This is a genomic window from Haloterrigena salifodinae, assembly GCF_003977755.1.
Lineage (GTDB): Archaea > Halobacteriota > Halobacteria > Halobacteriales > Natrialbaceae > Haloterrigena > Haloterrigena salifodinae.
On the sequence record NZ_RQWN01000002.1, the window covers coordinates 678,876 to 904,927 of the forward strand.

The 226,052-nt window shown below is 65.1% G+C and carries 215 protein-coding genes, 1 tRNA gene and 3 pseudogenes (2 of these 219 cut by a window edge); 101 read left to right on the plus strand and 118 right to left on the minus strand.

Annotated features, from left to right (window positions below):
* Together EH209_RS12015 and EH209_RS12020 are read left to right on the plus strand one after the other, a co-directional pair.
* Positions 1-829 carry the 3' end of a hypothetical protein gene (locus EH209_RS12015; protein WP_126663117.1) on the plus strand. The gene continues 863 nt to the left of window position 1, outside the view, so the window shows 829 of its 1,692 coding nt (coding positions 864-1,692); the start codon falls outside the window, past its left edge; the stop codon is at positions 827-829.
* 141 nt (positions 830-970) lie between these two features.
* Complete coding sequence (locus tag EH209_RS12020) at positions 971-1,474, plus strand: hypothetical protein (protein WP_126663118.1); 504 nt, start codon at positions 971-973, stop codon at positions 1,472-1,474.
* Positions 1,475-1,521: 47 nt separating this feature from the next.
* Here the strand turns inward: EH209_RS12020 and EH209_RS12025 are convergent, their stop codons facing one another.
* Positions 1,522-2,124, minus strand: coding sequence for a DUF7344 domain-containing protein (locus EH209_RS12025; protein WP_126663119.1), 603 nt, complete (start codon positions 2,122-2,124; stop codon positions 1,522-1,524).
* A 390-nt stretch (positions 2,125-2,514) separates the two neighbouring features.
* On the opposite strand from EH209_RS12025, the gene EH209_RS12030 reads away from it, so the two are divergent.
* Positions 2,515-3,507: a DUF1616 domain-containing protein gene (locus tag EH209_RS12030; RefSeq protein ID WP_126663120.1), complete on the plus strand. Its 993-nt coding sequence runs from the start codon at positions 2,515-2,517 to the stop codon at positions 3,505-3,507.
* Positions 3,508-4,473: 966 nt separating this feature from the next.
* On the opposite strand, the gene EH209_RS12035 is transcribed toward EH209_RS12030, so the two are convergent.
* The 4 genes from EH209_RS12035 to EH209_RS12050 are packed head-to-tail and all read right to left on the minus strand — an operon-like array spanning position 4,474 to position 9,911.
* The gene (locus EH209_RS12035; protein WP_126663121.1) at positions 4,474-6,465 is read right to left on the minus strand and encodes a hypothetical protein; all 1,992 of its coding nucleotides are present in this window, start codon (positions 6,463-6,465) and stop codon (positions 4,474-4,476) included.
* On the minus strand, positions 6,455-7,414 hold the full coding sequence (locus EH209_RS12040; protein WP_126663122.1) for a glycosyltransferase family 4 protein: 960 nt from the start codon (positions 7,412-7,414) through the stop codon (positions 6,455-6,457). Before EH209_RS12040 ends, EH209_RS12035 begins: the two co-directional genes overlap by 11 nt.
* On the minus strand, positions 7,411-8,520 hold the full coding sequence (locus tag EH209_RS12045) for a DUF354 domain-containing protein (protein WP_126663123.1): 1,110 nt from the start codon (positions 8,518-8,520) through the stop codon (positions 7,411-7,413). Before EH209_RS12045 ends, EH209_RS12040 begins: the two co-directional genes overlap by 4 nt.
* Positions 8,517-9,911, minus strand: coding sequence for a nucleotide sugar dehydrogenase (locus EH209_RS12050; protein ID WP_126663124.1), 1,395 nt, complete (start codon positions 9,909-9,911; stop codon positions 8,517-8,519). The genes EH209_RS12045 and EH209_RS12050 overlap by 4 nt, the downstream gene beginning before the upstream one ends.
* A gap of 351 nt (positions 9,912-10,262) precedes the next feature.
* Here EH209_RS12050 and EH209_RS12055 point away from each other — a divergent pair, with 351 nt between their 5' ends.
* The 3 genes from EH209_RS12055 (at position 10,263) to glmS (ending at position 13,317) form a co-directional block, all read left to right on the plus strand.
* Positions 10,263-10,913, plus strand: coding sequence for a helix-turn-helix transcriptional regulator (locus EH209_RS12055; RefSeq protein ID WP_126663125.1), 651 nt, complete (start codon positions 10,263-10,265; stop codon positions 10,911-10,913).
* 452 nt (positions 10,914-11,365) lie between these two features.
* Positions 11,366-11,509: a hypothetical protein gene (locus tag EH209_RS24045; protein WP_164722037.1), complete on the plus strand. Its 144-nt coding sequence runs from the start codon at positions 11,366-11,368 to the stop codon at positions 11,507-11,509.
* The gene (gene glmS / locus EH209_RS12060) at positions 11,509-13,317 is read left to right on the plus strand and encodes a glutamine--fructose-6-phosphate transaminase (isomerizing) (protein WP_126663126.1); all 1,809 of its coding nucleotides are present in this window, start codon (positions 11,509-11,511) and stop codon (positions 13,315-13,317) included. Before EH209_RS24045 ends, glmS begins: the two co-directional genes overlap by 1 nt.
* A gap of 114 nt (positions 13,318-13,431) precedes the next feature.
* Here glmS and EH209_RS12065 read toward each other — a convergent pair whose 3' ends face one another.
* The 6 genes from EH209_RS12065 to EH209_RS12085 all read right to left on the minus strand — a co-directional run bounded on the left by EH209_RS12065 (position 13,432) and on the right by EH209_RS12085 (position 18,701).
* Positions 13,432-14,604: an outer membrane protein assembly factor BamB family protein gene (locus tag EH209_RS12065; RefSeq protein ID WP_126663127.1), complete on the minus strand. Its 1,173-nt coding sequence runs from the start codon at positions 14,602-14,604 to the stop codon at positions 13,432-13,434.
* Positions 14,601-15,302 carry a hypothetical protein gene (locus tag EH209_RS12070; RefSeq protein ID WP_126663128.1) on the minus strand — a complete coding sequence of 234 codons (702 nt, stop codon included), beginning with the start codon at positions 15,300-15,302 and terminating at the stop codon, positions 14,601-14,603. Before EH209_RS12070 ends, EH209_RS12065 begins: the two co-directional genes overlap by 4 nt.
* Positions 15,303-15,324: 22 nt before the next feature.
* On the minus strand, positions 15,325-15,792 hold the full coding sequence (locus EH209_RS12075) for a hypothetical protein (RefSeq protein ID WP_249038792.1): 468 nt from the start codon (positions 15,790-15,792) through the stop codon (positions 15,325-15,327).
* Positions 15,793-16,206: 414 nt separating this feature from the next.
* A complete protein-coding gene (locus EH209_RS12080) occupies positions 16,207-17,235 on the minus strand; it encodes a carboxypeptidase regulatory-like domain-containing protein (protein ID WP_126663129.1) in 1,029 nt (342 codons plus the stop codon).
* Positions 17,236-17,251: 16 nt separating this feature from the next.
* Positions 17,252-17,443 (minus strand): hypothetical protein, encoded by a 192-nt coding sequence (locus EH209_RS24050; RefSeq protein ID WP_164722038.1) that lies wholly within the window; start codon positions 17,441-17,443, stop codon positions 17,252-17,254.
* A 451-nt stretch (positions 17,444-17,894) separates the two neighbouring features.
* Positions 17,895-18,701 (minus strand): RIO1 family regulatory kinase/ATPase domain-containing protein, encoded by an 807-nt coding sequence (locus EH209_RS12085; protein WP_126663130.1) that lies wholly within the window; start codon positions 18,699-18,701, stop codon positions 17,895-17,897.
* Positions 18,702-18,876: 175 nt separating this feature from the next.
* Between EH209_RS12085 and EH209_RS12090 the strand changes: the two genes are divergently transcribed.
* Both EH209_RS12090 and EH209_RS12095 read left to right on the plus strand, forming a co-directional pair.
* On the plus strand, positions 18,877-20,298 hold the full coding sequence (locus tag EH209_RS12090) for a DUF7544 domain-containing protein (RefSeq protein ID WP_126663131.1): 1,422 nt from the start codon (positions 18,877-18,879) through the stop codon (positions 20,296-20,298).
* A gap of 135 nt (positions 20,299-20,433) precedes the next feature.
* Positions 20,434-21,576 (plus strand): acyl-CoA dehydrogenase family protein, encoded by a 1,143-nt coding sequence (locus tag EH209_RS12095; RefSeq protein WP_126663132.1) that lies wholly within the window; start codon positions 20,434-20,436, stop codon positions 21,574-21,576.
* A 54-nt stretch (positions 21,577-21,630) separates the two neighbouring features.
* On the opposite strand, the gene EH209_RS12100 is transcribed toward EH209_RS12095, so the two are convergent.
* From EH209_RS12100 to EH209_RS12115, 4 genes are all read right to left on the minus strand, one after another.
* The gene (locus EH209_RS12100) at positions 21,631-22,422 is read right to left on the minus strand and encodes a DUF6517 family protein (RefSeq protein WP_126663133.1); all 792 of its coding nucleotides are present in this window, start codon (positions 22,420-22,422) and stop codon (positions 21,631-21,633) included.
* 108 nt (positions 22,423-22,530) lie between these two features.
* Positions 22,531-23,028, minus strand: a complete 498-nt coding sequence (locus tag EH209_RS12105; RefSeq protein ID WP_126663134.1) for a DUF2062 domain-containing protein — start codon at positions 23,026-23,028, stop codon at positions 22,531-22,533.
* Between the two features lie 90 nt (positions 23,029-23,118).
* Positions 23,119-24,375 (minus strand): Glu/Leu/Phe/Val family dehydrogenase, encoded by a 1,257-nt coding sequence (locus EH209_RS12110; RefSeq protein ID WP_126663135.1) that lies wholly within the window; start codon positions 24,373-24,375, stop codon positions 23,119-23,121.
* A gap of 108 nt (positions 24,376-24,483) precedes the next feature.
* Positions 24,484-25,350 (minus strand): HpcH/HpaI aldolase/citrate lyase family protein, encoded by an 867-nt coding sequence (locus EH209_RS12115; RefSeq protein ID WP_126663136.1) that lies wholly within the window; start codon positions 25,348-25,350, stop codon positions 24,484-24,486.
* Between the two features lie 978 nt (positions 25,351-26,328).
* Here EH209_RS12115 and EH209_RS12120 point away from each other — a divergent pair.
* A complete protein-coding gene (locus EH209_RS12120; RefSeq protein ID WP_126663137.1) occupies positions 26,329-27,612 on the plus strand; it encodes a Cdc6/Cdc18 family protein in 1,284 nt (427 codons plus the stop codon).
* A gap of 194 nt (positions 27,613-27,806) precedes the next feature.
* Here the strand turns inward: EH209_RS12120 and EH209_RS12125 are convergent, their stop codons facing one another.
* The 3 genes from EH209_RS12125 to gdhB all read right to left on the minus strand — a co-directional run bounded on the left by EH209_RS12125 (position 27,807) and on the right by gdhB (position 30,794).
* The gene (locus EH209_RS12125; RefSeq protein WP_126663138.1) at positions 27,807-28,535 is read right to left on the minus strand and encodes a cytochrome c biogenesis protein CcdA; all 729 of its coding nucleotides are present in this window, start codon (positions 28,533-28,535) and stop codon (positions 27,807-27,809) included.
* A gap of 138 nt (positions 28,536-28,673) precedes the next feature.
* Positions 28,674-29,330: a TlpA family protein disulfide reductase gene (locus tag EH209_RS12130; RefSeq protein ID WP_229380182.1), complete on the minus strand. Its 657-nt coding sequence runs from the start codon at positions 29,328-29,330 to the stop codon at positions 28,674-28,676.
* 189 nt (positions 29,331-29,519) lie between these two features.
* Positions 29,520-30,794, minus strand: coding sequence for a glutamate dehydrogenase GdhB (gene gdhB, locus EH209_RS12135; RefSeq protein WP_126663140.1), 1,275 nt, complete (start codon positions 30,792-30,794; stop codon positions 29,520-29,522).
* A gap of 211 nt (positions 30,795-31,005) precedes the next feature.
* Here gdhB and EH209_RS12140 point away from each other — a divergent pair, with 211 nt between their 5' ends.
* Positions 31,006-32,406 (plus strand): NAD-dependent succinate-semialdehyde dehydrogenase, encoded by a 1,401-nt coding sequence (locus EH209_RS12140; RefSeq protein ID WP_126663141.1) that lies wholly within the window; start codon positions 31,006-31,008, stop codon positions 32,404-32,406.
* A gap of 2 nt (positions 32,407-32,408) precedes the next feature.
* Here EH209_RS12140 and EH209_RS24645 read toward each other — a convergent pair whose 3' ends face one another.
* The 3 genes from EH209_RS24645 to EH209_RS12155 all read right to left on the minus strand — a co-directional run bounded on the left by EH209_RS24645 (position 32,409) and on the right by EH209_RS12155 (position 36,187).
* Positions 32,409-32,606 (minus strand): hypothetical protein, encoded by a 198-nt coding sequence (locus EH209_RS24645; protein WP_229380181.1) that lies wholly within the window; start codon positions 32,604-32,606, stop codon positions 32,409-32,411.
* Between the two features lie 325 nt (positions 32,607-32,931).
* Positions 32,932-35,631: a PAS domain-containing sensor histidine kinase gene (locus EH209_RS12150; protein WP_126663143.1), complete on the minus strand. Its 2,700-nt coding sequence runs from the start codon at positions 35,629-35,631 to the stop codon at positions 32,932-32,934.
* Between the two features lie 205 nt (positions 35,632-35,836).
* Entirely contained in the window at positions 35,837-36,187 is a 351-nt protein-coding gene (locus EH209_RS12155; RefSeq protein ID WP_229380246.1) for a DUF5658 family protein, read from the minus strand.
* A gap of 915 nt (positions 36,188-37,102) precedes the next feature.
* Between EH209_RS12155 and EH209_RS12160 the strand changes: the two genes are divergently transcribed.
* Entirely contained in the window at positions 37,103-38,275 is a 1,173-nt protein-coding gene (locus EH209_RS12160) for a hypothetical protein (RefSeq protein WP_211338352.1), read from the plus strand.
* Between the two features lie 75 nt (positions 38,276-38,350).
* Positions 38,351-38,590, plus strand: a complete 240-nt coding sequence (locus EH209_RS12165; protein WP_126663145.1) for a hypothetical protein — start codon at positions 38,351-38,353, stop codon at positions 38,588-38,590.
* Between the two features lie 29 nt (positions 38,591-38,619).
* Here EH209_RS12165 and EH209_RS12170 read toward each other — a convergent pair whose 3' ends face one another.
* The 4 genes from EH209_RS12170 to EH209_RS12185 form a co-directional block, all read right to left on the minus strand.
* The gene (locus EH209_RS12170; RefSeq protein WP_126663146.1) at positions 38,620-39,489 is read right to left on the minus strand and encodes a class 1 fructose-bisphosphatase; all 870 of its coding nucleotides are present in this window, start codon (positions 39,487-39,489) and stop codon (positions 38,620-38,622) included.
* A 1-nt stretch (position 39,490) separates the two neighbouring features.
* The gene (locus tag EH209_RS12175) at positions 39,491-40,285 is read right to left on the minus strand and encodes a class I fructose-bisphosphate aldolase (protein WP_126663147.1); all 795 of its coding nucleotides are present in this window, start codon (positions 40,283-40,285) and stop codon (positions 39,491-39,493) included.
* A 115-nt stretch (positions 40,286-40,400) separates the two neighbouring features.
* Positions 40,401-41,183 carry a hypothetical protein gene (locus EH209_RS12180; protein WP_126663148.1) on the minus strand — a complete coding sequence of 261 codons (783 nt, stop codon included), beginning with the start codon at positions 41,181-41,183 and terminating at the stop codon, positions 40,401-40,403.
* A gap of 110 nt (positions 41,184-41,293) precedes the next feature.
* A complete protein-coding gene (locus EH209_RS12185) occupies positions 41,294-42,322 on the minus strand; it encodes an SGNH/GDSL hydrolase family protein (RefSeq protein ID WP_126663149.1) in 1,029 nt (342 codons plus the stop codon).
* Between the two features lie 86 nt (positions 42,323-42,408).
* Between EH209_RS12185 and EH209_RS12190 the strand changes: the two genes are divergently transcribed.
* From EH209_RS12190 to EH209_RS12205, 4 genes are all read left to right on the plus strand, one after another.
* Positions 42,409-43,263, plus strand: coding sequence for a 3-hydroxyacyl-CoA dehydrogenase family protein (locus tag EH209_RS12190; RefSeq protein ID WP_126663150.1), 855 nt, complete (start codon positions 42,409-42,411; stop codon positions 43,261-43,263).
* A 125-nt stretch (positions 43,264-43,388) separates the two neighbouring features.
* A complete protein-coding gene (locus tag EH209_RS12195; RefSeq protein WP_126663151.1) occupies positions 43,389-44,627 on the plus strand; it encodes a pyridoxal phosphate-dependent aminotransferase in 1,239 nt (412 codons plus the stop codon).
* Positions 44,628-44,945: 318 nt separating this feature from the next.
* Positions 44,946-46,232 carry a hypothetical protein gene (locus tag EH209_RS12200; protein ID WP_126663152.1) on the plus strand — a complete coding sequence of 429 codons (1,287 nt, stop codon included), beginning with the start codon at positions 44,946-44,948 and terminating at the stop codon, positions 46,230-46,232.
* A 124-nt stretch (positions 46,233-46,356) separates the two neighbouring features.
* Positions 46,357-46,614: a DUF5789 family protein gene (locus EH209_RS12205; RefSeq protein ID WP_126663153.1), complete on the plus strand. Its 258-nt coding sequence runs from the start codon at positions 46,357-46,359 to the stop codon at positions 46,612-46,614.
* Between the two features lie 186 nt (positions 46,615-46,800).
* Here EH209_RS12205 and EH209_RS12210 read toward each other — a convergent pair whose 3' ends face one another.
* The gene (locus EH209_RS12210) at positions 46,801-47,847 is read right to left on the minus strand and encodes a phytoene/squalene synthase family protein (protein ID WP_126663154.1); all 1,047 of its coding nucleotides are present in this window, start codon (positions 47,845-47,847) and stop codon (positions 46,801-46,803) included.
* A gap of 177 nt (positions 47,848-48,024) precedes the next feature.
* Between EH209_RS12210 and EH209_RS12215 the strand changes: the two genes are divergently transcribed.
* Positions 48,025-48,666 (plus strand): SDR family oxidoreductase, encoded by a 642-nt coding sequence (locus EH209_RS12215; RefSeq protein ID WP_126663155.1) that lies wholly within the window; start codon positions 48,025-48,027, stop codon positions 48,664-48,666.
* 57 nt (positions 48,667-48,723) lie between these two features.
* Here EH209_RS12215 and EH209_RS12220 read toward each other — a convergent pair whose 3' ends face one another.
* Positions 48,724-49,374, minus strand: a complete 651-nt coding sequence (locus EH209_RS12220) for a helix-turn-helix domain-containing protein (RefSeq protein ID WP_126663156.1) — start codon at positions 49,372-49,374, stop codon at positions 48,724-48,726.
* Between the two features lie 85 nt (positions 49,375-49,459).
* Between EH209_RS12220 and EH209_RS12225 the strand changes: the two genes are divergently transcribed.
* Together EH209_RS12225 and EH209_RS12230 are read left to right on the plus strand one after the other, a co-directional pair.
* The gene (locus tag EH209_RS12225) at positions 49,460-50,518 is read left to right on the plus strand and encodes a complex I subunit 1/NuoH family protein (protein ID WP_211338353.1); all 1,059 of its coding nucleotides are present in this window, start codon (positions 49,460-49,462) and stop codon (positions 50,516-50,518) included.
* Positions 50,519-50,740: 222 nt separating this feature from the next.
* The gene (locus EH209_RS12230; RefSeq protein ID WP_126663158.1) at positions 50,741-51,886 is read left to right on the plus strand and encodes an acyl-CoA dehydrogenase; all 1,146 of its coding nucleotides are present in this window, start codon (positions 50,741-50,743) and stop codon (positions 51,884-51,886) included.
* 60 nt (positions 51,887-51,946) lie between these two features.
* Here EH209_RS12230 and EH209_RS12235 read toward each other — a convergent pair whose 3' ends face one another.
* From EH209_RS12235 to EH209_RS12245, 3 genes are all read right to left on the minus strand, one after another.
* The gene (locus EH209_RS12235) at positions 51,947-52,591 is read right to left on the minus strand and encodes a DUF7344 domain-containing protein (protein WP_126663159.1); all 645 of its coding nucleotides are present in this window, start codon (positions 52,589-52,591) and stop codon (positions 51,947-51,949) included.
* Between the two features lie 521 nt (positions 52,592-53,112).
* Complete coding sequence (locus EH209_RS12240) at positions 53,113-53,412, minus strand: PadR family transcriptional regulator (protein WP_126663160.1); 300 nt, start codon at positions 53,410-53,412, stop codon at positions 53,113-53,115.
* 52 nt (positions 53,413-53,464) lie between these two features.
* Positions 53,465-54,391 carry a DUF3267 domain-containing protein gene (locus tag EH209_RS12245; RefSeq protein WP_126663161.1) on the minus strand — a complete coding sequence of 309 codons (927 nt, stop codon included), beginning with the start codon at positions 54,389-54,391 and terminating at the stop codon, positions 53,465-53,467.
* 129 nt (positions 54,392-54,520) lie between these two features.
* Here EH209_RS12245 and EH209_RS12250 point away from each other — a divergent pair, with 129 nt between their 5' ends.
* Positions 54,521-54,832, plus strand: a complete 312-nt coding sequence (locus EH209_RS12250) for a DUF7111 family protein (protein ID WP_126663162.1) — start codon at positions 54,521-54,523, stop codon at positions 54,830-54,832.
* Positions 54,833-54,902: 70 nt separating this feature from the next.
* Here EH209_RS12250 and EH209_RS12255 read toward each other — a convergent pair whose 3' ends face one another.
* The gene (locus EH209_RS12255; RefSeq protein WP_211338354.1) at positions 54,903-55,217 is read right to left on the minus strand and encodes a DUF7410 domain-containing protein; all 315 of its coding nucleotides are present in this window, start codon (positions 55,215-55,217) and stop codon (positions 54,903-54,905) included.
* 162 nt (positions 55,218-55,379) lie between these two features.
* Here EH209_RS12255 and EH209_RS12260 point away from each other — a divergent pair, with 162 nt between their 5' ends.
* Positions 55,380-56,828 carry a heme o synthase gene (locus tag EH209_RS12260; protein WP_126663163.1) on the plus strand — a complete coding sequence of 483 codons (1,449 nt, stop codon included), beginning with the start codon at positions 55,380-55,382 and terminating at the stop codon, positions 56,826-56,828.
* A gap of 107 nt (positions 56,829-56,935) precedes the next feature.
* Here EH209_RS12260 and EH209_RS12265 read toward each other — a convergent pair whose 3' ends face one another.
* The 5 genes from EH209_RS12265 to EH209_RS12285 all read right to left on the minus strand — a co-directional run bounded on the left by EH209_RS12265 (position 56,936) and on the right by EH209_RS12285 (position 62,419).
* The gene (locus tag EH209_RS12265; protein WP_126663164.1) at positions 56,936-58,564 is read right to left on the minus strand and encodes a potassium channel family protein; all 1,629 of its coding nucleotides are present in this window, start codon (positions 58,562-58,564) and stop codon (positions 56,936-56,938) included.
* Between the two features lie 103 nt (positions 58,565-58,667).
* Positions 58,668-59,672 (minus strand): aldo/keto reductase, encoded by a 1,005-nt coding sequence (locus EH209_RS12270; protein ID WP_126663165.1) that lies wholly within the window; start codon positions 59,670-59,672, stop codon positions 58,668-58,670.
* A gap of 109 nt (positions 59,673-59,781) precedes the next feature.
* Positions 59,782-60,600 carry a DUF6498-containing protein gene (locus tag EH209_RS12275; RefSeq protein ID WP_126663166.1) on the minus strand — a complete coding sequence of 273 codons (819 nt, stop codon included), beginning with the start codon at positions 60,598-60,600 and terminating at the stop codon, positions 59,782-59,784.
* 66 nt (positions 60,601-60,666) lie between these two features.
* The gene (locus EH209_RS12280; RefSeq protein WP_126663167.1) at positions 60,667-61,656 is read right to left on the minus strand and encodes an aldo/keto reductase; all 990 of its coding nucleotides are present in this window, start codon (positions 61,654-61,656) and stop codon (positions 60,667-60,669) included.
* A gap of 100 nt (positions 61,657-61,756) precedes the next feature.
* On the minus strand, positions 61,757-62,419 hold the full coding sequence (locus EH209_RS12285; protein WP_126663168.1) for a helix-turn-helix domain-containing protein: 663 nt from the start codon (positions 62,417-62,419) through the stop codon (positions 61,757-61,759).
* A 168-nt stretch (positions 62,420-62,587) separates the two neighbouring features.
* Between EH209_RS12285 and EH209_RS12290 the strand changes: the two genes are divergently transcribed.
* Positions 62,588-63,697 carry an NADH dehydrogenase subunit gene (locus EH209_RS12290; RefSeq protein WP_126663169.1) on the plus strand — a complete coding sequence of 370 codons (1,110 nt, stop codon included), beginning with the start codon at positions 62,588-62,590 and terminating at the stop codon, positions 63,695-63,697.
* 29 nt (positions 63,698-63,726) lie between these two features.
* Here the strand turns inward: EH209_RS12290 and EH209_RS12295 are convergent, their stop codons facing one another.
* Entirely contained in the window at positions 63,727-63,921 is a 195-nt protein-coding gene (locus EH209_RS12295) for a hypothetical protein (RefSeq protein ID WP_126663170.1), read from the minus strand.
* A gap of 9 nt (positions 63,922-63,930) precedes the next feature.
* Here EH209_RS12295 and EH209_RS12300 point away from each other — a divergent pair, with 9 nt between their 5' ends.
* Positions 63,931-65,556: a potassium channel family protein gene (locus tag EH209_RS12300; RefSeq protein WP_126663171.1), complete on the plus strand. Its 1,626-nt coding sequence runs from the start codon at positions 63,931-63,933 to the stop codon at positions 65,554-65,556.
* A 42-nt stretch (positions 65,557-65,598) separates the two neighbouring features.
* Here the strand turns inward: EH209_RS12300 and EH209_RS12305 are convergent, their stop codons facing one another.
* Positions 65,599-66,555, minus strand: a complete 957-nt coding sequence (locus EH209_RS12305) for a TIGR03557 family F420-dependent LLM class oxidoreductase (RefSeq protein ID WP_126663172.1) — start codon at positions 66,553-66,555, stop codon at positions 65,599-65,601.
* A 414-nt stretch (positions 66,556-66,969) separates the two neighbouring features.
* Here EH209_RS12305 and EH209_RS12315 point away from each other — a divergent pair, with 414 nt between their 5' ends.
* The 3 genes from EH209_RS12315 to EH209_RS12325 all read left to right on the plus strand — a co-directional run bounded on the left by EH209_RS12315 (position 66,970) and on the right by EH209_RS12325 (position 70,216).
* Positions 66,970-68,376, plus strand: coding sequence for a metallophosphoesterase (locus EH209_RS12315; protein WP_126663174.1), 1,407 nt, complete (start codon positions 66,970-66,972; stop codon positions 68,374-68,376).
* A gap of 68 nt (positions 68,377-68,444) precedes the next feature.
* Positions 68,445-69,446: an ABC transporter ATP-binding protein gene (locus tag EH209_RS12320; RefSeq protein WP_126663175.1), complete on the plus strand. Its 1,002-nt coding sequence runs from the start codon at positions 68,445-68,447 to the stop codon at positions 69,444-69,446.
* Positions 69,443-70,216 (plus strand): ABC transporter permease, encoded by a 774-nt coding sequence (locus EH209_RS12325; RefSeq protein ID WP_126663176.1) that lies wholly within the window; start codon positions 69,443-69,445, stop codon positions 70,214-70,216. Before EH209_RS12320 ends, EH209_RS12325 begins: the two co-directional genes overlap by 4 nt.
* Before the next feature lie 30 nt (positions 70,217-70,246).
* Here EH209_RS12325 and EH209_RS12330 read toward each other — a convergent pair whose 3' ends face one another.
* Positions 70,247-71,545, minus strand: coding sequence for an MFS transporter (locus tag EH209_RS12330; RefSeq protein WP_126663177.1), 1,299 nt, complete (start codon positions 71,543-71,545; stop codon positions 70,247-70,249).
* A gap of 63 nt (positions 71,546-71,608) precedes the next feature.
* Between EH209_RS12330 and EH209_RS12335 the strand changes: the two genes are divergently transcribed.
* Positions 71,609-73,075 (plus strand): short-chain fatty acid transporter, encoded by a 1,467-nt coding sequence (locus EH209_RS12335; protein WP_126663178.1) that lies wholly within the window; start codon positions 71,609-71,611, stop codon positions 73,073-73,075.
* A gap of 23 nt (positions 73,076-73,098) precedes the next feature.
* Here EH209_RS12335 and EH209_RS12340 read toward each other — a convergent pair whose 3' ends face one another.
* The 5 genes from EH209_RS12340 to leuS all read right to left on the minus strand — a co-directional run bounded on the left by EH209_RS12340 (position 73,099) and on the right by leuS (position 78,481).
* The gene (locus tag EH209_RS12340) at positions 73,099-73,614 is read right to left on the minus strand and encodes a pyridoxamine 5'-phosphate oxidase family protein (RefSeq protein WP_126663179.1); all 516 of its coding nucleotides are present in this window, start codon (positions 73,612-73,614) and stop codon (positions 73,099-73,101) included.
* Between the two features lie 62 nt (positions 73,615-73,676).
* Positions 73,677-74,279, minus strand: a complete 603-nt coding sequence (locus EH209_RS12345; protein WP_126663180.1) for a DUF420 domain-containing protein — start codon at positions 74,277-74,279, stop codon at positions 73,677-73,679.
* A gap of 81 nt (positions 74,280-74,360) precedes the next feature.
* A complete protein-coding gene (locus EH209_RS12350; protein WP_126663181.1) occupies positions 74,361-75,110 on the minus strand; it encodes a J domain-containing protein in 750 nt (249 codons plus the stop codon).
* A gap of 88 nt (positions 75,111-75,198) precedes the next feature.
* Positions 75,199-75,495: a HalOD1 output domain-containing protein gene (locus EH209_RS12355; protein WP_126663182.1), complete on the minus strand. Its 297-nt coding sequence runs from the start codon at positions 75,493-75,495 to the stop codon at positions 75,199-75,201.
* 178 nt (positions 75,496-75,673) lie between these two features.
* Positions 75,674-78,481: a leucine--tRNA ligase gene (gene leuS / locus EH209_RS12360; protein ID WP_126663183.1), complete on the minus strand. Its 2,808-nt coding sequence runs from the start codon at positions 78,479-78,481 to the stop codon at positions 75,674-75,676.
* Between the two features lie 176 nt (positions 78,482-78,657).
* Here leuS and EH209_RS12365 point away from each other — a divergent pair, with 176 nt between their 5' ends.
* The 8 genes from EH209_RS12365 (at position 78,658) to EH209_RS12400 (ending at position 86,624) form a co-directional block, all read left to right on the plus strand.
* Positions 78,658-79,248 carry a hypothetical protein gene (locus tag EH209_RS12365; protein WP_126663184.1) on the plus strand — a complete coding sequence of 197 codons (591 nt, stop codon included), beginning with the start codon at positions 78,658-78,660 and terminating at the stop codon, positions 79,246-79,248.
* Positions 79,249-79,380: 132 nt separating this feature from the next.
* Entirely contained in the window at positions 79,381-79,854 is a 474-nt protein-coding gene (locus EH209_RS12370; RefSeq protein WP_126663185.1) for a hypothetical protein, read from the plus strand.
* A gap of 113 nt (positions 79,855-79,967) precedes the next feature.
* Positions 79,968-81,506 (plus strand): aldehyde dehydrogenase family protein, encoded by a 1,539-nt coding sequence (locus EH209_RS12375; protein WP_126663186.1) that lies wholly within the window; start codon positions 79,968-79,970, stop codon positions 81,504-81,506.
* A gap of 380 nt (positions 81,507-81,886) precedes the next feature.
* Positions 81,887-83,068 carry a bifunctional sugar-1-phosphate nucleotidylyltransferase/acetyltransferase gene (gene glmU, locus EH209_RS12380; RefSeq protein ID WP_126663187.1) on the plus strand — a complete coding sequence of 394 codons (1,182 nt, stop codon included), beginning with the start codon at positions 81,887-81,889 and terminating at the stop codon, positions 83,066-83,068.
* Positions 83,069-83,220: 152 nt separating this feature from the next.
* Positions 83,221-83,484: a hypothetical protein gene (locus tag EH209_RS12385; RefSeq protein WP_126663596.1), complete on the plus strand. Its 264-nt coding sequence runs from the start codon at positions 83,221-83,223 to the stop codon at positions 83,482-83,484.
* A gap of 67 nt (positions 83,485-83,551) precedes the next feature.
* Positions 83,552-84,676, plus strand: coding sequence for a DUF4350 domain-containing protein (locus tag EH209_RS12390; protein ID WP_126663188.1), 1,125 nt, complete (start codon positions 83,552-83,554; stop codon positions 84,674-84,676).
* Entirely contained in the window at positions 84,673-85,704 is a 1,032-nt protein-coding gene (locus tag EH209_RS12395; protein WP_126663189.1) for an AAA family ATPase, read from the plus strand. The genes EH209_RS12390 and EH209_RS12395 overlap by 4 nt, the downstream gene beginning before the upstream one ends.
* Positions 85,705-85,934: 230 nt before the next feature.
* Positions 85,935-86,624: a hypothetical protein gene (locus EH209_RS12400; protein ID WP_126663190.1), complete on the plus strand. Its 690-nt coding sequence runs from the start codon at positions 85,935-85,937 to the stop codon at positions 86,622-86,624.
* A 210-nt stretch (positions 86,625-86,834) separates the two neighbouring features.
* Here the strand turns inward: EH209_RS12400 and EH209_RS12405 are convergent, their stop codons facing one another.
* The 3 genes from EH209_RS12405 to EH209_RS12415 are packed head-to-tail and all read right to left on the minus strand — an operon-like array spanning position 86,835 to position 89,825.
* Positions 86,835-87,830, minus strand: a complete 996-nt coding sequence (locus EH209_RS12405) for a hypothetical protein (protein ID WP_126663191.1) — start codon at positions 87,828-87,830, stop codon at positions 86,835-86,837.
* Entirely contained in the window at positions 87,820-88,356 is a 537-nt protein-coding gene (locus tag EH209_RS12410; RefSeq protein WP_126663192.1) for a hypothetical protein, read from the minus strand. Before EH209_RS12410 ends, EH209_RS12405 begins: the two co-directional genes overlap by 11 nt.
* A complete protein-coding gene (locus EH209_RS12415) occupies positions 88,353-89,825 on the minus strand; it encodes a DUF58 domain-containing protein (RefSeq protein WP_126663193.1) in 1,473 nt (490 codons plus the stop codon). Before EH209_RS12415 ends, EH209_RS12410 begins: the two co-directional genes overlap by 4 nt.
* Positions 89,826-89,985: 160 nt before the next feature.
* Here EH209_RS12415 and EH209_RS12420 point away from each other — a divergent pair, with 160 nt between their 5' ends.
* From EH209_RS12420 to EH209_RS12430, 3 genes are all read left to right on the plus strand, one after another.
* Entirely contained in the window at positions 89,986-92,073 is a 2,088-nt protein-coding gene (locus tag EH209_RS12420) for a DUF4129 domain-containing protein (protein ID WP_126663194.1), read from the plus strand.
* Positions 92,074-92,196: 123 nt separating this feature from the next.
* Complete coding sequence (locus tag EH209_RS24055; protein ID WP_211338355.1) at positions 92,197-93,354, plus strand: winged helix-turn-helix domain-containing protein; 1,158 nt, start codon at positions 92,197-92,199, stop codon at positions 93,352-93,354.
* 333 nt (positions 93,355-93,687) lie between these two features.
* A complete protein-coding gene (locus EH209_RS12430; RefSeq protein ID WP_126663195.1) occupies positions 93,688-94,767 on the plus strand; it encodes a DUF1616 domain-containing protein in 1,080 nt (359 codons plus the stop codon).
* Between the two features lie 302 nt (positions 94,768-95,069).
* Here the strand turns inward: EH209_RS12430 and EH209_RS12435 are convergent, their stop codons facing one another.
* From EH209_RS12435 to EH209_RS12450, 4 genes are all read right to left on the minus strand, one after another.
* Positions 95,070-96,305 (minus strand): ABC transporter permease, encoded by a 1,236-nt coding sequence (locus EH209_RS12435; protein ID WP_126663196.1) that lies wholly within the window; start codon positions 96,303-96,305, stop codon positions 95,070-95,072.
* 2 nt (positions 96,306-96,307) lie between these two features.
* On the minus strand, positions 96,308-97,579 hold the full coding sequence (locus tag EH209_RS12440; protein WP_126663197.1) for an ABC transporter permease: 1,272 nt from the start codon (positions 97,577-97,579) through the stop codon (positions 96,308-96,310).
* On the minus strand, positions 97,569-98,318 hold the full coding sequence (locus tag EH209_RS12445; RefSeq protein WP_126663198.1) for an ABC transporter ATP-binding protein: 750 nt from the start codon (positions 98,316-98,318) through the stop codon (positions 97,569-97,571). The genes EH209_RS12440 and EH209_RS12445 overlap by 11 nt, the downstream gene beginning before the upstream one ends.
* Before the next feature lie 697 nt (positions 98,319-99,015).
* A complete protein-coding gene (locus EH209_RS12450; RefSeq protein WP_126663199.1) occupies positions 99,016-99,810 on the minus strand; it encodes a hypothetical protein in 795 nt (264 codons plus the stop codon).
* 468 nt (positions 99,811-100,278) lie between these two features.
* On the opposite strand from EH209_RS12450, the gene EH209_RS12455 reads away from it, so the two are divergent.
* Both EH209_RS12455 and EH209_RS24060 read left to right on the plus strand, forming a co-directional pair.
* The gene (locus EH209_RS12455) at positions 100,279-100,512 is read left to right on the plus strand and encodes a hypothetical protein (protein ID WP_126663200.1); all 234 of its coding nucleotides are present in this window, start codon (positions 100,279-100,281) and stop codon (positions 100,510-100,512) included.
* Between the two features lie 88 nt (positions 100,513-100,600).
* A tRNA-OTHER gene (locus tag EH209_RS24060) sits at positions 100,601-100,748 on the plus strand.
* Positions 100,749-100,794: 46 nt separating this feature from the next.
* Here the strand turns inward: EH209_RS24060 and EH209_RS12460 are convergent.
* The 3 genes from EH209_RS12460 to EH209_RS24065 form a co-directional block, all read right to left on the minus strand.
* The gene (locus tag EH209_RS12460) at positions 100,795-100,980 is read right to left on the minus strand and encodes a hypothetical protein (protein WP_126663201.1); all 186 of its coding nucleotides are present in this window, start codon (positions 100,978-100,980) and stop codon (positions 100,795-100,797) included.
* Between the two features lie 172 nt (positions 100,981-101,152).
* Positions 101,153-102,073 carry an NAD-dependent epimerase/dehydratase family protein gene (locus EH209_RS12465; protein WP_126663202.1) on the minus strand — a complete coding sequence of 307 codons (921 nt, stop codon included), beginning with the start codon at positions 102,071-102,073 and terminating at the stop codon, positions 101,153-101,155.
* Between the two features lie 137 nt (positions 102,074-102,210).
* The gene (locus EH209_RS24065; protein ID WP_164722039.1) at positions 102,211-102,378 is read right to left on the minus strand and encodes an HVO_A0556 family zinc finger protein; all 168 of its coding nucleotides are present in this window, start codon (positions 102,376-102,378) and stop codon (positions 102,211-102,213) included.
* 456 nt (positions 102,379-102,834) lie between these two features.
* Between EH209_RS24065 and EH209_RS12470 the strand changes: the two genes are divergently transcribed.
* Positions 102,835-104,067 (plus strand): glycosyltransferase family 2 protein, encoded by a 1,233-nt coding sequence (locus EH209_RS12470; protein ID WP_126663203.1) that lies wholly within the window; start codon positions 102,835-102,837, stop codon positions 104,065-104,067.
* Between the two features lie 416 nt (positions 104,068-104,483).
* Here the strand turns inward: EH209_RS12470 and EH209_RS12475 are convergent, their stop codons facing one another.
* From EH209_RS12475 to EH209_RS12485, 3 genes are all read right to left on the minus strand, one after another.
* Positions 104,484-105,467 (minus strand): sugar phosphate nucleotidyltransferase, encoded by a 984-nt coding sequence (locus EH209_RS12475; RefSeq protein ID WP_126663204.1) that lies wholly within the window; start codon positions 105,465-105,467, stop codon positions 104,484-104,486.
* Positions 105,468-105,618: 151 nt separating this feature from the next.
* Positions 105,619-107,130 (minus strand): flippase, encoded by a 1,512-nt coding sequence (locus EH209_RS12480; protein ID WP_126663205.1) that lies wholly within the window; start codon positions 107,128-107,130, stop codon positions 105,619-105,621.
* 3 nt (positions 107,131-107,133) lie between these two features.
* The gene (locus tag EH209_RS12485; RefSeq protein WP_126663206.1) at positions 107,134-108,450 is read right to left on the minus strand and encodes a sulfatase-like hydrolase/transferase; all 1,317 of its coding nucleotides are present in this window, start codon (positions 108,448-108,450) and stop codon (positions 107,134-107,136) included.
* Positions 108,451-108,559: 109 nt separating this feature from the next.
* On the opposite strand from EH209_RS12485, the gene EH209_RS12490 reads away from it, so the two are divergent.
* Both EH209_RS12490 and EH209_RS12495 read left to right on the plus strand, forming a co-directional pair.
* A complete protein-coding gene (locus EH209_RS12490) occupies positions 108,560-109,264 on the plus strand; it encodes a glycosyltransferase family 2 protein (RefSeq protein WP_126663207.1) in 705 nt (234 codons plus the stop codon).
* The gene (locus EH209_RS12495) at positions 109,254-110,852 is read left to right on the plus strand and encodes a hypothetical protein (protein WP_211338356.1); all 1,599 of its coding nucleotides are present in this window, start codon (positions 109,254-109,256) and stop codon (positions 110,850-110,852) included. Before EH209_RS12490 ends, EH209_RS12495 begins: the two co-directional genes overlap by 11 nt.
* Before the next feature lie 76 nt (positions 110,853-110,928).
* On the opposite strand, the pseudogene EH209_RS12500 reads toward EH209_RS12495, so the two are convergent.
* Positions 110,929-111,609, minus strand: a pseudogene (locus EH209_RS12500) (IS6 family transposase).
* A gap of 260 nt (positions 111,610-111,869) precedes the next feature.
* On the opposite strand from EH209_RS12500, the gene EH209_RS12505 reads away from it, so the two are divergent.
* On the plus strand, positions 111,870-113,045 hold the full coding sequence (locus tag EH209_RS12505) for a glycosyltransferase family 4 protein (RefSeq protein WP_126663209.1): 1,176 nt from the start codon (positions 111,870-111,872) through the stop codon (positions 113,043-113,045).
* On the opposite strand, the gene EH209_RS12510 is transcribed toward EH209_RS12505, so the two are convergent.
* A complete protein-coding gene (locus tag EH209_RS12510; RefSeq protein ID WP_282957091.1) occupies positions 112,997-114,169 on the minus strand; it encodes a glycosyltransferase family 4 protein in 1,173 nt (390 codons plus the stop codon). The genes EH209_RS12505 and EH209_RS12510 overlap by 49 nt on opposite strands.
* A 100-nt stretch (positions 114,170-114,269) precedes the next feature.
* Here EH209_RS12510 and EH209_RS12515 point away from each other — a divergent pair, with 100 nt between their 5' ends.
* The gene (locus EH209_RS12515) at positions 114,270-115,736 is read left to right on the plus strand and encodes a sulfatase-like hydrolase/transferase (RefSeq protein ID WP_126663211.1); all 1,467 of its coding nucleotides are present in this window, start codon (positions 114,270-114,272) and stop codon (positions 115,734-115,736) included.
* Between the two features lie 789 nt (positions 115,737-116,525).
* Here the strand turns inward: EH209_RS12515 and EH209_RS12530 are convergent.
* Positions 116,526-116,810: a transcriptional regulator gene (locus tag EH209_RS12530; protein WP_394343692.1), complete on the minus strand. Its 285-nt coding sequence runs from the start codon at positions 116,808-116,810 to the stop codon at positions 116,526-116,528.
* 247 nt (positions 116,811-117,057) lie between these two features.
* Here EH209_RS12530 and EH209_RS12535 point away from each other — a divergent pair, with 247 nt between their 5' ends.
* The 3 genes from EH209_RS12535 (at position 117,058) to EH209_RS12545 (ending at position 119,971) form a co-directional block, all read left to right on the plus strand.
* The gene (locus EH209_RS12535) at positions 117,058-117,438 is read left to right on the plus strand and encodes a hypothetical protein (RefSeq protein WP_126663214.1); all 381 of its coding nucleotides are present in this window, start codon (positions 117,058-117,060) and stop codon (positions 117,436-117,438) included.
* Positions 117,431-118,387 carry a hypothetical protein gene (locus EH209_RS12540; protein ID WP_126663215.1) on the plus strand — a complete coding sequence of 319 codons (957 nt, stop codon included), beginning with the start codon at positions 117,431-117,433 and terminating at the stop codon, positions 118,385-118,387. Before EH209_RS12535 ends, EH209_RS12540 begins: the two co-directional genes overlap by 8 nt.
* 1,353 nt (positions 118,388-119,740) lie before the next feature.
* Positions 119,741-119,971, plus strand: a complete 231-nt coding sequence (locus EH209_RS12545; protein WP_126663216.1) for a DUF7331 family protein — start codon at positions 119,741-119,743, stop codon at positions 119,969-119,971.
* 111 nt (positions 119,972-120,082) lie between these two features.
* On the opposite strand, the gene EH209_RS12550 is transcribed toward EH209_RS12545, so the two are convergent.
* The 3 genes from EH209_RS12550 to EH209_RS12560 form a co-directional block, all read right to left on the minus strand.
* A complete protein-coding gene (locus EH209_RS12550; RefSeq protein WP_126663217.1) occupies positions 120,083-120,475 on the minus strand; it encodes a hypothetical protein in 393 nt (130 codons plus the stop codon).
* Between the two features lie 503 nt (positions 120,476-120,978).
* A complete protein-coding gene (locus EH209_RS12555) occupies positions 120,979-121,290 on the minus strand; it encodes an MTH1187 family thiamine-binding protein (protein WP_126663218.1) in 312 nt (103 codons plus the stop codon).
* Positions 121,291-121,882: 592 nt separating this feature from the next.
* Entirely contained in the window at positions 121,883-122,314 is a 432-nt protein-coding gene (locus EH209_RS12560) for a VOC family protein (protein WP_126663219.1), read from the minus strand.
* Positions 122,315-122,691: 377 nt separating this feature from the next.
* Here EH209_RS12560 and EH209_RS12565 point away from each other — a divergent pair, with 377 nt between their 5' ends.
* The 7 genes from EH209_RS12565 to EH209_RS12595 all read left to right on the plus strand — a co-directional run bounded on the left by EH209_RS12565 (position 122,692) and on the right by EH209_RS12595 (position 127,396).
* On the plus strand, positions 122,692-123,357 hold the full coding sequence (locus EH209_RS12565) for a hypothetical protein (RefSeq protein WP_164722040.1): 666 nt from the start codon (positions 122,692-122,694) through the stop codon (positions 123,355-123,357).
* On the plus strand, positions 123,341-123,856 hold the full coding sequence (locus EH209_RS12570) for a metal-dependent hydrolase (RefSeq protein WP_211338357.1): 516 nt from the start codon (positions 123,341-123,343) through the stop codon (positions 123,854-123,856). The genes EH209_RS12565 and EH209_RS12570 overlap by 17 nt, the downstream gene beginning before the upstream one ends.
* A 118-nt stretch (positions 123,857-123,974) precedes the next feature.
* Positions 123,975-124,268 (plus strand): hypothetical protein, encoded by a 294-nt coding sequence (locus EH209_RS12575; RefSeq protein ID WP_126663221.1) that lies wholly within the window; start codon positions 123,975-123,977, stop codon positions 124,266-124,268.
* A 685-nt stretch (positions 124,269-124,953) separates the two neighbouring features.
* The gene (locus EH209_RS12580) at positions 124,954-125,169 is read left to right on the plus strand and encodes a MarR family transcriptional regulator (protein WP_126663222.1); all 216 of its coding nucleotides are present in this window, start codon (positions 124,954-124,956) and stop codon (positions 125,167-125,169) included.
* Positions 125,156-125,722, plus strand: a complete 567-nt coding sequence (locus EH209_RS12585; protein WP_211338358.1) for an HTH domain-containing protein — start codon at positions 125,156-125,158, stop codon at positions 125,720-125,722. Before EH209_RS12580 ends, EH209_RS12585 begins: the two co-directional genes overlap by 14 nt.
* 124 nt (positions 125,723-125,846) lie before the next feature.
* The gene (locus EH209_RS12590) at positions 125,847-127,040 is read left to right on the plus strand and encodes a thiolase family protein (protein WP_126663223.1); all 1,194 of its coding nucleotides are present in this window, start codon (positions 125,847-125,849) and stop codon (positions 127,038-127,040) included.
* Positions 127,037-127,396 carry an OB-fold domain-containing protein gene (locus EH209_RS12595; RefSeq protein WP_126663224.1) on the plus strand — a complete coding sequence of 120 codons (360 nt, stop codon included), beginning with the start codon at positions 127,037-127,039 and terminating at the stop codon, positions 127,394-127,396. Before EH209_RS12590 ends, EH209_RS12595 begins: the two co-directional genes overlap by 4 nt.
* 198 nt (positions 127,397-127,594) lie before the next feature.
* On the opposite strand, the gene EH209_RS12600 is transcribed toward EH209_RS12595, so the two are convergent.
* Together EH209_RS12600 and EH209_RS12605 are read right to left on the minus strand one after the other, a co-directional pair.
* The gene (locus tag EH209_RS12600) at positions 127,595-127,924 is read right to left on the minus strand and encodes a hypothetical protein (RefSeq protein ID WP_126663225.1); all 330 of its coding nucleotides are present in this window, start codon (positions 127,922-127,924) and stop codon (positions 127,595-127,597) included.
* A 523-nt stretch (positions 127,925-128,447) separates the two neighbouring features.
* Entirely contained in the window at positions 128,448-128,657 is a 210-nt protein-coding gene (locus EH209_RS12605) for a hypothetical protein (RefSeq protein WP_126663226.1), read from the minus strand.
* A 191-nt stretch (positions 128,658-128,848) separates the two neighbouring features.
* On the opposite strand from EH209_RS12605, the gene EH209_RS12610 reads away from it, so the two are divergent.
* Positions 128,849-129,406, plus strand: a complete 558-nt coding sequence (locus EH209_RS12610; protein WP_126663227.1) for a metal-dependent hydrolase — start codon at positions 128,849-128,851, stop codon at positions 129,404-129,406.
* Between the two features lie 41 nt (positions 129,407-129,447).
* On the opposite strand, the gene EH209_RS12615 is transcribed toward EH209_RS12610, so the two are convergent.
* Positions 129,448-129,978, minus strand: coding sequence for a metal-dependent hydrolase (locus EH209_RS12615; protein ID WP_229380176.1), 531 nt, complete (start codon positions 129,976-129,978; stop codon positions 129,448-129,450).
* A gap of 5 nt (positions 129,979-129,983) precedes the next feature.
* The gene (locus EH209_RS12620) at positions 129,984-130,493 is read right to left on the minus strand and encodes a hypothetical protein (RefSeq protein WP_126663229.1); all 510 of its coding nucleotides are present in this window, start codon (positions 130,491-130,493) and stop codon (positions 129,984-129,986) included.
* A 269-nt stretch (positions 130,494-130,762) separates the two neighbouring features.
* Between EH209_RS12620 and EH209_RS12625 the strand changes: the two genes are divergently transcribed.
* Positions 130,763-131,230 (plus strand): hypothetical protein, encoded by a 468-nt coding sequence (locus EH209_RS12625; RefSeq protein ID WP_126663230.1) that lies wholly within the window; start codon positions 130,763-130,765, stop codon positions 131,228-131,230.
* A gap of 190 nt (positions 131,231-131,420) precedes the next feature.
* Here the strand turns inward: EH209_RS12625 and EH209_RS24070 are convergent, their stop codons facing one another.
* Complete coding sequence (locus tag EH209_RS24070; protein WP_008896519.1) at positions 131,421-131,591, minus strand: HVO_0758 family zinc finger protein; 171 nt, start codon at positions 131,589-131,591, stop codon at positions 131,421-131,423.
* A 158-nt stretch (positions 131,592-131,749) separates the two neighbouring features.
* Between EH209_RS24070 and EH209_RS12630 the strand changes: the two genes are divergently transcribed.
* The 3 genes from EH209_RS12630 to EH209_RS12640 all read left to right on the plus strand — a co-directional run bounded on the left by EH209_RS12630 (position 131,750) and on the right by EH209_RS12640 (position 134,167).
* Positions 131,750-132,871, plus strand: coding sequence for a glycosyl transferase family 2 (locus EH209_RS12630; RefSeq protein ID WP_126663231.1), 1,122 nt, complete (start codon positions 131,750-131,752; stop codon positions 132,869-132,871).
* Between the two features lie 59 nt (positions 132,872-132,930).
* Positions 132,931-133,410, plus strand: coding sequence for a DUF7109 family protein (locus tag EH209_RS12635; RefSeq protein WP_126663232.1), 480 nt, complete (start codon positions 132,931-132,933; stop codon positions 133,408-133,410).
* A 163-nt stretch (positions 133,411-133,573) separates the two neighbouring features.
* Positions 133,574-134,167, plus strand: coding sequence for an NUDIX hydrolase (locus EH209_RS12640; protein WP_126663233.1), 594 nt, complete (start codon positions 133,574-133,576; stop codon positions 134,165-134,167).
* Positions 134,168-134,176: 9 nt separating this feature from the next.
* Here EH209_RS12640 and EH209_RS12645 read toward each other — a convergent pair whose 3' ends face one another.
* Positions 134,177-134,866 (minus strand): DUF502 domain-containing protein, encoded by a 690-nt coding sequence (locus EH209_RS12645; protein WP_126663234.1) that lies wholly within the window; start codon positions 134,864-134,866, stop codon positions 134,177-134,179.
* 241 nt (positions 134,867-135,107) lie between these two features.
* Between EH209_RS12645 and EH209_RS12650 the strand changes: the two genes are divergently transcribed.
* Both EH209_RS12650 and EH209_RS12655 read left to right on the plus strand, forming a co-directional pair.
* Positions 135,108-135,887, plus strand: coding sequence for a DUF7388 family protein (locus EH209_RS12650; RefSeq protein ID WP_126663235.1), 780 nt, complete (start codon positions 135,108-135,110; stop codon positions 135,885-135,887).
* 128 nt (positions 135,888-136,015) lie between these two features.
* Positions 136,016-137,203, plus strand: a complete 1,188-nt coding sequence (locus EH209_RS12655) for an NAD(P)/FAD-dependent oxidoreductase (protein WP_126663236.1) — start codon at positions 136,016-136,018, stop codon at positions 137,201-137,203.
* A gap of 1 nt (position 137,204) precedes the next feature.
* Here the strand turns inward: EH209_RS12655 and EH209_RS12660 are convergent, their stop codons facing one another.
* From EH209_RS12660 to EH209_RS12670, 4 genes are all read right to left on the minus strand, one after another.
* Positions 137,205-137,639 carry an Hsp20/alpha crystallin family protein gene (locus EH209_RS12660; RefSeq protein WP_126663237.1) on the minus strand — a complete coding sequence of 145 codons (435 nt, stop codon included), beginning with the start codon at positions 137,637-137,639 and terminating at the stop codon, positions 137,205-137,207.
* Positions 137,640-137,805: 166 nt separating this feature from the next.
* Complete coding sequence (locus EH209_RS24075; protein ID WP_164722041.1) at positions 137,806-137,964, minus strand: DUF7559 family protein; 159 nt, start codon at positions 137,962-137,964, stop codon at positions 137,806-137,808.
* A 141-nt stretch (positions 137,965-138,105) separates the two neighbouring features.
* Positions 138,106-138,834: a DICT sensory domain-containing protein gene (locus EH209_RS12665; RefSeq protein WP_126663238.1), complete on the minus strand. Its 729-nt coding sequence runs from the start codon at positions 138,832-138,834 to the stop codon at positions 138,106-138,108.
* A 4-nt stretch (positions 138,835-138,838) separates the two neighbouring features.
* Entirely contained in the window at positions 138,839-139,201 is a 363-nt protein-coding gene (locus EH209_RS12670) for a DUF7344 domain-containing protein (RefSeq protein WP_126663239.1), read from the minus strand.
* A 160-nt stretch (positions 139,202-139,361) separates the two neighbouring features.
* Here EH209_RS12670 and EH209_RS12675 point away from each other — a divergent pair, with 160 nt between their 5' ends.
* Together EH209_RS12675 and EH209_RS12680 are read left to right on the plus strand one after the other, a co-directional pair.
* Positions 139,362-141,089: a radical SAM protein gene (locus EH209_RS12675; protein WP_126663240.1), complete on the plus strand. Its 1,728-nt coding sequence runs from the start codon at positions 139,362-139,364 to the stop codon at positions 141,087-141,089.
* Between the two features lie 163 nt (positions 141,090-141,252).
* Positions 141,253-141,654, plus strand: a complete 402-nt coding sequence (locus tag EH209_RS12680; protein WP_008896531.1) for a TRAM domain-containing protein — start codon at positions 141,253-141,255, stop codon at positions 141,652-141,654.
* 768 nt (positions 141,655-142,422) lie between these two features.
* Here the strand turns inward: EH209_RS12680 and EH209_RS12685 are convergent.
* The 4 genes from EH209_RS12685 to EH209_RS12700 form a co-directional block, all read right to left on the minus strand.
* Positions 142,423-143,187, minus strand: a complete 765-nt coding sequence (locus EH209_RS12685) for a heptaprenylglyceryl phosphate synthase (protein WP_126663241.1) — start codon at positions 143,185-143,187, stop codon at positions 142,423-142,425.
* A gap of 78 nt (positions 143,188-143,265) precedes the next feature.
* Positions 143,266-143,940: a YkgJ family cysteine cluster protein gene (locus EH209_RS12690; protein WP_126663242.1), complete on the minus strand. Its 675-nt coding sequence runs from the start codon at positions 143,938-143,940 to the stop codon at positions 143,266-143,268.
* A gap of 81 nt (positions 143,941-144,021) precedes the next feature.
* Positions 144,022-144,810 carry an MBL fold metallo-hydrolase gene (locus EH209_RS12695; RefSeq protein ID WP_126663243.1) on the minus strand — a complete coding sequence of 263 codons (789 nt, stop codon included), beginning with the start codon at positions 144,808-144,810 and terminating at the stop codon, positions 144,022-144,024.
* A gap of 100 nt (positions 144,811-144,910) precedes the next feature.
* Complete coding sequence (locus EH209_RS12700; RefSeq protein WP_126663244.1) at positions 144,911-145,192, minus strand: MarR family transcriptional regulator; 282 nt, start codon at positions 145,190-145,192, stop codon at positions 144,911-144,913.
* A 210-nt stretch (positions 145,193-145,402) separates the two neighbouring features.
* Between EH209_RS12700 and EH209_RS12705 the strand changes: the two genes are divergently transcribed.
* Positions 145,403-146,110 carry a class I SAM-dependent methyltransferase gene (locus EH209_RS12705; protein WP_126663245.1) on the plus strand — a complete coding sequence of 236 codons (708 nt, stop codon included), beginning with the start codon at positions 145,403-145,405 and terminating at the stop codon, positions 146,108-146,110.
* Positions 146,111-146,191: 81 nt separating this feature from the next.
* The gene (locus EH209_RS12710) at positions 146,192-147,091 is read left to right on the plus strand and encodes a glycosyltransferase family 2 protein (RefSeq protein ID WP_126663246.1); all 900 of its coding nucleotides are present in this window, start codon (positions 146,192-146,194) and stop codon (positions 147,089-147,091) included.
* A gap of 45 nt (positions 147,092-147,136) precedes the next feature.
* On the opposite strand, the pseudogene EH209_RS12715 reads toward EH209_RS12710, so the two are convergent.
* Positions 147,137-147,718 (minus strand): annotated as a pseudogene (locus EH209_RS12715) (enoyl-CoA hydratase/isomerase family protein); the annotation flags it as partial.
* Between the two features lie 118 nt (positions 147,719-147,836).
* On the opposite strand from EH209_RS12715, the gene EH209_RS12720 reads away from it, so the two are divergent.
* Positions 147,837-149,048 carry an RNA-guided endonuclease InsQ/TnpB family protein gene (locus EH209_RS12720; RefSeq protein WP_126663247.1) on the plus strand — a complete coding sequence of 404 codons (1,212 nt, stop codon included), beginning with the start codon at positions 147,837-147,839 and terminating at the stop codon, positions 149,046-149,048.
* 257 nt (positions 149,049-149,305) lie between these two features.
* Here EH209_RS12720 and EH209_RS12730 read toward each other — a convergent pair whose 3' ends face one another.
* Entirely contained in the window at positions 149,306-150,085 is a 780-nt protein-coding gene (locus EH209_RS12730; protein WP_126663248.1) for a DUF7839 domain-containing protein, read from the minus strand.
* 200 nt (positions 150,086-150,285) lie between these two features.
* Here EH209_RS12730 and artA point away from each other — a divergent pair, with 200 nt between their 5' ends.
* Together artA and EH209_RS12740 are read left to right on the plus strand one after the other, a co-directional pair.
* On the plus strand, positions 150,286-151,356 hold the full coding sequence (artA, locus tag EH209_RS12735; RefSeq protein WP_126663598.1) for an archaeosortase A: 1,071 nt from the start codon (positions 150,286-150,288) through the stop codon (positions 151,354-151,356).
* A gap of 8 nt (positions 151,357-151,364) precedes the next feature.
* The gene (locus EH209_RS12740) at positions 151,365-152,072 is read left to right on the plus strand and encodes a metallophosphoesterase (protein ID WP_126663249.1); all 708 of its coding nucleotides are present in this window, start codon (positions 151,365-151,367) and stop codon (positions 152,070-152,072) included.
* Between the two features lie 58 nt (positions 152,073-152,130).
* Here the strand turns inward: EH209_RS12740 and EH209_RS12745 are convergent, their stop codons facing one another.
* On the minus strand, positions 152,131-152,544 hold the full coding sequence (locus tag EH209_RS12745; RefSeq protein WP_126663250.1) for an EamA family transporter: 414 nt from the start codon (positions 152,542-152,544) through the stop codon (positions 152,131-152,133).
* 84 nt (positions 152,545-152,628) lie between these two features.
* A complete protein-coding gene (locus EH209_RS12750; protein ID WP_126663251.1) occupies positions 152,629-153,990 on the minus strand; it encodes an NAD(P)/FAD-dependent oxidoreductase in 1,362 nt (453 codons plus the stop codon).
* A 148-nt stretch (positions 153,991-154,138) separates the two neighbouring features.
* Here EH209_RS12750 and EH209_RS12755 point away from each other — a divergent pair, with 148 nt between their 5' ends.
* Together EH209_RS12755 and EH209_RS12760 are read left to right on the plus strand one after the other, a co-directional pair.
* The gene (locus tag EH209_RS12755; RefSeq protein ID WP_249038793.1) at positions 154,139-155,233 is read left to right on the plus strand and encodes a gluconate 2-dehydrogenase subunit 3 family protein; all 1,095 of its coding nucleotides are present in this window, start codon (positions 154,139-154,141) and stop codon (positions 155,231-155,233) included.
* Complete coding sequence (locus tag EH209_RS12760) at positions 155,233-157,002, plus strand: GMC family oxidoreductase (RefSeq protein WP_126663252.1); 1,770 nt, start codon at positions 155,233-155,235, stop codon at positions 157,000-157,002. The genes EH209_RS12755 and EH209_RS12760 overlap by 1 nt, the downstream gene beginning before the upstream one ends.
* Before the next feature lie 128 nt (positions 157,003-157,130).
* Here the strand turns inward: EH209_RS12760 and EH209_RS12765 are convergent, their stop codons facing one another.
* Positions 157,131-157,265, minus strand: a complete 135-nt coding sequence (locus EH209_RS12765; protein ID WP_008896547.1) for a hypothetical protein — start codon at positions 157,263-157,265, stop codon at positions 157,131-157,133.
* Positions 157,266-157,398: 133 nt separating this feature from the next.
* On the opposite strand from EH209_RS12765, the gene EH209_RS12770 reads away from it, so the two are divergent.
* Complete coding sequence (locus EH209_RS12770; protein ID WP_126663253.1) at positions 157,399-158,190, plus strand: N-acyl homoserine lactonase family protein; 792 nt, start codon at positions 157,399-157,401, stop codon at positions 158,188-158,190.
* Positions 158,191-158,199: 9 nt separating this feature from the next.
* On the opposite strand, the gene EH209_RS12775 is transcribed toward EH209_RS12770, so the two are convergent.
* The 6 genes from EH209_RS12775 to EH209_RS12800 form a co-directional block, all read right to left on the minus strand.
* Entirely contained in the window at positions 158,200-158,919 is a 720-nt protein-coding gene (locus EH209_RS12775; protein WP_126663254.1) for an ABC transporter ATP-binding protein, read from the minus strand.
* The gene (locus tag EH209_RS12780; RefSeq protein WP_126663255.1) at positions 158,919-159,647 is read right to left on the minus strand and encodes an ABC transporter ATP-binding protein; all 729 of its coding nucleotides are present in this window, start codon (positions 159,645-159,647) and stop codon (positions 158,919-158,921) included. The genes EH209_RS12775 and EH209_RS12780 overlap by 1 nt, the downstream gene beginning before the upstream one ends.
* Positions 159,644-160,762: a branched-chain amino acid ABC transporter permease gene (locus EH209_RS12785; RefSeq protein WP_126663256.1), complete on the minus strand. Its 1,119-nt coding sequence runs from the start codon at positions 160,760-160,762 to the stop codon at positions 159,644-159,646. The genes EH209_RS12780 and EH209_RS12785 overlap by 4 nt, the downstream gene beginning before the upstream one ends.
* Positions 160,755-161,636, minus strand: a complete 882-nt coding sequence (locus tag EH209_RS12790) for a branched-chain amino acid ABC transporter permease (protein WP_126663257.1) — start codon at positions 161,634-161,636, stop codon at positions 160,755-160,757. Before EH209_RS12790 ends, EH209_RS12785 begins: the two co-directional genes overlap by 8 nt.
* A 2-nt stretch (positions 161,637-161,638) precedes the next feature.
* On the minus strand, positions 161,639-162,973 hold the full coding sequence (locus EH209_RS12795) for an ABC transporter substrate-binding protein (RefSeq protein WP_126663258.1): 1,335 nt from the start codon (positions 162,971-162,973) through the stop codon (positions 161,639-161,641).
* 157 nt (positions 162,974-163,130) lie between these two features.
* Entirely contained in the window at positions 163,131-164,093 is a 963-nt protein-coding gene (locus EH209_RS12800; RefSeq protein WP_126663259.1) for an MBL fold metallo-hydrolase, read from the minus strand.
* Between the two features lie 186 nt (positions 164,094-164,279).
* Between EH209_RS12800 and EH209_RS12805 the strand changes: the two genes are divergently transcribed.
* On the plus strand, positions 164,280-164,996 hold the full coding sequence (locus EH209_RS12805) for an O-methyltransferase (protein ID WP_126663260.1): 717 nt from the start codon (positions 164,280-164,282) through the stop codon (positions 164,994-164,996).
* Positions 164,997-165,002: 6 nt separating this feature from the next.
* Here the strand turns inward: EH209_RS12805 and gatB are convergent, their stop codons facing one another.
* The 6 genes from gatB to EH209_RS12835 form a co-directional block, all read right to left on the minus strand.
* Positions 165,003-166,496, minus strand: a complete 1,494-nt coding sequence (gene gatB / locus EH209_RS12810; protein WP_126663261.1) for an Asp-tRNA(Asn)/Glu-tRNA(Gln) amidotransferase subunit GatB — start codon at positions 166,494-166,496, stop codon at positions 165,003-165,005.
* Positions 166,497-166,581: 85 nt separating this feature from the next.
* Entirely contained in the window at positions 166,582-166,767 is a 186-nt protein-coding gene (locus tag EH209_RS12815) for a hypothetical protein (protein WP_008896558.1), read from the minus strand.
* A gap of 126 nt (positions 166,768-166,893) precedes the next feature.
* Positions 166,894-167,865: a WD40/YVTN/BNR-like repeat-containing protein gene (locus EH209_RS12820; protein ID WP_126663262.1), complete on the minus strand. Its 972-nt coding sequence runs from the start codon at positions 167,863-167,865 to the stop codon at positions 166,894-166,896.
* On the minus strand, positions 167,862-169,319 hold the full coding sequence (locus tag EH209_RS12825) for a hypothetical protein (RefSeq protein ID WP_126663263.1): 1,458 nt from the start codon (positions 169,317-169,319) through the stop codon (positions 167,862-167,864). Before EH209_RS12825 ends, EH209_RS12820 begins: the two co-directional genes overlap by 4 nt.
* 25 nt (positions 169,320-169,344) lie before the next feature.
* Positions 169,345-170,355 (minus strand): TIGR00341 family protein, encoded by a 1,011-nt coding sequence (locus EH209_RS12830; protein ID WP_126663264.1) that lies wholly within the window; start codon positions 170,353-170,355, stop codon positions 169,345-169,347.
* Between the two features lie 50 nt (positions 170,356-170,405).
* Entirely contained in the window at positions 170,406-170,972 is a 567-nt protein-coding gene (locus tag EH209_RS12835) for a hypothetical protein (RefSeq protein WP_126663265.1), read from the minus strand.
* 204 nt (positions 170,973-171,176) lie between these two features.
* Here EH209_RS12835 and EH209_RS12840 point away from each other — a divergent pair, with 204 nt between their 5' ends.
* The 9 genes from EH209_RS12840 (at position 171,177) to EH209_RS12880 (ending at position 180,984) form a co-directional block, all read left to right on the plus strand.
* Positions 171,177-171,620, plus strand: coding sequence for a hypothetical protein (locus tag EH209_RS12840; protein ID WP_126663266.1), 444 nt, complete (start codon positions 171,177-171,179; stop codon positions 171,618-171,620).
* A gap of 324 nt (positions 171,621-171,944) precedes the next feature.
* Positions 171,945-173,459, plus strand: a complete 1,515-nt coding sequence (locus tag EH209_RS12845; protein WP_126663267.1) for a permease — start codon at positions 171,945-171,947, stop codon at positions 173,457-173,459.
* A 77-nt stretch (positions 173,460-173,536) separates the two neighbouring features.
* Positions 173,537-174,949, plus strand: coding sequence for a transporter (locus EH209_RS12850; protein ID WP_126663268.1), 1,413 nt, complete (start codon positions 173,537-173,539; stop codon positions 174,947-174,949).
* Positions 174,946-176,445, plus strand: a complete 1,500-nt coding sequence (locus EH209_RS12855; RefSeq protein WP_126663269.1) for a cytochrome c oxidase subunit I — start codon at positions 174,946-174,948, stop codon at positions 176,443-176,445. The genes EH209_RS12850 and EH209_RS12855 overlap by 4 nt, the downstream gene beginning before the upstream one ends.
* A gap of 183 nt (positions 176,446-176,628) precedes the next feature.
* Positions 176,629-176,955 carry a hypothetical protein gene (locus EH209_RS12860; protein WP_126663270.1) on the plus strand — a complete coding sequence of 109 codons (327 nt, stop codon included), beginning with the start codon at positions 176,629-176,631 and terminating at the stop codon, positions 176,953-176,955.
* 85 nt (positions 176,956-177,040) lie between these two features.
* Positions 177,041-177,406, plus strand: a complete 366-nt coding sequence (locus tag EH209_RS12865; protein WP_008896568.1) for a helix-turn-helix transcriptional regulator — start codon at positions 177,041-177,043, stop codon at positions 177,404-177,406.
* Between the two features lie 182 nt (positions 177,407-177,588).
* Entirely contained in the window at positions 177,589-178,869 is a 1,281-nt protein-coding gene (locus EH209_RS12870; protein ID WP_126663271.1) for a Glu/Leu/Phe/Val family dehydrogenase, read from the plus strand.
* The gene (locus EH209_RS12875) at positions 178,866-180,113 is read left to right on the plus strand and encodes a hypothetical protein (RefSeq protein ID WP_126663272.1); all 1,248 of its coding nucleotides are present in this window, start codon (positions 178,866-178,868) and stop codon (positions 180,111-180,113) included. The genes EH209_RS12870 and EH209_RS12875 overlap by 4 nt, the downstream gene beginning before the upstream one ends.
* 55 nt (positions 180,114-180,168) lie before the next feature.
* Positions 180,169-180,984 (plus strand): DUF2182 domain-containing protein, encoded by an 816-nt coding sequence (locus EH209_RS12880; protein WP_126663273.1) that lies wholly within the window; start codon positions 180,169-180,171, stop codon positions 180,982-180,984.
* A 63-nt stretch (positions 180,985-181,047) separates the two neighbouring features.
* Here EH209_RS12880 and EH209_RS12885 read toward each other — a convergent pair whose 3' ends face one another.
* Together EH209_RS12885 and EH209_RS12890 are read right to left on the minus strand one after the other, a co-directional pair.
* Positions 181,048-183,123: an AMP-binding protein gene (locus EH209_RS12885; protein ID WP_126663274.1), complete on the minus strand. Its 2,076-nt coding sequence runs from the start codon at positions 183,121-183,123 to the stop codon at positions 181,048-181,050.
* Between the two features lie 2 nt (positions 183,124-183,125).
* Positions 183,126-183,983, minus strand: coding sequence for an SDR family NAD(P)-dependent oxidoreductase (locus EH209_RS12890; protein WP_126663275.1), 858 nt, complete (start codon positions 183,981-183,983; stop codon positions 183,126-183,128).
* Between the two features lie 180 nt (positions 183,984-184,163).
* Between EH209_RS12890 and EH209_RS12895 the strand changes: the two genes are divergently transcribed.
* Positions 184,164-184,886: a helix-turn-helix domain-containing protein gene (locus tag EH209_RS12895; RefSeq protein WP_126663276.1), complete on the plus strand. Its 723-nt coding sequence runs from the start codon at positions 184,164-184,166 to the stop codon at positions 184,884-184,886.
* Between the two features lie 93 nt (positions 184,887-184,979).
* Here the strand turns inward: EH209_RS12895 and EH209_RS12900 are convergent, their stop codons facing one another.
* The 3 genes from EH209_RS12900 to thiC all read right to left on the minus strand — a co-directional run bounded on the left by EH209_RS12900 (position 184,980) and on the right by thiC (position 188,948).
* The gene (locus EH209_RS12900) at positions 184,980-185,879 is read right to left on the minus strand and encodes a PhzF family phenazine biosynthesis protein (protein WP_126663277.1); all 900 of its coding nucleotides are present in this window, start codon (positions 185,877-185,879) and stop codon (positions 184,980-184,982) included.
* Between the two features lie 104 nt (positions 185,880-185,983).
* Entirely contained in the window at positions 185,984-187,411 is a 1,428-nt protein-coding gene (locus tag EH209_RS12905; protein ID WP_126663278.1) for an alpha/beta hydrolase family protein, read from the minus strand.
* Between the two features lie 94 nt (positions 187,412-187,505).
* On the minus strand, positions 187,506-188,948 hold the full coding sequence (gene thiC / locus EH209_RS12910) for a phosphomethylpyrimidine synthase ThiC (protein ID WP_126663279.1): 1,443 nt from the start codon (positions 188,946-188,948) through the stop codon (positions 187,506-187,508).
* Between the two features lie 267 nt (positions 188,949-189,215).
* Between thiC and EH209_RS12915 the strand changes: the two genes are divergently transcribed.
* Both EH209_RS12915 and EH209_RS12920 read left to right on the plus strand, forming a co-directional pair.
* Positions 189,216-189,509, plus strand: a complete 294-nt coding sequence (locus tag EH209_RS12915; RefSeq protein ID WP_126663280.1) for a HalOD1 output domain-containing protein — start codon at positions 189,216-189,218, stop codon at positions 189,507-189,509.
* A 121-nt stretch (positions 189,510-189,630) separates the two neighbouring features.
* Complete coding sequence (locus EH209_RS12920; protein ID WP_126663281.1) at positions 189,631-190,329, plus strand: phosphoribosyltransferase; 699 nt, start codon at positions 189,631-189,633, stop codon at positions 190,327-190,329.
* Between the two features lie 18 nt (positions 190,330-190,347).
* On the opposite strand, the pseudogene EH209_RS12925 reads toward EH209_RS12920, so the two are convergent.
* A pseudogene (locus EH209_RS12925) lies at positions 190,348-190,973 on the minus strand (class I SAM-dependent methyltransferase).
* A 143-nt stretch (positions 190,974-191,116) separates the two neighbouring features.
* Positions 191,117-191,305, minus strand: coding sequence for a hypothetical protein (locus EH209_RS12930; protein ID WP_126663282.1), 189 nt, complete (start codon positions 191,303-191,305; stop codon positions 191,117-191,119).
* Positions 191,306-191,573: 268 nt separating this feature from the next.
* Between EH209_RS12930 and EH209_RS12935 the strand changes: the two genes are divergently transcribed.
* Positions 191,574-192,299, plus strand: a complete 726-nt coding sequence (locus EH209_RS12935) for a sporulation protein (protein WP_126663283.1) — start codon at positions 191,574-191,576, stop codon at positions 192,297-192,299.
* A gap of 35 nt (positions 192,300-192,334) precedes the next feature.
* Here EH209_RS12935 and EH209_RS12940 read toward each other — a convergent pair whose 3' ends face one another.
* The 6 genes from EH209_RS12940 to EH209_RS12965 all read right to left on the minus strand — a co-directional run bounded on the left by EH209_RS12940 (position 192,335) and on the right by EH209_RS12965 (position 200,232).
* The gene (locus EH209_RS12940) at positions 192,335-193,780 is read right to left on the minus strand and encodes an MATE family efflux transporter (protein WP_126663284.1); all 1,446 of its coding nucleotides are present in this window, start codon (positions 193,778-193,780) and stop codon (positions 192,335-192,337) included.
* Between the two features lie 101 nt (positions 193,781-193,881).
* Positions 193,882-194,598 (minus strand): hypothetical protein, encoded by a 717-nt coding sequence (locus EH209_RS12945; RefSeq protein ID WP_211338359.1) that lies wholly within the window; start codon positions 194,596-194,598, stop codon positions 193,882-193,884.
* Between the two features lie 77 nt (positions 194,599-194,675).
* Positions 194,676-195,818, minus strand: coding sequence for a segregation and condensation protein A (locus EH209_RS12950; protein ID WP_126663285.1), 1,143 nt, complete (start codon positions 195,816-195,818; stop codon positions 194,676-194,678).
* The gene (gene smc, locus EH209_RS12955; protein WP_126663286.1) at positions 195,811-199,401 is read right to left on the minus strand and encodes a chromosome segregation protein SMC; all 3,591 of its coding nucleotides are present in this window, start codon (positions 199,399-199,401) and stop codon (positions 195,811-195,813) included. The genes EH209_RS12950 and smc overlap by 8 nt, the downstream gene beginning before the upstream one ends.
* An 83-nt stretch (positions 199,402-199,484) precedes the next feature.
* Positions 199,485-199,796 (minus strand): DUF7518 family protein, encoded by a 312-nt coding sequence (locus EH209_RS12960; protein WP_008896587.1) that lies wholly within the window; start codon positions 199,794-199,796, stop codon positions 199,485-199,487.
* 127 nt (positions 199,797-199,923) lie between these two features.
* Entirely contained in the window at positions 199,924-200,232 is a 309-nt protein-coding gene (locus EH209_RS12965; RefSeq protein ID WP_126663287.1) for a transcription factor S, read from the minus strand.
* Positions 200,233-200,406: 174 nt separating this feature from the next.
* Between EH209_RS12965 and glmM the strand changes: the two genes are divergently transcribed.
* Positions 200,407-201,747, plus strand: a complete 1,341-nt coding sequence (glmM, locus tag EH209_RS12970; protein ID WP_126663288.1) for a phosphoglucosamine mutase — start codon at positions 200,407-200,409, stop codon at positions 201,745-201,747.
* Positions 201,748-201,994: 247 nt separating this feature from the next.
* Here glmM and EH209_RS12975 read toward each other — a convergent pair whose 3' ends face one another.
* The 3 genes from EH209_RS12975 to EH209_RS12985 form a co-directional block, all read right to left on the minus strand.
* Positions 201,995-203,176 carry a DHH family phosphoesterase gene (locus EH209_RS12975; RefSeq protein ID WP_126663289.1) on the minus strand — a complete coding sequence of 394 codons (1,182 nt, stop codon included), beginning with the start codon at positions 203,174-203,176 and terminating at the stop codon, positions 201,995-201,997.
* Positions 203,177-203,362: 186 nt separating this feature from the next.
* Positions 203,363-204,265, minus strand: a complete 903-nt coding sequence (locus tag EH209_RS12980) for an SDR family oxidoreductase (protein ID WP_126663290.1) — start codon at positions 204,263-204,265, stop codon at positions 203,363-203,365.
* A gap of 139 nt (positions 204,266-204,404) precedes the next feature.
* Positions 204,405-204,830 carry a DUF5791 family protein gene (locus tag EH209_RS12985; protein ID WP_126663291.1) on the minus strand — a complete coding sequence of 142 codons (426 nt, stop codon included), beginning with the start codon at positions 204,828-204,830 and terminating at the stop codon, positions 204,405-204,407.
* Between the two features lie 141 nt (positions 204,831-204,971).
* Here EH209_RS12985 and EH209_RS12990 point away from each other — a divergent pair, with 141 nt between their 5' ends.
* The 10 genes from EH209_RS12990 to EH209_RS13035 all read left to right on the plus strand — a co-directional run bounded on the left by EH209_RS12990 (position 204,972) and on the right by EH209_RS13035 (position 215,991).
* Positions 204,972-206,060 carry a tubulin/FtsZ family protein gene (locus EH209_RS12990; RefSeq protein WP_126663292.1) on the plus strand — a complete coding sequence of 363 codons (1,089 nt, stop codon included), beginning with the start codon at positions 204,972-204,974 and terminating at the stop codon, positions 206,058-206,060.
* 455 nt (positions 206,061-206,515) lie between these two features.
* A complete protein-coding gene (locus tag EH209_RS12995; RefSeq protein WP_126663293.1) occupies positions 206,516-207,397 on the plus strand; it encodes a coiled-coil protein in 882 nt (293 codons plus the stop codon).
* Positions 207,398-207,658: 261 nt separating this feature from the next.
* The gene (locus EH209_RS13000; RefSeq protein WP_126663294.1) at positions 207,659-207,958 is read left to right on the plus strand and encodes a hypothetical protein; all 300 of its coding nucleotides are present in this window, start codon (positions 207,659-207,661) and stop codon (positions 207,956-207,958) included.
* 88 nt (positions 207,959-208,046) lie between these two features.
* Positions 208,047-209,369 carry a carboxylate--amine ligase gene (locus EH209_RS13005; RefSeq protein WP_126663295.1) on the plus strand — a complete coding sequence of 441 codons (1,323 nt, stop codon included), beginning with the start codon at positions 208,047-208,049 and terminating at the stop codon, positions 209,367-209,369.
* Positions 209,370-209,479: 110 nt separating this feature from the next.
* Positions 209,480-210,475, plus strand: a complete 996-nt coding sequence (sppA, locus tag EH209_RS13010; RefSeq protein ID WP_126663296.1) for a signal peptide peptidase SppA — start codon at positions 209,480-209,482, stop codon at positions 210,473-210,475.
* Between the two features lie 96 nt (positions 210,476-210,571).
* Positions 210,572-211,909 carry a DUF373 family protein gene (locus EH209_RS13015; protein ID WP_126663297.1) on the plus strand — a complete coding sequence of 446 codons (1,338 nt, stop codon included), beginning with the start codon at positions 210,572-210,574 and terminating at the stop codon, positions 211,907-211,909.
* A 55-nt stretch (positions 211,910-211,964) separates the two neighbouring features.
* Entirely contained in the window at positions 211,965-212,690 is a 726-nt protein-coding gene (locus tag EH209_RS13020; RefSeq protein ID WP_126663298.1) for a diphthine--ammonia ligase, read from the plus strand.
* Positions 212,691-212,781: 91 nt separating this feature from the next.
* Entirely contained in the window at positions 212,782-214,329 is a 1,548-nt protein-coding gene (locus EH209_RS13025; protein ID WP_126663299.1) for an FGGY-family carbohydrate kinase, read from the plus strand.
* A 63-nt stretch (positions 214,330-214,392) separates the two neighbouring features.
* On the plus strand, positions 214,393-214,857 hold the full coding sequence (locus tag EH209_RS13030; protein ID WP_126663300.1) for a YciE/YciF ferroxidase family protein: 465 nt from the start codon (positions 214,393-214,395) through the stop codon (positions 214,855-214,857).
* A 216-nt stretch (positions 214,858-215,073) separates the two neighbouring features.
* Positions 215,074-215,991: a hypothetical protein gene (locus EH209_RS13035; protein WP_249038794.1), complete on the plus strand. Its 918-nt coding sequence runs from the start codon at positions 215,074-215,076 to the stop codon at positions 215,989-215,991.
* Between the two features lie 131 nt (positions 215,992-216,122).
* On the opposite strand, the gene EH209_RS13040 is transcribed toward EH209_RS13035, so the two are convergent.
* Both EH209_RS13040 and EH209_RS13045 read right to left on the minus strand, forming a co-directional pair.
* Entirely contained in the window at positions 216,123-216,848 is a 726-nt protein-coding gene (locus tag EH209_RS13040) for a hypothetical protein (protein ID WP_126663301.1), read from the minus strand.
* A 130-nt stretch (positions 216,849-216,978) separates the two neighbouring features.
* Complete coding sequence (locus tag EH209_RS13045; RefSeq protein WP_126663302.1) at positions 216,979-217,953, minus strand: sugar phosphate nucleotidyltransferase; 975 nt, start codon at positions 217,951-217,953, stop codon at positions 216,979-216,981.
* 142 nt (positions 217,954-218,095) lie between these two features.
* On the opposite strand from EH209_RS13045, the gene EH209_RS13050 reads away from it, so the two are divergent.
* Positions 218,096-218,392: a transcriptional regulator gene (locus tag EH209_RS13050; protein ID WP_126663303.1), complete on the plus strand. Its 297-nt coding sequence runs from the start codon at positions 218,096-218,098 to the stop codon at positions 218,390-218,392.
* Between the two features lie 205 nt (positions 218,393-218,597).
* Positions 218,598-218,960, plus strand: coding sequence for a DUF7344 domain-containing protein (locus tag EH209_RS13055; RefSeq protein WP_008896608.1), 363 nt, complete (start codon positions 218,598-218,600; stop codon positions 218,958-218,960).
* A gap of 42 nt (positions 218,961-219,002) precedes the next feature.
* On the opposite strand, the gene EH209_RS13060 is transcribed toward EH209_RS13055, so the two are convergent.
* Positions 219,003-219,452, minus strand: a complete 450-nt coding sequence (locus EH209_RS13060; protein ID WP_126663304.1) for a Rieske (2Fe-2S) protein — start codon at positions 219,450-219,452, stop codon at positions 219,003-219,005.
* A 91-nt stretch (positions 219,453-219,543) separates the two neighbouring features.
* Between EH209_RS13060 and EH209_RS13065 the strand changes: the two genes are divergently transcribed.
* Positions 219,544-220,674, plus strand: a complete 1,131-nt coding sequence (locus EH209_RS13065; protein ID WP_126663305.1) for a saccharopine dehydrogenase family protein — start codon at positions 219,544-219,546, stop codon at positions 220,672-220,674.
* Positions 220,675-220,701: 27 nt separating this feature from the next.
* On the opposite strand, the gene EH209_RS13070 is transcribed toward EH209_RS13065, so the two are convergent.
* Positions 220,702-222,015, minus strand: a complete 1,314-nt coding sequence (locus tag EH209_RS13070) for an MATE family efflux transporter (RefSeq protein ID WP_394343695.1) — start codon at positions 222,013-222,015, stop codon at positions 220,702-220,704.
* Between the two features lie 208 nt (positions 222,016-222,223).
* Here EH209_RS13070 and EH209_RS13075 point away from each other — a divergent pair, with 208 nt between their 5' ends.
* Complete coding sequence (locus tag EH209_RS13075) at positions 222,224-222,421, plus strand: hypothetical protein (RefSeq protein WP_126663307.1); 198 nt, start codon at positions 222,224-222,226, stop codon at positions 222,419-222,421.
* A gap of 24 nt (positions 222,422-222,445) precedes the next feature.
* On the opposite strand, the gene EH209_RS13080 is transcribed toward EH209_RS13075, so the two are convergent.
* From EH209_RS13080 to EH209_RS13095, 4 genes are all read right to left on the minus strand, one after another.
* Positions 222,446-223,360, minus strand: coding sequence for an aminotransferase class IV (locus tag EH209_RS13080; protein WP_126663308.1), 915 nt, complete (start codon positions 223,358-223,360; stop codon positions 222,446-222,448).
* A complete protein-coding gene (locus EH209_RS13085) occupies positions 223,353-224,060 on the minus strand; it encodes an anthranilate synthase component II (RefSeq protein WP_164722042.1) in 708 nt (235 codons plus the stop codon). The genes EH209_RS13080 and EH209_RS13085 overlap by 8 nt, the downstream gene beginning before the upstream one ends.
* Entirely contained in the window at positions 224,053-225,651 is a 1,599-nt protein-coding gene (gene pabB / locus EH209_RS13090) for an aminodeoxychorismate synthase, component I (protein ID WP_126663309.1), read from the minus strand. The genes EH209_RS13085 and pabB overlap by 8 nt, the downstream gene beginning before the upstream one ends.
* Before the next feature lie 129 nt (positions 225,652-225,780).
* A protein-coding gene (locus EH209_RS13095) for a DUF4332 domain-containing protein (protein WP_126663310.1) crosses the window boundary here: on the minus strand, positions 225,781-226,052 show its final stretch. 541 nt of this gene lie beyond the right edge of the window; 272 of the gene's 813 nt are visible here — the last part of the coding sequence; its start codon lies beyond the right edge, outside the window; the stop codon is at positions 225,781-225,783.

The following is a 226,052-nucleotide window of genomic DNA, read 5'->3' on the forward strand; positions in this document are numbered from 1 at the left end:
CTCGCAGGGAATCAAGGAATCACTGCACATCCACCACGCCGGTTACACCGACGAGATGGCCGTCGACACGATGCATCACGGACTGCTCTGTGATACGTTCCTTCGCGGTCACTTCACCGCCGAGAAGACAGTCGACGTCCTCGACAAGCGCATTCCGACCGGTCGGCTCGAACCCGATCCCGATCCGGTCGAGGAACTACTCGCGACCTTCGGCTACAGCCGAGATGCCAGTCGCGACCTCGCCGAACGAACGTCGTTCGGCGTCGATCCAGAGACGTTCGTTAGGGACGCGGTCGCCGACGAACTCGACGCGCAGGACGCCCGCGCGGACTCCGTCCAGAACGCGCTGACCTGCGTCGGGATTTCGAACCAGCCCTCGATGCCGTTTCATACGCACTTGGCCGACCAGTTCGTGGCGTCGTTTCCCGCCATCGACCGCGAGCTACTCGACTGGCACCTTCGAGCGCCGCCGGAACACCGCACGACGGAGACGTTCCTCGAGGCCTGTACGCGGGTCGACAACGACATCCTGCGACACAGACCGCCGGACCGGCCACACGACGAAACGATTCTCAACGAGGTCGAACGCTTCGTCCGTCGGAAGACGCCGCTTCTCGAGTCGTTCCAGCCGCCGTGGCCCGATCGCCAGACACTGTTCGATCGCTACGAGTTCGACCAGCGGTACCTGAACGACCTCGAGCACGTCCACGACCTGCCGGTCAGACACAAGCTGCGGCTCATCGATCTCCGAACGTGGCTCGAGTGCTGGACCGCGCCGTCCGAGGCGTCGCTTCCGTGGCTCGCCCCGCCGGAATTCGCGACTGTTTGACTGTTGGCACAGATTTCGGCCGCTGGGACCCTCACTTTTAACGACTCGAACAGTCGTTTCCACTCATTTAGGCCTACGACAAATCGTTTGCCCAGCTCAACCGTAACAATACTTATATACCACGCAAGACTACCGCGGAATATGCGTCTGACGCCGTCTTGGTTGTGCGCGACACCGTCGGAGCCGTCCGAAGACGGGCCCGACGACGCCGAAGCCGAGACGGTTTCGGGTGTCACCATCTACCGGGACCCATCGACCAACCTCTCGAACGCCGACTCCGCGACCGAGTTCGTCCCGGACTCCAATACCGAATTGTTGTCCGTTCTGGACGGGATGGAGACGCCCGTCACCGTCGACGAAGTCGCCGACGAACTGATCCACCCGGCTCGGCCCTCAGTGGAAACGTGGGCGGCCGTGCACGAGCAACTCCACCAGTATCGCCTTCCGGAACTCGACGCGACAGGCCACGTCGAATTCGACGCGGAACAGGGGATCGTCGAGCGTCGAACGGTCCGATCGGACGCCGCTAACAGGAACGGCTCGAGCAGGCTGGGACTCCGGAGACTGGTTCGACTCGCGGGACTCACAGCACTGGTTACGTCAGGGCTGGCGGTTGCGCTCCTCGCGGTCGTACTGCTCGTCTGAACCGGCTCGAGAAACACGCCGTATCGCACTAGGGGCGACGTCAGGTATTACTCGAGAAGTCGTTTGATCGTCGATACCGTAAACAGCAGCAGGATACAGGCGCTCAGTGCGATTCCCGAGAGGAACGTCGTGAACGGCAGTTCGAGCACCGCGCCGAGCAGCAGCGCGAAGCCGAGGACTGTCGAGCCGACGTAGTAATCGTCCAGTCCCGCGTTGGACTCGTCCCCGTCGCTCGAGTCCGTCTCGGGGGCGTCCTGCAGGTACTGATCGACCATATCCGCGCGCGGTTGCCGTTCGACGATGCCGCGGTTCTTCTGGTAGTCGATGAGTCCCGCTTCGTCGAGCTTCGAGAGGTGAGACTGGTAGAGCGGAATGTAGACGCGCTGGCGTTGTTTCGACGTGAGTTCCTCGACGGTCGTATCGTGTTCCCACGCCGCGACCTGCTCGGCGATATCCCGCATACGCACGGGCTCGGTAGTGTCGCGAAGGTACCTGAGAACCAGCCGACGGCGTTCGTTTTGCAGGAGGTGGAAGATCTCGTCCTTAGAGAGGTCCTCCTCGTCGGCGGACCGCTCGTCAGCGGACCGCTCGTCCGCGTCGGCCGTCTCCTCCGTAGTATCTCCTTCGGAGCTGATATGTGCTGCGTTCATTGCGCCAATCTCCCCTAATCAGAAGTGTGTAATAAAGGGTGGAAACCGTATCTCTCAACCGAATTCGTTTTAACTATTTTCATATACGGGATCGATCTTTTTACGTTATTTTAAAACAGCAATATCGAGGGATTCAAGTCATAATTCGGGCCATTCACGAACAGACGATTATTTTGTTACTCGTATATAATTCCGTAAATATATCTGGCGGGTTACGATAAATTTCTCACTGTTGTGTCGGTTGGGACGTTCTAGAACCGACGAAAGATACTTATTTCGAATTATTGTCCTACAGCTGGTAGGTCAGGGGGTGGAAACCACCCGATCGACCGGGTCAAAGCGGCTTATCGGGACGATAATAAACCGCACGACGGTCGAATAACGCCGGTAATGAGCGACAGTCAATGGTGGTTCCTCGACCTGGCAGCGGTGATTGCGTTCACCGGCGCCTTCACGTTCGGCATCGTTTCCGGAGTCGACGGCGTGATACGAACTGCGATAGCACTCCCAATGGTTCTCTGTTTTCCCGGGTATGCGTTCGTCTCGATCCTGTTTCCGTCCGAACCGAGCGACGAGTACCAGTCGTTCGATACGCTGAAAAGCGGGCTCGATACGCCGCGTCTGGTAACCGGCGGACTCGAGTCTGTCGAACGGTTCGTCCTGTCGATCGTCTTCAGTATCGCCCTCGTTCCGACGGTCACCCTTTTCGCGTCCGTTACCCCACGGGGTATCACCCCGGAAACGGTGCTCCTCGGGCTTGCGTCGCTGACCGTCGTGCTGTCGCTGCTCGCGGTCGTGTCTCGCTACCGGTGTCCGGCGGAGCGACGGTTCGCGCCGTCGCTCTCGATCGGATCGCTGTTCTTCTCCCGGGAGCGACCGAACGTCTACGAGCGAGTCAATCCGCGGCCGTACAACGTCGCGATCGCCATCGGACTGGTAGTGCTGCTCGCGAGCGCCGGCTTCGCTGCCACCAACCCGCCACAGGGTGACGGCTTCACCGAACTATCGGTCCAAACCGAGAACGTCACGGCCGAGACCAACACGATGTACAAATCGACGTACGCTGCCGGCGAGACCGAGCCGTTGACGCTGTCGATCACGAACCAAGAGAACGCCGAGCGCGACTACACGACGGTCGTCCTGCTCGAGCGAATCGAACAGGGGGACGGCGATGAGGTGAACGTTACGGACCGCGACGAACTCGCTCGAGCATCCGCGACAGTCGCCGACGGCGAGACGCGCGAGCAGTCAATCGAGATTACGCCGACGATGTCCGGCGACGATCTTCGGATCACGGTGTTGCTCTATCAGGGGGAGGTGCCGTCGGAGCCCGCAGCCGAGAACGCCTACCAAACGATGCACCTCCCGGTCGTGGTTGAGTAGGTATAGCCCTGGGATCGCTCACCGTCGCGTACGCGCCATGAACAACGCGTGATCGATCGCCGTCGTCGCCGGACGATCGGTACCGTCGTCGCCGCTCTGCTACCCGTTCTCGTCGACAAACCGCCGTTCCGGACGGCCGGCGTCACAAGGAGACCGCCCACTTACTGTTCGTCGCGCCACTGTGTTAGTTCGTTCTCGCCGCCGTCGCCGACCGTCGTGGCGCTGAGAGCCGCGGCGCACGGGTGCGTTTGCACTCCACACCGTTCACCTGATTACTGGCGTGTACGGTCCGACGCGACCGGAACGGGGTCGTGGTTCGGGTCGTCCTGCTGGCGTTTGCCTCGGCACCACCGGCCAATTACGGCGGCTGTTTCGACCACGTTGTCATCTACCTCTTCGGAAGATCTGCCAGTCTTCACGGGCGGACTGACGTCGCAGCTCTTCCATCAAATCGAGCTCGTGATCGCCTCACTGTGCTGTGGCTGTCCGAAGAGATCTTGGCCATCGCTGAATCTGGCGCTAGCTGCACGGCCATTTCGAGCTGTAACAGGCGCCTCGAACTGACGCCGAAACAGTCGTTCTCCGTCGATCGTCGACGAGCGCTGACCACGCTGCGATCGCCGCGATTGGTTCGATCGGAGGGCTCCGTTTTCGAGAGTCCGCGACTCAGCGTAGTCGATCGCGACTCGAGTTAGACAACGGATCACCGGAACCGTATCTGGTGGCCGCGTCCGGGAGACGCCACTCGCTCTCTCGAACGGATAGGAGCAAAGCGACCGGGGGATGGACGGACTCGAGGTCGCCGCTGGGTGCTCGTTACGATCGAATCCCACCGACACCACGATGAGAGCGTCCGGTGTCGTCCGTCCTCGCTTGCCTCGAGATGCCGACGCTCGCTTCCGTTGCGACGTCGATGTCGGTTCGGTCGAAAAAATGGACGGCGAGAGTCGCGGTAACGTCGGTCGCCTACTCGGTGGCCGGCGAGGGCGTACACATCGTCACGTCGCCGTTCGTGTACACGGTGGCCTGGTCCGGGCGACAGAGGCGGTCCACGGTGGCCTGTTCGATCCGACCCTGCCCGTCGGCGTTATTGAAGTAGACCGCCTCGTTCGCGGCGGTCGTCCGATAGACCACGTAGTTGTGATCGGCGGTCCCGCCCGCTGGGACCGTCGCGATGTCCGTCGACGGATAGGCACCTGTGCGGCTGAACAGCGTCTGATACGGATGGTCAGTGTACAGCCCCTGGTCGCGTCGGAGCTCGTCGCCGTCGGGCGAACCGGTCATCTCGCCGATCGAGCCAACCGCAGCTAGTTCCGACTCCGTGTAGGCGAGTTGTTCTTGGTGGTCCTCGAAGACCGGGTTGTCGATGTTGCTCTCCGTCGCGAAGAGCATCGCGCCCGGATAGACGAGCGTGAACAGCAACAGGACGGCGACGACGAGCGCCGGCGCGAGTCCGCGGTCGAGGGTCCGCAGCCCGATCGCGCCGAGAATCGCCATCGGCGCGTAGAGGAACGCGAACCAGCGGTTCGGGATGAACGAGTGGATCCCGAACATCGGGAAGCCCATGACGAACACGAGCATGAACGCCGTCGCCAGCAGCAGCGTGAACACCGACTGCTCGGCCCGGCGCCGGTGGACGATGTACAGGCAGCCGACGAACGTCGCCCCGAGCAGGATGAGGAAGCCGAACTCATTGACGTAGGGGATGATCTCGTCGAGCAGCGTCGTCGCCGCTTCCGCGGCCCCGGCCGCGTCCCCGCTGGAGCCGCTCGCGATGTTGAGGAAGCCGGCGCTCTCCTTGACCGTTTCACTGAAGTACCTCAGCACGGTCTCGAGGAACGAGTCATCGCGGTACGGCGTCAGCGACCAGACGAAGATAGTCAACCCGACGTTGAAGACGACGAGGCCGAGGAGGTTGACCGGTTTCTTCGTCCGAAACACGCTCGCGTCGAGTCGCGTCAACCCGAGCGGGCCGATCTCGAAGACCAGCTGGGCGACGAACGCCGCGAGCAGCAACACGAGCATGATGAACGTCGATACCTGGTGGGTGAGGATCACTGCGATGCTCGAGAGCAGCAACAGCAAGAAGTCCCTGGTCGTGTACTCGATGCGCATCACCCGAAGTAACGCGTACAGCATCGCGAGGAAGAAGACCAGTCCCATGCTCGTGGGGATGAGGTGCAGCCCCCACATCGAGACGTGGCTGGCGAGGGCGTACAGCGCCGCCGCCAGCGTTGCCCATCGCTGCGAAACGAGCAGGTTCCCCCCAGCGTAGACGAGCAGCACCGAGATCGGCATCACGAGACCCAGCGTGAGGTACAGCGCGCTCCGCAGCGAGACGTCGAACAGCATCGACGAGGCGGTGACCAGCAGGTGGTAGAACGGCGAGGCGTAGTGCTTGTCGTGGGAGATCGCACCGACTCGACCCTCCGAGACGATCTGCTCGGTCAGCCCCATGTGCGTCCAGACGTCGATCCCGATGAACCCCGGCGTCGCGTACAGCGCGGTGCCGCGAACAACCAGCGCGAAGAGGACGATCTGGAACAACAACAGTCGGGCGTTGAAATCCCGGTCGCTCGCGAAGCAGATCTGGCCGACCACGAGGGCCCCGACGACGCTCGCGAGGACGAAAAACGAAATCGTTCGGGCGCCCTGGTGGACCGCCAGAACGACCAGCGCCGCGAGCCCGAGGAAGACGGCCGTCGGGAGCGCCATCGTCACCCGAGACGGGAGCGTCAAGCGGATGTCATCGGTCGCCTGCTGTTGGTAATACAGGCGGACGAGATACAGGATACACGCCGTCCCGAGGACCACCGGAACGGTGTTGAGGTAGACCTGCGACGCGAAAAATCGCAGCGGGAACAACACCAGTGCGATTAGGAGCCCGCCGATCGCCGCGACGGTGTCGAGTCGCAGCGGTCGGAGCTCCGAGAGCCGCCCGACCGGATTACGTCCCATGGCTCACCCCCGTGGGCTGCCCCGAGCGGTCGGGGCGTTCGAGGACGCGCCGGTACACTTCGTGGAGACGGTCTCCCAGCGCCTCGAGGCGCAGTCCATCGATGACGTCGCGACCGTCGGACCGCCCGCGATCGGCGGCGACCCGCTCGAGGCCGGCGATCAGGTCGTCGTCGTCGTCGCTGACGACACAGTTGGCCAGGCCGTCGATCGTCTCGCGGACGAAGCCGACGTCGGTCGAGACGATCGGCAGGTTACACGCGGCGGCCTCTTTGACGACCATCGGTCCGCTCTCGCGTTTCGACGTGACGAGGAGGACGTCGCTGGCGTTCATGTAGTGGGGAATCTCCTCGTAGTCGACGCCGCAGACCGGGCGCAACTCGAGGTCGGCGTCGGCCCGTTCGACGAGTCGACGCGCCCGGGTGAAGTCCTTGACCCCGCGCTCGGTGTCGTACGGGAAGAGCGCGATCGGTCGGTCGGTCTCCCAGCCGATGCGCTCGCGAGCCTCCGCCTGTGGAATCGGTCTGAACTGCTCGGTGTCGACGCCGAAAGGGATCACGTGGTGGTCGGTCTCGAGCGCGTCGGACATGGGTTGACTCGGAACGATCGTAGCGTCCGCGCTGCGGGCCGCGCGTCGACTGAGCCACCGGAGCCACGAGTGGTCGCTCATCAGGTCCGTGCCCCAGAGACTCACCACGACCGGTCGGATCGGCTGGGCGAACGCGAACGGCGTCGTGAGTCCGTAGTTCGCGTGGATCAGATCGTACTCGCCCGATCGGATCTCGGAGAGGATGGCCGGGTAGAACCGGGCGTAGTCCGACGGCGATCGGCCGCCGGCGTCGTCCACTCCGGGGACGGTACAGACCGTGCAGTCGACGCCGCGCGCTTCGAGGACCGATACTTGGTGGTCGAAAAACGGCCGCGGCGAGGTGACCAACTGGAGTACATTCATGATTCGGTCGGATTCGTTGTGGAGGTCGAGCGGCCCGGTTCGGGCGTTTTCGCGTGCGTTTCTAACTGGGCGACGACGAACTCGGTTACGTCGATCCGTTCCGACAACAACTGCTGGTGGCGTTGCGTCCACGTTTCGGACGGCTCCTCGAGGACCGATACGGCCCGCTCGAGCCCGCGGACGTGTCGCCGCTCGCCAGTGTACTCGAACAGGAGACCGTACTCCGACTCGAGTTCCGTCGTGTACCCCAGCGAGAGGGGGTTGACGTAGACCGCCGGCGTGCCGAGGACGGCGGCTTCCGCCGCGGTCGTCGCGCCCTCGCTCAGAACGACGTCGGCGTACGCGAGCAGGTCGTGCAGTCGCTCGGGGGCCGTCTCGAACGCGTAGTTCGCGAGCTCCGCGGGCGGTTCGCCCTCGGCCGAGAGCAGGACCTCGACGCCGGCGTCCTCGAGCCGGTCGATGACCTCGCGAGGATCGTCGAATCCGCCGTGGCCAACGTCGTGGGACGCCTCCCAGCTGCTGAGTCGAACGACGGCGAACCGATCGTCGGGCGACAGTCCGAGCGACTCGAGGACGGTCGGATCCGGCTCGAACCGGTCGGGATGGAGGTAGGCGAGCTCGTGGTAGCCCGGGTAGCGAACCTGTTTCGAGCCGATCTCCCCCCGATAGCACGACGGCGTGCAGATCACGTCCGCGAACGGGTAGGCGAGCTTCGTGACGAGCGTCGCGTGTTCGGTGTCATAGAAGACGACGCTCGTCGTCCGCAACACCGACGCAACGTGGGCGGCAGCGACGCCGCCGATCGCCGTGATGACGTCCGGATCGATCCGACGAGCCCGGGCCAGTAGTTTCGCCTCGTAGGTCGCCTGGACCGCGGCCATCGAGACTAACGAGTCAGACGCGCCGGCGAGCACCTCGTGGTCGATGTCGTAGGCCTCGAGGAGGTCGATCGCCACGTCGCTCTCGCGGGCGAAGACGTGGACCTCGTGGCCGCGGGACCGAAGCTCCGCGATGGGGTGGCGAAAGAAGTGGACGTGACCCGGGTGCTGGATCGTTACGATGATCCGCTTCGTCCCCGTCGAGGTCGGGTGGGAGTGTGCCGTCATAACCGTCGGTAGACGAACCCCGCTTCGCAGGCCGCATCCTCGTCGAACGATCCCGTCACGTCGACCAGCGCTGGATCCTCGGCGAGTTCGGAGGCTACCGCCTCGAGGTCGAGTTCCTCGAACTCTGCGTGCGGCGTCGCGACCACGACGGCGTCGAATCCCTCGAACGAGAGACGCTCCTGGACGTCCAGACCGAACGCGTCGCGGACTGCATCCTCGTCTGCGAACGGATCGAAGCCGGCGATGTCGATATCGTACTCCGCGAGGCGATCGACGACGTCCGCGACCTTCGAGCTTCGGATGTCACCGACGCCCGACTTGTACGACAGCCCCAGGACGAGCACGCGACTGTCCCGAAGCGTCTTGTGGCAGTTGTTCAGCGCCTTGATCGTCAGATCGGCGATATGGTCGGGGACCGACTCGTTGACGGTCCGACTCGTGCGCACGAGTTCGGGTTCGAACCCTTCGCGAGCCGAGCGGTGGGCCAGGAAGTACGGATCGACCGGAATGCAGTGGCCGCCGACCAGTCCCGGCCGGTAGTCGTGGAAGTTCCACTTCGTCCCCGCGGCCTCGAGGACCGCCTGCGTGTCGACGTCCATCCGCTCTAAGGCCATCGAGAGCTCGTTGACGAAGGCGATGTTGAGGTCACGCTGGGTGTTCTCGACGACCTTGCTGGCCTCGGCGACCTCGATCGACGGCGCGCGGTGGACGCCGGCGTCGACGACCGATTCGTAGAGCGCCGCCACGTCCTCGAGGACCTTCTTGTCCTGAGCGCCGACGACCTTAACGACGTCCGCGAGGCCGTGTTCCTCGTCGCCGGGCGTCGCGCGCTCCGGCGAGTAGCCGACGAAGAATCCCTCGCCGGCGGTCAGATCGGAGGCGTCCTCGAGTGCGGGTATGAGAACCTCGCGCGTCGTCCCCGGGTAGACGGTCGACTCGAGGATCACCGTCGTCCCGGGTTTCATCTTCGAGCCGACGGTGGTCGCGGCGCTCTCGACGTAGTTCAGGTCCGGCCGATCGTCCTCGTCGATGGGCGTCGGGACGGCGATGATGACGTAATCCGCATCGCCGATCTGGCCGGCGTCGGTCGTATAGGAGATGTCGTCGTTCTGAACCGCCTCGTCAGAGAGATCACCGGTCGTATCGACGCCGGCCTGTAGCTGCTCGACTGTCGACTCGTCGACGTCGTAGCCGATGACGCGGTAGTCCGACCGCGCGAAACCGACCGCGAGCGGAAGGCCGACGTAGCCGAGGCCGACGACGCAAATCGTCGCCGCTCGACTGGACTGTTCGTCGGCGTGTTCCTCGGTCGCGCCCTCGCTGTCCGAGAACGAGTACTCGCTGCGTGCTTCGTCCGCTCGGTTCGTCGTGTCGCTCAGTGTCGTAGTCATGATTGAGACGGGTTCTGGACCGTTTGCACGACTGCGTGCAACGGTGGCTGTCAGGACCTGTGCAGCTCTTGGTCTTCGAGCGAACCAAGACGGCTGGGGCGGTTTACTATAGCCGAGATAAACGATTGCAACAGCTACATCCGACGAGCGACCCGTTTGCTGGGCCTCTTCCCGCCGACGAACCGCCGCTCACGGAAACTGCGACGACAGCGGCTTAGAAGGGTGTTAAATGGGCTTATACGGATCTATAATGAAGAGGGAAGAGCGCCCACGTACCAATACGGTCGGCGAGATTCCACTGACGTTCCAACGTCGATAGGCCACCGCCGACCGTCACAGAACCGAATACCCATGGTCTCACTGCCCCAGTTCGGAGTTTCCGTCCCGCTCGCGTCGATGCACGCGCCAGTTCGGCTCGGTGCGATCCGCACGCCGGATCACCGACTCGACACGCGTGCAATCGTCTCGGCTCTCGTCGGCGATAACGATGTGCTCTCGTCCGGGACGTCACTCTTGGGGCGGACGTCGACTCTGGAAGTGGCCCTGATCACGGTGCTGTTCTTGCTGGTCAGTAGCCTCGTCGCGATCCGCGTCGCCGAGGGGTTGTCCGACCGAGACATCAATCTGGCCGCGCTTCAGTCGCGATCAGCGATCGCGAACGGGTCGTCAGAACCGGATCAACGGCGAGGAACGGACCGCTCACCCACCGACGATCACCAGTCGTTCGATCGGTATATCGCACCTGACACACCATCAGTACTACTGAGCGACGAGGGGGAGGTCGTTCGCCTGCTCGTCGCAAACGACGGCCGACTCCGTCAGCACCGGATCGCCGACGAAACCGATTGGTCGAAGTCGAAAGTCAGTCGGCTCTGCTCTCAGCTGGACGCCGACGGGATCATCGAGAAAGTGTCGGTCGGCCGGGAGAACGTCATCACCCTGTCCGATCCGTCGACCGACGACTCGACCGAGACGGACGACGTCGAGAACCCCGTCGCATAGTCGTTCCGACGACGCTCGCCGTTCCCGAATCCGTACGGAAACCCGGGTGGACCCGACTGGCCTACTGACTATTGCTCTACGCGTTCTCCGACCTTGAGCGGCTGAGACGGCGATTATCTCCCTGATAAGCGGTCCGACCGCGGTCGAGACGAGGGTCAGTGTTGCTCGCGATATCGGGTTGATCTGTTCGCATTCGTCGGATTGATCGCCTTGATCTGGTCGTAATTTCGAACCTGAACCGGATTTCCGACCCAAAGAATCGAACGAATGCGGGAATTTGGGCGACATTTTAACTCATTTCAGCGACGATTTCAACAGCTGAAACGGATTTCAGCCATATACAACCGATAAGCGGTATCTTATTCGTGGTATAGTAATGGGCCGTACGAACGTTGAAGCAAGTAGTGACCCGGTCCGCCGGCGGTACGGACGGACCTGGGTGTTAGGAAACAATGACACGCACTCCGACCCTCCAGACTGCTGGCTCGAATCGCGTCACGACGACCGCCCGACCGACGGCCCGGTTCGCGCTTCGACGGCTGGCCGGCCGAAGGACGCGTCGTCAGACGCCCGCTCGAGCGGAGGTGAACGGCTGATGTGCGGGATCATCGCCCGCATCGGCCACGGCGACGCGACCGAGACCCTGCTGTCGGGTCTCGAGAACCTCGAGTACCGGGGCTACGACTCGGCGGGGATCGCCGTCCAGAACGGCTCCGGTGTTAAGGTTCGCAAGTGTTCGGGAGAGGTCGACGAACTCAAGTCGTCGCTCGAGCAGAGCCTCCACGGGAACATGGGAATCGGCCACACGCGCTGGAGTACCCACGGCCCGCCGACCGACGAGAACGCCCATCCGCACACGGACACGGCGGGCGACGTCGCCGTCGTCCACAACGGCGTCATCGATAACTACGACGAACTCCGGGCGGAGCTCCAGGCGCGGGGCCACGAGTTCGACAGCGACACCGACACGGAGGTCATCCCCCACCTGATCGACGACTACCGCGAGCAGTTCGGCGACACCGAGCGGGCGGTTCGCGAGGCAGTCGAAACGCTCGAGGGGAGCTACGCGATCGCCGCGATCGTCGACGGCGAGGAGCGCGTCTACGCGGCGCGGGAGGGGTCGCCGCTCGTTCTCGGTCTCGACGACGAGGAGTGGTACCTCGCCAGCGACGTCCCGGCGTTCCTCGAGCACACCGACGAGGTAATCTACCTCGAGGACGGCGACCTGGTCGTCCTCGAACCCGACGACTACCGGATCACCGATGTCGCGGGGTCGCCGATCGAGCGGTCGGTCGACACCGTCGACTGGGACCCGGAGGACGCGGGGAAAGGCGAGTACGATCACTACATGGCCAAAGAGATCGACACGCAGCCGACGGCCCTCTCGAACACGATCGAGGGCCGCGTCGAAGACGGCAACGTCGCGTTCGAGGACCTGCCGGCGGGGACGTTCGCGGACATCGAGACCGTCCAGTTCGTCGCCTGCGGCACCTCCTATCACGCGGCGATGTACGGGAGCCAGCTGCTGCGCTCGGCCGGCGTCCGGGCCGACGTGCTCCGCGCGAGCGAGTACGACCAGACGGCCGGTCCGGTCGACGAGAACACGCTCGTCGTCGCGGTCACCCAGAGCGGCGAGACCGCGGACACGCTCGATGCGGTCCGCAAGGCGACTGACCGTGGCGCTCGTTCGCTGGCCGTCACCAACGTCGTCGGCTCGACGGCCGCCCGCGAGACCGACGACGCGATCTACATCCGGGCCGGGCCGGAGGTCGGCGTCGCCGCGACGAAGACGTTCTCCTCGCAGGCGGTGACGCTCGCGTTGCTCACTCAGCGCATCGCCGCCGACGTGCCGACCGCGACGCCGGTCGAGGACCGCGAGGCGATGCTCGAATCGCTCGCAGATCTCCCCGAACACGTCGAAACCGTCCTCGAGACCACAAACGCCGAGTCCCTCGCCCGAGAGTACTTCGACAGCGACTCGTACTTCTTCATCGGCAACGGCCTGGGTCACTCGGTCGCTCTCGAAGGCGCGCTGAAGTTCAAGGAGATCACCTACGAGCACGCCGAGGGGTTCGCCTCGGGCGAGCTCAAACACGGGCCGCTGGCGCTCGTGACGCCGGAGACGCCCCTGTTCGCGGTCGCGACCGGCGGCGACGACAAGAAGACGAAGACGAACGCGATCGAGGCCCGGACGCGCGGCGCGCCGATCATTGCGGTGGCGCCGGACGACCATCCGCTCGCCGACGCCGCCGACTGGCAGCTGTCGATCCCCGACACCCACCCCGTCTGGGCCGGGCTGCTCGCGAACGTCCAGTTGCAACTGGTCTCCTACCACGCCGCCGCCCTGCTCGAGCGACCGATCGACAAGCCGCGAAACCTTGCGAAGAGCGTGACGGTCGAATGACCCCACCCACCGCCAACTAACGCCTTTTCTCGAGCGACGTCCCAACTGATTACAACGAAAGCCGCCGGCTTCCGCTTCGGTATCGATGTAACGGACGAGGAGACGAACCCGTACTCACCGGACGAGCGCAGTTTCGCCGAGATCGATCCCTCGGAGGACGCGACTACTGGTCAGATACGCGCGGTCGCCGTCGACGGACAGCCGGTCGATCCCGTCATCGTGGGCGGTCGTCGCGGCGCGGAAGCGACCGGCGCCCGGATCGATCGTCGCGAGGTGTCCGGACGAGGTACCGACGAGGATCGATCCGCCGTAGACGGTGAGATCGGTGGTGGCGCGGCCGTACTCCCACCCCTCGAAGTCGAGCGAAGCGATCTTCTCCCACAGGATCTCCCGGTCGTCGAGATCGATTACACCGAACTGCGAGTTCCCGGCGTCCGTTTCGAGACAGTAAACCAGACCGTCGTCGGTCGCGGCCAGCGACCGGAACGTTCCGGGATCCTCGGCGGTCCACTCCAGGCTCCCGGCGTTCGCGTCAACGGCGTAGAGCGTACCACTGTTCGTTCCGAACAGGAGGTCCCGTTGGGAATCGAGGACGAAGTTGAACGACGGCCCGCCGACACGGTCGCCGTTGTCGAACTGCCAGACCGTCGAGCCGTCGCGGATGTCCAGTTTCGCCGTGTTCCGGTGGTCCCCGACGTAGAGGTGTCGGCCGGATCGGAGGGTCCGCGGTGACGTGAATCGATCGGACGACGACCACTGCCGCTCACCGGAGTCGATCTCGTAGGCGGACACGTACTGTCCGGCGACGACCACGGTCTCGTCGTCCACTATCGGGCGCGCCGGCGAGAACGCGTTCGTGTCCTCGAACCAGAGACGGTCGCCACCGTCTCGACCGGCCGCGACCAATCGCCCGTGTCGGCCGACCGCGAAGACGGTCTCGTCGCCCACGGCGACCGGTTCCTCGATCGACTGCTCGGACTCGACGTCCCACTCGACCTCGCCCGACCCGGCGTCGATCCGCTCCACCGTGGTACCGCGCGAGACGTAGAGTTCGTCGCCGGTCGTATCGGTGACGAGTCCGGAGACGCCGCCGAAGACGTCGCCGGTCCACAGGTAGTGTGACGGTTGCTCCGTTTCGGTCGATTCCTCCGACGACGTTGGCGTCGTCGTTTCCGCGGACGCTTCGCGCCTCGAGTCGGGAGCGAGCGGGTTGAGCGGCGTCAGTCCGACGGCGGCGCTCACACCGACGCCGGCGGCCGCCCGCGCGAGGAACGTGCGGCGGTTCATCGGTCCGATCCCTCCGTCGTGGGAGTCGCGACCGCAGACTCATCGGACGAGTACCGGGTGTAGAGTCCGATTCCGGGAAGCGAACAGATCGCGAAGACGACCGCTCGTCCGACGGGGCTCTCGACGACGAACGCGCCGCTGAGGAGCCAGGTCAGCACGAAGGCAGCCGCGAGTCCGCTCGCGATCGGTTTCAGGAACGCCGAAAGATCTCGGCCGCTCGCCGAGCGGGTCGACTCGGCACTCGGTCCCGCTGTCGGTAGGGTCGTCTCGCCGACGGTGTCGACCGAGTCGGTTCGGACCGACGGGTCGGTGTCCGCCGTCCGTTCCGGGTTCGTCTTCGCGTCCAGTTGCTCGCGCAGAGTCATCGCGTCGGTCCTTCGGTCGTCCGTTACGTCGGTGCCCACGTTCGACGATCTCGGCGGCGACGGCTCCGTCGATTGCAGCGAGTTCCCGCTCCGGGCGGCACCGATGCCGTACGTGGTCAGTCCCGAAACCAGGAAGAACGTGCCGCCGCCAAACAGCTGCGACCGCGTTTGATTGGGGCGTTCGTATTCGACCGTCGAGCAGTCCTGTCCGTAGTACGTCGTGTCGACGCACGTCGTGCTCGTTTCCGTAACGGTCGCCGGCTGCGCGAACGCGGCCAGCAGTAACAGGAGTCCCAGTACGATACCGCATCCGCCGATGAACTTGAGTGCCATGGTAGTGGGTTCGGAAGCGCCGTTAGATGGCGACGATTGAGAGAACGAATAGCAGGAAAATCGCCAGCACGACCATCGCGAGAACAGCCGAGCCGTCGCGGTGATCAGTCAGCGACATGACCTCCTTGCTGTGGTCGCTCGTTCGCTTGTCCAACAGAGCGATCACGTCTTCCATCGGATAGTCGACGAGCGTATCGAGCGTGCGAACGAACTCCAGTACGTACTTCTCCGGGTTCGCACCGACGTTGACAGCGACGTTCTTCTCGCCGGTAACGGTGATCTCCGTCACGCTCTCGCGGACAGACCGGAGATCGATCGTGAGCGATTCGCCGTAACTCGAGACGATGAAGCCGAACCGGAACCCGGTCTTTGCAGTGATCACGCCGCGGCCGGTGTCGTAATAGGCTTCGACGTCGTCGACGAGTTCGAGCGCACCCTTGACCAGCATGCGAGCTTCTTCGGGCGGTCGCTCCAGCGTTCGTGTGATCACGATAGGCTGAGAGTCATCCTAAATTACATATAGGTGTCGATGATAGACAGTATCAGGCCTCAAAAGCACAATTATTACACATTTGTCCAGAAATTAATTCGGTGGAACGGCGTTGTCTTTTGGCGATACCGACCGACAGAGAGGGTCTCGGCCCCGCTCGATCCGTTCGAGGCGCCCCTTCGAAACTCGATAGCGCGTCGCCTCGTCGAATCAAGCCGTACGAGCAGCCGAACGATCGTCGATTCGGCCGCAGCGAGAACAGTGATAGAGCGCGCCGGGGCTGCCACGGTCGGCCGTAATTAGTCCGTCGACGGACTGCAGTGAGAGACGCGAGACCCGTGTTCCGTAGCGGATGATCGCCGTTCGAGTCATTTCGGTGACTCTCGGACGACTACTCGAGGCGCGAGGTCGCTGTCAGTCCTCTTCGAGGGTCAGCGTAATCGTTTTGTCGTTGCCGTTGATCGTGACCGGGTCAGTGGCCGGCTCGTAGCCGTTCGCGTTAGCGGTCACCTCGTACTCACCGTCCTCGAGGTCGAACTCGGCCTTACCGGTGGCGTCGACGTCTTGTTCACCCACCGTCTCGCTGGAGAAAAACCCGTCTTCTTCGACGGTGACGGTTGCGTTGTTGACAGCGCCGCCCTCGTCGTCCTGGACGACGACCGTCAAGGTCTGCATGCCGTTGGAATCGCTCGCGTTGCCCCCGTCGCTGTTGTTGTCGTTGTTCTGGCCGCCTCCGTTGCTATCGTTCGAGCCGTCATCCGTCGACTCGAGGGTCAACGTGGTCGTCTTGTCGTTGCCGTCGATCGTGACCGAGTCGGTGGCCGGCTCGTAGCCGTTTGCGTTGGCGGTCACCTCGTACTCGCCGTCCTCGAGGTCGAACTCGGCATCGCCAGTGGCGTCGACGGTTTGCGTTTCGTTCGAACCGCTTTCGGGAGCGACGGTAACGGTCGCGCCGTCGACCGGTGTGCCGTTGGCGTCCACGACGGTCGTCGTCAACGTGTGGGTCTCGTCGCCGCCGCCCGTATCGCTCCCGCTACCGTCATCGTTCGCGTCGGACCCGTCGTCGCTATCGGCCGCTCCGTCGTCGGCGTCGTCAGCGTTGTCGCCGTCGCCGCCGTCGTTCCCGGTGGAGTCACCGCTGTCGGTACCGGTTTCGTCGGAACCGCCGGTTTCATCGGTGCTGTTCGAGTCGCCGGCTTTTGTTTCGTTCCCGCCGGCGGAGGTGTTAGAATCGTCGCTCACAGCGGAACCCGTGTCGTCGGAGCCGCCGGAACCGCCTAACTCGTCGGAGACCGACCCGATCGCGCTGTTGATGGACGTTCCGCTCGCGGCGAGTACCAGCCCGAGGGCCAGTAACACGATACCACAGACGGTGAGCAGGATCTGGACGGTTTTCTGCGTCGTTTGATCCTCCGTTTGCCGATTTGAGGTGTTTCCTCTCATAGTTGACGCGGTGGCGTTAGGCGTTCCTCGTCGTCCCTGTTCCCGACGCCGGCGACGGCGACCGGTCGCTGATCGGCGAACCGAACGGTCGCGTCCGATCGGTCGCCAGCACTGTCTCTGCGGCTCGCTCCGGCGAATACCACTCCGGCGTCTGGTCCGAGTCCGACCGCGGCGGCCGGAGCCCGGTGACGGGACCAGCGGGGTGCATTACGTGCCCGTTTAGGACACCAACGGTTCACTATGGCTCTGTTAAGGACGGCTATCGCTCCGCTAAACTGTTGTGATAGCTATAACTACGGCGATAAATTCACTCCCTCATCCGTATTGGAGCGCGCTCGAGTTCCTCGATAACCGTCCTGTCGCGCTATCGATCTCGGCGAGCGCTGACGAGGACCGCGCGTCGCGACCGAACTGAACGAAACGGACGCGAAATACGATCCGCGTCACCCGGAACCGCGTCCGCGGATCGCCGACTCCGCTCCGGGCGGAGCGTCGCGATCGCGCAGCGTCTCGCGGACCCCTTCGTCATCTCGATCGAAAACAGGCGGTCACGGGGTTTTCCAATACGGCCGATAATCCGTTTTCGCGGCTGAAATCGGCCGTTTCGTCCGTACCAACTGTGGTTACACGTCTCCGGACAGAACGGTCGAGGCGGGCCACTACCGGCGCAGTTCCGCCGCCTGCTCGAGCTCGAGTCGCACGCGGTTGGCGTCGAACTCGTGGTCGGGACGCAGCCGAACGAAATCCAGAAACCGTCGCGCCGCGAGCAACTCCTCGGGCTCGTAGACCGACGCGGCCGCACCGACGGCGTCGGGGGCGCCGATTCGGGGCTCGAGGACCGCCAGCGCGCAGGCCAGATCGTAGGCGGTGGTCTCGGCGACGCGGTCGTCGTGGACGTTGGTGGCGTCGATGAAGTAGAACTCGCCGTCGCACAGCAGGATGTTCTCCGCGCGCAAGTCGCCGTGGGCCATCCCGTGGTCGCGCAGCGTGGCCAGGATCTCGAACAGTTCCGGCGCGCGCTCGGCGACCAGCCAGTCGGGCGCATCGTCGAGCGAGCGAAACTCGGGGAGATACTCGAGGGCGAGCACGCCGAGTCCGTTGACCTCGAAGGCGTCGATCGGCCGGGGCGCGTTGATGCCGATCTCGCGCATGCGCTCGGTCGCCTCGTACTCGTGTTCGACCATCGCGCGGGGCGTATCGAATCGGCCGAAGAAGCCGTCAGTACCCGCCGACACCGCGCCGACGTTGCGCCCGGCCGTCAACAGCGCGTGAACCAGCGCATTCTGCCGGGAGACAATCTTGACGAACCACTCGTCGTCGATGACGCAGGGGGTCGACAGCCAGTTGTCGGCCTCCAGAAACTCCACGCGGACCGCCTCGCGGTCGTAGCGATCCGCCAGCGTCCGGACCACGCGCTCGAGGCGATCCCACTCGACGGTCCCTCGGGCGAGCCGGCGGATGTCCATACCTCGCATGTGGGAGCTTCGAGGTTAAATGCGTCCCGAACTGTTTCCGGAGCGACGTATCGGCGGTGAATGACACCAGAGTCGGCGGCTGGCGGGGCGAACAGTCGCCGATGCGACCCGCTCGGACCGGAGAGCAGTATTGTTATCAACAGCGCAACTGAACGACAGGGTACATATGGACGCGATCGACGACCTCGGCGACGCGATCGAGGCCAGTCGGAACTTCCTGACGCCGATACGCCTGGGTACGTGGGTCAAGCTCGCGTTCGTCGTCGTCTTCGTGAGTTCGCTCGGGTTTGGGCTCAGCACGTCGGTGCCAGGGAGCGACGCATTGTCGGTCTCCGGCGATCCGACGAGCGGAGGGTGGCAGATCGAAAACCTCGACGGCGCGGTGCCGACCGACGAAGTCGCCGCGATCGGGCTCGCCCTCGTCGGACTCGCGCTGTTCGCGTGGCTGTGTTACGCGTTCGTCGCCGCCATCATGGAGTTCGTGTTCCTCGAGTCGTTGCGCTCGAGCGAGGTCCGCGTGCGGCAGTATTTCGCCGCGAACGCCGGGAAGGGGAGCCGCCTGTTCTGCTTTCGTCTCGGACTCTTGCTCGTCGCCAGCGGGCTCGGTGCGGCACCCGCTTACTTCGTTGTCGCCGGCGGCGGCAGCCCCGCCGACCTCTCGCCGGGGCTGTTTGGGCTGTACTCGATCTACGGCTTCACGCTGTACCTCTGCTATTCGGTCGTGCGCCGCTTTACCGACGCGTTTGTCGCGCCGATCATGCTCCTCGAGGATCGGGGCGTCATCGGCGCCTGGAGCCGATTTTGGGCAACGCTAACGACCGACTGGACCGAATACGCGCTCTACCTGGTGTTGTTCTGGTTCCTCTACATCGCGGTCCTGATCAGCGCCTGGATCGTCGTCGGTATCGGTCTCTTCCTGCTCCTGATCCCCATCGTGATCGTGACGTTCGTACTGGTCCTCCTCGGCCCGATCGGGCTGCTGGTGTTCGTCGTCGTCGGTCCGCTCTCGCTCGCGGCTGTCCTGCTGTTTATGGGGTTGATCTGGACGCCGATCGCGACGTTCTTCCGGTACTACGACCTCCTGTTGCTCGGCGATACGGACGACGCCCTCGATCTCGTCCCCGAACAGCGGGCCGCGGTTCGAGGAACTGACACCGCCGCAGTCGGTCGGGACGACCACTGGACCGGAGCCGCCGACGACCCGTCGCGGCGCGCCGATCGGTCCTCGAGCGACGAGCGAGCGATGGATAACGGCGATCCGTGGGCAGAAACGGATCCCTGGACCGACACCGACGGCGCCGACTCGTGGGACGATTCCGACGGTGTTGATTCCGACTCCGGTCCCGATCACGACCCGTGGGGCGAGGCGTCGGACTCCGACCGCGAGAGCGATCCGTGGGACGAGACGGCCGACTCGAGTAGCACCGATCAATGGGACGACGAAGCCGGAACCGATAGTGACGATCCGTGGGATCGTCCAGTCGAGTCCGGCGAGACGACGCCCTGGGACGAGCCGACGGAGTCCGACTCGGAGAACGAGACGAACGGAGCGGACGATACCGGCGACGAGGACGATCGAACCTGGTAGCGCAGCGCTCGAGTCCGCGCGTCGACAGTCGTTCGGTCGTCTCGATTCGCTCGCCCGCCTCGAGTCTACGGGCCGCTCGTCACACTCTCCGTACTCCGGCGGTGCGTTTATTCTTCATCCCGGCAAGTGTTGCGTATGGACACGGAGCTACCCGACGAACACCGGATGGTCCGGGAGACCGTCAGGGACTTCTGCGAGACCGAAATCGAGCCGATCGCCCAGGAGATCGAGGACGAACACCGGTTCCCCGCTGAGATCTTCGACCAGCTCGCGGACCTCGATATGATGGGCGTTCCCGTCGACGAGGAGTACGGCGGCCTCGGCGGCGACACGCTCATGTACGCGCTGGTCGCTGAGGAGCTCGGTCGCGTCTCGGGCTCGATCGGACTCTCCTACGTCGCCCACACGTCGTTGGCCTCGAAGCCCATCGAGCAGTTCGGCACGCGGGCGCAGCAGGAACGCTGGCTGCGGCCCCTAGCGGAGGGCGAGCACCTCGGTGGCTGGGCGCTGACCGAACCCGACAGCGGTTCCGACGCCTCGGACATGGACACGACCGCAGAGCGCGACGGCGACGAGTGGGTCCTGAACGGGACCAAGCAGTTCATCACGAACGCCAGCGAGGCGGGCTCGATTCTCGTCAAGGCCGTCACCGACCCTGACGCCGGCTACGACGGGATTTCGACGTTCATCGTCGACCCCCGCGAGGACGACGGCTTCGAGGTGACGACCATCTGGGAGAAGATGGGACTAAACGCCTCGCCGACCTGCGAAATTCGCCTCGAGAACGTCCGGCTTCCCGAAGATCGACTACTGGGTGAGGTGGGAGAGGGGTGGACCCAGACCAAGAAAACGCTCGACGGCGGCCGCATCTCGATCGCCGCGCTCTCGACGGGACTGGCTCGGGGCGCCTACGAACACGCCAAGGAGTACAGCAAAGAGCGCGAGCAGTTCGGCCAGCCGATCTGCGAGTTCGACGCCGTCCGCGACAAGATCGTCGACATGCACCGCAAGACCGAGCGCGCGCGCCTGCTCACGCACCGCGCGGCCCGCACCTACGACAAGGGCGAACCCGTTACCCGCGAGTCCGCGCTCGCGAAACTCGACGCCAGCGAAGCCGCCCGCGAGGTCGCCGAGGACGCCGTCCAGGTGCTTGGCGGCTACGGCTACACCACCGACTTCGCGCCCCAGCGGTTCTACCGCGACGCGAAACTGATGGAGATCGGCGAAGGCACCAGCGAGATCCAACACCTCGTCATCGGACGCGAACTGGGGCTCTGAACGACCTCGAGCCGGAGTCAGGAACGGTGCGACGGTGTGAGGAACGGAAGCGGGTTACTCGAGGGTCTCGAGCAAATCGTCACCGCTCTCGTTGTTCCCGTTGCCGCCGTCGCTCTCTTCGGATTCGGTGCCACTCCCGTCGTCGGATTCGTTGGCGTCGCCGTTGCCGTCGCTTTCGTTTCCGCCGGCGTTATCCTCCTCTTCCTCGGCGTCCGTGTCAACGGCTTCCATGAGCGAGAACACGTTGTCCATCTCCTGGTCCCGAACGTACTGCGGGTAGACGCCGATGGTCACGAGTAGGTCGTCGTCGGCTTCGACGGCCTCGGTGACGTGGATGTCGACCTCGAGGTCGTGCCCGTTGAACGTCGCGTCGGCGCTGAACCTCGATCGCTTCGTCGTCTCGTCGAGGATCGTGATCTCGCCGTCCTCTTCGTGGGAGATGTCGCCGATATCGTCGTAGTTCTCCGCGATCAGATCGACGAGTTCGTTCGTCGACATGTCCTCGACAGGGTTGAAGTTCCGGCCCGCGATCCCGATCTGGGGGGAGGTGAGCACGGTGAAGACGGCGGCGCGCCGACTCCCGAGCGGCGGGAGTTCCACGGACTTCTCGTGGGAGGTCTTGTAGTTCGTTACGGTGATCGTCTCGGAATAGGCGCTGACCTCGACCTCCTTTTCGACGACGACCTCGTCGATCGCGGTCTGTTCGTAGCCGGTTTCCTCGCGAACGGCCGGATCGACGCCGGCCGGCGACGATTCGTGGCTGTCCATTCCGACCAGTCCCAGACAGCCCGACAGGCTCGCCAGTCCGACGGCACCGAGTCCACCGAGCAGCGCTCTTCGATTCATCTTCGAAGCAATGGGAGTTCCGTTCCTATGAATTTATCGAATTTCTGAAATTCTGTTGAATCGATAAGGTGTTTCGAACTCTCGATTCCGAATCCCAAAACTGCGGTTTCAGCGACGAAGATTGCCGAATATATCCGATTCGGCTAGCTCCTCGAATCGATCCGATCGACGGCGGTGAAGTAGTGTTACATACCGGAGCAGTACGTATCCGACGACGGCCAATCCGACGGCGACCACGACGCTTCCGAGTACGAGTTGACGGATCGCCACCTGCGCCAACTCGCCGGACAGCGCGTCTCGAGAGCCCACCGAGTCCGATCCCAGCAGGACGGCTCCGACCTGAAAACTCGAGAGGTACACCACGGGTTTCACGACCGGGTTGAGAACAGCGACGGAGGCGAAAATCGCGGGTTTGCTGATCCAGGCCTGTAGCGAGACGAGGACGAAAAACAGCCCGACACCCAGCCCGCCGGTCGGAAGCGCCGTCACGAAGATGCCGATCGCGAAGCTCGCGGCGATCTGATGGGGAGTATGCTCCTCGCGGAACGCGGCAACGAGTTTCTGGCGGGCGCGATCACGATACCTGGCGAGCCGTTCCCGAACCATTCGCTCTGTGTGTGGGTTACCAGCGGCGACCAAAAAGATACCGAGAGCGACCGCCTGTTCATCGGCTCGGCTCCGCGGAAAATCGACGGCTTACGGGAACGAGCCGGCTTCCTCGAAGGAATCGGCGACCCGCTGGATCGCGACCACGTACGTCGCGGTGCGGGGGTTGGCGATGTCGTGTTCCTCGATGGTCTCGACCAGCGAGTCGAAGGCGTCGACGATGTGGTCTTCGAGCTCCTCGTTGACGCGCTCCTCGCTCCAGTAGAAGCGCTGTCGGTTCTGGACCCACTCGAAGTACGAGACGGTGACCCCGCCGGCGTTCGCGAGGATGTCCGGGATCACGAACACGTCCTTGTCCTCGAGGACGGCGTCAGCGTCGGGCGTCAACGGCCCGTTGGCGGCCTCGGAGATGACGTCCGCTTGCACGTCCTCCGCGAGGTCGGCGTCGATGGCGTTCTCGAGGGCTGCGGGGATCAGGAGGTCGACATCCATCGTTAAGACGTCCTCGTTGGTGATCTCCTCCTCGCTTTCCTCGTAGCCGACGACGCTGCCGGTCTCGTTCTTGTGATCTTTCGCGGCGACGGGGTCGAAGCCGTCGGGGTTGTAGATGCCGCCCGAAGAGTCGCTGGCGGCGACAACGGTCGCGCCCATCTCGTCGATCAGTTTGGCGGCGATCCAGCCGGCGTTCCCGTAGCCCTGGACGGCGACGGTCGCGCCCTCGAGGTCCTTGTCGAGGTAGTCGAAGGCCTCGCGCGCGGCGATGACGGTCGAGCGACCCGTCGCCTCGACGCGGCCCTCGCTGCCGCCGCTGGCGAGGTTCTTGCCCGTGATCACGCCCGGTTCGGTGGTGTTCTCCAGAGTCTCGTAGGTGTCTTTGATCCAGTTCATCTCCCGCTGGCCCGTGTTGACGTCGGGCGCGGGGACGTCGCGGTCTTCGCCGATCAGCGGACGGAGTTCCTTCGCGAACGCGCGGGTGATCCGCTCGAGTTCGCTCTCGGAGTACTCGGCGGGATCGATGATGATACCGCCCTTCCCGCCGCCCAGCGGGATGTCGACGGTCGCCGTCTTGTAGGTCATCCAGCCCGAGAGGGCCTTGACCTCGTCGCGGGAGACCTGCGGGTGGTAGCGGATGCCGCCCTTGTAGGGGCCGCGATCGCCGTTGAACTGCGAGCGGAAGGCTTTGAACCGCTCGAGGCTCCCGTCGTCCATCTCCACGGTGAGGTTCGTCTCGAGCACGCGTTCGGGGTGTTTGAGCCGCTCGATCACGTCGTCCTCGACGTCGAGGTACGCGGCGGCGTCGTCGATCTGGGACTGCAGACTTTCGAACGGGTTGGTACCCTGGGTCATACCCAGTGATTTTCACGACGGGGGGATAAACGTAGCGAATATCTACCATACCTCATGATCGACTATCCACCAAGGTGATTGGTCTCCCCTTGTATTTTGAACGGTCAGTCAGTTCTCGTCGTCGGCCGCCGCTCGCTCCTGAATTCGTTCAGCCTGGGCGATCAGCGGCGCGTCGATCATTTCGCCGTCGACTTCGAAGACCCCATGGCCTTCGGCGTCGGCCTCGCGTTTGGCCTCGAGGACGCGTTCGGCCCACTCCCGATCAGCTTCGCTGGGAGTGAAAGCCTCGTTGATCGGATCGACCTGAGCCGGATGGATCGCCAGCTTGCCGTCGTAGCCGAGTCGGACGGAACGGTCGGCGTCCTCGCGGAGCCGCCGCTCGTCCTCGAAGTCGGTTACGAGCGTATCGATCGCCGTACAGTCGTGGGCAGCGGCGGCGATCACGACGCGCTCGCGAGCGTAGAGCACTTCCGTCCCCTCGGCGCTGCGGGTCGCGCCGATATCCGCCGAGAGGTCCTCGGCGCCGAAGACGAGCGCGTCGGTCGCCCGCGCGGCGGCGATTTCCGGAGCGGCGAGGACCCCGGCCGCGCTCTCGATCAGCGCGAAGACGGGTAGCGTGAGATCGTACTTCGCGATTTCGTCCGCGAGGTGGCGGACGTCCGCCGCCGAGGCGACTTTCGGGGCCATGACGCTATCGAGTCGACGATCGACGTCCGGTTCCGCCGGATCGAGAACGGTCTGGAGGTCGGCCGCCAGCGCCGAGTCGCCCGCATTGACGCGAACGCAAACCTCACAGTCGGGATCGAACGCGGGATCGGTGAGCACCTCGCGGACCGACTCGCGGGCCTCGTCCTTTCGTTGGGGTGCAACGGCGTCCTCGAGGTCGAACACGATCACGTCCGCTCCGGCGGCGGGAGCCTTGCGAAGCATCTCGGGGCGGTCGCCGGGCGTGAACAGAACGCTTCTGCGGACCATACGCTGTGTCCTCGAGCCACGCCCATAGGAATACGTGTGTCGGTGTCACGCCTCGTGGTGACGGTCGTCGCTGCCGAAACGAGCGCGCTTCGAGATCGCGGGGCAACCGGTCGAATCACCGAATGGGAGTGATGGACACCCCCGGTTCAGAGTGAAAGAAGCAACGGGGCAAGAAACGGGCGGTGGACTGTCCCAGTAACGGACGGACCCGTCGTTCAGAGTGAAACGATCCCGAAAGTGTCGGCCCGTTTCTGACAGGGAGAGATGACTTTCACTCTGAACGAGGGGTGTTCCTCTGGTTCGACTCCGATAGCAGTGGCAGATTCAGGCCTGAGAAGGGTCTTAAAACGGGAAAATCCGGGATAATCTGAGAGATTAGACGTGGAGCCGAGAGACAGTTAGACTGGAGTCGGACTTGAGGGTCCCTCCCCTCGTTCAGAGTGAAACGGTGTTCGAGACCGGGGGACCCTATACTCGACGGTGGGGAGGGAGCGTGCTTGAGGTGTGATGAGGTTTCCTGACACGGAATTCCGATTCAAATATTTCAATATTATCATAGAGGTTCCTACTTCTTCTACCACAAGATATAATACTAATATATCTAGCTCTTTCTAGACTACTAGAAAGAAAGTAGAAAGAAGGTTGGAGAGTACTCGGGGATCAGGACGGACGAAGCCGGTTTGAGGGGATTATCCGTTGCTGGGATCATCTATGAGGTCGCCCAGCAGAATTCAGTGAGCGGGAAGAGTACTGACACGAGGTGACCGACCGGGGTGTCCGCGATGTCCATTTCACTCTGAACGAGGGGTCCGGGTCTCCCAGTCGGAGCCAGTGTCCGTCGACCTTCAGTCTGATTCGGGAACGAGATACACTCGAGCGGTTCCCACCGATACGCTGCCTTTGAGAGCGTCTCGAGTCGGTTTATCAGTCTGAACCACCTTCCACAGATTTATTAGGTCGCTCTTCGAGCACGGAGACATGGCTGATCAGGCAGGGGACCCGCTTTTTCAATCACAGGATCCGATCTTCGATCGGAAAGAACTCCTCCACGTCGGGCACGTCCCCGACGAGGATCGGATCGTCGGGCGGGACGACGAGATCGAATCTGTCGCCGCCGAGATCGGCGCGATCACGCGCGGCGATCCGCCGAACAACGTGATGATTTACGGGAAGACAGGAACCGGCAAGAGCCTCATCTCCCGACACGTCGCGACGCGCGCTCGGAACGCCGCTCAAGGCAACGGTATCGACTGCGGCGTACTCTACGTCGACTGCTCGGAGGCGAACACGGAGACGCGGACGACGCGCCAGTTGGCGCTCAGTCTCAAGGACGGCACCGACTACCGAGAGAACATTCCGGTTCGGGGCGTCGGGACGATGGAGTACTACCAGCACATCTGGGCGATCCTCGAGGACTGCTTCGACGCGGTCGTCGTCATCTTGGACGAGATCGACAAACTGGACAACAGCAACATTCTGATGCAGCTCTCGCGGGCCCGCGAGGCCCGAAAGACCGACGCCTACATCGGCGTCATCGGGATCAGTAACAAGGTCAAGTACCGAGAGACACTCGACGAGCGCATCGACAGCAGCTTCGGTCACCGTGAACTGTTCTTCCATCCCTACGACGCCTCCCAGCTCCGAGAGATCATGCGCAACCGCGAGGACGCCTTCCAGCCCGACGTCCTCGCGGACGGAACGATCGAACTCTGCGCCGCCCTGGCGGCGAAGAAACACGGCGACGCGCGGAAGGCGATCGAGATCCTGAAGGAGGCCGGCGAACTCGCTCGGCGCACCGGGAGCGAGATCGTCTCGGAGGACCACATCAAGCAGGCCCAGGAGGTCGCCGAGATCAACCGGATCGAGGAACTCACCAGCGGGGCGACCGTCCACGCGAAACTCGCTCTCTACGCGCTGGCGAGTCACATCATCACCGGGGAGCGGGAGACATACAAGACCCGCGAGATCTACGAACGGTACGTCGGCATCTGCGATCTCGTCGCGACCGACCCGATCACCGAGAACGGGCTCTACCGCCAACTGAAGGAACAGGCGTTCCTCGGCGTGATCGAGTCCGAGAAGACCGGCGGCGGCCGCTCGCAGGGAAGTTACCTCCTCCACCGGTTGGTCACCGATCCGAAACACATCGTCAAGGCCGTCCGCCGCGACGCCTCGCTCGAGGAGCTCCCGACCTACGACCGACTCGCCGAGACCGGACCAGCGACCGGCGGCCGCGATACCGACCTCTCCTCGTTCGACTGACGGTGGTTGCAACACGGGTCCTTCGTTTTCGATTGGTCATCCCGACAGAGAATGGACAGCACTCGAGCGTGAAACGCAGTCACCCTCATCCAATCTTCACCCCGCCCCCGCTTCGGACGGCTTTCACTCTGAACGAGGGGTGGGGGTCCCACCGCTCGTCGTCTATCGACGGCGAACGATAGCGAACGTTCCGGTCACCCCAGGTAGAGATCGAACGGCGGTTCCAGTCCCGCAGTTCCGGGAATGACGTTGAAGACGAACAGCAGGTAGTACAGCGAGACGACGAGCAACACGGCGCCGACGACCCGATTGATCGGACCGCTGTAGCGGGCCAGCGTCCGCGTGACGCGCCGGCCGAAGGGCTGGGAGACGAGGGCGAACGCCAACAGCGGAGCGCCGATCCCCAGCCCGAACGCGAGGAAGCCGAGCATGACCTCGAGTTGCGAGTCGAACGCGGGGAAGGCGACCGTCGATCGCCCGAAAAACAGCGCGATCAGCCCCGGGTTACAGGGGAGGACGGTCGCCCCGAAGAAGAAGCCGTAGCCGAACGCCGACAGCGTCGGGTACCGCGTGTGCGGCGGTTCGATCGTCGGCAGCCGGGCGAATCCGCTCGGCGAGATGATCAACACCGCGCCAACGACGGCGAGGACGGCGAAGGCGACGGGCGAAACGAAACCGACGGCGTCCGAAACGCCGGCTTCGAAGACGACGGTCCACAGCAGCCCGACGAGCGCCACGAACGCGAGTACGCCCGCGACGACGAGCCCCCCGAGCACCGCGACGGGCGTGTCGCGGCTCCCCTCGCCGGCCGAGGCCAGGTAGGCGATGAAGGCCGGATACAGCGGCACGACGCACGTCGCGGTCAGCGGCGTCGCGAGACCGATCAGGAAGAACTCGAGCAGCGCGGCGGTCGTCGACGTCATCTCGGTCGCGCCCTCGCGGTCGGCTTCGGTGTCGGGAATGAAAGAGCGATTGCCGGGCGTCGCGACTCGCTGCGGGACTCGTTGTGCCGGAGCGACCGATCGAAATCGGCCGCTCGAGTGAGGCGTTTCATCGTGCAATTATGCGCTCGAGTCGTCCGAGTCAGTTGCGTCGCCAGAGTCGTCCGAGTCGCTCGAGTTACCGGCATCGCTCGAGTTGCTGGTATCGCCCGAATCGTCCGAACCGTTCGAGTCGGCCGGTCCGCAGACGTCTGCGAGGATCGACTCGAGATGTTCGGCGTCGACCTTCTTCTCGAGCCTGTATACGCCGTCGCTCGGACAGACGACGATGACCGGCGAGTTCGCGCTGCTGGTCACCTCCCGTCCGAAGTCCGAGATGAGATCGCTCGTGACCTCGTCGGTTGCGGTTCCGAACCGCCACTCGTAGCCCTCTTCGTTCGCGTAGCTCCGGAGCGTCTCCGGGTCATCGTTCGAATAGATCGTGAGGTCGACGATCTCGACGTCAGCGTTCGGATAGAGAGCATCGAATTCGCGGTCTTGAGACCGACAGACGGCACAGCCCGTCGAGAACGTGTGGACGATGACCGGCCGCTCGGCATCCTCGACGCGGAACTCTTCGCCGCTCGTCACGTCGGTCAGCGACGCGGTCCGCCAGGTTGCGTCTTCACTGACGTCGACCGCTTCCGGCTCCGGCGCGGACTCCTCGTTTGATTCGTCGTCGGTCCCCGCACATCCCGCGAGGGCGGCGATCGACCCCGCACCGACTACCCGAAGCATGTTTCGTCGAGGGATCGTATCGCGTCCAATCGTCATTCTACCGTACCCTAGTGCGGCAGACTAACAATAATTCTGGTACGCGCCTCGATACGTACCCGCGCTCGTCGGGCAACGGTTCGTCCGCCGTCGGCACCCGTCGAAAGTCTCGCGTCGCACGGATTGGGCGCGACCGCTCGAGGCAGTACTCGACTACGGCCAGAACCCGCGGGTCTCGTGGGCGCTCGCAATTCGCTCGAGGGCGACGATGTAGGTCGCGTCCCGCCAGGTCACGTCCCGTGCGTCGTACTCCGTCCGGACGTCCTCCCAGGCCGTACACATCTCGCTCTCGAGTTCGTCGTTGACCCGCTCGAGCGACCACGCCCGGCGGTTGATGTCCTGGAGCCACTCGAAGTACGAGACGGTGACGCCGCCGGCGTTGGCGATAATGTCCGGAATCACGGGAATTCCACGTTTCTCGAAGATGCGCTCGGCCGTGGTTGTCGTCGGCCCATTGGCCCCTTCGACGATCATGTCGGCCTCGACGTCGCGGGCGTTCTCGCCGGTCAGGACGTTCCCGATCGCGGCGGGGACGAGCACGTCCACGTCCAACTCGAGCAGTTCCTCGTTCGTGAGCGTCTCGGGCGCGTCGTAGCCCGAAACCATGCCCGGACTCTCGTCGTGGTCCTCGACGTCGGTCGTGTCGAGTCCGTCGGGGTCGTAGATGGCGCCGTCGACGTCCGAGACGGCGACGACGGAGGCGCCGAGCTCGTCGAGATACCGGGCCGCGTTGGCGCCGACGCTACCGAAGCCCTGCACGGCGACGGTCGTCTCCTTGACGTCCCAGTCGTAGTACTTCATGGCCTCGCGCGTGATGATCCCGACGCTGCGGCCCGGCGCCTCCTCGCGGCCGTAGCTGCCCCCGACGATCGGCGGCTTGCCGGTGACGACGCCGGGCGTGGTCTCGCCCTGTTGCATCGAATAGGCGTCCATGAACCAGGCCATCGTCTGCGGATCCGTCCCCATGTCCGGCGCGGGGATGTCCGTCATCGGACCGATCACCGGCCGCAGCTCCTCCGCGAAGCGGCGGGTGAGCCGCTCTTTCTCGTCGCTGCTGAGCTCCTTCGGATTGACGATGATGCCCCCCTTCCCGCCGCCGAAGGGGAGGTCCATCACCGCGCATTTCCAGGTCATCCACATCGAGAGGCCGATGCACTCCTCCTCGGATACCTCCGGATGGTAGCGCAGGCCGCCCTTGTACGGGCCGCGAACGCTGTCGTGGTGAGCCCGATACCCCGTGAACATCTCGCGGGAGCCGTCGTCGCGCTCGAGGGGGACCGTCACCCGGTGGACGCTCGTCGGGTGGCGAAGTCGTTCGACGATTCCCTCGTCGACGTCAAGGTGGGCCGCCGCGCGCTCGAGTTGGTGACGGGCTGTGTCGACGGCGCTCTCCGGCTCGGATTCCGACTGTGGATCTGCGGCTGTCATAGTAGAATCGGGTGGACCGTGATCTGGGTCTTGCTCAACTTCGGCTAAAACCCTTGGGTCTGCACTCGTCGACGGTTGCTTCGGCACCGATCGCCGACTCCCGGCCTCGAGTACGTTCAGCGAGCCATTCCCGGCGGACCGGCGCGGTTGTCGCTCCGTCCCTTCCATCGCCACCCCACGTTTGAAGCGCCTCGTCGTGGTCTGGATCCGCGTGTCCATCGAAAGCACCAATCCGGCGACGGGCGAGGTCGTCGGCACCTTCGACGAGACCTCGAGCGGCGATCGGGAGGCCCACCTCGAGCGCGCGGTCGAGACCTTCGACGAATGGAGCGAGACCTCGATCGAGCACCGCCAGCAACTGCTGTCCGCGGCGGCCGACATCCTCCGCGAGAACAGCGAAGAGTACGCCGAGTTGATGACCGAGGAGATGGGCAAGCCCATCGGGCAGGCCCGCGACGAGGTCGAGAAGTGCGCCTGGGTCTGTGACTACTACGCCGAGCACGCCGCCGAGCACCTCGACGACGAAGTCATCGCGAGCGAGCCCGAGGCCCGGACGCTCCTCTCCTACGAGCCGCTCGGGCCGATCCTGGCGATCATGCCCTGGAACTTCCCGTTCTGGCAGGTGTTTCGCTTCGCCGCGCCCAATCTCGCGGCGGGCAACGTCGGGCTCCTGAAACACGCCTCGAACGTCCCCGGCTGCGCGCGGGCGATCGAAGACGTGTTCCGGGAAGCGGGCTTTCCCGAGGGCGCGTTCACGACGCTGCTGATTAGCTCGAGCGAGATCGACGAGGTGATCGAAGACGACCGGATCGAGGGCGTCACGATCACCGGCAGCGACGGCGCAGGCCGATCGGTCGCCGAAACGGCCGGCAGCCAACTCAAGAAGAATGTCTTAGAGCTCGGGGGGAGCGACCCCTTCGTCGTCCTCGAGGACGCGCCCATGGACAAAACCGTCGAGACGGCGGTGCAGGCCCGCCTCATCAACAACGGCCAGTCTTGCATCGCGGCCAAGCGGTTCGTGGTCGTCGACGAGGTCTACGACGAGTTCCTCGAGCGCTTCGTCGAGGAGATGGACGCCCAGACGGTCGGCGATCCGATGGACGAGGAGACCGATATCGGCCCGCAGGCCCGCGAGGATCTCGCGGAGGAGCTTCACGAACAGGTCGAGGAGACGCTCGACCAGGGCGGCGAGTGTCGGCTCGGTGGCGAGCCGATGGACCGCGACGGCGCGTTCTACCCGCCGACCGTCCTCACTGACGTCCCGGAAAACGCGCCCGCAGACCAGGAGGAACTGTTCGGACCCGTCGCGACGGTGTTTCGCGTCCCCGACGAGGCGGCCGCGATCGAGAAGGCCAACGACACCCGCTTCGGCCTCGGCGCTAGCGTCTGGACCGAGGACTTAGAGCGCGGGGAGCGAGTCGCCCGGCAGTTTGAGTCCGGAATGGCGTTCGTCAACGAACTCGTCAAGTCCGACCCGCGCTTGCCCTTCGGCGGCGTGAAGGACTCCGGCTACGGTCGCGAACTCGCCCGCGATGGCATCCGGGAGTTCGTCAACCGGAAGACGATCTGGGTGCAAGGCGACGCGGGAGAGGAAACAGAGATGGTCGAGTAACGCTATTCGTCGCGGAATCGGACCTCGGCGTCGCTATCGCGGCGCTCGTCCGCGTTCTCGGCGTCCAAAAGTTGGTCCTCGGAGTAGCTGAGTTCGACGCCGCCGTTCTCGACCGTCGTCCACCACCATCGCCACAGCAACCCGTAGACGACCGACGTGACGATCACGTACAGCAACATCGGCTCCGGTGGAAGTGGCATCGATTTCGTGCTGATCTCGTCGCGGTTCGGTCGCAGTCCGGTTCTCGCTGCGTCCGCGTCTCCGTTCGCCGTCGACTCGAGTCGTCGCTGCTCGGCCGCCGTTGGTTCGATCTCGCCACCCCTCAAATGCGGGGCTGATTCACACTACCACGTCAACTGTTATCAAGGTGTCTGGGGCGGGGAGGTCGGAGCGATGTCGGTTGAGTCGGAGCGAAGGCGTCGGCACGAGGAAACGCCGCTACCGCGGGTTCCCCGCGACGCGGCGCTCGAGAAGGGAAATGCGACTCGCCGCGGCGCGGTGTCGCTGCGGTCGAGTAGTGGGCGGTCACGTATCGCGGTCGGTCGCGACGGGAAGCGTGAACGAGAACGTCGTTCCGTCTCCGGGCTCGGACTCGACCCAGATCTCGCCGCCGTGGCGCTCGACGACGCGCTCGCACAGCGCCAGCCCGATTCCGGTTCCCGAGTGTTCGTCGCGGCTGTGTAGCCGCTCGAACACGTCGAAAATGCGGTCGGCCTCGTCGGGGTCGATACCAATCCCGTTATCCCGAACTGCGACCACACACTCCGCTCCGTCGCGTTCGGCAGTAACGCGAATCCGCGGCGGCCCCTCGCCGCTGTACTCGATGGCATTATCGAGCAGGTTCTGGAGGACCTGCCGGATCTGGCTGGGATCGCCCTCGATACGGGGAAGGTCCTCGGCGACGATCGCGGCGTCGTATTCCTCGATTTTCACCTGCAAGTCTTCGCGGACGTCCGTGAGGACGTCGTCTAACTCGACCGGTTCGAACGGGTTCGCCTGCGTCTGGACGCGGGAGTACTCGAGCAGGCCGTCGATCATCTCGCGCATCCGCTCGGCGCCGTCGACGGCGAACTCGAGGAATTCCCGACCCTCTTCGTCGAGATCGTCACTGTAGCGGTGCTCGATCATCTGCAGGTAGCTCGAGACCATCCGCAGGGGTTCCTGCAAGTCGTGGGAGGCGGCGTAGGCGAACCGCTCGAGGCGCTCGTTGGTCTTCTCGAGTTGCCGCTGGTACTCCTTGCGCTCGCTGATGTCGACGAGGGTAACGACCGCGCGACTCACCTCACCGTCCTCGTCCCGGATGGGCATGCCGTGATTCAGGACCGTGCGGCGCTCTCCGTCGAAGCCCTCGATTTCGATCTCGTCTGGATCGGGAACCTCTTCGCCCCGGACCGCTCGAGCGAGCGCCCATTCGTCGGGGTCGACCGGCTCGCCTGTATCCGCCCACCAGCCGTCGTATCGATCGTACTCGGCGATCGCCTCTGATTCGGCGACTTCCCCGCCCCAGACCGCTTCGGCCGCCTCGTTCCACTCGAGGATCCGGCCGTCGTCGTCGGCGACGAACACGGCGACCGGGAGCAACTCGATCAGCGTTCGGAGCTCCCGCTTTCGTTCTTCCATCGCCCGCTTGCGCTCCCTGCGTTCGGTGACGTCGCGCGATATCGCGAGGACGTACTCGCGATCTAGTTCGACGTGGGAGATGTCGATTTCCACCGGGAACGTGGTCCCGTCCTTCCGCCGATGCGTCCCTTCGAAGGTGGTTTCCCCCTCGGTTCGCAGGTCCGCGACGAAGGACTGCCACGCTTCCCGCGTCGGTAGTTCGGTATCGATATCGGGGACGGACAATTGGAGCAGTTCCGCTCGCGAGTAGCCCAGGGAGCGACAGGCGGTGTCGTTGCTGTCGAGAAACGCTCCCGTGTCGGGGTCGATCACGAACACGCTGTCGTTGGAGTGATCGAGCAGGGTTCGAAACAGTTCCAACTCCCGTTCGCGCTCCTTGCGCTCGGTGATGTCATTGAAGTAGACCGAGAGTCCGGTCTCCGATGGATAGATCCTCGCCTCGATCCAGAACCCGAGTAACTCCGAGAAGACTTCGAAGGTCGTCGCCTCTTGGTCTTCCATCGCTGCTCGGAGACTCTCCCGGACCTCGTCGGCGGTGGTCGACTCCGGGAACGTTTTCCAGAGGTCTGCTCCGAGCAACTCCTCTTCGGTCACGCCGAGGAGTTCCGCTGCCCGCTCGTTGACGTACGTAAACCGCCACTGGTCGTCCAGTGCGTAGAACGCATCGGTGACGCGTCCGTAGACCTCTTCCAGTTCGGCCTCGAGCGTGTCTCGATGCACTCGGAGCTCTCGTTCGCGCTCCTTGAGGTCCGTGACATCTTCGCCCGTCGTGACCACGCGGTCTATCCCCCCGTTCTCGTCGACGATCGGCGCCGCGTTGACCGACAGCCAGCGCCGGTCACCGCCCGGGAGTTCGATCTGGAGAATCTCGTCGTAGACCGGCTCGCCGGTTTCCAGGGTCCGGGAGAACGGGTGTTCTTCGATGGGGACTTGATCGCCGTTTTCGTCGTAGACCTCTCGATCCGAGGGCGAGTAGGAGTCGTCGTAGGCGTCGAGGAACTCCTTGATCCGCCCGTTCATCCTCGTGACCTCGCCCTCGTCGTCTAACACCTGGATACCGACGGGACTGGTTTCGAGGAGTCGGTCAGTCAAATCGCGCTCGCGCCGGAGCTGCTGTTCGCGTTCTTTGAGGCGCTGCTCGGTTCGGTTCCGATCGGTGATGTCGCGGACGACGCCCACCGTCCCCTGAAAACCGCCGTCGGCGGTTTCACCGCCTTCTCGAGGCGCCTCCGACGCCTCGCCGTCGACGAGGAGACTCAGCTGTAACTCGCAGTCGATTTCGTCGCCGTCGGCGGTGTGCGCCGCGAACTCGATCGCCTCCGCGTCCGGCTCGTCGCTCGAGAGCCGTCGCCGTATCTCCCGACCGATCCGCTCGACATCGTCCTCGTCGAGAAGCAGGGAGGCGGGTTCACCGAGGAGTTCCTCCCGGGCGTAGCCGGTCATCTCGACGATGGTATCGTTGACAGCGACGAATCGGCCTTCGCGGTCCAGTTGGTAGATCCCGTCGTCGACCGAATTCACGAGCGTCCGGTAGCGCTGGAGGGCCTCGGGTGCGTCCGCCTCCTCCCAACAGTTCACGTCGGTTTCCCCCGTCGCTCTCTCCATGCGAAAGGAGAATTTATCGAGTCCAATAAGTTCTCTGCACGGGATTCCGACTCGAGCACAAGTGGATTTCCCGACATGTGTTCGCTCCGGACCAGCGAAAGCTGCGCCGCCGAACCCGGTCACAGTCCCCACGGGTGCGTCTCCGGGGGCGTCTCCCCGTCCTCGAGTCCCAGCGGATGGAGCGCCTCGGTCTCCTCGAGGGCCGCTACGCTACCGTCGAGATCACGTAGAGGTTGATACAGACGGCGAGCGTCCAGGGAACGGCGAGTCCGGCGGGGACGACGGCTCGATAGGCGAGGGGGAGGAGAGGACGACAGACCAGCCCGATGACGATCGCCAGTCCCTTGAGAACGAACATGCCGACGAAGCCGTAGCCGTCGATCACGCTGCGGGCGACCGGGTTCGATTCGACTAACCCAAGCCGCAGTCCGGCGAACGTCGTCAGAACGTCCCCGAGCAGCGAGAGTGCGACGAAAACCCACAGCGCGCGCTCGAGGGCGGCCGGCGAGACCTCGAGCGGGAGTTCGAATCGTGAGTAGGCGCCGTCGGAGCTCATGGGCTCCCCGCCGGAGTCGAACCGGTCGTCGTGATCGAGCGTCGGGTGCGTGTCACGGTCACGCAAGGGTTCCACAACTCGTGGTATTGTTATGGGAACCGTAGGCGCTACGCCGTCCGCGTAACGCGTCGGTAACCGGTGCCGAACGTCATCGCGAGAGTCTCGAGGACGACCCAACTTTCGAACCGACGATACAGTTCGTCGTCGGTCGAGCGACTTGGGACGACCGTCAGTAGTCGGCACGGACCGAGTAGCGATCCTGCTGGGCGAGTCCAGTGAGTCCGTCTCAAACAGGATTTCATGAGGGGTGATCCCGGTGGCACCGAGCCGGTTCCGCCGGTAGTAGTCCGCTTCGGACGGGTAACCGATCGATACTGGTGTTTGACAATGCGAAACTCGAGCGATACGGAGCGCGATCGACACGTCGTTCGTCATCGGGAGGGCGGAAGCGGCTGCCGGACTGCGTCGGCAACGGCACAGAGGGAAAGAGAGGAGAGCGGTTCGCGTCGACCGCACCGATCTTTGGAGTTCGCCACGAGGGGATGAGGAGGATCGCGTGCCGTGGGACGCGAACCGATCGGGAGTGAGTCGTACGGGCGGGTGAACGGAGCCGAAGTCGGTCGCGGAAAAGTGCGACCCGCTTCGATCCGCGCTGCCCGGCCGTACTGCCTCCGTGGTCACCAGCACGGAGACATCGTACGCTGGACGGGCGACTGCCACCAACGCTCGCGTTCAGTCGTCCAGCTATTATATCGGGACTCGATCCGCGGATCCGAAACGGAAACGGCAACTGCAGGCAGAATCGCTTTCGACGATTTTGCCCTTGTATTCGATCCGAATCGACCCTCCCGTGTAGGTGAACATTAGCTTTGCCACCACGCGGGGTGCATCCGAGTTGAACTATCGAGTAGCGGCATGGAACGTACATATACCGAGCATCTCAGTCACCGTCTCGCGACGATCCGAGACCGGATCGAGGCAGGCATGGACCGTCGCGAGTTTCTCCGGACCCTGGTTACCGGCGGCTACGGGATTGGCGTCGCGGGGCTGCTCGGCGTCGACGACTTCCTCGCGGCTGACAACGGCGAGGTCCCGATCGTCACCGCGTTCGTCAGACCCGACCCCGACGACCCGTGGTCCCTCGAGAAGCGAACGAAGTACGTTCCCGCGGAGTGGTACGCCACCGTCCAGAAAGCGTTCGAGCTAAACGAGTTGCTGGCGCGGACGGCGTTTACCGGCTACCTCGGCAGCGCCGTCGTCCCCGGCTCCTACGACAGCGCTACCGCGTCCGTTTCCGTCGGCATCTCGAGCGACGCGGGTTCGATTCGCGAGGCGCTCGACGGCCTCGCCGACGACGTCTCGATCGATATCGAGACGATCATCGACATCGACGATATCGAACAGGGACCCGAGAACCTCGATCCGCAACTGGCGAACTCCATCACGAACGACGCGGTGCCGACCGGAATCGCCTGCGAAACGGCCAATAGTCTCGCGACGCTCGGACCCACGCTGTACGATCCCGACACCGAACGAGAGCTGTTCGTGACCGCTGAACACGCCTTTCAGGGCGGTGCAGAGGCGCACAGCGACGAACTCTTGTTGCCGCTCGAGAACAACGATTCGATCGAACTCGGCACCGTCGACCGCGCCCATCCGGCCGAGGACGTCGTCGCTATCGAGCCGTACGGAACCGTCGAACCGTCAGACAAGGTCGACACGCCGTCGACGGCCCGCGTTCGCGGCCAGTTCACGCGGCTCGGACTCGCCGATCTCGTCGCCCGCGACGCGGAACTCGAGAAGGTCGGCGCGGTGACCGGCCACACGGTCGGCAAGATTCAGGGGATCGACGCGGTTACCTGCTTCACCGACGACTTCTGTCGCTACGGTCAGATCCGCTGGGGCGGCGAGATGGACCTGACAGACGGCGACAGCGGGTCGGTGAGCTTCCATTCTGATCCCGAAGGCGAGGACGACGAGGTGCTCATCGCCGGGTTCAACAACGCCCGGACCTGGTGGCCGGGCCAGAGCTACGTCTGGGGCGTCAGCGCCTACAAAATAACCGAGGAGCACGGCTACTACTTCTGACCCGCGCTGTACCGATGATCGTTCACGACCACACGACGTCCGCGTTCGCCGCCACCGCCAGCCCGCACCGAACCCATGGCAACTGATACCGCATCCGGATCGAACCACGAATCGAATCGCGACCGTCGAACCGTCCGCGGCCTCGTGAGTACCGTCCTTCGCCTCCTCGTCGACCTGCTCGTCGCCACGGCCTGGGTCGTCTTCCTGACGCTGTTCTTCCTCGAAGTCGCGTGGCCACGGTGGGCGTTTTACGCGCTGCTCATCGCCGGGATCGGCGTCTACGTCACCGTTACGGCGGCGTGGCGTCGCGATTGAACGACTAAAAAATTGCCCGACGACGGCGACTACTCGAGGGCCTCCTCGAGTCGGTCGATCAGGTCGGCGTTGCCGACGTGGACCGGCGTCCGGTCGTGTAACGCGTCGGGTTCGACGGACAGCAGCGACTCGTCGCCGTTCGAGGACCGCCCCCCGGCGCGTTCGATGACGTAGCCGATGGGGTTGCCCTCGAACTGCAGTCGCAGTTTGCCTTCCGGACTGGACTCGAGGGCGGGATACGCGAAGACCCCGCCGTAAGTGAGCACCTGGTTGACGTCGGCGATCATCGCGCCGCCGTAGCGGAGTTTAAGCTCGTCCTCGACCTCGCGGGCGTAGCGCTCGAAGTCCGCGGGCCAGTCGGGGACGCGGCCGCCAAAGCCGTAGACAACCGGTTCGTCGGGCAGGGTGATGTCCCGCTCGATGAGTTGACGTTCACCGCCGGTCATCTCGTACTCGGCGACGGTCTCCTCGGTGGCGATCACCATTGTCGTGATCGGCCCGTAGAGGACGTATCCGGCCGCGATCAGGTCCTCGCCCGGAGCCGGCAGAGCGGCGTCGTAGACGCCGAAGATCGTCCCCATGGCGTTGTTGGACCTGAGATTCGAGGAGCCGTCCAGCGGGTCGACGGCGACCGCGTAGGCGTCGCTCGAGTCGGGGTCCGCACCGCAGTCCTCGGCTTCGGGGCGTTCTTCGCTGGCGTACTGCCCGACACCGTCGATCGCGGCGAGTCGCTCGCCGAGCATCTCGTCGGCCCAGACGTCGGCCTCCATCTGGGTCTCGCCGCTGGGGTTCTCCTCGTCGACGGCGCCGCGGCGGCCGATGAGCCCCTGCGTGATCTCGGTCGCCGACCGACTGATGGTGGCGACGACGTCCTCGACGACTGGATCGGACACCGTCATCCTATTCAGTCTGCTCGAGTGCGGCGTCGGCAGTCTCCTCCTCGTAGATGACCTTCTCGAGGGCGTCGAGCAGCCGGGTCGGGTCCTCGCGCTGCCAGACGTTGCGGCCGACGGCCAGCCCCGTCGCGCCGGCGTCGATCACGGCCTCGACGGTCGACAGGAACTCGTAGTCGGAGGTCTTCGAACCGCCGGACATGACGACGTTCATGTCGCCGGCACACTGCACCGCGTGAGCCATCGCGTCCTTGCTGCCGGGATACTTGACCTTCGCGATGTCGGCGCCCAGTTCGAGGGCCAGTCGGGTCGCATAGGAGATGGTACCCGGCTTGGTGTCGTTTTTCAGCCCCTGTCCGCGCGGGTACGACCACATGACCATCGGCAGGTCGTACTCGCGGCCCTTCTCCTGGGCGTCGCGGAACTCCTCGACCATCTCGATCTCGTGGTTCGAGCCGCCGTAGACGGTAAAGCCGAGGGCGTCGGCGCCGATTTCGGCGGCGTAGTCGACCGAACAGTTGACCGCCGAGTCCGGCTCGCCCATCCAGAGGTTCGACGTCCCGTTTAACTTCAACAGGAGGTTGACGTCGTCCTCGTAGCTGGGATAGTAGCCTTCGGCAATCCCCTTCTGGACGGCCATCGCGGTAACGGCGTCGTGGGTCGCCGTCTCGAAGACCGTCGATGGATCGAGCTTCTCCGGCACGTCTTCGAAGTCGACGGGCCCGTGCTCGAGCCCGTGGTCCATCGCGAGAATCAGTGACTTGCCGTCGCGAACGATCGGGGAGTCGTCGATCGGAATCATCTGTTAGACGGTGCACTAGGCCGCTATATATCTCTGATGGTCCGGATTATCGAAATTACGTACATTCGTAGTTATTAGCCCGACAGCGCCGCTCGAGTCGACTCGAGCGATCCCGTTAGATATCGAGCAGTTCCCGCGCGTTGTGTCGCCAGCTCCGGACGTGCAAGACGTCGAGGTTGAGGGCGGTGGCGACCGCGAAGGCGCTCACCGTCGCCAGCCGCTCCGCCGATCGAATGCCGGCCTCGGCCAGGTCGTCGGCGTCGTCGGGACCGACGCCTGTGACGGCGGTCACCGGCGTCGGTTTCGGATACGGCCGCTCGGAGGGTTTGTCGCGCTCGACGGCGGCGATCGGCGAGTGCTCGTACTCGAAGGACTGCCAGTCCTCGTCCCCGCTGACCGCGATCCACTCGCGCTCGGCAGCCCCGAGGCCCCGCACCTCGCTCGAGCGCCGCTCGAGGTCGCCGTCGCCCTCGAACGACCACGGCAGCGAGAACCGTCGTCGCAGCGCGTCCGCGGTCGCCTCGTCGAGCCCCGCGTCGAGCAACAGCCGGTAGGAGTACTCCTTCTTGCAGACCGCGTCGGGATCGACACCGGCGTTCTCGAGGCGTTCCCGCTCGCTGGACTCGAGTTCGCGGCCACGACCGCGGCCGTCGCGGTCGCCTCGTTTCCCATCGTCCGTTCGGCCCTGCGCTGATTCGTCGGCCGACTCGAGATAGTCGTCCTCGTCGAACGCGAGTTCGACGTGATCGGCGTCCTCGCCGGCGGCGTCGACGTCGAGATCAACCGAGATGCCGATCCCAAGATCGACCGTTTCGGTCCCGGCATCGGCGTCGGCTGCGCCGCTGGATTCGCTGTCCCCCTTCCCTCCCCGTTCGGTGACGGCGTCGTTCTTGCTCACACGGTTCACCAGTTACCGATAGCTCACACCCTCGATCCTTGAAGGTTACCCTCGGGATGAATGTCTCTTCTACCGAACGGTTCGATTCGGCCCTCGTCGACGGTTCGGGCTCAGTCCTCGAGCAGGGGCTCGAGTTCGGCGGCGAGAGTCTCGCCCATCGTAATCATCGCGTTGTCGCCGGGGTGGACCAGATCGGTCGTCAGCCCGCCGATCGTCGGGAGCAGTTCGGGTCCCTCGAGGAGGTGGACGTTCTCGTGGGTCGTTTCGGCGACGACCTCGCGCAGTTCCTCGCGGAACCGCTCGCAGAGTTCGGTCTCGCCGTTGCTCCGACAGACGTCCATGGCGTTGCGAAAGATGGTGATTGCGACGACCGGTTTGTCGGGATGGGCGCTCGCCACGCGGTCGATCAGCCGTTCGGCCCGCTCGCGGAATTCCGCGGGCTCGAACGTGCCGACCATGTTCACCGAGACCGAGAGCGTCGCGACGTCCCAGTCGTCGCGCTCGGCGATGTGGTCGGCCATCGCGGCGTCGCAGTAGGCGGTGCCGCAGGAGCCGAGATTGACGAGGTCGGCGTCGAGTCGGCGCGCCGTCTGGTCGACGTAGGTCAGGTGCTCGCCCAGCGGCGCCTCGCCCTCGGTGATCGAGGTGCCGTAGGCGAGGTAGCGCCGGTCGGGGAGTTCCTCGTTTCGCGGCGGCCGGATGTCGCCCTCGACGCCGTGGTAGACCATCGGCCCGCCGCGGTGCTCGCCCGGCAACCGGATCCGACAGACGCGGGGATCGAAGGCGAGGTCCTCGACGGCCGACGGCTCGAGGTCGGCGAGTTTCTCCGGCAGCGAGACCTCGATCGCGGTCGGCTCCGGGCCGACGACGACCTCCGTCGAGCCCTGGATCGGCCCCCAGAAGACGCGGACGGTTCCCTCCTCGGCGCTCCCGCCGGAGACCGTCGAGAGCGTTACCGTCGCGTCGCCGTCGGGGACGAACCGGAGTTCGACGCCCGCGGGATGGCGCATTCGGGACTGCGCGCCGTCGTTGAGTTCGGTCCGCACCGATTCCGGAACGCGCTGGAGCAACTGCCCGTCTCGACCCTCGACCGGTCGACGATCGCCGACGTTGTGGAACTGGATGCCGTCCTGTTGCATAGTTTACCCGACTTTCCCAGCGGCTTATAATTCTAGTTCCCGGTTCCTGCCCCTACGTTTACCAGTCGGTGCGTGTAACTCGAGGCATGGTTCGCGACCGAATCGAGCGGATCGGCGTCGTCGGCGCGGGAACGATGGGCAGCGGCATCGCGCAGGTCGCTGCGACCAACGGGTACGACGTCGTGATGCGCGACATCGAACAGGAGTTCGTCGAGAGCGGCTTCGAGACCATCGCGAACAGCCTTAACCGCCTCGAGAGTCGGGACGCCCTCGAGGATGATCCCGAGATGATCCGCGATCGGATCGAGGGGACGACGCTCATCGACGACTTATCGGACTGCGACCTCGTCGTCGAGGCCGCCCTCGAGGAGCTCGAGGTCAAGCAGGACGTCTTCGCCGATCTCGAGCGGGTCTGCGACGAGGACGTGTTGCTCGCGACGAACACGAGCACGCTCTCGATCACCTCGATCGCGAGCGACCTCGAGCACCCCGAACGGGTGATCGGCCTGCACTTCATGAACCCCGTCCCGATCATGGAGGGCGTCGAGGTGGTCGTCGGCGAGAAGACGACCGAGGCGGCGTCCGAGCTCGCACACGACCTCGCGGAGGACTTGGAAAAGACGACCTGGGAAGCCGACGATAAACCCGGCTTCGTCACTAACCGCATCCTGATGCCGTGGGTCAACGAAGGGATCCGGGCCTTCGACGAGGGCGTCGCGACGAAGGAGGACATCGACGCGGGGATGGAACTCGGCACGAACGTCCCCATGGGACCGCTGACGCTGGCGGATCACATCGGGCTGGACGTCTGCCTGCACGCCTCCGAGACCTTACACGAGGAACTCGGCGATCGCTACAAGCCCGCCTACCTCCTCAAACGGAAGGTCGAGGCCGGCGACCTCGGCAAGAAGACGGGCAAGGGATTCTACGAGTACGAGTAGCGCCGCGGGCGGTAGCCGGTACGAGTCGCGCCCTCGACTCGAGGGACACGAGTTACCGGAGTCCCACTGATCGACCCGGTTCCGACACCGAATCTTCTTGCCGTCTACAGACGTCGGTTCGCGCAATGAATCGATCGTCCGCCGCCGAATCCGACCCCGAACGCGGGTCCGAGAGCGATCGGCTCTCCGACCGCGTCCGCGACATCGAACCCCAGGGGATCCGCGTGATGTTCGAACTCGCTGCCGAGTACGAGCGCGAGCATGGGGACGAGGTCGACCTCGTCCACCTCGAGTTCGGCGAACCCGACTTCGACACGCCGGCACACGTCGTCGACGCGGCGTTCAAGGCCGCCCGCGACGGAGCGACCCGGTACACCTCGAACGCGGGCCTCCCGGCGCTCAGGGAGGTGATCGCCGAGACGCTGTCGTCCGACGGCAATCTGACGGTCGATCCCGAGTCGGAACTCGTCGTCACGAACGGCGGCGTCGAGGCGCTGCATCTCGCGATCCAGACGGTCGTCGACCCCGGCGAGGAGGTCGTCGTACCGACGCCCGCCTGGCCGAACCCGATCTCGCAGGCGAAACTCGCCGACGGCGTCCCCGTGGAGGTGCCGATGCCGGCCGAAGAGGGTTTCGAACCCGACGCCGATCGGATCGTCGACGCCATCGGCCCGAACACGGCGGCGGTCACGCTGACCTCGCCCTCGAACCCGACTGGCCGGGCGTACGCTGCGGACGCAATCGAACGCGTCGTCGACGCTGCGGCCGAGCACGACGCCTACGTGCTCGCCGACGAAGTCTACCGGCAACTCACTTACGACGAGATTCCGCCTCGAGTCGCGAGCGTCGCCGACCGCGACGACCGGGTGCTCTCGATCGACTCCTTCTCGAAGGCCTATGCGATGACCGGCTGGCGCGTCGGCTGGCTCTCCGGTCCCGAGGACGTCGTCGCGCAGATCGCGAAGATCCACGAGAGCACGACCTCCTGCGTCAACACGCCCGCCCAGTACGCCGCAATCGAGGCGCTGACCGGACCGCAGGAGCCGTTCCGCGAAATGGTCGCCGCCTTCCGTTCCCGCCGGGACTACGTCGTCGACCGCCTCGAGTCGATCCCCCGCGTGTCCGTCGCCGAACCTGAGGGGGCCTTCTACGCGTTCGTCGACGTGAGCGCGCTCGAGGGGTCGAGCGTGGACGTCGCCAAACGGCTCCTCTACGAGCAGGGCGTCGTCACGGCGCCGGGGCGGGCCTTCGGCGACGGCGGCGAGGGACACCTCCGGCTGAGCTTCGCGAACGACCGCGACCGGCTCGAACTGGGACTCGATCGGCTCGAGGCGTTGGTTCGAACCGAACTGGGCGCCGAGTGACCGTTCCGGACGTCGGCGCTGCCGTCTCGAGAGAAGTGAAGAAACGGTCTCCCATCCACTGTCACTGAGCGTACCGCAATCACTCGTTGTCGAACGCGACGATTCCCTCGGCGGTGGCGACGAGACAGACGCTATCGGCGAGGGTGACCGACTGGCCGTAGTCGTCGAAGCCGTGGCGTTCGAGGACGGCCCCGCGTGCGGGATCGACGAGGCGGACCTATTGATTCCCGACGCCGCGACTCCGGATCGCGACCACCGGTCAAACACCCGTTCGATCCACCTCAATGTTTTTATATCTTATATTCTAATGTGGGAAATATGCGGCCATCCCGCCTCGCGATCGTCGCCCTCCTCTGTCTCGTCGGTCTCGCGGGAATCGCCGTCGTCGCGGGCGCACCGCCGCCGACGGAACTCTGCGGGGTCTGTAGCTCCGACGTGTCCGACAGGGCGGGGATCGACGGCGCGACCGGGGCGGGGACGCTCGATATCCACGTCGACGAACGCGGCGATTCGCTCTGGCGGGCTCGTGTCCCCGTCAACTCCTCGGCCGCCGAGCGATACCGGACCAACGAGAGCGTGCTCGAGGCCGCGGTCGACGACGCGTGGACGCCCTATCACGCGGCTGAGGGCGACGTCGGCGCCGTCGAATCGACGCTCGAGGGGGAGACGGTGGTCGTCGAGTACGCCGTCGACGACGTCGCCAGGCAGGGCGTCGGTGACGCCTGGATCGTCGATTACTTCGCTCTCGGAACGTCGAACGCTCGCTACGGCCGGACGGCCGATCGCGTGACGATCCACGCGCCCGAGGGGACGGAAATCACGAACCGCGTCCCGGACGCCGCGGTGGACGAGAATACCGCAACGTGGACGGACGACGCCGAGTTCGACAGGCAGACGTACGTCACCTACGGCAGCGGCGGCGTCCTCGGAGCGGCGGCCGGTTACGCCACGATCGGCCTCGAGGTCGGGCCGACGGCCCTCGAGCACGGGGTGTACGGCGGCGCCGCGCTCGGGCTACTCGTCGGACTCGTCGGCGTTGCAGTCTGTCGAGCCGATCTGGGGATCGCCGTCTTCGACGCCGCGACGCTCGAGCGACTGATCGTAACCGTCGGCGCTGTCGGGGCGGCAGGCTTCCTCGTCGTCGGCGTGGTTGCGACCGACGCCGGCCTCGCGCCGGGCGCCGTCGCGCCGGCCTCGCTCGGGGTCGGGTACGCCCTGCTGGGAAGTGCGGCGCGCCGCCTCGGCCGTCGGCTCGAGACCCGCGGGCTCGTCGGACTATCGCTCCTCGCGACGGTCGTCACCGGCGGGGTCGCCCTCCTGCTTGCCGGCCCGCCGGTGTACGCGATTCCGCTTTGTTTCGGCGCGGCCACCGCGCTCTGTCTTCCGATCGGGTACGTCGCCGAGCGCGGACGATTCCCGGTTGCGCTCGTCGCGGGCGCCGCGGTCGCGCCGATCGTCGCGATCGCGAGCGTCGCTCCCGTCTCCGCGTTCGGCTACGGACCGGCTCTGTACGGCCTCCTCTTGTTGCCGTGGGTCGCGGCCGTCGCCGCCTTCGGCTACCCGCTCGCGCTGCTCGGCCGACGGCTCGCGCTCGGCCTCGACTGATAAATCGAGGCTGGAGTCGGACCGAACGGCGGTCGGAAAGCGGACGAGCGAGCCGTTCGGCGCGGACCGTTCCGATCGCTGACGCATGCGTAGCTGTAAGCAGACTGGCGTCGAAGGGCCCGATATGGGCCGAAACGTCCACCTCAACGACATCGAGCCGGTGCTCGAGGAACTCGATTATCCGGTCTCTCGAGACGCGGTCGCCGACCAGTGCGACGACGTGACGCTGGTCTTGGCCGACGGCGAGGAGAACCTCGGTGACCTCGTCGCCGGATCGGGCGCCGACGAGTTCTCGTCGACGGACGATCTGCAATCGGAAGTGTTCAACCTCCTCCCTCGCCACGCCGTCGGCGAGCCCTATCAGTCAGAAGGGGAAGGATAAGCGTACGGAACGCCATCAGCGCCGAACCCGGCTCAGCAGACTCGAAGTGGTGGTCTCAGGATCGCCGACCGACTCGAGGTCTCCGGATGGAGGACGGATTGCGCTCACGTCCCCGTCGACGCGACAGCCGACACCGGATCCGAGAGTCGCGCCGTTAGACGCGTGCGAAACCGACGAGTGAAGCGGTCAGTGGTGTAACGGTTTCTCCGCCATCTCCTTGCGCAGTTCGGCCAGGTTCGACCGCGAGACGCCGTCCTCGAACTGCTGGAGCAACGCGAAGACCTCGGCTCGAGAGACCTTGACGTCGCCCTCGCGGACGACGTCCTCGGGTCGCTCTCGAAGTTCGCGGAGCGTCCCGACGGCCAGCAGGTAGGGAATCGCCCACGCGGAGAGCCGGTTACCGTGGTGTTCGGGGACGACCTCGAGGTACCGTTGGGCGTCGTCGAGGTAGCGCTCGGCGCGGCCTGTCACCCGCTTGATGACGTTCGTGACGCCACCGTGGTGGGCCTCGTCGGTGACCGCCTCGACGTCGACGTTCTCCGCCGCGAGCCACTCGGCGGGGAGGTAGACGTTGTTCTCCTCGTGGTAGTCGTCCTCGACGTCTTTCGCGATGTTGACCAGTTGCAAGAGGAGGGCGAACGAACGGGCGTTCTCCCGCATCTCATCGGCCCGCTCTCGGGAGGTGCCGCGGGCGACCAGCCCGGTGATCAGCGTCCCGACGGTGCCGGCGGCGTACCAGCAGTACTCCTCGAGTTCCTCGACGGTCTGTAAGCGCAGTCCGCCCTCGGTGGCGTAGCGGTCGGTGAACATCGCCATGCCGTCGACGAGTTCCCGAACCGGTTCGCGCATGATCTCGCGGGGCTCGTCGGCAAGCGACTCGAAGGTCCTCAGCACTCGCGGCGTCTGGGCGACGACCTCCCAGTCGTCGCCGCGTTCCTCGGGGAGCCACGGCTCGACGTCGGTCATGAACTCCGAGACGGTTCGGTCGGCATCCGGATCGAGCACGCGATCGTATTCGGTGAGCAATTCCGTCTGCGTTTCCGGCGGAATGTGTCCTGCGTCTTCGATCGTGTCGGCGACCCGACAGAGGAGGTATCCCAGACAGATGTGTCTCGCCATCGGCTCCTCGAGCCGATCGATCGTTATCGAAAAGGTCCGCGAAACGCCGTGAACCGCGTCGTAACACCACTCCAGGTCGGCGTCAGTTGGAGGTTCGGGCTGGCCCGTGGTCATCTACTCGAGTCCATTTCGACCTCTCCCGGGAAAAACACCCCGGTCGCGGCGTGTTCTTCCGGTCGACGTGAACGTCGGCGTCCAAACCCGGGGACGGGAGAGGGGCGGCGAGAGCGCGCCGGCGGCCCGGCAGTTCCCGCCGCAATTCGTTTCCCGCCGCGCGGCCAAAGCGCGGTCGTGACTCGGAACGTACTCGTCGCCGGCGCACACGGACAGGTGGGACAGCACGTCACCGAACTGCTCGCCGAGCGCGGCGACACCGCTCGAGCGATGGTCCGCGATCCGGACCAGACCGACGAGGTGGAAGCACTGGGCGGCGACCCCGTCGTCGCGGATCTGACCGAGGACGTCGCGGACGCGGTCGAAGGCTGCGACGCGATCATCTTCGCCGCCGGCTCGGGCGGCGAGGACGTCTACGGCGTCGACCGCGACGGCGCGATCAACCTGATCGACGCCGCCGAAGACGCGGGAATTGACCGCTTCGTCATGCTCAGTTCGATGGGCGCCGACGACCCGGAGTCGGGCCCTGACGCCCTCGAGGACTACCTGATCGCCAAGGCCGAGGCCGACGAGTACCTCCGACAGAGCGACCTGCAGGAGACGATCGTCCGGCCGGGCGAACTGACGACCGACTCCGGAACCGGGACGGTCGAAGTCGGCGACGACATCGGGCTGAACGCCGGCAATATCCCCCGCGAGGACGTCGCCCGGACGCTCGTGGTCGCGCTCGAGCACGACGAACTGATCGGTGAGACGTTCGAACTCCTCTCGGGCGACGAACCGATTGAGGAGGCCCTCGAGACGATCGCCCCGCGATGACGAGAGACGGACGAGTACGCTCGTGTTGCCCCGACGAACCGTCCGTCGTCGCCGCGGTCAGAGCACCGTTCGAACGAGACGCGACTCCGCCTTCTGGAGGTGTTCCGCCGTAGTACTGCGCGCACAGTCCAGTTCCGCGGCCACGTCTTCGATCGTCGCCTCGCGCGGGGTCTCGTAATAGCCCACCGCCTTCGCGGTGGCGAGCGTCTCCCGCTGGCGCGACGTGAGCGCGGCGTCGACGGTCTCCCGCGGCGTGTCGTACTCCCCGACGCGCTCGACCGCGACGTCGATCCCGTCCGGAACGGCCGCCAGCGCCGCCCGGAGCGCGTCGCCCTCACCGACGACCCCAAAGCGTACCCCGCCGTCGTCCTCGTAGGTCAATGGTGGGAGGACAACCAGTCCGTCCCGCGTGAACGCGCCGTACAGCGTCCGTTCGACTTCGGTCGTCCGACCCTGCGTGTAACAGTAGCACCGCCGTTCGTCGATTCGGGTGACGCCGAACGACTCGATCTCGGGAATCGACTCGAGCGCGTCGGCGAGACGTTCGGGATCACCGACGACGTAGAACAGGATCGCGGGGACGTTGACGTCCGTGGTGTTCCAGTGAAGCATCCGGACGCGGTCGACGAATTCCCGTTCCGTCATGGCCGTGTGCACCGGATGGATTTCGCGGTCCGTCGGCCGGACGGTCAGCCGGAGATACCTCATCGGTCGGCGGTTCGGTCGGCGATAACATAAAAGTCCGAATATGTATCGCAGAACCGGACTCCGGGAGCGACTCGAATCGTCGCGTATGACGTTACTCCCCGAGGCGATAGCACGGACGCTGTTCGGTGCCTCGCCGACCGCACTGGAACGGGCCGTCGCCGCGATCACGGCTGCCGGTCTTGTCGCGCTGATTCCGCTGACGTGTGCGGCGATCGTCATCTGGGCCAAGCGCAAGGTAACGGCCGCGTTCACTGACCGGATCGCCCCGAACCGGCTCGGGCCGTTCGGAACGCTGATTATCGTCGCCGACGCCATCCGCCTGCTCTCGAAAGAACTGATCGTCCCGGAGGGCGCCGACCGCCCGGCGTACGACCTCGGACCGGTCCTCGTCGTCTTCTCGGCCGTCATCGGGTTCGCGGTCGTTCCGATGGGGTCGGTCGATGGCGTCACCGTCCAGTTGGCAGACCCCGAAACGGGGCTCGCGTACGTCTTCGCGGTCGCGTCGCTCGCCACGCTCGGGCTGGCGATGTGCGGCTACGCGTCGGCGAACAAGTACTCGATGCTCGGCGGCCTGCGCGTGGTCGCACAGAACATCGCTTACGAGATCCCGCTGGTCGTCACCGGGATGTCGGTCGTGATCTTCGCCGGCACGCTCCGGACGAGTGAGATCGTCGCTGCCCAGCAGACGACGCTCGTCGAACTCGGTGGGCTGGCGATCCCGTCGTGGTACGCGATCGTCAACCCCTTCGCGTTTGTCCTCTTCCTGCTCGCGAACCTCGCGGAAGTAGGGCGCAATCCCTTCGATACGCCGGAAGCGCCAACTGAACTCGTCGCCGGCTACCAGACAGAGTACTCCTCGGTCTACTTCGTGCTCGTCTATATGGGTGAGTTCGTGCACGTCTTCCTGGGCGGTGCGCTCGTCGCGACGATCTTCCTCGGCGGACCGGCCGGTCCGCTCCTCCCTGGATTCGTCTGGTTCCTCGTCAAGATCTGGGCTGTGTTCCTGTTCACGCAGTGGGCCCGCTCCGCGCTGCCGCGGGTCCGGATCGACCAACTCATCGAGATTGGCTGGAAGGGACTGCTCGTCCTCTCGTTCGCCAACCTACTGCTCACGGCCATCGTCGTCGGTCTCCTGGCCCCCTGAAGACGGGTGTTGGGAAGGGAGAATACCGAGCCGACGCCGCGAGGAATCAGCGGTGTCCGTGTCTCGAGACGATCGCTCCGAACTGAGCGTCGCTCGCGGCTCGTTTCGGCTCGGAGCCGCCGTTCCCCGGCCGTCGTAGTCGGGCTTGTTTCGCCCGACCGAGCGTCGAAACCGTCCGTGCGGAACGATACCACTAACAACGCCCACCTCGATAGCTCGCGCATGGACTTCTCACTCTCACCCGAACAGGAGCAGATCCGCGACATGGTGTCGGAGTTCGTCGACGAGGAGGTCGTCCCGATCGCCGACGAGATCGACCACGACGACGAGTTCCCCGCGGACCTCGTGAGCGAGATGGCCGAGCTGGGGCTGATGGGGATGCCGTTCCCCGAGAAATACGGCGGTGCCGGGCTCGATTATCACTCCTACGCGATCGGCCTCGAGGAAATTTCCCGCGGTTCGGGCGGCCTCGGCACGATCGTCGCCGCCCACACGTCGCTGGCTGGAAACATGCTCTACGAGTTCGGCGACGAGTCCCAGAAGGAGGAGTACCTGACGCCGCTGGCGGAGGGTCGAGATATCGGCGCGTTCGCGCTTTCGGAAGCGGGCGCGGGCAGCGACGTGCCGGCGATGGACACCGTCGCCGAGAAGGACGGCGACGAGTACGTCATCAACGGCGGCAAGCTCTGGATCTCGAACGGCTCCGTCGCCGACACGGTCACCCTCTTCGCGAAGACCGATCCCGAGGCGGGCAACAAGGGAATCTCCTCCTTTATCGTCCGGCCCGAGGAGGACGACGGCTTCATCGTCGAGGGCACAGAGGAGAAACTCGGCGACAAGGGGTGTCCGACCGCCGAACTCCGGTTCGACGACCTCCGGATTCCGGAATCGCGACGGCTCGGCGAGGAGGGCGAGGGCTTCGTCCACGCGCTGAAGACGCTCAATGGCGGTCGGATCACCATCGCCGCCCGCGGGGTCGGCATCGCCCGCGCGGCCTTCGAGGAGGCCCGCGACTACGCCAACGAGCGCGAGCAGTTCGGCCAGCCTATCGGCGAGTTCCAGTCGATCAAGCACAAGCTGGCCGATATGGACACCAAGATCCAGGCCGCCAAGATGCTCATGCACAAAGCCGCGGACAAGAAGATCCGCAGCGAGAACTACATCAAAGACGCCTCCCAGGCCAAACTGTACGCCTCAGAGGTGAGTCGCGAGGTCGCCAACGAGGGGATCCAGATCCACGGCGGCTACGGCTACACCAAGGACTTCGCCGCCCAGCGGTTCTACCGCGACGCCAAGCTCAACGAGATCTACGAGGGCACCAGCGAGGTGCTGCGGAACACGATCGGCGACCAACTGCTTGAGGAGTAAGACGACCAGCGATCGCCGATCGAGTACCTCCCGTCCGGCCGTCTGCTCGGACGCCTCCCGTCAGTAGAGCGGGCGACTTTCGTCGGCGCCGTCGGTCGAGCGGGGGACGGAGAGCGTCGCGGCGACGTGAGCCAGACCGAACAGCGCGACGGTGATCGCCGCGAGAAGCAGTCCGGAAACCGGGAGCAAACCGGACGCAGAGGCCGCCAGCAGGCCGACGCCCGCGCCGATCGCCCCGACGTAGTACTCGCTGTTCGAACGCACAACTGATCCGTGAGGGGCGCCGTCGGTCGACCGGTCGTCGCCGGCGGTAGCGTTCGCTGCGTCGAGATACGGGCGAAAGATCTCGAGTCGATCGGTCGGGTGAACGATGCCGCGGGGTTTGTCGTACTCGATGATCCCCTCCTTGTCCAGTTTCGGCAGATGGCTCTGGTACAGCGGGATGTAGACGCGCTGGCGCTGGGTCGAGGTTAGGTTTTCGACGGTCGTCTCGTTTTCTTTCGCCGCGACGAGTTCGGCGATGTCGCGCATCTTGACGGAGTCCGTTTCCGTTCTGTCCAGCAGATAGGCGATCACGTCTCGTCTGCGATTCGTCTGGAGGATGTGGAAGATCTCGTCCTGAGAGAGTTCGCGCGGCTCGTCGGATCGTGAATCCCCGGAGGACTCTATCGAAGGGCGGGATCGACGTCCTACGTTTCGCACCATTCAGTAATTGAGAAGGAATTTGACCAAACATAAACCTTCCCTACCGATTTGTGCAATTATTCATACACTGGTCCGCAGTTGAATCTAGTATGTTGCCGATCGTCCGCGATTACTAACAGATTCGCGACCGACGTCTCGGCGTCGGAGGCGTTCGTTAGCGGTATTGTTCAAAATTCGGCCGTTCGGACTTGTCTCCTCTCAAGAGTCTATGTTTCGCCGAATAGGAGTTAAATCTAGACTGGATTTCATATCCAAAATTATCTTATTTCGGAGTGTTGTTGGTTAAATGACAATACCAGGTAGCGTTGTCTAAATGTTATTACTGGGACGATATATTCCACGCTATTTCTCCGATGACTCCGCCGACGGTCGCGGTCAGCGAGGGGACGACGTCGACTCACAACGAACTGCGTCGTAGAGAAAAACAAGACGAGCGCAACGCCGACCGCAGCCACCCGGTTTCGGCCGTCAGTGACAGACATCCGTCGACGAGTCGGCGTCGAACGAGGCGACCGTACGGGCTACTCGCTCGAGTCGTTGCCCCCGAGACAGTCCCGAACCCACTCGTAGTGGTTTCGGACCCGCCGCTCGCCGGCCTCGGTGAGCGCGTAAACGTCGTACAGCCCTTCGGTGTGTTTCTCGACGAAGCCCGCGTCCTCGAGTGCCGACAGCGAGCCGTAGAACGACTTCGGCTCGAGGTGCTCGTCGTAGTGGGACTCGAGGCGCGACTTCAGCTGCTGGCTGCGCAGTTCGCCGTCCTCGGAACCGGCTAGTAGGAAACAGATGTCGCGGCGGCGCCCGCTCCGGAGCCACTTGCTCATACTCGTCTTCGATCGACCGAACGCTCGAGCGTTACGGTTCCGGTCGCGGCCGTCAATTGATCCGACCGAGGACGAAGACGCGATAACACTCCCGAATCCCCGCCCACGCGAGTCCGCCGGCGACCGCGGCGGCGAGTCCCGCGGCGGTTCCGAACTCGAGGAGGACCGCCCCCGCTCCGGAGGCGAGTTCGTGACGGAAGAGGAACCACCGGGTTCCGGGCTCTCCGATCACGACGGTCCCCGAGCCGATGGCCAGCGAGACGAACACCGTCGCGACGAGCGCGGTCGCGAGCAGCGCCAGCGTCCCGACGGCGCCGACGACGATCCGCGAGAGGAATCGCATTCCCGGTCGGCGGCCGTCCTCGGCGGGCGTGGACCTCGAGCCGTAGATCCCGAACCCCTGCGCGTCGCCGTCGGGAAGCGGACCGACGCGGACGTCCGCGGGATACTGCAGGAGAACGCCGGCCATCCGGAGGTCGCCGATCGATCCCGCGGCGTTGGCCGCCAGCGGAACGATCACCAGCGGCGAGGGGCGGACGACCATCGCCGCCAGCCCGACGGCTGTGATGCCGACGAACGGCGCCAGCAGGGCGACAAGCAACTGGTTGCGCGCGTAGCTCGTCCCGTCGGTCTTCGCGTAGGCGTACGGGAGGACGAAGTACGCGACGTCGACCCCGTAGCCGACGTCGCCTCCGTAGCGGGCCATGAAGACGCCGTGGAGCAGTTCGTGGGGGACGACGATCAGCGCGACGAGGCCCGCCGAGGCAACGAGCCAGGGCAGCGCGTCCGGCGGCGCGAACACCGGTACGACGATCGGCTCGAGCGAGGTGCCGAGAATCGCCGCGCGGACGTGGCCGAACAGGTAGGCGAAGCCGAAAAAGCCGACCGCGGAGACGACGACCCACTGAACGGCGACCGACCGCGTGCGTCGGAACGTCGCGATCAGGCGCGGGGACTCGCGAGGCTCCGTCCGGTTCACGACCGGAGTCTCTCGTGGGACCGAAAAATCGGTACCGATTCCCGCGCTCGAGCGATTCGACCCGCTTCGGGCGCGCCGACTGCGAAGGAAACCGATAACTTCCCGGTCCTCGACCCGCGAGTGGCCGACATGAGCGACGAGACTGACGACCGAACCGCCGCGGAACAGGGGATCAGGGCGACGTACACGGAGACCGAGTCGGAACGCCGCCTCGCGTTCGAGGTCACCGACGACGCCGCGGCGGCCCGCCCGGGTGCGACCGCCGCGATCGCACAGAACACCGAGGGCTACGCCATGCTGAAGGTGCGACCGACGGCCGACGGCGACGAACTCGAGCGCTACTACGGGTTCGACATGGCCTTAGACCACGCCGCGGAGTTGCTCGGCGTCGCCCCCCACGATCTGCCGGTGCCCGCGGCGGCCGACGACATGGGGATGTGACCACGCCGGGCGCCGTCTCCCCGTCGTGCCGGCGCTCCGCGAGTCGATCCGCCGGTCGACGCGAACGTGGTCAGAGGACGATCGCGTAGACGAACAGCAGCCCGAAGTAGCCGAGCACCACCGTGCCCAGCGCGAACAGCCGGGCCCGTCGCACCGTCGGCCGTTCTTCAAGGTAGGCCCGCTCGAACGCGGCCCGTTCGCGGTCGGAGAGCCGATCCGGGTGGTCGTAGCCTCGGTGGAGCGCCTCGAGGCGCCGCTCGCGAAACGCCCGGTCGCAGTAGGGACACTGCGCGGCCGGCTCGTCGCCCCGGAGGTCGATCTCCGCGTGGCTCGCGGCTCCGCCGTCGGTATCGGCGGTCGACCGCGATCGGTCGGTCGGGTACACACCGTCCCCTACGCGACCGTCACGTATTGATCTCTGCCTTTGTTTCAGCGACCGCGACTCGAAGGCGATCAGGCGGCGTCCGCCCGCAATCGTCTTCCCGAGAAGCGGGACGAAGCGGGAACGATAAATACGCGGAGTCGAACGGTGTAGACGAGAATAGCCGTGGCAACCGAATCAGCGTCGTTTCCCCGTCCGATCGGCACTCGACAGCGCTTCTCCGCACTACTGACAGCGACCGCGCTGGGGGTCTACCTCTTGTTGATCGTCGGCGCGACGACCTCGTTGACGAACGCGACCGCGGCGTGTTCGACCTGGCCGACCTGTCACGCACCCGTCGATCCGCTGAGTCAGACCCAACTCCTCGTCGCGTGGGGCCACCGGATCGCGGCCGTCATCGTCGGCCTGCTCGTCGCCGCGACGGCCGTCACCGCTGTCCTCGGTGACGTCTCGCGGCGCGTCACGGCGGCGATCGTCCTCGGCGCCGCCCTCTACGTGGTACAGGTCGGTGTCGGCGCCGCGACGGCGATGTCCGGCCCCGCGGCGATCGTCCCCGGCCTCCACCTCTCGCTCGGCCTCGTGATCTTCGGGACGGTCGTCCTCGCGCTCGCCTGGGATCTCGAACTCGCCACCGGCAGCGACGACGACATGATCGATCCCGAACCGCTCGAGGAGGGCGCGGTCAGCGAGGGTGCGGCCGGCGGCGACCGCACCCTTCCCGAGGGCGGGCTCGCTCGAGCCCGGCTCACCGCGTTCGCGTACTTCAAGATGATGAAACCGCGGCTGATGTGGCTGCTCTGTCTGGTCGCCGCCGCGGGGATGGCGCTGGCCGCCGGCCCGTCGCTCGACCGCTACACCATTCTGGCGACGCTCGGCGGCGGCGTCCTCGCCATCGGCGCTTCGGGAACCTTCAACCACGTCCTGGAACGCGACGTCGACCGGAAGATGTCCCGCACGTCGGACCGCCCGCTGGCGACCGACCTGATTCCCGTTCGCAACGCCTTGGCCTTCGGCGGGCTGTTGACCGTCGCCTCGCTGAGCGTCTTCCTGACGATCAACCGGCTGGCGGCCGCACTCGGCCTCGCGGCGATCATCTTCTACAGCGTCGTCTACACCCTCGTCCTCAAGCCCAACACCGTCCAGAACACGGTCATCGGCGGGGCTGCGGGTGCGCTCCCAGCGCTGATCGGCTGGGCCGCGGTCACTAACGAGATCGGGCTTCCGGGGCTGGCGCTCGCGGGCGTGATCTTCCTCTGGACGCCGGCGCATTTCTACAACCTCGCGCTGGCCTACAAGGACGACTACGCCCGCGGCGGCTTCCCGATGATGCCTGTCGTCCGCGGCGAGACCGAGACGCGAAAGCAGATCATCTACTACCTCGCGGCGACGCTCGTGAGCACGGTCGCACTGGCCTGGATCGCCAACCTCGGCGCGCTCTATGCGGCGACGGTCGTCGTCTTCGGCGGGATCTTCCTCTGGACCGCCGTCAGGCTCCACTTCGAGCAGACCGAGGCCGCGGCGTTCCGCTCGTTCCACGCTTCGAACGCCTTCCTCGGGGCCGTCCTCGTCGCGGTGCTGGTCGACGCACTCGTCCTGACCGGCTCGCTGTTCTGAGTCGCCGATTCGCTCCATTCTCTTTACTCCAGCCAGTCTGTGAACCGATCGACCGCTCCACGGTAGCAGCGACTCCTTCGGACTGATCGCGGAAACGGTACCAGTTCTCACGCCGGCGCCGAATCGAAACCGGACTCGAGCGCGTCGATCGCCTCGTCATCGCCCGCCACCAGAAGGCTGTCGTCGGCCTCGAACCGGAACTCGAGCGGCACGTCCGTGACGATCTCGCCGTCGCGCTCGACGGCAACGAGGATGCAGTCGCTCTCCGGGATCGTCGTCTCGCCGAGGGTCCGGCCCGCGAACCGCCCGGACTCGAAGCGGACGACCGTCAGCTGACGGTCGTAGGAGAGGATCTCCTCGCGGAGGACGTCCAGCGCGAGCAGTCGACCGCTGATGTCGGGGAGGGTGAGCACGTAGTCGGCGCCTGCCCGCCGCAGCTTCCGCTCGCTGTCGGCGTCGTTGGCACGGACGACGACGTCGAGGTCGTCCGCGAGTTCGCGCGCGACGAGCGCCGACAGGATGGCCTCGTCGTCGCTGCCGACCGCGACGACGAATGCCGTCGCCGTCTGGAGGTCGGCTCGCTCGAGGACATCCTCGTCGGTCGCGTCGCCGACGACGTCGACACCCGGCAGTTCCTCACGGTCGATAACGGTACAGGCGACGCCGGCCGCACGGAGGCGCTCGCTGATCGTCGAGCCGACCTCGCCGTGACCTGCGACGACCACCCTCGGGTGGGACGTCCGGGCGGGTGCAGTGTGGCTCTCGAGTTCCTTCAGCGTCGACTCGTCACCGGCGACGAGCAATACGGTGTGTTCGTCGATCTCGAGGTCCGGTGACGGCTCGCTGACGAACGCGCCTCCCTTCCAAAGGCCGACGAGGATCACGTCCGTCGCCTCGAGAACACCGAGCTCGGCGAGGGTCTTTCCGCAGACGGTGCTCTCCTCGAAGACCGAGAGTTCGACGAGAGAGACGCCGTCGCCGAGGCTCGTCACGTCGCTGACGCGCGGATCGATCTCGGCCCGGACCCGTTCGGCGATCCGACGACCGAGCAGGTGTCGCGGCGTGACGACGGTGTCGGCGCCCGCGTAGCGGAGCGGGCGCTCGAGCGACCGGTCGCTACAGAGGGCGACGACGCGAACGTCCGCGGTCCGCTCTCTGACGGCGAGGACGGCGCTTGCGGCCGCCTCGTCGGCGGTGTCGATCACGACCGCGGCCGCGTCGTCGACGTTGGCTCGCTCTAAGTCCTCGACCGCAGTGGGATCGCCCCGAATCACGGACGTTCCCGCCTCGTCGAGGGCCAGCGCCTCCGACTCGTCCTCGACGACCACGAGGTGATCGACGCCCCGGCTCTCGAACTCGTCGACGAGGCGCTCGCTGCGCGAGGAGTAGCCACAGACGAGGACGTGGTCCGCCAGTTCCGTGGTGCGCGGCGCCGTCGGGGAGAACGACTCCTCGAGGATCGGCTGGAAGACGTAGGGGACGACGATGAAGAGGACGAGGAACGTCCCGAGGTCCATCGCCATCACGAAGAGGTTCCCCAGCGGGGACCCCCACGGCGAGTCGGAGCCGTAGCCGGTCCCCGTGAACGTCTCGATGACGACCTGCGTCGAGTGGAAGTAGCTCTGCGAGCGGCCCTCGACGGCGACCATGACGTAGTGGTACAACAGCGACGTCAGGACGATGAGGGCCAGTACGCCGCCAATCGTCTTCGCGGCGCGCCGTTGCCAGCGTTCCATACGTCACCATTCGCCGGCCGGATCAAGAAGCTGTGACGACCGAAACAGTCTCCGTAGCGAACGTGCGCGATACCCACACACGTGCGGACGATAGCCTCCGGTCTCAGTCGTCGGCCCCGCGGGCCGCGTCGATCCGCTCGAACTGCTCGTCGCTGAGGTCGACCTCGACCGCGCCGACGTTCTCCTCGAGTTGCTCGGGCGTTCGTGCGCCGACGATCGGGACGCAGGTGAAGCGATCCTGATCCATCAGCCAGCGCAGCGAAACTTGGGCCGGAGAGGCGTCGACTTCGTCGGCGACGGACTCGACGGCCTCGAGGACGTCCCAGGCCTGCTCGGTCGCGTAGTAGTCGTCGAACATCTCGTCTAAGCTGCCGCGAGAGCCGTCGGGCGCCTCGACGGAACCGTCCTCGGCGCGGTCGTACTTGCCGGTCAGGAAGCCGCCCGAAAGCGGCGAGTAGGGGCAGACGGCCAGATCCTGATCGGCGCAGACGTCGAGGTAGTCGCCGACCTCGTCGTACTGGGCCGCGTTGACCATCGGCTGGGTGACGTCGAATCGCTCGAGGCCCTCGACGTCGCTGGTCCACAGCGCCTTCGTCAGCTTCCAGGCGGCCATCGAGGAGGCGCCGAGGTAGCGGACTTTCCCCTCGCGGACGAGCTCCGTGAGCGTCTGCATGGTCTCCCGGATCGGCGTGTCCTCGTCCCAGCGGTGGATGTAGTAGACGTCGAGGTAGTCCGTGCCGAGTCGCTCCAGGGTGCCCTCGATCTGGGCGCGGATGTGCTTGCGCCCGAGACCGGAGTCGTTCGGTCCGGGTTCACCCCGGCCGTCGAAGGGGAAGTAGACCTTCGAGGCGATGACGACGTCCTCGCGGTGGATGTCGCGGTCCGCGAGCCACTCGCCGATCCACTCCTCGCTGGTGCCGTTGGGATCGCCGTAGACGTTCGCGGTGTCGATGAAGTTGATGCCCTGCTCCCATGCCGCGTCGAGCAGGTCGTGAGCTTCCTCACGGTCGGTTTCGACGGTGCCGCCGCTCTCCTTCGCGAAGCGCCAGGTACCGAAACACAGTCTTGAAACGGTCGTACCCGTGTTACCGAGGGTCGTGTACTCCATGCGCGGCGGTTTCGGCGCGAACGGCAAAACGGATGCGGAACCGGCGAACCGCGAGCGGTTCAATCGCCGCTGTCCACACCCGGGACGGCCGCGATCCATTTGCAGGAGCCTACGCTGTTTCGCGTGTGTTCGGGACGAACAGCCGGGTGAACAGTCCCGGATTCGGTTCGTACCGCAGGCGAAGGAGGGCCAGATCAACGGCGAGTTTCGCTCCGAGGAGCAAAAGGAAAAACCCCCAGCCGACGACGCCACGTCCAATATCAAATACTATCGTTCCGGCATAGACAGGGACCAACAGTAGCAACACGACGAACCAGACGCCGGCGATGCGAATCGGCAGTTCCGCTAGCATCGCCGCGGAGTATTGATCGACGAGTCGCCGAGAGAGGAAGTCGCGACCGAGTACGGACAGCTGGATCACCGAGGCGATCGCGGCGGTCACGAGTCCCTCGAGCGTGTACGATATCGCGATGTACCCAACGATCGATTCCACAGCGGGTCGCCCCTCGATCACGACCCCAGTGTTCGGAAAATCCAAAAACGCACGCGAGAGCAGAAACCAGATGATCGCGACGAGAGGGACGCTAGCAGGGATATACCGCGCGTTTCGGTACCGAAGCGGCGGCAGCGATCGAATTGGTCTGAAAGATTCACCGGGTACAGGGAGTGGTACCGGCCCGGGATACGATCCACCACCTTTTTCCTCAGGTTTGGAGTCTCGCTGTCCGAACAACGCGACGACGTAGTATCCGAGAAGCGTTACGCCGATTTCGACCCAGTAGACGAACAGCGCTTGAAACGGCCGCCAGCCGAAGCCGATCAGCCCCGCGATCGGCAGAGCGTTCACAACAAAGAGTAGCAGTGTTTCTATTCGACGGCCCGTCTTCGATCCGGACATTCTTATAAATAAAAATATATTTACACCCATTAAAAATTCCCGCAAATCGATAGCAAGTGCGATAGGTTGTGCCCCCTCCGACGGCTGACCGCGGTGCTACCAGCGGTGGTGGACGTGCTCCGCGACGTACTCCTCGTAGACGTCCCGAGCCGCGCCGTGGGCCTGATTCGACAGCGCGTCAAGGTCTGAGACCGCGGCGTTCGAACGGACGTGGTCCGGCGAGGTCGTGCCGGGGATGACCGTCGAGACCGCCTCGTGGTCGAGGATCCAGCGGAGCGTGAACTCGGCCGTCGAGCGGTCCTCGGGAACGTGGGGCTCGAGCGCTTCGAGGGCGTCGTGGCCCGTTTCGTAGGGGACACCCGCGAACGTCTCGCCGACGTCGAAGGCCTCGCCCTCGCGGTTGAAGTTGCGGTGGTCGTCCTCGGCGAACTCCTGGTCGCGCTCGAGCGCGCCGGTCAGCAGGCCCGACGCGTAGGGGACGCGGACGATGACGCCGATATCGTTTCGCTTTGCCTGCTCGAAGAACAGCTCGTTCGGGCGCTGGCGGAACAGGTTGAAGATGATCTGGACCGTCTCGACGACGTCGTACTCGATCGCCTTCAGGGCTTCCTCGACCGTCTCGACACTGACGCCCGCGTGGGCGATCTCGCCCTCCGATTTGAGCCGCTCGAGGGCGTCGAACGTTTCGGGCTGGTAGTAGGCCTCGGTCGGTGGACAGTGCAGTTGTAGGAGGTCCAGCGTCTCCTCGTTTATGTACTCCTGGCTCCGAGCAACGAACTCGGAGATGTTCTCGTAGTCGTACCGATCCGCCTCGTGGGGATCGAGTCGCCGGCCGGCCTTCGTCGCGACGAAGACGTCGTCGTGGGCGTCGCGTTCGTCCAAGACGTGGCCGATGTGTCGCTCGCTGCGGCCGTCGCCGTAGACGTCCGCCGTGTCGATGAAGTCGACGTCCGCCTCGAGGGCGGCGCGAACGACCTCGCGGCCGGTTTCGTCGTCGACGTCGCCCCAACTGCCGCCGATGTTCCAGGTGCCGAGGCCGACCTCAGAAACGTCGTAGCCGGTCGAACCGAGCCGTCGATGGTTCATGTGTGTTCGATGCGGATAGTCTCGGGTATGCCTTGCCTTCGGGGCAATCCGGACAGTTCGATCCCGCGACCCCGCGGGATGGCGCGACGGACCGTCGCTCTCAGAACGGTCCGCCGTGGACGAGCCCTTCCATGACCGTTCGTTCGGCCCGCCGGAGCAACTCCCCCGCCGTCCCGCTCGAGCAGTCCAGTCGATCCGCAACGTCCTCGAGGGACCCGTCCCGGGTCGTGTGGTAGTAGCCGCAGTCGACGGCCGCGGAAACGGCTTCGAACTGGCGCTGGGTCAAATCAGCCCGCGTGTCGATTCGCCCGGCACGGTACGTCCCGACCGAACGGACGTCGACGCGCGCCGTATCGGCCACGTCGTCGACCGCCGTCTGGATCGCTTCGTCGGGACCGACCGCCGTCAGTCGTATCGTCCCGTCGTCGCGGAACGCTACCGGCGGGATGATGATCAGCCCCGGTTGTTCGACCGCGTCCACGAACGTTCGGTCGGCCCCCGTCAGCGACTCCCGCACGTACAGGTAGAAGGAATCGTCGCGACACGGTGCGAGCTCGTAGTCGAGCACCGTGGGGGCGTCCTCGAGGGCGGGCTCGTAGGGGACTCGCGGACCGTCGATGTAGAACAGCATCGCGTACTCGTCGCCGTACTGGTGGCCGTAGAGCAATCTCGATGCAGTATACCCCTCGTGTTCAACGATGAACTGGTGCATCGGATGCTGCTCGGCCGTCGGTCGCTGCAGGGTCACCTCGAGATAGCGCATTTCGCTGCTCGAGATACGTCCGCTGGTGCCTACAAAGCTACCGTCTCGACGGACCGCCGGACGGCGGATCGAACGCCGCCACGGGGTGTTATAAACACCCCTCATAGGTGCGGATCAAGTCGAACGATCGTTCCGGACAATGCTCCGCGTGTCATGACGACTCCACGTATGCGGCCGACTCGTGACGCGGAGTGGCCGGACGTTCGAACCGAGGGGAGCGACCTGATCCGGTCGGCCGGCGTCGCGGGCGCGGGCGGCGCCGGCTTTCCGTCCTACGCGAAGTGGACGAACCTCGACGCGGTCGATTCCCTCCTGGTGAACCACCAGGAGAGCGAACCGAACTACTGCATCGACAAGTGGCTCGGAAAGACCCGCGCGGAGACGTTCGCCACGCTGTTCGACGCGCTGCTCGACCAGGCGTTCGATCTGATCGTCGTCAGCGCGAAGTGGAAGGATCGCGACGAGTACGTTCGGGCCCTCGAGGCCGAGACTGCCGACACGGTGATCCGGCCGGATGAACTCCCCCTCGACAGGGACGCGGAATCGGGCGTCGTGTTCGCCTACACGGAGAACGAGTACCAGTACGGGATGGAGAGCGTCCTGCTCAAGACCGTCGACGGGACGGTTATCGGAACCGATCTGCCGACCGATCACGGCTGGCTCGTCCAGAACACCGAAACCCTGTCCAATATCTCTCGGGCGTTCACCGACGGTGAGCCAGTGACCCACAAGTACGTCCACGTCAGCGGCGACGTGCCGCGGGATCGATTCCTCGAGGTTCCGATCGGCACGCCCGCGAGCGAACTCCTGTGCGCGGCCGACTGTCCGCCCGACGCGCTCCCCGCAGACGCGGTGATCGCCGACGGCGGGCCGGGCTGGTGTTTCCCGGTTGATTCGGCACTCGACGAGTACGGCGTCCGCAAGCACACGAACTGCCTGCTCGTCCTCGACGAGGAAACCGTCGCGGAAAACACGTACGGCGAGGGCCGAATCGACGTGCTCGAGGCGGACGAGTGGAGCGACCGGGAGGCTGAAACCGAGCCGACCGCGACGATCGAGCCGTCCTACGTCCGGGTTCCGCTCGCGACGAACCCGGAGCCGGACGTCGTGAACCCCGCCGAACCGGTCGTCGAGGTCGGCGATCGCGTCGACGTCGGCGACCGGATCGCGAGCCCCAGTTCCGACGGGATCAGTATCCCCCAACACGCGTCTATCGCCGGCGAGGTGACGGTGGTGTCCGAGTCTAGTATCGAGATCGAACCCCACTCGAGCGCGTAGCGGGCCGCTGCGGTCCCCACTCTAGACCTCTATCCGCTGTCGCCCGCGCTCCGAAACGGCAGCGAGATGTCCTCCTCGCGGAACTCGATCGGCTTCTCCCGTTCGTTCCCGGTCCGGCGGACGGAGATGCGATCGTCGCCGGTATCGAGCGTGAACTCCTCCTCGCGGTATTCAACGGATGATACGGTCCGAGTTGGGAAGTTACATAGGGACGCAACGGGCACGGTTCCCCAATGAAGGACTGGTGGCGTCGAATCGGCCTCTCGCTGGGCGCCGTTTTCGCTCTCGTTCTCGTTTACGCGAAACTCTACCAGTTCGGAATGGCCGCCTTCGAGGGAGACCAGAAAACGTACGTCGGCTCTGTGCAGACCGTGGTCGAAACGCTAACCACGGTGGGCTTCGGCGGCGACGCGCCGTGGGATAGCACCGTGATGAACCTCTTCGTGATCGGCATGATCCTCACGGGCGTTTCCCTCGTCTTCCTCGCCCTGCCGCTGCTCGTCGTCCCGCTCTTTCAGGAGGCCCTCGAGGACCGTCCGCCGGAGTCGACCGGCCTCACCGACCACGTCGTCATCTGCGGCTATTCGCCGCGATCGGACGTGCTCGCAGACGAACTCGAGGCGGCAAACATCCCGTACGTCTTCGTCGACGACGACCCCGAACTCGTCGTCGACCTCACGAACGACGGGACCGAGGCAATCTACGGCGAACTCGACCAGGAGGAGACGCTCCGCGCGGCCAACGCCGGCGAGGCGCGGTCGCTCGTCACCGACGTCGACGACGAGACCAACGCGGTCGTGATCCTCACCGCCCGGGAGTTCTCGAGCGACCTCACGATCGTCAGCGTGGTCGAGGACGAGGACGTCGCGAGCTACCACCGCTACGCCGGCGCCGACGAGACCGTCCGCCCGCGGCGGGTGCTCGGCCAGAGCCTCGCGACGAAGGCGACGACGACGCTGTCTGCCGAACTTCGAGACACGATCGAACTCAGCGAGGACCTCTCGGTAACTGAACTGCTCGTCCAGGACGACAGCGACCTTGTCGGCCGGACGGTTGCGGAGTCGGGGATCCGGGACCGGATGGGGATCACCGTCATCGGCGCGTGGTTCAACGGCGAGTTCGTTCCCGTTCCGGGTCCCGACCACCGGATCGACGGCAACACGATCCTGCTTGTCGCGGGCCGGCGAGACGACCTCACGGAACTGAAAGCGCGGACGGTCTCGACGCTCGAGCACCGGCCCGAAAACGTGATCGTCGGCGGTTACGGCGTCGTCGGCCGGACCGCGGTGGAGACGCTGGCGGGCAACGGCGTCTCGACCACCGTCGTCGACCTCGCGGACCAACCCGGCGTGGATATCACCGGCAGCATCACCGACGAGGACGTCCTCGAGACCGCCGGCGCGGACGAGGCCCGCTCGGTCCTGCTGACCGTCAACGACGACGCGACGACGATCTACGCGACGCTGGTTCTCAAACAGGTCACTCCGGATATCGAGATCATTGCGCGGGCCAACGAGACGGAGAACATCCCGAAACTCTACCGCGCCGGCGCGGAGTACGTCCTCTCGCTGTCGACGGTGACCGGTCGGATGCTCGCCTCCGTGCTGATCGAGGACGAGGAGATCCTCACGCCCGAGACGCAGTTCGAACTCGTCCGGACGACCACGCCCCAGATCGCCGGGAAGAGCCTCGGGGAGGTCGACCTGCGGGCGCGGACCGGCTGTACCGTCGTCGCCGTCGAGCGCGACGGCGAACTGTTGACCGACCTCGGCCCGGAGTTCGTCGTCAACACGGACGACGTGTTGATCGTCGCCGGCGACGACGAGGCGATCAACCGGTTCGTCGCACTGGCCTGCTGAGTCCGCTTCGAACGCACTGATACGCCGATCTTCGACGCGAGCCTATCGGAACGACGGCAGCACGTCCTCCTCGTAGAGTTCGATCGCCTTCTCCTGTTCGTCCCCGACCTGGTGGAAGTAGACGTGGTCGTAGCCGGCCTCGAGCGCCTCTTCGATGCTGTCGATGTGGGCCTGCGCGTCCGGTTCGGTCGTCGTCCCGGCCTCGGCGATGTCCTCCTTCTCGACCATCTGGGCGGCCTGCTCGAAGTGGGCCGGCGTCGGCAGTTCTTGGCCGAGTTCGCCCGGAATCGATCCGTTGGGCCACTGCTCGTAGATCGTCTCGATCGCCGCCGCCTCGCTATCGGCGTAGCAGCCGTGCAGTTGCGTGTACTTGGGGCCGTCGCCGCCGGCGTCCTCGTAGGCCTCGACGGGCGCTCCCTTCGGGCCGGAACACCAGAGGCCGTCGGCGTTGTCGGCGGTCCACTTCGCGGTCTGCGGACCGAACGCGCTGGCGATCGTCGTCGGCTGTTCGTCGGGACAGGTGTAGAGTCGAGCGTTCTCGACCGTGTAGTGTTCGCCGTGGTGGCTCGTCGTCTCGCCGGTCCAGAGCTTTCGCATGACGTCCATCGCCTCGTCCAACAGCTCGAGGCGGACGTCGTGTTCCGGCCAGCGCTCCCCGGTGACGTGCTCGTTCAGGTTCTCGCCGGTGCCGACGCCGAAGGTGAAGCGGTCGCCGAACAGTTCGTCGACGGTGGCGACGGCGTGGGCGACGTTGACCGGGTGGATCCGAATCGTCGGACAGGTGACGCCGACGCCGACCTCGATGTCGTCGGTCTCGTTGGCGATCGCGCCTAGCGTCGACCAGACGAAGGGAGACTCGCCTTGCGCCGAGACCCACGGGTGGAAGTGGTCCGAAATGGAGAGGAAATCGAACCCCGCTTCCTCGGCGCGCCGGGCGATGTCGACGAGTTCGTTCGGGCCGTGCTCCTCGCTCGAGAGGGTGTATCCGATTTGGGGCATTCCCGAGCCGGTACCACGAATCGGCGGGTAACGGTTGACCCTGCGAGGGCAAGAAGTTCCGACGACCGCCGCTCGTAGCGACGATCCGCGGTAGCGTCGTTGGAAACCTAATCTTTCATCTCGAGCAACGAGAGGACGCCGTCCCAGTCCCCTCGCTCGTACGTTCTCACCCTGTACTCGTCGATGCGCTCCGAGTGTCCCTGCCCGCCATCGGCTATAGATCGATGGAGCGGCCCTTCATTATGCGGAGGGATGGCCGACCCCGACCCCTCCCCCGTTTCGTGTACGGTACCGATATGCCGGACAACTACGTCAGATCTCGTTAGCGCGGCTCGAACCCGTCGACGCGACCGCGGTTCGCTGCGAGATACAGACGACAACAGCTTTCGAAGTGGAGCCACTGACTGGGAACGAATGGCCACCGAGACCGATGACGGCGACGACGATCGGGTCTACTACGTCATCAGCGACCTCCACATCGGCGGCGACGAACAGCTTGAGGACGTCGAGTTTCTCGACGAGTTGCGCTCCTTCCTCGAGCGGCTGGAACGGACCGACGAAAACGCGGAGCTGATCATCAACGGCGACGCGTTCGGGCTCTGGGAGTTCACGACGGTCGACGGAATCGAGAAGTTCGAGGTCTTAGAGGAGACGTATCCGACGCTGTTCGAGCAACTCCGGGCGACGGGGGAGAACATCCCAATCACGCTGTTGCCGGGGAACCACGACCACGAACTCGCGGCGTACGACGAGTACGTCGACCGGTTCGCGGAGTACAACGTCGAGCTCGTGCAGGACCAGACGATCACGAGGCCGGTCGGAGATCAGGCGATCCACTTCGAGCACGGTCACCAGCAGGACGCCAACAACCAGATCGAGGACTGGGGGAACCCCCACGCGACGCCGCTCGGCTACTACTACAACACGCTCGTCACGAGCCGGGCGGGCCAACTCTCCGACCGCGGGCGGTACAACTGGCTGAAGGACGTACAGGCGGTCACGCCGACCGAGCGGATGCCGATCTGGCTCTTCTCGAAGTACTTCTACAGGGAGATGAACCCGCTGCTACGGTACTCGCTGGTGCCGTTCCTGTTGCTCTTTAACATCAGCGCCGTCCTCGCGGTGCTGGCTGGGCTGCACCTGGCGGGGATCTGGTCGGTGCCGGTCACCCAGACGGAAGCGTTCCTCGGCCAGTTCGGCAGGGCCGGCACCGCGGCCTGGTTCCTCCTCACGCTCAACGTCGCCGTCGTCGGCGTGCTCTTGCTCGCGGGCATTCCGCTGTACTTCATCCGCCGAGACATCAGGAAGACGGTCGACCGCTTCGGCGTCTTCGAGACCGAACTCACCGTCGATCCGGTCGCGTCCTACGAGGAACGGGCTCGAACGGTCTTCGCGGACGAGCCGGAGACGACGATTTTCTGCTTCGGGCACACCCACCGCCCGATGTTGAAGGAGGTCGACGGCGGCGTGCTGGTCAACACGGGTACGTGGCTCAAGCGCCTCCACCGCCGGGACGGGATCATCGGCATCCTCCCGCCGGTGTTCTACCCGTCATACCAGCTGGCGGCGGTCCGCATCGCGCCCGAATCGGCAAGCGAGGGTCGGACCGAGACGGGGACCGAGAGCGCGTTCGCGTCCGATTCGTCGGGTGTCGCCGTCGAGTTCGAACGGTTCACGAAGCCGAGCCCCGCGACGGAGGAACTGACGCGCACCGAGCGGTTCTTCACGGTCGGTCGCGAGCCCACGCCCGACCTGCCGGATCGCCACGTCGTCGAGGATCCGGAGCCGGAGACGGTACCCGCGCCGGAAGCGACCGACTGATCGACTCGAGTCGGCCGACCGAGTCGCGAATCGAACCCCTTACCCCCGACGCGCCGAAACTCGCCCGTATGTCTGCCGTAGTCGACGCAACGGACCTCGAGAAGTCGTACGGCGAGACGACGGCGCTGTCGGGGGCGTCGCTCTCCGTCTCCGCCGGCGAGGTCTTCGCGCTGATCGGTCCGAACGGGGCCGGGAAGACGACGCTCGTGCGCGCGCTGACCGGAACGACCGAGCCCGATTCCGGCGCGGCTCGCGTGCTCGGCGAGTCGCCGGCGGCGATCGACCGGGACCGGCTCGGCGTCCTCCCGCAGGATTTCTCGCCGCCGGATCGCCTGAGCGCCCGCGAACTCCTCGACTACTACGCGGGGCTGTACGACGACCCCCGCGACCCCGACGACGTCCTCGCCGACGTCGGCCTCACGGACGCCGGCGACACCTGGTACGAAGACCTCTCGGGCGGCCAGCAGCGCCGGGTCTGCGTCGGCGCGACGCTGGTCAACGACCCCGACGTGCTCTTTCTGGACGAGCCCACGACCGGAATCGATCCCGCCGGCCGGCGCACCGTCTGGCGGCTGATCGAGGACCTCGCCGACGCGGGGACGACCGTCCTGTTGACGACCCACGACATGGCCGAGGCCGAGCGGCTGGCCGACCGCGTGGGCCTGCTCGCCGACGGCGCCGTCGTCGCCCGCGGCACCCCCGCGGAGCTCGTCGCCGAACACGGCGGCTCGAGTCGGCTCACGATCACGACGACGGCGACTCCCGAGGCCTTCGCTGACCTCGCATATCCGGTCGAACGGCCGGCTCGCGGTCGCGGTCCCCGCGGAGCCCGCGCGGACGGCGCGCTCGTCGTCCGCGACGTCGGTCCCGCCGAAATCGGGACCGTCGTCGACTACCTCGAGGACCGTGGCCTCGAGTACTCCGGGCTGACGTGGGCCGAACCCGACCTGGAGGACGTCTACCTCGCGCTGGCCGACGCGACGGAACGCGACCGGACCGGCCGGGCCGACAGGAACGGTGACGGCGAAGCGGACGCCGACGATCTCACTCGCGCGGGTGAGACGGCGTGACTCGAGTCGGTCGCGTTCGCGCGGCGACGGGCGCGGGCTGGCGGTCGTTCATTCGCCGCCGGACGGCGGTCTTCTTCACGTTCTTCTTCCCGGTGATCCTGATCGCCATCTTCGGCGCGCTCGTACAGACGGATCCGACGGGCGGGGGGCTGTTCACGGAGCCGGCGGCCTACTACGTGCCCGGCTATCTCGCCGTCGTCGTGCTCTTCACGCCGCTGTCGCGGATGGGTAGCGAGGTCGCGCGCCACCGCGAGGGCAACCGCTTCGAGAAGCTCGCGACGACGCCGCTGACCCGCGGCGAGTGGCTGCTCGCCCAGACCGCCGTCAACGCCGTGATCATCGGTCTAGCGAGCCTGCTGATCCTCGCGATGGTGGTCGTCCTGACGGGCGCCGAAATCGCGCTCTCGCCGCTGCTGGTCCCCTACATCCTCGTCGGCGTCGTCGCCTTCTGCAGCGTCGGCGCGATGCTGGGCAGCTACACCGACTCCCAGGACGGCGCCGTCGCCGCCAGCAACGCCATCGGCCTCCCGCTGCTCTTCCTCTCCGAGACGTTCGTCTCGCTCGAGCAACTTCCCGGCTGGTTCGAGCCGCTGGTGGACCTCTCGCCACTGACCTACTTCGCCCGTGGCGTCCGTGCAGCGACGTACGCCGACGCCGACGTCGCCGGGGTAGCCGGTCTCGATCCGGCGCTGTCGAACCTCGCCGTGCTGGCGGTCGTCGCCGCGGTCGCGTTCGCCTTCGGCGCGCGATCGATTCCCCGGACGGACTGAGATCGGACGGCGGACGCGGGTCGGCTCACGTCACGAGTCGGTTTCGAGACTCGCGTCCGCACCCGCGATCAGTAGCGAGCCGACTAGTCCCGCGATTCCCGCGCCGACGAACGCGGGCGTGTACGTCCCGGCGAGATCGTACGTGAGTCCGGCGAGCCACGGCGCGAGCGATCCCGACACGGCGAACGACAGCGAGACGAGTCCGAAGATCGCGTTCGGGTTCGCCGACCCGAAGAGGTCGACCGTGAGCGGCGAGAGCAGCGCGCCGTTGCCGCCGTAGGCGGCGCCGAAGACGACGGCGAAGGCGTACAGCCCGATCGCGGAGCCGGCGAGCGGGAGCCACAGCGTCGAGAGGCCCATGACGGCCGAACACGCGACGAACGTCCGGACGTGGCCCAGTCGATCGGCGAGTCCGCCGATCCCGATGCGCGTGACGGCCGTGGTCGCGCCGACGACGGCGATGGCCGTCGCGCCCGTCCCGTCGCCGAGTCCGGCGTCGCTCGCGTGGGCGACGACGTGGACGAGCACGACGTACAACGTCGCGTACACGAGCACCCAGCCCGCGAACACCAGCAGGAACGGGCGGGAGAGCGCGACTGCGGCGAGCTCGCGTCGGTACGTGTCCCAGTCGGGCGGCTCCCGATCCGGAACGCCGTCGGGAAACTCCCGCTCGGCGTCGACGGGAGCGTCGCTCGAGGACGGACCGTCGGCGAACAGCGGCACGACGCCGGCGACGGCGGCCGCGGAGACGAGGACGAGCGCGAGGATCGCGAGCCGCCACCCCAGCACGGCCACGAGCGCGCTCGCGGCGGGTGCGAGCGCGACCATTCCGATCCCGAGTCCGGCGGTCGCGATCCCGGTCGCGAGGCCGCGACGGCGGCCGAACCACCGCGGGACGGTCGCGTACGAGACGACGTAGATCGCGCCGAGGCCGACCGCGGTACAGCCGCCGTAGGCGACGAGGAGGCCGCCATAGGTGTCGGCGCGGCTCGTCCAGAGACCCCCGACCGCGAGGACGGCCGCGCCGACCGACAGCAGTCGTCGCACGCCGAACCGGTCGGCGAGCACCCCCAGGATCGCCGCCGCAAGGTAGATGACGACCGTCTGCAGGGAGAAGACGAAGGAGACGCCCGACCGGGAGAGGCCGAGGTCTCGCTGGATCGGCTCGAGAAAGACGCCGAACGCGTAAGAGAGCCCGAAGACGACGAGCGCGCCGACGAAGCCGCCGGCGACGACGCACCAGCCGCGGTAGAAGTCGAGCCCGCTCGAGTCGACGCCGCGGACGGCGTTCGATCCGCCGTCGGGGGCCGAGCCGCCGTCGGTTCGCATTTGATTCGAATCCCCATGCCGTGGCACATAATATTTATCACGGTGTCTGATGGCAGTTCGCATATGTCCGCACCGGTGGAGTCGGAGCCGCGTGGCACCGTCATCGAACGAGCGGGGGAGAGGATCGCGGACGTCGTCGAACGGTGGATGCCGAGCCCGTTCCTGTTCGCGATCATCCTGTCGTACGTCGTCTTCGTCGTCGGCATGGTCGTCGAGGGGCAGGGACCGACGGAGATGGTCGGCTTCTGGTACGACGGGTTCTGGGCGTTCCTGACATTCGCGATGCAGATGGTGCTGATCATCATGACCGGATTCGTGATCGCGTACCATCCGCGGGTCAACGACGCGCTCCAGTGGTTGGCGACGTTTCCCGATAACGGCCGGCAGGCCGTCGTCCTCGTCGGCGTCGTCTCGATGGCGCTGGCCTGGATCCACTGGGGACTGAGCCTCGTCGTCGGCGCCATCTTCGCTCGAGAGATGGGCAAGGCCGCGTATCGACGGGACATCGACGTCCACTATCCGCTGCTCTGCGTGGCCGGTTACATGGGGCTGGGGCTCACCTGGCACTGGGGTCTGTCGGGCTCGGCGCCGCTCCTGCTGGCGACGTCGGGCAACGAGTTCATCGAACTCGGCGTCGTCGACGACACCGTCGGCACGTCCGCGACCATCTTCAGCACATACGCGCTCGCGCTCACCGGCCTGTCGATCGTCTTCGCGGCGATCGTGCTCTACCTGCTGTCGCCCTCGCCAGAGCGCTCCCGGGACATCTCCGCGTACGTCTCCGAGGACGAACTGCTCGAGGCGAAGCCGGAGACGGAGCCGACGACCGACGAGTCGGACGATCTCGCGGTCGACGGCGGCTCGCCCGCGACCGACTCGACCGGGGGAACCGACGCCCGGCTGCCGGCTGAGAAAATCGATAACAGTCGACTGCTGGGCGGCGTCATCGCGCTGACCGGCGTCGCCGTGGTCGCCTGGCAATTCTATTCACAGGGGCTCGACGCGCTGGATCTGAACGTCCTGAACTTCGCGTTCCTCTTCGCCGGGCTGGCGATCTACACGCGGCCGATGGCCTACCGGGACCGGTTCGGCGAGGCGTCCGAGGCCGCCGCCGGCATCATCCTGCTGTTCCCCTTCTTCGCGGGGATTCAGGGGATGATGGCCGGCTCCGGCCTCGCGGAGACGATCGCCACCGGGCTGCTCGCCGTCTCGACGCCAGAGACGTTCCCAATCATCGCGTGGATCACCGGCGCGATCGTCAACTTCTTCGTCCCCTCCGGCGGCGGCGAGTGGATCGTCCTCGGTCCCTCGGTCCTCGAGGCGGCCCACGAACTGGGGATCGAGACCGGCCACGCAACGATGGCCTACGCCGTCGGCGACGCCCATACCAATCTGGCGAACCCGTTCTGGGCGCTGCCGCTGCTGGCGATCACGGATATCCGGGCCCGCGAGATGTTCGGCTACGCGGTCGCGATGTTGCTCGCGCTGATCCCGTTCCTGACGGTCGCGCTGTACGTCCTGCCCTACTGACCGGGCGCCGGCATCGGCGGCGATCACGACGAGTCCGTCGCCTCGACGTCCGCCATCCGTTCCGCGAAGTCCCAGCCGTACACCGTCGCCGGCTCGATCGTGATCGTCACCTCTTCGCGATCGTCGTCCAGTAACTTTCCGGCCAGTTCCGACTCCGTATCGCCGAGGTACCGCTCGAGGAGGTCCCGAAGCGTCTCCTTCTCCGGGTCGGGGTCGAGCGAAACGGCACCGCGACCCCTGACGCCCGCGTACGGCGGCTGGTTCGTCGACACCTCGAAGGCGACCCGGGGATCGGCCTCGAGAAAGGAGACGATATCGGCGGACGCCGCGGTGGCACACCGGAGCCGCCACTCGCCGTCAGTTTCGGTCTCGGTCTCGCCGTTCGCAGGCTCGTCGGCCTCCGTTCGCTCGAGGCGGTACCACAGCGAGCACATCCAGAGGTTGTCGGCGGGCGTTCGACAGGCCAGTCGGATCGGAATCGTCGCGTCCTCGAGAAGGTCGATGATCCTTGTCGGCGAGAGGGTCCCGCGTACTTGCATACCGTTCGTACGACCGCGACGACCAAAATACCGCCACCGAGTGCGGCGTCTCGACGAGCCGCTCAGAGCAGCGGGGCGAGCGCGATGGCGAACTCGTAGCCGTAGATGTGGTTGAGCATCAGGTTGGTGATGACGCCGAGCACGAGGCTCAGGATCCACGCGCCGGCGGCGATGCGGCCAATCCGCGCGTGGGCCGTCCGGCGGAGTTCCGCGGGCGTGTGCGTTAGACCGAGGATCAGCGCGAACAGCACGACCGGGACTGAGACGATCGAGAGGAGGATGTGGATGGCGAGCATGATCAGATAGACGTACTTCACCAGTTGCGGTCCGACGAAGTGCTTCGTGCCGCCGCCGCCGACTTTGAGGAGGTAAAGGACCAGGAACAGGAGGATCAGTCCGAACGCAGTGATCATCGCGAACCGGTGTTTCGCGATCTCGCCGGCCCGGATCCAGTACCAGCCCGCAGCCAGTACCACGGTCGCGATCGCGTTGTTGACCGCGATCAGGTCAGTGAGCAGGTTGACCTGCTCGAGGGAGAGATCCGGATAGATCGGGACGTCGAGGAGGAACGTTCCGAGGACGAGCGTGTAGCCGACGATCGTCAGGAGGATCGTGGCGCCGATCGGCTGCTCTCGAAGCCGTCGTCTCGCGTCGGCGGTTGCCATTATCGACCGTTGGGAGCAATCCCGTATCTGTCTTGCCATTCCGAAACGTCGCTGGCAGAGCTGGCGGCCGGAGGCGGCGCGCTAGCGGCGGTAGGGGAGACGGTTGAGCCGTTCGCGGACGAGCGGCCGCAGTTCGAAGAGGTAGCGTTCGGTGTCCGCGTCCGCCCCGTCCTCGCCGGCGTAGTGGGTGTACACGACCTGATCGACGGTCACGTCCGCGGGGAGTTCCTGCGCGATGACGACGGCGTCGAGCGCTCGGCCGGGATCGATCTCGGCGGCGGACACGCTCCACCGCTCCGGCAGCCGATCGGCATGGGGCGACACAATATTCGACCCCTGGTAGAGGAAGCCGTCGTCGCCGATGAAACCCGTGTTCGCCGCGCCGTCCCAGGAAATCGTCGTCGAGCCCGTGTTCCGGACGCGGAAGAACGCGACCGTCCGGTCGGTCGCCGCCGGGACGCCGTCCACGAGTCGCTCGAGGGACACGTGCTGGACGAGTCCCGCGAGCGTCAGGCTGAGTTGCTCGCCGTCGACGGAGAGGGCCTGGTGTCCGGGGTCGTCGACGTCGACGACAGCCGGATCGTACGTCGGATCGCTCGCCGTCGGTGTCGACCCGTCTCCGACGCGCGAGGTCGCGTCGCCGTCGACTTCTGGATCGGCCGGCGATCGTTCGCCCACGAGCGCCTCGTAGGCTTCCTTGATCTGCAGAAATCGTTCTCGAGAGCCACCCTGGTCGGGATGGTGTTCCTTTAGCAGCGTCCTGTAGGCTCGCCGCACCTCGCGTTCGTCGGCGGTCGGCGAGAGCCCGAGGACCTCGTAGTGGCTCTCCATTGATCCGTACTACCGCACTTCGTCGAAAAGAGTCTTTCCGTCCGGATAGCGTCCCCTCGTTCGGCCCGACCGTCCAGAACGTCGACGGCTACTCGGTTCGATCGTCTGTTTCCTCGAGCGTTATCGATCCGTCGGCCTCGACGGTGACGTGGTAGCCACAGTACGGGAACGAAACCTCCCCGTCAGATCGTGGCGTCCCGTTCGAGCGCGGCGCGAAGAGCGAGTCCAGCGCTTCCGGATCGACGATGTCGTGGAGCGATGCGTACGTCGGCGGCCGGAGCTCCTCGGTCGGTATACCCTCGGCCTCGGCGACGGCTTCGATAACTGTCCGGCTTGGCGATCTCCGACACGAGGTGTCGATGCTATCGCCGTCCCCCTCCGTCATATTACCATCCTACCAAATCCGATGGAATAAAACTGTCCTTCTTAATCCCGTTCTTGACAGAAATCCGCCCGTCAGCCTTCGATATCGAAGGTTTTCGGAGATGGCCGTTCGACGGGAGATTATCGATGTTCTCGAGCCCCCGTCTCAGTGACGGGTACTGCTATTCCTATTCTGATAGTTAAGACGATTCGTAACTGATGTGAATCGCCGGCTTGCCCGGCCGCGCCGCCTCGGCCAGTTCGTCGCCGTCGGTCGCCTGACGCACGGTGATGTCGGCGTCGAACTCGTCGGTGACCAGCCAGGCGCTTCGCTCGAGGATCGAGCGTTCCGACGCGGCGTCGGAGATCTCTTCGAGTTCCGTGTGATCGCCGCGAGCCAGCAGATCTGCCACGAACGGAGCGACGGCCTCGCGCTCCGCGTCGAGTCCGGCCTCGAGGACTCGGTCGACGAGCGATTCGGTGTCCGCCCCTTCGATCGACTCGTCGATATCGTCCCGGAGCAGCCGGATCGTCTCGTACTTCCAGTCCTGGGCCACGACGAGGTCGATCTGCTCGGGGTCGTCGATCGCCGCGGTGTCGACGATATCGCGAACGTCCGCGAGCGTCGTCTCGACCAGCCGGCGCTCGCGTCGGTAGTCCGCGACGTCGCTCTCAGGAGTCGGCCAGTCGGCCTCGACGACCAGTCCCTCGCCGCGGAGCTTGTTCCAGCACTCCTCGCCGAGGTGGGGCGCCATCGGCGCAATCAGCGCCGCAAGCGTCAGCAGTCCCCGGCGGTAGACTTCGCCGTGGGGACGTTCGTACTCCCGGTACCGCCGGAGCAGCCGCGCCAGTTCGCGGATCTCGGTGGCGGCCCGGTGGAAGCGGAACCGCTCGTACTCGTCGGTGACCGCGACGATCGTGCGGTCGATCTCCCGGGCGAGATAGCCGTCGTGGGGGCGGCGTTTGACGCGCATGTCGCCCTCCTCGACAAACGCCGAGGCCATCCCGTAGAGATCCTGCTGGAGTTCGTAGGCGCCGCGGACGTTGTTCGCGGTCCACTCGAAGTCCTGTTCAGGGTGGGCCGCCGAGAGGACGAACAGCCGCGTCGTCTCCGCGCCGTACTCCTGGGGCGCGACGACGTTGCCCTTCGAACTCGACATCTTCTCGCCGTCGTACAGCACCGTCCCCTGGCTCTTGAGCTCTCGAATGGGCTCGCGTTGCTCGAGCAGCCCCAGATCGGCCAGTGCCTTCGTGAAGAAGCGCGTGTAGAGCAGGTGGAGGATGGCGTGTTCCTCGCCACCGACGTAGACGTCGACCGGCAGCCAGTCGTCGGCCAGCTCGGTGTCGAAGGGCGCGTCCTCGAGGCCGGGCGAGAGAAAGCGGAGGAAGTACCACGAGGAGTCGACGAAGGTGTCCATCGTGTCCGTCTCCCGCTCGGCCAGCCCGCCGCAGTCGGGACAGGACGTCTGTTTCCACTCCTCGGCGGCGTCTAACGGGTTCCCGGTCGTCCGGACGAACTCCGGCAACTCGATCGGCAGGTCCTCGTCGGGGACCGGCACGCGCCCGCAGTCGTCGCAGTGGACGACCGGAATCGGCGTTCCCCAGTAGCGCTGCCGGGAGATCAGCCAGTCGCGCAGCCGGTAGGTGACGTCGTCCTCGATGGCCGCGACCTCCTCGAGCAGCCGCTCGCGGGCGGTCTCGCTCTCGAGCCCGCTGTACTCGCCGCTGTTCTCGAGGATTCCCTCGCCGGTGTAAGCGTTCGACCCGAGGTCGACGTCGACGCTCGCGTCCTTCGGCGCGACGACGCCCTCGATCAGTAGGTCGTGCTCGAGCGCGAACGCGTGGTCGCGCTCGTTGTGCGCGGGGACGCCCATCACGGCGCCGGTGCCGACGTCCTCTAAGACGTAGCCGGCGACGTAGACGGGGAGTTCTTCGCCCGTGAGCGGGTGTGTCGCGGTCGCGTCGGTTTCGACCCCCGAGAAGCCGACCTCCCCGGGATCTCGTTCGCGGACGTCCTCGACGTATGCCGCGACGTCGTCGTCCCCGGCGGCGAGTTCGTCGGCGAGGTCGTGGCCCGGCGAGACCGCGAGGTAGGTCGCGCCGTAGACCGTCTCCGGGCGAGTGCTGAAGACGTCGACGGAGGCGGTAGCGGCCGTGTCGGCGCCGGTCTCGGTTCCGTCAGACTCCCGCGGCTCGGTCCCCTCGCCGCGTTCGTTCGAGGCGCGTAGCGCCTCGCTCACCTCGAACCCGATCCGGGCACCCTCTTGGCGGCCGATCCAGTTGCGCTGGATCTCGCGGACGCCGTCGGGCCACTCCTCGAGGTCGTCCAGTCCGTCGTGGAGCTCCTCGGCGTAGTCGGTGATCGTGAAGAACCACTGGTCAAGTTCGCGCCGGCCGACGGGCGTCTCGCAGCGCCAGCAGACGCGCTCTGTGTCGCGGCTCGCGGCGTCGCCGCTCGCACCTTCTGAGGTCTCGCTGCGCTCGACCTCGCGTTCCTCCACCTGGGCCGCTGCGAGAACGGTCTCGCAGTCGGGACACCAGTTGACCGACGCGCCCTCGTACTCGACGAGACCCTCCTCGTAGAGGCGCTTGAAGAACCACTGGTTCCACTGGTAGTACTCCGGCTCGCAGGTCGTGACCTCCCGGGACCAGTCGTAGCCGAAGCCCATGGTCTCGAGTTCGTCGCGCATGCGACGGATACACGCCTGTGTCCAGGACTCGGGGTCGGTCTTGCGCTCGAACGCGGCGTTCTCGGCGGGCAGGCCGAAGGCGTCCCACCCCATCGGGTGGAGCACGTCGTCGCCCTGCATCCGCCGGTAGCGCGCGTAGGCGTCGGTGATCGCGTAGTTGCGCACGTGGCCCATGTGGAGCGTCCCCGACGTGTAGGGGAACATCCCGAGGACGTACGTGGGGTCGTCGGCATCCGCCGGGAGCTCGTAGACGTCGTCGCGCTCCCAGACGTACTGCCAGAACTCCTGGACCTGCGCGTGATCGTAGTGCGTCGTCATTGTGGCGAGCAGTCCTGCCGAGTACTGGGTGTGCCGGCCATATCATTGTTCGCCACTCGCCGCGAGCGTTGCCCTCGAAACGACGGTCCTCGACTCCGGTTCGCGGCCGCGAGCGACGCAGCCGCTTTTGGGGAGAGATTAACAAAGCCCCTGGAACCGAAACGGGCGAGTGACGAATGGCTCCAGACGACGATTCGACGCCGGCGACCGGAACGTTGCTCGTGACCCTCGCCGTCGTCCTGCTCACGTTCGCGGTCGGCGTCGTGGCCGTCTCCGACGTCGGCCCCGATCCGATCGGTCCGGACGACGACTCCGCGGAGCGGTCGACCGACGATCCGGACGGCGTCGACGCCGAGACGGCGCCGGACGACTCGAGCGCGGCGTCCTCGGTCGCCGACGGTGATGACGGCGACGAACCGAACGCCAGCAACGAGTCCGACGGCGAGTCGGAGTCCGGCGGCGACCCCGCGACCGATGTCGACGACTCGAGCGACGAATCGGCCGAACCCGAGACCGATCCCGCCGTCGACGACGAGCCGTCGTCCGATCCGTTCGATCGGGACTCGCCGGACGGCTCCGACGAGAGTCCGTTCGACGACGGCGGACCGGACTCCGATGACAGTCTATTCGATGACGAGGAGTTCTCGTCCGATCTGTTCGACGAGGACGACGAATCGGACGACAGCGGCCCGCCCGACGACGCCGGACCGCCGGACGATGCCGGACCGTCCGACGGCGACGGGTCGCCCGGCAACGGTCCGCCGTGATTGGCGCGGCTCTCTGTCCCGCCGTGTGATCGGGTTTTTCTTCAGTTGCTTCTCGATCGCGCGCCTGCGACCCGTCGACCGCCGGCCACTGCAGGCACCACCGGCTTTCGGCCGTTGGCAGTAGGCGCGCACATGAGCCCAGCGTTCACCGACGACGACGTCGACAAACGAGTCGAGACGGCCGACGGCGACTCGATCGGCGTCGTGACGATGACCGACGCAGACACGGCGTACGTCGACCTCGAGTCGGGGGCGATCGATTCGATCAAAGCGGCGCTCGACTGGGACGGCGACTCCGAGGAGGTTGTCCCGATCGACGCGGACGATGTCCGGGACGTCGAATCGGACGTGATCCGACTTGAACGCGACGAGACGACCGTCCACGAGGACACCGGATCCGAGCAGCGAGGCATGGGTCCCGAGACCGGCGATTCGCCAAACAAGAAGACGGCGGCCGAAGGCGAGGGTCGATCGGGGAAGGCCCTCGAGCCGGAAACGGACGAGATGACGGAGTCGGGGGCGGAGCGCCACCCCGACGACGACGGACAGCCGCCCCAGGGCGACCGGACCGTGACCAAGGAGCGCGGCGAGAAGGAAGACCGGTAGCGTCGGTTCCCGCGTCTCCGTCCTCCGCGCGGGCGACAGGCGTGCGTGAGCAATTATCACGACATGCGTGAACCACCATCAGCGTTTTCACCGCGCTCGCCGTTCGATACCGTATGAGCCAGCAAGCAACCGAGCAGGTGTACGGCCACTACATTGGCGGCGAGTGGACCGACGGCGCGGACGAGACCTTCGAGAGCCGAAACCCGGCGACCGGCGAGACGCTGGCGACGTTCCAGCGCGGGACCGAAGACGACGTCGACGCCGCCCTCGAGGCCGCGGAAGACGCCTTCGAGGAGTGGCGCGAACTGTCGTATATCGACCGCGCGGAGTACCTCTGGGACATCTACCACGAACTCCGAGATCGACACGAAGAGTTGGGTGAGATCGTAACCAAGGAGTGCGGGAAGGAGATCTCCGAGGGGAAGGCGGACGTGACCGAGGCCTGGCACATGGTCGAGTGGGCCGCAGGCAACGCCCGTCACCCCCACGGCGACGTCGTCCCGAGCGAGATCGGGAGCAAGGACGCCTACATGCGCCGGAAACCGCGGGGCGTCGTCGGCTGCATCACGCCGTGGAACTTCCCGGTCGCGATCCCCTTCTGGCACATGGCCATCGCCCTCGTGGAGGGCAACACCGTCGTCTGGAAGCCCGCCGAGCAGACGCCGTGGTGCGGCCAGATCATCGCCGAGATGATGGACGATTCCGGGATTCCCGACGGCGTCTTCAACATGGTACAGGGCTACGGCGACGCCGGCGCGGCGATCACCGACGACGGCCGCGTCGACACGGTCCTCTTTACCGGCTCGGCAGAGGTCGGTCACGAGATCGCCGGCAAGGTCGGCAACGAGCCCGGCAAGCTCGCGGCCTGCGAGATGGGCGGCAAGAACGGGATCGTCATCACCGACGAAGCGGACCTGGACATCGCCGTCCACTCGGCGGTGATGAGCTCGTTCAAGACCACCGGGCAGCGCTGCGTCTCGAGCGAGCGCCTGATCGTTCACTCGGACATCTACGACGAGTTCAAGGCGCAGTTCGTCGACGTCGCGGAGAAGATCGCGGTCGGCGACCCCCTCGAGGAGGACACGTTCATGGGGCCGGCGATCGAGCCGGACCACGTCGAGAAGATCCGCCAGCACAACGACCTGGCCCGCGAGGAGGGCGCCGATGTGCTCGTCGACCGCTTCGAACTCGACGATGACGAGATCCCCGATGGCCACGAAGACGGCAACTGGGTCGGGCCGTTCGTCTACGAAGTCGACTACGATTCCGACGACGAACTGCGCTGTCTGCAAGAGGAGTGTTTCGGCCCTCACGTCGCGCTCATCGAGTACGACGGCGCCATCGATCGGGGCCTCGAGATTCACAACGACACGCCCTACGGGCTGGCAGGGGCGGTCATCTCCGAGGACTACCGCCAACTCAACGCCTTCCGTGACCGGGCGGACCTCGGCCTCGCCTACGCGAACCTCCCGTGTATCGGCGCGGAGGTGCAGTTGCCCTTCGGCGGCGTCAAGAAGTCCGGTAACGGCTACCCGAGCGCGCGCGAGGCCATCGAGGCCGTCACCGAGCGCACCGCTTGGACGATGAACAACTCGAAAGATATCGAGATGGCTCAGGGGCTGTCCGCCGACATCACGACCTCCGAGGACTGAGCACGCGACGAGCGCACCGATTCCGACTCGTTTTATTACTTAGAGCGCGGGGCGGTATTATGGGACCGATGCTCGAGCGTCTGCCCTTCGGGCGCGATATCATCAGCGGCGTTCTCGTCGCCATGACGCTCGAAACCGTCCTGATATCCCGGACCGGATTTCCGGATCCGAGTCGGTTGGGTTCGAGGCTGGCCTCGATGGTTCTTACCGCGATCGCGTTCATGACCGTCCTGGTGCTGTCGAAGCGATTTACCGGCGAGGATCGCGCTAGGGTTCGGTCCGTGTAGGGATCGACGACGCCCTGCTGTCAGCGGAGGAACTGGATCTCCCTGCGAGGTAGCGAATCGCTTATCCGAGAGGTCATGGAATCGTCCGCACGTATGAAAGCAGTCGTTCTCGCGGCGGGACAGGGCACGCGCATTCGACCGCTCTCGGATTCGATCCCGAAACCGATGCTGCCGGTGGCCGACCGGCCGCTTGTGGCCCACACGACCGACGCGGCGATCGACGCCGGCGCCGACGAGATCATCCTCGTGATCGGCTACGAGGGCGAGACCGTCCGCGACTACTTCGGCGATGAGTACCGCGGCGTGCCGATCTCCTACGCCGTCCAGACCGAACAAGCCGGGACGGCCCACGCCGTCAACACCGCTCGAGAACACATCGACGGTCCCTTCGCCGTCCTGAACGGCGACAACCTCTACGATCCGGCCGCGGTCGATCGCCTCTTCGAGCACTGTCCGGCCGTCTGCGCGATCGCCGTCGACGAGCCCCGCAATTACGGGGTGCTCAGCACCGACGGCGACTCGGTCACCGGCATCGTCGAGAAGCCCTCGGAGCCGCCGACGAACCTCGCCAACGCCGGCGCCTACGCCTTCCCCGAACGCGCCCGCGAGTGGCTCGAGGTCCCCGAAAGCGAGCGCGGCGAACACGAGATCACCGACGTGCTCGCGAGCGTGATCGAGGAGTTCGACGTAACGCCGGTCACGCTCGATCAGTGGCTCGACGTCGGTCGACCCTGGGAACTCCTCGAGGCCAACGAGTGGAAGCTCGCCGACCTCGACCGGCGGATCGACGGCCGGGTCAGCGACGACGCCCACCTCGAGGGCGACGTGGTCGTCGAGGAGGGGGCGACGGTGAAACCGGGCGTCGTCGTCGAAGGGCCGGCGCTGATCCGCTCGGGCGCGACCGTCGGACCGAACGCCTACGTCCGCGGCGCGACGCTGATCGGCGAGGACGTGTCGGTCGGCCACTCCGTCGAGATCAAGAACAGCGTCATCTCCCGCGGGACGTCGGTCAGTCACCTCTCGTACGTCGGCGACAGCGTCCTCGGGCGCAACGTCAACTTCGGCGCCGGGACGAACGTCGCGAACCTCCGCCACGACGACGCGGATATTAAATTTACTGTGAAAGGCGAGCGCGTCTCGACGGGCCGGCGCAAGTTCGGCGTCGTCGCCGGCGACGACGTGAAGACGGGGATCAACTCGAGTCTCTCGCCCGGACTGAAACTCACGACCGGCGCGACGACGCAGCCCGGCGAGAGCGTCGAGCGAGACCGGTAGGGCCTCGAGTTCGCCGCAAAAGGGGTCGCGGCTCGCGTGCCGTAGGACTCGGTCGCCGTCGGCGGAACCGCCCCCCTCCACCCGCCGGCGAAACCCCGAGGGTTTACGGTGGCCGGCGTCGCCTCCGGTACTAGATGCCGACACATCGACGCATGCGATTCATCCGGGGACAGCTCGCCTGGATGCTCGCGGCCGTGCTCGTGCTTTCGCTGCTCGGATCGTTCTCCTACGAGCTGTTTTTCGTGCTCTCGCTGATCGGCCTGCTGATCGTCACCGAACTGACGGCGCCGTTCGCGGTCACGCCTGACTGGCGCCGTCGCCTCCGGTGGCTCATCGCGCTCGGCCTCGTCGGCTTCGCGGTCGTCGTCGTCCGTCGTATCCTCGAGATCCTGCCGCCGGAGGTGTTGCCGTGGTAGCGATCGTCGACGACGGCTCGCGGGTCGACTGCGAGCTGACCTCTCAGGTCCCAGCGGAGGTGAGCCGATGACCGTCCGCGAGTGGCTCCGCGACGGCGGGGGTCTCGATTGGCCCCGTGTGCTCCTCGCCGCGCTGTCGACCACCGTGGTCGTCGCGTTGCTCGTCGCCGCCGCGACCTCGTCGGCCGCGTTCGGCCCCTACAACCCCTCGTGGGACGGCACGTCGGAACTCCGACAGCAGACCGCGTCGGAATCGGGCGCCGAGAGCGAACTGATCCGCGACACGGCCCGATACGACGACTACGAGTCCAACGAGACGGTCGCCTTCGTCGTCGCCCCCGACGAGACGTACGCGGACGAGGACGTGGATCGAATCCGACGGTTCATCGATAACGGCGGGACCCTCGTCGTCCTCGAGAACTTCGGGACAAACGGGAACCAACTGCTGGCCGACGTCGGCGCCGAGACGCGGACCGACGGCGCCGTGCTCCGGGACGAACAGGAGTACTACCGCGGGCCGACGATGCCGGTCGCGACCGGCGTCGAGAACCACACCTACACCGAGGGCGTCGACCAGTTGACGCTCAACTACGCCTCCGCGCTCGAGACGGACGAAGAGGAGGCGACCGTGCTCGTCCGGACCAGCGAGTACGCCTACCGCGATGTCAATCGCAACGATGAACTCGACGACAACGAGACGCTCGACAGCTATCCCGTCGCGGCGGTCGAGAACGTCTCGGAGGGACAGGTCGTCGTCGTCGGGGACCCGAGTATCGCCATCAACGCGATGATCGACGAACCCGATAACACGGCGTTCCTACAGCGACTGTCCGCCGACGCCGACCACGTGCTCATCGATCTCTCCCACTCCGAGGATCTACCGCCGTTGACCGCCGCCGTCCTGACGATCCGGGAACTGCCGCTGTTGCAGGTCCTCCTCGGCGCCGTGGGGATCGCTGGTATCGCGACCCTCTCGCGTCGTCGCCTCCGGCCGTCGCTCGAGCGCGTTCGGACGCGACTCTCCCGCCGGAACGACCCGACCGACGCGCCGATCGCCGTGCCGTCAGGGGACGACGTCGATGAGCGTCGGGCGACCGCGATCCGGGACCGCCACCCCGACTGGGACGAGGATCGTGTCCGCCGCGTGATAGCAGCGCTTAACCGTGACGATATGGAACCGGACGATCAATGAACGGCGACGACCCCGTCGACGGCAGTTCCATTGGTACCCTCGATGCCGAGCGTATCTACGAGGCCGTCCGCGAGGAGATGAGCCGAGTGTTGATCGGCAACGAATCAGCGGTCGAACACCTCACGATCGCACTATTCACGCGGGGCCACGTCCTCCTCGAGGGCGTTCCGGGTGTCGCGAAGACGACGCTCGCGAACCTGTTCGCCCGCGTGACCGGCCTCGACTACACCCGCATCCAGATGACGCCGGACATCCTGCCGGCGGACATCACGGGGACTCACGTCTACCGGGAATCCCGCGGCACGTTCGAACTCCAGCGCGGGCCGATCTTCGCCAACATGGTGGTCGCCGACGAGATCAACCGCGCGACGCCGAAGACCCAGTCGGCGCTGCTCGAGGCGATGCAGGAACGGCGCGTGACCATCGAGGGCGAGACGCTGAGTCTACCGACGCCCTTCATGGTTATCGCGACGCAGAACCCGATCGAGATGGAGGGGGTCTTCGAGCTGCCGGAGGCCCAGCGCGACCGCTTCCAGTTCAAACTCACTGTCGATATCCCCGGTCGAGGGGACGAACGCGAGTTGCTCGAGCGGTTCGACGCCGACCCCGACCTCGGCCCCGAAACCGTCGACCAGGTCGTCGCGGTGTCGGACCTCCTCGCGGCGCGGGAGTCCATCTCGGAAATTCACGTCGCCGAGCCGATCAAGGAGTACGTCCTCGACCTCGTCGCGGCGACCCGGGACCACCCCGACGTCACCCACGGCGCCTCGCCTCGAGCGTCGCTGGCGTTTCTCGACGGCGCGAAGGCGCGAGCCGCGATCCACGGACGCGAGTACGTCATCCCCGACGACGTGAAGGTCCTGACCGAGTCGATCCTTGCCCACCGACTCGTGTTGAGCACCGACGCCGACCTGAGCGACGTGGCGCCCACCGACGTCGTCGCGGACATCGTCGACTCGGTCACGCCGCCGGGCGCCGAAGCCGTCGAACTCCAGCCGGTAAGCGACGGCGGCACGAAGCGAGAGTAGTCGATCAGGGGCGGTCCCCGTCGATAGGGAACTCGTTTCTCGGCGTTCGATTTTCGTTGATGGAAACGTTCATGCTCGAGAACCGTGTCGACCCGCTGCTCGCCGATGTCGGCCACGTCGTCGATCGGTCTTGCTGTTGTGAACAATACCAATTGGACTGGAGAGCGGCTCATTTACCGCCGTGCGGGACCCACCACAGTTCTTAATATGACAGAACAGTATTAATTATCATGAGGCGACGTGATTTCTTCGCTACCGGAAGCATATTCGTTGCTAGTGCAGCTGCAGGATGTGTCGGCGATTCCTTCTCGCCCAACGCTCGGAGTGAGGCAAACCGCACACACTTTGAGAAAGTAGAGGGAGAGTACGTCGCTTCGATCCGGAATGGACTGGCTAAATCAGTAACTGCGGAGATATCGGTAACCGATGCTACCGAGACGACGAAAGAAGAGACCGTCTCGCTCCCACCGAGAGACACGACGCAGATTGAACAGTTATTCGAGACGGATTCAGAACCGTATACTGTGTCGATATCGGCTGCTGGTGCAGTGAAAGAAGGAACACTGCAACCGAGCAAGTCACCGGATAACAATTTTGTATACACAATTACTTCGGCTGGAATCGAATTCACGCAAGAACGGAGACCGGCAGCCGATATCGCACTCTCGAATAATCTTGATAAACGCGTCGACGTTCGAGTGACGACCAGTGGTCCCGACGGTTCCGTTTATGATGTTCTCACCGTTTCTTCAGGAAGTTTTGTAAGTTTCAGGGATGTGTTCTCGGAGGAAGCCAAGTACGACGTCCATATCCGGGCCAACGGAATGTCTGAATCGGTTACCTTCCAAAATTCAGCTACAAGCGGACTTTCGATCGGTGTTACGAGTAATGAACTCCGCGTCAAATCATACGATCTATGATCTGGCGTAGCTTCTCCCTTGAAATCGAGAGGAGGGATCGTTGACCGTCTCCACTGGCGGATTTCGAGCCACTAGTCCACTATAGGAGAACGGCCACAACTAACGAGAAACCGTCGTTCGCGGCGAGGGAGAATACGATTACGGTGCACGAGTGAACACTCGCGAGAGGTACTGTACGCGAGCGTCCCTCGCCTCGCTCCGTTCCGTCGATTACTGTGCTGTCGTCTCCGCATCCGCCGTCGGCTCCGCATCGCCAGCGGCCGCCGTTTCGTCTTCGGCGTCTGACTCGAGGTCCCACCGGCAGGTGATCAACCAGTCGGCCCGGTCGTCGCCCGGGGCGATCTCGAGTCGGACCGGCCGCTCGAGGCCGGCAGCGAAGCCGACGGCGAGGAACGAGGGGATCGGATGATCGAAGCGGTCGATCGGGCCGAACGCGCTGTCGCTGACCGCGATCGTGGCGCGCCCGTCGCCGGCATCGACGTCCGACTCGGCGCTTCGCGCGAGTTCGAACTGCTCGACGAGGCCGTCGGTCAACTGGGCGGCCAGCGGCGCCGGGTCGGCGGCGGGGTCGCCGGTCAGCGCCCGTTCGAACGGCCGGAAGAGTTCGGCCCCGGTCGCCTCGAGCAGGAGGCCCCGGGAGTCGTCGTCGACGACGATCGGTCCGGCGCGCTCGTCGGGGAGCGAGTAGTCGGCGTGCTGGGGGACGTAGAGCCGGGCCGGTGCCGTCTCGCCGGGGAGGTACACCCGCTCGTCGCGGAGGCCGAGTTCGTCGCCGATCGCGGCGACGTTGGCGGTCGAGGCGGTATAGACGCGTTCGCCCACGTCGGCCGCGACGAACCGGCTGGGCGTGAGGTAATAGGTCAACAGGGCGCCGAAGAGCCCGGTCGCCCCGAGCGCGACGAGCACCTCCCGCGCGTCGGGGAAGGCGATGCTTCCCAGGGCGGCGACGATCCCGATCGCGGCGAGACCGATCGCGGTGGCCCGATACCGGGACTGGCGGGCGCGGACGTACTCCTCGCGCAGCCGTCGGTTCTCGTCGGCGAGGAGTTCGACCTGCGCGGCGAGTTCCCGGCGGTCGTCGTCGGTCGTCGCCTCCGTGTCGGTGACTGTCTCCGTCTCTGTCTCCGCGCCCGCGTCTTCGGCAGTGCTCGAGGCGGCTGTCGACGACGCGGACGGCTCAGTCGTGTCGATGTTGTTACTGCTCATGGGTCGGTGAATCGGCGTCGGCGTCTACGTTTGCGTCCGGCGGGGTGTCGACGGCGTCGGGAACGAGTCCGAGACTGACGAGCTCGTACCGGTGGAGGGCGTAGGCCGCGAGCGCGACGAGGAGGGGGAGCGTCCCCGCGGCGATCCAGATGGAGCGGGAGTCGGCGACGATCCAGCCCGCCCCAACGAACGCGATCGCGCTGGCGAGGACGACGACGGCGTCTCGCAGCACCGTCGGGGTCCGGACGACGGCGGCGAGCAGGACCGCGACGAACGCGAGTTCGACGAGCAGGAACGTCTCGAGACCGATCCCCTCCGTGAAGGCGGCCGCGAGCACGACGTGTCCGGCCGCGAGCGCGTACGGCGTTCCGAGCCCGTACCAGGTCAGCGCCGTTGCGAGCCCGGCCACCGCGCCGATCGGCCCGGCGAGGAGCGCCAGCGCCGCGGTGAGGACGGCGAGTGCACCGATCGTCGACCGGGGACGATCGCCCCGGGTCGCCGGGTCGGTCGTCGGGGTCGCGCTCATGCGCGCTCACCTCGAGCGCGGGCGCGTCCGTCCGAGAGGACCGTCGAGAGGCGATCCTGCGGGCCGACCTCGAGGGCGGTCACGCGGGACATCCGGGCGAGGTCGCGGCGCAGGTCCTCGAACTCGACGTAGCGATCGTAGGCGTCCTCGACGTCCGCGAGGCCGTCGGGCTCGTAGAGCACCGTCGGCGCGAGCAGCACCAGCACCGAGTTGCCGTTTCCGCGGGCGAGTTTGACCGTCTCACGGAGCTCCGCCGGCCGCGAGTCGTCGGTGAAGAGGATCGTCCACAGCCCCTCGGTGTTGCCGCTGTGGGATCGCCTGATGGTGCCGTAGAGCGGATCCGATTCGATGCGTTCGCGGTACCCCTCTCGCGCGGTGTAGAACGGGCGAAGGGTCGCGGCGAACCGGTCGTCGTCGTCACCGAGGCCGATGCGTTTCGCCCGAGCGTCGGCCGCGGTGAAGCCGCTGCTCCGGAGCGGCGGGGTCCGCCTCCGTCGGCTCTCCCGTCCGATTCCGTCGGCGGCCGACGGATCGACCGTCGGCTCGAGGTCGAGCAACCGACGCCGGATCCGATCGTACGCCACCGGCGTCGTCGTCGGGTCGAGGCGAAACGTGATCCCCTCGTCGCCGACGGTGCGCAGTCCGACGGGATCGCCGAGGCGGTGCGCGCTCGCGGCCGTCGCGAGCGCGACCTCGCGGAGGTAGTCGAGTTCGGTTTCGTCCGGTCGCCCCGTCGCCAGCGAGGCGCGGTGGTCGACGATCAGTAGCGTCCGCCGGTCGGTCTCGGCCTCGTACTCGCGGACGTGGGGCGTCGCCAGCCTGGCCGTGGCCTTCCAGTCGATCCGATCGGCCGTATCGCCGGGCATGTACTCGCGGAGTTCCGCGGGCTCGATCCCCGACCCGAGGCGACCGGCCTCGTGTTCGCCGTAGGCCATCGTGATCCGATCGCCGCCCTCGCCGACGTGGATGGTCCGCGGACCGCGGGGCTCGACGGTGACCGTCGGGGCCGTTCCGAGCGACACCGTCTCGCGGAGGAATCCGTCCGTCGCGGTCACGGTCGGTTCGTCGAATCGGTGGTGGCCCGCGGTCGGCCACGTGACGTCGACCGTTCGGGTGGTCGCGGACGTCGTCGGATCGAGGGACAGCGAGAGCGAGTCGTCGGCCGCGGCGGCCGTCGGGAGTCCGCCCTCGATCGCGACGGCGAGCGGCGACGGCGCGGCCAGCCTCGCCGAGAGCGTGACCGGGACGGTTTCGCCCGTTCGAATGCCAGTGCGGGCGGCCGACTGCTCGACGGCCAGCGCGTCGACCGTCTCCTCGAGCGTGCGGTAGAACCGATACTGGCGCGTGACGATCCACGAGCCGATCAGCCCGGCGCCGCCGAGGAGGAGCGGACGGGCAGTAACGACTGCGACGCCCGCGAGAAAGGCCGCGAGGGCAGCGACGGCCCACAGTCGACGCGTGGGTTTCATGTCCGACCGGTCTCCGTGAATCTTGTTGAAGGTATTGGTGTTCGGCGGCTGCAGCGAACGCGCTTGGCCGGCGCGCCCGCATCCGACTGCGCCGACGAGCGCGAGCTGTCACCCTCGCAGAGAGAATAGTTTTTTGTCGTGGGCAGTAAACTGAATCCCTGTGACAAACGCCGTCGGTCGAACGCTCGTCCTCGCCCTCCTGCTCGTCTGCTTCCCGTTGAGCGCGACGGGTGGCGGAATCGCCGCCGCTTCCGCGGGGAGCGTTGACGACGGCTCGGCACTGGCCAGCGTCGCGGCCCAACAGGAGTCGCCGGACGCCGACGGAGACACCGCGGACAACGACACCGTTCGCCACCGAAATCCCGACGAGTACGACGAAGGAGCCGACCAGGCCGAACTCGAGCGGTGGCTCTCCGACAAGCTGTCGGGACAGCTCGAAGAAGGAGCGATCCAGCTCAGCGAGGGCGAGGCCGACCTCGCGAGCCAGTTCGTCGGAGACGAGTACAGCGCCAGACTCGAGCAGTACGCCGAGGTGACTGGCGACGCCGAACGGGCCGAATCCTTCGACCAAGCGCAGAACGAGCAGAAGCGAATGACCGAGGCGGTCAGCGAGTACGAGAAGACGAAAGAAGAGTACGAGGCGGCGCGCGAAGCGGGCGACGAGGAACGCGCTCGCGAACTCGCCCGCGAACTCGAGTCGCTGGCCGAGGGAATCGGGAACTCGAGTCAGAACGTCCAGGACCACTACGACGCGATCAGCAACGACAGCGATATCGACCTGACCGACGCCGCCGAGGAGATCGAAGACGTAAACGAGGAGGTCCAGACCGAACAGGCGGCGGTTCGCGAGGAGTCGTTCGTCGAAACGGAACTGAGTATCGAGGCGACGTCCGAATACATTTCGTTTACCGACCCGCTCGACGCGAGCGGCACGATCGAAACCGAAGACGGAACGCCGATCGCGAACGAGGAGATCCGTCTCAAGGTCGGGAATCAGGAGATCCGAACCGAGACGGACGAAAGCGGGTGGTTCGATTTCGAGTACCGGCCGATCTCCGTGCCGCTGTCGGCCGACTCGGTGACGGTCGAGTACGTCCCCGAGAACGAATCGGCGTACCTCGGGAGCGAGACCAGCGTCCCGGTCGATATCGAACAGGTCGAGCCGACAATCGCGATCGATGACGTCGAGCCCGCCACCGTCGCGTACGGCGATCGCGTCGCCGTCGACTACGACCTCCGCGTCGGCGACGAACGGGTCGACGACGTCCCGGTAGTCGCCTCGATCGACGGGACGCCGCTCGGACTCTTCGGCTCCAGCAACGGGTCGACTACCGGGAACCCGACGGTGCCGGCGGACGTCCCCTCCGGCGAGCACGACCTCCGGATCTCCCTCCCCTTCGAGGATCGAGCGCTCGCGAGCGTCGCCGACTCGACGACGGTCACCGTCGCGGAAACGGAGCCCGAACTCTCCGTCTCCGCGAGTTCCACCGGCGAGCGGGAGGTCACGGTCAACGGCACGCTCGAGGCGACCGGCGGCGGGGTCGAGGGGCAATCGGTTCGACTTGTCGCCGACGGGACGGTTCTCGAGACGGTCTCGACGGACGCGGACGGCGCGTTCGGCGCCTCGGTCACGGTCCCTGAGGAGACGGCTACCGGCGAGGTGCAACTGGTCGCCGTCCACGACGACGAGGGGACCAACCTGGCGCGGACGGAGGCCACGACGACGGTCACCTTCCCGACAGCCGCCGACTCGCTGTTGCCCACGTGGGCGTGGCTGGCGCTCGGACTATTCGTCGCGGCCGTCGGCGCCGGCGGCTACTGGTATCGCAACCGAGCGTCGGAGCCGGCACCGGTGCCGACCGACCCGGACGAGGTCGACGACGCGCCGACGGCGGCCGGGACGCCCGACCCCGTCTCGTCTCGGACGCTCCTGTCGCGGGCGAGCGACCAGCTCTCGAGCGGCAATCCGAACGATGCGGTCCGGGACTGCTACGCCGCCGTTCGGCAGTCCCTCGAGTCGCGGTTCGCCGCGTCCGGTCCCCTGACCCACTGGGAGTTCTACCGCCGGTACAGCGACCGGTCGGCGGACGCCGAGACGGAGTCGGCCCCGCTCCGGGACGTCACCGAGGGGTACGAACGGGCGGCGTTCGGGCCCGACGGCGTCTCCGAACGCGAAGCCGAGGCGGTCCTCGAGCGGGCTCGCGAACTGTGTTCCGAGGCGACCCGGACTGGTCCGGCGGACGATTAGCGGACAGCGACGCTAGCGCACCGCTTGCGGCCGCAGCGCGTTTTATTATAGATGGTAAATCTAAGAATAGGGGGTGAAACGCCGGAAACCTATAAGTAACGTTCTGGAATAGGACCGGAGTAGATGGGTGAAACCACCGATTCGAATGCAACCCTCGATATCGAACAGAACGCACCGCGTGCAATCATCCACAAACAAATCCTCGATCACGCGGAAGCGAACCCGGACGAGTCGATGGAAGCGATCGCCGACGCCGTCAGCGGCGCTACGACGTCGACGGTCGAACGCGTCCTCGAGGAGTACGGCGATCCGGCGGCCGGCTCGGCGAGCGAGCCGGCGCCGACGGCCGACGCGGAACCGAACGGAGTCGAGAAAGCAATGACCGACGCGGAATCGGTGGATACCGAGCCGCTAGGAGACGACACCGCAACGCTGACGAACGAGACCGAGGTCGACGAACGGCCCTCGGATCCCGACGTCACGGTGACCGACGGCGGGGCGGCGTCGGAGACCGCCACCGCCGCAGTGACTGCCGATTCGACGACCGAGGAACCGGCACCGACCGACCGGAACGCGGCGCGCGACGGCGAACCCGAACTCCCCATCGACCGATCGACGCTGACCGAGAAACAACGCGAGACGTTGCGGGCGATCTACGACCATCCCGACGCGACGCAGGCGGAGCTCGCCGACAGGCTCGGCGTCAGCAGCCCGACGATCAGCCAGCGCGTCAACTCGATCGACGGCTTCGACTGGGCCGACCGAAACGCGCTCGTCGCGCCGCTGTTCGAGTCCGACGGCGAGGAGGACAAACGCATGCCCCACGCCGACGACAGCGACGACGGCCCCGACTCGAGTGAGCGGGACGGCGACGACGGATCCGCCGGGGACGCGACCGACGAGTCCCGCGACGAATCGAGCGACCGCACGCGGCGGCGGACCGACTCGTCCGCGTCCCGATCGGAACGAACGCCCGCGAACGCGATCGACCGGGCGGACGCGGATGCGCGACTGGCCGAACTGACCGACTGCGTCGACGAACTCGCCGACCAGCTGGCCGCGGTCGAGCGGGAACTCGAGGACCGCGAGCGAGGGACGACCAGCCGGGAGGGCGGCGCCGAGTCGTCGGTGCTCGCCGACCCCGAGCTCGCACACAAGATCGTCCACGCGTGCGTTCACTCCGATCGGATCAGCGAGGAAGAGGAACTGCGACTGCTCCGCGACGTCACCGCGGCCGGTGCGGCCACGAGGAGAGACGGAAATTCAACGAACTCCGTATAGGAATCCGACTCACTGACGTTTTCTGCCCGCCGTACTCGTCGGCTCGCAGCCGGTCACGACGGATGGACCTGCGCTACTTTCACTCGCGCTAGTCCCTCCACTAGTGCTAGAGTACTAGCGACCGAACTCGAGTGAGAGTCACTAGTGCACTAGTATCGCTAGTGCGATCGTGGTACCAGCGCTAGTCCGTCGGCTCCGATAGCGGTAGCGGTCGGGAGCCGGACGCCGATCGCTCGAGCGACGGCTGCGAGTGGCGACGACAGCGGGTTGTGGCGACCCGTCGCACGCGATGATCGGTTCGCTTTTGGGCACGTCCACAGTACGTAGCAGCCAATGGCTGAGACGCGATCACTGGTGGCACTGCTTCCGCGGCCGGTCCGGACGCTCCCGGCCGATCTCGCCGCCGTGTTCGCATTCGTGGTCCTGACGAACGTCGCCGCGCTCGCGCCCGTGCTCCGCGAGACGTCGCTTCGCGTCCCGCTCGGGCTCGCATTCGTCCTCTTTGTGCCCGGGTACGCGTTCATCGCGGCGCTGTTTCCCGAAGCCGGCGACGATCCGACCGCCGATCCGGAGGTCGACGGCGATAGCGACGGGGACCTCGCTGACGGTGCGAATCGCGGCCCGCTCTCGGCGGGTTCATTCCTCGACGATCGGTCGGGGATCGACGGCATCGAACGCGTCGCCCTCTCTTTCGGCCTCAGCATCGCCATTACCCCCCTGATCGGTCTCGTGTTGAATTTCACGCCGTGGGGGATCCGGCTGGTGCCGATCATGCTCGCCATCAGCGCGTTCACCGTCAGTGCGGCCGCCATCGCCGCCGTTCGCCGGTGGGAGCTTCCCACGGACGAGCGGTTCCGGGTGCCGTATCGCACGTGGTACACGGCGGGGCGCGCCGAACTGTTCGAGCCGGACACCCGCGCGGACGCCGCGTTGAATGTTGTGTTGGTCCTCTCCCTGCTGCTCGCGGTCGGCAGCGTCGGCTACGCGGTCACGGCGCCGCCCGACGGCGAACAGTTCTCGGCCGTCTACCTCCTCACCGAGGACGACGACGGCGAGCTCACGGCCGATAACTACCCGACCGAGTTCACGCAGGGTGAACCCAAGGAGATCGTCCTCGGGGTCGACAACCACGAACACCGGACCGTCGACTACACCGTCGTGCTGGTCGAACAGCGGGTCTCGGTCGAGGACAACGAGACGACCGTCGAGGAGCAACGCGAACTCGACCGGTTCGAGACCCGGCTCAGCCACAACGAGAGCTGGCACCATCAACACGAACTCGAGCCGACGATGACCGGGGAGAACGTTCGCCTCGTCTGGCTGCTCTACCCCGGCGGGGACGTCCCCGAGGAGCCGTCGGCGGACACGACGGAGTACTCGGCGCACCTCTGGGCCAACGTGAGCGAGGAGTGAGAGCTTCCCCGAGCAGGGTTTCTGCCGTGACGTTTCGGAAGCGATCGGATTGGTCGCTGTCGATCAGCCCGAACGGTGGCTGTTCGAATTCGGCCTCGATCCGTCGGCCGAATGATCGAGTATCCAGGTTCAACGGAAGATGGATCAAAGCCAAGTGAATTCGGCGCGGATCTTGACGCGTCAGCGGCCCAATCAGTGAGCGGAACCGTACCGATTCGTTAGCGTCGGCGACCTCGAGGGTGTCGGCGGCAACTAACCCGCGTCGCGGGACCGCGATTTACTTTTTGAAGCGGCGGTCGCAGCTATTCGGTGATGTGCTCGAGGCGAGCGTACCGACTGGTGCGCCAGCCGGCGACGGCGGCGCCGAGCGTGCCGACGACGACCGCGATCGCCCCGCCGGCGAGGTAGACGATCGGCGGCGTCCGCAACAGGTTCTCGAAGCCGACCAGCGAGGCGGCGAGGTGGTTCAAGGCGAACGCGGCCGGGGGCGTCGCGAGCAGTCCGAGGAGGCCGCCGCAGAGCCCGAGCACGATCCCCTGGCCGCTGATAATCCCCGTGAGGAGCCACCGCGAGAGTCCGAGCGCGCGCAACGCCGCCAGCTCCCCGCGCTGTCGGGACGCGACCAGCGCCAGGAGGTTGACCGTCAATACCACGCCCGCGACGACGGCGAGCACGACGAGGGCGGTCCCGCTGGCCAGCAACAGGACCTGATCCTCGAACATCGACTCGAACTGTTCCTCGCTCGTGCGCACGTCGTACTCCGGATGCGCTTCCTGTATCTCGTCGCTGACGGCGCCTCGGTCGGCGCCGGGAGCGACGGTCGCGGTCACAAAGGCCGCGCGATCCGACCCCGTCGTCCCGGTGATCTCCTGGAGTTCGCTCAGCGGCATCGTCGCGGTCGTGGTCCCCAGGAACTGCGAGTACGATGAGGAAATCCCGACGACGGTAAACTCCTCTTCGGCCGCGGTCGACGGACTCGTCCCGACGTAAATCGTGTCGCCGACCTCGAGGTCGAACCGCTCGGCCATGCGCGGGTCCACGATCACTTCGCGGGTCATCGGCCCGTCGTAGTCGCCCTCGCCGTAGTGGACGTCCCCCTCCGAGAAGCCGTCGCCCTCTTCGAGGGTTAGCCCGCCGTGTTCGCTCGGCACCCCGACGCCCGAGACGAGTTCGAGCTCCGACGGCTCCGGCTCCGTGCCCACGTAGATCGCGTGAAACGCGATCGGCGACGCGCTCTCGACGTCCTCGCGCTCCTCGACGTCGGCCGCGAGTTGATGGGAGTCGGCGATCGGGTTCTCCATGCCGCCGCCGGCCGTGAGCTCGACCGCACCGCCCGAGATCCAGACGTCCTGATCGGCCTCGTCGAACCGATCCTGTCCGGTCTCGAGGACGCCGAGGCCGAGCCCCGCGAGCAGGGTCACCGCGAGGACGGCCAGCGCAATCGCGACGATCACCAGTACGGAGCGACCGATCTCGTGGCGGAGCTGGGCCGCCGAGAGGCGCGCGGTCGCGGCGAGTTTGCGGAGTCTGTGAGCCATGATTACTGTCTGAGTTCGGCGACGACGTCCGTTTTCGTCGTGAGGTACAGCGGATAGGGCAACGCGAACAGGCCGGCGACGACGGCGATCGCGAGCGCGTACGGGACGAACAGCGGGTCGGTCGTCGCGATCGGCGACGACGTCACCGTCGATGTCGCGATCCAGTTCGTGACCGCGACGCCCGCGTAGCCGAGCGCGATCCCGACCACGGCGCCGACGACCGTCAGCGTCAGCGTCATCACGGCGACGACGGCGAGCCGCGACCGGCCGGGGAAGCCGACCGCCGAGAGGACGGCGAGCGTCTGGCGTTCGCGTTCGACGAGCAGCCCCGTCGCGGTCGTGACGAACAGCGTACAGATGCCGATCCCGACGATCAGCGTGATGAGGCTCGTCGCCAACGCGAGGTCGTCGTCCTGCAGCGCGGCCAGCCCGGGCTCGGTTCCCGACTCGACCGTCGCGTTCGGATACGTCTCCTCGATCGCCTCGTGAGCGCCGTCCGAGTCCGTGCCCACGAGCACCTGATCGGCCAGATCCTCGTCGTCGGCGCCGGTCAGCGTCTGGAGTTCGCTCAATCGGAGGACCACCACCGGGAGGCCGTCCGAGAGGCTCGCGGTGTCGGCCTCCTCGATGGCGGTCACCTCGTAGGTTCCGGCGCTGGCGTTGGCGGTCATCTGCGACCCCCTGACCACCAGCGACGCCTCCTCGGACGCATTGAGCTGGTCGGACGCCGCCGTCGAGAGGACGACGTCGCCGGTCTGGGGGCCGTCGTAGCTCCCGTTCGCGTAGTGGGGATCGCCCGGCTCGAGGGGCGCCGTCGGGACGCCGCCGACCGGTGGCGACGACTCGCGCGGGACGACGCCGACGGCCATGACGTTCACCGACTCCTCGCCCTCGGGCGATCGGGCCTGGACGACCTCCATGAGCACCGGCGTCGCGTAGTCGACGTCGGCCCGGTCGTCGATCGTCTCGGTTCGGTCGTGGACGTCGCTGAGCCGCGGCCCCTCGACCCCGACAACCGGGGAGAAGGTGCCGCCCTCGTGGGGTACGACGCGGAGGTCGGCCTCGTTGTCGTCGGCCGTCGTGTCGCCCGCGAGCGCGACACTGATCCCGGTGACGGTCACGAGCAGCGCGATCGTGATCGCGACGAGACCGACCGTCACGGCCGTCCGGCGCGGCGTCCGTCGGGCCTGCGTGGCGATCCGGCCGGCGGCGAAGCGAACGAGGGCGAGCCAGCGGCCGACCCTCGTGCGCTCGGTCGACTCCTCATCGACCATCGTCGACCACCGCTCCGTCGAGAAGGGAAATCGCGCGCTCCGTGCGGTCGACCGCCCGCTCGTCGTGGGTCGCTAGGACGACCGTGCGCTCGGCGGCGGCGTCGACGAGATCGTCGAGGACGGCCATCCCCGTTTCCGTGTCCAGTTCTCCCGTCGGTTCGTCGGCCAGAATCACGTCGGGGTCGGTCACCAGCGCGCGGGCGATGGCGACGCGTTGCCGTTCGCCGCCGCTGAGTTCGCCGGGCCGGTGGGTGGTTCGGTCGCCCAGCCCGACCTGCTCGAGCCGGCGTTCGGCTCTTCGGCGTCGTTCCGCTCGGCCGTAGCCTAACTGCACGAGCGGCAGAGCGACGTTCGCGACGGCCGTCAGCGACGGCAGGAGGTGGAACTGCTGGAAGACGAGGCCGACCCGCTCGCGGCGGAGTCGGGTTCGTTCGCGTTCGGAGCAGGCGGTGAGATCGTCCCCGAGGAGTTCGACGGTCCCGTCGTCGGGCACGATCAAGCCGGCGAGTACGTGCAGGACCGTCGACTTCCCGCTGCCGCTGGGCCCGATCAGCCCGACGACCTCGCCGGTCTCGATCTCGAGGGAGACGTCCTCGAGGGCGGTGACCGACCGATCGGAACCGGATCCGATCCAGCCGGACCGCCCATCGTACTCGTGGATGACGCCGTCACAGCGGATCGTGACGGATCGACCGGGCGATACGTGGGCGTCGCTCCTCGAGGACGATTCGCTTGCCATGTTCGAGTGGGACGATTATCACGTCCACCCCTTCGGCCATAGTTTGCATCCACCTAACTTGGCGCGGGAGAACGCAATCGTCAGGTCCGGGGCGCCATCGTCGGTTGTCTCTCGTTCAATTGTGGGTCTCGACCGCCGAAACTGCACTTCCGTCTGATCCGGATTCGGCGGCCATTACGCGAGCCGTACGTTACCGTCACAACATTGATAGCTCAGTAGCTCCCCCGAATTTTTCTCGAGTACGACCTTTCGATTAAGCCCGCCCCCTCCACCATTATCTCTGGTTACGGATGTCCTAACTCCGCCGAGCGAATAAATATTATATTGAGAAACATTCATTAGTGCTTACTGTAACTGTTGTAGTATGGGGGAAAATCTCGAGCAGCAGCTGACAGCTGTCTGTCCGGAGTGTGGCGACGAACGATCCATCAAACAAACCGTCCCGTGGCAACCTGATATCTGTACCTCGTGCGGGTCGAATATTCCGGATTCGAACGCGTGATCCGACGGACGGGGTGAGAGACGTGCGGTAGCGGACAGGCAGGAGGATGGCTTTCCAGCGCCTGCGACGACGAACGGCACAGCGACTGCGACAGCGATCGTCTCGAGGATGATCGGTACGAACAGTGCCTGGCGTCGTCGCCGTACTGTGGACTCTTCGGCGTCGATTGACGGACTCGAGTAGCGCGTGCCTCGGTCAGCGATCCGCGGGCGTCAGCAGGGCGATCCGACGCACGGTCGTAATGCAGGCGCCGACCAGCGTCCCGGCGACCGCGAGCGCCAGCAGACTCGGCCAGTCGACGAGCGGCACGGGCGGGGACGCCTCGAGGACGACCCGCGCCCACAGCGGGAGGACGAGTACGATTCCGACCACCCAGGCGACGAGCCCCAACTGGAGTCCGAGCAGCGAGCCGACGAACGGCCGGCGTGCGTAGCGGTCCGGGACAGCCACCGCGACGGCGTAACTCCCCGCGACGCTCGCGACGAGCAGCAGGGCCGCGCTGGCGAGCGTTCCGTCGGCGCCGACCAGCGCGGCCACGGTCTCGACGCGCCCAGTCGCGGACAACATCGTGCCGACGATCGCGGCCGCGGCCAGCGCTGCAACGGGGATGCCGAGCCTCGAGACAAACCGTTTCGTGTGTCGCGCTCGCTCCGGGTCGGCCCGAGCGGCCGCCGTGAAGCCGCCGACGGCGAGGCAAAACAGGAGGATCGACCCGGCGATTCCCGCGAGGGGGCGATCTCGAACGGCCTGGCTGTCGAGCGCGTAGTGAAAGGCGAACGGAGCCGCCCAGAGGGAGTTGTGTAACGCGTAGAGTTGCGATCGGAACACCGGCGCGACGTTGTGGAGGTCCGGGCCCAGCCCCCACACGCCCCCCGCGAGGACGAGCCACAGATCTACCCGTCGGACGCGCTCGTCGTGCAACGCGACCGGTGTCGCGAGAACGAGCAGTATCGACGCGCCGACGAGGAAGTGGACGATCGCGGGTGCCATAGGGACAGGCCTCGAGACGAGGTCAGCGGGAGTGCGTCGAGAACAGTGGTAAGTGTCATGCGTGCAATCGTAAGGCTTAGATTGGGCAGCGGTTGATTCGTCGACAACCATGGGACTCAGTCTCACCTAATAGTCTTGGCAGAACGACTATCTTCTCGAGATACATATCACCGGGCGGCGAGGACGTAATCGTGGCCCTCGCTCGCGACGCCGCGATGTGGGCCGTCTCGCGGTGGTGTGTCGATCGACACTGGTGTGTCGCGTGCGATGCAGCCCACATTCGCCAACTCGCTTCCAGTACTATTTGTGTGTCGATCGTCCGTCAATTATGTCTCGACGCGACAGGCTACCGGTCGGGTCTGATGCACTCCTGCGGGACTCGAGCGAACGCTCGGTGCGACCGTCGCGGCGGCGCCGACAGCACGCGCGAGCACAAGCCACTCGTGATCTGGCGGCGGACCGTCCGGTATGGTGGACGAGCAGCCCGCACGCGACGGTGAACCGGGGCGGTACGAGTCTGCCGACCGCGATCGACTGGCGCCGTTGGGGTCGCCGGGTGGGGCGGCAGCGGCGGCGTCGATCCTCTGGGGGCTCGTCGCCTACGTGACCACGGGGTCGCTACTCGTGGCCGTGCTCGTGACGCTCGCCGCGCTCACGACGCTCGAGGCGATCGCTGGGTTCACGAGCGAATGGCTCGAGTGAGCGTCCGGGTCGGTGACTCGGGGCGGTCTCATCTCGTCGTGTGGGTGCCAGTGGCTTTTTGCCCGTGGTCATTGTTCTCACGCGGATAGGGTATGTAGTTCAGTCCGGAAGAACGGCTGAACCGTTGCACCGGTCGGGCGAGGGACGTGAGTCCGCGCGGCACGTCGCTTCGCACTTGGGGGAGCATTCGTACAGCGTCGGTCAGCAGGCCCGAGGTTCGAATCCTCGCATACCCACTCGCGAGACGGCGAGTCGTTCGGCCAGTGCGATCGGTTGGCAGTGCTACGCGTCCGATTCGGACGGTCCAACCGTGGGGATTTCGACGGCCGACTCGTCGGTCTCGTTCTTCTTCTTGCCCGTCGGCGAGTAGTGTTCTCGCACGTACTCCTGCCCGAAGGGATGCTTCAGGAGCCCCCAGTAGGTCATCGTCCGTTCGATTCGGCCCAGCACTCGTTTGCGAACGCTCATGGCCCTACGAGGTGACGACAGCGACTTATCCGTTCGCAGCGTTTCGGACCGCGTATCGAGCCGTGAGTCGTCGGATCTCTCGAGTCGGCGGTCGGTTTCAGTGGAAAATGGTGCTATCGGAGCCAGTCAGCGGCGCGTGTCGTGAGCCGCGTGGCTCCGTACCGGAGCAGTGCTATTCGGTGTAGGGTTCGCAGACCTGTTCGACGCCCTCCTCGAGGGAGATCTGGGGTTCCCAGCCGGTTTCCTCGTGCATCTTGCTCGAGTCGGCGCAGGTGTCGTGGACGTACACTGAGTCGGGAATCGGGTTCTCGACGTACTCGGGGTCGATGTCGGTGCCGAGTTCGTCGTTGAGCATCTCGACGAGTTCGTTGAAGCTGTAGGCCTCGCCGGTGCCGAGGTTGTAGACGCCAGTGAGTTCGTGCTCCGCGGCGAGTTCGAGGCCGCGGACGATGTCGTCGACGTGGGTGAAGTCTCGCGTCTGGGTGCCGTCGCCGTAGAGGGCGGGCGCGTCGCCGCCGTCGAGGTCGTCGGCGAACTGGGCGATCACGTTGGCGTACTCGCCCTTGTGTTCCTCGGCGCCGCCGTAGCCCTGGTAGACCGAGAAGAAGCGCATCCCAGCGACGTCCATGTCGTAGTGGTTCGCGAAGTACTCGCCGTAGCGCTCGCGGGCGAGTTTGGAGGCCTCGTAGCCGGTGTTGACCGCGACCGGCATGTCCTCCGGCGAGGGGTCGGTCTGGCTCCCGTAGATGGAGGACGTGGAGGCGTAGACGACGGTGTCACAGCCGTCCTGGCGGGCCTGGTCGACGACGTTGACGAATCCCTCGACGTTCACGCGAGCGCCCGTCGTGGGGTCCTCCTCGTGCATCGCGTACGACGAGAGCGCGGCGAGGTGGAAGACGACGTCGACGTCCGTCGGGAGGTCGTCCTCGAGGACGCTTCGGTTGCGGTAGTCGACGGACGACTCGAGGTTTTCGGCCGTGCCGAGGTACTCGTCGTCGATCGCGACGACGTCGTTGTCTTCGGCGAGGTAGTTCGCCAAATTGGACCCGATAAACCCTGCTCCGCCCGTTATCAGGACGCGCTGGTTCTGCATGTCAGCACAACTGGCAGCCACCTACGAGAACGCTACGGTCTTCAGCCGTCCGTGAGTCTCGTCCGTGTTGACGGGAGGACTCGTTGCGAGTGGTGCTTCACCAGGACGAAAGAAGAAGCGGGGACCGGTTTCGGGCGCTACCAAAGCTGCGCGGTAGGCGTCTCGCAGTCCTCGCAGACAACGGCGTTCTTCCCCTTGTAAACTCCCTGCACGAGCTCGCCTTCATCGCAGAACGTACAGCTTTTACCCTCGAGCGCGTCAACTACCGGATGCACGGCGACAGTCCCGTCTACGGTTTCTTGCATATTATCGTACACATCGTAACTTGACGTGTTAAATCCATGGGTTAACCCGGATAGTATCCGCTTGCTCCCGACTATTTGTTTTATTTACACCTATTGTGTTTTTGAAACGGCTCTGTATGGATATATCCACTTTTCCCCCGATCTCAGCTTGACCACTTTCCAGACGAATACCCCATAATCATTCTTATTTGAGGTATTCACTGACCGATTACTCTCGCTCCGATACTTTTATCAATATGATTATTGATACTGCTGTGTTCTCACTTCAACGAGATCCGTGACCGTCTCTGACGTCGCTATCGAGATGTTACCGCAGTGTCGTATTGTCGCGGGAGCGATTAGTGCGCTAGTACCCAACACTAGCCTAGTTATTTTTTGTGAAATATGAATAGCTACTGTTAAGAGGCCGGTTCTGTACTAGACAGATCATGCGAGGGAGCTGAAACGAACTCATCCATGGCTTCAAAATCACACTCGGACGGTTCTACTTCGGCAGAGCAGACTCCGGAGGCGGAGCAGGTCCTCGAGCATCGGTCGGCGGACGAACTCCTGGTCGGTCGCGACAGCGACATTAACCCGGAGTTGTCCGTCGTGATGCCGACGTTGAACGAGGAGGAGGGAATCGAAACCTGTATCGGCTGGATCAAGTCGGCCGTCGAGGAGTTACAGCTGCCGACGGAGATCATCATCAGCGACAGTTCGACGGATCGAACGCCTGAGATCGCCCGCGAGATGGGTTCGATCGTCGTCGAGCCCGACCAGCCGGGGTACGGCTACGCGTACCGCTACGCCTTCGAGCGCGCCCGGGGCGAGTACATCGCGATGGGCGACGCCGACACGACTTACGACTTCAAGGACATTCCGCGCCTACTCAGCCACCTCGAGGAGACCGGCGCGGACATGGTGATGGGCAGTCGCCTCGAAGGCGAAATCAGACCCGGCGCGATGCCGACATTGCATCAGTACATCGGTAATCCGCTGCTCACGAAGTTCCTGAACCTATTTTACCGGGCCGGCGTGAGCGACGCCCACAGCGGGTTCCGCGTGTTCCGCCGGCAGGCCCTCGACGAGATGAACCTCGAGACGACCGGGATGGAGTTCGCCTCCGAGATGATCATGGAGGCCGGCGCAAAGGACCTCGTGATCGAGGAGACGCCGATCATCTACCACGAACGCGAGGGCGAGGAGACCCTCGAGAGCTTCCGCGACGGCTGGCGCCACGTCCGATTTATGTTGGTTAATGCGCCGGGCTACCTGTTCTCGGCGCCCGGCCTACTGATGAGCCTACTCGGGATGGCCGTGATGGGCATCGCGTACAGCGATGTCTCCATCGGCGAGGCGAGCCTGGGGATTCACTCGATGATCGCCGGCAGCCTGCTGACGATCGTCGGCTATCAGGTAGCGAGTCTCGGCGTGTTTGCTGCTGTTACCAGTGACCCGATCCAGAAGCCCGAGGACCCGATCACGGAACACGTGATCGGCTCGCTGTCGCTCGAGCACGGTGCGACGGCCGGTCTCCTGATATTCGCCGTCGGCGGACTGTACGGCGCGGGCCTGGTCTACCAGTGGGTCTCGAACGGATTCATGTCGCTCGAGTTCACGATGGGGGCGCTGGTCGCCTTTACCGCGATCGTCATCGGCCTCCAGACCGTGTTCTCGTCGTTCTTCCTGAGTTCCGTCGACCGGTAGCGCTCGAGCACGTCGGTCGGTGACTTTTTGCGTTCGTTCTGGTTCTCACGCGAGTCGGGAGTCTGTAGTTCAGCCCGACAGCACGGCTGAACCGTTGCCAACAGTCGGTCGTACAGCGCCGGTCAGCAGGCCCGGGATTCGAATCCTCGCATACCCATCTCTGGTAGCAGTTGAATGCGGAGGTGTACTCGAGGAGAAGTAAGGTACATTCGAGGTACTAGTCGGATACTCGAGGTACTAGTGTGATCGATTTGGCGACCCACGCTGTCTCACGATCCAGTTATACGACGAATCGCCGGCTCGGTGCCGACGCGTTTACGGAGCCCCACCCGTTCGAACCACTCGTCTAACGTGTCGATTCTGCGGCGCGTAACCGAGGTCACGATTCGCTCTGTCCTCGAGTCCTCCCGTCTTCGTCAGCGAGTGGAAACGGTTTCCTCGAGCGTCATCTCCGGTCCGACGAGGGCGGACTCGATGTCCGTCGCGCGAATCACCGTCTCCGTATCGATTACCGATCGTTCGATCGTGCAGTCGGCGATCGTGGCGTCGGGGAAGACGACGCAGTTCCGGAGGGTCGCGTCGGTGACTCGGGCGCCCTCCATGACGTGTACGTTCGGGCCGATCGTCGTCCCCTCGAGCGACGCGTCGGGGTGGATCGCACTGTCGCCGTCGAACCGCCAGGCGACGGCGTCGAGGTAGCTCTCGGGCGTCCCGATGTCGTACCAGGCGCCGTCGAACGTGAACGCGTCAACGCGCTCCCGGTCGACGAGCCACTGGACGAACCAGCCCGGCTCGTCGGGATTGTTCTCTCCGGCCAGATACGTCTCGAGTAAGTCGAGGTCCTCTGCGCGGAACCCGTAGCAGGCGACCGACACGAGCGTGCTCGGCGGGTCGTCGGGTTTCTCCTCGAAGGCGACGATCTCGCGGCCGTCGTCGTCGAGTTCGAGCACGCCGTAGGACGTCGCGCGGCCGTAATCGCCGACATCGTAGGCGGCGAGCGTCGGTGTTTCTCGTTGACGGAAGAAGTCGACGAACTCGCTGACGTCGAAGCTGAGGAGGTTATCGCCCGCGATCACGATCGTGTCGTCCGAGAGGTTCTCGCGGTCCACGAGCTGGGCGAGGGCTCCGATGACGCCGAACTTCTCGTCCTCGTCGGTCGTGTCTTCGATCGAGAGCTGCGGTTTCTGGTAGTCGTGGGTTTCGAGATGGTCTTCGAACGCGTCCGCGAAGCGTTCGTTCGTCGAGACGTAGACGTCGTCGATTCGGGCGTCTGTCTCGAGGTCCTCAAGGACGTCGCCGATCACGGTCGTGTCGCCGACCGGGAGGAACATCTTGGGTCGGTGTTTCGTGATCGGCCAGAGTCGTGTCGCGTAGCCGCCGGCGAGTACAATTGCGTCCATTGGTGGGGATTCTCCATCGCGTGAAATCCATCCCCTATTTGATATACGTTGGTCTTCAGTGATCATCCTAGTACCGCCGTCAAAGCGACCTGATCGTGTCCGTCCATCGTACCGATTGCAAAACGTTACTAAGTGGTAGTTTCACATGTAACTATTTGAGCCAGCCCCTTATATATGGTATCTCAATCGGTAATTTTTCTTCAACGAAAGAAAGAACTACCCCATCTTCTGGTTGAAGGCCACCCGCGATAATTACAACTAGGATAGAAATAACACCTAAGAATGGAATAGACAATATAACAATTACTCCCGTTGGGTCTATAATATTCTTTGTCAACATAAGGAGGGGCAAAAGTACTACTGGAAGTGCTGAGAAGGTCCTCTTTGAGTATTTTGATATAGGGCTCACCTGGAATTTATATTCTAGAATTATATAGACGAATAGATTTAATGCAATAAATGAAACGGCTGATGAGATAGCTGCACCTGTGTGGCCATACCTTGGTATCAGGTAAAAATTCATACATACATTAACAACAAACGCAAGTATGTTAGAATACATAACGTATTTCGTATAACCGAATGCGGAGATCGTTTCTCGGTTTCTGCCGGCAGCAGCACTGCTGAAAAATCCTAATGAAAGTATTGATAACGACAACCCAGCTTGTGAGTAATCTGAACCCCAGAAGAAAGTGAGTATTTGGCCTGGGAACAATAGGAATATTGCAAATGCGGGAAATGTAATTATATATATCCACTTCGTAGTTAACTCATAGACTGCTTCAGTCTCGTCTCGACTATCTTCTGCATCGAGGCGTGACGCTAGGGGAAGATAGAGAAATCCAAACGAAGATAGTACTAGTTGGAGTCCTGCCGCGATAGGATATGCTGCACTATAGAGTCCCGCTTCAGTAGCGGTTCGGAAATATCCAATCATAATCGTATCGGTTCTAGTTAGTAGAATAGACATGACCATTGAGACAATGAGAGGGGCAGAAAATAGTACGAGTTCTCGAAACCGCCAATTGATGGCTCCTGTAAGCGAAAAAAGTTTGTTCAGCAGATAGAGAGCGACCACAGCGGTGATCAGTGCTCCCATAACATAAGCGATTGATGGTGCAACTGTTCCTACGCCGATCAGAAAGAGGATCCCTAATAATCCGATACGTGCGAGTGGATACAGGAGATCGTGTGAATATGTCCGATAAATAGTGTTCTCTTCACCGCGGATTCCACTCACAGCCATTTTTAAAGCAGTTAGAAATGGGATAGTTAGTAAAAATATCCGGAGAAGAGTGGTATATTCTGTACCATCAAGTAGAATAACCGACAACTCTTCCGCAAAGACGAAGAGACTACTGGTAACTACGATTGATAGTAGGGTTGCAATTAACATCCCACTAGCCCAGACCCCTCGTCTCTTTGATATTGAATCAAATCGAGACATGTACCGTGGAACCCCCTGGGTTAATCCGAACATTGAGGTTGTGGCAGCTAATGTAACGATTGCAAGACAGATACTTACTGTACCATACTCCGAGGGCCCTAGAACACGTCCGATGATCACTCTCTCCACTAAGCCAGAGACCGAACTCAAGACAGTGCCGATGAGTATGAGTGTTGCACTTGAAAGGAGAGTTTCGATATCTTCAGCATCGGGCATAATCTAGGCGTAACCGAGATCTTCTAATTGTTGGCGAACCTCATCCGAAACACCACTTAGATCTTGTTCAGACCCCATTTTCTTTCGATCTATATCCTCAACCAATTTTTCTAGCTGTTCGTTTGCTTCTGCCGTTGTGAGTGATCCAGAAACCCTTAGTCCTTCATCATGCGTTTGATAGACGTAATCTGATGATGAGGAGATGAATCCATCTAATGCTGTATCACGTGGTTCATACACTTCCGTGTTGACTCCCTCCCGTTCAAATTGATCTCGATGCCAGTGGAGAAATCCGCGATACTCGAAGAGTCGACTCTTAGATTCAGGCTCATCAAGCAGATCTTGGCCACGCGACTCGACATTGATTCCAGCGAGTTCACAGGCTGTTTTATGAACGTCAAGAAGACTTACAATAGTGTTTTCTGTTTCGTCTTCAATATCATCCCCGCTGATTACTAATGGGACGTGAACGAGCTCAGGGTAAAGGCCGTAACTATGATTCCACATCCCAAATTCTCCTAACATTTCGCCATGATCTGATAGTGTTATAATGTAGTCGAAATCTTTCTTAAGTTCCTGAAAGATATTTTGATATACATCAGACAGGTATGCACATGCATCTGTATATGCTTGTTTAATTTCTTCCTCATTATCTACATTTTCGGCGAAAGCATCTGCAACGACTACGTCAACTGGAACATCACAATCCGTATATCTTTTAGGAGGGTTATATGGTGTATGCGCATCCATTAAATTTATATATAGAAATTCCTCCCCTTCATAATTAGTTTGTTTGACCCTTTCATGGATGTTCTCTGCACCATTCTCTGTAACGCCATAAGCAGTCTTCAAACCAGAAATTATTGATTTAGTAGTGTTTTTATCCGATTTGATGCAGTGCTTCACTGCATTTATATATTTTAGGAAGCCCTCTTTATCATTTTCTGCGTAAAATTTCTGCCAATCAACTAGTTCTTCACTCCCTGGTTTAAGATGTGAAGGACCTACTGTATTATCAAATCCGCGAGTCCAACCCGGCCACATGTATATATTCGGGTTTGCAGACATCATAGATGTAGTATATCCTTCTGCTGAAAATACTTCTGCGATTGTTTTATCTTCGCACTCCAAAAATACATCTGTTGATTGAACTCCAACTTCACTAGCATATTTCCCCGTATATAAGGAAGCATGAGCAGGAATAGTCCAATGCGATGTTGAGTAGGCATTTGTGTATTTTTTGCCCTTTAACCATCCAAAGTGCTCCTGGAATGAGTCATACCGGAGCGTGTCTAAAACGACAATAGCGATACTATCCATACTAAAAATACCAATTCACATCGTATATGTATTTTCCTATGTCGATATCATGGACTTAGTTTGATCGCGACCGGTAGTAATAATAGTCAGGAAGTCTTTTCCAGTACTAATGAATGATTCATCCCACACAAATCATTCCTCTATAGAGTTTTTTGACCGGTCTTCAAATCCCGATATATCTGTTGTGATTCCAACGGTACCATCTAGTGACCACACCAGAATTATTAAAAAACTATCAACTCAGGATTTTGATTGGGAATATGAGATAATAGTGGTGAATGATAGTACTGTTAATGCCTGTGAAGCAAGAAATATCGGCCTCATGACTGCAAATGCTGAAATAGTTGCCTTCACGGATGATGATTGTTCTCCTATAGACAATTGGCTATCCACCATTTATGAGAAATTTCACAAGGAAGATCTAATTTGCCTTGAAGGCCAAGTAACTGGTTCATTAAATTATACTGGATCTAGAGGCTACTTGACATCAAATCTGGCTGTTGAGCGCTCAGAAGCTCTTTCTGTCGGTGGGTTCAGAAGCAAATATTCTGGCTGGCGAGAAGATACAGAATTCGGATGGCGAATGGAACGTGATGGTGATGGTAGTTGTATGTACTCAGATGAGTTGATAGTAGAGCATCCAACACGGCCGCGTGCAGAATACAACCATGAAAAAGAAAAATTATTGCGGAAAGAGTACCCCCATAGATATAATGCGGTGATGAATAAGTCAATTACCAATCGGCTTTTCCGGATTGTTCAAAGAACTGGACTATTTGAAAAATATAAAAGAATTGCATACAATGACCGGTAAGGTGACTACCAAGAAGGATTCTTTCTTTTGGGATTGGAGGGTCGCTGTTTCTACTGCCCTAGTTTTATTAACAGTCCCAATAATTTTCATTACCATCCTCTCCCCCACTAGTTTTTACCGAGATGTGTATTTCTATGCAGATGAGTATATGATACGTCAGATTATTTCCCATGGTGAGGTCCAATCAAACATTCATATGTACGATAATCCAAATATTGTTTTAGATAATTGGGGGAAAATAGCCACACGAGAAAAACTACCGGTCTTGCCAATTCTATTGTCACAATTATCGTTAGTAACTAACCTCCCAGCCAATCTATTCTATATAGCCTTTCCAGGATATATTTTCATAACACTCTGTTATTTTCTGTTCTTTAGGAAAATATTTGATAATATGTTCCTTGCGACAATACTCTCAGTATTAGGAAGTTTAGCCCCAAATATACCAGTGAACTATACGATGAACATCACAATTGCCGCCAATGGAATTATTCTCCTTTCTGTATATTTATTATACCGCATCATTTCAAAAGATTCATCGTTCGTGACACCTATGGCTGAAATTGTCTCTCTTTGCATATTTTCAACTGCGTTATTCTTTTGGTATCCCCCTCACTTTGGAGTGGTTCTTAGCGTGCTACTGGTTATTTTCTTACTATCGTTCTTCATAGACACTCGTCAAGTAGTTCCGCTCCTGATACCAATATCTATCTGTATATTAACATTCATTCAAATATTTGAAATCCCTTTATCAACATACATACACTACATTCAAATAAGTATCGTGAGAGTTGTGAGTTTGAATATCGGATCGCCAGTGTCTGGGCAAACATCCCCAATACCGACCGCAATTCAACCCCAGTATTATAGCTTGATTCCACTTATTATTTTAATCCCACTTGGTGGATACGGAGGAGTTATTGCTTTGAAACATACATTAGCAGTACTTCAGCATCAGAAATTCGATTTAGTCCCTGTTATCGCTATCAGTTGGGGATTCGCAATTCTTGGTATAGCTTTGTTCTATCTTTCATCTGGAGAGGCATTTCTCACAGGTCGCCCTTTCCAGTTATCGATACCTGTGATAATGTTAGGTACTGCATTCGGCCTTAATCGAGTATCGTCAAAATCAAAGATCTGGGCTTGTTTAGTACTACTTGTGCTGGCGCTCCTCATGGTGTCTAGTTTTTATCTTCAATCTTCCGATATGCGAAACGACATCCAGACATATGGAGCTGGTGCGGAGGAAAGTGGTAAGTGGACAAGTTCCTACGCACAGGGTAGACTGATTTCAGATATTGGATCAGGAGCACCGAGTGCTAGTTCTGGGTATTTGAATATAGTTCATCCAGATAATAGCTCAGAACTCTCAGCTTCGTTTTATTCAAGCAATCACAGCGAATATAACAGATACATACATTCAAAAGACGCTTCTGGAAGTATTTTGTCTAGTAGGATGTATAATAAAGGCATATTTGCATTAGGACTCCCTCAAAGACCAACTGATAGACACGTAATAGAATCTAGGAGAGATCAATCGAATACTGTTTATTCTAATGGGAATTATTGGATAGTTTATAATAGATAATAAAATATCCAATACTTGGCACTGCCTAGTTCTGCACCTCCTCGACTGGCACGCTTCCGTCGGGAGCTTGATGCGGTCATTGGTGGTTGTAGTAATGCACGAGCTATTCAAGCCATTCTCGGACGCTCGACCGACTGCCCACCCACGAGTTATGGAAGCGGTCGATCCGAATCTTGAGGGTATGAAACCACTTTTCGATGGGGTATCGGTCAGTATAGTTGACCCGACCGCTCAATCCAACTTGGAGAGAGCAGTCCGATAGTCAAATTGATCGGCGAGAAACTCAGCCTCGGAGAGATCGTGTTTCTCACGGAATTTCTGCAGAAACGTAGCCGCGGATCAGTGCCATGTCGACTGAACAACGCAACGTCGAAAATCAACGCTGTCTCGATGTCTATTGCAGTATATAGCCAAGATCATTCGCCGTTGATCTTGATAGCGGTTTCGTCGACAGCGACACACGACAGCGAAGCCGTTCTCAGAACGCTTTGCGTTCTGATGGGCCGCACGAGAGCTTTGCTCTCGTGGACGTCGGCGGGTCGCGTCCTCTATCAGCCAGCCGACGAACCCAGCTCCAAACTGCTCCGTGAGAGCGTTCAACGCCTAATTCAGTGAGAATCGTTGTTGTCTCTCGAAGCGAACAACCAGTCTGATGGAGGCGGACGGCGAACACCCTGACGGGCGTCGCCGTCCGCTCATTATTCCAAAGTTCTTCTAAATTCGCCTCGTAGCTCTCACTGAGCAGGTCTGCGAGCATCCTAACTAATTCACTCAACGACCTGTTCATTTCTCAAACTGGCTCAACTAGATAGTGCCCGCAATTACGATAATACGCACTCATATAGTTTGTTGATCTCAGACCGTTACTTGAATAGGTGTTTAAACACGCCTTTTCTGTTCTTCACTATAGTCCTTGACGAAGTGGATAGCGATCCTATAGAACAAAACTCCAACACAAGAAATATATAATGTGTACCCGCAGTCAGAGTACTGGCAGAGCGAATGTAGATTGATACAATGAAAATCGTACTCGTATCGCATTATTTTCACCCGCATATTGGCGGTATTGAGTCGGTAGTTGAGTCACATGCCACGCGACTTAGTTCTCGAGGCCATGACGTCACGGTACTCAGCAGTGATATTGGAGCCAGTCAGATGGCTGTCAACCGTGACGGTTACCGGATCGTGCGTTACAAGGCGTGGAATCCTGCGGAGCGGTTCGGTATCCCATATCCAATTCCATATCCGTCAAGTGTAAGTAAAGTCGCTAATGGGGTCCTCTCAGAAGACGTTGATGTGCTCCACGTACATGGGATGAATTATTTGACAACGTCCATGGTACTTCGACACGCTCCCTCGTTGATTCCGGTATTGCTGCATCAACATACCCCACACGTCGATTATCCGCTTCCGATACAAGCAGTTGAATATCTTAATGACCGGCTCATTGGTAGGTGGAATCTTCGTCAAGTTGACCACGTCTTCTGTGTCAGTACGGACATTGAACGATATGTTACTCAGATTGACGACGAGGCGAGTACAGAGCTCATGGTCAATGGAATAGATACGGAGTCATATCAACCACAAGAATATGACAAAACTGATGTTTTCAACTGTAGGAAGGATGATCCCGTATTCTTCACCTTGTCTCGTATGTCCCAAAAGAAGGGTGTTGATACGTTACTAGAAGCGATAAATAAACTCGGCCAGAGAGAGGTTGATGTGCACGTTGCTATAGCGGGTGATGGGCCAATGAAGGAGGAAGTCGATGCCACCAGCCGGAGACATTCAAATCTGGAAGTGATGGGCACACTTACTGATGACGAACTCAAGCGATGCTACGCCGCTGCGGATGTATTTCTATTCACCTCGAAGAGTGGAGAGGCATTTCCGACGCTGACAATGATGGAGGCATATGCATCCGGAACCCCAGTGATCGCCTCTAAACTCTCTGAGGAGGCCCCTGGAGTGACTGACGATGGAAACTCTATACTTGTAGAGCCAGCCGACGCCGATGAGTTAGCCGAGAAGATGATCAACTGTGCAAATAACCCGAGGAGAGTCGCAATAATGAGCCAGGATGCCCGCAAGAGTGCAGAACAGCATTTCGCGATCGGATCACGAATTGATCGACTAGAAGAGTGCTATCGGTCAATTTCCGAAACAGCTGAGAGAAAGAGTTCTTCAAGTTGATCGGTGGATTTTTCCCAAGTGTGTTGCTCTGCCCATTCTCGAGCGTTCTCACCGATCTCTTCCCTCCGTTGAGTATCCTCTAGAAGTTGGTGTATCGCCCTCGCGAATTCGTTTGAATCGGAGCCATCTACTAGCAGTCCTGTTTCTTTGTGGCGTATCGAGTCACGGAGACCACTTACGTTGCTTCCGACTGCAGGCGTACCACAGGCATTCGCTTCTAATACCGCAATCCCCCATCCTTCTACTCGACTAGGGGCGATAAACACCCATGCAGACTGAAGAAGATCGATTTTTTTCTCTAGAGATACGAACCCGTGATAATGCGCGTCGTTCGTTGATGAGCAATATTCGGCGATTTTCTCCTTCACTGGGCCCTCTCGACCAGCGACATCAAGACGAATAGAAGTGTCACTTATATCCTGTATCATCTCATGGATTTCGGGAATTCGGTCCACACCCTTGTACCGCTCAAGCCCACCGAGATACACTATACGAGAGGTAGAGGACTCTGTTCCGGGACGATATCGTTCCACATCAAGACCATTTCGTATCTCGTAAACGGTCTCCGGATTGTGTCCGCGGTTAACTAGTTCTTCGGTCGTACTCGGGCTAACGCTTACAGTCAAATTCCGGCGTTCACGGAACACACCGAGTGACTGTGAAACGTACCCTAGGACGTTCTGGGGAAACGGATGTGTATTGAAGAATGAATCAATCGCGATATGATGGAAGATCGAGACTCGCGGTTTGCGAGTAATAACGGGCCACGGTAGTGGCGTATTCACAGTATAGACGATGTCGGGAGATAACTTGTATAGATACCAGTAGAAGTACAACGAGACAGTCAGGTACGAAATTACAACGTCCCACGGTGCAGGCACCTTCTCGTCGAATCCGACCCGGTGGATGCGTACAGAGTCGTCGAGTTCCGCCCGCGATCGACCCTCATCGGAGCCGGTCAAAAGGTGAACCTCGTGACCCCGCTGGGCGAGCCCTTTCATCGTTTCTTCCAGATTTAGCTCGGAGCCACCGGCTTGTGAGTGATGCCAACTCCGCTTGTTCAGAGCTAGAACTCGTAGGGATGGACCTGATTCATCCTCGGTTGAAGACCTTTTTTCGGCCACTTTAGATAGGGTATCTCGTCAATTCGGATATACCCTTCGAGAACAAAGAATTACGAAACAGCGCAATTTTAAGAGCTATGAACGAAATGACTTTACATCTATGACCAACGGGAGGACCAATATCGTTCTCGTCGTAATGGATACCGCGCGTGAGATCGATACTACCTATATTCGAAATGCGGTTAATAATTCGTGTTTAGAGGAGTTAGCTACGACGGGAGCGGAGTACAACCACGCGTTCGCAAATGCTCCTTGGACACTCCCATCTCACACGTCAATGTTCACAGGCACATATACATCCAAACATGGGACACACGCAGGTAGCAAGTTCTACAACGGACAGTTCCCGACTATTGCCGATCTACTCTCCAATGACGGATATCAGACTGTCGGTTTCACCAATAACGCGTGGGTGACAGACGAATTTGGGCTGGCTAGTGGATTCGAGGGCATGAGCAAAGTGTGGCAGTATATACAGTCAGACACAGACTTTGGCAAGATCAAACTCACATCGGAAGGAAAAGGAGGCCTGGTTAGAGAGGGGATCTCGGGGCTCGTTAGTGGTGATATCCTTGCGAATTTTGTTAATGCGGTCTATGGCCAGTTTTTCTACCGGCGAAACGACTACGGGGCGAAGCGAACGAATACATTAGTCGAGAATTGGATCAAGAATAGAGATCAAAGCTCACCATTCTTTATGTTTATAAACTATCTTGAGCCCCACTTAGATTATCAACCGCCAAAGAGACTCGTGGAGCAGTTCTTGCCAGAAGGGAGTACGTATCGCGAAGCGATGGCAGTTCCACAGAAACCATGGGAATACACTGCAGGTGTCCTTGGCATGTCCGACCACGATTTTGAACTACTACGAGCATTATATCGTGCGGAGATCGCATATCTCGACGAACAAATTGGAGAATTACGCTCGACACTCAAGCAACATGGCGAATGGGACGATACAGTACTCATAATTGTGGGAGATCATGGAGAAAACATCGGTGATCATGGACTGATGGATCACCAATATTCGTTGCACGATACTCTTCTTCACGTTCCCCTCATCGTTCACGGTGGACAATTCAATCAGGTAGGAGACTCTGACAGGTTGATTCAAACATTGGATCTCTTCCCGACGATTCTGGATATTGCAGGACTCACGATCCCGGAGCATACACAAGGAACTTCGTTCTATCCGAAGTCGTCCACAGCGCCGCGTAACGAGGCTATCGGAGAATATCTTGCACCACAACCGAGTATAGAGAACCTGAGTAATCAGACAGACGTACCCGAAGAAGAACTTGAAGTATTTGGTCAATCTATTAGATCGATCAGGACCACGGAGTACAAACTAATCCGGAAATCTGGAGGGGAAATCTCGCTTTACAATGTCGGGGATGACCCCGATGAACAGACGGATATATCGAGCGAAAAACCCGATATCAGAGACGAACTGGTCGAGCGCCTTGATGCATGGCTAGAGTCTTTTGAACAGACTTCAGCAATGGGAAGAGACGAAGAGATGAGTGAGGGGACGAAGAGGAGATTGGAGGATTTGGGCTACATCTGAGAGGCGGTGCGGTTGGCTTCTACCTTGGTTACGCTTTTCTGGGATCGAAAATGAACCGATAGAGTCTACGGCTCGCTTTCTTTACCCACTCAGCGTCGACTAGTCCGCGCACCGATACGACTGGAATACTGTTACCGAACAGGCAGAGCAGTGCGACCAGCGGGCGATTGACGGCAACTGGTAGGAGCTGCGTCTCCCGTCAGAGATCACCCATCTATTTTGTTCGGTTCCGCAGAACCGTCGTTTTCGTTCGTCGTATATTCTTCGCGTTCCCCACCGAATGGCGTGTATCGTTCTTTCGCGTACTCGCGACCGTACGGATGGTCCAAGAGTCCCCAGTAGAGGAGCACCCGGTGGAGTCGCAATCCCAGACGCTTCCGGAGACTCATACGGCTACCTCGACGACTATCCTAATACGGATGGTGCTAACTATTATTTCCAATAACTATCTCTAGCGGGCGAAAACCCAAAGTCAATCACAGTTAACTGAATTATCGTCGAACGGATGGACTAGTTCCGATGCTAGTACTAGTACTCTGTATTCGCTATCGATGACTTGCCGATCTGACCACCGCGGGTAGGACTGAAAGGGGCGACGCGCTCGAGGTGAGAGACGACGGAAGTACTGGAACGAACGGAGTGAGCGAAGTCGTTCGAAAGACGCAGAGCGTCTTTCGTGATGACGAGAGAGCGAAGCTCTCTCGAACCACGCGCAGCGAGTCGCAGCACTCGAGCGTGTCGGGGCTTTCTGGGTGTTCTCAAAGGTTCAGTAGCAAGCCAGAGTAGCTGTCAGTCGTCCTGCTCGAGATCACTCGCCTCGAGTTCGCCCTCGAGATACGCGATCCCCCGATCGGCAACCCTGTAGTAGCCACGTTTCTCGTCGGTCTTCTCGAGTAATCCTGCATCCGAGAGCACGTTCATGCGTCGAGAAATTGTATTCTGGCTTCGATCTAACACGCCGAGTTCCTCGACGAGGTTGTACCAGAGTGCAGTCGGTGGTAACGCGATTCGGTGGTCCGTATCGGTCTCGATTTCCTGAAAGTACTCTAGAATCGCGTCGTCGGCTTCGTTCATCCACGACACACGGGCTCGCATACCCCGAAAATCATCTGTTCGGTGATTAACTGCACCGGAACCAGTGCTATCTGGACCATATAGCCTATTACTAACCTGTATACGCCAGACAGTTAAGTAACTGGAACTTCACGCTCTTTTTACGGAAGCAATTCGCGGATTTGACTCTCATGAGAGTCGAAAGCAGCGGATCGGTGCTGGAGACACCGAGTCCGCGAGAAGCTCCCGTAACCAGCCTACGGAAGCCATGTCGAACGAGGACTCACGGGGCAATGAAAGCTCCGACCGACAGGACGAATCGCCATCAACGAACGACCAAACCGCCTACCGACCGATCCTCGAAGCCCTCCACACCCACACGTCCAACCTCCTGAAAACGATCAACGACGACCCTGAATTAGACCCGCCCACACGCAAAACAGCCAGACGCCACTGCCGCGAGCTCCGGGCAGAACTCGAGTGGATCCACCGAGAACTCCCTGATCCACCCGAGAACGTCCGTCCACCGATCGACCGTCCCACAGTCATCACGGTCGTCAGCGATCCCGCCGAAGCGACATTCGAGGCGGCCCGCAATCAGTCAGAGCCCGCCGACCCGGACGACGCCGGAGGTGCGGACGATGACTGACCGGTCTCTCGAGAACGCGTCCCTCGAGACGCTTGTCGAGGAACTCCGCGCACTCCGAGCGCGAAACGAGCGACTCGAGGAGCGCGTCGCCGACCTCGAGCGGCGGGTCGACGAGTGCGAGGCCGACGCGGACGAGCACGAGACTCGTCTCCAAACCCACGATGACCAACTCCAAACCCACGACGAGGAACTCGAGACCCATACCGAACGCTTCGAGCACCACGAAACCGAGACCGACCGTCTAGAAGCAATCACGGAAGCCACCCGCAAACGCACGGGCGCGAACAAGGCCCGCATCGAGGAGTTCCAGGCCCGCGAACTCGAGAAGGGCGCCCACCTCCGCACGGACAACGTCGACGAACACGAGATCGACGTCCCCGACGGGAGACTCGAGCGGATCACTAAGACCGACAACCGGCCCTACTACCGCTTGCCCGATCATGAGGACCCCCTGAACCGAGACGACGTGACCCTCGCCCACGGGGACCTCCTCCCGATCCAGCAATTGGCCCGGATGGATACGGACATGCGCCGCGCGACGGCCGACGCGCTCCCGACCCGACTGGCCGCCAGACTCTGGGAGGCCAGAGCCGACCCCACAGTGGGAGACGACCCCTGGACGACCGGCTGCAAGTCCGTCCGGGAGTACGTCGCTGCCTCCGATCTGAAACACTGGATCCGCAGACAGGAAGAAGGCATCAGCGAGACCTACGCGAAGAAACTCGTCTCCCGGACGATCGACGCGGCGCTCGAACTCTCCAAGAACCGCCTCGCGGTCCGCAAACGCACCCAGCGCAAGAACGGCCTCGAGTACACCGAACGCAGACTGATCCTCCCGGTCGACGCTGAGATCCCCGGCGAAACGGCGCCCTCGAGGAACGCCGAGAGCAGTCCCTCGAGTACTACAACGCGAAACTCGAGCGACCCGACCGCCCCCGGAGACAGCTGACGTCCTCGGGCGACCGTGGACGGCCCCCAAACGATCGCCTCGAGAGAGCGCACGTCTCTCACGGACGACACTGATCCACCCGCCGCGAGCGGTTGTTCGCTGGGTTCGGTAGTCGCGGGTCCACCGCCTCGAGCAGTCCTCGGCAGTCTCGCAAGCGACGGTCGCGCGTCGTCGACCGTGGACGACTGCTGTCCACGGACAACCGCCACCGACGCCGGTGATCGGGACTGCGTGAGAGCTGCCCGTCCGTGGCCGTCGGTGCGCTGGTCGCCGACGTCGATCCCCTGCTGGTCCGTCGCATCGGACGTGCTCTCGCGTTCATCACGATCCCGAACAACCGAAGGAAGCACTCATAGACTCATCGATGAAGAGTGGATCGAAAGGAAACCTGTGGATCGATCGATTGCTGCTCTCCGAGCGGGCGTCGGTCCGTGCTGCAGTTCCACCTTGAATTCAGCACCGCTGCTGAAACCGCTCCTCGAGAACAGGGTTCACCGAGGGTCGCTCGCATACTCTTCTCGGGAGCACAACTCTTATGTCTAATGGTACCGTACCACACAATGTGGGCGAAGCCACGAGGAGTCACCGGACGACTTGATTCGAATGTCCGTACGGGACAGGACGGATCGAGTTTGGGGGTACAACCAAAGATCCCGTAACAGGGAAACGAGGTCGACACCCGCAAGGAGACGAACGCGGCCCGTAACTCGGCCACCGCGGTGGTCGAGTGTGAAGGCTCAGTAACGGATCTCGCGTAAGTGAGGTTCGTGAACTGCAGATTTCCAGGCCGAAGGGCCGTAGAAACGCGCTCCCGTTCGGATCCAAATCGTGGCTATCGCCTGTGTGTTATTTTATCGCCGAGAATCCCATTCTGCTGACCGATAGCGAAGGCATCGGGGAAGAGCGGAGTTCACTCGCCGCCCAGTGGAGTGGGCCCGCTCCACTCGCCCGGCAGCGACCTGCGTCGCTCCCAGGGCGCGAACGGACTCGCAGATACGCAGTTGACTGGGTGCCGGTGGTACCAGGAAAGACAGGGGCCTGTTCGTCCACAACCACTCCACTGATCGCAGTGTGACTATCTGACAGACAGCTGATCCCGTATCAGCCCCTCGAGCAACTGGGACGACGACTCCCGGAACTGCGTTCGCGGCGGCGCGGACCGGCCGGGTACCGGATGTGACTCAGGAGGACGGCCGTCTCTTCTAGCGGGTGTCTCGTGTTGGTCACGTCTCCCGTGGTGGCTCCGGTAGCGTAGCCCGCTAGTATGGCCTAATACAACTATATTTAGATAAAGGGAAGACTTAACACTGCACGATAGACAGTGTTTCACACGGTAACACACCGCAAAGACAGATGGGACCGGATGAGACGTCTTCGAAGCAGACGGAAACGGAACAGGCTACTGACGACCGATCGAGAACGCAGTGGGCACGGACGCAGCCGCAACGCGAACCGGTACCGGCAGTCCCCGACCGGTATGCGGCGCTCAGTCTCGCCGAGGACGAGACGTTCGTCTACGACCAGCGAAATCCGGATGCATGGGTGCAATCGGACACGGCCCGCTCGCTCGAGCACGCAGCATAACGCACGTGGCACACCGCCTGCTCCCAGGGGTAGGGTGGGCAGCGAGCGGGTAGTGAAGGAGAATTATGCGACTGCCAGGAACGCGACCAGTCCGTCGGAACTACGAGCCACCTACCGCTCGGTCCGGTCCGGGACCGCAGCGATCGCGGGATCGTCCATCGCCCGGATGTGTTCGAGGGCCGGCCGGAGGTCGTCACCGATCGGCGTCAGGGTGATCGCCCCCGCCTCGCGGTCGTAGTCGATAATGTGGAGATCGACCAACCGCGGGAACTGGATATGGTGGAACTCGACCATGGCGTCGGCGTCGAAAGCGGCCTCAAGGTCCTCGACGAACACCGTACCCCCGTGGGCCGTCAGGAAATACAACAACTGCCGCATCCGGTCAGTCGCGAGGAGTTGGAACAGATCACTGAGTGCGATCGGGAGGTCGGCCGCCGCCCCACCTGCGGGCAACGCTGCCGGGGAGCCATCGGCGGGATCAGGCCGTGGGTCGTCGCGGTCCATAGAAGCACCACTCGCCGGACACAGGTAACTGTTGCCTCAATTACAGCCAGCCGGCACCTAGCACGGCTCACACGTGGCCAGACCGGAGCGCCTCGAGACGTCCCACCGCGGCGCGCCCGCCCACGGCCACGCGACCGGCGCCCGCGCTCGCAGAGTCGCCTCGAGAGCGGGCGCGCACACCGGACGACACAGGCGGCATCCGACCGACCGCACGACCCTCGCGAGCGGCGACGGCGGTCCCGCTGCCGGCGGCCAGGACGCAGGCGACACTCTCCGTGGCCGCGTGGCCACAGCACTCACTCGTCGAAGCCAGCGCTGAGAGAGGGACTCACTGCCGGCGACCGAGCCCGGTGTAGCCGCCGCCTGCGTGCCCTGACACTGGTGCCCGCATGTCGCCCACCGCGGTGAAACGCGCGCTGCACAGGCCGGTCGGGCAGCAGTGCTGGGCGGCCGTAATCCAGCGTGCTGGGCGTAGGCTGGGGCCGGTCACGGCTCGGCAGTCGTTAGCGGTCGCGTTCCGGCTCGCGGCCGAGCACGCTCGCGACGGACTCGACGCGATCCGCGGCGTCCTGCTCGCGGCTCTGGTAGTCGTCGATCTCGAGCGAGGTGATGATGCGGTCGCTGTCGACGGCGTTGTGCGCTGACTGAACGGCCTCGAACACCTCGTCGACCGACTCGGCCTCGATCACCGTATCGGTCGCGGTCAGTTCGTACGCGATGTCGAACTCGTCGAGCGCGTCGATGGCTTGGGCGATCTCGTCGGAGAGACTCCCGTCGCGGACGGGGATGACTTCGAATCTGGCGATGACTGTCATGGTGAACACCTCGAATGCCGGCCGCGGGGCGGGGCCCCGCTGGCACCCGTGGAGTACGTGCACGAGGCGCATAGTTCTTCGCGCGCTGGTGCCTCCGCCGCAGACGGCCGCGCTGCGTGTCTCCAACTCGCCGACATGACTGGCGCAGGCGGCCTCGATCTACCAGCTGTGAGATCAGCGGTGGCACGCATTCCAGGTGCCAAACCGGCGCCAGATGCTCGAGCCAGCCGGCACGGAGCGCCCGACGTGGCGGCCCGCCGCAATCGCAGCCGACGATCGGTGCCGGTCCCGCGTAAGCGAGGGCGCCGAGCGTCGAGACCGGCAACTCGAGCAGCGCCACCACGCGGCGATACGCACGGCAGTCGGCAGGGAGTGGCGCCAAACGCAACTAAAGGAGGGCAGGAGCAACCGGTGACCACCCGCAACGGCCTGTGGAGGGCACCGCGGCCGGCGTGACGTGCCCCAGTCCGGAGCGCAGCTCTCGAGGTCGGGCCGAGACTGGCGACCGACACCGCCGCGTTCCCGTGTCTGCCACACCCTGTCCCGCCGCCGCTACGGTAGCTCACCCCAGGACTAGTCGGTCGCGACCGAGTCACCCCTCGGTTTCGACGACTTCGATGACGTTCCCGTCGGGATCGCGGAAGAACAGGATTTCGAGACCGACCTCGATCCGTTGGGGCTGGCTAATAGGGTCGACGTCCGCGGGCAGCGCCTCGTAGAAAGCCTGGAGATCTGGCACTGCGAACCCGATATGGACGGCCCCGTGCTGGTTGATCGCCGTCGGGTGGGCGTCGTCGCTGGCCGGCTCGTATTCGATGAGTTCGATGCGCGTCCCGTCGGTCCCGGCCGTCAAGTGGGCGAAGTGACCGGTCGCGTCGTCGACGTCGATCGCTGTCGCGATCCCCTCGCCAGCGAGCGTGAACTCATCCACGACCTCGAGACCGAGCGTCTCGCGATAGAATCTGAGGGCCTCGTCCAGATCCGTCACGACGACGCCAGTATGATGTGTGTCACTCACATTCATCATCTGGAACTACGATCCCCGCATATAAAATAGTCAGCTACGGGAGAAGCTAACGCGAACCGACCGTTCCGCCCTCTACTGCCGACTCGCCCGCGGTGTCGGTGGGTAACGAGACTGCCACTGTGTCGGACTCGCCACGGCGGGCAGCGCAGCGATGGCGTCGAACCCGGGACGGTGTCGGTGTCGGTTGCTGACGCGGTGTTCGTCTCGTCGCGGTCGGCAGCGCCGTTACGGCAGGCCCTTGGAGCGGCTGGGCGCACGGGACTGTCGTCCCGGCCGCGTCGCCCTCGCACCGCACCGGTCCCGTGCGTTCACTCGAGTGGCCGACGAGAACAGAAGACATTTGTCGTGGTTAACTAATCTACGCGAGGAGTAGTATGTCGGAGCCGTACGGGCAGTCTGGTCGCATACTCGCCGCTATCGTGCTCGTTGGCCTCTTAATCGGCTGTTTGATTTGGGCGGGCGCGACAGTCGGCGACCTGACGGAGACCCAGTATCCGGACGAGACCGACGTGACGCCGGAGCCGGCTGCATACGTTGGCGACGAAGTCGCTCTTGGCGGCTACGTTGTCGACACCGACCCCGTCGTGATCGCGACGCGGGCCAGCGGCTACGGACGGTTCACGCTCGTGGACGCCAACGCTCAGCTCAGAACCGATAACGCGCCGCTCGAGCGGGGCGACCGGGTGACTGCGTTCGGCACCCTCGAGGACGACTCGACACTGGTCGTCGAGCGCACGCTGACGCGCGAGCCGACCGAGACGCGCTACATGATCCTCGCCTCGGCGCTGGGCGGGCTCTGGGTCGTCGGGCGGTTCGTCCGCCACTGGTGCATCGATCGGACCGCACTCGCGTTCGCGCCCCGCAAGCGATCGCGTAGCGGACGGTCCGATCGGGGGAACGGCCCGCGCGGGACCGGGACGCGGCCAACCGCTCGAGCGAACGACCGTCGAGCCGACCAGTCGCAGACCGACAGTCAACGGAGCGATGCCCACCGAGACCAGGGCGATCGCACTGCGACCAGGGGTGAGCCGCGTGCCTGACGTCTTGACCCACGTGCTCGTCGGCTACATCCTCGGGACGCTGCTCTCGTTTCGCTACGCGCGGCTGCGCCCGGCCCACGTCACGCTCGTCATGACCGGCGCGCTCGTGCCGGATCTCATGAAGATCCAGCTACTGGTGCCGGACGGGCTCGTCGCTCATGTCCTCGGCGTCCCGTTCACCTGGAGTCCGATACACACCCTCGTCGGCTCCGCGCTCGTGGTCGGACTCGGCGCGCTCTTCGTTACGCCGGCCCGGCGCCCTCTTGCGGTCGCCCTGCTCGCGGTCGGTGCTAGCTCCCACCACGCGCTTGACCTCCTGCTGGTGACGGCGTCGGGCGACACCTATGCCGTCTTCTGGCCGCTGCTCGAGTATCGCCCGCCGACGGGTGATCTCTACCTGAGCAGCGACCGCTGGCCGGCGGTCGTCGCCGGGTTGGGTGCGCTCTGCGTCCGGATCGTCGCCCATCGGCGGGACACGGACCGGACACCGCTCGAGTGATACCTGGCATCGTGAGAGTGATGTCCGTCTCATCGCGACCGACTGTGACAGGTGCAGACAGCCGAAAGTCACCGCGAGCACCGAATAGTATCATAGGGCCAGCTGCTAGAGTATCGGTATGCTCGACGAGGGACGGGTGCCGAGTCCTCGCTCTCGCAGGCAGGCCCCAGTCGAACCGGAGCCGCGATGGGCCAAGTGTACGACCTGTAACGGCACCCTCCGCCGAGGAGCCATCAGGTGTCCCCACTGTGGCGGGCGGACCCGCCACTGGTGGCTGACCGGACCGGGCGCGTGGCTGATCGTCACGGGGGCGCTCGTCAGCGGGTTGCTCATTGCGGTCGGCTGGCGGCGCGTGACCCAGCGGCTCCGCGCCTGTGGGCGTGAGCAGTCCGCCGCGGTGCGGCTTCTGTAGCGTTACAGCAGTAGCGAGGTGAAAGCCGTGGAAGGAGGCTAATCGTCTGATCCGGCGAAAATGCCTGCTCCTCGTTGTCGGATGAGTCCAGCTCGAGTGCCGCCGCACCATCGACCAGCCCGCTGCCCCGATCGCGTTCGGTGGCCTGGCGACCGCGGCCCCGTCACCCGATGCTCACCGCGACTCGATCAGCGGCGCCGGTGGCAGTCAGAACAGTTCCGGTCAGGCCTGCGACGGCGCTGCCGAGACTGCCGAGCAGCGTGCGGCCGTCCGGGACGACGGCTGTCCACGGGAGGCCGACGAGTTCGGAACAAGGGCGCGTCGCGACCGCGAGCGACGGGCCGATGCGCTCGAGAGCGCGCGGACGAACACGACGGCGATACTCGACTCGAGCACGCTACTGCCCGACTCGGGACGACCAACAGAGTAGTCCCGTATCGATGGTGAGTCGAGGACGTGAAGCGACCGACGCTGATCGCCCCGCCGTCGGGAAACCGAAACGGACGCGAGATGGCAGCCGGCAGTCGCGGCGGTCACTCCGAGACGGCTCGCGATGGGGATTCGGCCGCAAACTATTCCTGGATAATACCACTTTATTATCGATCTTTCAACCGTTGATTTTCACGAATCCGTGTGTATCAGTCTCAGTCTACGTTTATAGCGGCCCTCGTGGCACGTCGTTGTGATGTCCACGAGTGAACGCCGACTAACAGTTCCGAACGAGCTTGCATCGCCGCAGGCCAAACTCGTCTATCTGGCCGTCCGCGTAACGGACGAGCCGACGGTCACCCAACTGCAGCAGCTGTTAGGGCTCTCCAAACTCACGCTCTTGCCGCTTCTCGCATCGCTCGACGACCACGATTTCATTCGGCGGACGGAGGACGGCTATGTCGGCCGGTGAGTCCGCTCCGTCTTCGGCCGTCGCGCTCGATGCGGCGGACCTCCGGATCGACTGTTACGTCCGATCCGACGTCCCCGCCCCGATCGGCGAGATCGTCGACGGCGTCGTCGGGCGACTGGAGTCCCTCTGCGAGGCCGGGCGAATCGACGAGTACCGGGTCGTTAGCTGGCCGCCGGAAACAGGCGCCGCGAGCGCGCCGTCGCGGGGCGACCTCGTGGCCGCGTTCGAGCGCTGGGCCGACCGAAACGGGCATTCGATCGAGCCGGGGTTTCGTCGACGCGAACTCCCCACGTCACCGCTTGGAGCGGGGTCGGACGCCGCGCGCGAGCGCGTTCGCGTCCCGGTCATGGCGCTCGCGCTGTCCGCGGACGGCGACGTGACGGATCCGGCGGCCCTCCGCGGAGTCGTCCCGTATACGGAACGGCCGAACACCGCCAACGAGCGGACGTACACCGTCGACGAGTGGCTGTCCGCGGTCGAATCCGACGCGGCGGACCGCGACGCGCCCGTCGCAGGGTCGGACCCGTCGCCGGTACCGGGGGGACAGCGATGACCGTCTCCCGAGTCGTGCAACCGGTGACCCTCCCGCGAGGTCGCGGGGCGAGCGACTCCCGATCCGCCGCACGGATACCGCGCCGCCGAATCCGCCAGCCGTCGACGTGGGGAGGTGACCGGTGATGCCGTCCCGACGGCAGTCCGCCGACGAAGCGGCGGATCGCGTGGCGGTGATCGGCGCATCGATGACGAAGTTCGGGCAACGTGAGGAGGAGTGGATCCTCGAGCTGCTCGCGGAGGCCGGGCTGGAGTGCCTCGCGGACGCGGGTGCGGAGGCCAGCGACGTCGACCACCTGTACGTCTCGAACATGGCCAGCGGCGAGTTCGAGGGGATGACGGGCGTAATGAACGCTCTCGCACACGACCTCGGCGCGATGCCAGCGTACACCCAGCGGATCGACCAGACGAGTTCCAGCGGCGGCGCGGGAATCTACGCCGCCTGGCAGTCGATCGCCAGCGGCGCCAGCGACCTGACGCTACTTGTCGGCGGCGAGAAAATGACCCACCGGACGACCGGCGAATCGACCGATATCATCGCCTCGGTCACTCACCCTGCCGAGTACAAACACGGCGTCACTCTCCCCTCCTTCGCCGGGCTGACCGCCCGCCACTACCTCGAGCGGTTCGACGCGCCTCGCGAGAGTCTGGCGACGGTCGCCGCCAAAAACCACAAAAACGGCGTCGACAATCCGAACGCCCAGTTCCAAAAGGAAGTCGCCGTCGACACCATCCTCGAGTCGCCGGTGATCGCGGATCCGCTGCGGCTGTACGACTTCTGTCCGGTCACCGACGGCTCCGCGGCGCTCCTGCTCTGTTCCGAGGAGACCGCTCGAGAGTACACGGACGACTACGTCGTCATTTCGGGCATCGACGGCGCCACGGACACCCACGTCGTCCACGAGCGAGAGGATCCGACCGTGATGGGCGGCGTCGTCGAGAGCGGCGAGGGCGCCTACGAGATGAGCGGCTACGGCCCCGACGACATCGATGTCGCCGAACTCCACGACATGTTCACTATCCTCGAGTTCCTCCAGATGGAGGGACTCGGATTCGCCGAGCAGGGCGAAGCGTGGGAACTCGTCGAGGACGGCTACACCGAGCGCGACACGGGCGAACTACCGATCAACACCTCCGGCGGACTCAAATCGAAGGGCCATCCGCTGGGCGCCAGCGGGGTCGCACAAGCGGTCGAGATCTACGAACAACTGATGGGCGAAGCGGGCCCGCGACAGGTCGACGCGGACATCGGTCTCTGCTGTAACGTCGGCGGCTTCGGCAACTGCGTTATCACTACCATCATGGAGGCAGCACGATGAGCATGGAAGCGACCCGCTACGACGACGGCTCGATCAGTTACCCCGGCCACCCGCGCGGTCGCGGCGGCGCCGAACCCGTCGGAACGATCGATCTCAGCGAGTACACCGGCGAAGTCGTTACCTGGACGACCAGCACGGCGACGCCCCCGGGCGTCCGCGAACCGAACACGCTCGCTATCGTCGAGTTCGAGATCAAGGGCGAGTCAGTCCGCGCGCTCGGTCAGGTGACCACGGACGACGTCGAGACCGGCGACGAAGTCGAACCCGTCTACGTCGACGAACTTCGCGAGCCCGGCGCCGGCATCCGCGAACCGGAGAGCCAGGACTGGGACGGCTATCGGTTCCAACCGGTCTGAGAGCGCCGGTCCTGCAGTAGCCGGCGGTCGGCCGTCGTCTCGCGCGTGATCGGGACGCGGCACCGTTCGCGGACGCCGGAACCCGACCTGCGGAGGTGATCGCGAGCCCGAAGGCCGCTTCCGGTGCGAGCGAGAGCCGCTTCCTACTGTCCCTCGCTTTTTTGAAGACCGTCACGGCGGTTGCACGACCCGTACTCCCTACACCTCTTCGAGCACCGCGAGCGAGTAAAGATCGATCGCGCTGAGGGTGAGGACGGCGAGCGGGAAGGCCACGTCCGCGAAGGCGACGGTCTCGAGGTGGAGGATCGAGAGGACGAGCGGCTCGACGAGCGGGCCGGCGGCGAGAAGCGATCCGGGACTCAGAAACACGAGCGCGGCCCCGCACAGTGCGGCCCAGCAGCAGCCGCGGCGCCACTGCCGGGCGTAGAGGTGCCCGGCGCCCGGCCAGCAGATGGTCAGCAGGTACGCCGGCCACGTTGTCACGCGCACGTCCAGCGGGAGTAGCGGCGTGGACTGTGCTGACGACACGGATTATCGCCTCCGATACGCCGACTGTCGCTGCTCGATACGGGACGTCTCGACGGGGAGTCGAGTTACCATACCGGTCGGATCAACGGTCGGGGTGAAAAACGTCAGTCAGACGGCTGTACGACGCGCGGCGGAACCGTCGAGCGATCGGACGCCCCGGACGATCACGAGCGACTCCGCGTTTCATTTGTCGTGCGTCTCGGTCCCGTTCTACGTCGTCTTCTCTTGTTTCCACGTGTGATCGCACAGATTGCAGCCGTACTGGATGTGTCGGGCTCGCTCCTCGAGCCAGACGTCCGTTTCGCCGCAGTTCGGGCATGGCTCTGTGGCTCCCATACCCCAAATAGCACTGTAAACGGCTTCACAATCACGCTGCCCATGCATGCCGGGCTACCGATCTCCCAGTCTCGAGTCTCTGCCTGCGGTAACCTGCATCGAGAAGCAGCCGAGCACGGCGAGACACGCCGACGGAGACCCACCGTTCCCAGGGGTTCAGCCGCGAAACGACGCGATCCGCGTCGGATTAGTCCTTCTGAATATTTGTAGTGGGATCGTCGACAGCGGGCATCTCGCTCTCGTTGGCGTGGGTCGCGAACCGCGCGATGAGGTCGTCGACCGCGAGCGATCCGGTCATCTGCGGACTGTTTCGAGCCAGCGTGAGGCACATCAGTATCCGCTCGATCTCCTCGTCCGTGAACTCGAGTGACACCGTAGACTCCGTCTCCTCCTCCATATAGCGAATAGCTATAAGCAACACTCCTACTTAATGTCCTGCAATCCGGTTTTTCTCACCACGAGGTGAACGAATCTGCAGTTTTGTGTCCGTTCGTCGAATGAATATTGTCAGCATCCTCGAGCGCGCAGCCACCTCGCTCGAGTCCCGGAACGAAGTACCTTTAGGGAGTTCGATGCAACCTCGAGACAATGTGGCCCTGGGGACACCTCGCCGTCGCGTATCTGTGTTATTCGATCGCCCGGCACCGCCTCCGCGACCGTCCGCCGCGTGCGCTGCCGGTGATCGCGCTGGCGATCGGGTCGCAGTTTCCCGATCTGATCGATAAGCCGTTCGCCTGGTCGCTCGAACTCCTCCCCGGCGGGCGGACGCTCACCCACTCCGTCTTCGTCGCCGCGCTGTTGCTCCCGTCCGTCTACCTCGCCGCGAGCCGATTCGACCGACCCGACGTCGGAGTCGCGTTCGCCGTCGGCCACGTCTCGCATCTGCTCGCGGACGTCCCGCCGAACGCGATTCTCACGGCCGACGCGTCCCAGTTGACGTTCCTCGTCTGGCCGCTCCTCCCGCCGCCGCCGTACGAGTCGGTCGACGGGATCCTCGCGGGCTTCATGCGCTACTCGATGGGCTGGTATGAGTGGGCGCAACTCGGCCTCGCGTTCGTCGCCCTTCTCGTCTGGTACCGCGACGGACGGCCCGGACTCGGCTACGTCCGCCGAAGCGTCACGATAATCACGCGAAAAGCCGCGTAGCGGAACGGTTTCGACGGACCTCAACGACTCTTCTCCGACTGTCAGCCGTCCGCCGGCATCGGCGACTCGTGCGACTCGCGCTCGAGCGACCGAGAGTGACGCCGAGCAACCAATCGGGCCGCGAGAGCCAGAAGGATCGAAACCGGTGCGACCCATCGATCACGGCTGCTGTAGAATCCCGGAAAGACGACGTCGGCGTCGGTGAGCGGCCAGAGGTACTGGTAGGTGCCCGCCGGCGGCACCAACAGGAGATCGAGTACGAAGTGTGATAGCGCCCCGAGCGCGAGCAGGAGCGCGACCGCCCGCCGGTACTCCGCGCGGATGGTCAGCGAAGCGATGCAGATCACGACCGCCACGCCGCCGATCGAGTGCATCGGTCGCCAGGAAAACGACGCGCCGAGCGCAGCCTCGATCGTCTCCGGCGAGACGATCCATTTCAACCGATTGAGGTCGGGGAGCATCCCGCCGACCATCGCGACGGTCGCCAGCCGCGCCGTGATCCACGGATACCGTATCGAGAGGAGCGTCGCAAGCGCGTACGCGACCAGCACGTGCGTCAAGCCGTCGGCCACGTCGATCACTCCCCGCTTCGCGCGACTCGAGTCGTCGACTGTCGATCGGCCGGCTCTGCCCCGGCGCCGCCACCGACGGGCAGTCGTCCGGTCGGCTCGAGGGAGAGCCGGCGGATGTCGAGTCGCCAGCCGACGAGCGCGCGGCCTGCGACCAGCGCGGCGCCGACGGCCGAGATCGCGTGCGCGTACAGGAGCCCCCCGATGCGACGCTCCTCGCTGCGGTCGGCCGGCGCGACGAGGGTGCTCCCGACCTCGGACGCGACGGCGGAAAGGCCGGCGGTCGCCGCTCGATCAGTCGTCTCGGCCTCGGGGGCCGCCGACGGACCGGCGTCGCGGTACGGCGCCCCGAGGTCGTAGTCGCCACCGTCGAGGACGACGAGTTCGTTCGCGTCGCCCGACTCGGCCGCCGGAATTACCTCGAGGGACCAGCCGGCGCCGCCCAGAACGAGCAACCCGAGGAGACCAGTAGCCAGCGCCGCGATTCCGAGGCCTCGAACGAGCGGACCGGTGTGCATACCTCGTCGTTGGCACGTCGCGGCAATAGTGGTCAGCAGAATATTATGTTCCGAGTCGAACGCCGACTCGAGGCTCGTTTCGGCTCGCGACTCGAGCCGTGAGGACGGAGGCAGGCAGTCGTCGGTATCCGACGGGTCGGACACCGATCTGTAGCGTCACTCGTCCGAACCCGATCCTCGCGGCCACGCCGGGCCGCTCTGGATACAATCCGCGTAGAAAGATCACAAACAGATAAGTATCAACCGCCGAAAATAACTCGCGAAAGCGTATGAGTGGGGAACACGTTCAGGGGCAGTTCGTGGATCGGGGAATCGAAGGCGTGGCTGCGATCGCGGTCGCCGGACTCGCGGGCGGGATAGGGTTCGGGGCCGTTCTGTACGCGTTCGGCCTGCTCGAGTCGGTCGGCATCCTCGTCGGACGGCCCGGGCTAATACTGGGCCTCTCGCTCGTGATGGCGGCCAGCGTGGTCGGGGCGTTCGCGTATCGACTGCTCGGAACGTTGAGTCCCCTCGAGGAGGACGTGACCGATCCGATCACGGGGCTCACGCTCGGTGTGTGTTTCGGCCTCGCGGTCTGGGTCCTCGGCGTCGCGCTCGCGTTGCCGCTGTGGCTCAGACCCCTCGGCTGGACGCCGCCGGTCCCTTATCTCCACTGGCAGAGTCTCGTCGCGCTGCTCGTCTACGGCGCGCTGATCGGACCGGCGTCTCCGCTCGCCGAACGGTACGTTCGGTTCTGACGACCCGAGAACGCGAGGAGTCGTTCGAATGAACGGACTCGAGAGTCAACGCGGCTCATCGCCGTCGCCGATCACACTGAACCGACACGGCGCGCTATGCCGCCGTCGACGCGACACGACGCGAGCGTCGCCACTGTCGGACAGCGACCGAAGAAGGGACTCCGATTCGGGAGCGGGCGACTCGGACCGGTCAGCGAATTTCCTTCCACTCGGCGTCGCACTCCGGACAGGTGCGAACCGTCTTGATCTGGTCCGGGTCGTTTTCGGTCTTCAGGGCCTTCTCGCAGTCGCCGCAGACGAGCCGGTCGTAGGTGTCCTTGTCGAGTTCGCCGTCGCGGAGTGCCTTCCGGACTGATTTCATGTTCCGCCCCTACGAACGTAGGGTAGAAAAAGACCGGTGCTTTATCGAGATCTGTATCGTGACGACCTGAGTGGCGCGATACTGTAATCTAGTCATCACGACCGGACGTTCTGGCCGGAGTCGTGGCCGTTTTACCGGTCCGCTCGAACACTCCATCGATGGAGTACGTTCAGGAGCGGATCGCGACGCTCCACGAGTTCGGCGGGACCGCCGGCCGCGACGGCAACCTCGCCCACGCGGCCGCCGACGCCGTCGCCGAGACGGCCGTCGTCGTCCCGATGACCGCCCGCGAACACGAGAATCCCGCCGCCGAACGCGTTCTCTCGGAACTCGAGTCCCTCGATCCCACCCCGACCGCCGTCTTCGTTCCCGTCCGCGCCGACGCCGACGAGATCGGCCCGTTTCGCAACTGGCTCGAGTCCTTCTCGCTGCCGATTCGCGTCCTGTGGTGTAACGCTCCTCGAGTCGACGCCCTGCTGGCCGACGCGGGGTTGGACGGCGAGTTCGGCAAGGGCCGGGACGTCTGGCTCGCGCTCGGACCCGCCGCCGACGCCGGCGAGTACGTCGTCGTCCACGACGCCGACGCCAGGAGCTACGAGGCCGGCCACGTCCCGCGCCTGCTCGCGCCGCTGACGATGGACTACGCCTTCTCGAAGGGGTACTACGCCCGCGTCGAGGACGGCCGGCTCTACGGGCGGCTCTTCCGACTGTTCTACGCCCCGCTCGTTCGCGCGCTCGCCGACCGCCACGACGCGCCGATCCTCGACTACCTCCGGGCCTTCCGGTATCCGCTCGCCGGCGAGTTCGCCGCCACGGCCGCCCTCGCCCGTCGGCTCCGCGCGCCGCGGGCCTGGGGCCTCGAGGTCGGAACCCTCGGCGACGCCTTCGACGCGGCCGGGTTCGACGGCGCCGCACAGGTCGACCTCGGGCGCCACGAACACGACCACCGCGCGGTCGCCGGCGAGACCGGCCTCGAGGGGATGAGCCGCGAGGTGGCCGGAGAGCTGCTTCGCGTCGTCGAGGAGCGCGGCGTTGATCCCGACTACGAGACCCTCCAGGAGCGGTACCTCGCGGCCGGCGATCGGCTGATCGAGCAGTACCGCGCCGACGCAGCGTTCAACGGACTCGCCTACGATCCCGCGGCCGAACGGGACCAGCTCGCCCGCTACGCCGGCTCGATCGCGCCGCCCGACCCCGACCGCCGGCTGCCGTCGTGGACGGACGCGCCGGTGACGCCCGAGGCGATCGTCTCGGCCACGCTGGCGGTCCGTAACGCGTAACGTCTGTCGAAATACCGGTGACCGCAACGCTAATCCGACCCTCGTCCGTCGTGGCGTGTATGGACGCGACTGCGGACGAACTGGCGGGCGTCGTCGACCTCTTCGGCGGGCTGACCCGCGCGGAACTCGAGCGGGCGCTCTCCGAGGCGGCGTTCCGGGCGGACGGCCAGTCCGTCGACGAGGCGGCCCTCGAGACGGCGATCGAGGACGCCCTCGAGTCGTTCGCGCTCGTTCGCCACGAGCAGACCGTCGACGGCGAGCGCCGGTCGCTGCTGGTCGCCGGGCCGACGGCGTTCCCGTCGGTGCCGGACCACGCCGAGGACGTCCCGCACATCCTCGACGTCGACCGGCGGCGGCTGGACCGCGAGGCACTCGGCGAGACGGCCCGCGAGCAGTTCACCGACGCCGTCGGGGCGGCCGAAGCGGCCGAGGACGAGGACCGGATCCGACACCTGATCGACGTCAGCTACGACGTCGAGGCCTGGGCCCCGGTCGAACTCGCGGCCGAACGGGAGCGACTGGAAGCTGCCCTCGAGTGAGGTCACGTCGGCGACCGCGAGCGCCCGACGACGGATCGCGAACCGAAACGGAGATTCCGATCGGGACCGACGGTCCGACATCGACAGCGACCTCGCGGCTCCGCGACCGATCGACCGTCGCCGCGGGGTCGCGAAACGAGAACGAAGGTGAGCGTACCCCCGTATGTCACAGCCGACGATGAACCTCGAGCCGGTCGCCGACCACGCGCCCCTCGAGATCGACGACCAGGAACATGACGCGGCCGTCCTCGCGCCGATCATCGAACGCGACGGCGAGGACCACCTGCTCTTTACGCGGCGAGCCGACCACCTCGGCGAGCACCCCGGCCAGATGAGTTTTCCCGGCGGCGGCGCCGAATCGTTCGACGACTCCATTCTCGACACCGCGCTCCGCGAGGCCAACGAGGAGATCGGACTCGAGCCCGACGAGGTCGAAATCGTCGGCCAGCTTGACGATATCCGGACGATCACGGAGTACGCCGTCACGCCGTTCGTCGGTCGCGTCCCCGACCGCGAGTACGTCGGCGACGGCTACGAGGTCGCCGAAATCGTCGTCCTGCCGCTGTCCGGGCTGCTCGATCCGGAGAACTACGAGTACGAGCGTCGGGATCACCCCTACTACGGCGACATCGTCATCCACTACTTTCACGTCGACGGCTACACCGTCTGGGGAGCGACCGGCCGCATACTCGTCCAGTTGCTCGAGTTGACGACCGAGTTCGAGCCGCCCGAACGGGTCGAACGCTCTCGACGGTAGGCTCGTCCGTTACTGCTCTCGGTTCTTCGTCCCATCGGACTCGAGGTGGCCGACCACGGTTAGCGCCCCCTCGTCGAGCTCCGCCTCGGCGGTTTCCGCGTCACCGAAGCCGCCGCTGACCACCCGCGTGAGCGCTTCCTCGAGCGTCTCGTCGAGCTCGGTGAAGTCGTCGGGCGAAACCTCGAGGACGTAGCCCGACGAGATGTTCGGCGACGTCGGGAGAAAGAGCGTCGCACGGCCGTCGGGCGTCCGCTGGCCGGTCTTGAACGCGGTCATCCATACGCCGTCCCAGGTTTCGACTCTGACCGGCGTCTGGAGGGCCTCGCCCGCGCCGAACGTCGTCTCGGTGGCGGTCTTCGAGGCGTTGTAGACGACGCGGATGACGGGTACCCGGTTCGCCACGTAGTCGACGATCCCCTCGAGGACGCCGCCGATCGTCGTGTCCGTCATCTGCCCGACGACGTACATCGCGAGGAGGAGGAATCCGACGAACGTCGTGACTCGGAGGAAGCTGGCGAGTTGGACGCGCGCGTACTCGCCCAGTCCGGGCGCGATCGCCTCGAGGGTCTCCGCGTTCAGCAGGATCCCCGGCGTCACGCCCGCGATAAACGAGTAGAGGTAATGGGCGAGGTACAGCGTCACGAGGACGGGACCGACGACGATGAGGCCACGTCCGAAATCCCCCTTGACCGAACTCATGTGGCCGCGATCACGGTCGATGGCAGGGCGCCCTCCTATGAGTAGATTGTGGACTCGCGGCGGCGGAAACCGTGTCGCTCGGCGATCGCAGCCGGCCACCGACGGCACCAGCGGAACGCCAGCTTTTTGCGCTCCGGCCGCACAGCACGTCTATATCCGCGTCGACGGTTCGCCGTCCCGATCGCCGTCGCTCGAGGTTTCGGGCCCATCGGGACCGCCGCGTCGCGCGAAGTGAGCATCCATGTTGACCACGAGCACCGTCACCCGCGCCGGACTGGACGCGATTGCGCTGAAACCCGCCGAGTGCGACGTTTCAACGGCCGCGTCGATCCCGGTCGAGACGATCGCGATCGACTACGAGGGCCGCGAGCACCTCCCCGCCCTCGAGACGCTCATCGCCCTCTCGAAGGAGACCGACGTCCTGGTGACGACGCCCGTCCGGGCCGACGGTTTCGACCCGCTGGGCGACGACTCGCTGACCGCCGAACTCCCCGACGCCGTCGGGCGAGTCCTCGTGGCGGGCCACCCCGCTTACCTCACCGCCGAAGAGCGCGAGCGGGCCGTCGCGCCGCGACTCGGCGCTGCCCTCGAGACCGAACCCGAGGCCTGGGTCGGCACCGAGAGCGTCGAACGGATCGCGATGGCGACCGGCGCGACCCAGTACGAACTGCTCTCGCGGACGACCGAGCGCGACCTGCGGGCGTTGCGGGTGGCCGGCTTTGCCGGCAACGTCTCCGTCTACGCCCCGACAGTGCTTACCGAGGACGACGATGCCGTGCTCGACGCCGTCGGCGCCTACGTCGCCCGCCGCCGGCCGGTCGCCCGGGCGTTACCCGAGGGAGCCCCGACCGACGCCAGCGCGACCGGTCGCGCTCGAGACGTGCTGCTCAAGGCGGCCACCGACTACGCGCTCGTCGGCGCTCCCGACGAGGTGCGCGCTCAGACCGACGCCCTGCGCGAGGCCGGCGCGACGACGATCGTCGGCTACCCCGCGCGCGGCCTCGGCCCGTTTCTCGAATAACTGTGCCGGACGTCGATCACACAGAGTAAGTATCAGCCAGCCCCAGTGTCCGGCATGACGAGTTTCGGTGACGCGATCGACGCTCGAGGACAGCGCCGCGCACGCGCACTCCCGGCGCGTGATCGGCCATGACCGACATCGACGACGATCCGGAGATCGCGGTCGGCGCCGACGCCTTCACCCAGGCGGGCGCCGGCCTCGAGGTCGCCGTCGTCGGCGGCGGCGCCGTCGGCGCGACGACAGCCTACGATCTCGCCCGCGAGGGCGCCGACGTAACGCTCTACGAGAAGGATCAGATCGCGAGCGGCTCGAGCGGCCGTGCGGCGGGAATCTGTTACGACGCCTTCGCCGATCCGCTCGACGCCGAGATCGCCAGCGACGCGATCGAACGCTTTCGGTCGCTCTCGGGCGACGAAACCTTCCCGTTCGTCGAGTGTCCCTACGTCTGGCTCGCCCGCGAGGGCGATGCGGAACGCGCCGACGCCATCCGCGATCAGGTCGAGCGAATGCAGGAAAACGGCGTCGTCGCCCTAGAGGCCGACGGCGACGCGCTCGCGGACCGCTTCGACGCGCTCCGAACCGACGACGTCGCCGTTGCCGGCATCGCCGGCGGGGCGGGCTACAGCGATCCCGCGACATACACCGCCTGTCTGGCCGCCGCGGCCGACGGCGCGGGCGCGACGCTCGCCCCCGAAACGCCCGTCGAGGTGGCGACCGATCCCGCGCGGATCGTCCTCGAGGACGGCACCGAACGCGAGGTCGACGCGGTCGTCGTGGCCGCCGGCGCCCACACGAAGCAACTGCTGGCGGACGCCGGACTCTCGATCGCAATGAAGCCCTACCGCGTGCAGGCGCTGGTCGCCGACGCCGACGTCGACGAGCCGATATGTTACGACGCGAGCGACTCCTTTTATCTACGGCCCCACCCCGACGGCCTCCTCGCGGGCGACGGCACGGAGTACGTCGAGGGCGACCCCGACGACTACGACCGCGATGCCGATCCGGACTTCGCCGACGACCTGCTCGAGCGCGTTCGCCACCGGCTTCCCGACGCCGACCTCGAACTCGAGCGGGCCTGGGCCGGCCTCTGTACGGCGACGCCCGACCGCGATCCGCTGGTCGGCGAACTCGAGGACGGGATCTACGTCGCGACGGGGTTCCAGGGCCACGGCTTCATGCGCGCGCCGGCGATCGGACAGCGACTCGCAGAACAGGTGGTCGGTGGCGAGGGGATCGACGCGTTCGATCCGACCCGGTTCGACGGCGACGAGTCGTTCGAGATCGTCGACGGGATGGCGGTCGAGTCGGAGAACTGAGTCAGTCGTCGGCGGTGAGTTCGCCCGGTTCGGTGGCGTCCGTCGCGTCGCCATCGACGGCGACGTCCTTCGGGATATCGATCCGCAGCGTGCCGGCTTCGGTCAGCGTCGCCGTTCCAGAGTCGGGGTCGACGACCGCGTCGTCGGGTAACTCCGCTTCGCCGTCGAGTTCCATCCCGCGACCCGGGAACCGCATCTCGTAGCCCTCGTGGTACTGGCGGAACCGATCGATCTGGATCTTGACGTTGCCGCCGAGATACCGAACCTGGACGTCGTCGGGTTCGGCGCCCGGCGCGTCGAAAACGACTCGGTAGGCGGTCTCGGTTTCGAGCACGTCGACGGGGAGCGTGCGATGGTTCTGGACGTGTCCGCTCGCGCGACCGACCTGTCGGTAGAGGACGCTACCGACTGATTTGCGGAGATCACTTAGACCCACGGTGACTCACCTCTGAGGGCGCCTGGAGCGACGACAGGGACCTGGACGTACGTCGAGGACATGGCTCACCAACGGTTACACGATCGGCATTCATATCTCTTTTGATGGTTCAAAATAAACGTCAGACGGCGTCGGGGTTGACCGTCGCTGGCGGGGCCCCGTCACGCTACAGTTCGACCTTCTCGAGGCAGTCCGTCCCCCCGCAGACCGGGCAGGCGAGGTCGGTCACCTCGAGGTCGTCGGGGACGTCGTACGTGTAGTGGTTCTCGAAAATGTCGAGAAAACAATCCTCCGCGGTGCAGACGATCTCCTCGGTCGGTGGCATACCCGGTACTAGCGTCACGACGACTATCAACGTCGGGGTTGCGGCACTACAGCACGGACGTCGTCGGGTTCGTGTTCCGTGGGTACCGCGGCACGACACGGGTGTCCGCCGTCTCGACCGGGCGTTCGCGTCGAACGGCGATTAGGAGTCGCTCAACGAACGGAGAGACGAGACGATCTCGTCGATTCGATCGGGATCGTACGTCCAGAACCCGTAATACCGATCGGGTTCGCGTTCTTCGGCGAGCAGTCCGCATTTACGCAGATCGCTTCCGCCGCCGTCGAAGATCACGAACCAGAACGCTCCGATCTCACCGCCCGCGTCGGAGACCACGTCGATCCCGTCGGCCATTCGCTCGTCGTACTCGTCCTCGACGAAGATCGTGATACCGAGGTTACGTTCCCGTACCATCCGTTCGTAGACCGAGACCTGAGAGGCAAGGGCCGCCGAATTCTGAAATCCGGCGAATAACGTGCCGGCATCGGTCCGCCAGGCGCGCTCTTCAATCTCGCGACTCGTGGCCAGCATCTGCCGTCGATCGTACGAGGTGAACAGCGTGTTCTCGAGGAACTCAAAGAGATCGGAATACTCGACGTCGGCGTCCTCGAGCGCCCACGGCGGGTGAATCTCCGGAGAGAGTACGGCCCGAAAGTGGTCGATACCCAATGCGCCGCGGAACTCGTGGTCCGCGTCTCGAATGATCACGAAGCCACGATCGGCACTCGACGCGCTCGATTCCCGGACCACGCGTGCGTTTCTCGTCGAGAACTGCTGCTCGAACTCCGCCGCCACTCGATCTCGGTCCGTATGCACCTCGAGGAGCTTCTGCCGCGCTTCGATTTCGTCGATCTGATCGCGAAGGCCGTTCATCGTATCACGTCTCTTTCTGCAGTAGTTCCCGGAGGACGGCGGGAATCTCGTCCCGCTCGACGGTTCGCGTTTCGCTGTCGAATTCGAGGTAGCCGGCGGCGTCGAGTTTCGGAAGCACGAGGTGATACAGGCGAAGGCGTATCTCTTCGCGGTCTCCGGGCGTCGCGATAGCGCCCGACTCAGTCGCCGCCAGTCCGGTCGCCGTGTCCGTGAGCGCGTCGAGGGTCGCGGTCGATTCGTCCGAGAGGTGGCACAGTACGTATCGCGCGTACCGATCCGAGAGCACGTTCAGGAGAACGTCCGGAGAGGCATCGCTCTCCATCGCTTCGACCGCCTCGAGGACGTCCCGTAGACACGCTTCGTCCATTGATATGAGCTATCACTCTACAAGGTAAAATAGCTACGCGAAATATCGGACGGTCTTCGCACCGATCTCCCGTCGGACGGCGGACGCGGTTCGATATCCGAACGCGGAACGAGGTGACCGTGTAGTCACTGTTTTACCCCTTGAGGCGCTACCGATCGGTATGATCGACCCCGAGACGCTGTCGGTGACGATCGTCGACGGCTACGTCGACGAGCCCGCACACTTCGGGGTGCCGCCGTACATCTCGACGTACCCCCGCTACGCGGCGGGAGCGCTCGTCGACGCGGGGGTCCCCCGCGAACAGATTACGTACCACACGATCGATCGGCTCCGCGACGAGCCCGACTACTGGCGGGACGTCGACGAGGCCGACCTCATGATCTATCTGGGCGGGATGACCGTTCCCGGCAAGTACGTCGGCGGCACGCCGGCCGAACCCGATGAAGTCCGCAAACTCGCTTGGACCGCCAACGGGACGAGCCTGATGGGCGGCCCCGTCAAGTTCGGCGTCGGCGACGAGAACGCCGGCGCGACCGAGACCGAGCGCCAGGACCTGGACTTCGATTTCGTCGCCAAGGGCGACGTCGAGGCCGCCGTCTTCGACCTCGTCGAAAGCGGCCTCGAGGGCTTCAACAACCGGATGCGCGATATCGACGAGGTCTCGCGGTGGGCCCAGGAGGGCGCGTTCATCGTCGAGCAACACCCCAACCACCCCGACCACCTCATCGCCGAACTCGAGACCTCCCGCGGGTGCGCGTACCGCTGCTCGTTCTGTACGGAACCGCTGTACGGCAACCCCTCCTTCCGGCCGCCGCCGACGGTCGTCGGCGAGGTCGACGCCCTCTCGGATTTCGGCGTCAGACACTTCCGGATCGGCCGGCAGGCCGACATCCTTGCCTACGGCGGCGACGGCGAGGCGCCGAATCCGGACGCGCTCCGGCAACTCTACAGCGGCATCCGCGAGGTCGCGCCCGACCTCGAGACGCTGCACTTGGACAACATGAACCCGATCACGATCGTCAACTGGCCCGAGGAGAGCCGGGAGGGGATCCGGATCATCGCCGAGCACAACACGCCCGGCGACACCGCGGCGTTCGGCCTCGAGTCGGCTGACCCGGTCGTCCAGGAGGAGAACAACCTCAACGTCAGCGCCGAGGAGTGTTTCGAAGCGGTCAAAATCGTCAACGAGGAGGCCGGCTGGCGACCGGGCGAGGATCCCGCGGACGCCCCCACCTTCGGGGACGACGCTCCGCGTCGGCTGCCCAAGCTCCTCCCCGGAATCAACCTCCTCCACGGGCTCAAGGGCGAGCGCGAGGAGACCTACGAGCGCAATCGCGAGTTCCTCCAGCGGGTCTACGACGAGGGCTACATGCTCCGGCGGATCAACATCCGGCAGGTGATGTCCTTCGACGGCACCGATATGAGCGATACGGGGGCCGAGATCGCGAACGAACACAAACAGTTGTTCAAGCGGTACAAGAAGCAGGTCCGCGAGGAGATCGACAATCCGATGCTCGAGCGCGTCGCCCCGCCGGGCACCGTCCTGCCCGACGTCCACCTCGAGTACCACCAGGACGGGAGGACCTTCGGTCGCCAGCTGGGCACCTACCCGCTGCTGGTCGGCATCCCCGGCGAGCGCGAACTCGGCCGAACCGTCGACGTCGCGGTCGTCGACCACGGCTACCGCTCCGTGACCGGCGTCCCCTATCCGCTGGATATAAACGCCGCCTCGATGGACGAACTCACCGCGATTCCCGGCGTCGGCGACAGCACCGCCGGCGACATCGTCGTCAACCGACCTCACGAGTCGGTCACCGACGCCGATCTGGGAACCGAGGTCGACCTCGAGGGGTTCGCGACGACGCGAGCGTTCGAGGGTGCGGACTGACCGGGATCCGAATTCCCCTCCTCGCGACGGTCCGCCAACTGACGACTGCTCGAGAATAGAGGGCGTTCGACCACGTTTTTTCACCGCCCCACCTGCAAATAACGGCCCGCGGTCGGTAGTTCTATTACGGAGGCGCTTCAGAGGTGGAATTGAGGGTCTACCTGTGGAAATATCTGAAAAACTCCTGTGTCTGTTCAGTGCGGACGTCTCGGCAGAGGAGGACCGATACGTCATCGAGGTACCACGTCAAGAAGTCGAAACCGGCGACATCGACCCGGAGGAGGTCTACCGCGTCGCGCTCATCTCACGCGAGGAGGACGACGCCGAGGAGTCGACGGCACAGCCCCAGACGGCACCGTCGGAACCGCAGCCACCGGTCGACGTCGGCGAAACACGCTACGTCGAAATCGAGGACATCGGCAAACAGGGCGACGGGATCGCTCGTGTCGAACGCGGCTACGTCATCATCGTCCCCGGTGCCGACGTCGGCGAACGCGTCAAGGTCGAAGTCTCGGAGGTCAAGTCCAACTTCGCCGTCGGCGAGATCATCGAGGAGACGTTCTAACAACGAACTTTTTTAGCGGGGATATCGGCTGGCGTCGAAGACGCCAGCCACAACCCCCGCCAAAAAACTTCGATGAAAAAATACCGAGCGCGCCGACGGCGCACTCGGCGTAACGGCGCGCAAAGCGCGCCGTATGCTGGCGCTCGCTCGCGGTTGCAAATAGTTCGTTTGCGGTGGCACGTGCTGTCGGTCGATGACAGCGCGCGAGGTCATCGCGAGCGCTGCGAGCGAATCGGTTAGGGAGCGTGTGACGATTACCCGTTGCTACGATAGCAAATGCTCTAATTTGGTCCTGTTGAAACTCTATCAATTCGCCGCTTTCCCCGCTGGAATAGCCTTGGGAAGATGTACGAATATATCGGCTGAGTTTATTGCAATCGAAGTCGATGCGACGATATGGAGCCGTCATTTAGACGCGACTCGCTCGTTTTTATCGGCCTCTACGTAACAGGGTTCGTAGCTGTCGGCGCTCTCCGAGCGGTGTTGCTCGAACGTACCCCCTCCGTGTATCTTCGCGGTTTATTCACGGATCCCATCTGGCTATTCCACTCTGCGCTACTGATAGCCATCTGGTTTTTGATGTATCCGAGATACCAACGGATCTACGAGAGACGAACGAGCTAATTCATCGCTGCTCCGGCGGCTACTCGACCTGTATCTACCAACCAACTTCGCTAGTCCCGACAACGGCTGTGGATTTCAACACTTCCAGTTCCCGTTCAGTCTCGTTGGTTCGCGTACGGCAGATAACTGCGTCTTCGCCGATTACTACGCCGGAATTGTCTCCCGGAACGTCTCCGGATCGTCGTGGAAACAGTCGCCGACGACGATGGCGTCCGCACCGGCCTCGAGGATCTCCGTCGCTTTCGCCCGACTATCGATCCCGCCGCCGTAGAACAGCGCCGTCTCCTCGAGGTAGCGCGCGGCGGCTTCGACGTCCGCGGGGCCGCCGTAGGTGCCCGAGTACTCGATGTAGAAGATCGGAAAGCTATAGAAGGTCTCCGTCGCCAGCGCCGCGCCGGCGACCTGCTCGGGCGAGTAGGTCGCCTCGACGCCGGAGGTCGCCGCCGCCGTGGACTCGAGGTGCTGAATTACGTACCCCTCTCCGACGACGTTCGTGGCGAGGTCCGCGACCGCGTCGGCCCCCTTCGAGGAAATCAGATCGCCGACGACCGGAAGGCTCGCGCCGAGGAGGGCCTCGGGTTTGCTCCCGACCTCGGTAAAGAGGTCGACGTGTTTCCCCACGAAGTGTTCCCGATCGCCGTTGTAGACCGCCGGAACGGACAGGTAGTCCGCCGCCTCGATCGTCGATTTGGAGACGTGACTCGAACTGTACGGTTCCTGAAAGACGGGGAGCGAGGGGACGGCGTCGTCGATCGCCGCAATCGCCTCGAGCGTGTTGGCCTCGGTGACGTCGTCGGAGCCGCCGACGAGCACCAGGTCGGTCCCCTCGAGAACGCTGAGATCAGCCGGTAGGGACTTGGCCGGGTCGATTTTCGTAACATGAGTGATCCCGTCCCAATCGATGTCCATGCCGGTCCCTTCGAACAACCGGGTCAATTTCCTATCGGTTCGCGCCGGACGACGAGCGCGCGATTGCGGCGACCGCGCTCACTCCTCGAGGGGCGTCCCGTCGATCCGTTTGGCTCCCTCGGAATCGTGGACGACCACCTCGCCGGGGTCGGGATCGGCGGGTGCGTACTCGTCCCGGACGGCGATGGCCTCCTCGAGTTCCCGGACGGCGCGTTCCTTCAGCGCGCGAGCCAGGTCCTCGGCGTCCGCGCGGGAGATGTCCCGGCCCAGACCCTCGCACTCGTGGGCGCGGACGACGCCCTCCTCGTCGACGGCTTCGCCCATCGGCTGGCTCGTTCCGGCCAAGGCGACGCTGAAGGGGTAGGTCCGGCAGATCAGCGGTCGATCGTCGTGGGCGACGCAGGCGCCCGTCCCCGACTCGTCTTCCTCGTAGAAGGTGCAGTCGCCGCAGTCGTCGGTCTGGAGCGCCCACTCAAAGGTCTCGCCCTCGAGGTCGCCGTCCTCGGTCGCCGAGAGTCCGTACGGCATCGGCCGGGCGACGTCGCGCCAGTCGTAGTCGCCGTCGTATTCATCGCTCTCCTCGAGTTCCCGTACCTCGTCGGGGAAAACGGTCGCCGTGTGGTCGTCCTCGTCTTCGCCCGTACAGCAGGCACCACAGCGGGTACACTCGAAGCCAATCGATTCGATGGCGTCCGCGAGGTCGTCGGTGTCCAGCGCGCGGGCCTCCTCGAGTTCGGCTTCAAGCGATTGCACACCCGAGTGTCGTCGCCGGCGCGGAAAAGTCAGTCGCTCCTCGAGTCCGGATCCGGATCCGAATCCGGGTCCGTACCGAGTCTAGTCCGATCGCGCCGCCGCGCGTTCCCCGTTCCACTCGAGGCGTCCCTCCACGGCGAGTTTCTCGAGGTGGGCGCGGACCGTCGCCCGGGCCAGATCGCGCACGCCGGAGAGGTCCTTCTCGTAGGCCGTCTCGAGGAGTTCCTCGAGCGTGTCGGCGCCGCCCTCGACCGCCTCGAGCACCTTCCGTTCCCGACGGTATCGGTGATCCAGCAGTCGCTCCAGTGTCTCCCGCGGGTCGTCGATCGCGGGCCCGTGACCGGGATGGAGCGCCGGCGGATCCCTCGCCCACAGTCGCCGTAGCGTCGTCACGTACGCGCGCATGTCGCCCTCGGGCGCGCCCACGACGACGCTGCCCTCGCGAACGGCGCAGTCGCCACAGAGGACCGGTCCGCCGAAGCCGGCCTCGAGGGCGACGTGGTCGGGCGCGTGCCCGGGCGCGTCGAGAACCCGGACGCGGTCGTCGCCGAGCGGAATCGTCGTTCCGGGCGCCAGCGTCCGATCCGGCTCGCAGCCGGTCGCGTCGCGAAAGCGGTCCGCCCGCCCGTATCGCGCCCAGACGGTCGCGTCCGTCTCGTCGGCGTACGCGGCGACGGCGCCGACGTGGTCGGGATGCGTGTGCGTGACGAGAACGTGGTCGACGGCCCGGTCGCGAACGAGTTCGTCGAGAGCGTCGCTGCGCGCCGCGGGATCGACGAGTACAGCCGGATCGTCCCCGAGGAGGTAGGCGTTGGTTTCCCCCGTTGGGGCGCGCGTCGCGACCGGAACGGCACACCGAGTAACGTCCATACCTCGAACAACTCAGCGGTCGAAAAAGTGTGTGTCGACGGCTCGGACCGGGTGGCCCACCCCACTCCCGCTCCGGAAGCTGCGGACCGGGTCGCCGTCGTCAGTGCTTGAGGAAGTAGACCTGCTTGCGGGCGTCGCGGAAGCTGTACCGGGAGCCGACGAGACCGACGTCCTCGAGGCGGTTGAGCGCGTAGCGGACGGTGCGGTCGGGCAGCAGCGACTCTTCAGCGAGTTGCCCCTGCGAGAGCGGCGAATCGGTCTCCAGCACTTTCGCGACGAGCTTCGCGCTCGGCGGCAGATCGCGGAGGCGATCGCGGTATTCGTCCTTCGAAAGGGTCTCTTCGGCAGCGGCGACTCGGTCCTCGGCTGTACTCGTGCTCATACCTACGTGAGCGGAATCGGTAGTGGTAAAGCTTCCCTATATGTGGATACGAATAGTTCAGTTTGTATAAGGGGTATGAATGTCGTATTAACACAGCAAAGGATCCGCCCGATTGCGGGGTTTGAGCCGGCCCCAAGTCGACATCGCCGTCCCGGGTATCGATAGACTCCAGTATCGTTTTATCCTCCCGCTCCTGTAGTTGCGCCCAGTGTGAAAGGACAGGAGTGGTACCAGGCCGACGACGTCGCCGAGGAGTACGACGATAAGCGCTTCTCCCGGGGCGGTCAGCTCATCGACCGTCGGGAGAAGGAAGCAGTCCTTGACGCGATCATGCCCGTCGAGGACCGGAATATCCTCGAAATCGCCTGTGGTACCGGGCGGTTTACCGTGATGCTCGCCCAGCAGGGCGCCGACGTCGTGGGACTCGATATCTCGGCGGCGATGTTACAGCAGGGACGGGAGAAAACGAAGGACGCGGCCCTCGAGGGAACCCTGGAGTTCCTCCGCGGGGACGCGGGCCGGCTCCCGTTTCCGGACGATCACTTCGATACCGTTATCGCGATGCGATTTTTCCACCTCGCGGACGACCCGAAGGCCTTCTTAGAGGAAATGCACCGGGTGTCCCGAGACCAGATCGTCTTCGACACGTTCAACCGATTTAGCGCGCGCAGCATCTACAACTGGGCGCTGCCGATGGGATCGCGGCTCTACTCGAAGAGCGAAGTGGCGGTTCTCTTAGCGAAGACGAACCTGACGCTGGAGGACGTCGAGGACGACTTCCTCGCTCCGTACGGACTCTACCGGTCGATTCCCAACGAGCTCGCGACGCCCATCCGGACGCTCGACGAGTTGATCGGATCGCTGCCGGTGACCGACCACCTCGCGTCGGTCTCCTACTGGAACACCCGCGTCCGGTGACCGACCGCCTGTCCGCTGGCCGCGAGCCGCTCGCAGCGGCGAACCCCGTATTTTTACTATCGATGGACGCTACTACCGCGTATGGAGCTCTCGGTAGTGGTATCGACGCTCAACGACCGAGAGCGATTACTCTCGTGTCTCGACGCGCTCTCCGAGCGGACACCGTCCGCGGCGGAAATCGTCGTCGTCAACGGCCCCTCCTCCGACGGGACGACCGGCGTCGTCCGCGACCGTTCGGACGTCGACGTCCTCGTCGAAATCTCCGAACGGAACCCGAACGTCTCGCGCAACGCCGGTCTCCGCGCTGCGACGGGTGACGTCGTCGCCTTCCTCGACGGGGAGTACGCGATCGAGTACAGCTGGTACGACGCCGTCGAGCGCGCAATCGCCGACGGAACCGACGTCGTCACCGGCCCCGTGACCGGCGGGGAGCTCGATTACGATCTGCAGAATCCGCACACCGTCGCCGGGCGCAGCGTCACCCACTTCGACGGCAACAACGTCGCGTTCGATCGGACCGTCCTCGAGGCCCTGGACGGGTTCGACGAGTACCTCGAGGTCGGCGGCGAACGCGACTGTGCCCACCGCCTGGCCGGCCTCGGCTTCGAAACCGAGTGGGACGCGGGGATGGCCGCCAGGTGCGAGGTCGGAACCGACGGCGGCCAGACCGACCGCGACTGGGGGGACACCTACCGCTCCCGGGCCTATCGACTCGCGAAGAACTACGGCGTGCGGCCGACGACGGTCGGCCGAATCGTCGGGAGCGCCCTCCGCGACGGGACCGCGGGCGTTCGGGACGTCATCACCGGAGACGCGACGCCGACGGACTGGGTCGGAAACGGGACCGACGTCGTCGCAAACGCCACCGGCGGACTCCGCGACGGACTGCGAGCCCGCTGGGCCGACCGAACCTCCCGACGAAACCCGAACGGGTTGTCGAAACGCCACGACAGGGCGGTGCGGGTCTACGATCGGCGGTAGGGTTCGATCGCTGAACGACGCTGGATCCTTCTCACCTCGAGTCCGCTATTCGCCGCGAAACTCCGGATCGCGGTCCTCGAGACGCGCCTCGAACCCCTCTCGGTAGTCGTGGGTGTCGTCGAGTTCGTCTACCAACCGGCGTTCGTACTCCAGTCCCCGATCGAGCGGCATCTCGAGGGCGGCGTTGAGCGCCCGCTTCGCATTGCGCAGGCCCAGCGGCGCGTTCTCGCAGCGGTCGTCGGCGAACGCCTTCGTGCGCTCGTCGACAACCTCGGTGTCGACGACCTCGTGGACCAGCCCCATGTCGGCGGCGTCCTCCGGATCGACGAACTCCCCGGTGAGGACGATCTCCTTGGCCTTCGAGAGCCCTACGAGACGCGGCAGGCACTGGGTGCCGCCCGCGTGCGGGAAGGTCCCGAGTTGCACCTCGAGCAGACCGTACTTAGCCTCGCGGCCGATGACCCGGAAGTCACAGGGCAGCGTGAGTTCGAACGCCCCCGCGGGCGCGGCGCGTTTGATCCCGGCGACGACCGGCTGCCGAAGTTCCTCGATGGTCTCGAGGACCTCGGGGAAAACGTCGCGATCGATCTCGGCGTCGGGTTCGACCCGGTCGCGCATCATCTTTAGTCAGCGAGGAAACCCCGCCCCTTGGGACGGGGAGGAATCACGTACGCTCTGTTCCACAGCCGGCCGACTCCCCTACAGGAACGATACTATTATAAATGTTGGATAATATACATGAAGTATGGCGGAGGTCCGTCGTACAGTCGTCGTCAAACTCGACGTAGACGACAGCGACGCGACTCTCCTCCACGAAACCGTTGAGGAGTATCTGTGGGCGTGCAACTACGTCGTCCGAGATGCGTGGAAGGACGACTACAAACCCACCTCCAAGACGAAACTTCACGAACGGACGTACTCGGCCGTGCGCAACGAGACGAGACTTCAAGCGAATCTCGTACAGTCGGCTCGGAACAAGGCTGCCGAAGCCATCAAGGGCGTCGTCGCTCGCTGGAAGGCCGGAAAGAGGGCGTCGCAACCACACTTCACGACGCCCTCTGTTCGCTACGACAAGCGAAGCGCCACGTTCCACGACGACTACGTTTCGCTCTCGACGGTCAACGGGCGCGTCGAAGCCGACTACGTCCTTCCGCCGGAAGGCGAGAATCCGCACACGACGTATCTCCGCAACGACGACTACGAAGTGACGGGGGCGACGTTACAGTACCGCGACGCGACGGACACCTTTTATCTCCACATCGGAACGAAGGCCGACATGGAGTCCGAGATACCGGACGAAAGCGACACCGAGCACAGCACAGTCCTCGGTGTCGACCTCGGTATCGAACAACTCGCCGTCACGTCGACCGGGATGTTTTGGAACGGTGCCTACCTGAACCACCGACGCCGGGAGTACGAGCGGATTCGCGGCAACCTGCAACAGACGGGTACTGAATCGGCCCACCGAACCATCGACCAGATGGACGACCGCGAAACGCGGTGGGTCGAAGACTACCTACATCGTCTCTCGAAGGCTCTCGTCCAAGAAGCTATCGTGCACGATTGCGACACCATCGCGTTCGAGGAACTAACGGACATCCGCGACCGGATGCCCGGCGCAAAGAAGTTCCACGCATGGGCGTTCCGACGCCTGTATGACTACGTAGCGTACAAGGCAAAGGCCGAAGGGATCGAAGCGACGCAAATCGACCCGGCGTACACGAGCCAGCGGTGCTCGCAGTGTGGAACGACGCTTCGGGAGAATCGACGGTCGCAAGCGGAGTTCTGTTGCCAGAAGTGTGGATACGAAGCGAATGCGGACTACAACGCAGCGAAGAACATCGGGTTCAAGATGCTCCGTGCGGGGCAAAAGTCTCCGCATGGAGGGGCGACACGTCACCTCGCCCTGAAGTCGGGGACGTTGAACGTGAATGGCGAGTATTCGCCTGCCGAGTAGGTTCGGCCAGAGCGGGAGTCCACCGACAAGCTCCGCCCTTTAGGGCGGAGAAGGTGACCGCGTTGCGCTTGTCCGGACGGGAAAGGGAGACGTCCGCCCGAGTGCCGTTCCAGTCGATGGCCGCGAGTCCGCTGCCGACGGATTCCATGCTCGTGGTATCCAGTACCGCGCTCTTAACGGGAGGGCATTCCGAGAAATCGTTCGCGATCGGCTCATCCGCGATCCTCGGCGATCGGCTGCTCCGCGGTCGCCGCGGCTCAGCCCTCGAGGACTTCGTACGAGACGTCGGCGTCCCGGAGCGTGTCGGTGACGCGGCCGACCTCGTCGGTCGTGACGATCGCGGTCACCTCGAGGCCGCGTTCGGCACCCTCGGCGGCGGTTTCGCCGGCCGCGAACGGCACCGCGGGGTCCGCGCCGGCCTGTCGGCAGGCGACGACGGCCTCGACACCGGCGGTCACGACCAGATCGGCCGCCTCGCAGTGCTCGGCCACGAGGTCGGCGTCGACCGCCCGACTCCCACCGCTGCGGACTGCGGGCACCTGCAGGACGGTGACCGAACCCGGCTCTAAGTCCATCACGCCCTCGAAGCTCGTGACGCCGACGTCGGTGCCCGCCTCGGCGTCGGTCGTCGCAACGCCGGTCGCCGGCCCCTCGTCGCCGGGTTTCGCGTGGAGCAGTCCGTCCTCGACGAACAGCGTGACGGTGTCGCCCTCCGTGATGTCGTCGGTCGCGAGGTAGGCCGCCTCGCTCATCGCGTCTAAGACGTCGCCGGTCACGTGGTCGGCGAACCGGCGGATGTCGTCGGCGGTCCGGAACAGCCAGTCGACGCCTTCCGGCGTGACGCGGTACCGCGAGCGGCCTTCCTTCTCGACGAGGTCGTCGTCGACGAGTTCGCGGATGTACTCGCTGACGGCCTGACTCGTCACGCCGACTTCCTCGGCGATCTCACCCTGGCTGACGGCGGGCTGGCGCTCAGCGATCTGGACGAGGATCCGAAACCGCGTCGCGGCCCGCTTGTTGTCGAGGACGTCGACCATACACTGTCACTTTCGAGAGGACGACAAAAAGGGACGTGGTCGCCGACGCGTCTCGAGTCGATCGACTTGCCGGAGGACATCCGTGGTAACTGGTTGCGTTTCCGACGAAAGCTCGCACTCCCCCGACGACGACCGGTGATTCGATCGAGAAGACGAGGCGTCAAGTTGATAGCAGGCGCGTCCTTCAGTCAGGCATGACTATGCCGTCCGCAACCGCCGCGACCGAGGCAGCGTCGGTCGTCGGCTACGCTTTCGCCGGTTCGGCGACGTTCGTTCCCGGAACGGCAACTTCCGGGGGAATCACCCCATCGGATCTGTTGGCGTGGGCCGCGATCGGCGCGTTCATCGCGGCGTTGCTCCTCGCCTCCCAGGGGTACCGCGAACCGGCGCGCTACCTCGGCGTTGGGGCCTGGGTCGCCTTCGGCGTCTTCTGGGTGACGATGGTGCCCTACTACTACGGCGAGGCCCAGAGCCCGCTCAAGACGATCCTGGGACTGCTCGCCTTGCCGCTGTGTCTCTACACCGGCTACCTCCTCTGGGCGGGACGGGACTCGCTGTTGATCCTCACGAAGGCCGTCGCCTGCATGGGGCTGATCTACCTGCCGGTCGAGACGATCCCGTTCGTCAAGACGTTGCTGATCGAGACGACCGCGGCCCAGACTCACTTCGGGATGGAACTGCTCGGCTACAGCCCCGGCCTGATCGAGGGCAGCAACGGCTACGTGAGCAAGTTCGGCTTCGATCCGAACGAGACCGTGACCGGCCGGACGACCTATATCGTCCTCGCCTGTACCGGTATCGGGAGCATGGCCATCTTCGGCGGGCTGGTCGCCGCCGTCAAGGCGCCGCTGAAGCGAAAGGCCGCCGCCTTCGCGCTGGCCGTCGGCGTGATCTGGTTCCTCAACCTCGTGCGCAACGTCTTCATCGGCCTCGCCTCGCCGTGGGGCTGGTTCCAGCAGGACTGGCTCGTCTCGTTCATGACGACCTACATGGGCGCCGAGGCCAGCCGCGTCTCCTTCCTCGTCGCGCACAACTACATCGCCCAGTCGCTGTCGATCGTCGCCCTCGTCGGGATCACCTACCTCGTCGTCAAGATCCTTCCCGAGATCCTGCGGCCCCTCGAGGAGGCCCTGTTCGTCCTTACGGGCACCGAGTACGACCTCTTCGAGGCGCTGGCGCCGGAGAAGACCCCCGCCCGAACGGACGGCGGTCCCAACGGGGAACCGTCCGATTCCACCCGGGAACAGACTGATTCCGGCCGAGAGCGATAACGTCTCCAGTGCCCGACGTCGACCTTCCCGTTTCGCCGATCGAACGCGCCCTCTCCGTCCCCGCAGCCGACGCGCTCGTCGTCGCCGACGTCCACCTCGGCCGCGCCGCCGACTCGAGCGTCGATGCGCCGATCGACGACGGCGGCGACGTTCGGGACCGTCTCGCGTCCCTCCTCGAGCGCACCGACCCCGCGACGGTCGTTGTCGCCGGCGATCTGCTCCACTCCTTCGGGCGACTCCCCCACGGCGTCGAGCGCGACCTCGAGGCCCTCGAGGACTGCGTCGCCGACGCCGGCGCCGACCTCGTCGTCACGCCCGGCAACCACGACGCGATGCTCGAGTCGGCCTTCGACGGCGAACGGACCCCCGAGTACCGCCTCGCGGACGGCGAGACGGTCGTCTGTCACGGCCACGAACGCCCCGAAACGGAGGCCTCGCGGTATATCATCGGCCACGACCATCCCGCCCTCTCCGTCGACGGCCGAAAGCTGCCGTGCTTCCTCTACGGGCCCGACGCCTACGAAGGCGCGGACGTCATCGTCTGCCCCGCGTTCACGACGCTGGCGGCGGGCGCGACCGTCAACGGAATGCGCGCCCGCGACTTCCAGTCGCCGCTGGTCGCCGACGCCGACCGGTTCCACCCCGCCGTTTGGGACGACTCGAGCGGCGAGCCGCTGTGGTTCCCGCCGCTGGGCGAGTGTCGCCGGCTGCTGTAGCTGGCTGGGGTGACCGGCGGGAGACGAAATTGTGCGACGCGCGCCCGTGACGACCTCGTCAGGCCGCGACGAGAACGACCGCGACGACCGCGAGTCCCAGTCCGAGGACGTTCGTCGTCGCCAGTTGAGCGTCGAAGTAGAGGACGCCGACGATCGCCGGAATGACGAAGTAGAGCGCGGAGATCGCCGACACGATCGCCATGTTGCCGTGGGTAAGCGCGGCGTAGAAGCTGATCGTCGCGACGGCCAGCAGGACGCCAGACAGCAGCGCGAACCCGACGTCCGTCCGCGTCCCGACGACGGGACGACGGGTCACGAGGACGTAGCCGCCGACAACGGCGAGACTCGCCACGTAGGACAGCAACACCGCGTTGACGGGCGAGAGCGACCGCGTCGCGACGCCGGCCGATACCGCCCAGCCGCCGTACAGGAGCAATGCGCCGAGTGCGAGGACAATCGCTACGTTGGTCATAGCCCAAGGCGCGCCTTCATCGACAAAAGCGTCCCGCTCTCGAGAATAATTCCCGATAGAGACATATTATCCGAGTGACGGACGTTATCCGGAGAGGTCCTTGAGCACCGCACGTGCAGCCTCCCGACCGCTTCGCATCGCGCCCTGAATCGACGACCAACGGGTGTAGTCGCCGGCCAGGTAGACCGAACCCGACGGCTCCCGCGGGTCCGGCAGTCCATCGTGGATCCCCGGCGGCTGGTCGAACTGCGCGAACGGCACCCGCTCGGTGTGCAGCGGCTCGAGGTCGCCGAACTGCTGGTCCGGATACCACGACTCGAGCGCGTTCCGTGTCCGTGCGGCCAGTTCCGCGTTGCGCTCCTCGGGGTCGCGACCGTCGTCGCTTTCGCTCGAAGATTCGAGGCGCACGCCGTCTCCCGAGGTCCCGAGATCCTCGCCCTCGAGATATGTCGCGCTGATCAGCGCTTCCCCGTCGGGCGCGTACTCCGGCGCGACCGCGCTGTGTGGGACGACGTGGTTCGGGCCGTCGTCGTCGACCGCGTTGAGCAGGAGTCGCCTCCCCGTCTCGAGGTCCGCGCCGCTCGGCAGCGCGTAGTACTGGGTGACACAGCCCCGCGCGTCGGTCGGGATCGACTCGAGACCGGTTAGGTCGCATGCGGCCGGCGGATCGGTCGCAACGACGACGGCGTCGACCTCGCCGTTCATGCCGTCGGCCAACTGGACGGTTGCGGAGTCGCCCTCGCTCGAGACCGACTCGACCTCGCGGCCGGTCTCGACGCCCCCGCCGACCTCGCGCACGCGATCGGCGAGTTGCGTTGGGATCGCTTCCATCCCCGCGGCGGGGACCGCGGCGCCGCCGGCCGCCAGCGTCCGAAACGTGTACTCGAAGACGCGACGCGAGGTCGACAGCGAGCGGTCGAGGGTGATCCCCCCGTAGAAGGGTGCGACGACGGTCTCGACGAACCCGTCCGAAAAGCCGCGCTCGCGGAGGTAGCGCTCGATCGACCGATCCGCGCCGCGGTCGGCGTCGAAGAGCCGGTCCGGATTGGTTCGACGCAACTCCAACCAGAGCCGGGCGACGCGGAGCCGGTCGCCCAGCGTGATATCGGGGTTGCGCAGCGTCGCGGGGAGCGCCGCCGGTGCGCTGCGCGGGTCCGCGAGGACCGTTTGGCGTCCCGGGTGCGCGATCGTCGCGCCGGACGTGAACCGGCGCAGGTCCAGTGCCTCGAGATCGAGCTCCCGTCGGACGGCGGGATAGGCCGGAAACAGCACCTGGAAGCCCCGATCGAACCGATAGCCGTCGCGCTCGAGCGTCCGGACGCGACCGCCGACGGTCTCGCGGCGCTCGAGCAGCGTCGCGTCGAGACCGCCGCCGGCGAGGTGCCTGGCGGCGACGAGACCGGCGAGGCCGCCGCCGACGACGAGGACGCGCGGTGTCGATGTCATGACCGATCGTTCGGCAACCGGTTACTAAGCCGTGGGGCCAAACGACTGCGGCGACGGCGATCGATCGCCGTCGGTCGCGTCGCCGACCGCCGCGGCCATCACTCGCAAGGACACGCGTTAACTTTCGTTTCGGAGTTCGTGACTTCGCATGGGAGATAATGACAACCACCGGGCGGCGGGAGAGTCTGACACCCAAGCGCGGGCGAAACTGGACTTCACCCGAGACGTGTCGCGGCGGCGAGCGATACAAATCGGCGGGTTAGCCGTCTTCGGCATGGCCGGGACGGCGGAGGCGTTCGACCCCGAGAAGTTCGACGTGGCGCCCCTCGAGAGCGTGCAGGAAGTCGAGGTCGAGGAACAGGGACTCGAGTACTTCACGATCCAGCAGGCGCGGGTCGTCCACGACCTGACGGCGCGGATCTATCCCTCAGACGACAACGGTCCGGGGGCGCCCGAAGCGGGCGTCGTCTACTTCATCGATCGGCAGATGAACTCGGCGTGGGGCCGCGGCGAGCGGTGGTACATGCAGGCTCCGTTCGCCGGGAAGAACCCGACCGATCCGTTCGAGGACGACCCGGAGGAGCCGGAAGACGTCGATCCGGAGGCGGAAGTCCCGTGGGCGGAGACGAACCCCTCGGAGACCCAGGGCTGGCAGTACGCGCTGACGCCGAACGAGGCGTACGATCAGGGCATCAACGCCGTCGAAGAGTACGTCCGGTCGGAGTCCGACGCGGATTCGTTTACGGACCTGAACGGCGACCGGCAGGACGCAGTGGTCGCCGCGCTCGAGGAGGACGCGGTCGACACGTTCGATGACACCGACATCGACGCCGGCGGATTCTTCCTCTTGCTTCGACAGAACACCTTGGAGGGGATGTTCAGCGATCCGATGTACGGCGGCAACCGGGAGATGATCGGCTGGCGGCTGAAGGGGTTCCCCGGGACGCCCGGCGCGCTCGGCAGCTACCGAGGCCTGCTCCAGGAGGGGGAGTACATCGAACTCAAGGAGGACGACTTCCGGAAGCTGGCCGACGACGTCGAGTCGCTCGGGATCGGCGATGAGAACCAGCAGCCGGCGAACGACCAGAGCGAGGAGGGACACGCCCACGTCCACGACGCCGCCGAGGCGGACTATCCGAACGTCGTCGACAAGGCGGCGGCCCGCGGGGACGCCGATCGAGAGGTCACGCCGATGAGTCTCGACGACGGTGACGGCGACGCGGACGACGGGGGTGATCGGTGATGGTCCAGCAGCTCGATCCCGTCGACGTGGTGACCATCGGCGCGGGCTGGACCGGCGGCATCGTCGCCAAGGAACTCACCCAGAACGACTATCAGGTCGTGAGCCTGGAGCGGGGCGGCGAACGCGAGACGGAGAACTTCTTCACGGTCCACGACGAGCTGGGGTACGCGCTTCGATACAAGCTGATGCAGGACCTCTCGAAGGAGACGATCACCTTCAGAAATTCGGTCGACGAACCCGCGCTGCCGATGCGCCGGTACGGCGCGTTCCTCCCCGGCTCGGGCGAGGGCGGCGCGGGCGTCCACTGGAACGGCCAGACCTGGCGCTTCCTCCCCTACGACTTCGAAATCGAGTCGCGGACGATCGACGAGTACGGCGAAGAGAAGATCCCCGAGAACATGCAGCTGCAGGACTGGGGGATCAGTTACGAGGAACTCGAGCCCTACTACGACACCTTCGAGTACACCGCCGGCATCGCGGGCCAAGCGGGGAACATCGAGGGAGAGGTTCAGGACCTGGGCAACCCCTACGAGGGACCGCGCTCGCGGGAGTACCCCCTCCCGCCGATGATGGAGACCCCGGTCCTCGAGCGGTTCAAGGAAACGACCGCGGAACTCGGCTACGAACCGTTTCAGGCACCATCGGCCAACCTCACGGAACAGTACACGAATCCGGACGGCGTCCAGCAGGGGCAGTGTCAGTACTGCGGCTACTGCGAGCGCTTCGGCTGCGAGTGGGGCGCGAAGGCCTCGCCGATCACCACCGTCTTGCCCGCCGCACAGGAGACTGGGAACTACGAACTGCGGACTCACTCCGACGTGGTGGAACTGCTGTACAACGAGGACGCACAGGAGGTCGAGGGCGTCCGGTACGTCGATCGGAAGACGGGTCAGGTGTACGAACAGCCGGCCGACGTCGTCGCGCTGACCGCTTACGTGCTGAACAACGTCCGGCTCCTGTTGCTGTCGGACATCGGCGAGCCGTACGATCCCGAAACCGGCGAGGGAACCGTCGGGAAGAACTACTGTTACCAGAACTTCCAGGCGAGCGCCCGCGGGTTCTTCGACGACGAGGAGTGGAACCTCTACATGGGCGCCGGCGCGTTGGGCGCGTCGATCGACGACTTCAACGGCGACAACTTCGATCACTCGGACCTGGACTTCCTCCACGGCGGGAACATCTCCCTGAATCAGACCGGCGACCGACCGATCGCCAACAACCCGGTCCCCGAGGGAACTCCCTCTTGGGGATCGGAGTTCAAGGCGCAGAGCATCGACAACTACCACAGTTCGGTCTCGATCGCCGCGCAGGGCTCGGTGCTCCCCTTCCGGGAGAACTACCTCGATCTCGATCCCAACTACACCGATCAGTACGGCCGACCGCTCCTTCGGATGACCTTCGACTGGCGCGAGCAGGACCGGAACCTGGTCGAGTACATCGGGCCCTACCTCGAGGAGATCATGGATGAGATGGGCGCCGATACGATCGACGCGAACACCAGTCTGGAGGGGAGCTTCGACATCACGCCCTACCAGTCCACCCACAACACGGGCGGCGCGATCATGGGGTCCGATCCCGCGGAGTCGGTCGTGAACAACTACCTGCAGTGCTGGGACGCGAGCAACCTCTTCATCCCCGGCGCCTCCGCCTTCGCGCACAACAGCGGCTACAACCCGACCGGCACTGTCGGCGCGCTGGCGTTCCGCGCAGCCGAGGGAATCCAGGAGTATCTGGACGAACCGGAGCAGCTAGCGGCTCCCGAGTCGTAGCCGGGCGACGCAGCGTTCGGCGCCGCTTTTTTCGTTGCGATCGCTCGAGGCCGCGGCTCGAGTCGCGCCCGTTCGCCGTCCCGACTTGCCGACTTGCCGACTCGACGGTTCGCGCCCGCCGCTCGGACTCAGACGCCGAAGACGAACCGCATCGCGAGGCCGATGAGGATCACGACGATCCCCGAAATCGTCGCGATGGGCGGAATGGGGATCAATAGGAGCACGATGCCGAGGAGGATGACGCCCGTCGATAGTTTGACCATACGAACGAGTTGCTGCCACGACAGGTATCGGTATGGCTGGCATCCCCAGCGCCACTAAAAGCGTCGCGACCGTCTCGGACCCGACCGGTCAGCGAGCAGCCACGAATAAGCGGCCGCGGTCCGTGGGTTCCGTATGGTCGACGCATCCATCACTCCGATCGACCGCGGGACGATCACCGCCGACAGCAACAACATCGTCGAGGGCTTTTCCCTGGGATCGGCCGCCGATCCGAACCCCGAGACGGTGATGGCCGACGGCCCCGTCTACAACGTCGTCATCGATCACCCCGAGGCGACGATCCTCTGGGACACCGGCTCCCACCCCGACGCCGCCGACGGCCACTGGCCCGAGGAACTCTACGCCGCCTTCGAACACAGCGGCCTGCGACCGCTCGAGGACGACCTCGCGGACGCGGGCTACGACGTCGACGACGTCGACGCGGTGATCCAGACGCACCTTCACCTCGATCACGCGGGCGGGCTCTACGCCTTCGAGGGAACCGACGTACCGATCTACGTCCACGAGCGCGAACTGAAGTACGCCTACTACAGCGCCAAGACCGACGCGGGCGACGAGGCCTACGTCGCCGGCGACTTCGACCGCGACCTGAACTGGAAGATCGTCCATGGCGACCGCGAACAACACTTCGCGGACCTCGAGTTCGTCCGCCTCCCCGGTCACACGCCGGGGTTGCTCGGTCTCATCCTCGAACTCGAGGACGCCGGGACTGTCGTCCTCGCGGGCGATCAGGCCTATACGCGAGCGAACTACCACGACGAGCGACCGATGGGCGGCCAACTGCTCTGGAGTAAACGCCACTGGCTCGAGAGCCTGCGGACCGTCCAGGAGATCGAACGCCGCCGCGACGCGACCGTGATCTGCGGCCACGACGGCGATGACCTCGAGACGCTTCGCGGATTGTAAGAACGAAAATCAGTGAACGCCGACGTACGCCTCGCGGACGTACTCGTTGTCGTGGAACTCCGCGGACGTTCCGGCGAGTTCGATCTCGCCGGTTTCGATCAGCGAGAGCCGCTCGGCGTGTTTCAGCGCGAACGTCGAGTTCTGCTCGGCGAGGAAGATTGTCAGCCCCTCCTCCTGGTTCAGTTGCTCGAGCGCGTCGCCGATGTCCTGGATGATGACCGGCGCGAGCCCGAGCGTCGGCTCGTCGAGCATCAGGACGTCGGGGTCGCTCATGAGCGCGCGGCCGATGGCGAGCATCTGTTGCTCCCCGCCGCTCATCGTCTCGGCCTCCTGTTCGCGCCGGTCGTCGAGCCGCGGGAACAGGTCGTAGATCACGTCGAGGTCAGCTCGAACTCCGTCGCGATCGTCACGGAACTGGGCGCCCATCAGCAGGTTCTCGTGGACCGAGAAGTACGGGAACAGGTCCCGGTCCTCGGTGCAGTAGATGAGACCGTCCCTGACGATCTGCTGGGGCGGCACTCGAGCGAGGTCCGCGCCGTCGTACCGGATCGTTCCCTCGTACTCGATGAAGCCGGCGACGGCGTTGAGCATGGTCGTCTTTCCGGCCCCGTTGGGGCCGATCACGCCGTAGATCTCGCCCGCCTCGATCGACAGCGAGACGCCTCTCAATGCGTGTGACTTGCCGTAGTAGACGTTGAGGTCGTCGATTTCGAGTATCGTGTCGGTCATTACAGTCCCTCCCCGGCGAGGTACGCTTCCTGGACGCGCTCGTTCTCGGCGATCGCGTCGGGGCTACCCGCCGCGAGGAAGTCGCCGTTGTTGAGCACGACGACGCGGTCGACCAGATCCATCAGGCCACCCATGTTGTGGTCGACGACGACCATCGTCATCCCCTCCTCGCGGAAGCCTTCGATCTGGGCCGACAGCTCGGCGATCTCCGCCTGGTTCATCCCGGCGAAGGGCTCGTCGAGCAACAACAACTCGGGTTCGGTCGCCAGCGCCTTGGCGATCTCGAGCCGGCGGACGTCGGCGTGGGGCAGTTCGCCCGGCATCTGGTCGAGGTCGTCCTCGATATCGATGCGCGCGGCGTACTCACGGATCTCCGCCTCGCTCGCGCCGCCGTACAGCGAGAAGACGCTGTTGGGCAGCGTGAACAGCCCGATGTTGTCGGCGACCGACATCGAGTCGATCGGGTTCGACTCCTGGGAGACTCTCGAGAGGCCCTGATTGACCACCTCGTGGGTCGCGTCGTCGGTGATGTCCGCGCCGTCGAACCGGATCCGTCCCTCGGTGACGTCGTAGAGGCCCATGATGCAGTTGAACACCGTCGACTTCCCCGACCCGTTCGGCCCGATCAGGCCGACGATCTCGCCGCGCTCGACGGACAGCGAGAAGTCGTCGACGGCAACCAGGCCGCCGAACGTCTTCGTGAGGCCGTCGACCTCGAGGAGGGTCACTCGCGATCACCTCCGACCGCGCCGACGGCGTGCCAGATCCAGCGGAAGAGCCCATTGCGGGCGAACACGAGGACGAGCAGGACCAGCAGCCAGAGCATGACCCAGCGCGTCGAGTGGCCGAACCACAGCCGCAGGATCTCGTCGCGCAACAGCACGAAGAGGAACGCGCCGCCGATCGGGCCGAGGACGGAGCTCATGCCGCCGATGACCGCCATCGCGATCATCTCGATGCTTCGGTCGACGACGACGAAGGTCGTGGGGTCGACGTTCCCGCCGAAGTGGGCCAGCAGGACGCCGCCGATCCCCATCGTGATCGAACTGAGCGCGAACGACCAGAGCTTGAACTTCGTCGGGTCGAGCCCGGCCGCCGACACGGCGCGTTCGTTCTCGCGGATCGCGACGAGCACGGTCCCGACGTTCGATCTGGCGACGACGGTGAGCGCGGCCGCGACGAGTAACATCGGGACGAGCATGAGGTAGTACCGCTCGGTGAAGTCCCAGGTGAACACCTCGACCGCCTGGAACCCGTTTTCGCCGCCGAGGGTCTCACTGAACCCGATCGTCAGCCGGTAGAACAGGAGCACGGCGACGAACGTGACGAGCGAGAAGTACGGCCCCGACAGGCGCAGCGAGGGCAGGCCGATGAGCAGGCCCAGCACTAGCGCCGCGAGGATCGAGACCGGGATGGTGACCCAGAAGCTCGGCACCGGGCTGAGGTTGACGGCTAACAGCGCCGTCGTGTAGCCGGCCGCGGCCGACAATGCCGAGTGGCCGAAGCTGATATAGCCGGTGTAGCCGCTCTGGATGTCCCAGCCCATCGCGAAGATCGACCAGATGCAGGCAACCGCGAGCGTCCGCATGTAGTTGCCGACGAACAGCGGCGCCCACATCGGAACGGTCGCGAGCGCGACGAGCGCCGCGACGAGCAGCCCCAGCTGGAGCCCCGTCACCTCGCCGACGTACGAGCCGAGGAACCGGTTGAAGAGGTTCGCGCCGGGTTGCAGCACGCGGTCGATCGGCGAGAGGACGCGGGCGGCGGCCCGCCTGCTCGGGGGCAAGATCGTTTGCCGAACCGTACTTCGCAGCCGTCCGATCCGTCTGACGCGTTCACTCATGGACGTATTCCCTCCCGTACAGCCCCTGCGGAAGCAGGAACAGTACGACTAGTAGGATGACCAGCGAGAGGATCCCGCGGAAGCTCTGTCCCAGCATCGAGACGGTCAGCGTCTCGGTGTAGCCGATCAGGTAGGCGGCGATGATCGACCCTTTGATCGAGCCGATACCGCCGATCACCACGATGATGAAGGCCAGTGCGAGCGGGTTCAGCCACATCAGCGGCGTGGCGGCCTGGTCCCCGCCGAGGAAGATCCCCGCGAGGCCCGCGAGCCCGCCGGCGATCAGCCACGTTCGGGTCCGGACGGAGTGGAGATCGACGCCGGTGAGCTGTGCACCCCGCTCGCTCATCGACGCGGCGAGGATGGAGCGACCGCCGTCGGTCTGGGTGATGTAGTACCACAGCAGCCCGATGGCGATCCAGGAGAGAACGAAGCCGGCCAGATCGTTGTACGAGACGGACGTGCCCGCGATGCTGGCCTGGCCGCGGACGACCGTGTAGGCGTACGGCTGGTCGCCGAAGATTCCGAGCGCGATTTCGGTCGTCATGGTGGCGACGACGACCGTCGCGAGGAACGTGATCACGGGATCGTCCTCGATGTAGCGGACCAGTCCGGCGTACAGCCCGTACGACGCCAGCCCGATAACGCCGACCGCGAGCGGGAAGACGAGGAGTCGCGGTAAGGCGACCGACTCCCAGATCACGTCGCGGTTGAGGATCACGAACACGTACGCGCCGGCCATGATGAGGGCGCCGTGAGCGAGGTTCAACACGCCGCCGACGCCGAAGATCATGGTGAACCCGATGGCGATGAGCGCGTAGAGGGCGCTGATCATCGCGCCGGTGATCAGTATCGAGAGGAGCGAGTCGAGCATGCCTAGCCCATCCACTCGGGTTGTACGTGGTCTGCCGTCCGGTACTGTTCGGGGTAGACGCACTCGAGGCCGCCCCCGGGTTGCCACTGGGTGATCGGGAAGTTCGTGATCTCGTCGTTCTCACCGCGCTCCTCCTGGACGTCGTGGGGGTACTCGTCGTCCTCGCCGTAGAACGAGATCTCGCCGGTGGTCCCCGTGTACTCCAGCCCGAGCATCGCGTCGACGATGCCGTCGAGGTCGCTCTCGTAGTCGGCCGTGCCGGCCTCCTCGACGGCCTCCCGGTACAGGTAGATCGCGTCGTAGGTGTTGAACCCCATATACATCGGGAGGTCGGGCGCGTCGTCATCACCCTCAGTGAACGACTGGTACGCGTCGACGAAGTCGAGGGTCTTGTCCGTGATGTCGGTCGTGCCGGCGGCGCCCGACTGCGAGGTCGTCTCGAAGGTCGCAGTCTCCTGAGAGAGTTCATAGAAGTCGGGCGTCATGGACGCGACGTGGATCCCTTCGATGCCGAACTCTGACTGGCGCTGGTGCCAACTCGCGAGCATGTCCGTCGCGATAATGTGGGCGAAAAAGCGGAAGACGGCGTCCGGATCTTCGGACTCGAGGTCGTCCATCACCGTGCTGAAATCGTCGATGCCGGTCGACAGCTCCGACTCGTAGACGACGTCGTAGCCGCGCGATTCCAGCTCGCCGGGCAGGTTATTCGTGAACGGGTCCGTCCACGCGGCGTCGTCCGCCAGATACGCGAACGAGTTCCAGCCGTGGTGGTCCGAGAGGTAGTCGGCGTAGCCGCCCATCGCCTCGGCCTGGAAGTGCGAGTTGATCGGGCCGGAGCGGAAGATGTTCTTGTTCGCCTCGTAGTCCGAGCCGGTGGAGTTCTCGATGATCGCCGGCGAAGCCGACCCGGTGACGATATACGGGACGTTGTTCTCGGCGATCATGTCCATGATGTTGAGCGAGACCTCACTGGAGAAGGTGCCGACGAGTAAATCGACGTTCTCCTGGTTGATCAGCCGCGACGCCTCGTCCTGTGCCGTCGACGGGTCCGTGCGCGTATTCGCGCTTACGATTTCGACGTCCTCGTCCCGGATCCCACCCTCCTCGTTGATCTCTTCGGCCGCCAGTTCGGCGCTCCGCTCGGAGCCGATCCCCTGCGTGTTCTCCAGCGGCGCGAGGTGACCGATCGTAAACCCCTCGTCGCCGCCGCCCCCGATACAGCCGGCGAACGTCGTCGCTACGGCGCCGGCACCCGCGGCGCCGATGAACCGCCGACGTCCGACGGAAATCTTACCAGTTCTATCTGATCTGAGCGTATTGTTATCGTCGTTATCCATTGGCTGTCACTCTGTTACCGATTCTCACCCACCACTTCAGATTCTCCAACAATAAAGATGAGGGTCGTTAGCAAGGAGCGAGTGAGTAGTGTAAGCGTGTGAAACTCTATCTACTAACGAAATCAGACGTCTACCGAGCCGGACGAAAGTCAGCGCTTCAGACGATCTCTTGCGGAGAAACGCGCTCGGTAACCAGTCGATACGCGCCGTCTTCGAGGGTAACCGCTCCTTCGTGACGGAGGTGATCGAGGTGGGCGAAGGCCTCGCCGGGTCCATGGAGGATGTGGATCCCCTCGAGGTCGCCGAACAGGTGTTCGCTCACCGTCCAGGCGTCGGCCGGGCCGTGTTCGTCCAGCACGTCGACGACCTTCCCCGCCCGCTCGCGGTGGTGATCGATGATCTCGCGGGCGCGGGCGGTCGGATCCTCGATCGGGTCTCGGTGGCCGGGCCAGACGCGGTCGTAGTCGCGGTCTGCTAATCGTTCGAGCGCGTGCAGGTACCGCTTCAGCGGCCGATCGACGCGGACGTCGGCGCCCCCGACATTGGGCGTGTACACCGGCAGGAGAGCGTCGCCGACAACGGCCTCGCGGCCGCCGTCCAGTTCGAAACAGCAGAGTCCCGCCGCGTGACCCGGCGCGTGAACCCCCTCGAGTCGACGGCCGCCAACCTCGAGGACGTCTCCGTCCGCGATCGGTGTGACGTCAGCAGGTTCGCCCTCGATGTGCGACGCCGCCTCGAAAAAGTCCAGCAACTCCGCCCGTGGGTCCTCGGGGACGCCCCACTCCTCGAGCAGTTCCCGACGGCGTCGCTCGACGGCGGCCACCGCGTCGCTATCGCCCTCGACCAGCGGTGCGTCGGCCTCGTGGACGTAAACTGTCGCGTCGCTTTCGGCCTGAATCTCGCCGGCCAGCCCCGCGTGATCGACGTGGAAGTGCGTCAGCACGATGTCGTCGACATCCGCGAACGCGTAGCCGCGCTCGGCCAGTCCGTCCCGCAAGTCCTCGCGCACGCCCGGCGTCGCGATCCCAGTATCGACGAGCGCGAGGTCGTCGTCATCTGCGAGCACGTAGGCGTTGTTTCGACCCTCGAACTCCTCGTTGCCCAGTCGTATTCGATCCATACCGATACACAACTTCCTGATCGTTCATAATTTTCCGGGTCGTGATCGCCGGTAGCCGTGCCCGTTCGTCGGTCGGGAACTTGCCCGCTCCGGTCGGTCGCTTCTGGCGAGACGCTGCGGGCCGGAACGGACGACCCGCTTGCCACCAGCGTAACATATACCCTGGTATTCCCACACAGGAACAGTATGCCGAACATTCTAACCGACGTGACGAGCGAGTACCTCGCATCAATGGAACCGCCCGCCGACGATCTCGTCGCGGAAATGGAGGCCCACGCGGCCGAGGACGGCATTCCGATCGCCAGCCGCTCGGTCGCGAAGCTGCAGGCGATCCTCGCCCGCGGGACCGACACCGGCCGCGCGCTCGAGTTCGGAACCGCCATCGGCTACTCGACGCTGCACGTCGCCCGAACCGGTACCGACGTCGTCACGACCGAGGTCGACGGCGAACGGATCGACGCCGCCGTCGATTACCTCGAGCGCGACGGCATCGACGTCACCGTGACCGACGATCCGATGACGATCGACGCCGAACCCACCGGAGACGGGACCGTGTTCATCGTTGAGGGTCCCGCTCTGGAGACGGTGCCTCGACTCGACGGCCCGTTCGATCTCGTTTTCCTCGACGCCATCAAATCGGAGTACGAGGAGTATCTGGCCGAATCGCTGCCGCTGTTGACGGCGGGCGGGATGGTCGTCGCGGACAATCTCCTCCGCGGCGGTCGGGTCGCTGCAGCTGCGGCGGATACCGAGACTGACGATATCGAAGCGGAATACGGCTCGTCGGTAGCCGCACTTCGCGAGTTCAACGAGGTGTTCATCGATCACGACGCCCTTGAGGCAGTCATCACGCCCCAGGGCGACGGGACCGGCGTCGCCGTCAAAACGTCGGACGCGCCGTGAGCGCGGTTACTCGAGTTCGGCTCGCAGCAACTGGTTGACGTCGCCGGGGTCAGCACTTCCTCCCGTTTTCTGCATGACCTGGCCGACGAGGAAGTTGATCGCGCCGTCGTCGCCGCTCTCGTAGTCGTCGACGGCGTCGGGGTTCTCGTCGATGGCCTCGACGACGGCCTGCTGGACCTCATCCTCGCCCGTTTTGCCCAGGCCCTCCTGTTCGACGATCTCGTCCGGCGCCGCGCCGTCGTCGAGCATCGACCGGAGGACGGTCTCGCGGGCGTTCTTCGCCGTGATCTCATCCTCGGCGACGAGTTCGACGAGCCGGGAGACTTCCTCGAGGCGGCCCGCGATGTCCGTGATTTCCATGTCGCGGTAGTTGAGTTCGCCGAGCAGGTTGTCCGCGACCCACGTCGCCGCGAGGTCGGGGTCGAACTCGCCGGCGACGTCCTCGTAGAAGTCCGCGACCTGCTTGGTCGACGTGAGCTTCGAGGCGGCCTCCTCGCTCAGTCCGTACTCCTCCTGGAACCGCTCGCGGCGGGCCGAGGGGAGTTCCGGGATCGCGATCTCGTCCTTCCAGCCGGAGACGCGCAGCGGCGGGAGGTCGGCCTCCTCGAAGTACCGGTAGTCCTTTTCCTCTTCCTTCGAGCGCATCGAGACAGTGATCCCGCGGGACTCGTCCCAGTGGCGGGTCTCCTGCTCGACCGCGCGGCCGCGCTGGATGGCGTTCTTCTGGCGGGTCTCCTCGTAGGCCAGGGCCTTCTCCGCGCCCTTGTGACTCGAGATGTTCTTGACCTCCGTCCGGTTGGCGGCCTCGAGCGCGTCCATCCCGATCTCGTCGGTGTCGTCGCCGTCGATCTCCTCCTCGGGGATGATCGAGAGGTTGGCGTCGATGCGCAGGCTGCCGTCGCGTTCCGCGTCGAAGACGCCTAGGTACTCGAGGACTTCCTCGAGTTCGGCCAAGAAGGCGCGCACCTCCGCGGGGCTGCGGAAGTCCGGCGCCGTGACGATCTCCATCAGCGGCGTCCCCGCGCGGTTGTAGTCGACGAGGGTGTACTCCGCCGAATCGATGCCGCCACCGCCGCCGACGTGCTGGAGGCTGCCCGGGTCCTCCTCTAGGTGGGCCCGTTCGATCGCCACCGTCCGGCGCTCGCCCTCGACGGAGACCTCGAGTTCGCCGTCGGCGCAGATCGGCTCGTCGTACTGGGTGATCTGGAAGTTCTTCGGCAGGTCGGGGTAGTAGTAGTTCTTCCGGTGGAACCGGGTCTCCTCGGGGATGTCGGCGTCGATCGCCTTCCCGATCTTGACGGCGGCCTCGACGGCGGCCTCGTTCAAGACGGGTAGCGCGCCCGGCAGGCCGAGACAGACCGGGCAGACGTTTTCGTTGGGCTCGTCGGTCTGTTCGGTCGCACAGCCACAGAAGATCTTCGTGTCGGTCTCCAGCTGGACGTGGACCTCGAGGCCGATGACGGTCACGAGGTCGCCCTGCTGGACGGTCTGGGCAGTCATTGACGGCGATTCGGGCCCGCGGGGGTAAAACGTAACGGGACGGACCGGCGCGGGTTCGCGGCCCCGATTCGAAGTTCGCGAGCGATTACCGGTCGCGATCGAACTTCCGCTGGGTCTCCGTCAGCTCTGCCGATTCCTCGAGCATCCGTTCCGCGTCGGCTGCGCGCCGGTGCTGTGGCGACGTGATCGGGTCACCAGAGCCCTCGATCCGTTCGTCGGGGTCCTCGACGGCGATCCGCTCGCGCAGACGGGCAATCAGACGAGCGATCATACTCGAAACATGTAGCTCCACAAATAAAATAGTACGCGACCGGCTCGTCGCACCGTTGCGGGTCGCAGCGCGCGGACGTTCGGGCCGGTCCTCAGGAGCATCGCTGACCGAGACGGTCGCGAAACGTCAGTACCGCCGCTCGTAGACGGTTCCGGACTCGCCGACAACCAGTTGCGGCGACCGGGCAGTGCCGAGCGCGACCGACCGCAGTTCGTTCCCCGGCTGGAGGTCGGCGAGCTCGGTCCAGCCGTCGAAGCCGCGCTCGTAGATCACTCCCGCCGACGAGACCGCCAGCGCGGTGTCGCGGTCCCGTGTGAGCGCCGCGATCGGCTGCTCGCCCAGCGTCGTTCGCGACCAGTTGACGCCGTTGTAGGTGTAGACGACGCCGTTGCCGCCGGCGACCGAGACGTGACCGCTGTCCGTCGCCGCGACCGCCGCGAAGTCGACTCCTGCACCCTCGAGCCCGATGCGGCTCCACGAGACCCCGCCGTCGCGCGACTCGAAGACGCCGCCGTCGGTGTCGACGACGTAGCCGTACGCCAGCGGCGTGAGGTCGACGTCGGTGACGCTCGAGCCGCTGCCGGGCTTCGTCACCTCGCCCCACGCGACGTCTGCGCCGTCGCGTCGACCGCGGAGGAGTTCGCCGGAACTGTTGATGGCCGTGAGTCGCTCGTCGCCGGCCAGCCCGGCCGCCGCGATGGCCGTCCACGACGTCGTCTTCTCCTTCGGGGCCGAGAAGTCGACGGCTCGGTCGGCGACGACGTCGTAGAGCCCGAGCGCGCCGCTATCGCCGGCGACCCACATCGCCCGGCCGTTGCTCGTGACCGCCGCGGAGCGCAGACCGTCGCCCGCCTCGGAGAGTCCGTTTTTGAGCCGAACGGTCCAGTCGCCGCCGTCCCGGGCGAGGACGACCCCGTCCTCGCCGACGGCGTAGGCTCCCGTCGCGGTTTGGGCCACGTCGTACAGCGCCGCGTCGGTGGGGACGTCGGCGGCGATCCACTCGCTGTCGGTGTCGGCACAGCCGGCGAGCGAGAGCGTTCCGGCCGCCGTTCCAACCGCGGCGAGGACGGCACGCCGGGTGCGTGGGCGTCCGGTCACCGGTCGTCCTCGCTCTCGCTCGAGGGCTCGTCGTTGGTCGGCGTTCCGGCGCCGCTCGATCCCGTCGCGCTCCCGGCGTGGCTCGAGTCCGTTCCACCCTCCGATTCGGCCGGGCGGATCGCACCGCGGACGTCGTACGAGCGGTGGAACTCGCCCGGCGGCGTGAACGCGCCGGGCGCGGAGGTCCGCTTGAGGACCGCCGAGATCCGAACGACGTAGGCGAACAGCACCGCGAGCGGGCTGAACGCGACTCCGAGCACGGCGCTCACGAGCACGAGCAGCCACCCCTCGAAGGCGACGGGCGGGTAGCCGCTCGCGTAGATCATGATGACCAGCGTCGAGAGCAGGATCGCGGCGGTCCCGCTGTAGGTGATCAGCCGCGACAGCCGCGCGAGTTCGCGCTGGAGGTAGATCGTCGTGAAGTACTGTCTGGTCGCGTCCGCGGTGACGAACAGCTCCCGCAGTTCCTCGAGGAGCGCGGCGGACCGACTCGACAGGTCCTCGTCGAACCGGCGACCCAGCCGACGCGCCTCGTTGGCGGCGCCGGCGTAGTCGTGGTCGATCGTCGGCAGGACGACGGCGAACACCGACGTCGTTTCGCCGGTGAGCCGGGCGGAGAGGTCGCTGGTGTGTTCGCGCGTGCGTTCCGCGAAGCGACAGACCGACTCGAGCGCGGAGATCGGGGTGTCGTCGACGGCGTCGTCCACCCGACTGCGCTCGCTGCCGTCGCCCGCACTCGAGGCGTCCCCGCACTGGGTGGCGAGTTCGTCGGCCCGGCTCCCGAGCGTGCCGGCCAACCGAGCGAGGAACGGGGCGGGATCGGTCGGGCTGACGCCGTCGCCCTCGGTCTGTCCCTCGACGCGGCTGCGGAACTCCTGGACGCCGTCGATGCGGTCGGTGAGCCGATCGGGCGTGCCGAACAGCCGAGAGATGATCAACTGATTGACCGCGACGACGATCGGAATGAACGAGAACAGCCCCGCGATCATCGTGCTGAACATCGTCGTGACAAACCGGCTCTCGCGGACGCCGATGATGTCGCTCACGCCGAGGACGAGCGCGACGACGAAGACACCCGCGACGAAGCCGCCGACGATCACTCGCCGGTCGCCCTCGAGCAGGAGCCAACGCCGCCACTCGCGGCGCGACGCCGTATCGGTCAGGTAACGGGCGCCGATCCGTCCACCAGTCCAGAGGATTCGGACGCCGACCGTCAGCGCGGCGACCGTTAGTCGGAGGACGTAGCCGATCAGTGACAGCCCGAGCGATGGCGCGTCGCCGTCGCGCTCGGCCTCGCCACGGTCGTCGGGTTCGGACTCGTCGCCGCGGTCGACGCCGCCTCCGTCGCGGTCGATTCGTTCGTCCGTTCCGTCGCTCGAGCGGTCGCCGTCGTCACTCGGCGCTATACCCGATTTCGCGGTCATCGCGTCGTCACGCGTGGGATCGTCAGTCATTGGTGTGGGATCGATCGTCGAACGTTCAGAGCCCGCTGGAGACGGTCTCGAGCAATCGGAGCGCGGCCAGTAACAGCGCGAGCAACAGGACGATCCGTCGAATGATGGCGCCCCGCGTCGTCCTGATTCGGGAGCGGTCGGAGGGGTGGAAGCCGACGGTCCAGAGGGTCGCGATGGCGCCGACGTTGATCGCGATGAGGTTGACGGCGACGACGACTAGAGACCCGAGCACCGCCGCGGGTTCGCCCCACGCGACGCCGACGCCGACCACGCCGATCGGCGGCATGATCGCGGCCGCGATCATCACGCCGATGAGGTCCGTGATGCCGGTCGTCGTCATCCCAAGCCCGCCGGCGATGCCCGAACAGACCGCGACGGTCACCAGCAGCGACGGCGGGAGGCCGTGACTGCCCAGTCCGAGGCTCGCATCGAGGTCGACCGCGGCGGTGACCACCGACGACGTCCGCGCGAACGCCGCGAACGCGAGCGCGCTGGCCATCGCCACGCCGATACCGGTGAGCTGGAGTTCGACGCCGCGGACGAACAGCCGGCGCTCGTCGAGGACGGTCGCGACACTCGAGGCCATCGCGGGACCGAGCAGGGGGGCGATCACCATCGCGCCGACCAGCACCGCCAGCGAGTCCAGCAGGACGCCGGTGGTGGCGACGACGCCGCTGATCGCCGTCATCGCGGCGAAGATGACCAGCGAGGGTAACTGTGAACGGGCCTTCGAGCGCAGTTCGCTCCGGGAGATTCGCTCGAAGGAGAGCCACTCGCCGCGTCGTTCGTTTGCGCCGTCCCACTCGTTGCCGACGATCGCCATCGGCTCCTCGACGACGATAGTGACGTTCCCGGCGACCGACTGAAGCTCGTCCACCAACGGTTCTACCGCGTGAGCGGGTGCGGGAACGGTGATCGTCCAGTCGTTGTCGTCGTCGTAACCGGCGAGGCTGTACTCGAGGTCGTGGCGGTCGATAACCGCTCTGACCTCGTCGGTCGTCGACTGCGAGTCGGTGAGCACCGTCAAGAGGCGCATGTTCGACGTTCGCGCTCCGGGAGCGGTCCCCCGATTCCCGTCGCGTTCGATCACAGTATCGCGAGTGCATCGGTTTCGGGGGTGGAGTCCTCGGGGTACGTTTGCGCGAGCAGCGACCGGACGATATCCCTGATCGTCGCCAACGGATCGGCGCGGCGCTCGCAGCACGACCCGCCACACCGAGCGATCGGCCCGTCGGGCCCTTCGGCGTAGGTCAGGCGGCCGCTACACTCCGGACACCGCGGTTCGACGTGGGCGGCCATCCAGTCGACGTCGAACCCGTCGCGAGCGAGTCGGTCTCCGAGGGCACACCAGACGATAACGTCGCGCTCTTGGCGGCCCGTCGCGCTCCGCTTGAGGCGGTCGAGAGCCAGCGCGGCGCGCCGATACAGTTCGTCGCTCTCGTCGCCGTGTCGGCGGTGACACCGCCGGAAGTAGGTCAGGAGCGCGCGCCTCGAGGAGCGGCGTTTCCCCGTCGTCAGTGGGGCCTCGAGGGTCGCGTTCGGCGAGAGGTCGTCGGACTGCGGGACGCGTTCGGGGCGCCCCCGGTCGTCGTAGTGGACCTCTCGCGAGAGAGATGCACCGCTGGTCGGACAGAATGCGTGTTTACCGATCATCGTTAGGGGGGTCGATCGAACCGCAGTGGGATTCGACCGGGGACGGGCCTAGCAGTGCCAGTGGTATAAGATGACACAATACTGAAACTCGCTAGAATAAATTTATGTACTCATAGGTTTCTTGAACTTACGGGCAGTATTTTGTATGGAATTCTTGGATATTTGTACAACTTATGAGTAGGTGAACCGTACGACGGATGCACCATGCCAAGTGGTGATCTCATCTCCGTCGATTCGACCGACCGCGCGCCGTGGTACTGGTACGTCTTGATCGGCTATCCCGCGCTGAGTCTGCTCGGGATCGTCTCGCTGGCCCGACTGACCGGCGGCGGTTCGGTTCTGGCCACGAGTCTCGGCAGCGTCGCGCTGCTGATCGTCGTCGCCGCCGCCGGCGCCGTCACGCTGCCCGCGATCTGGCGCGACATCGAGTTCGTCGAGACCCAAACCGACGCGTGGACGCCCGACCGGCAGATCTACGTCGGCGCGGCCGTCGCCGCGCCGCTGTTCCTCGGCCTGCTGTCCGGACTGGCGGCCGGGTTCAGCGTCGCGCTCGCGATCGCTCTCGTCGCCTTCCTCCTCTCGACGGTCTCCGTCTGCGTGGCCTATCTCTACAATCGCCATCGAACGGTCGGACTGATGGCTCGCTGAGGACGGCGCGTCGACGCCTCGGCCGCCACGCGACCGAGTCCGCTGAAAACCCCCTGCACTGGCCGCTTCCGGACCGTCCGCGCCGCGAGACGAACGATCGATCACATGTCCGCTCGCGCCCGACGCTCCGGGTCGTCGGTGCACATTCTCTAGGTTTCGTCCATATTTTTACGCCATAATCTATTAGGCTTCGATGTCGGAAGGCCCGGACGACGCGCCCTCGGCGCGAATGACCTCCCGGCCCGCCAGCACAGTCGCCACTATCCGCTGGCGGCCCGTCTCGACGCGCCGTTCGATCGGCGACTCCGTTCTCGTTACTCCACTATGCACGCAGTCATCCACCCGGTTACCGACGCCTACAGCCTCGTGGCCGCGCAGACGCGACTGCTCGTCTCGCTGGTGGTAGCGACGGTCGACCACGGACCGATCCCTCTCGCCGCGAGCGCTCGCGGGCCGCCACTCGGTATCGGACCCGTCTCCCCGGCTCCGAACGAAGGGAGCCTCGAGTTCGCGGCCCGACTCGCCGGCCTGCTCGGCGCGGTCCTGTTACGGCTCCTCGAGGCCGCGATCATCGCCTTCGAGATGGCCTGGGAGACGTGGTGGGCGCTCGTCCTCGGATTCACGATCACCGGCGCGGTCCAGGAGTTCGTCTCCGAAGACCGGCTCACCGACTACCTCGGCGACGACGGCTGGCGCGAGGTCGGCTACGGGGCCCTCTTCGGCGCGTCATCCTCGAGTTGCTCGTTCTCCGCGGTGGCGACGACCCGGTCGCTGTTCACTAAGGGTGCATCGGCCGCGGCCAGTCTAGGTGCGTTCCAGTTCGCGAGCACGGACCTCGTGCTCGAACTCGCGCTGGTCGTCACGCTCCTGCTGGGCTGGCAGTTCGCCGCGGCGGAGATCGTCGGCGGCCTCGTCGCCGTCGGCGTCCTCGCGGTGGTGTACCGACGGTTCGTCCCCCAATCGTGGATCGAACGCGCTCGAGCACACGCGCGGGCGCTACAGGAGATCGAGTGTGCGACCTGTGGGATGGCCGTGGATCCGACCGACGAGGAGACCATCGCGGCCGAGTTCGACGGCGAGCGGCGACACTTCTGCTGTGGCGGCTGTCGCAACGCGTATGATCCGTCGACCGATCGCGACCCCGTTACAGCGGGCCCCGAACTGCTGTCGGGCGACCGCTGGCGGTCGGCGACCGCGAACGCGATCCGCGAATGGGACATGCTCTGGCGGGACGTCGTCCTCGGTTTCGCCATCGCCGGCCTGCTGGCTGCGTTCGTGCCGACCGCGTGGTGGACCGCCGTCTTCGGCGTCGGCGCCGAGGGCAGCGTCCTGCGGCTCGTTTCGAACGTCGTCCTCGGCGCCATCGTCGGCGTGGTGACGTTCCTCTGTTCGGTCGGCAACGTCCCCTTCGCGGTCGTGCTCTGGCAGAACGGCGTCTCCTTCGGCGGCGTGCTCGCGTTCATCTTCGCGGATCTGGTGATCCTGCCGCTGGTCCGCACCTACCGGCGATACTACGGCACCCGGATGGCCGCCGTGATCGCCGTCGCGTTCTTCCTCGCGGCGGTCGTCGCCGGCCTCGTCGTCGAACTCGTCTTCGGCGGGCTCGGCCTCGTCCCGCCCGCGGGCGCGGCCGGCGGCACGGTGTCGGGGACGTACACGGCACTGTTCAACGTCGTCGCCGTCCCGATCTTCGCCGTACAGGTGTACGTCGCCCTCGAGCCCGAACAGCGCGTCCGCATCGGAAACCGCCTCGCACCCCACATCGCCGGGATCGTCATCCGCACCCAGCAGTTCCTCGAGCGGATCGCCTACGCGCTCGAGGACCGCGGGCTGAAGTAAGGTCTCGACCGCCGACCGGTTGCCGACGTTCGACCGCCGCGAGCCGATCGCGATAGCCGTCTCTCGTTCCAGTATCCATGACCCAACACCCGACAGACGCCGCCGACCGCACCGATCCGATCCGGATCGTCTGTCTCGTCGCGCTCGCGACGAGCCACGGGCTGATCCGCCTCGCCGAACGATACCTCCCCGAGTTCGTCGTCGCGATCGGCTCCGGGCCGATCGTCGCCGGCGCGCTGGTGTCGCTCGGACTGGGCGTCGCCGTCGCGGCGTCCCGGCGCTCGAGCGACGCCGACGCCGGTCCGACGAGCGACCTCGCGCCCGCCGCGGCCGCGGTGGCGTCGGTGCTCGTCGCCGCGGTCGGCCTCCTCGCGTGGGCGGGTGCGCCGACGCTCGACGCCCTGCTGGGAACGCCGCTGTCGGCGCTGGGGTGGCTCGCGGTCGGGATCGTCCTCCTGCAAGCGTGGTACGTCCGCGGCCCCGTGCGGGACCTGTGGCCGACCGATACGCGCGCGGCGGCACCGCCCTCGAGCGCGGTGCCCGCCCGCGACGAGACGTCGATCCGGCGCGGTGCCATCGACGGGCGACGAACGTGGATCGTCGTCGGCGCGCTCGGCCTCGCCGCGGCGGCCGTGTTCGCGGCGGCCGCCGTCGCGAGCGCCGGCGGAGTCCGCGCGGGCTTCACAATCGTCGCCGCGACCGGTGCCGCGGTCACCCTCGTCGGCGCGGTCGCGCTGGGGTCTGCGGGGGAACGAACGTCGACCCTCGCCGGGAGAGTGCTCGGCGATGGCCTCGCGGAGGGCAACCGAGACGGCGAGAGTGAGACGCACAGGGACGAGACGACCACCGCTGCGCCGGCCGACGCGGAGTCCCCGCTCGGCGCGGTCAGCAGCGCCGCCTCGAGGCTCCCCGACCGCCGCCGCTGGGCGGTCATCGGCGACGCTCTCGTTCGGGTCGCCCTCGCCGGGAGCTGGCCGTTCCTGATCCTGCTGGTCGTCGAGTACCGTTCGATCGGGCTCTCGATCGGCGGCCTCTCGCTGGCGCCGGCCGCCGTCTTCGGCCTGTTCGTCCTCGCGGAGGCCGCGGGCGCGGTCGTCGGCGCGGTCGCCGCCCCCGCCCTCGCCTCGCGGCTCGACCGGCGCGCGGTGCTGGCCGTCGGTCTCGCCGTCGTCTCGCTGCTCCCGATGGGGCTCGTGGCGGCCCCGTCCAACGCCGGTATCGTCGCCGTCCTGTTCGCGCTGCTGGGCTGTCGGACGGCGATCGAACCGCTCCGGCCGACCGTCGGCGAGAGCGCTCGCGTCGCCCCAGTTCCCGGCCCGCGGCTCCCCGACGCGGTCGGGACGGCGGTGCAGGTCGCCGTCGTCCCCGCACCGCTGATCGGCGGCCTCCTGTACGCGGTCGATCCAATCTTCGCGTTCACTATCGCGACGACGGTCGGCCTGCTGGGCGTTCGCGAACTGGGGCGGGCGTTCGCGTTCGGACGGCCGTGACCCGATCGACCGGTCGGCCGAACGTCGATCACCGACGGCTCGCCCGCTGGCACCTCGTGCTGGCGCTGGTGATGGGGCTGTGGGGCGGGCTCGACGCGCTGTTCCTGCGAACGGCGCTGGTCACTCCGACTCTCGGTCGGTTGACGGCCGAGACCTACAATGCCTTCTTCACGACCCACGGGCTGACGATGCTGTTCCTGTTCGCGCTGCCGGCGATCTGGGGCGTGGCCTACGTCGCCGTCCCCCCGCTGATCGAGGCCGACGACGTCGCCGCGCCGACCCTCGGCGCGGTCGCGTTCTGGCTGCAGGTCCCCGCGGCGCTGTCGATTCGGGCGGGCACGATCGGCGGCATCCTCGGCCTGGCGGGCCTCGAGCCGGTCGCCAGCGGGTGGACGCTGTATCCGCCGCTGAGCGTGCTGTCGGCGAACCCAGCCGTCGACGCCCTCCTCGCTGGACTCGCGCTGGTCGCCGTCGGGACGACGCTGACGGCGTGGACGCTCCTCTGCACGATTCTGCGCGAGCGTGAGGTCCGATGGCTCGAGGTAGACACGTTCACGTGGACGGTGCTGACCGCCGCGGTGATGTCTCTGCTGGCGTTTCCGGTGCTAGCGACGACGGTCGCGCTCGTTCTCGCGGATCGGACGCTCGCCACCGGGTTCCTCCTCGGCGGCGGCGGGCCGCTGGTCTGGCAACACCTGTTCTGGTTCTTCGCCCATCCGCTGGTGTACATCGTGGTGTTGCCCCCGATGGGAATCGTCAGCCACGTGCTGCCGCGGTTCGCCGGCCGGCAGCTGTTCGGCCACCGCTCGTCCGTCTACTCGACGCTCGCGATCGGCGTCGTCTCGTTCACCGTCTGGGCCCACCACATGTTCGTGACCGGACTGAGCCTCCCCGTGCGGACGGTCTTCATGTTCACGACGCTGGCGGTGGCGCTCCCGAGCTCCGCGAAACTCTGTACGTGGCTCGTGACGCTATGGGGCGGTTCGATCCGGTACACCGCGCCGATGGTTGCGTCCCTCGCCGCCGTCGGCTTCTTCGTCGTCGGCGGCGTCACCGGCGTCTTCCTCGCCGCCGTGCCGATCAACGTCCGCTACACCGGGACCTACTACGTCGTCGCGCACTTCCACCTGCTGCTCGCCGGCTTCGTCGCGCTCGCGCTCGTCGCCGGGGTCTACTACTGGTTCCCCCTGCTCACCGGCCGGCGCCTCGAGCCGGGGCTGGCCCGCCTGCACGTCTGGCTCACGGTCGTCGGCGTCGCGGTGACCTTCGGAGCGCTCCTGCTCGTCGGCCTCGCACAACTCCCGCGGCGCGTCGCGACCTATCCGGCGGCGTACGCGCCGCTGCACCAACTGGCGACCGTCGGCGCCTACGTGATCGCCGCCGGCCAGGCCGTCTTCCTCGCGAACCTCGCCCGGTCGCTGTGGCTCGGCGGGCCCGACCCCGACGATCCGTGGGCCCTCGAATCGGGGCCGTCGCACACACGCGAATGGAAATAATTGCGCCGTCCCGTTCCGTCGTCGAGCCGACCAACTCCGACTCGAGTCCGCGCTCCCTGACGACCGAGTACGCCGATTGTCGCCCGCGATCGAACCGCGCCGCCGCTCGAGCGAGTCGCATCGCCCGCCAGCCACCGCAACTGCGTGCGGTCCGCAGACCTACGCAGCGCTCCACATTCACCCATGTCAACCACTGCAAGCACCGACGTCGCACTGATGCTCCTGCAACTGATCGCGGTGACGATTCCCGCGACCGTCGTCCTGATCGAACAGTTACGTCGGTCAGGGAACCTCGAGTGGCAGTTCCGGAAGCTGAGCTTCGGGCTCGTACTCTCGAGTATCGGGCTGTTGCTCGCGGCCGCGACCGCCGTGATGGCCTACTTCGTCGCGAGCCTCCAGCTATCGGCCGCCATTTACGCCGGACTGATTCTCGTGATCCTCGGGTTGCCGCCCCTCGGGGCGTTCGTCGCCGTTCTCTACCGCGAACACCGGCTGGAGTTTGGTCCCTGAAGGCCCTCGCTACGTCCGGACTCGGCCGGTTGCGGGTTCGACTCCCGCGCGTAGCTTCGGCGGCTTCGCCGCCGGTGACGAACCGATGCCCAGCCACCCACCGAGCGACACCGACGACAGTACCGAACCGATCTCCGACGAGCACGCGGAGCCGCGGCCGCTGGCGAACCTGACCGGGTTCAAACGCGATCAGCTGTTCGTCATCCGAATGCTCGCCGAGCGAAACCCTCACGGACTCGTCATCAAGGACAAACTCGACTGTTACTACGACGAGGAGATCAACCAGGGCCGACTCTACCAGAACCTGAGCGAACTCGTCGAAGAGGGCTACGTCGAGAAACACCCTCTCGACGGGCGAACCAACGCCTATCGTCCGAGCACGCGCGCCAACAGGCGCCTCGAGGAACACCACGAGTGGGAGCGCCGCTGCCTCTGCTGTGAGTCCCCATGACAGTCGCGCTCCCGCGGCGATCGCACCGACGGCGTTCGCCGCCGGGCGCGGTCGCGCGTTCCCGGACTGACACCGGATCGTCCGTTCTGAGTGTGCACAGTGATCGTATCGATCGAACTCTCCGAATAGACCGACGTCTGCCGAGCGGGTCGGTCGAACACAACCGCGTTGACCCTGACACGATGACAGCCTTTCACGACACCGACGACGAGACGACTCGAACCGATCCCGACCTCGCCGCCCCGTGGGCGTACGCGACGGCCGCGACGCGCCGTCTCGGCGTCCCCGACGGGATCGAACAGCGACTGCTCCACCTCCGCCAGCGCGAGCGGATTTCCGTGCCGTTCGAACACGACGACGGCACGCTCGACGTCTGCGAGGGGTACCGCGTCCGCCACGACGGCGTCCGCGGTTCCTTCCTCGGACCGCACCGGTACTACCCCGCGCTGAACGGGGACGACTGCGCCGGCCTCGCGGCCGCGACGACCGTCAGCGCGGCGATCGCCGACCTCCCGTTTGGCGGCGCCGCGGGCGGGGTCGCGGTCGATCCGACGGCGCTGTCCCGGGACGAACGCAGCCGCCTCACCCGATCCTACGCGCGCCGAATCGAGGGCGTCGACCGCGGCGACGACGTCCTCGTTCCGGAGGTCGGTACCGACCGGCGGACGATGGCCCGGTTCGCCGACGCCGTCGCCGACGACGTCGACGCCCCCCGAACCGCGGCCGTTGCCGGCAAACCGCCGGCCATCGGCGGCCTCCGGGAGATCGATCGAGCGGGCGGTCACGGCCTCGCGCACGTGACGCGGGAGGTCCTCGAGACCGACCACGACCGACCGCTGAGCGACGCGACGATCGCGATCTACGGCACCGAGGCCTGCGGCGTGGCGGCCGCTCGCCTGCTCGAGTTCCGGGGCGGCTCCGTCGTCGCCATGTCAAGCGACCGAGTCGGCCTCGTTGCCCCGGACGACGGCTCCGGACTCGATACCAACCTCGTGCCCAGCTATCTCGAGCGTCCGGGCGCGCTCGCCGAGTACGACGACGGCACCGTGACCGGCACCGAGAACGTCCTCGAGTGCGACGCCGACGCGTTGGTGCTCGCGGCGCCGGCGACGACGATCACCGCCGACAACGCCGACGGCATCCGCGCCGACCTCGTCGTCGAAGGGACCGTCGGCGCCGTGACGCCGGACGGACAGCGCGCCCTCGACGAGCGCGGTATCGACGTCGTCCCCGCCGTACTCGCGACCGCGGGGCGGCCGATCGCGGCCCATCTCGAGTGGATTCGGACCGTCGGCCGCGACCGAATGAGCGACGCGCGCGTGACCAACGAGTTCGCCTACGCGCTGACCGACGCGGTCGAGGACGTGCGCGACCGCCGCGAACGCTGCGATCTGAGTTGGCGGGCCGCGGCCTACAGCGTCGGTTGCTCCCGCGTCGCGGCGGCCCACGAGGTGATTCGGTGATCGACCGCCTCGACGACTCGCTGTCCGACGCCCTCGAGTGGCTCCAGCGGGTCGGCTCGCCCGGAACGGCCGACGATGCGAGCGAGGCGGGGAACGACCGGACCGAAACCGACGGCGACCGCCGATCCGCCGGCGACGACGGAGGGGAGAGCGACGCCGACGCCGCAAACCCAGCGAGCGGTGCCGACGCCGGCGACGGGACCGACGATCGCGGCGACTGGGAGTCCGTCGAGTCGCCGACGTCTCGGACCCTCCACGGCGTCGTCCACGGACAGGACGGCCCCTACGCCTGCGGCGAAGGGGGACTGCTGCTTCATCAGACCGGCGACGGCTGGCAGGTCGTCCTCGAGCGCGGCCCGGGCGTCTCGGAGAACACCCTGCGCTCGATCGCGGCGACCGACGACGGCTGTCGGCTCTGGTTCGCCGGCGACAGCGGCGCCCTCGGGTTCTACGACGTGGCCGACGGCCACCTCAGTGACTACTCCGCGCCGATGGAGAAGACGAGCACCTGGGAGGCCATCGCCGTCGCGGGCCGGACGGGCGAGGAGCGCGTTCGCATCGCCAACGGCTCCGGAGAGGTCCTCGACTGCACCGTCGAGGACGGCTGTCCCGTCTGGGGCGAGGTCGTCAAACCCGGCGGCGGATCGACGATCCCCGGCATCACGGCGGGGCCGGACGGGTTCTACGCGATCGACACCAGCGGCGGCGCGTACCGCGAGGCCACCGACGGTGACGCGACCACCGCCGGGACCGACGGCTCGACGGAGCGCGATCCAAGAGACGGCGAACCGGCAGATACGGAACCCACCGACACCGAACCGACCGACGAGTGGGACCGGATCGGCGTCCGCAACGCGCAGGTCGACTTCCAGGACGTCCGGGCCGGCGACGAGTCGGTGTTCATCGCCGGCGCCGACGGCATCGCCTACCGGTACGATCCCGACTGCGAGAACTGGACGCCGCTGCACGTCGGACAGGGCGCGCTGCAGGCGATCCGGTCGCGGGGCACCGACACGGTAGCGGTCGCCAACGGCGGCCGAATCTACGAGCGGGCGGCGAGCGTCCGCTGGACCGAACTGGACGCCCCGACCGAACAGTCGCTGCTGGGACTCGCGCTGGCCCGCTCGAGCGCCGACAGCGACGGCCTGGGAACCGTCCCCGTCGACGTCGCGGTCGGCGCCGGCGGCGCCATCCTCGAGCGCGACCGGCGCGGGCGGCCGACCGACGGTGATCGCCGTGACTGAACGCCGACCGTCCGCGATCGCATCGCACGTCGACCCCCACTTCGCCGCGTAACCGATGGCACCCGACATCTCACTCCCGTCCACCGATCGTCTCGACCTCGAGGTCCCGGCCCCCGAACTCCTCGTCCTCTCGCTGTCGGCCCTGCTGTGGCTCGTCCTCCTGCAGGGGTGGCTTCCCGGACTTGGCTCCCCGCCGGCGGGCCTCGAGGCGCCGATGGGTGCGCCGGGGGTCCCCGAAGCGATCGCCGCGGCCAACGGCCTCGGCGGCGTCGCGGCGTACCTGCTGTTGTGGGGGACGATGATGCTGGCGATGATGCTCCCATCGCTGCTCCCGGTCGTTCGGACGGTCCGCGAGGAGGTCTGTGCCAGCCGGTCCGTGTTCGGGTCCGCCATCGTCGCCTTTCTCGGCGCCTACGGCCTCGCGTGGACGCTCGTCGGCGCCGTCCCGCTGGTGGTCGCCGTTCTGGTTCCGATCCGTGAACTGCTGACCGCCTCCGCGTTCGGCGTCTCCGTCGCCGTGATCGTCGTCAGCGGCCTGCTGGCGTTCGCCGGCGTCTACCAGCAGACGGCGCTGAAACGCGACCTTCTCGCTCGTTGTGGTCGCTGTCATTCGGTTCCTCATCGTCCCAAGTCCGCTCGAATGGCCCGCGACGGTCTCTCGTACGCCGCCAACTGCATCGGCTGTACGTGGCCGCTGTTCGCGCTAATGGTCGCGCTCGGGTCGATGAACGTCCTCGTCATGGTCGGGCTGACCCTTGTCGTCTCGATAGAGCGGCTCGCACCCGACGAGACCGCCGCCGCTCGCGCCCTCGGCGTCGTGCTACTCGGCGCCGCTGTCTTCACGCTCCTGTTCGGCGTGCCGGCCGTCTGAACGGTATCGACTCACCGGCATTCGTCGGTGGCTCGTCGACGGTTCGGCTCGATTCGGTTCCGACTACCTCGCTTCCTGGAGTTCCTCGAGCGCCTCGGGGTTCTCGATGCTACTCATGTCGCCGAGATCCTCGCCGGTGTAGGTGGCCTCGATGGCCCGGCGGATGATCTTGCCCGACTGGGTCTTCGGGAGGTCGTCGACGAACAGGATCTCGCGCGGACGGAACGGTTTGCCCAGCTCCTCGCCGACCTGCGCACGCAGTTCCGCCTTGAGATCGTCCGATTCCTCCCGGCCGTCCTCGAGGATGACGTAGGTGACGACCGCCGTCCCAGTCGTCTCGTCGGGGGCGCCGATGGCGGCGGCCTGGTTGACGGCCTCGTGGTCGATGAGCGCCCCCTCGACTTCGGCGGGGCCGACTTTGCGGCCGGCGACGTTCAGCGCGTCGTCGGCCCGGCCATGGAGGAACCAGAAGCCGTCCTCGTCCTTCTGTGCCCAGTCGCCGTGGTTCCACATCGGCGGATCCTCGAAGGTCGACCAGTACTCGTTCAGGTACCGCTCGTCGCCCGACCACAGCGACTTCGTCATTGAGGGACAGGAGTCACGCGCGACGAGGAACCCCCGCTGGTTGTCCTCCCTGACGGAATTCCCGTCCCGATCGACGATATCGATGTCCATTCCCAGCCCGGGTCCGCCCAGCGTGCAAGGCTTCAGTGGCTGGGTCGGCATCGGCATCAAGAAGCAGCCGCAGATTTCGGTGCCGCCGGAGATGTTGATGATCGGCGCCTCGCCGCCGCCGACGTTCTCGTAGAACCAGCGCCACGATTCGGGGTCCCACGGCTCGCCCGTCGACCCCAACAGCCGGAGCGACGAGAGGTCGTGCCCCTCGAGCCACTCGTCCCCGTGCTTCCGTAGCGCCCGGATCGCGGTCGGCGAGATGCCGAACTGCGTCAACTTGTGGCGGTCGATCATCTCCCAGAAGCGGTCGGGTTCGGGGTGGTCGGGCGCGCCCTCGTACACGAAGACGGTGCCGCCGAAGGTGTGGGTGCCGATGAGCGTCCACGGCCCCATCATCCAGCCGATGTCCGAGACCCAGAAGAACCGGTCGGCGGGCTTGAGGTCCATCCCGAAGTAGACCTCCTTGGCGCACTGGACCTGCACGCCCGCGTGGGTGTGGACGATCCCTTTTGGCTTGCCCGTCGTCCCTGACGAATAGAGGAGCATCGACTCCTGACTCGAGTCGAGCGCCTTCGTCTCGTACTCGTCGTCGGCCGTCCCGACGGCGTCGTCCCACCACTCGTCCCGGTCGTCGCTCCAGGGGATCTCGTGTTCGTTTTGGCGGTCGCTGGATCCCAACCGATCGAAGACGATCGTGTGCTCGACGTACCCGGCCTTCTCGATTGCCTCGTCGGCGGCGGACTTGAGGAAGACGGGATCGCCGCGCCGATAGAAGCCGTCGCCCGTGAAGAGCACCGAGCACTCCGAGTCCGCGATCCGGGTCGCGGCCGCGTCGACGCCGAAGCCCGAGAAGATGGGCACCGCGATCGCGCCCACCTTGAAACAGCCGTAGAGGATCGAGACGACCTCGGGCACCATCGGCATGTAGAGGCCGACGGTGTCGCCGGTCTCGATGCCCCGCTGCTCGAGGGCGTTGGCCACCTTGTTCGACTGCCGGCGCAGTTCGTGGTAGGTCACCTCCCGAATCTCGCCGTCCTCGCCCTCCCAGATCGTCGCCACTTTGTTGCGTCGCTCCTCGTCGACGGCGGCGTGACGGTCGAGGACGTTGTGGGCGATATTGATCTCGCCGCCGGGGTACCAGTCGGTGAACTGCGGACCACCGCGGCTCGCGGTTTCACCGCTCGCTTCCGAGGCGCTTCGCGCCTCGCCGTCGTCTCTCACCTCGTCGTACTCCTCGTAGAACTCGATCCCGAGGTAGTCGACGAGTTCGTCCCAGAACCAGTCGACGCCGCTCTCGGGTTCGCCGTCGACCTCGCTCGTCGTCCGCTCGATGAGCTCGTCGTAGTCGTCGATCCCGTACGTCTCCATGAAGTCATAGACGTTCGTCGACTCGACGAACTCCCGGCTGGGGTCGTGGACGACCTCGTCGACGTCCTCGAGTGCCGGATCTGTTACGTCGGACATTGTTACTCGTACGTAAGGGTCATGCCACCATCAAACAATAGGTCGCCGCCGTCCAAGTGCCGGCCGAGATCCGAGAAGCCCAGCAGGAAGAGGTTGGCGACGTCGATCGGTTCCATCATCTCCTTGACGCGGGACTGGCCGAGCATGACGTCCTCGATCACCTCGTCGACCGAGATCCCGCGCTGCTCGGCGGTGTCCTCAAGCTGGTCGGTCACCAGCGGCGTCTTCACGTAGCCCGTGCTGATCGAGTAGGCGCGGATCTCCCCCTCGCCCTCGGCGGCGATCGACTGGGTGAGCCCGCGTAGACCGAACTTCGAGACGTTGTAACCGACCTTGTCGCTGGTGACGTAGTGGCCGTGGACCGAGCCCATGTTGCCCACGCAGCCCTGGCCGTCCTCGGTCTCCCGGAAGTGGGGGATGCAGAGCTTCGAGAGGTACAGCGGCGCCCGGAGCATGATACGGTGCATCGTGTCGTAGGTCTCCATCGGGAAGTTCTCGATCGAGTCGATGTGTTGCATCCCGGCGACGTTGGCGAGGTACTTGATATCGCCCAGTTCGGCCGCCTCGTCGACGATCTGCTCTAAGTCGTCGTCCTCGGTCAGATCGCCGACGATCGACGTGATCTCGCCCTCGAGGCCGAGTTCCTCGCCCCGATCGACGGTCCCGGCGAGGCCGTCCTCGTCGATGTCCGTCGCCGCGACGGTGAGCCCGTTCCCGGCGGCGGCGAGCGCGGTCGCGCGACCGATCCCCGACCCGGCGCCGGTCACGAGACAGACGTTGCGGTCGGTAAAGGCGTCGTCGTCGATCCGGTGAATCTCCTCGGCGGTCACGGTCGGTGGCGTCACCTGGTCCTGTGACATTTCGTATGGCTACCCTCGGAACGCGCTAAAAGACGCGCGTTAACATATCAACGGGCGTCCGGACGGCGCGCCGACTGACGCGACGTTACCGGTTTCGATCGGTAATCTCCGATTTCGAGCGGATCGCGCTCGCGAACGGGTGAAGATATTAATACGCTGTATGTGGTTCACTCGCTAGGAATGATCGATCTCGATATCGACATGCGCCAGTACGACTGTCCGTTCATCGATACGACCGACGATGTCGAGATCGCCTTCTCGGCCGTCCAGTGGCAACTGGACACCGACGACGAGCAACTCGAGACCCGGCTCATCGCGCGGGGGGAGTCAATGGGCGCCCTCGAGGACGGCCTCCACACGCTTCGGGACCACCCGAACATGCGGGAGTGTTACATCCTCTCGAAGCGGGAGAACGTCGCCGAGATCGGGACGACGATCGAGGAGACCAACGCGATGCGGACGATCCAGCGCAACGGCGGCTACATCACCGGCCCCTTCCACATCGAGGACGGCCACGAACGGTGGCACGTCGGCTTCGACGACGACGCCGACGAAGATCACGCGTTAGCCGAACTCGAGCGCCACAACGACTACACCGTCGCGGACCGCGACCAGTTCGGCCCGACGGAACTGTTCGATCTGCTGGAGAACTCCGACAGCGCGCTCCGCCTGCTCGAGGGCTGTCGGTCGCTGACCGAGACCGAACGCGAAACCTTCGAGACGGCTGCCCGGGAGGGCTACTACGAGACGCCCCGGGCGACGACCCTCGAGGAACTCTCGAATCACTTCGACATCTCGAAGACGGCCGTCTCGATGAACCTCCGCCGGAGCGAACGCAAGGTCCTGCAGGCAGCGCTGTCAGCGCTCGAGAACATGGACGAGATGGTGACGCAGACGCGCTGACTCCGGTCCGTCGAACGTCGGTCGCGAGAGTGCAGCGCGGGTGCGGCGATGACCGTCGGTCGCGAGAGATTCGACGATCGGCTTCCGCTCCGTTCAGGCCTCGAGGATGTCGTCGTCTTCGTCCTCGGGGACGACCAGCGAGCCGTCAAGGACCGTCACGCCGCGACCGCCGACGCGGACGTCCTCGCCGATCCGAACGCGGACCTGCCCTGGGCGGTCGACGTAGTGACCCTGCTCGAGGCGCAGTTCCTCGGGGAAGTCGTCGTCGAACGCGCCGAAGCGGTCGAGGTAGGCGCCGACCGCGCCGCTGGCGGTGCCGGTGACGGGGTCCTCGGGCACGCCGGCCCCGGGCGCGAACATCCGACCGTGCAGGGTCGATTCCCGGCCGAGCGCGTCGAACGTGAAGAGGTAGATTCCGGTCGCGTCCACTTCTTCCGTCAGCTCCTCGATCGCCCGCATATCGGGCTCGGCGCTCCCGAGGTCCGAGAGGTACGTGATCGGCGCGATCAGGAAGGGGAGGCCGGTCGAGGAGACCGCCAGCGGGATGTCGTCGCTCGCCCCTTCGAGGGCGGCCGCATCGACGCCCAACGCGTCGGCGACCCGTTCGTAGCCGATGTCGACCTCGCGGATGCGGGGCTCGTCCTGGGTCATCCAGACCGTTCCGTCCGCGTCGACCTCGATCTCGAGTTCCCCGACGTTCGTCTCGAGCGCGTAGGTGCCGGCCTCGAGGCCCTCGTCGCGGAGGTGGGCGAACGAACCGATCGTCGCGTGGCCACAGAGATCGACTTCCTGGGTCGGCGTGAAGTAGCGAATTCGGTAGTCGGCCGTCTCGCTGGGGCGGAGAAACGCCGTCTCGCTGACGGCCAGTTCGGCGGCAATCGACTGCATCTGGTCGTCCGAGAGCCCGTCCGCGTCGGGGACGACGCCGGCCGGATTCCCGGCCAGCGGCTCGTCCGTGAAGGCGTCGACCTGCAGGGTTCGAATCGTGTCCATACGACGGTGGTGGGCCGAACGCCGTATCAATCCTCGGTCATCTGACGCCCGATCCGACGCGCGGTCGCTCGAGCGTCCGCCGCCGTCCAGGAATCGGCCTCGGTCTATCTCCCGTCGATCCAGGCGACGAGGTCGTCGATCATCGCCTCTTCGACGTTGTTACGCACCATCGTTTCGTAGGGAACGGACGGCCCCTCGCCTGACATGAACAGGTGGTCGAGTCCGTCGTAGCTCTCGAAGGTCGTCGCCGGCCGGTCCTCGAGTTCGGTGCGCCACAGCTCGAAGTCGTTCTCGGGCGAGACCTGGAAATCGCGACGGCCCTGCAGGAAGCGGAGGGGGACGTCGACGTCACGAGCCGTGTCGACGTGATCGTAGTCCTCGAGGCTCTGCCAGAGCGCGCCGGGATACTCGGCGACGACTTCGTCGGCCTGATACTCGCCGTTGCGGATGCGTTCGGCGTCCTCCTGCATCCGATCGTATTGGGTGTTCAGTTGCTCCCAGTCGTGTTCGCCGACGGAGAGCCGGTGTTCGTACTGCTCGAGGAAGACGTCGTACAGCGGTCGCGCGGGCGCAGCCAGCCCGACGGCCCCGGCGAGGGACCCGTCCCGCGCGGCGATCCGGGGCGCGGCCATCCCGCCCAGGCTGTGGCCCACGACGACGATCCGATCGGCGTCGACGCCCTCGAGCGCGCGAAGCTGGTCGACGGCGACCAGCGCGTCGTCGACGATGGTGCGATCGAGCGACCGATCCGCGAGATCCGGGATGCAGCTGTACGTTCGCTTGTCGTATCGGAGGACCGCGATGCCGCAGCTCGCGAGGCCCTCCGCCAGATCGCGAAACAGCTGGGTGCTGCCGTTCTGGTAGTTCTTGTCGGTTGGGGTCGAGCCGTGGACGAGCACGACGCCCGGAACGTCGTCGCTGCCGGTCGCCTCCGTCGGGACGGTCGCGATACCGTCGAGGTGACAGCCCTCGGCCGGGACGGTCACGGACTCCGTCGCGAACGAGTCGGGGTCGACGTACGTCGGCCGTTCGTACTCGACGGGGAAGTCGACCACCGCGACGGCGTCGTCTTTGACGCCGACCAGCAGACCGTCCTCGCCGCGCTCGAACGTCATCGTCACGTCGATGACAGCGGCGTCGCCGAATGCCCGCGTCTGTCCCGGTTCGAGGTCGGCGGCCTCGCCGACCGCCGTAATTTCCTCGAACTCACCGTGGACGGCCGTATACCCCATCCAGACCCGCTCGAGATTTCCGGCAGGTATCGGACCGGCAGTGGGGGTCAGGTTGCTCGCCTCCTCGAACCGGTCGGCCGCCAGTTTCTCGACGAACTGCCGTGCGAACGCTGCTGGCGTTTCCGGGGACGAATCGTCCGTTTTCTCGGCCTCGGGTTCGTCGGGCGATTCGTTCTCGTCGGTCGATTCCTCGCTGTCCGGTTCCCTCTCCTCGTCCAGTAAATCCGAACAGCCGGCCAGCGCGGCGACCGTTGTCGTCGAGACCGCCGACAGTAGCTGCCGTCGCCCCAATCTTGTCATATCTAATGTTATTACAGAAAATGAATTAATAAATGTAATCACTTCCCGGTTAGGATTCGGCATCCGGTCCCCGCCCTCACCGCCCGACGTCGACTCAGTCGTCGCCCGGCTGTTCGACCCGCTCGCCGTCGTCGACCGACGGCAACTCGCCGGATTCGTGGGTCCCCACGGGCGGCCGGTTGACCTCGGCGGCCGGCGAGGCCTCGAGGTCGGTGCCGCCGTCCTCGTCGTTCGTCAGCGACTCCATCTCCCCGTCCTCACGGGCGTCCTGATCGATCCGCATCGAACAGAACTCGACACCGCACATCGAGCAGAAGCGGGCCTCCTTGTAGTTGTCACCGGGGAGGGTCTGGTCGTGGTACTCGCGGGCGCGGTCGGGATCGAGCGCGAGACCGAACTGCTCGCGCCAGTCGAACTCGTAGCGGGCTTCCGAGAGGGCGTCGTCCCAGTCGCGCGCGCCGGGCCGCTCGTTGCCGACGTCGCCCGCGTGGGCCGCGATCCGGTAGGCCGCGAGGCCGTCGCGGACGTCCTCCTCGTCGGGGAGGCCGAGGTGCTCTTTGGGCGTGACGTAACAGAGCATCGCGGCGCCAGCCTGGGACGCCATCGCGGCGCCGATGGCGCTCGTGATGTGGTCGTAGCCCGGCGCGATGTCGGTCACCAGCGGACCGAGGACGTAGAAGGGAGCGCCGTCGCAAACCTCCTGTTGGCGCTCGACGTTCTCGGCGACCTTGTGCATGGGGACGTGACCCGGCCCCTCGACCATCACCTGGACGTCGTACTTCCAGGCGCGGCGGGTGAGTTCGCCGAGCGTGTCGAGTTCGGCGTACTGGGCCTCGTCGCAGGCGTCGGCCAGACAGCCCGGACGAAGGCTGTCTCCGAGGCTGAAGGTGACGTCGTGTTCGGCGAAGATCTCGCAGATCTCGTCGTACACCTGAAAGAGCGGGTTCTGTTCGCCGTGGGTCTCCATCCACGAGGCCATGATCGACCCGCCCCGCGAGACGATCCCCGTCTTGCGGCCGTCGGTCAGCGGCAGGTGTTCGGCGAGGATGCCGGCGTGGATCGTCATGTAATCGACGCCCTGCTCGGCCTGTTTCTCGATGACCTCGAGCAGCAGGTCTTTGGTAAGTTCCTCGGGCCCGCCGGCTCGCTTGACGGCTTCGTACAGCGGCACCGTTCCGAGCGGCACTGGCGAGTGTTCGATGTGAGTCTCGCGAATCTCGTCGAGATCGCTTCCGGTACCGAGGTCCATCACCGTGTCCGCGCCGTAGTGGACCGCGGTGTGGAGCTTCTCGAGTTCCGTCTCGAGGTCGCTGGTCTCCTCGCTGTTACCGATGTTCGCGTTGACCTTCGTCGCGAACTCGCGGCCGATGATCATCGGGTCGAGCGACTCGTGGTTGACGTTCGCCGGGATCACTGCCTGTCCGTCAGCGACCTGCTTCCGGACGAACGCCGGGTCCCGGTTCTCGCGCTCGGCGACTCGTTCCATCGCGTCGGTGACCGTCCCCTCGCGGGCGGCTTCGATCTGGGTTCGCGCCATCGATAACTAGGTTGTATCATCGAGTTATATAGCGCTTGCGCTGGGAACGTCCGTTCGAACACGACCAGTGAGGCGACGGGAGTCGCCGTCCGGCACGATACGGGGGACTTCCTGCCGCTACGTCGGCCATTCGTCCGACCGATCGCAGCAGTCCGAAAAGCTAACTGTCAGATAGCGACGCTGAGATGGCGATGAACGATAGTTATAGTTAATCCAGATTCACGTGGTTTTTTATAGTACGATGTGGCCTTCTCGCCAAGGCAATTCATGGCGACGGAACACCATCGAAACGAGATCGGGGGGAACAGTTCGACGAACGAGCAGACGTACGTCTTTTCGCCAGAGAAGGCACCGTCGCTCGCCGTGGTCGATGCCGTCGCATCCGCGTCGGAAACCGACCCCACGGCGCTCCCGCCGCTGTACAACGCGATCGAACCCGACGCGCTCGACGCGATGTTCGAATCGTCGCAACCGGGATCGACGCGGCGCATTTCGTTTTCCTACAACGGGTTCGACGTTACCGTCGACGGCGGGCGGGCCGTCACGGTCTCGCTCGAGTAATCGGCCGACTAGCGGTCTGTCCGGGGGGAACAGTCCTCGAGGCGCGTGCTAACGACCGGCGCGAATCGTCCGAATACGCATCGTTTAAGCGGCGTTGATCCGTGGTACGTCCTGAAACACGATGTCCGACTTACCGGACGACTTCGACTGTACGATCACTACCTGGGAGTACATCTACGGCCTCTGTCGCGACGTCAGCGACGAGGTCCGCGACGACGAGTTCGACCCGGATGTCGTCGTCGCGCTGGCCCGGGGCGGCTGGTTCGCGGGTCGGTGTCTCTGTGATTTCCTCGGACTGGACGATCTGACGAGCCTGAAGATGGAACACTACGTCGGGGCCGCCGAGAAGAGCGACGAGCCGTCCGTTCGATACCCGATGCCCAAGGGCAGCGTCGAGGGGAAGGACGTGCTGATCATTGACGACATCGCCGACACCGGCGGCTCCATCGAGCGCGCCTACGAGTACGTCACCGACCGCGACGCCGGCGAGGTCCGCACTGCGACGCTGCAGTTGCTCGGCACCAGCGAGTACCAGCCCGACTACGCCGGCGAACACTTAGCGGAGTGGACCTGGATCGTCTACCCCTGGAACTTCATCGAGGACATGGTCGACCTCGTTTCCAGCGTCATGGAGCAGGCCGATCAGGAGTCGTTCACCCAGGAGGAGATCCGCCACTACCTCGCCGAGTTCCACGGGGTCGACCGCATCGAGATGGAGATCGCCCAACCCGACCGCATCCCCGAGGTGCTGACCGAGATGGAGCGACGCGACGTTCTCGAGTCGGCCGGCCCGGGCGAGTGGACGCTGGCCGCCGACTGAGCGAGCTGTCGAGTCCGCCTACTTTTCGAGTCGCCCCGCGATGTACACCCAGCGTTCGTCCTCGCGGAGCGTCCCGGAGACTCCTCGCTCGTCGACGATTTCGAACCCCGTTTCGCGCAACTGCGTTCGCGTTGCCGCCGCGCCGGCCACGTGCCACTGCATTTCGACCCCGGTCTCGAGCCAGTCCGGGTTCTCGCCGCGCCACTCCTCTAGCCCTCGGAGACCAGCACCCGCCCGCCGGGTTGGAGGACCCGCGCGAACTCCTCGAGGACCGTTAGGTGCTCGTCGAGCGGCACGTGAATCAGGGAATGAAGCGCTGTTACAGCATCGAAAGTCCCGTCGCGAACGGGCAGATCCGTCAAGTCCCCCCGAACGAGCGACGCCGTCGGTGCGTTCGCCGCTGCCAGTTCGAGTTGCTCCCGAGAGAAATCGACGCCGATCGCTGCCGCGGCGCCGTCCTCGCTTCTCCGCCGCAGAACTGGCGTCCCACGTCCGCAGCCGGCGTCGAGAACCGTCGGTGACGCCGGCAGCGATCCGAAAAACGCCTCGAGGGCCGCCCGTTCGCGATCCGCCTCTGACCGTTCGGCGGCGTACGTTTCCGCCAGTTCGTCGTATCCTCGGCGGACGACGTCCTTGTCGACCATCGACGAGGGATTCCGAGTCCTCCCTCTTCAATCGTCGTGCCGGACGCCGACGGACGCGTCCCTCGAGACACCCTCACCGCCGTTCGCTGCGGTCCCGAAACCGCGACCGAGCGTCGATCAGTTGGTCGCAGTCCTGACGCCGCCTACGCCCGTCGGAGCGCCGGCGGCACCTCGAGGGCGACGACCTCGTGTCGCGTCTCCTGTTGGTGGTCGGTGCCGATCGCCATCGCTTCGTCGCGGTCGTCGGCCGCGTGTTCGAACGAACAGCCCTCACACTGCACCAGGAACTGTTTCAGGCCGTCGGTCTCGGTCGGCTCCCTGTTCGTGAGCATATTCACCCGTTCACCGCGTGATTGCTTGAGCCGTTTTCCAAAAGGGTTTGGCATACAGACACATTGGCTTGTCACCAGAAGTGGGGGATTTGGCTCTCGTCCGCGATCCCCCTCCCGATTATCTAGTTACCGTTCGACGATAGATCACGACGGGTGATGATCGTCCCGACGCGACCGATGTGGCGGCGCCCGGCGCGAGCGCGGTCGCCGCTGCGAGACGCGTCGTGATGAGAAAGTAGATATCAATCGGCTGTGACGTAGTCGGCGTATGAAACGCATCCTCTCGAGCCTCGGTATCGGGGCTGCAACGGTCGATACGATCCTTCCGACGACGCTTACGGCGGGCGAAACCGTCGACGCGCGCGTCGATGTCACCGGCGGAAACGACACGCAGGAAGTCGACGGCATCTACTTCGCACTCGAGACGCGCTACGAGACCGACGAGAGCGCGCGGACGGGGACGATCGATTCGTTCCGCATCGCGGATCCGTTCACGATCGAACCCGACGAGGACAGGTCGTTCTCCGTATTGATCGACGTGCCCTACCACACGCCCGTGACGATGGGGAAGACGGAGGTCTGGCTCGACACCGGCCTCGACATCGACTGGGCCATCGATCCGGACGACACCGATCCCGTCGAAATCGAGCCGGATCCGCTCCGCCGAACGCTGTTCGACGCCGTCGAGTCGCTCGGGTTTACGCTCCGGACCGCAAACTGCGAGGCCAGCGAGTCGCTGTTCTCGAACCACCGGTTCGTCCAGGAGTTCGAGTTCGTTCCCCGATCGGGTCCGTTCGCCGGCGAACTCGACGAACTCGAGATCGTTCCGCTGCCGGAGGGCGACAGCTTCGACCTGCTGGTTGAGGTCGACCGCCGTGGCGGCCTGCTGACCGAACACTTCGACGCCGACGAGAGCCACGAGCGCCTCTCGCTCGACGCGACGACGACCGACCTCGAACGCCGGCTGCGCTCGACAATCGAGCGCAATCTCTGAGGCACCGTAGCGCCGAGCGCGAACCGCTCGAGCGCTCACTCGGCGTCGGTCGCTCGTCCCGTCCCGTCCGCCGCCTCGTCCGGTTCGTTCTCGTCGATCAGCGATCCCTTCCACGTGCCCCGCGAGAACCACGCGACGGCGGCGATAGCGCCGACGATGTCGCCGGCGACGACGCCGGTCCAGATCCCCCGCGGCCCCCACTCGGCGACGAACAGCAGGGCGTAGGTCACGGGCACACGGACGAGCCACAGCCCCAGCACGGAGAAGGCCAGCGCGGTCTTCGTGTTGCCTGCGCCCCGGAAGGCGCCCAGCACGACCTGCATGACGCCCATGAAGACGAAGCCGCCCGCGGCGAACCGGAGGTAGGTAGACCCGTAGGCGATCGTCTCCGCGCGACCCGCCTCCTCGGCAGTCACGAACACCGAGACGAACGGTTCCGGGAAGAGCGCGGCCAGCAGCGCCGCGACGGCCATGATCCCCGCGATGGTGCCGCCGGCGATCCGCGTCGCTCTCTCGGCGCGGTCGCCCTTCCCCGCGCCCAGATTCTGGCCGACGATCGAGTCCGTCGCCTGCCCCATCCCCATCGCCGGCAAGAAGGCCAGCGAGATCAGCCGGTTGCCCAGCCCGTAGGCCGCGACGACCGCCGGCTGGAAGGTGACGACCATCGCCGTCATCGCGACCAGCGCCAGCGCCGACATCGATTGCTCTAAGGCCGTCGGGACGCCCAGACGGACGATTTCCGTGACGTACTCGAGCCGGGGCCGGAGATGTTCCGGGCGGATCTCGGGGCCGACGTCGCCGAAGTACAGCAGGTAGAAGCCGATGGCCGTCGCCAGCCCACGCGAGAGGACGGTCGCGACGGCCGCGCCGGCGATCCCGAGGTTGGGGAAGGGTCCGACGCCGAAGATCAACAGCGGATCGATGACGAGGTTGAGCAAGACGCTGACGACCATCACCCGCATCGGAGCGCGGGTGTTTCCGTACCCCCGCATGAGCGCGGCGAAGACGAAGAAGCCGAACACGAAGGGGATCCCGAGGAAGAAGATCCGCAGGTAGTCGGCGGCCAGCGGGATAATCGCTGCCTGGGTCTCCGGGTCGGCGGGCAACGCGGCGAGCATCGAGTCCGTCGCGAGGAAGCCGATGATGCCGAGCATGACCGCGACGAGCGAGATAAACGAGATCGTCTGGCCGGCGATCAGACCGCCCTCGCCGCTCTCGGCGCCGGTGTGCTGGGCGAGCAGGATCGAGCCCGCGGTCGTGAAGCCGCCACCGACGGAGATCACCAGAAAGAGGAGCGGAAAGGCGAGGCTCACCGCGCCGACGGCGTCGGGCGAAAGCGCGCCGAGCCAGAAGGTGTCGCCGACGTTGTAGGTGACCTGCAGCAACTGGATGACCACGAGCGGCCACGCCAGTTCGAACATCGGCCGGACGAGCGACCCGTCAGTGAGGTTGCTCGTGTCCGGTCCCGGGCCGGAAGACATACCTCACAACAACCTTTCGAGTTACTTTATCATTCGCGAGGTATGATACCTTCGGGCACTATCTACGTCGATCCGTCGGTCGCTCTCGCGCCCGCTCCGACTTACGGCCGGCCGTCCTCGAAGGCGCGTTTGACCTCGAGCGCGGCCGTCCGGTCGTTCAGATCGACGCGCCGGGCGATTTCGGTTCCGGGGCCGGCGTCGTCGCGCCGCCAGTCGTTCGGGTCGGTCTCGCCGGCCGTCGCGGTGCCGTTGGTCGACGTCGAGTCCGCCCGCGACGCGGTGGCCTCGACCGTCACCGAGTCGTCTCCCGACGCCGGTCCGTGTCCGGATTCTCGTCCGGCGTCGCCGACCGTGCGATGGGCGCGGCCGGCGTCCGGTTGCTGGGTCCACCCGGGAGCGCGCCCCGCGCCTGCCCCGATACCGAGACAGTCCCGACAGATGTCGTTGCTGCCCCACGCGAGCGTGTAGAACGGGACGCCCAGAACGACGACTTGCCGGGCGTAGCGGCGGTGCACGCCGTCGTCGATGACGCGCTCGCAATGGACGCAGCGCTGGGTCCCGGACTCGAGCGGACGATCCTCGAAGCGGTACTCGAGCCCGAACGTGTGGGCCGGATACAGCGGGAGCCCCTCGAGCGTCCAGAGGACGAACAGACTCACGCAGAACAGGACCGCCGAGATCCAGACCGCAACGTGCGGTTCGGCGACGACCATCGGTCCGGCGAACGAACCGACGAGGATCGCGACAGGGAGCAGCCGCCGTATCAGCGCGAATATCTCGACGTGGATGCGAATCACTGCGTCGTCGGGCCGTTCCATCGACTCGACGTTCGGACAGCGACTGGTAAACGTTTGTGGCAATCAATCACTGCGGTGTCACGAGCGGCGAGGCGGACTCAGTCGGCGATCGCTTCGTTCGCGTCCGTCTCCGCGGCGGCGTTCTGGATCCAGAGGTCGCCGAACAGTTCGTCCTGTTCGAGGCGGATCCGGCCGCGGTGGGCGAGAAAGAGCAGCGCCAGGTAGGTCATCACGCGCGTCCCGCCGACGGCCTCGATTTCGGCGTACAGCACCTCCTCGCGGCCCGCCTCGTACTGGGCCTCGAGTTCGGCCTCGACGTCGTCGATGACGGCCTCGATGTCCTCCTCGTGGGTCGTGTGGGTGACGTCGTCGCTGGTCGGCTCGTCGTCGACCCGGAAGTCGTCGTTGGCGTGGTAGTCGAGTTCCTGGACGCCCCGGTCGTACCCCTGGGGCGACTCGCTCGTGTCGTAACTGCGCGATTCCTTCCACCAGGAGTCGCGCTCGGCCGACCGCAGTTCCCGGACGAGTTCGTCCAGCGTCTCCGGCTTGCCGCGGGCCTGTTTGCGCTCGAGACGCCGTTCCATCTCCGCCTCGAGGCTCTCGACAGGGTCGAACCCCGGCGGATGCGCGCCGCTGTCGTCGCCCTCGGGCTCCATCGCTCCCTCGTCGGCGAAGGGTGCCTCCCACGGCGGCAGTTCCTCCTCCTCGGGCTCGTTGGTGGCAAACAGTTCGTCGCTTTTCATCCGCAGGAGGACGCTCGCGTAGAACAGCGCCCGCCCCGAGGTTCGCAGGTCGGCGTCGTCCAGCGCCTCGAGGAACTTGTCCGTCACCCGCACGACGTCGATGTCCCACGGGTCGATCTCGCCCTCCTTGGCGAGTTGCACCAGCAACTCGACGGGTTCGACTTCGTCATCCGCGTCATCGCCCTCTTCGTCCGCATCGGCGTCGGCCTCAGCCTCAGCCTCGGCGTCCGCCGTTTCGTCCTCCGAGAACTCGAGGACCGACGACTCGGCGTCGGCGTCTCGAGGGGCAGCATCCGCACTCGAGTCGCCGGGCCGCTCGCGGTCTCCCGGTTCCCTCCGGTCACCGCTCGACTGTTCGGAGCCGCCTGACGGCGGCTCCCTCTCCTCGTGTCCGGTGATATTCAAGGGGATGTCGTCCTGCCCCCCATCCGTATAGAACTCGTCTCGACCGGCGGCTTGCGAGTCTTCTTCGGAGTCGCTTCGCGACTCCCTAGTCACTTACCGGCACCTCCTCACTGCCGGCGTCCCCGCCGTCGCTCAGATCGATCCCGGTGACGGCGCTGACGTTGTCCTGTTGCATCGTGACGCCGATTGCCCGCTCGGAGCGGTCGAGCATCGCCGAGCGGTGAGAGACGACGACGAACTGGGCCTCGTCGGCGAGTTCGTCGACCATCTCGCCGATGCGCTCGGCGTTGACGGCGTCGAGGAAGGCGTCGACCTCGTCCAGGGCGTAGAACGGTGCCGGGTTGTGTCGCTGGATCGCGAAGATGAAGGCCAGCGCAGTCAGTGACTTCTCGCCGCCGGACATCGCGTCCAGTCGCTGAATGGGCTTGTCGCCCGGCTGGGCCTTCATCGTCAGCCCGCCGTCGAAGGGGTCCGCCTCGTTCTCTAGGTGCAGCGTGCCGGTCCCCTCCGAGAGCTTCTCGAAGATCTCGGTAAACTGCGCGGCGATCTCGTCGTAAGAGTCCATGAACGTCGCCTTCTTCTGGGTCTCGTACTGCTCGATCCGGTCGCGGATCCCCTCCGCTTCCTCGACCAGCGTCGCCCTCGCGTCCTCGAGTTCCTCGAGGTCGCTGCGAACCTCGTCGTACTCGTCGATCGCGAGCATGTTCACCGGCTCCATCGCCTCCATGTCCGCTTGCAGGAGGTCGATCATCTCGAGGACGGTCTCGTGGTCGGGGACGTCCTCGGGGTCGTAGTCGCCGACCTCCGACTCGAGGCTCTCGATCTCCCACTCGAGGTCGTCGACGCGGTTACGACAGTCCTCGAGTTTGCTCTCGACGGCGTTGACCCGATCCTGTTGCTGGTCGCGTTCGGCCCGCGCGTCGGCGAGTTCGTCCTTGAGTTCGCTGCGCTCTTCCTTGAGTTCGGTGAGCTCATCCTCTAACTCCGCGACGGCCTCGCGTTTTTCCTCGAGCTTCGCTTCTTTCGCTTCGATCTGCTCTTCGAACTCCTCGATCTGCTCCTCGTGTTCGGCCTTGCGGTTCTGGGCCGCCTCGATCTCGTCGTGGCGGTCCTCGATGGCGTCCTCGGCGTACTCCTTCTCCAAGCTCAGCTCGTTGAGCTTGCTGTCGAGGTCGGCGATCTGGTCCTCGCGGTCGTCGATCTCGGCCTCGAGGGCCTCGATCTGAGCGGTGAGTTCGGGGATCTTCGAGTCCTCGAGCTCCGTCTCGAGATCCTCGATGTCGGCCTCGATCTCCTCGACCGCGGCGGTCTTCTCCTCGATCTCTCCGGAGATTTCGGTCATCCGCTCGTCGACGGACTCGCGTTCGTCCTCCAGTTCGTCGAGGTCGTCCTCGAGGGCCTCGATCTCGGCCTCGATGGTTTCGCGCTTCTCCGCGAGGTTCTCGCGTTCGTTCTCGATCGAGCGCACCTCCTCGGTCGCGTCGGTCTTGCGGTCGCGGGCGTCGTCCAGCCGCTCCTCGACGCCCCGCAGCTCCTCGCGGAGGGACTCGCGCTCCTCCTGGAGGTCGGTGATCTGCTTGGCGACGCGCTCGAGCTGGCCCTCGCCGCCGCCGGTAAAGGAGTAGCGCGAGCCGCTACCGGAGCCGCCGGTCATCGCGCCGCTCTTCTCGACTAAGTCGCCGTCGAGGGTGACCATGCGGTAGTCGCCCATGTACGAGCGCGCGGTCTCTAAGTCCTCGACCACGAGGGTGTCGCCGAGTACGTACGAGAAGACGCCGGCGAACTGGTCGTCGAAGTCGACGAGGTTGTACGCGAAGTCGACGACGCCCGGATCGCTCGGTGCGTTGGGGAGTCGGCGCTGGCTCATGTCCGTCAACGGGAGGAAGGTCGCCCGCCCCGCGTTGCGGGACTTGAGGTGGTCGATACACTGCTGGCCGACGACGTCGTCGTCGACGACCACGTTTGCGAGGCGCCCGCCGGCCGCGGTCTCGCAGGCGACGGCGTACTCGCCCGGCACCGACCCCAGCTGAGCGACGGCGCCGTGGACGCCGTTGATCCCCGCGTTGAGGATCGTCGTCACCGCGCGGCCGAAGGAGGTATCGCCGCTCTCGCCCGCGTTCGCCTCGAGTTCGGCGTACTCCTGCTGTTTGGCCTGAATCTCGTCGTCCAGTTCGTCGACGTCGGACTGGATGCGGCGTTTCTCGCTTTTGAGGTCGTCGACGACCCCGGCGATGTTCTCGCGGTTCTTCTCGGCCTTCTCGAGTTCCCGCTCGAGGTCGTTGCGCTTGCTCTCGATCTCGGGGATCTCCTCGCGTTTGTCCTCGATCGCCGCCTCCTTCTCCTCGATTTCGGTCGAGCGGCGGCGGGCCTCGTCGAGCAGGCGGTCCTGCTCGCGCTGGAGATCGTTCTTCTCGATCTTCGCTTCCTCGAGTTCCTCCTTGCGCTCGGCGAGTTCGGCCTTCAACTCGTCGAACTCGGTGTCGACGGCCTCGATCTCGGCCTCGAGTTCGTCGCGTTCGGTCTCCCGTTCCTGAATCTCGCTCTTGAGCGAGGCCTTCTCGAGTTTGTGTTCGCGCATCTCGTCCTCGAGGTCGTCGATCTGTTCCTGCTTGCGGTCGATCTCGACGAACGCCTCGCGGCGGTTCGATTCGGCCTCCTCGATGGCCGCCTCGCTGGCCTCGATCTTGTCCTCGAATCGGGAAATCTCGCCTTTGATCTCCTCGATTTCGCTTTTGATCCGGAGCTGTTCGTCCTCGCCCTTGCGCTCGATTTCCGCGTTGAGATCCTCCAGATCTTCCTGGAGGCGGACGACCGTCCCCTGGCGCTCGTCGAGTTCGCGCTGGAGGTCCTCGAGTTCGTCCTCGAGTTCGGCGGCCGTCTCCTCGGCGTCGGCGAGTTCGTCGCGTTTCTCCTCGAGTTCGCTGGCCTTCTTGTAGCCCTCGTACTCCTCCTTCTCGCGGCGCAGGCGGCGGTAGCGCATGGCCTGCCGGCGCTCGTCGGCGAGCTGGTCTAAGCGGTCGCGCTTCTCCTCGATCCGCAACTCGGCCTCGTCGATGCGTTCCTCGACGATCTCGAGTTCCTCGAAGGCGTCCTCCTTCTTCGCGTCGAACTCGGCGACGCCCGCGATCTCGTCGATGATCTCCCGGCGAGCGTGGGGCGTCATGTTGATGATCTCGGTGACGTCGCCCTGCATGACGACGTTGTACCCCTCCGGCGTGACCCCCGCCTGCGCGAGGAGGTCCTGAATGTCCGAGAGGTTGACCGCGCGATCGTTGAGGTAGTAGTAGGAGTAGTAGTTGTCCTCGGTCTCCTTGACCCGGCGGCGGATGCGGATCTCGTCGACGTCGCCGACGTCCTCGCTGCCGGCGGCGTTGACGACCTGCGACCGGGTGAGCGTCTCGTCGGAATTATCGAGGATGACCTCGACGGTCGCCTCCCGTGGGCCGCCAGAGTTATCGCTGTCGTCGTGCCCGGGATTGTAGATGAGATCGGTTAGCTTCTCCGCCCGAATCCCGCGGGTGCGGGCCAGTCCGAGCGCGAAGAGGACGGCGTCGATGATGTTCGACTTGCCCGAGCCGTTCGGGCCCGTGATAACCGTAAAATCCTCGTAGAACGGAATTTTCGTCTTTCGGCCGAAGCTCTTGAAATTGTCCAGAACGAGTGCCTTGATATACATTCTCTTAGCGCGCCCTCCATCCCTGCGGGGAATCGTGGTCGCTGCGGCCGCGATATCGGTGCGACCGAGCCGTGACCACGCGGTTATGCGACAATAATATCGTCGCTACCTGAGTCTTCCGCTTCGTCGGTCGTCGTCTCGTCGTCTGCCTCGGCGTCGGCTGCGGCCTCGGCGACCTCGTCCGGTTCGGCCTCCGCGGTCACGTCGGCGTCCGGTTCGCTGTCGCCCTCGGTGGCGCGCCGATTGGGAACGCGCGTCGGCGTCTCGGCGTCGAGTTCGGCCTCGAGAACGCGAATGCGCTCCTTGGCTTCGATCAGTTCGTCCGTCAGTCCCTCCACTGTCGACTCGAGTTCCGCAACCGTCGATTCAAGCTCTTCGACGCGGTTGTTCGGCATACCCTCTAGGGGTCTGTCTGGACACATAAACGTACGTCAGACAATACTAGTTGTTCTGGCAACTTCCGAACGCTCGCGACCGTCGGGCCGCGTAACGAGCCGACGACGCCGGGGCAGCCGCCGGCGCTCAGTTATCGTCTTCGCGCCACTTGTGCTCGCATTCGGTACAGATGAAGAATCGCGTCTCGGACTCGTCGGCTGAGCGGATCTGTTGCATGTACCAGTGGGCGCGGTCGTTGCCGCATTCGGGACAGTGGGCGTCAGTCTCGGGCAGCGAGGTCTCGCCGGAGGACTCGATGATCTCGCTGGCCTCCTGGCTGTCGGTCACGACGTACTGATCCGCGTCGCCTTTCGGCTCCGTGTAGCCGCAACTCCCGCACTCCCAGAGGCCGTCGTCGGCTTTCATCATCGAACCGCATTCGTCACAAAATTCCATCGTTGTCCGGGATACGTCGGCCGAGCGACTTAAGCCACCCGTTCCGTTCCCCCGGCCGTCGCGTCGGCGTCACGGCCGTCGGTTTTCCTCGAGTTACGGGATCGGGATACACATTCTCACACGCGGCCAGACGGGATTCCTGTTTTTATATAGCCGGTTGTGATACGCTCGGGTATGTTCGGAACGAGCGGTATCAGGGGTGCGGTGGGCGACGAGGTGACGGCCGAACTGGCGCTGTCCGTCGGCCGTGCGCTCGCTACAGAGGGGTACGAACGCGTCATCGTCGGTCGCGACGTCCGCGAGAGCGGGACGGTTCTGGTCGACGCGCTGACCGCCGGCGTCCGCGAGTGCGGCGGCGACGTCATCGAAGTGGGCGTCGCGCCAACGCCGACGGTCGCCCGCGGTGTCGACTGGCTCGAGGCCGACGCGGGCGTCGTGATTACGGCCTCGCACAACCCGGCCACGGACAACGGCATCAAACTCTGGTCGCCCTCCGGCCAGGCCTTCGACACCGAGCGCCGCGAGACCATCGCGAGCCGCGTCGAGACCGACCGGTACGACCTCGCGGCCTGGGACGGACTCGGGAGCCGAAGCCGGGACGACGGACTGCTCGAGCGTCACGTCGAGGCGATCGCGGACCGCGTCGACGACCTCGACGGGGTGGACGTCGTCGTCGACGTCGGCAACGGCGCCGGGAGCGTGACCGCCGATGCCCTCCTCGAGTTGGGCGCGTCGGTCCGCACCTTAAACGCCCAGCAGGACGGCCGGTTCCCGGGGCGGCCCAGCGAACCCAACGAGGAGACACTCGGGGATCTCCAGGAACTCGTCGGCGCGACCGACGCCGATCTGGGCGTGGCCCACGACGGCGACGGCGACCGGATGGTGGCCGTCGACGAACGCGGCCGGTTCGTCCCGAAGGACCTCCTGCTCGCGCTGTTCGCCCGCGAGGCGGTCGGCACCGGCGACCGGGTTGCCGCGCCCGTGGACACGAGCCTCGCCGTCGACGACGCGCTCGCGGACGTCGGCGCCTCGGTGACCCGCACCGCCGTCGGCGACGTCTACGTCGCCGAGCGGGCGACCGAACCCGACGTCGTCTTCGGCGGCGAACCCAGCGGCGCGTGGATCTGGCCCGACGAGACGCTCTCTCCGGACGGCCCGCTGGCGGCCGCCAAACTCGCGGCGATGGCCGCCGACGAGGGCTCGCTCGCGAATCTGGTCGACGACCTCGAGACCTACCCCATCCGCCGGACTTCGATCGAAGTCGACGACAAGGAACGGGTCATGGAAACCGTCGAATCGACCGTCCGCGAGCGCTACGACGAGATCGACGCCCTCGACGGGGTCCGCATCGATCACGGCGACGGCTGGACGCTCGTCCGCCCCAGCGGCACCGAACCCGTCGTCCGTATCACCGCCGAAGCCCGCGACGACGAGCGCGTCGAGGCGCTGTTCGAGGACGCCCGCGAAATCGTCCTCGAGGCGAACGAGGAATCGGACGTAGCGCCCGCCGAATGAGGGACTTCACACGGCAGAGACGTCGTCACGCCGTGCGCTGAACTGACGAGATACCTGTGCAGCGGCGTGCGCTGTCGATCGTATCCGAACGCGAGTGAGGATCGATCGCCACTACCGCGCGAGGGATGAGTGAGTGAGCATAGCGAGCGAACGAATCGGCTGGGGAGGAAGTGGAAACCCCCGTTGCCAGGAGTCACACACCGCTGGAGAAGAACCGACTCTCGAGTCTCCGCTCGTCGACTATTGGCTACCGTTCGCCGGACATCGCCGAGAACAGCCGTTCCTCGAACTCGTTCCTCGAGATGCCGTCTGAGGGGCTGATTCCGTCCATGTGATCGACCGAGACCTGGCCGCCGCCCATCCGGGCGTGGCCGCCCGCGTTCGCCATCGGAATGTCGCTGATTGCGTGGCGGAGCGTCTCGCCCATGTGAACCCGATCGTCCCGGGAGCGCCCCGAGAGGTGGATCGTCCCGTCGTACTCGCCATAGACGACGACCGCCGTCACGCCCTCTAACTGCATCAGTTCGTCCGCGGCCTGGGGGATCGCGTCGACGTTCGAGATCTCGCCGACGTCGCAGACGGCGAAGGGGCCCTCGACGCGTTTCTCCGTGATTGCCGTCGCCTTGACCTGCAGGACGTCGTCGCTGACCTGGGGGTTGGCGACCCGATCGAGCAGGTCCTCGTCGATGGCGTCGAACAGCGCAGCGCAGGCGTCGAACTCCGCCCGCGAGCAGCCGTTTGTCAGGTGCTTCGTATCCGACTGGATGCCGTAGAGCAGCCCGGTCGCCAGCTCCGGCGAGATCTCGAGGCCGTCCCCGCCGTTCATCGACGCGCCGAGTTCGTCCAGATACTCGACGACGATGGTCGAGGCGGCGCCGTACTCCGTCCGGACGTCGGTGAACTCCGTCCCCGCGCCGTTGCCGGGGTGGTGGTCGACGACCGCGATCGGTTCGACGGTCTGGGAGCCCGCGAACCCGCGGGGCGTGTTGTGATCGACGAGGACGACGGCGTCGGCGGCCAGTTGCGAACTCGCCTCGATGGCCTCGAGGTCCAGATCGAGGACGGTCCGGAACGCCCGGTTTTCCTGGTGACGAATCTCGCCGGCGTACTGCAGCGTCGCCTCGGTATCGACGGTCTCGGCGATCCGGGCGACGCCCATCGCACAGGACATGGCGTCGGGATCCGGGTTCGGGTGCATCACCACCGCGACGTGGTCGTACTCCCCCAGCAGCCGCTGGAAGCGAACGCCCGGCGGCCGCCGGAACCAGCTGACGACCCACCAGCCGCCGACGACGACCGCGACGGTCGCCACCACGAACAGCGAGAGCATCAGCGGCTCGAGGGACTCGAGGAACTCGCGGAGCGGCCCGACCAGCGCTGCGCTCGACCGGCGAAACGCGCCGCTGGCCGAGCCGTTCCGAACGATCATACGTCACCATTAAATCGAATCGACAAGAAATTTCCCCCTCGACGACCCGAATCGATCGGTCTCGAGGCGAGTTCTTGGTCGCAGCGTCGCCAGCTACTCGGTTCTCGGTTGGCGTGTCGCCGGCCGCTCAGCGCCTGGTCGGAGTACCGCTGGCCGTTCGATTCTCGTCGGACGTCCTCGAGTGGCTCAGATCCCTCGCTCGCCGTCCCGGTAGGCCTCGATCGCGTCCTGATACCCCTCGCGGTAGGTCGGATACGCGAACTCGTAGCCCAGGTCGCGCAGTTTCTCGTTGGCACAGCGCTTGCTCGTCAGGATGCGCCGCTTGCCGGCCTCGGAGACGTCGTCGTCGGCCAGTCGCTCCGCCTTCGTCTGTTTGGGCGGCTGCTCGACCTCACACCGCTCGGCCAGCCAGTCCGCGAACTCCCACTTGTGGGCGGGTTCGTCGTCGACCACCTGGACGACCTCGCCGCGCGCGCGATCCTCCTCGAGCAGGTAGCGGACAGCCCCCGCGGCGTCGTCGCGGTGGACCATGTTCAGGTAGCCCTCGGTGACGGGCCCCTCGAGATACCGCTCGAGACGGTAGCGGCCGGGGCCGTAGAGGCCGGCGTAGCGCGCGACGGAACCCTCGAAGCCGTACTCGGCGGGCAACTCGCGGGCGATTCGTTCGGCCTCGGCGAGCACCTCGGTCTTCTCGGTCGTGGGCTCGATCGGCGTCGCCTCGTCGACCCAGTCGCCGTCGTGGTCGCCGTGGACCCCCGTCGACGAGGTGTAGACCAGCCGCTCGGGCGAGTTCTCGCGCCCGCCGAACTGCTCGACGGCCGTCCGGAGCCCCTCGACGTAGACCTCGCGGGCCGCCTCGGCCCCGCGGCCGCCGCTGCTGGCCGCGAAGACGATGGCGTCGACGTCCGGGACGGCCGCGAGCCCCTCGTGGTCGGTGACGTCCGCCTGCACGGCCTCGAAGCCGGCGTCCTCGATCGCCTGAACCCCCTCGTCGGATCGGCGCACGCCGATCGCCTCGTGACCGCGGTCGGTCAGTTGGCGGCCCAACTCGAGGCCGACGTGGCCACAGCCCAGGATTGCAACGTTCATACGTCGACTCGCGGGTGAACGACCATAATATCACTGCTCGAGGAGACGTTTATCGGATTCTTCACGGCGGAGGAAACGGAGTGTGCAGCGCACGCGGCTCTCGTGTCTTGTCAACGGTCGTCGATCGCCGCGTCCCGACTCAGGGCGCGCCGTCGGCGATCACGTACTGGACGTGGACGAATTCCTCAAAGGACATCGGCGCGCGGCGTTCGATCTTCTGCTGGATCTCCTTTGCGTCCATCTCGATCGCGAGCTCGCTCTCGACGGCGTCGACGTCGAGGACGGCCGTCGTCATCCCCAACAGGAGGTGGTCGCAGGCGATCTCGACCATCTCGTCGGGCTCGGGCTCGCCGTCTGCGAGCGCCTGGATCTGGGCCGCCTCGAGGAGCGTGAGATCGGGCGAGTCCCCCTCGAGGAGCGCGTCAGCGGTCTCGCGGTCGACGTCGGTCCGACCGACGACGGCGTCGACGCCGTGCTGGGTGACGACCGCCCGAAGGTCGTCCTCGTACTCGGCGCGGAGGTCGGCGGGCGAGTCCGGGGCGTTCATCCGTTGCTCGTAGAACATGCCCGGAAGAACGGGCATCGCGTTGAAAGGTATTATTATTGAACCCGCCGGCGGCCCGTCGATGGCTGTCGGCTCGAACCACCGCGTTCGCTGCAATTGTCCACCGGAACGTTCAACTGGGCATACTTACATGAGCGTGATATGAAAGTTGCCCTGATCGGTGTTGGTCAGGCCGGTGGCAAGGTCACTGAACGGCTCACCCGCTTCGACGCGGAGATGGGTTTCGGAGCCGTTCAGGGCGCGCTGGCCGTCAACTCCGCCGAACCGGACCTCCAGTCCCTCGAGTACGTCGACACGCAATTGATCGGCGCCGACCGCGTCAACGGCCACGGCGTCGGCGGTGACAACGAACTCGGGACCGAGATCATGCAGGCGGACATCCAGCAGGTGATGAACGCGCTCGACGGCCGCGTCTCCTCCAAAGCGGAGGGGATCTTCGTCGTCGCCGGCCTCGGCGGCGGCACCGGCAGCGGCGGCGCGCCGGTCGTCGTCCACCACCTCCAGCAGATCTACGATATCCCCGTGTACGCGCTCGGTGTCCTCCCGGGGCGCAACGAGGGCGCGCTCTACCAGGCCAACGCGGGTCGGTCGCTGAAGACGATCGTTCGCGAGGCCGACGCGACGCTGCTGGTCGACAACGACGCCTGGCACGAACAGGGCGAGAGCGTCGAGGGCGCCTTCGAGACGATCAACGAGCGGATCGCCAAGCGGGTCGGCCTGCTCTTCGCTTCCGGCGAGGCCGTCGAAGGAGTTGGTGAGAGCGTGGTTGACTCGAGCGAGGTCATCAACACGCTGCGGGCGGGCGGGATCGCCGCCCTGGGGTACGCCACCGAAGTCGCCAGCGAGGACAGCGCCGAGAACGTCAACACGGCCATGAGCGTCTCGCGGCAGGCGCTGCTGACGGGTACCAGCCTCCCGGACGCGACGACCGCCGATTCGGCGCTGCTGGTCGTCGCCGGCGAACCCGACCGCATCCCGCGCAAGGGCGTCGAACGGGCTCGCCGCTGGCTCGAGGACGAGACCGGCAGCATGCAGGTCCGGGGCGGGGACTTCCCGCTCGAGAGCGACCGACTGGGTGCGCTCGTCCTGCTGGGCGGGGCGGAGCGGTCCGATCGCATTCAGGAATTCATGGAGCGCGCACGCGAGGCCAAAAAGGCCCAGGAGCGCGAGGCGGAGAAGACCGATCCGGCCGAACAGTTCGCCGACGATCGACTCGAGGATCTCTTTTAGCCGCGGTTTCCGACGGACACTCGGACAAGTATTTCGTTTCGGATCCGAAACTGGTCTGCGGGCTCCGACTCTCCGAGGACGTCGCCGATTAACCAGCCGACCAATAAGAGAGACGAGGGATAACGAGCAGTGTCATTTATAAGCACTCTCGGAACCCATGACACAGTCCATCACAGTAAGAGGGCGGTCCTGCCAACGGTTTTCAGGGGGTTGTGGACCGGTAGGTTTAAATTGAAGGCGCCAATAGATACGGCTACCAGAACGCCACCGGGGCGCGTATCGCTCGACGATCGATGACAGGAAATCTTATTCACCGAGGTTTCGCAGATCGTGAGCAGATGCTGTGTACAGCCGCTCGTTTCCGTTCGACGGTACCCGTCAGACCGACGGGTGTCCCGTCTGTGAAACGGGCGAACATCCCCGGTGCGGGTATGGCACAGAGGTTTGAATAATACATGGTAGACGAATCAAAGAACATCGAACTGACGGAGGACGACCTCGAAAACAAATCGAAAGGGCAGCTCATCAAGATGGCCGGTCAACTGCGGGATCGGCGAAACGAGCTCAACCAGATGGCGTCCGAGCGGGCGTCCAAGCGCGACGACCTCAACGCGAAGACACGTGAGAAGGTCGACGAAGCTCAGGAACACCGCGAGAAACGCGACGAGCTCAACGAGCAGGTCCAAGAGCACAAGGAAAGCCGCAACGAGCTCAACGCCGAGGCCAATGAGCTGTTCGACAAGGTCGAGAAGCTCAAGTCCGACATGGAGCTCGACGAGGGCAAGGACCTCGAGGAACTCGAGGAGGAGATCGAGGAACTCGAGTTTAAGCAGCAGACCGAAGTCCTCTCGAGCGAGGAGGAGAAGGAGCTCATCGAGAAGATCGAGTCTAAGCGCGAGGAGTACGAGTCCCGAAAGGAGAAACTCGAACAGAACGAGGATCTCGAGGAGCTCGTCGAGGAAGCCGAGGAAGTGCGATCGGAAGCCTCCCAGCACCACCAGAAAGTGACCGAGCTCGCGGACAAGGCCCAGGAACATCACAACCAGATGATCGAGGCCTATCGGGAGGCCGACGACATCCGCGACGAAGCCGACGAGATGCACGAGAAGTTCGTCGAGGCCCAGGAGGCCGCCGACCAGCACCACGAGGACTTCGTCCGCGTCCAGAAGCGACTGCGCGAACTGGACAAGAAGGAAGAGGAAGAGCGCAAGTCCGAGCGCGACAAGAAGAAAGAAGAGGCCAAGGAAGAGGCCGAGGAGATCTATCAGAAGTTCAAGGAGGGCGAGACCCTCGACACCGAGGACCTGATGAAACTCCAGAAGACCGGTCTGCTCTAGATCGGTCTCGTCTACCGGCGGTTCGGTTTTCTCTCTTTGCTGCGTTTTCGACGCCGGCGCCTCGAGACGGGAGTCCGTCCGGCGCGCTCGAGAGCGACACCGCGAGTCGCTGGTCGATTAATCGGAGCGCTGACTCGGGCGCTCGCTCTCGAGATCGACTGCGGCCGACCGTTCACTTCGACCGGCAGAAAAATTCTCACGGCGTGTAAGCAGGGTGAGCTATTTTAGTGCCGGCCGGGGTCGGATGTAGACGAGCGCGTAATGGATACGGACACGAATCGAGTAGCCGAGCGACCGACCGGCCGCGGTACCGCCGCCGAGTTCGGTAGCGGACTCGATCCCCACGGACCGGAGGACGGGCGAGACGGCCCGGGAGCGACGGTCGTCGATGACCGAACGGTCGTCGCGGACGGTGATCGTTCCGAGCGAAGCTATACGGGTTTCGACGCCGTCGTCGAAACAGTCGCTGCGTCCGCCCACAAGCTGGTACCGTCCCCGCAGTCGCGTCCGGAGCGATCCGTCGAGACCGACTGCGAACAGCGGGTATACGGTCCCTACTAGTGCACCCGTGGAACCGACCGGCCGATAGCAGACCCCGATTCGAGTTAGTGAGCCTATACCGATGACAGTTGATAACAGTGCTTCGAGCATGGATCGACACGACGACGATGCGGGCGTCCTGATACCCGGCATCGATGCACCGAGTACCGTCGCCTGTCTCCGTTCGCTGCGACCGCGCGGCATCCGTACGATCGTCGGTTCCGAGTCGTCGACGACGCCGGCGTCCCGATCGACGTACTGCGACGAGTTCGTCGAGTTGCCGGATCCGGCCGACGATCTGTCCGCCTACGGTGACGCGTTGCTCGCGGTCGCCGAGCGGTCGGACGTCCGAACGATCATCCCGGTCCGCGAGGAGGACGTCTACGTCCTCGCCGATCGCAAGGCGGCGTTCGCCGACGTGGTCGACACGAACTGGCCCGATTTCGAAACGCTCCGACGGGTTCAGGACCGCGTCGAACTCTTTGCCGCCGCCGACGCGGCCGACGTGGCGGTCCCGGAGACCGCGCTGCTCGATCAGTGGACCGACTGGGACCAGGAAACGATCGTAAAGCCCCGATACACGGTCGCCGCGCCCGCCTATCTCGATCCGAGCGCCGACGAGATCGAGATCGGCTCGACGGAATACCAGCAGCCGGGGACGCCGCCGGACCTCCAGACCGTCGTCGAGCGCCGCGGGCACGTCCCGTTGGTCCAGGAACGGATCCCCGACTCCCGCGAATTCGGCTTCTTCGCCCTCTACGACCGCGGCGACCCGGTCGCCACCTTCCAGCACTGCCAGCGCCGCGGCTGGGAGTACTGTGGCGGCCCCAGCGCCTACCGCGAGTCGGTGTACGATCCGGACCTCGAGGCGGCCGGCCGAGCGCTGCTGGACGAACTCGAGTGGCACGGCCTCGCGATGGTCGAGTTCCTTCGGGACCCCGTCGACGATGAGTACAAGCTCATGGAGATCAACCCGCGCTTCTGGTCGTCGCTGCCATTTTCCGTCCGCGCGGGCGCGGACTTCCCCCGCTACTACTGGAAGCAGGCCATCGGCGAACCGGTCGCGTCCGACGACACCTACGAGGTCGGGATCGGCGGCCACCTGCTCCGGGGGGAGCTCAGCTATCTCCACAGCGTGGCGACCAAGGAGTACCCGATGGTCGAACGCCCGTCGCTCACGGGCGAGATGCGCGACGTCGCGACGTCGCTCGTCAGTCAGCCGCGGTTCGACTACGCGGTAGCCGACGATCCGCTGCCGTTCGTCCGGGACGGCATCAATCTGGTCGAAGCGTACCGCGAGAGTCGATCAACGTCGGATTCGGCCGCCGACTCGAGCGAGGCCGATGACCGCGATCCGACGGACGTACCGCCACAATCGACGCGTTCGCACGGGGCGTCGCCGTCGCAGACGTCCCAGGGACTCGACGACTGAATCGGCGCGTCGCTCGCGGCCCCCCGAGACCGCGGGCTGACAGGTCGCCGGAACCGCCAATGCTTACCGGGTACCGTACGGAGATAGTCGTATGAGACGAGGTGTCCGCTGTGATCGGTAGCGAACGGATCGACCGACTGCTGATCGTCGTCGTCGGCGTCGTCGCCTTCGCCGCGGCCGGGTTCGCGCTGTTCGTCGTCTATCCGGACTCGCTGGCGGAGCTACTCGGCGTGCTCGTCGCGCTCGCGGTCGTGGCGCTCGGCGTTCGCTTCTCGAGCAATATCGCCGCGTCGCTGTACCCCGACTACGACGTCGCCGAGGTCGCCGTCGAGGGTCCCATCACGCGCGACGGCGGCGGCGGGTCGCTCCCCTCGAGTCCGCGGGGGACGCCGGCCGACGACATCGTCGACCAGATCGATCGGGCCGACGAGGACGACAGCGTCGACGCTCTCCTATTGAAGCTGAACACGCCGGGCGGCGAGGTCGTCCCCAGCGACGACATCCGACTGGCGGCCGCGCGGTTCGACGGGCCGACGATCGCCTACGCAACCGACGTCTGCGCCAGCGGCGGCTACTGGATCGCCAGCGGCTGCGACGAACTCTGGGCTCGCGAGGGCTCGATCGTCGGCTCGATCGGCGTCATCGGCTCCCGGGTCAACGCCAGCGACCTCGCCGAGAGGGTCGGCCTCTCCTACGAGCGGTTCGCCGCCGGCGATTACAAGGACGCCGGCACCCCTCTGAAGGAGATGGACGAAGACGAACGCGCGTACCTGCAGGGGCTGATCGACGACTACTATGACACGTTCGTCGAGCGGGTCAGCGACGGCCGCGACCTCGACGCGGAGTTCGTCCGCGACACCGAGGCGCGAATCTATCTCGGCGAACAGGCCCACGACCTGGAGCTCGTCGATCGCCTCGGCACCCGCCGAGAGATCGAGGACGAACTGGCCGATCGCCTCGAGCGCGACGAGATCAGCGTCGAGGAGTTCGAGCCCGAACGGCCGCTGATGGCCCGCATCGGCACCGGCGCACAGCAAGTAGCCTACGCCTTCGGGGCCGGCATCTCGGGGCTCGCCGAGGACCGGGAGTTCCGCCTGCGGACCTGATCGAACGCTCGCAGGCCGTTCTCGTCGATCGCTCGGCGCCTCGATCGCGTCGAACGAGTAAGTGGTTTTATCGTCACACGGAATGCATCGCCTACCGTGACAACGCTGGTCGTCTGTCTCGACCGGACCGACGACGTCGGTCGCAAGACCGGACTGCGCTCTCCAGTCGTGGGCTGGGAGGCGATCCGCGCGCTCGTGACCGACGTTGGACTGGCGGATCCGGAAGATTCGGGAGTCAACTCCCTGCTCGAGACGTTGCGCGTCGCCCAAAACCTCCGCGACGAGAACGAGGAGGTCGTCGTCGCGGTCGTCTCGGGCGACCGGGAGTCGATGGTCTCGGCGGACAGAGCCGTCGCGACGCAACTGGACGAACTCGTTGCCGAGTACGATCCCGACTCCGCGGTCGTCGTCATCGACAGCGCGGAGGACGAGCGACTGGTTCCGATCGTCGAGAGCCGGGTCCGGGTCGATTCGGTCGACCGCGTCGTCGTCCGTCAGGCCCGGGATATCGAGTCGACTTACTACCTGCTCAAGCAGTTCCTCGCCGACGAGGAACTGCGTCAGACCGTCCTCGTACCGATCGGGTTGACGCTGCTGGTCTTCCCGATGCTCGCGAGTTTCGTCGGTCCCGCGGAGGGCGCCGCCGCGATCACGACCGTCATCGGCGTTTTCCTGCTCTACAAGGGGTTCAATATCGACGAGCGGGTGACGAGAGTCGCCCATCAGGTGCGCGAATCACTGTACTCCGGCCAGGTCTCGGTCGTCACCTACGTCGTTGCCGCGGGGCTGACCTTCGTGGGCGTCTTCGCCGGCGCGTTAGGCGTCTCGACGCTCGAGGATACCCCCGGCGTCGTGGTGCCGGCGATGCAGTTCGCCTTCAACAGCGTCCCCTGGCTTGCGATGGCCGCGCTGACGGCCAGCGCCGGCCGCCTGCTCGACGAGGCCATCGGCGACGGACCGATCCGCAGTTCGTATCTCAATCTCCCCTTTATCGTTATCGCCGTCGGGCTGGTCGTCCGGGGCTTCTCGGCGTACTTCCTCGAGCAACAGCGCGTGATCGACCCGTTCGTGGTGCCGGCCTACGAGCTCGGCGTTATTTCGAACGAGCAGTTCGTGGTGTCGGCCGGCGAACGGCTCGCGCTGTTCGTCGTGACCGGGATCGTGGTTAGTCTCGTCGGCGCGCACGTCGCGTCGTACTTCAGCGCCAGTCGAGAGGAGGGCGAGCTTGCCGACGGCGGCCCCGAGTCCCCACGGACGGGCGAGACGGTGTCGGATCCGTCCGCGGACGCCGACTCGACGTCGGAACTCACCGACGGCGGGCCGCCGACGACCCCGACGGACGCCGCCGACGCCGATCACGGTGCGGCGCCGCAGTCGGGCTCGGAGTCGGCGACCGACTCTTCCTCGAGTACCGACGCCGATTCGGCCGAGTGAGCCGTCGGCGACCGGACTCGTCACCCATATACTCCTCTGGAGCAACGGATCTCCCATGAGCGACGCAGACGGGACGTGGGTGAGCCTCTTCTCGGGCGGCAAGGACTCCTCGTGGGCGCTGTACCGGGCCCTCGAGACGGGACGCGACGTCTCTCACCTCGTAACGGTCCACCCAACGGGCGACTCGTACATGTACCACGTGCCAGCGACGGAACTGGCGGCGCTGGCCGCCGAGAGCATCGGGATTCCGCTGATCGACGTCGAACCCGACGACTTCGAGGCCGCCGCCGCCGCGGACTCCGGCGCGCAGGGCGACGACGAACTCGAGCCGCTCGAGGCCGCCTTGACCGACCTCGACGCGGACCTCGAGGGCGGCATCGCCGGCGTCACCGCGGGCGCTGTCGAGAGCGAGTACCAGACCAGCCGCATTCAGGGAATGTGCGACCGGCTGGGCTGCGAGCTGTTCGCCCCCCTCTGGCAGGAAGACCCCCGAGAGCTCGCCGACGCGATGCTCGAGGCCGACTTCGAGATCGCGATCATCCAGGTCGCCGCCCACGGACTCGATGAGTCGTGGCTCGGCCGGACGCTCGATCATGAGGCGCTCGAGGAACTCGAGGCGCTCAACGAGGAGTACGGCGTCCACATCCTCGGGGAGGGCGGCGAGTTCGAGACGCTGGTCGTTGATGGACCACACATGGATCGGCAGATCGGCCTCGAGTACGAGAAAGAGTGGGACGGGACTCGCGGGCGATTGCGGATTACGGATGCGCGGCTCGAGTAGCGAAGTACGGACGCCCCTCGAGTAGCGAACTGTAGCGAGCGGCGGCGTTCGAGGGGAGGTTTCAATAGGGTCTGCCCGACTGGTTCCACCGATGAACGTCTTCCTCGGCATCGACGCGGGCACGCGGAACGTCAAGGTCGTCGCGTACGACCGCGAGGGGAGTGCGGTGGCGACGGCGTCGGCGTCCCAGTCGGTCGTCACTCCGGAACCCGGCCGGGCCGAACAGGAGATGGACGCGGTGTGGTCGGTAACCGCCGAGACGATCCAAACAGTGGTGGCGGAACTCGAGGCCCGCGAGGACGACGCGGAGATCGAAGCCGTCGGCCTCACGGGGCAGGGCGACGGCTGCTGGCTGATCGACGGCGACGGCGAGCCCGTCCGGAACGCTATCCTTTGGTCGGACAGCCGCGCGGCGCCGATCGTCGAGGACTGGGCGCGCGACGGCACCCTCGAGACGCTGGCCGAGATCTGCGGCTCGCGTCCGTATCCGGGAATGAGTCTGCCCGTGTTGCGGTGGCTGGCCGACGAAGAACCCGCGGCCCTCGAGCGAGCGACGACGGCGTTTTCCTGTACGGACTGGCTCGCGTACTCGCTGACCGGCGAGCGCGGTACCGACACCACCGAGGCGACGGTGCCGTTGCTCGACCGCGAGACGACCGCGTTCGAGCCGGCCGTCTTCGAAGCGGTCGGGCTCCCGGAACGAGCGTCGCTGATTCCGGACCTCCGCGCGCCGACGGACGTCGTCGGGACGGTCGCGGAGACGGCCGCCGGCGAAACCGGACTGCCCGCCGGGACGCCGGTCGTCACCGGGGCCATCGACGTCGCCGCGTCGGCGGTCGGCAGCGGCGCCGTCCGGCCGGGCGACGGCGCCGCCTCGATCGGTACCTCGCTGTTCACGCAGGTGATCGGCGACGGCCCCGGCGCGGAGCCGACGGCGATCGGGATGGCGCTGGGAATCGACGACCGGTGGACCACCGCGATCGGCTCGAACGCCGGCACGCGGACCCTCGAGTGGGTCCGATCGGCGATCGCCGACGGCGCGTCGTTCGACGACCTCGAGGAGTTGGCTCGGTCGGCCCCGGCGGGAAGCGACGGGCTGCTCTACCTGCCGTATCTGAGCGAGACCGGCGAGCGCGGACCGTTCACCGATCCTGACGCCCGGGCGGGGTTCCTCGGTCTCTCACCGACCCACGGGACCGCCCACCTCGTTCGGAGCGCCTACGAGGGGCTGACGCTGGCCCTGCGGGACTGCGTGGACCACCTCCCCGCCGACCCCGATCGGATCGCCCTGAGCGGGGGCGGCACTCGATCGTCGCTGCTCTGCCAGCTCGTCGCCGACTGCACGGGGACCGAGATCGTCGTCCCGACGAACGACGAACCGGGGGCGACGGGCGCCGCGGCGTTCGCCGCCGTCGGCGTGGGCGCGTACCCGAACCTCGAGGCCGCGACCGACGCGCTCGCGGGCGATCGAACCCGGTACGCGCCGCGGCCGTCGACCGCCGGGACGTACGACGAGCTGTACGCCGCCTACCGCGACGCACGCACGGACATGGCGCCGATCTGGGATTCGCAGGCCGCCTTTCGGACGTCCACGGACGCGGCGGGAACGGAACCGACGGCCGACCCGGACGCGGAGTGAGTCCAACTGGTTTCACCTGACGGGCGAATTTCTTTGCGTCTCGTCGGTGACGTCGCTGACGGCATGATCGAATCCCAGCGCGACCTGTTCGTCCGCGAACTGCGCGAACTGTACCACATCGAACGGGAACTCGAGGACCTCCAGTCGGAGCTGGCCGAGGCGGCGACCGACGAGGACATCGAGGAGTACTACATGGCCCACAGCGAGACCACGTCCGAGCAGATCGGGCGACTCGAAACGCTGTTCGACGCCGTGCAGGAAGAGCCCGGGGCGCTCGAGAGCCCCTCGCTGGCGGGGCTGCGCGAGGACCGCGAGGAGATCGTTCAGGATGTCGAAGACCCGCATCTCGGCGACCTCGTCGAGACGGAACTCGGCCGCGGGATCGAGCGCCTCGAGATCACGAAACTCGAGACGCTGCTGACGCTGGCCGACCGGATGGACCTGCCGAACGAGGTCGTCGACCCGCTCGAGCAGACGAAAGCCGAGGCCGAGAACGGACTCGAGAACGTCCGGACGTTGACGGCCTGAGTCGCCGCCACGGACTCGCCTGGGGAATGACCGCCCGTCAGAGAGGATGCATGGTACGACAGATATGTATGGAGACGGAACTGCCATCAGATTTCCTAGCACTTTTCGTGTAGCTAAACCGCCGTTCTATCTACGAGGACGGCAATGCGGGTGCCTGGTCCCGCGTTAGCTCGCTGCCAGAACAATTTTATAGTGTTACTGACTTTCACGAATAGAATGCAATCGAGACGAACGGTGCTTCGAGCGACGGCCGGGGGGACGAGCGTCGGGCTGCTGGCTGCGCTCGCCGGCTGTAGCGACGAAACCAGTACGGACGGGGAGAACGGGGACGAAGACGACAAAGCGGAAAACGGCGGTGGGACCGAGACCGAGACCGACGTACTCGCGTACACCGATTGGACCTACGATCCCGACGAGTTGTCCAGAGACTCGATCGTCGCCATGGAGATGGATCTCAACGCGCTCCTCGAGGCGGATCCGTCGTACGCGGAGGAGTTCCGTTCGGACCTGACGGAGCGCTACCACGAGAGCCTCGAAGCCGAGGAGATCGACGCCGTCGTCAGCGCGGGCGCCGCCGAGATTCTCGCCGGCTCGTTCGATCCCGGGGCGGTCATCAACGAAATGTCGGTGTCCGAGGCGGAGGGCTACGGGGGATTCGACCTCTACGACGAGGAGGAGTCGTCCGTCACCGTCGCGACCGACGGGGAGTATCTCATCAGATCGGAGCCGAGCACCTACCAGTCGTTCAGCGCCAGCGAGGAGATCGAACTCTTGATCGATACCAACGCCGGGGACGCGGCTCGACTCGCCGACGAGAGCGATCTCTTCGCGCAGCTCTCCGACGGGGACGCCGACGGCGACATGGAGTTCGTCCACGTACAGAGCGAGTCGTTCGCCGAAAGCGCGTCCGACGATGCGGTCGTCGCGAGACGCGAGACGGCAACGGTCGAGAGCACAGGGACGACCATCGAGCAACGCGATCTGTACAAGAGCGAAGCCGGGATCGACCGCGACGAAATCGAATCGCAGTATCAGTCGGCGGACGTCGAGCTGGACGACATCTCTCAGGACGGTCGACTCGTGACGATCGTGTTTGAGATGTCGACCGACGAGTATCTGAACACCAGCAGCTAACGCGCTCGGCCCGATTCGGTCCAAACTCGAGGGGAGAAATTCTCGGCGTGAATCGACGCGATTCCGTTCTCTTCCTAGTCGCCCGGTAGTATTCGTCCGGTCCGAGACGGTCAGCCGTCGCTCGAGCCCGTCTATTCGCAGTCGGTCACAGCGGTGGCCGGCGAGCCGTGGACCTCGAGGACGGCCGCGCGGTCGTCGGCGTCCGTGGCCGTCCACCACGCGAGCCGGTCGATTTCGAGCGCGGAGTACGACGACTCGAGGGCCAGCCACTCGCCGGACGCGATCGTCCGGAGATCGCTCGCGGTGTCCAGCGGCGACGACTCGAGGTCGTCGGCGACGGCGTCGATCAGCCGGACGACGGTCGGATCCGCCCTGATCGTCTCGACGCCCGCGAGCTGGCGCAGGTACTGGAAGGTTGCGGGGCCGACGCCGGCGATAGAACCGATCGGGTCCTCGTCGTAGCGGTAGTGGTCCGCCGTTTCCGCCCAGCCGATCAGCGCCGAGCGATCGTCGGCCGCCGGCCGAGTTGCGAGCGCGGCCGCGGCCTCGAGCAGAACGCGTCGCTTGCGCTGGGCGCCGACGGCCGCGACGAGGGTGTCGTCCTCGGGATCGACGGCGGCGAGGTCAGCCAGCGACTCGATCCGATCGGTCGCGACGAACGCCTCGCGGAACCGCTCGACGGTTGGTTTCACGCCGGCGAGAAAGCGCTGGCCGGTCGTTGACGCGGCCGCCTCTGCGAGCAACAGCCGCGGATCGTCGCCGGTCCAGCGGCGGCGCTTGCGGAAGGCGACTGCGAGTTGCTCGTAGGGAACGCCCTCGGCGTACCGGTCGAGAACCGACTGAACCGTCCGTGACATGCGCTTCGTCGACACACATCTCACGGGAGACTGATAGCTGTATCGACCAGTTCACTCCGAAATTGAGGTTCGGTCGTCCGGGACCCACTATCCAGCGACCGTTTCGCCGTTCAGGCGGTCGACGCGTCGGTTACTCTCCGTGGTGGTTCGTAATCGTCGTGTGGGCGCCGATGAGCGCACCCGCGAGATCCAACTCCTCGAGGTGGGTGCCCTCGTCGATGATCGAGCGACGGATGTCGGCGTCCCGGACCGTCGCGTCGGGGAAGATCACGGCGTGGTCGAGATCGGTGTTCTCGAGGGTGACGTCGCCCATGACGTGGACGTTGTCGCCGACCGAAGCGTTCTCGAGGGTCGCAGAGTCGGCGACAAGCGAGTCGCCGTCGAGGTGCCAGCCGACGGCGTCGAGGTAGCTCTCGGGGGTGCCGATGTCGTACCAGGCGCCGTCGAAGGTGTAGGCGTAGGTCGCTTCCCGGTTCTGGAGCCACTGAATGAACCAGCCCGGCTCGTCGGGGTTGTTCCCCTCCTCGAGGTACGTGGGAAACAGGGACAGCGAGTCCTGCGGGAACGCGTAACAGGCGATCGAGACGAGCGTGCTGTTGGGATCGTCGGGCTTCTCCTGGAAGTCGACGACGCGCTCGTCCTCGAGTTCGACCAGGCCGTAGGATTTGGCCTTCTCGCGGGAGCCGACGTCGTAGGCGGCCAGCGTCGGCGTACCGTGGTCCTCGAAGTAGTCCACGAAGTCCGCGACGTCGAAGCTGATCAGGTTGTCGCCGGCGATGACCAGCAGATCGTCGTCGACGTTCTCGCGGTCGATCAGCTGCGCGAGTGCGCCGACGACGCCGAACTTGTCGTCTTCCTCGGTCGTATCCTCAACCGACAGCCGCGGCTTCTCGAACTCGCTGTCGGCGAGGTGGGCTTCGAAATCGGGGGCGAACCGCTCGTTGGTGCTGACGAAGACCTCGTCGATCCGGTCGTCAGCCTCGAGTTCGGCGAAGATGCGATCGATGACGGTGGAGTCACCGATCGGGAGGAACATCTTGGGTCGGTGTTTCGTGATCGGCCACATTCGAGTCGCGTACCCGCCGGCGAGGACCACGGCTTTCATGGCTCGTCATTCATCTGCCTGTGATAAGTGGTTTACCCTTTCAGAGACCGCCTCGCCGTCGTCGGATTCCGGCGTCGAACGCGACCGTCGTTCGAGGTGGACGACCGACAGGCTAACGGTCGGACGGCCGCTTTTCGGATGTATGCGCGAGGCCGACGAAACGACGCGACAGCGACTCGCCGACGCTCTCCGAGACGATCCCGCGACGCCAAGCGAACTCGCGGTCCGGCTCGATCTGACGCCGGAATCGGTGGTTCGCCACGCCGAACACGTCTCCCGATCGATCGGTGGGAACGACGCGGACGAACAGTTACTTGTCGCACCGCCGATGTGTCGGGACTGCGGCTTCGACGATTTCGACGACCTCCTGAACCTCCCCTCGCGGTGTCCCAACTGCAAGAGCGAGTCGGTCACCGAACCGACCCTGACGATCGAGTAATCGAAACAGTCCCGAGACGGCGAGAGTCACCCCAGGCGAGGGAATCTGGGACGGATTCGATACTAATATTTACTGTGCTCCCGAGAAATCGGTACAGACCCTCGAGCGAACGGATGGTTGATCCGCTGTCCCATCGGCGCCTGCGACCGTTCTCGTCCCTCCGATGCAGGCGTCCGTCCGTTTCAAGAGGACATGGAGGCTACGAATGACTGCCACACCCAACTCCGAGTCCGACTGTGTCGACTTCGTGCTGGCAGTCCTCGACGAACTCGAGGGCTGTGACGCGTCAGCCGAGACGGTCGACGACGCGTTCGGACTACTGGCCGCTCAGCGCCGCCGACTACTGTTGTCGGTGATGCGCACCTACGGCGAGTCGCTGACGCTGCCCGACGCCGCCGAGGAGGTCGCCGTCCGGGAAACCGGCTGCCAGGTTCCGAACATCTCCGCCGAGCGCGTCCACGAGATCTATCTCTCGCTGTATCACGACCACCTGCCGCGACTGGTCGACGCCGGCCTGCTCGAGTACGACCAGGAGCGCGACCTCGTCGTCCCGATTGGCCTCGAGTAGCCGGCCACGTACTCGGGAAACCCCGGAGAGTACCGAACGGGACTATATTTTGACGTTGGAACTCGAGGAGAGATCGCCGCCGTCGTCGACCGGTCCCGCGCCGACGTACTCGTAGTCGTCGTCGGTCAGGTAGACGTCGCCGTCGTCGACCGTCACCTCGAGATCGGTGAGGTAAGCGCCCTCGCAGGGGCCGTACGTACACTCCCCGGAGTCGGCGTCGAAGTAGGCGCCGTGGTTGGCACAGACGAGTTCCCCGCTTCGCATCGGGGCGCCCGACCCCTTGTCGATCTTGATGTGGGTGAGATGCTGGCAGTAGTTTAGCCAGCAGGCGAGTCGGTCTGCCTCGGGCTCGCCGTCGGTTCCGTCGTCGCCGTTTTCGGTGGCCACGAGAATCGCCTCCCGCTCGCCGTCGGAGTCGTCGGTCACCCGGAAGAGCACCGTCGAATCCGTCGGCACGTCCTCGAGCGCGGTGATCCGTTGGGACGCGTTCATCGCCCGCTCGGTTACCAGTCCGCCGTCGTGAACGTTTCGATCGCGCGAACGTCTGACGCAGATTTAACATCCCGAGTGCCAAACGACGGCTATGGACTCCCTTCTCATCTACGGCTCCTACGGCTACACCGGCCGACTGATCGCCCGCGAAGCCGTCTCTCGAGGAGGGTCCCCCGTCGTCGCCGGTCGCAACGGTCGCGCAGTCTCCCGGCAGGCGGACGAACTCGGCGTCGAAGGGCGAACCTTCGATCTGAGCGACGCCGCGGACGTCGCTGCCCACCTTCGGTCGTTCGACGCCGTGTTGAACTGCGCCGGGCCGTTCGTGAACACGGTTGATCCCCTCGTGGATGCCTGTCTCGAGACCGACACCCACTACCTCGACATCAGTGGCGAGTTCCAGGCGTTCGAACGGCTCCGTCGCCGAAACGAGGCGGCCCGGGCAGCGGGAATCACGCTCCTACCCGGGGTCGGCTTCGACGTCGTTCCCACCGACTGCTTGGCGTCGTTTCTCCACTCGCAGCTGCCGGAGGCGACCGCCCTCTCGCTGGGAATCAAGGGCGGCGGCGGGCTCTCTCGTGGCACCGCCCGGACGTTCGTCGAACACCTCGGCGACGACGGCGTCGTTCGGCGCAACGGCCGACTCATCAAGGTCCCGATGGCCTACCGGAGCCGCGAGATCGACTTCGGCGACGGCCCCGAACACGCCGTCACGATTCCGTGGGGAGACGTCGTCACCGCCGCCCACAGCACGGGCATCGACTCGATCGAAGTCTACGCGGCCGCGCCGTCGTGGGCGACCCGCGCGCTCTCGGCTGTCGATTCGCTGGGCTGGCTGCTCGAGCGCCGACCGGTCGAAGCCGCGCTCGAGCGCCTCGTCGACGCTCGAATCGACGGTCCCGACGACGCGGCCCGCTCGACCGGCGCCGCGACCGTCTGGGGCGAGGCCGTCGACGAGACGACCGGGCGTCGCGCCCGCGCCCGGCTCCGGGCCCCGAACCCCTACGCGCTGACGGCCGAGGCCGCGGTGAGCGCCGCCAAACGCGTTATCGACGGGAATAAGCGGAGCCGGAGCAGTCGCGGTCGCCTGCCGGTCGGCTTTCAGACGCCCTCCTCGGCGTTCGATTCCGATTTCGTTCTCGAACTTTCCGGAACCGAGCGCGAACTCCTCGAGGCGCCGGCCGAGTCGGCCGAACCCGAACGGTCCGCCCTCGAGTCCGACTGACGATCTGTCTCGAGTGCGACGACTGGGTCAGTCCTCGCTCGGCGCGCTGCCGCGCTCGTTCATCATTGTCTGCGTTCGTTCGACCCAGCTGCCCCGATAGTAGCCGATGGCGACGTAGCCCATCGCCCAGACGTAGAAGACGACGATGGAGGCGTACACCGCCGGCATTCCGTAGTCGAGATAGATCCCGCCGACGGCTGAGACGCCGAGCATGCCGACAGCCATCCCCGAGACGCGGGCGATAAAGGGCGTCCGCGTGTCGCTGCCGCTGGTGAGCGCCCCCGAGAGCACGACGTAGAGGATGGTGGCCGGCGCCGCGAGGGCGTACGCGCGAGCGAAGCCGGCCGCGTAGCCGATCGTCGACGGATCGTCGGTAAAGACGCCGACGATCCCCTCGGCGCCGACGAAAATCGCGCCACCGAGCGAGCCGACGGTTAGGAGTCCGAGCGCGGCCGCGGCCCACCCGTTGTACCGCGCGCCCGCCGGATCTCCGTCGCCGAGCGTCTGCCCGACGACGATGCTCGTGCCGGTCCGATACCCCCGCGAGAGCGGGCTGGTCAGTTGCTGGTAGACCCGCCGGCCGATCTGGTAGGCCGCGTTGACGTCCGTCCCGAAGACCAGCAGGATCGAGTTGAACGGGAACTCGAGGACGGTCGTCACCAGCCCCTCCGCGATGCGCGGGGCGCTGATCGCGAGCAGTTGCTTCGTGACCGTCCACTGGCGGGGGCGGACGAAGTTCGCCGGCGTCCACGGCCCGCGGATCGCGGCGACGAGCGCGAGCGCGGAGAAGACGTTGCCGAAGGCGGTCGCGATACCGACGCCGAGGATGTGGAGCCGTGGGGCGGGCCCTAGTCCCAACCCGAGGACGAGCGTGCCGACGATGTTGAGGCCGTTCGAGACGACGTTGAGGTACATCGGCGTCCGCGTGTCGCCAGCCCCCTGAATCGAGCGCGCGGCGACCAGCGCCACGTGGCGGGCGGGGCTGGTCGCGAAGATGATCGCGAGGTAGAGCCCGCCCATGCGGGCCACTTCGGGCTCGGCGCCCAGTACGCCGATCGCCCGCTCGCCGACGAGAACACCGAACAGCACGAACGGGAGCCCGGCGACCGCGCCGAGCAGTATCGCCTGCGTGATCGCCTCGTCGCGATTGCCCGTCGCGCCGCTGCCCGTGTCCTGACTCGAGAGGGCGATGACGCCGCTGCCGAGGCCGAGCCCGATTCGAAGCGGCAGTCGCGCATAGAGGTCCGCCAACCCAACGGCCGCGACCGCTGCAGGCGAGAACAGCCCGGTGACGACGACGTCGGTCGTCCGCATCATCGTCCGGAGGAACTGTTCGATCATCACCGGCCACGAGAGGTCGAACACGCGCCGCCAGACGGCAAACAACCGCCGTCGTCCTCCGGGGAGCACGCTTCTAAATTCGGAGCGTCCGAGGCTTGAACTTGTTGCAATCGGTACTCGAGGGAACGTCCGCTCACTCGAGACGGCGCGACGGCAGTGTGGTTCGCGACACACTTATCAGATTGCTATCCGAAGTGATACCCGAAAAATGAGCGAGTGGATCGTCCGGAACGTCGCGCTCTCGTTCGCGTGCTGGGCGATTGTCGCCTTCCTTTTCCTCGGCGGTCTCGAGGTCCTCGTCTTCGGTCGGTTCGAACCCCTCGAGTACGTTGGCCAGATAATCGGGTCCGGAATCGGGTTGACGATCGCGATTCCGCCGCTTCCGTTGCGGACCGCCGACGCGTAAGGCAGCCGCGATCCCCGCGCGGAGCTAGCTCGACGAGTAACAGACTCGCTCGACGCGCTCGTCGTACAGCCACGAGAGTCGCTCCGTTACGGGGCCGCCGCCGATCGTCCGCCCGTCGAGCGCCGCGATCGGACGTAGCTCCCAGGTCCGGTTCGTCAGAAACGCCTCATCGGCCTCGAGCACGTCCGCGAGGTCATATCGTCCCTCCTGAGTCGGAATTCCGTTCTCGGCGGCCAGTTCGAGGACGATCTCGCGGGTGATCCCCGGTAGCACGTCCCCGTCGGTCGTCGGCGTGTGGAGGGCGCCGTCGCGGACGAAAAACAGGTTGCTCGTCGCACCCTCCGCGACCGCCCCCTCGAGGTCGCACATGAGCGCTTCATCCGCTGCCACACCATCCTCGTTCTCGTTACCGGCCCCGCTCTCGCGTAGTTCCGCGCGCGCAAGGATTCCGTTCAGGTAGTTGTGCGTCTTCGCCCCAGCCGGGATCGCCTCGTCAGGCACTCGGCGCGTCTCGATGGAGCGGACGGTCGCAGGCTCCACCCAGACCGACTCACCCTCGAGCCCCCCGCGAGGGAGCGGTTTGGCGTAAACGACCACCATCGGATCGACCTCGGGCTGCGGGGTGAGTTTTCCCGGCTGGATGCCACGCGTGATCGAGAGCCGCACGTAGGCGTCCGCGAGGTCGTTCGCGGCGAGGGTCGCGTCGATCCGCTCGCGGAGGTCAGCCTCGGTCAGGCCGTGTGCGAGCGACAGGGCATCGCAGGTGGACTCGAGGCGCTCGAAGTGGCGCTCCCACGCGAAGACCGTCCCGCCGTAGGCCCGCATGGTCTCGAAGGCGGCGTCGCCGTACCGGAAGCCTCGGTCGTCGACGCTGACGGTCGCCTCGCTCGCGGGGACGATCTCGCCGTCGACGTGGTAGTAGTGGTCGGCGTCAGTCATCCTGCGTCTCCCCGCTCTTCCGCTCTGCCGTCGCTTCCGCGGCGAACCGACAGAAGTTCGCGACCATGCGCTTTCCGACCCGCAGCGAGATGCCGTCGTCGCCGGCCGCGTCGTTGTGGCCCCGCGTCAGGATGCTCTCGGGGTGGAACTGGACGCCGACGTGGGGCTTCTCGCGGTGACGGACCGCCATCAGCACGCCGCGCTCGTCGGTCGTCCGCGCCGTCTCGAGCAGCGAATCGGGTAGGTCCGCGCGGTCGACCGCCAGCGAGTGATACCGCCCGACTTGGAACGTCTCCGGTAATTCCGCGAAGATTCCGTCTCCATCGTGTTCGACCGCCGAGGGCTTGCCGTGGACGACGTGGGGCGCGTGCACCACCGGCGCGCCGTTGGCCGCACAGAGGGCTTGGTGGCCGAGACAGACGCCCAGAATCGGATACTCCGTCTCGGCGAACAGCGGGATCGAGATGCCGGCCTCCTCCGGCGTTCCCGGTCCCGGCGAGACGACGATTCCTGTGGGATCGATCGACTCGAGATCGGCGAGATCGATCTCGTCGTTGCGCCGGACCACGACCTCGTCGGCGACCTCGCCGACGTACTGGACGAGGTTATACGCGAACGAATCGTAGTTGTCGACCACCAGCAACCGTTTGCTGCGGTCACTCGCTGGCGCTCGTTCCCGGGTGCCGCGTCCGTCACTCATCCTGCTCACCTTCGCTCTCGGCCTCGAGCGCCATTCTGGCCCGCTCGCCCAGCGCCTCGTCGACGGCCGCGATCAGCGCGCGGGCCTTGTCGAGGGTCTCGTCGTACTCGCGGTAGGGGTCGGAGTCGTGGACGATCCCGGCGCCGACGCGGAGGTGGTACTCCGCGGCGTGGCGGACGAGCGTCCGAATGATAATGTTCAGCGTCGCTTGCCCGTCGAAGCCGAAGATACCGACGCTACCCGTGTAGGGCCCCCGTCGGGTCGCCTCGAGTTCGTCGATGATCTCCATCGTCCGCGGCTTCGGCGCGCCGGTGATCGTACCGCCCGGGAAGACCGCCGCGATAGCGTCGGCCAGCGATTCGTCGTCGCGCAACTGCCCGGTCACGTTCGAGACGAGGTGCATCACCTCCGAGTAGCGATCGATCCGGCGGTACTCGTCGACCGCCACGGAGCCGTACTCGCAGACCTTCCCGAGGTCGTTGCGCTCTAAATCGACCAGCATCGCGTGTTCGGCGCGCTCCTTCTCGTCGCTCAGGAGGTCCTCCTCGAGTTCTCGGTCGTCTTCGGCCGTCTCGCCGCGCGGTCGCGTGCCCGCGATGGGTTCCGTCCGGACGAAGTCGCCATTTCGTTCCAGTAATAGCTCAGGACTCGCACTCACCAGATCGGCCGCGCGCAACTCGAGGAGCCCCGAGTACGGCGCGGGGTTGACCCGTCGGAGGGCGCCGTAGGCCGCGACGGGGTGGACCGCCGCGGGGGCGACCAGCCGCTGGGAGACGTTCGTCTGAAAGGTATCGCCGTCTCGGACGTACTCCTTGACCCGGCGGACGCGCTCAGCGAACGCCTCGCGGCCGCAGTCGCTCTCGAACGTCGCTTCGGACGTCGCCACCGACGGCTCGCCGACCGCCGGATCGCCTTCGAGGGCGGCCCGCGCGAGCTCGAGCGCTCGGTCGCGGCCGCGTTCGTAGACCGCCTCGAGCCCCTCGTCGGAGTCGCCGTCGTCGACCGCGACTCGCGGGCAAGCCGTCACCCGCAGCGTCACCGCACCGTCGTCGGTCGGCGCTTCCCAGGCCGCCAGCCGGTCGTAGACGGCGACCTCGAGGCGGGGCAGCCCCCGATCGTCGATTGCTGATTCGGGAAGGGACTCGAGTTCGCGGGCGACGTCGTAGGAGAGCCAGCCGATCGCCCCGCAGGGGTAGGGAACCGAACAGTCGCCGCGAACTAGCCGATCACTCTCGAGGAGTCCCTCGAGGGCGGCCAGCGTCGGAGAATCGCCGTCGTCCGTTCGTGCGACCGCGTCCGGCCCGACCGTCAGCCGGTCGACGGGGTCGACGCCGAAGTAGCCCCAGCCAGGCTGGCCGCCGGTCGTCTCGAGGAAGGCACCGCCAGAATCGGAATCGCGCGCTCGTCGATAGGCGAGAAACGGATCGTCGACGGCGACGCGAGCTTCGATCGGAATTCGAACGCCGGACGCCCGTGGCGTCGCGTCGTCGGGTGGCGCGTCATCGGTCGGCGTGGCGTCGCCACCCTCGAGTCGCTCGCGGGCGGCGGCTCGAAACGACGCGAGCGAAGTGACGACGCGCGGATCGCTCATGCCTCTCGGAAGGGGGCGAGAGCCTAATCCTCTTGCGGTTTCGAGAGTGGCGGAAAACGAGAGTGCCGAGAGCGGCCGTCGGGAGAGCGGGGGTTTCGAACGGCCGAGCGTGGGGAGAGGGCTCGTCGACTAGCGAACGTCCGCTCTGTCGATCCAGCCCTGAATGCGCTTTTCGGAGATATCGGTCTGTTCGGACAGGTCGGCGGCGTCGGCGGCGGCGAGTTCGCCGACCGTTTCAACGCCGGCGGCGGCGAGGCGGTCCGCGTAGGCGGGGCCGATCCCTTTGATCGAGTCGACCGGCTCCTTGGTGGCTTCGTCGTCTGTCGCCTCCGTCGGTTCGGCCGCCGTCTCCGAGTCCGTTTCTGGGGATTCGTCGGCCGTCTTTGGTTCGGCGGGTTCCT

Excerpts from the sequence above, each read along its gene's own strand:
- EH209_RS12065 (WP_126663127.1), bottom strand. The coding sequence starts at position 14,604 with ATGAACCGCCGCACGTTCCTCGCGCGGGCGGCCGCCGGCGTCGGTGTG.
- EH209_RS12535 (WP_126663214.1), top strand. The coding sequence starts at position 117,058 with ATGTCGAACGAGGACTCACGGGGCAATGAAAGCTCCGACCGACAGGAC.
- EH209_RS12455 (WP_126663200.1), top strand. The coding sequence starts at position 100,279 with ATGGTGGACGAGCAGCCCGCACGCGACGGTGAACCGGGGCGGTACGAG.
- EH209_RS12830 (WP_126663264.1), bottom strand. The coding sequence starts at position 170,355 with ATGCGCCTCTTGACGGTGCTCACCGACTCGCAGTCGACGACCGACGAG.
- EH209_RS12965 (WP_126663287.1), bottom strand. The coding sequence starts at position 200,232 with ATGGAATTTTGTGACGAATGCGGTTCGATGATGAAAGCCGACGACGGC.
- EH209_RS12280 (WP_126663167.1), bottom strand. The coding sequence starts at position 61,656 with ATGAACCATCGACGGCTCGGTTCGACCGGCTACGACGTTTCTGAGGTC.
- EH209_RS12975 (WP_126663289.1), bottom strand. The coding sequence starts at position 203,176 with ATGATCGTTCGGAACGGCTCGGCCAGCGGCGCGTTTCGCCGGTCGAGC.
- EH209_RS12530 (WP_394343692.1), bottom strand. The coding sequence starts at position 116,810 with ATGAACGAAGCCGACGACGCGATTCTAGAGTACTTTCAGGAAATCGAG.
- EH209_RS12275 (WP_126663166.1), bottom strand. The coding sequence starts at position 60,600 with ATGGGTGTAAATATATTTTTATTTATAAGAATGTCCGGATCGAAGACG.
- EH209_RS12070 (WP_126663128.1), bottom strand. The coding sequence starts at position 15,302 with ATGGCACTCAAGTTCATCGGCGGATGCGGTATCGTACTGGGACTCCTG.
- EH209_RS12960 (WP_008896587.1), bottom strand. The coding sequence starts at position 199,796 with ATGCCGAACAACCGCGTCGAAGAGCTTGAATCGACGGTTGCGGAACTC.
- EH209_RS12495 (WP_211338356.1), top strand. The coding sequence starts at position 109,254 with ATGACCGGTAAGGTGACTACCAAGAAGGATTCTTTCTTTTGGGATTGG.
- EH209_RS12055 (WP_126663125.1), top strand. The coding sequence starts at position 10,263 with ATGGTCTCACTGCCCCAGTTCGGAGTTTCCGTCCCGCTCGCGTCGATG.
- EH209_RS12350 (WP_126663181.1), bottom strand. The coding sequence starts at position 75,110 with ATGGAGAGCCACTACGAGGTCCTCGGGCTCTCGCCGACCGCCGACGAA.
- EH209_RS24065 (WP_164722039.1), bottom strand. The coding sequence starts at position 102,378 with ATGCAAGAAACCGTAGACGGGACTGTCGCCGTGCATCCGGTAGTTGAC.
- EH209_RS12465 (WP_126663202.1), bottom strand. The coding sequence starts at position 102,073 with ATGCAGAACCAGCGCGTCCTGATAACGGGCGGAGCAGGGTTTATCGGG.
- EH209_RS12265 (WP_126663164.1), bottom strand. The coding sequence starts at position 58,564 with ATGGAACGCTGGCAACGGCGCGCCGCGAAGACGATTGGCGGCGTACTG.
- EH209_RS12155 (WP_229380246.1), bottom strand. The coding sequence starts at position 36,187 with ATGAGCTCCGACGGCGCCTACTCACGATTCGAACTCCCGCTCGAGGTC.
- EH209_RS12585 (WP_211338358.1), top strand. The coding sequence starts at position 125,156 with ATGTCGGCCGGTGAGTCCGCTCCGTCTTCGGCCGTCGCGCTCGATGCG.
- EH209_RS12300 (WP_126663171.1), top strand. The coding sequence starts at position 63,931 with ATGAAGGACTGGTGGCGTCGAATCGGCCTCTCGCTGGGCGCCGTTTTC.
- EH209_RS12620 (WP_126663229.1), bottom strand. The coding sequence starts at position 130,493 with ATGCACACCGGTCCGCTCGTTCGAGGCCTCGGAATCGCGGCGCTGGCT.
- EH209_RS12445 (WP_126663198.1), bottom strand. The coding sequence starts at position 98,318 with ATGGCAAGCGAATCGTCCTCGAGGAGCGACGCCCACGTATCGCCCGGT.
- EH209_RS12105 (WP_126663134.1), bottom strand. The coding sequence starts at position 23,028 with ATGGTTCGGGAACGGCTCGCCAGGTATCGTGATCGCGCCCGCCAGAAA.
- EH209_RS12685 (WP_126663241.1), bottom strand. The coding sequence starts at position 143,187 with ATGGACATCGATTGGGACGGGATCACTCATGTTACGAAAATCGACCCG.
- EH209_RS12195 (WP_126663151.1), top strand. The coding sequence starts at position 43,389 with ATGAATCGATCGTCCGCCGCCGAATCCGACCCCGAACGCGGGTCCGAG.
- EH209_RS12650 (WP_126663235.1), top strand. The coding sequence starts at position 135,108 with ATGTTGACCACGAGCACCGTCACCCGCGCCGGACTGGACGCGATTGCG.
- EH209_RS12365 (WP_126663184.1), top strand. The coding sequence starts at position 78,658 with ATGGCTCCAGACGACGATTCGACGCCGGCGACCGGAACGTTGCTCGTG.
- EH209_RS13050 (WP_126663303.1), top strand. The coding sequence starts at position 218,096 with ATGCGCGAGGCCGACGAAACGACGCGACAGCGACTCGCCGACGCTCTC.
- EH209_RS12920 (WP_126663281.1), top strand. The coding sequence starts at position 189,631 with ATGTCCGACTTACCGGACGACTTCGACTGTACGATCACTACCTGGGAG.
- EH209_RS12450 (WP_126663199.1), bottom strand. The coding sequence starts at position 99,810 with ATGGCACCCGCGATCGTCCACTTCCTCGTCGGCGCGTCGATACTGCTC.
- EH209_RS12795 (WP_126663258.1), bottom strand. The coding sequence starts at position 162,973 with ATGGATAACGACGATAACAATACGCTCAGATCAGATAGAACTGGTAAG.
- EH209_RS12100 (WP_126663133.1), bottom strand. The coding sequence starts at position 22,422 with ATGAATCGAAGAGCGCTGCTCGGTGGACTCGGTGCCGTCGGACTGGCG.
- EH209_RS12405 (WP_126663191.1), bottom strand. The coding sequence starts at position 87,830 with ATGAGCAGTAACAACATCGACACGACTGAGCCGTCCGCGTCGTCGACA.
- EH209_RS12235 (WP_126663159.1), bottom strand. The coding sequence starts at position 52,591 with ATGGTGCGAAACGTAGGACGTCGATCCCGCCCTTCGATAGAGTCCTCC.
- thiC (WP_126663279.1), bottom strand. The coding sequence starts at position 188,948 with ATGGCGCGAACCCAGATCGAAGCCGCCCGCGAGGGGACGGTCACCGAC.
- EH209_RS12395 (WP_126663189.1), top strand. The coding sequence starts at position 84,673 with ATGAACGGCGACGACCCCGTCGACGGCAGTTCCATTGGTACCCTCGAT.
- EH209_RS12410 (WP_126663192.1), bottom strand. The coding sequence starts at position 88,356 with ATGAGCGCGACCCCGACGACCGACCCGGCGACCCGGGGCGATCGTCCC.
- EH209_RS12460 (WP_126663201.1), bottom strand. The coding sequence starts at position 100,980 with ATGAGCGTTCGCAAACGAGTGCTGGGCCGAATCGAACGGACGATGACC.
- EH209_RS12675 (WP_126663240.1), top strand. The coding sequence starts at position 139,362 with ATGATCGACCCCGAGACGCTGTCGGTGACGATCGTCGACGGCTACGTC.
- EH209_RS12790 (WP_126663257.1), bottom strand. The coding sequence starts at position 161,636 with ATGCTCGACTCGCTCCTCTCGATACTGATCACCGGCGCGATGATCAGC.
- EH209_RS12250 (WP_126663162.1), top strand. The coding sequence starts at position 54,521 with ATGAGCGACGAGACTGACGACCGAACCGCCGCGGAACAGGGGATCAGG.
- EH209_RS12320 (WP_126663175.1), top strand. The coding sequence starts at position 68,445 with ATGTCTGCCGTAGTCGACGCAACGGACCTCGAGAAGTCGTACGGCGAG.
- EH209_RS12540 (WP_126663215.1), top strand. The coding sequence starts at position 117,431 with ATGACTGACCGGTCTCTCGAGAACGCGTCCCTCGAGACGCTTGTCGAG.
- EH209_RS12905 (WP_126663278.1), bottom strand. The coding sequence starts at position 187,411 with ATGACAAGATTGGGGCGACGGCAGCTACTGTCGGCGGTCTCGACGACA.
- pabB (WP_126663309.1), bottom strand. The coding sequence starts at position 225,651 with ATGAGCGATCCGCGCGTCGTCACTTCGCTCGCGTCGTTTCGAGCCGCC.
- EH209_RS13035 (WP_249038794.1), top strand. The coding sequence starts at position 215,074 with ATGCAATCGAGACGAACGGTGCTTCGAGCGACGGCCGGGGGGACGAGC.
- EH209_RS12160 (WP_211338352.1), top strand. The coding sequence starts at position 37,103 with ATGGAACGTACATATACCGAGCATCTCAGTCACCGTCTCGCGACGATC.
- EH209_RS24045 (WP_164722037.1), top strand. The coding sequence starts at position 11,366 with ATGACACGCACTCCGACCCTCCAGACTGCTGGCTCGAATCGCGTCACG.
- EH209_RS12635 (WP_126663232.1), top strand. The coding sequence starts at position 132,931 with ATGGACGCGACTGCGGACGAACTGGCGGGCGTCGTCGACCTCTTCGGC.
- EH209_RS12375 (WP_126663186.1), top strand. The coding sequence starts at position 79,968 with ATGAGCCAGCAAGCAACCGAGCAGGTGTACGGCCACTACATTGGCGGC.
- EH209_RS12490 (WP_126663207.1), top strand. The coding sequence starts at position 108,560 with ATGAATGATTCATCCCACACAAATCATTCCTCTATAGAGTTTTTTGAC.
- EH209_RS12390 (WP_126663188.1), top strand. The coding sequence starts at position 83,552 with ATGACCGTCCGCGAGTGGCTCCGCGACGGCGGGGGTCTCGATTGGCCC.
- EH209_RS12315 (WP_126663174.1), top strand. The coding sequence starts at position 66,970 with ATGGCCACCGAGACCGATGACGGCGACGACGATCGGGTCTACTACGTC.
- EH209_RS12345 (WP_126663180.1), bottom strand. The coding sequence starts at position 74,279 with ATGGCAACCGCCGACGCGAGACGACGGCTTCGAGAGCAGCCGATCGGC.
- EH209_RS12770 (WP_126663253.1), top strand. The coding sequence starts at position 157,399 with ATGGTCGACGCATCCATCACTCCGATCGACCGCGGGACGATCACCGCC.
- EH209_RS12575 (WP_126663221.1), top strand. The coding sequence starts at position 123,975 with ATGCTCGACGAGGGACGGGTGCCGAGTCCTCGCTCTCGCAGGCAGGCC.
- EH209_RS13040 (WP_126663301.1), bottom strand. The coding sequence starts at position 216,848 with ATGTCACGGACGGTTCAGTCGGTTCTCGACCGGTACGCCGAGGGCGTT.
- glmU (WP_126663187.1), top strand. The coding sequence starts at position 81,887 with ATGAAAGCAGTCGTTCTCGCGGCGGGACAGGGCACGCGCATTCGACCG.
- EH209_RS12330 (WP_126663177.1), bottom strand. The coding sequence starts at position 71,545 with ATGCGAACCGACGGCGGCTCGGCCCCCGACGGCGGATCGAACGCCGTC.
- EH209_RS12030 (WP_126663120.1), top strand. The coding sequence starts at position 2,515 with ATGAGCGACAGTCAATGGTGGTTCCTCGACCTGGCAGCGGTGATTGCG.
- EH209_RS13070 (WP_394343695.1), bottom strand. The coding sequence starts at position 222,015 with ATGATCGAACAGTTCCTCCGGACGATGATGCGGACGACCGACGTCGTC.
- EH209_RS12560 (WP_126663219.1), bottom strand. The coding sequence starts at position 122,314 with ATGAATGTGAGTGACACACATCATACTGGCGTCGTCGTGACGGATCTG.
- EH209_RS12175 (WP_126663147.1), bottom strand. The coding sequence starts at position 40,285 with ATGATTCCGATCGACGACTCCCCGATCGTTCGCGACGGCAAGTCACTG.
- EH209_RS24075 (WP_164722041.1), bottom strand. The coding sequence starts at position 137,964 with ATGCCACCGACCGAGGAGATCGTCTGCACCGCGGAGGATTGTTTTCTC.
- gatB (WP_126663261.1), bottom strand. The coding sequence starts at position 166,496 with ATGACTGCCCAGACCGTCCAGCAGGGCGACCTCGTGACCGTCATCGGC.
- EH209_RS12720 (WP_126663247.1), top strand. The coding sequence starts at position 147,837 with ATGGCGGAGGTCCGTCGTACAGTCGTCGTCAAACTCGACGTAGACGAC.
- EH209_RS12415 (WP_126663193.1), bottom strand. The coding sequence starts at position 89,825 with ATGAAACCCACGCGTCGACTGTGGGCCGTCGCTGCCCTCGCGGCCTTT.
- EH209_RS12335 (WP_126663178.1), top strand. The coding sequence starts at position 71,609 with ATGTCCGCACCGGTGGAGTCGGAGCCGCGTGGCACCGTCATCGAACGA.
- EH209_RS12435 (WP_126663196.1), bottom strand. The coding sequence starts at position 96,305 with ATGGCTCACAGACTCCGCAAACTCGCCGCGACCGCGCGCCTCTCGGCG.
- EH209_RS24070 (WP_008896519.1), bottom strand. The coding sequence starts at position 131,591 with ATGAAATCAGTCCGGAAGGCACTCCGCGACGGCGAACTCGACAAGGAC.
- EH209_RS13030 (WP_126663300.1), top strand. The coding sequence starts at position 214,393 with ATGATCGAATCCCAGCGCGACCTGTTCGTCCGCGAACTGCGCGAACTG.
- EH209_RS13000 (WP_126663294.1), top strand. The coding sequence starts at position 207,659 with ATGGATACGGACACGAATCGAGTAGCCGAGCGACCGACCGGCCGCGGT.
- EH209_RS12985 (WP_126663291.1), bottom strand. The coding sequence starts at position 204,830 with ATGTTCTACGAGCAACGGATGAACGCCCCGGACTCGCCCGCCGACCTC.
- EH209_RS12945 (WP_211338359.1), bottom strand. The coding sequence starts at position 194,598 with ATGGAACGGCCCGACGACGCAGTGATTCGCATCCACGTCGAGATATTC.
- EH209_RS12565 (WP_164722040.1), top strand. The coding sequence starts at position 122,692 with ATGTCGGAGCCGTACGGGCAGTCTGGTCGCATACTCGCCGCTATCGTG.
- leuS (WP_126663183.1), bottom strand. The coding sequence starts at position 78,481 with ATGACGACGCACTACGATCACGCGCAGGTCCAGGAGTTCTGGCAGTAC.
- EH209_RS13020 (WP_126663298.1), top strand. The coding sequence starts at position 211,965 with ATGAGCGACGCAGACGGGACGTGGGTGAGCCTCTTCTCGGGCGGCAAG.
- EH209_RS12485 (WP_126663206.1), bottom strand. The coding sequence starts at position 108,450 with ATGGATAGTATCGCTATTGTCGTTTTAGACACGCTCCGGTATGACTCA.
- EH209_RS12095 (WP_126663132.1), top strand. The coding sequence starts at position 20,434 with ATGGACACGGAGCTACCCGACGAACACCGGATGGTCCGGGAGACCGTC.
- artA (WP_126663598.1), top strand. The coding sequence starts at position 150,286 with ATGCCGTCCGCAACCGCCGCGACCGAGGCAGCGTCGGTCGTCGGCTAC.
- EH209_RS24645 (WP_229380181.1), bottom strand. The coding sequence starts at position 32,606 with ATGCCACTTCCACCGGAGCCGATGTTGCTGTACGTGATCGTCACGTCG.
- EH209_RS12355 (WP_126663182.1), bottom strand. The coding sequence starts at position 75,495 with ATGACGGAGGGGGACGGCGATAGCATCGACACCTCGTGTCGGAGATCG.
- EH209_RS12845 (WP_126663267.1), top strand. The coding sequence starts at position 171,945 with ATGCACGCAGTCATCCACCCGGTTACCGACGCCTACAGCCTCGTGGCC.
- EH209_RS12220 (WP_126663156.1), bottom strand. The coding sequence starts at position 49,374 with ATGAGGTATCTCCGGCTGACCGTCCGGCCGACGGACCGCGAAATCCAT.
- EH209_RS12285 (WP_126663168.1), bottom strand. The coding sequence starts at position 62,419 with ATGCGCTATCTCGAGGTGACCCTGCAGCGACCGACGGCCGAGCAGCAT.
- EH209_RS12110 (WP_126663135.1), bottom strand. The coding sequence starts at position 24,375 with ATGACCCAGGGTACCAACCCGTTCGAAAGTCTGCAGTCCCAGATCGAC.
- EH209_RS24050 (WP_164722038.1), bottom strand. The coding sequence starts at position 17,443 with ATGCACCCCGCTGGTCCCGTCACCGGGCTCCGGCCGCCGCGGTCGGAC.
- EH209_RS12470 (WP_126663203.1), top strand. The coding sequence starts at position 102,835 with ATGGCTTCAAAATCACACTCGGACGGTTCTACTTCGGCAGAGCAGACT.
- EH209_RS13055 (WP_008896608.1), top strand. The coding sequence starts at position 218,598 with ATGACTGCCACACCCAACTCCGAGTCCGACTGTGTCGACTTCGTGCTG.
- EH209_RS12595 (WP_126663224.1), top strand. The coding sequence starts at position 127,037 with ATGAGCATGGAAGCGACCCGCTACGACGACGGCTCGATCAGTTACCCC.
- EH209_RS13060 (WP_126663304.1), bottom strand. The coding sequence starts at position 219,452 with ATGAACGCGTCCCAACGGATCACCGCGCTCGAGGACGTGCCGACGGAT.
- EH209_RS12305 (WP_126663172.1), bottom strand. The coding sequence starts at position 66,555 with ATGCCCCAAATCGGATACACCCTCTCGAGCGAGGAGCACGGCCCGAAC.
- EH209_RS12730 (WP_126663248.1), bottom strand. The coding sequence starts at position 150,085 with ATGGTCGACGTCCTCGACAACAAGCGGGCCGCGACGCGGTTTCGGATC.
- EH209_RS12270 (WP_126663165.1), bottom strand. The coding sequence starts at position 59,672 with ATGGAGTACACGACCCTCGGTAACACGGGTACGACCGTTTCAAGACTG.
- glmM (WP_126663288.1), top strand. The coding sequence starts at position 200,407 with ATGTTCGGAACGAGCGGTATCAGGGGTGCGGTGGGCGACGAGGTGACG.
- EH209_RS12090 (WP_126663131.1), top strand. The coding sequence starts at position 18,877 with ATGGACGCGATCGACGACCTCGGCGACGCGATCGAGGCCAGTCGGAAC.
- EH209_RS12870 (WP_126663271.1), top strand. The coding sequence starts at position 177,589 with ATGACAGCCTTTCACGACACCGACGACGAGACGACTCGAACCGATCCC.
- EH209_RS12125 (WP_126663138.1), bottom strand. The coding sequence starts at position 28,535 with ATGACGTCGACGACCGCCGCGCTGCTCGAGTTCTTCCTGATCGGTCTC.
- EH209_RS12165 (WP_126663145.1), top strand. The coding sequence starts at position 38,351 with ATGGCAACTGATACCGCATCCGGATCGAACCACGAATCGAATCGCGAC.
- EH209_RS12515 (WP_126663211.1), top strand. The coding sequence starts at position 114,270 with ATGACCAACGGGAGGACCAATATCGTTCTCGTCGTAATGGATACCGCG.
- EH209_RS13075 (WP_126663307.1), top strand. The coding sequence starts at position 222,224 with ATGAGCGAGTGGATCGTCCGGAACGTCGCGCTCTCGTTCGCGTGCTGG.
- EH209_RS12930 (WP_126663282.1), bottom strand. The coding sequence starts at position 191,305 with ATGCTCACGAACAGGGAGCCGACCGAGACCGACGGCCTGAAACAGTTC.
- EH209_RS12800 (WP_126663259.1), bottom strand. The coding sequence starts at position 164,093 with ATGGATCGAATACGACTGGGCAACGAGGAGTTCGAGGGTCGAAACAAC.
- EH209_RS12080 (WP_126663129.1), bottom strand. The coding sequence starts at position 17,235 with ATGAGAGGAAACACCTCAAATCGGCAAACGGAGGATCAAACGACGCAG.
- EH209_RS12900 (WP_126663277.1), bottom strand. The coding sequence starts at position 185,879 with ATGGACACGATTCGAACCCTGCAGGTCGACGCCTTCACGGACGAGCCG.
- EH209_RS12610 (WP_126663227.1), top strand. The coding sequence starts at position 128,849 with ATGTGGCCCTGGGGACACCTCGCCGTCGCGTATCTGTGTTATTCGATC.
- EH209_RS12290 (WP_126663169.1), top strand. The coding sequence starts at position 62,588 with ATGCGGCCGACTCGTGACGCGGAGTGGCCGGACGTTCGAACCGAGGGG.
- EH209_RS12545 (WP_126663216.1), top strand. The coding sequence starts at position 119,741 with ATGGGACCGGATGAGACGTCTTCGAAGCAGACGGAAACGGAACAGGCT.
- EH209_RS13080 (WP_126663308.1), bottom strand. The coding sequence starts at position 223,360 with ATGACTGACGCCGACCACTACTACCACGTCGACGGCGAGATCGTCCCC.
- EH209_RS12695 (WP_126663243.1), bottom strand. The coding sequence starts at position 144,810 with ATGGACGTTACTCGGTGTGCCGTTCCGGTCGCGACGCGCGCCCCAACG.
- EH209_RS12710 (WP_126663246.1), top strand. The coding sequence starts at position 146,192 with ATGGAGCTCTCGGTAGTGGTATCGACGCTCAACGACCGAGAGCGATTA.
- EH209_RS12505 (WP_126663209.1), top strand. The coding sequence starts at position 111,870 with ATGAAAATCGTACTCGTATCGCATTATTTTCACCCGCATATTGGCGGT.
- EH209_RS12130 (WP_229380182.1), bottom strand. The coding sequence starts at position 29,330 with ATGCTTCGGGTAGTCGGTGCGGGGTCGATCGCCGCCCTCGCGGGATGT.
- EH209_RS12025 (WP_126663119.1), bottom strand. The coding sequence starts at position 2,124 with ATGAACGCAGCACATATCAGCTCCGAAGGAGATACTACGGAGGAGACG.
- EH209_RS12890 (WP_126663275.1), bottom strand. The coding sequence starts at position 183,983 with ATGTCACAGGACCAGGTGACGCCACCGACCGTGACCGCCGAGGAGATT.
- EH209_RS12860 (WP_126663270.1), top strand. The coding sequence starts at position 176,629 with ATGTCAACCACTGCAAGCACCGACGTCGCACTGATGCTCCTGCAACTG.
- EH209_RS24055 (WP_211338355.1), top strand. The coding sequence starts at position 92,197 with ATGGGTGAAACCACCGATTCGAATGCAACCCTCGATATCGAACAGAAC.
- EH209_RS12150 (WP_126663143.1), bottom strand. The coding sequence starts at position 35,631 with ATGGAGAGAGCGACGGGGGAAACCGACGTGAACTGTTGGGAGGAGGCG.
- EH209_RS12895 (WP_126663276.1), top strand. The coding sequence starts at position 184,164 with ATGATCGATCTCGATATCGACATGCGCCAGTACGACTGTCCGTTCATC.
- EH209_RS12805 (WP_126663260.1), top strand. The coding sequence starts at position 164,280 with ATGCCGAACATTCTAACCGACGTGACGAGCGAGTACCTCGCATCAATG.
- EH209_RS12230 (WP_126663158.1), top strand. The coding sequence starts at position 50,741 with ATGGACTTCTCACTCTCACCCGAACAGGAGCAGATCCGCGACATGGTG.
- EH209_RS12815 (WP_008896558.1), bottom strand. The coding sequence starts at position 166,767 with ATGATCGCTCGTCTGATTGCCCGTCTGCGCGAGCGGATCGCCGTCGAG.
- EH209_RS12115 (WP_126663136.1), bottom strand. The coding sequence starts at position 25,350 with ATGGTCCGCAGAAGCGTTCTGTTCACGCCCGGCGACCGCCCCGAGATG.
- EH209_RS12885 (WP_126663274.1), bottom strand. The coding sequence starts at position 183,123 with ATGTCCGACGTAACAGATCCGGCACTCGAGGACGTCGACGAGGTCGTC.
- EH209_RS12400 (WP_126663190.1), top strand. The coding sequence starts at position 85,935 with ATGAGGCGACGTGATTTCTTCGCTACCGGAAGCATATTCGTTGCTAGT.
- EH209_RS12825 (WP_126663263.1), bottom strand. The coding sequence starts at position 169,319 with ATGACTGACGATCCCACGCGTGACGACGCGATGACCGCGAAATCGGGT.
- EH209_RS12765 (WP_008896547.1), bottom strand. The coding sequence starts at position 157,265 with ATGGTCAAACTATCGACGGGCGTCATCCTCCTCGGCATCGTGCTCCTA.
- EH209_RS12750 (WP_126663251.1), bottom strand. The coding sequence starts at position 153,990 with ATGACATCGACACCGCGCGTCCTCGTCGTCGGCGGCGGCCTCGCCGGT.
- glmS (WP_126663126.1), top strand. The coding sequence starts at position 11,509 with ATGTGCGGGATCATCGCCCGCATCGGCCACGGCGACGCGACCGAGACC.
- EH209_RS12170 (WP_126663146.1), bottom strand. The coding sequence starts at position 39,489 with ATGACGGTGTCCGATCCAGTCGTCGAGGACGTCGTCGCCACCATCAGT.
- EH209_RS12430 (WP_126663195.1), top strand. The coding sequence starts at position 93,688 with ATGGCTGAGACGCGATCACTGGTGGCACTGCTTCCGCGGCCGGTCCGG.
- EH209_RS12605 (WP_126663226.1), bottom strand. The coding sequence starts at position 128,657 with ATGGAGGAGGAGACGGAGTCTACGGTGTCACTCGAGTTCACGGACGAG.
- EH209_RS12040 (WP_126663122.1), bottom strand. The coding sequence starts at position 7,414 with ATGAATGTACTCCAGTTGGTCACCTCGCCGCGGCCGTTTTTCGACCAC.
- EH209_RS12850 (WP_126663268.1), top strand. The coding sequence starts at position 173,537 with ATGACCCAACACCCGACAGACGCCGCCGACCGCACCGATCCGATCCGG.
- EH209_RS12990 (WP_126663292.1), top strand. The coding sequence starts at position 204,972 with ATGAAAGTTGCCCTGATCGGTGTTGGTCAGGCCGGTGGCAAGGTCACT.
- EH209_RS12370 (WP_126663185.1), top strand. The coding sequence starts at position 79,381 with ATGAGCCCAGCGTTCACCGACGACGACGTCGACAAACGAGTCGAGACG.
- EH209_RS13045 (WP_126663302.1), bottom strand. The coding sequence starts at position 217,953 with ATGAAAGCCGTGGTCCTCGCCGGCGGGTACGCGACTCGAATGTGGCCG.
- EH209_RS12020 (WP_126663118.1), top strand. The coding sequence starts at position 971 with ATGCGTCTGACGCCGTCTTGGTTGTGCGCGACACCGTCGGAGCCGTCC.
- EH209_RS12045 (WP_126663123.1), bottom strand. The coding sequence starts at position 8,520 with ATGACGGCACACTCCCACCCGACCTCGACGGGGACGAAGCGGATCATC.
- EH209_RS12670 (WP_126663239.1), bottom strand. The coding sequence starts at position 139,201 with ATGGACGAAGCGTGTCTACGGGACGTCCTCGAGGCGGTCGAAGCGATG.
- EH209_RS12475 (WP_126663204.1), bottom strand. The coding sequence starts at position 105,467 with ATGGACGCAATTGTACTCGCCGGCGGCTACGCGACACGACTCTGGCCG.
- EH209_RS12755 (WP_249038793.1), top strand. The coding sequence starts at position 154,139 with ATGGGAGATAATGACAACCACCGGGCGGCGGGAGAGTCTGACACCCAA.
- EH209_RS12120 (WP_126663137.1), top strand. The coding sequence starts at position 26,329 with ATGGCTGATCAGGCAGGGGACCCGCTTTTTCAATCACAGGATCCGATC.
- EH209_RS12210 (WP_126663154.1), bottom strand. The coding sequence starts at position 47,847 with ATGACCACGGGCCAGCCCGAACCTCCAACTGACGCCGACCTGGAGTGG.
- EH209_RS12205 (WP_126663153.1), top strand. The coding sequence starts at position 46,357 with ATGGGCCGAAACGTCCACCTCAACGACATCGAGCCGGTGCTCGAGGAA.
- EH209_RS12480 (WP_126663205.1), bottom strand. The coding sequence starts at position 107,130 with ATGCCCGATGCTGAAGATATCGAAACTCTCCTTTCAAGTGCAACACTC.
- EH209_RS12555 (WP_126663218.1), bottom strand. The coding sequence starts at position 121,290 with ATGACAGTCATCGCCAGATTCGAAGTCATCCCCGTCCGCGACGGGAGT.
- EH209_RS12440 (WP_126663197.1), bottom strand. The coding sequence starts at position 97,579 with ATGGTCGATGAGGAGTCGACCGAGCGCACGAGGGTCGGCCGCTGGCTC.
- EH209_RS12550 (WP_126663217.1), bottom strand. The coding sequence starts at position 120,475 with ATGGACCGCGACGACCCACGGCCTGATCCCGCCGATGGCTCCCCGGCA.
- EH209_RS13005 (WP_126663295.1), top strand. The coding sequence starts at position 208,047 with ATGGATCGACACGACGACGATGCGGGCGTCCTGATACCCGGCATCGAT.
- EH209_RS12385 (WP_126663596.1), top strand. The coding sequence starts at position 83,221 with ATGCGATTCATCCGGGGACAGCTCGCCTGGATGCTCGCGGCCGTGCTC.
- EH209_RS12240 (WP_126663160.1), bottom strand. The coding sequence starts at position 53,412 with ATGAGCAAGTGGCTCCGGAGCGGGCGCCGCCGCGACATCTGTTTCCTA.
- gdhB (WP_126663140.1), bottom strand. The coding sequence starts at position 30,794 with ATGACAGCCGCAGATCCACAGTCGGAATCCGAGCCGGAGAGCGCCGTC.
- EH209_RS12835 (WP_126663265.1), bottom strand. The coding sequence starts at position 170,972 with ATGATCGGTAAACACGCATTCTGTCCGACCAGCGGTGCATCTCTCTCG.
- EH209_RS12640 (WP_126663233.1), top strand. The coding sequence starts at position 133,574 with ATGTCACAGCCGACGATGAACCTCGAGCCGGTCGCCGACCACGCGCCC.
- EH209_RS13025 (WP_126663299.1), top strand. The coding sequence starts at position 212,782 with ATGAACGTCTTCCTCGGCATCGACGCGGGCACGCGGAACGTCAAGGTC.
- smc (WP_126663286.1), bottom strand. The coding sequence starts at position 199,401 with ATGTATATCAAGGCACTCGTTCTGGACAATTTCAAGAGCTTCGGCCGA.
- EH209_RS12630 (WP_126663231.1), top strand. The coding sequence starts at position 131,750 with ATGGAGTACGTTCAGGAGCGGATCGCGACGCTCCACGAGTTCGGCGGG.
- EH209_RS12980 (WP_126663290.1), bottom strand. The coding sequence starts at position 204,265 with ATGAACGTTGCAATCCTGGGCTGTGGCCACGTCGGCCTCGAGTTGGGC.
- EH209_RS12665 (WP_126663238.1), bottom strand. The coding sequence starts at position 138,834 with ATGAACGGCCTTCGCGATCAGATCGACGAAATCGAAGCGCGGCAGAAG.
- EH209_RS12340 (WP_126663179.1), bottom strand. The coding sequence starts at position 73,614 with ATGCAAGTACGCGGGACCCTCTCGCCGACAAGGATCATCGACCTTCTC.
- EH209_RS12035 (WP_126663121.1), bottom strand. The coding sequence starts at position 6,465 with ATGGGACGTAATCCGGTCGGGCGGCTCTCGGAGCTCCGACCGCTGCGA.
- EH209_RS12200 (WP_126663152.1), top strand. The coding sequence starts at position 44,946 with ATGCGGCCATCCCGCCTCGCGATCGTCGCCCTCCTCTGTCTCGTCGGT.
- EH209_RS12785 (WP_126663256.1), bottom strand. The coding sequence starts at position 160,762 with ATGAGTGAACGCGTCAGACGGATCGGACGGCTGCGAAGTACGGTTCGG.
- EH209_RS12760 (WP_126663252.1), top strand. The coding sequence starts at position 155,233 with ATGGTCCAGCAGCTCGATCCCGTCGACGTGGTGACCATCGGCGCGGGC.
- EH209_RS12185 (WP_126663149.1), bottom strand. The coding sequence starts at position 42,322 with ATGCAACAGGACGGCATCCAGTTCCACAACGTCGGCGATCGTCGACCG.
- EH209_RS12645 (WP_126663234.1), bottom strand. The coding sequence starts at position 134,866 with ATGAGTTCGGTCAAGGGGGATTTCGGACGTGGCCTCATCGTCGTCGGT.
- EH209_RS13085 (WP_164722042.1), bottom strand. The coding sequence starts at position 224,060 with ATGAGTGACGGACGCGGCACCCGGGAACGAGCGCCAGCGAGTGACCGC.
- EH209_RS12745 (WP_126663250.1), bottom strand. The coding sequence starts at position 152,544 with ATGACCAACGTAGCGATTGTCCTCGCACTCGGCGCATTGCTCCTGTAC.
- EH209_RS12700 (WP_126663244.1), bottom strand. The coding sequence starts at position 145,192 with ATGAGCACGAGTACAGCCGAGGACCGAGTCGCCGCTGCCGAAGAGACC.
- EH209_RS12775 (WP_126663254.1), bottom strand. The coding sequence starts at position 158,919 with ATGACCGACACGATACTCGAAATCGACGACCTCAACGTCTACTACGGC.
- EH209_RS12590 (WP_126663223.1), top strand. The coding sequence starts at position 125,847 with ATGCCGTCCCGACGGCAGTCCGCCGACGAAGCGGCGGATCGCGTGGCG.
- EH209_RS12625 (WP_126663230.1), top strand. The coding sequence starts at position 130,763 with ATGAGTGGGGAACACGTTCAGGGGCAGTTCGTGGATCGGGGAATCGAA.
- EH209_RS12190 (WP_126663150.1), top strand. The coding sequence starts at position 42,409 with ATGGTTCGCGACCGAATCGAGCGGATCGGCGTCGTCGGCGCGGGAACG.
- EH209_RS13065 (WP_126663305.1), top strand. The coding sequence starts at position 219,544 with ATGGACTCCCTTCTCATCTACGGCTCCTACGGCTACACCGGCCGACTG.
- EH209_RS12940 (WP_126663284.1), bottom strand. The coding sequence starts at position 193,780 with ATGTCTTCCGGCCCGGGACCGGACACGAGCAACCTCACTGACGGGTCG.
- EH209_RS12655 (WP_126663236.1), top strand. The coding sequence starts at position 136,016 with ATGACCGACATCGACGACGATCCGGAGATCGCGGTCGGCGCCGACGCC.
- EH209_RS12865 (WP_008896568.1), top strand. The coding sequence starts at position 177,041 with ATGCCCAGCCACCCACCGAGCGACACCGACGACAGTACCGAACCGATC.
- EH209_RS12840 (WP_126663266.1), top strand. The coding sequence starts at position 171,177 with ATGCCAAGTGGTGATCTCATCTCCGTCGATTCGACCGACCGCGCGCCG.
- EH209_RS12995 (WP_126663293.1), top strand. The coding sequence starts at position 206,516 with ATGGTAGACGAATCAAAGAACATCGAACTGACGGAGGACGACCTCGAA.
- EH209_RS12580 (WP_126663222.1), top strand. The coding sequence starts at position 124,954 with ATGTCCACGAGTGAACGCCGACTAACAGTTCCGAACGAGCTTGCATCG.
- EH209_RS12225 (WP_211338353.1), top strand. The coding sequence starts at position 49,460 with ATGACGTTACTCCCCGAGGCGATAGCACGGACGCTGTTCGGTGCCTCG.
- EH209_RS12880 (WP_126663273.1), top strand. The coding sequence starts at position 180,169 with ATGGCACCCGACATCTCACTCCCGTCCACCGATCGTCTCGACCTCGAG.
- EH209_RS12935 (WP_126663283.1), top strand. The coding sequence starts at position 191,574 with ATGAAACGCATCCTCTCGAGCCTCGGTATCGGGGCTGCAACGGTCGAT.
- EH209_RS12050 (WP_126663124.1), bottom strand. The coding sequence starts at position 9,911 with ATGACTACGACACTGAGCGACACGACGAACCGAGCGGACGAAGCACGC.
- EH209_RS12085 (WP_126663130.1), bottom strand. The coding sequence starts at position 18,701 with ATGGACATCCGCCGGCTCGCCCGAGGGACCGTCGAGTGGGATCGCCTC.
- EH209_RS12915 (WP_126663280.1), top strand. The coding sequence starts at position 189,216 with ATGGCGACGGAACACCATCGAAACGAGATCGGGGGGAACAGTTCGACG.